We start from the raw sequence: 230,686 nt of genomic DNA, 5'->3' as shown, positions 1-230,686 counted from the left end.
CATTGAGTACTCTAAAAAAAGCAACATCAAACCTCATGGCTAAATCATGAGTTAATGGCCATGCCCACAGCAATAACAAAATAAGTGCAAATACATTGCAAAATACTATCTTTTTTGTTTGCCAGACAGGTTGTAATAATTGAGCATCGCCCATATATAGTAATTCTCCGATTTGCTATTTAGTAGCTAATAATGAAATTAAGCTATCCATTATATTATGTGAAATATCACATCGTACAAGGATAGTCGTTAATTGTTCATTATTCTGTAATGATTTATTGAGCATAATCTAGGGTTAATTAGTTTATACTCTTCTCTAGCTATAAAATGGTAAATAATACATTATCCTTTTGAGGCTTTAAAATATCCTTATGAAACAAGATATAACACAACGTTTCCTATTCGAAAACTTAGATGTACGTGGTGAAATAGTTTCCCTAGAGCATAGTTATCACGAAGTATTAACGCGTCATCAATATCCTGCACCTGTGGCTAAATTACTAGGTGAACTCCTAGCAGCCAGTGCTTTATTGTGTGGCACCTTAAAATTTGATGGTACTTTAGTATTACAAGCGCGCTCTGAAGGCCCTTTACCCTTATTAATGGTGGAATGTAATAGTAATCGCGAAATTCGTGGTATTGCTCGTTATGAAGCCGAACAAATAAATGACTCCATGTCCCTGCAAGAGTTAATGCCTAATGGTATCCTAGCATTAACAGTTGACCCTACACAGGGTAAACGTTATCAAGGTATAGTAGCGTTAGAGGGTGAAACATTAGCCAGTAGTCTGTCTAGCTATTTTGCTAGTTCTGAGCAATTACCTACCTATTTTTGGCTATGCGCTGATGGCAAACAGGCCAAAGGCTTTTTATTACAAGCCTTACCTGCTGAAAAACAACATGACGATGATGAACGTCAGAACACTTGGCAACACCTTACGGTTTTAGCAAACTCATTAAATGCTGATGAGTTCTTAACAGTAGATAATTCGACTATCTTACATCGTTTATATCATGAAGAAGATATTCGACTTTTTGAAAAATTACCTATAAAGTTTCATTGCAGTTGTTCCCGTGAGCGCTCAGCGAATGCTTTGCGTAGTTTAGGTGAGGCAGATGCATTCGCTTTACTGGATGAACAACAAGGTAAGATTACTATTGACTGCCAGTTCTGTAATAAAGAATATATTTTCGATATTGCTGATGTTACACAATTATTTAAGGATGGTTCTAGCAACCCTCCTGCTGATACGAGGCATTAGTTATTATGAAAACACCACCTATCAATATCTTCGCTCATCTATTAGGTGAGCGTTATAATGAAATCCCCCAAGCTATTCAGGATTTTCATAATACTCCTTGTATTTTGTGGCAAGGTGAAGCAAAAGCAGGTGGTGCTACTCATTTTATGACAAATCTTATGCGTAAAGTAATGGGATTTCCACAACCCTCTGATAATTTACCTATTACTGTCAATGTTTACTATACAGATGAAGGCAAGGAATGTTGGACAAGACGCTTTGGTGACACAGTGTTTTCTTCTATTCTCGCCCTAGATAAAAATAATCCACAACAAATGTATGAAAGGTTTGGTCCAGTGAAACAGTACTTTATCTTAGAAACTGTTGATAACTGGTTATGTTGGAAACTACAATACTGTACCTTTCTTGGCATTAAACTCCCTAAATTTCTTTCCCCACAAGTTATCGCTAATGAAGGCGTGGATACAGATGGTACCTATCAATTCGTTGCTAAAGTTACACTGCCATTGATAGGTACATTGGTAGAATACAACGGTTACTTAACTAAGGCTCAATAAACCTTATTATTCCACTATTAATGCCCTACCTCGCCCCCTAGGGTCAGCTACTGCTTTAGGTTTATCATTAATAATTTGAATAACCTGAATATCACCACTAAAATCTTGCTGATAAAAGTTATAGCCCATTTGTTGTAACCTTACTTTTAGTAATTGAGGAACTCCTTGTTGAAAACGCTCAATAAAAATACGATCCTTGGGTAATAATTGGTGATGATAACGGGGAGTAGACACTGCCTGTTCTAAAGACATATGGTTATCAAACACATTAACAATCACTTGAAAAATAGAAGTAATAATACGTGAACCACCAGGAGTTCCTATCACCATCACTATTTTATTATCCTTAGTTAAAATAGTGGGTGTCATAGAAGACAAAGGTCTTTTATAAGGTTTTATGGCATTGGCCTCACTCCCCACCACACCAAACTGATTTGCTACACCTGCTTTACTACTAAAGTCATCCATTTCATTATTTAATAAAATACCTGCCCCTTTTACTACTACGCCAGAACCAAACCAACCATTTAACGTATAAGTATTGGAAACACCATTACCCCATTTATCCACAATAGAAAAATGGGTAGTTTGTAACTTCTCTGGAGTCAAACCAGGTTCGATATTTTCAGTCGCTGAAATAGCATAAGGATTAACTTCTTTAGCACGATTAGCTAAATAATCTGCCGCTAATAGTTTTTTAACAGGCACATTAATAAAGTCTGGGTCTCCCATATACTCAGCTCTATCAGCAAATACTCGCTTTTCAATTTCAGCTAATAAGTGGACATAACGTGCCGTATTTGGCCTAACCCCTTTAAAGTCATTAGCTAACGCTTGCTTCATTAATAATAACTGTAATAAACCAACCCCACCTGAACTAGGTGGTGGCGCAGTGATAACTTGCATACCATGCCATTTTGCAACTAATGGATCACGCCATTTTGCTTGATAGCCGTTTAAATCACTTTCGGTTATCAAGCCATCATTATCAGCCATTTGTTTAACAATAAGTTGGGCTGTTTCACCTTGATAAAAATCATTAACGCCTTGTTCAGAAATACGCTCTAATACAGCAGCTAACTCTGGTTGTTTAAAGGGTTGAGCAATCTTCATAGCACCAAAGTATTCTTTAAAATGCCCATTGGCTGGTACTTTATCCAATACCTCGCGATAACGTTGCATTAGTTGCTCATCAACCATAAAGCCTTCTTTAGCATAACTAATCGCAGGTGCTAACACTTCTTGCCAAGAGAGCTTACCAAAGCGTTGATGGGCAGCCCACATACCTGCTACAGTACCAGGTACAGCCACTGCTTTATGTGAGTATAGGCTTAAATTAGCCACTACTTCGCCTTTACTGTCTAGATACATATTAGTGGTTGCTTTAGCTGGTGCTATTTCTCGGTAATCTAAAAAATACCCCTTACCATTCATCCACAGGGTCATAAAGCCGCCACCACCAATATTACCTGCCTCAGGGTAAGTTACTGCTAACACAAATGCTGTGGCTACTGCAGCATCAACAGCATTACCACCTTTAGCTAATATTTCTTGAGCTGCTATTGTTCCATAGCTATTTGGAGAAGCCACTGCACCAGCAGATAATGGTGAATCTTCTTCTGCCGCAACATATGTATTAACCAATATAACAATAATGATTGCATAACAAACTTTACAAATAGATCTCAAGAAAAATGGCATGCTTTGCCCTCCTCATTAGCATTGGCCCTCTATTTTATACTACTATCATGCACTTTTGTTTTAATCAGTAACGGTAAATTAGCTGATTAGCCTTTAGTAGCATAATCAATATCATAGCCATTATTATTGCTATAATAAGCTCAGAAATTGTTATACCTAATCTGCTTAAAGTGTTTTCTGATATTTTGTATTGATTGGTTAACTAATAGATAAAGCAATCCTTAGTATTTATTCTTAGATACAACCTCAAGCCTATTTGCTTGTATTTTGTGAACTTCAAAATAGCCGCTTTATTCACTTTGTTCACGTTGTTGCGCACCCATTTAATTTAAATATTAATTATTAAATCAGTTGCTTTGTTATATAGCTTATATTTAGAGGAACAACTATGTCATCACAAACAACATCTAATCAATCTACCGAGCTTAGTCTTGAAGATATTACTATTATCGACAACGATAAACTTAAAAAGGCAGTAACTGCTTCTGCATTAGGCAATGCAATGGAATGGTTTGATTTTGGTGTTTATGGTTTTATCGCCATAACCCTTGGCAAAGTATTTTTTCCTGAAACCACAGGTTCAGTTCAAATCCTTGCCACCCTTGCTACCTTTGCTGTGGCCTTTTTGGTTAGACCCATAGGTGGAGTGTTTTTTGGCCTCTTAGGCGATAAATTAGGACGTCAAAAAATACTAGCCACCACTATTTTAATTATGGCTATCAGTACCTTTTGTATTGGACTGATTCCTAGCTATGAAACTATTGGCCTTTGGGCACCTATTTTGCTACTTGCTTGTCGTTTACTACAAGGTTTCTCAACAGGCGGTGAATATTCAGGTGCTACCATTTTTATTGCTGAATACTCCCCTGATCGCAAACGTGGTTTTATGGGAAGTTGGTTAGACTTTGGCTCTATTGCTGGTTTCTTACTAGGTGCAGGGTTTGTTACTTTAATTACCTATTTGCTAACCGATCAACAGTTACTGGATTGGGGTTGGCGGATTCCTTTCTTTATTGCTGGCCCCTTAGGGCTTATCGGCCTCTACTTAAGAAGTCACTTAGATGAAACACCAACCTTTGAACAACATCAAGAAAAACAACAGGCTGATGAAGAACATGGAATTAGTAAAGTTTCTTTTAAAGAAATCTTATTACGCCACTGGCGACCACTACTTATTTGTATTGGTTTAGTGATTGTAATGAATGTTACTTATTATATGTTGTTAACCTATATGCCAAGCTACCTTAACCATAATCTCCACTATGCTGAAAGTCATGGTGTTATTCTGATTATTGTAATTATGATTGGCATGCTGTTTGTACAGCCCACTATTGGTTTTTTAAGTGATAAAATTGGTAGAAAACCTATTGTTATCGTTGGTTGTGTAGGTCTATTTTGTTTATCCATTCCTTGCTTCTATCTTATTACCACAGGCAAAGTAGCTTATATCTTTATTGGATTAATGATTTTAGGCGTGTTGCTTAATATGTTTACAGGGGTAATGGCATCAACCTTGCCTGCTTTATTCCCTACCAGTATTCGTTACAGTGCATTAGCTATTTCATTTAATATCTCAGTATCATTATTTTGTGGTACTACCCCTCTTATTGCCGCTTGGTTAACTGAAACAACAAATAACTTAATGATGCCTGCCTATTATTTAATGGTAGTGGCTGTGATAGGTTTGCTTGCTATTTTATTTACTAAAGAAACAGCTAATCGGCCACTACGCGGTGCGACTCCTGCTGCATCTGATAGAGCAGAAGCTAAAGAACTACTACAAGAACACCATGATTATATTGAAACAAAAGTGGAAGAGTTGACTGAACAAATAAATGAATTAACTGAAAAACGCGATCAACTAATTGAACAACATCCTGATCTTAAATAAATCTTTACAGATTAAGGCGTAGCAATACGCCTTCTATTAACTTTCTGTTGCACACCAAAATTGACACCACCTTTATAAGTAACTAGCATAACCTCTTTTTATTATTGGTTATCCATAATAATAGATTACTTTGCAGTACTGGGATTATTATATGAAAAATGAACAAGATAATGATTTAAACCGTCATTACTCGCCAAGCTCTACTGAGTTAAATAACAAAATTGATGAGCTTATTAAGCTAGCACTCCCTGCTGGCGCAAAAGAACACAAACTTTATAAAGAATTATTTTTAGCAGCTACCCGTTTAGTTCAGGCCGAACGAGGCCATTGGGATACTAAAATAGCTAAAAATGCGCTAACTGAAATGGATAAAGGCTTTACGTTACTAGAGCGTTTTAAGCACCATCGGAAAGTAACCGTATTTGGCTCTGCTCGTACGCCTGTAGATCATCCTCTTTACCAACAGGCAGTAGCTTTAGGCCAACAGCTTGCTGACAACGGTTTTATCGTTATTACAGGTGCTGGTGGTGGTATTATGGCAGCAGCTCACGAAGGAGCTGGGCAAGATAACGCCCTAGGCTTCAATATTAAGCTACCTTTTGAACAATACGCCAATGAAACAATGGAAGGTAGTGATGCACTACTTACTTTCCAGTTTTTCTTTATCCGTAAATTATTCTTTGTTAAAGAGACAGAAGCTGTAGTGCTTTGCCCTGGTGGTTTTGGTACTTGGGATGAGGCTATGGAAGTATTAACCCTGATTCAAACAGGTAAAACACCACTAATCCCTGTGATTCTTTTAGAAACGCCTGATAGTACTTACTGGAAAGATGCTATTGAATATTTTGAGAAGCACTTAAGAGATCAACAATATATTTTGCCTAGTGATATGGGCTTAATGAAGCTGTTGCATACACCAGAAGAAGCAACTCAAGAAATTATTCAGTTCTATACAAACTATAACTCTAGCCGTTGGTTTAGGGAAACCTTTGCTATCAGAATGAATCATCCTTTAACTGAACAAGCATTAACTTATATTAATCAAAACTATCGAGATATTAGTAATAATGACTTTATTCAGCAGGTTTATGATGACAGCTTTAAAGAAGCTGAGTTTCAACATTTAACCTATCTACTGTTCCAATTTACAGGCAAACAGCATGGCCGCTTAAGAGAATTAGTAGATTATATCAATTTATTTAAAAACTGGACAACATAAAATAATACTTTAGTATTATACAATATTAATAATTACATGTTTCATGATAGTTTAATGACTCAGAAGGGCATCTAAGTAGAAGGAAATTATAGTGAAAAAGATAAATAAAACTCTTATGGTCAAAGCTGTTGGATATAAATTAAAGCATAATAAAACAAAAGATACATGGTCTCCTCCAAAAATTGAAGATGAGATAAAAAAAATTATGGATGGTGCCATTACTATTGGTGAACGTCACTATCCTGATCCTAACAATATTAAGGATGGAGTTACATGTGCTATTTTATTCGATTCTAAGACATTAGAAAAAGGTACTTTATTTACTATATGTAGCTACACTAAAGGCTTAGCACCTGAAGCAGTTGCTCCAGATATGGAAAGCACAAAACTAACATTACAGCCAATAAATCTTCAAACTCCTGAAGGGAAAAAAACTGAGCTTGCTTTTTCTTATCGATGCTTAGCATTTGGTCAAATCATTCTAATTGAATCTGTACAAGGAGCAGGAGGAATTACATTATTATGCAAATTACTAACTTTCTTGTTAAAAAAATATTCTGATGGTCCCTACTCTTCTGTAGAGTTATATGATATTGCATCTACAGAATTAAGAGACTTAATACAACAGAAAGGAGGTGTAAAGAAAATCACTGCTAGTTTAGTCCATGATATTGAAAAAGATTACAGTAACTATGCATCACAACTTAGTGAAATACGAAATAATGTAAAGGGAACAAATAAGTTTATCTGTACTTGGGAAGCGGAAGAAACAAAAGTTTTAGATGAAGAAGCTACTATTAGTTTATTTGATGAGGCAGAATCAGAATTTTTAGACTCTATTATGATTAAATTCAAAGATAACTCAACAATTACTGGTTTACATAAATATAAAGAAAAAAGACATGTGCAGATTCAACTTACTCCTGAGGGGAAAGTTGCAACCTCAGAAATAGAAACAGAATTAAAACGCTATTTAAAAGAACTAAGAGACCCAAGAAATAAATCTCTTATCACTACAGAGGGTTTCTTAAAAAATGTTAAGAAAAAGCTTACCTAACAATGGCTATAAAAGATTATATTATACCTGATGAAATACAAAGTGCTGTAACATCAGGCAAAACCATGTTTAACATAGCCAAAAAAACTTCTCATTTTTGGCTAAAACAATCTATTGCATTAATATTACCAATAATCATTGGATGTGTAATTGGTTGGATTATTACTTATAATCTAAAGTCAACTCAATATGAAGATATTAATAATATTATTTCAATAATTATCACTATCTTAACAGTACTTTCTGGCTTTATGGTGACATTGATGCTTTTTACAGGAAGAACTTCTGGAGCAAAAACTTTAACAGTAGATCAAATTTCCCTTTATATAAATAAAGTTAGTTATTTATTTTTTTCCCAAACATTAACTTTATTTATCCATATCGTTTGCATTATTTTATGTTTAATATGGTTTATATTTCAAGAAACTACCACAAATCCAACTATTTTGAATATTTCTCTCATTACTTGTATTGGTTTTTTTAATTTAAGCCTACTTCGCATACTTATTCTTCCATTTCAAATATATGAAATTCATTACTTTGAACTTATATCTATGGAGGATGAAAAATTAGATGAGTTTGACTCAGATAATTAATTTCTTTTGCTCTAACCTCAATATCTTAATAAGTCTCTAAAATATCATACTCCTTTCAAATTAATATACTTTATAAGGAAGGAAAATATGGCTAAGACATCAATCACTATATATGATACAACAAATAATACTGTTGAAATCACAATAGAATCAGATCCACCTATTTTAGAAAACAGTAACAATATGACAATATCCCAAAATATTAGTCTATCATTTTTGGCATATTTAAAACATAAAGGAATAAAAAATTTCTTAGAACTAACAAATAAAATTAAACCCTCATAAATAATTAAAATATAGCCTTATTGTATGAATTATTAAGAACTTTAAGGCTTAATCTCGATTAGAGTACCATCTTTGACCAAACCCCAGACTTCTTTCATATCCCAATTCATCATGGCAATACAGCCATCTGTCCAATTCAAACCGCGGAAATACCATTCAGGGTATTCAGGATCAATCGGTGTACCATGAATCATTATCATGCCACCAGGTCTTACGCCTTGCTTTTGCGCAGCAGATATATCACGTGGGTTCGGATAAGAAATATGCATAGAAAGGTTATATTTATCACTCTCTTTACGCCAATCTATCCAATATAAACCTTCAGGTGTACGCTTATCACCTTCCATTTGTTTATGGCCTACAGGTCGTTTGCCCAATGAAATACGGTAACTTTTAACAACATTATTGCCACTCATCAAAGATAATGTACGCTTTGACTTTTCAACCAAAACCTTATCAATATTTAATCTAACCTTGGTTGTTGTCACAAGACTAGAGTTAGCATAGCTATAACTTGCCATACAACAATAACTAACCACTATCACTAACAATGTGCTAAATACACGACGCATTGCTAACCACTTCCCCATATTTAACTGCTTGATCAAGATAGCCCCTAATAAAGAAAGCATTTTAATTGGTTAATTGCTTAGAGAAAAGTACTCAAATCAAAAATAAATGCTGTTTCTTTGCAGTTTGCTATTGAATGCTTAGTCAATCCCCCTTTAAAATGGATTATTTATAACCTCTTTTATGTGGATAAAGCATGCGTACTAGCCAATATTTACTGCCTACTGTAAAAGAAACTCCTGCTGATGCAGTAGTTATTAGCCATCAACTTATGTTACGAGCGGGTATGGTTCGTAAACTAGCTGCTGGACTATACACTTGGTTACCACTTGGTTTACGTGTATTACGTAAAGTAGAAAAAGTGGTGCGTGAAGAAATGAATGCCATCGGCGCTCAAGAAGTGCTAATGCCAGCCGTACAACCTGCTGAATTATGGATTGAATCTACACGTTGGGAACAATATGGCCCTGAACTACTACGCCTTAAAGATCGCCATCAGCGTGATTTCTGCTTTGGCCCTACCCATGAAGAAGTTGTAACGGATTTAGTACGTAATGAAATCAGTAGTTATAAACAACTACCGCTTACCCTTTATCAAATCCAAACTAAATTTCGCGATGAAATTCGTCCTCGCTTTGGTTTAATGCGTGGCCGTGAGTTTTTAATGAAAGATGCCTACTCTTTCCACACTGACCAAGCATCATTACAAGTTACTTATGATGATATGTATCGTGCCTACTCGAATATTTTTAGTCGTTTAGGTTTAGATTTTCGTCCTGTAGAAGCTGACAATGGTTCTATTGGTGGCTCAGGCTCCCACGAGTTCCACGTACTTGCAGACTCTGGCGAAGACGATATTGTATTTAGCGATAGTTCAGATTATGCTGCTAATATTGAGAAAGCAATGGCTGTTCCTCACCAAACTGAACGCCAAGCAGCCACTGAAGCAATGCGTCTAGTTGATACACCTAACTGTAAAACCATTGAAGCCTTAGTTGAGCAATTTAACTTACCTATTGAAAAAACAGTTAAGACCTTAATCGCTCATGGTGCTGAAGAAGGTACCTTAGTAGCATTAATTGTTCGTGGCGACCATCAACTAAATGAAATTAAAGCAGCTAACCATCCATTGGTGGCTAGCCCATTGGTTTTTGCAACTGATGAAGAAATTCGCCAAGCGATTGGCGCAGGTCCTGGTTCATTAGGCCCTGTTAACTTATCTATGCCTTGTATTATTGATCGCTCAGTAGCTATGATGAGTGACTTTGGTGCTGGTGCTAATATTGAAGATAAACATTATTTTGGCATTAACTGGGAGCGTGATGTAGCACTACCTGAAGTAGCTGATTTACGTAATGTGGTAGCAGGTGATCCTAGCCCTGATGGCAAAGGTACTTTAGTAATTCGTCGCGGTATTGAAGTTGGTCATATATTCCAACTAGGTACCAAATACAGTGAATCAATGAACTGCACAGTATTAGCTGAAAATGGCAAACCTGTAGAATTAATTATGGGTTGTTATGGTATCGGTGTATCTCGTGTAGTAGCGGCAGCTATTGAGCAGAACTATGATGAGCGTGGTATTTTATGGCCTGAAACAATGGCACCCTTCCAAATTGCTATTGTGGCGCTTAAATATGAAGACCCAGCCATTAAAGAAGTAGCTGATAAACTTTATGCTGACTTAACTAAAGCTGGTTATGAAGTATTATTAGATGATCGTGATAAGAAAACCAGCCCAGGTGTTAAATTCTCAGACATGGATTTAATTGGTATTCCTCACAGAGTAGTAGTCAGTGATCGAGGCTTAAAAGAAGGCCAATTAGAATATAAAAACCGTCGTGAATCTGACTCAAAAAACCTTCCATTAGCTAATATTGTAGAAGAATTAGCTAAACTCGTTAAATAATAAAAAGGGGCTTTATAAGCCCCTTTGTTATTCACCCATCAACGTTTCTTCAACCAATAATAGTAGTTTTGCTCTGTTACTTCCTCATGTAATAACTCATTACCAGAAAGCTTCGCGAAACTACGGAAATCTCGCTGACTGCCAGCATCTGTAGCAATGACTTTTAATACATCCCCTGAGCTAAGGTTAGCTAATGCTTGCTTAGCTTTTAATAAAGGTAAAGGACAATTTAAACCAGATGTATCTAATTCTTCTTTAAAACTAATTTGTTCACTCACCTGTTGACTACCTAATTACTGTAAAAATTGTTTAACCGTATCCTGTTGGCTACGAATTTCTTTCTCGCGTTGATTAATAATCGCTACTTGTTGGAAACTATTACCTGCTTTCTGGCGTGCGTATTTTAATTGTTCTAAAGCTGCATCATAATTACCTATTAATGCAAGATATTCTGCCTGTGCTTGATGTACACCAACAATATCACCTGCTCTACCCTTTACTTCAGATACCTGATACCAAACATCTGGATCATTAGGACGACTACGCACAAGTTTATCAATTACTTTAGCCGCTTCTTGAAAATTTCTTTGTCTTACTAATAAATCCACATAAGCCTTCGTAATAGGATAATTATTCGGATTAGCCACTAATAATTTTTGAATACGTAAACCCGCATTGGCTAACCTATTTTGATAAAAATCTAAATCAACATAGGTTAAATTATAAAATAAGTTATTAGCATCTTTTGTTAATAATTTATTTAATATTTGCTCACTCTCTGCAAGGTTATTATTTTTTATTAAGGCTAATGCTAAGCCATATTGCAATGCATTATCATTGGGGTTATTTTCTAAAAGACTACGAAAGCGCTTTACACTAGAGCCTGGTGTATCTTCAAAAACCACCTGAACACGAACACGTACTAGATCATACTCTAACGTATTACTAATGCCGCCCTGCGGATAACGTTCAGCCCTATTACGTGTGTCTGCCACACGAGACTCTGTTAAGGGGTGAGTAATCAAAAATTCAGGGGGAATTTGTTGAAAGCGATATTTTTTCATCAATATCTCAAACAAATCTGGCATTCCTTTAGGGTCATAACCTGCCTTAGCAAGGGTTTCAATGCCAATTCGATCCGCCTCTTGTTCGTTGGAGCGGGAGAAACTCATCATATTTTGATAAGCTGCTGCCTGTGAACCAATAATAGTCGCCATACCGGCATCGGGGCTTCCTGCTGCTGCTGCTACAATACCAACAAGTAAAGCTGTCATCATTGGTATTTGTAGTTGTTGTTGTTCGGCTACACCACGGGCAAAATGACGTTGCGATAAATGCGCCAATTCATGAGCTAATACGCCCATAAACTCTGACTCGTTAGGAGCCGCTAAAAATAGACCACCATTGACACCAATAATACCACCTGGTGCTGCAAAGGCGTTTAACTCAGGATCTTTAATAAAAATAAATTCTAAGCGATGGTCTTGCAAACGACTACTTTGCGCTAATCGTTTAACCTTTGTTTCAATATAGTCTTTAGCCAAAGGATCATTAATGCGTGGCACTTGTGAACGCAATAGGCTTAACCATGCACGCCCTAATTGATACTCTTGTAAAGGAGACACAATAGCAGAAGATGAATCGCCCAATGAAGGTAGATTATCATAAGCCAATGAAGGCAAAACATTGACTAAGCCTAAACATAGTAATGTCGCTTTACCAAGATGCCTCATAAATCCCCTAAATAACAAATAAATAAGCCCTATCCTAAACATTTAAAACAAGCTTATAAAGTTCTTTTTAGTAGCTAATATGTTACTCTTTATAACAAACTAAGGTGCTATAGGTAACTGCCTTTTATGCATGCTTTTATTATAAGTCTCTGTAATCTTTTTAAAAACTTCTGCCGATACAGCTTTACCCTGTAAAAAAGCATCTATTTCTGTATAAGGAACACCATGTGCTTGTTCATCTGGCAAACCTGGTTTTAAATCTTCTAAATCAGCAGTAGGTACTTTATTCACTAAATTGTCTGGTGCTCCCATATACTTAGCAAAGGCTCTAACTTGTCCTTTTGCTAAACCAATCAAAGGCCCTACATCAAAAGCACCGTCTCCAAATTTAGTATAAAACCCCATAACCGCTTCAGCTGCATGATCAGTACCTATTACTAACCCACTGTAAACATTGGCTACTGCATATTGAGCAATCATTCTTGCTCTGGCTTTAATATTACCAATAATAAAGTCTCTGGAACCTTCTTTTACTTTCTGTAAACAGTCTATAGCACCTACCATCCCTTCTACACTTTCAGCAATATTAACGACTTCACAGTGATCGGGCGCTATTACTTGTACAGACTGTGTCGCCTCGGCTTCATCTGCCTGTGCTTTGTAAGGTAGACGCATCGCAATAAAACGATAACTATTATCCCCTGTTTCTTCTCTTAATTCTCTAACAGCCCGTTGGGTCATCATACCTGCGGTTAATGAATCCACCCCACCACTGATTCCTAACACGTAAGCTTTTAGCCCAGACTCTACTAGTAAGCGTTTTAAGAAGACAATACGTCGTTCTAACTCTGCTACTAATGCTTGTTCATTTGCAAAAGGTGGGCATACATTTAATGCTTTAGCAATCTCGCGTTGAACAGCTAATTGATCTATCATTTTTCTTCCTCTACAACTATTGTTACTCGCTTACCTTAAAGACATGTTTTAAATAATTAACAAAACTCTCATCACGACATTGTGTTTTTCCTGGTGAGTCAGAAATTTTCGCCACTGGCTGACCATTACAACTAACCATTTTAATAACCATGTTGGTTGGAGAAACAGTAGGAATATCACAGGTTAAGTTAGTCCCTATACCAAAGCTAACATTAATTCTATCACGCAATTGGCGATAAATTGATAACGCTTTGGGTAGATCCAAACCATCAGAAAATACTAAGGTTTTGGTGCGAGGATCAATACCTAACTTTTTATAGTGAACAATCGCTTTTTCTGCCCAAACAATTGGATCACCTGAATCATGACGCAAACCATCAAACAATTTAGCAAAAAACAAATCAAAATCAGTTAAAAAAGCATCCATTGTGATGCAATCAGTTAACGCAATCCCCAATAAACCACGATATTCCCGTACCCAGCAATCTAATGCTGCACTTTGGCTATCGATTAACCTAAAACCTAATTGTTGGTGTGCCATAATCCATTCATGTGCCATAGTACCCATCGGTTTAATATTAAACTCTTGAGCTAAATGCACATTGCTTGTACCTACAAAATGGCCAGGAAAGTCTGTTTTCAAAATGCCAACCACGGCTTGCTGAGTATTAAAAGAAAAACGACGACGTGTTCCATAATCAGCTAATTTAAAATCTTTTAACTCATCATCCGTTGCCATCCGTGTTAAATTTTCTAACTTCTGATACAAACGATCAGTAGCTGTTTTTAATTCAACTTGAGGATAACGCCTCTTATTACGTACTTCACTAATAATAGCTAATAAAGGTATTTCAAAAAGTACAATATGTAACCATGGGCCTTTTAGGGTAATACTTAATTGCCCGCCTTCACCCGATACAGTCACATAGCGTGGATTAAAACGAAATAAACGTAAAAATCTTATAAAGTCTGGTGCTAAGAAACTAATGTGTGATAAATAGTTTTGTTCATCTTGCGTAAGCTGTAAATCAGCTAAACGCTCGATGTTCTCTTTAATCTCAGGAATATAAGGGGTAAGGTCTTCTTTATCGCGGCAACGAAACTCCCACTCTACTTCCGCATTAGGATAATTATGCAAGATTGCTTGCATCATACTGAGCTTATAAAAATCAGTATCTAATAAACTTTGAATAATTTTTTGGGAAAATATGGAATTATCCATTTTTTCATCCTCTACTTTTAATAAGTTGTTGATCTAATGCCGCACAGTCTTCACAGATGACTATCCCACATTGCTGCATTTCAGCGATGGCTTGTTGTTTAGTATCTTCAGCAATAGCCCTTGTTGCCTCTAATACCATAATCACTTGAAACCCTGCTTTATGTAATTGTATTGCCGTATTTTTTACACAGTAATCTAAAGCCAGCCCACCGACAATAACCAGTTGGACATTCTTTAGTCTTAAATATTCGATAACTCCTGTTGATAATTTTTCTTTTAAATCATGGTAACAAGCACCATAGGGATGCATATCTGGCTCTACCCCTTTCCATACAAAAAAATCATACTCATCAGGGCTTGGTAAGTCAGTTAATAATTCAAATCCTTTCGTTCCTGGTACACAGTGTGCTACCCACGTCAAATCTGCATTAGGATAGTTTAGTGGTTGTAACATCTTCTCAGCTTCAGTCACTACCCATACCGCTTGTGGAGTATGAGCATCTTTACTGCCCACCCTTATATCTGCACGCTTGGCCATTTCATTTAAAGCACCTGCAATTTGATCACCACCTTGCACAGGTAATTCATCAGGACAAAGGGGTGTAAAACTTTGTTGTGGATCGACATCAAAACTTGCAATTTTCATGATCTTTAACTCAACTTCAATCGGTGAGAAATATAATCTACTGAATTAATTAGCTTATCTAAAACTAACCACCATCCAGTTAGTTGTATAATACAACTAACTGGATGGATTATCAATAACAAATAAAAAATATTACCTAAAACACCAATATTCCACTAACAAAAAAGCCTGACACATAACTGTACCAGGCTTCTCAAAAACATTAATCACAACACTTACTGACCTGATGAGAAATCATAACTCATATTAGGCATTGGACGTTGTAAATAGTAACCTTGAATATAATCAGCACCGGCTTGCCATAAAATAGACAAGATACTTGCTGTTTCAACAAAAGGCACAATACTCTTGCGTTTAGATTCTCTTAACTGGTTTAACATTTCTGTTAAAGCGTCCACACCCTCTGGCTTACGCAATGCTTGCACTAAAGAAGGTGCGAGTTTTACATAGTTTGCAGGCAAATGATTTAACGTTAGTAGTGAATTTTCATCTTTACCAAAATCACTAATAACTGTTTGACAATTAATTTCATTTAAACCATTAATTAAATTTTGTGCCTGTTTTAAGTAAGTTGCCGCATCACTTTCAGTAAACTCTACCAATAAACATTCTGGTGGTAATTTAGTAGCAGCAAACAGTTTCTTAATCCAATCTAATAAGTTTTCATTTTTTAGGGTATCGCTACCAATTTGTGCGAATACTCGTGGATTATGTCCAGCCGCATGCATTTTAGCTACTTCTTTTAATGAATTAACAATGACCCAACGGTCAATTTGCTCAGCCATTCCAGAAGACGAAGCTACATTTAATAGATCAGTTAAAGGTAATTCTTTACCTTGAGCATCGAGCATTCTTAAACGAACTTCATAAAACTCAAAAGATTTACCACGTAAACTTACGATAGGTTGATACAGTAACTTTAAAGACTCTTGCTGCAATGTTTGTTGCAAAGTAGCCAGTAAATCACCCTGACTTGCTGCTTTAGCCAGTTCTTCAGCTGGGTCATATACTTTTATGATATTACTTGCTGTGGAAGATTCAATACAACGATGAGCCCTATCAATAATTTCTTGAGGGCTTGCAACGCTCTTATCAAAATCTGCAATACCTACAGAAACAGTAATTTGAATAGAAAAATCATTTACATCAAAAATAACTTTAGTTATTTTTTCTTGTAACAGTTTCACGGAATCTATTAAATCACTAGAGGTTGCATTAGGCACTAACACAACAAATGCATCATCGGATAGTCTTGCTAAACTTTCCTCATGACAGAAGTGGCCTTTTAATAACTGAGCAACACTAGCTAATAAGCTATCAGAACCTGCAATACCTATCTGAGTATTCAAACTATCAAAATTATCAATATAGATGTATAGCAATGTTGCATTTAAATTAGTAGACTTTACTTGCTCCATTGTATTATCAAGCAATGTCGATAAATGAGCACGGCTATAAAGACCCGTTAACGCATCAAGGCTACTCATCTCACGAATTTTTTCTTCTAATGCTTCACTATTAACCGTTGATGTTTCCTCACGAATAATAACTTGCATACACTCTTCACCATCATATGATGCAGGGTATGTAGTAATTAAAATAGGAAATTTAGAGCCATCAGCTCTTACACCACGGCAAGCTAAAGAAGATTCAACACGATGTTTAAATAAGTCTTTTAAATCACTAGGATTATCAGCTGATACGAGGTCAATAATCGGTAGACCGTCCATATCTGCCTTATCTTCATAACCAAACATATCAATATAAGCTTGGTTAAGATAAATATGCATACCATCATGGATATAAGCAATAGCATCCATGGATGAGTCTAGTAGAAGATTACAACGTCGCTCAGACTCTGCTAAATTTTTCTCTGAACGTACTAATGAGCGACGCTTCATTAAATTATTCAATTCACGTTGTGCTATTAATAATAAGTGCTCAGCCTCAACGTCTACCGATAAAACGTCTTGTGCACCTTTCTTTAAATAACTTATTGTAAATTGATCATCTTCTAACGACTCAGGATTAAGTAATTGTATATAAGGAATATCAATCTTTTTAGCTTTAATAAATGCGAGTAAGTCAACAGGATCGTAATTTTCACTACTAGGTGCTGCAATAATTAAATCCCAATTTTGAGCTAAGACGGTTTCAGCATCTTCAGCTGAGGTAATTCTATGCAAACGCGTCGCATAACCTGCATTACGGAAAATAACTGCGTAATTTTCTGCTTCATTAGGAGAATCATCTAAAATTAATAAACGAAGGTTTTTTGTTTCCATAATTACTCATTAACTGGCTTTTTAATCCGTACTAACAATAACTTATCTTTATCCATAGAAATTGTAAAGCTCAACTGTATAACATTTACTACATAGAATTATTTCAAAGAAATAAAGCAAGTCTATATACATTCAACACTTACAGCCATGGAATTATAGCATAAGCATTCAGTTTTCAATAACTATATCCCAATTAGCACATAAAATACCATTGCTGGTTACTACGCATTTACTAACAAATCAAAACAGTATTGATTTATCGCATCTTAACCAACATTATTTAGCTATTTTTTACACTAATTTTGCAATACGTTGACCCATTTTAGTCGGTACTAATGATTTAAGTTCTTCATTCCAAACAATGCGATTAGGCTCGAATACCATGATCGCTGTAGAGCCTAATTTAAAACGCCCTAACTCTGCACCTTTTTCTAAAACAATTGGTTGCCTTGTTTCATCATTATATTTAGTCGTTTTTAATAATCGTTTTGGGGGCGTAACCATTCCAGCCCATACTGTTTCAATACTGGCTACAATCATAGCTCCCACTAGCACAACAGCCATTTGACCATATTCAGTATCAAACATACATACTACGCGCTCATTACGAGCGAATAAACTTGAGACATTTTCTGCAGTTGTTTGGTTCACTGAAAATAATTGGCCTGGTACATAAATCATTTCTGTTAATGTACCTGTAACGGGCATATGCACACGATGATAATCTCTTGGTGATAAGTAGATAGTGGCAAACTCACCATTTAAAAAAGGTTTAGCACGCTCTGTGTCGCCACCTAATAAATCAGCCAAGCTATAATCATGACCTTTAGCTTGTAAAACGCGTCCTTCATGAATAGTACCTAACTCACTTACTGCACCATCTGCTGGGCATACTACCGCATCAGCTGCCATATCAATAGGGCGCATACCCTCTTTTAATGGGCGAGTAAAAAACTCATTAAAATTTTTATATTCATGATAACTTTCATAAACCGCTTCACTCATATTCACTTTATAACGATCTATAAACCAACTAATGAGCTTATTTTTGAACCAAGGTGCTTGTGACTCTGCTAAAAAACCTATTATTCTTGATAATAAATGCTGTGGCGTTATGTGCTGAGCAATAATAAAAAGTCGTTGTTTAAATGTCATTTTTTTAATTTTCCACTACTGTATTAGGATGGTTCCCCCATTCAGACCATGACCCTGCATAAGCCTTAACCCTAGGATATCCTAATGCCTTTGCTACTAAATAAGTAAATCCAGAACGATGATGACTCTGGCAATGTGTAATGACTTCCTTATCCTTAGTAATACCTAATTGTTCTAAACAATCAGCGATATCACTACGAATCCTTAAACCATGTTCACTATCCATACCTGCTGTCCATTCAAAATTTACTGCATCAGGAATATGTCCACCTTTAGCAGCTAATAGTTTTTCACCATTATATTCAGCAACAGAACGAGCATCCCATATAACCAAATCATCAGCACCTAAGCGACTCTGTAAATAGTCAAGGGTTGCTGTTGGTTGCTCATCGATAGTCAATAGCGGTGATGTAACGGACACCTCAGGTAACTCTGTAGATAATGGATAACCTTCAGCCATCCATGCATGCAAACCACCATTTAAATAATGATAATTATGATGCCCTATTGAATCTAATAACCAAATAAAACGTCCAGCCCAACCACCACCCTCATCATCATAGATCACATAAGTGGCGGCAGAGTTGTGTCCTAATTGTCCGAACAAGTATTCTAAAGATAATTTATCAGGTAATAAACCAAAAAATCCTGTTTGTGATTGTGTTTGTTTTGGTTCTACACAATGAGCATGGGCAATATGGCCTTGCTGATAACGGAGTTGATTACCTAAATCGACTAAAATTAATTCAGGTGCAGATAATCGATCCAATAACTCTTTAGGTTCAATAACTAGAGGTAATTGAGAAAATTCAGACATTAATTAAGTCTCACCATAATTCTATAAAACAAAACACTATATAGCCACTAGCATATTAAGCAACCTTATAATAACACTAATCTTTAGCTTACCTAACCCAGACTATAGTAAAAATAGCTTAATGGACTGTTTGATACAGCTTCACATTACGAAACTCAGAGGGCTCTAATAAATCAGGTAACGTTTCTGATTCCATAGTAGCTAATAACTGATACTGCTTATGTTGAAAATTTTTTACTCTTGAGTCAGCTAATAATACATGGTCTGCCTTGCTAGGAAATACATCTAACCATGAAAAATTATCGCGATCATATAAAATATCTGCTGCAACAATAAGATCATAGTGATCATCTGTCATCGTAAAATCAGCTAAATAATTTAACTTAGCTCCATTTAACTGTGCATTCGCCCGACAGGCTTGTAAAGCAACAGGGTCTAAGTCACACACTGTCACTTCTTTAGCACCAGCAAGGCTTGCAGCAATTCCCACACAACCAGAACCAGCGCCAAAATCCAATATTCTTTTATTAGCAACTAACTCAGGGTTTTGCAGTATTTTTTGACATAGTGCAGCACCGCTACTCCAACAAAAACACCAATAGGGTGGCTGTTGTAAAATACGCATTATTTCAACACTGTCAAAAATTTTTTGTTGCATATTGTTGGGAGAAATTAACCATAATCGAATCGTTGTACCAGCCACCTGCTGTACTTCTAATACAGCATCTGGAACAATTGATTGTAAATAATTGGTTAATGAATCAAGTATTTTCAAGGAGTTAATTCCAAAATAATACCTTTTAAATCCTGCTGGGTTAATTGCTGCTTATGCCAAGGTGTTAAATAACCAATGAGCTTTCCTGCTTGGGTAACACGTCCACGCAACTCTAAGGCATGAAATGATAACGCTTTGTCCAGCTTAAAATTGACCTGAAAAGTTAACGCATTACCATTACCTGTATAATGATCTGTTGCTAATAATAGTTTAGGTTTATTGTCATTATCTAAAGCAAATAACGCTAACTCCAAATTACTTTTATTGGGGATATTTAACACCACCCCTTCTAACTGAAGCTGTCCTGTTTTACCTCTATAAGAAGCATTTCCGTCATCTCGAGTACAGGATAGTAACAAACTGCTCAATAATAATAGCAAAGCGATTTTATAATATTTTTTCATAACCTCAATGACTTAATAATGTTAATAATATTAAATCTATCAATGTTCACAATAGACTACAAACTGTCCATTAAAAGTTACTGCTTCCTTGCCTTCATACATAATGACTGTATTCAGTGCTAAACGGCCTTTTTTATGACGCTTGAAAACCTTTTCAAATTTTGCCCACTCTTTTTCATCAGGTGGATAACAAATGGCTATAGCATCACCTAATACAGGATGAGGATAAACTATTTGTCCTTCTTGTATAACAATATGACCATCGGTAATGCCTAACTCTTTCAAATAGAGATGCATCCATCCCCAACCTGCGAGTACAGCACCACAATATAAGCTACCACCAAAGGCACTACTCATATGATTAATATTAGGAGCTAATGGCAGTGTAAGTGATAGTTTTTTATCTTGCCAACTTACTACTTTTACTTGCAATGCTTGGGTAAGAGGTATTTCTTCATTAAGCACATTCTGCAAATAGTCACACACTTCGGTCATTACTTATTCCTTAAAACAATACCTTGCTAAAGGTACTGTATCTTAAACTTATTACACTGATTAAATAGGGAAATGAATATAAAAACAAGCGCCACCTAAACTAGAGTCACCTATTTCCAAATAACCACTATAACCCTCTAAAATGTCCTGTACTACCGCTAAACCAATACCTTGACCTGGGTTTAAACTATCACCTCGAACGCCTCGCTGTAATACAGTTTTACGTTTATTAACAGGTACACCAGGACCATCATCTTCTACCGTTACTAATACTTCTTTATCCGTAACCTTGCCACTAATACGTACTGTGGTTAAACAAAGACGATAAGCATTTTCTAATAAATTACCAAATAATTCCAATAAAGCGGCTTCTTCAGCATGTAATTTTAAATCATGGGAGAGATCAATAACACTTATTACTTCTTTATCGGCATAAACTTTATTTAAAGTAGACGTAAGGGAATCAATCAATGGACGCAAACTGATTTGTTGCCCAATTAATGCTCCTTTCCGTTGGGTTGCACGTTGTAACTGGTAACCAATTTGCTGCCCCATCCTTTCAATCTGCGCCTGCATAACTGCCAATTGATTGATAACACTATTGTCTTTTTCTTTGATTTCCTCAATGGTATTTTGTAATACTGTTAAAGGGGTCTTTAAACTATGGGCTAAGTCGCCTAACGTATCTTGATAACGCTCACGTTGCATTCGTTCAGTGGTTAATAACCGATTTAAAGAACGAGTTAGACGATGAATTTCACTGGGTACATTTTCATCTAGTTGCTCACGTTTACCCGCTTCAATATCATCTAATTGCGACCTTAAGCGACGTAAAGGTCTTAAACTCCACGTTAAACCTATCGCTAATAAGGCTAATAAGCAGCTTAATGCAACGACTAACCATAACTCAAAACGCCTTAAAAAACTGGTTTTTAAAATATCATACTCAGTCACAGGCTCCATGGTGATAACACTAAAATCTGGGCCACCTAAATTGATTTCTTTGTCGTATACATAATAATGACGGCCTAAAGAATCAGTCGATAACCTAAAATCTGCTTTATTGCCCTCATTGGATAATAAATCAGTGGCTAACTTGGTGTTAGAGTCTTTATCTTTTGTCTCTATTGAATCGGCTGGCCAGATCTTATCACCCTTTTGGGTATAGAAATAACCAAACTGGTTACCTGTTTTACCTGTGGTTAAACGTAAATCTTGTAACGTATTGGGTAACGTTAATTCACCATCTACTACTTGTGCAGCCGTAATTAGTTCGTTGGCACGCTCTTCTAAACGTATATTAGAAAATTGTCGAACCGCTTGGTCAAATGACTCACGCATAATCGGCATTAATACCGCTAAAAATGCCACTAATAAAATAGCCGAACAGACTAATAATCGTACTCGAAAAGAGCGTAACATTAAGAGCAGGACTCCGTGAATAAATAACCCTGTCCTCGTACTGTTTCAATAGGCTGAATACCACATTGGCTTTCTAATTTACGACGTAAACGACCTACTAATACTTCTATCACATTACTATCGCGCTCTTCTTCATCTTTATAAAGCTGCTCCATCAAACGCTCTTTAGCCACTACTTGCTGGCTATGACGCATTAAATATTCTAATAGACGATATTCATAAGCAGTTAACTGCAAAGGTGTTTCATTACAAAAAGCGCGTTTTCTATTTAAATCAAGCTTCAATGAACCAAGGGTTAGGATAGGTTGCACAATACCTGATGCACGTCGATTTAATACATTTAAACGTGCTTCTAACTCTTCAAACTGAAAAGGCTTAACCACATAATCATCAGCCCCTGTACTTAATCCTTCTACCTTATCTTGCCAACTACCACGAGCCGTTAAGATTAAGATCGGAAAGGTATATTCTTGATCACGTAATTGTCGAATAAGTTCTAAGCCATTAGTACCAGGTAAACCTATATCAATCACCGCAATGTCATAATGATTATCTTTCACTGATCGCAGTGCTTCATCAGCGTTTGCCACTGAACTAACAATATGTCCTAAATCGGATAAACGTACTGTTAAATGGTGTCTTAACAATTGCTCATCTTCTACAATTAATATTTTCATTATGTTCCCACTATTAATTTATATAGCTATTTATTATTTAGCCGCGCATAAAGCCATGTTCTCTTAATAAAGCCTCCGTCACACTAGATGACTTCTCTTCACTTTCATTTGCTTTAGTCGCTACTAACAATCGCTCTAAATACCGTGCTAATAAATCTACTTCTAAATTTACTAATTGCCCTACTTTATAAGTACCAAAAATAGTTTCTGCTAAGGTTTGCGGAATAATATTCAGTTCAAAATCACAATCATTCACTGCATTTACCGTTAAACTTGTGCCATCAACTGTAATCGAACCTTTGGCAGCAATATATTTAGCTAACTCTTGGGGTGCTCTTAACTTAAAGAAAACAGAACGTGCTGCTTGTTTAATCTCAACAATTTGCCCCAAACCATCCACATGACCACTGACTAAATGACCACCTAAACGAGTGGTTGGTGTAAGTGCTTTTTCTAAATTAACTTTTTGACCTACTGTTAAATCTTTAAACGTCGTACAACGCAGTGTTTCAGCACTTACATCAGCCCAAAACCCCTGCTTAAGTAACTCAATAACGGTTAGGCATACACCATTGACAGCAATACTATCGCCTAGTTTCACATCAGTTAAATCAAGTTTACCTGTGGTAACTTGTAATCTTAAATCACCTTGTAAAGGTTGTAACTGTTGTATATTGCCAACTGCTTCGATGATACCTGTAAACATATTTATTCAACCTATCAATACTGTAGCAAAAATAATTAATAGTCGACATATTAATTCATTACGCATTATTCTACAAAAAAAGGCTAAGTTGTGTACAACTTAGCCTTTTTAATAATTATCTTAATATTACTTAAAATAACCCTTTAACCCTTGCTCAGCCTCTGCTAATTCTTGCTTTGCTTCGGCTAATTTCTTTTGCTTTTTAGCAATTTTTTTAGCATCACCTTTAGCTTGCGCTTCGGTCAACTCAGTTTGACGCTCAGTTACTTTTTGTTGCTTCTCTGCAATATCCTTTTCTAAATCTTTACGTAAACCAGCATCTGTACAATGTGCCTTCACTTCTGACAATGCTTTTTCTAATCCTGCTACTCGATGAGTATTACCATGCGCTTTTGCATAACTAATTTGTTCTTGAATTTTTTGTGCTTTCAACGAACAACCTGTAGTAGTGTCAGCATAAACAAATGATGACATTGTACAAACAGCCCCTACTAAAGTAATTTTAACTAGGTTCTTAAACACCTTAGTCTCCTTATTAATATCAATTTCAATAAATCCAACACTAACCAATTATTTTTAAAACAATAAGATAAAAAACAATCTGTTTAGTTACGATTTCTACATTAGACTAATCAGTTCATAATTCCTAGCACAAATTAGCTTTATTCTTTACAAATTATTAAAGTAATTAATTTCTTTAGCTTACTCAGTGCCTAGATGATATACATTTACTTTACCGCTAGAACTGGAAACAACTCTAACCTTATCACCTATCTTAAATGTTTCGCCCTTCTCAGGCACAACAATGACAGTAAAACTATTACCATTATCTTGACGAACAGCCATTTTTAGCCCTTCATCTTTAGTCAGCTGTCTTTCCACACCTGCTCCAGCAAAGCTACCACCAATAGAACCAGCCGCAGAGCTAATGACTCTGCCCCAACCACTACCAATGGTACTACCTAATACACCACCTAGAATAGAACCTGTTAATGTTCCTTTCCATGAGGAAGCACCATCAATATTAACAATGGCAATATCTTCAACAGTACCTGTTAATGTAGTCTGAATACGATTGGCCTCACTATTGGCATAAGTTTCTTTACCATTATTAGAAGAACAAGCTGCTATAAATAGCATCATCATTAACAATACTGCTATTTTTTTCAAATACATAAGTTCTCTCCACGATCAAGCATGGTAGTATTAAACACCAGTTTGTTATTTTTATCATTAGTCTTTTAGTAAAAGGCTAAGCCATATTGTTAATTTTTGTAATTAACATTAACGTTTGGGTAACACAACGGTGACTTGTAATCCGCCTAATTCACTACGATCCAAACTTAGCTCTCCCTGCCAACTTTCGATCATGTCTTTCACAATACCTAAACCTAAACCATGGCCAGCTGTTTGCTCATCTAAACGAACACCTCTACTCAATACTTCTTCATATTGGTTTTCACTAATGCCTGGTCCATCATCATCAATAACTAACTGATAATGATCTGCCTCTTCCGTAATAATAAGCCTTACTTTGCCTTGTGCCCATTTACAGGCGTTATCTAATAAGTTGCCTAATAGTTCTAAAATATCATCTTTATTCCAAGGCAATCTAAGAGCTTCTGGCACATGCCATTCCAATGCCACTCGCTCATTGTGTACCATATGCAATACTTCAATTAGCGTTGGCAGCTCTTTATCACACACAAAATAAGAAGCCGGCAGTACATCCCCAACTATTTTCGCTTTATTAAGCTCTCTCACCAATAATTGCTCTATTGCTTCTAATTGCTCCTTCATGAGCAACTTAACTTTTGGAATCTTATCAAACTCAGGACGCGCCATTACACTCATTAGTACAGCCAAAGGTGTTTTTAATGCATGCCCTAAATTGCCAAGCGAGTTCCGTGAGCGTTTTAATTGATTGCCTGTATAAATGAGTAGTTGGTTAACCTGCTCAACTAGTGGTTTCAACTCAACAGGTACTTCTTTATCTAAGCTTGTTCTTAAACCACGTTGTAACTGTTCGATTTCTTCGCGTATTTGGCCTAAGGGGCGTAGTGCTTTAAAAATAACAATCCGTTGTAAAACCACAATCATTAATAAAGCTAATACAATGCCTACAACGCCCCAATATTGAATACTTTGAAAGGAAGTTAAAATCGGCTCATAGTCTCTTGCAATTGTAACTTTTACATCATAACCATATTTTTGAAAGTCAGCACGAAAGGTAAGTAATCGTTGATTATTAGGCCCTGCTACTAGTTTTGGTAGTAACCCTTCCTGATTAGCTGTTAAAAACTCAAAATCCCACAGAGAACGAGAGCGCCAAATATTACCACCTGATTCAATCACATAATAACGCCCTGAATAAGGTCGCGTATAGATAGGATTAATACGATCATCATTCACATAAATAGCTTGATTATTACGCACTACTGCAGTTACTAAATATTCTGTTTCTTCCTGTAAGTCATGTTCAAAATAGTTACGTAACCCTGTATCAAATAACAAAATACCTAATTGCGTTAAGATTAGTCCTACCATTAAAATAGCACCAGCTAATCCTAAATTTAGCCGCCGCTGGATGGATTTCAATGATCTACTCCGTTATAGCGGTAGCCTTGACCACGCTTAGTCTCAATAATATCTTTACCTAATTTACGACGTAAATGATTGATATGTACTTCGATAACATTAGAGTCACGTTCTGTCTCACCATCATAAATATGTTCATTTAGATGAGTTTTAGACAGTATCTTACTTGGATGCAACATAAAATAACGTAGTAGCTTGAACTCTGAAGCGGTAAGTTCTATTTGCTCATCACCATTAATCACTACTTGCAACGATTCATCAAGCTCTAACCCTTGCACCACTAATTTAGTATCATTAGTTACGCCTTTAGCACGACGTAATAAACCTTGAATACGTAATAATAATTCCTCAGGATGGAAAGGCTTAACTAAATAGTCATCAGCACCAGCCTTTAATCCTTCAATTCTTTCAGACCATGAAGAGCGAGCTGTTAAAATAAGCACGGGCACTGTTAATTTTAATTTTCGCCATGACTGTAATACTTCTAAGCCAGAAACACCTGGTAATCCTAAATCAAGTATGACCGCATCATAAGGTTCACAAGCACCTTGTACAATAGCATCACGTCCATCTGCCAACCAATCTACGGCATATCCTTGACTGTGAAACATAGCTAATAATTCGTCGGCTAAAGGTACATGATCTTCAACTAATAATAAACGCATCCTGTATTTACCCCTTATTGACTTTTAATAATCCGAACTAGCATTTTAATAATACTTAAGCAATGTTCCTAACAACCATCATACAAATACTATTGAAACACTTTATATAAGTATTAGATTACCCAGTAGAGCTTAATCTAAACTTAATATATTGTGTTAATTAATTGTTTTAAATTGATATCTACCCTCATTAACAGATACTCGTAATGGTTGATGAGTGGTATTAAACGTATCATAGCCCTGTTTTAAATTTAACCAAAAACCATACCAAGGATGCTTTTTCATTTTGCGCATATTATTTTCAGTTAAAGCAAAAGGATAAGCATGCACCTGAATACCCGTCTGTCCATTAGCAAAAGCCTTGTACATCAAGGTATAAATTTCTGACATACGTGCATTGGTCATGGCATAGCAACCTACTGACGCACACTCACCGTGTACCATCAATAAGCTACCGGTACGATTATAATAACGATCGTATTGATTGGGGTAACCTAAATTAAAGGATAGAAAATAACTACTATTAGGATTTAAAGCACTGGCAGGCACAGTATAAAATCCTTCTGGTGCTTGATGATCACCATTTTTAAGTTTTGGCCCTAGTTTTCCTGAGAAACGACAAATAGAGTAGGTTTTAAATAATACATATTTATTATCTTTTTTTATCCACACTTCTAAAATAGAAGGTACTTTAAAAATACGAATTAAAATAGGGCTACCTAACTGCAAACCTCTTGCTTCAAGCTGTCTTTTTAAAGCAGGTGTATATTGGCTTATAACATTACTCGCCCGCGTACTATTTGGAATATTGGGGCTAGTAGCCATCGCTAATGTTGTATTAGCTTGCTTATCCTTTACAATATAGTCATTAATAAGTTGTGGTGCTTCTTTGATAGGAGGTAATAATTGACTAGCCACCCTATCATTGACTACTAGACTTTGCCCGATTGGTTGTGAAACTGGATTATCTAACCATTGTGCTTGAATGGGAGTCCCCCATACACTAGCTAGCAGACAACCGACTATAGCAACAACCAACAATCCTTGTTTTACTGAAAACTGTTTAAACATCATATCGTTATTTACGACCACTGAATCAATCAACTCACTTATATAAAGCTAATAAACCATTATTTAGCAAGCTAAAAACCCTTATAAATAATAAAATATTAGCACTAACATGCAGATCATTATAAGGAGTTGCATCAATTTGTCTCCAGTCTTTTTTATCAAAATTATTTATCATCAGCGTTTAATCTGGCATAATTGAAAAATTTTCTTAATTAGTAATCATTTTTAATATAAAAGAGTCGGGCTAAACCGACAGGAATTCCACATGAGTCAAACTACCATTTTCACCGATATTAGTATTGCACAACTTATTGAAGAAGCTATTCAACGTAAGGAAGGTGAATTTGCCGCTAATGGGTCATTAGTGGTTCAAACAGGTCGTCGCACAGGCCGCTCCCCTGCTGATCGCTTTATTGTTGAAGAACCAAGCACAAAAGATAAAATTGATTGGGGTACTGTCAACAAACCATTTCCTGCAGATAAGTTCGACGCCCTTTGGCAACGTGTAGAATCCTATATTAATGAACAAGATCACTTTGTTTCTCATGTCCATGTAGGTTCTGATCTTAACCATTACTTACCAGTTAAGATGACCACAGAAACAGCTTGGCATAACCTCTTTGGTCGCGCTTTATTTATTAATCCAGAACAATATAACCCTCATAATATTGATGAGTGGCAAGTATTAAACGCGCCTAACTTTGTTTGTAACCCAGAGCGTGATGGCACTAACTCTGATGGCGTAGTAATTCTGAACTTTGCTCGTAAGCGCGTATTACTTGCAGGTATGCGTTATGCAGGTGAAATGAAAAAGTCAATGTTTGCTGTGCAAAACTACTTATTACCAGAAAAAGATGTATTGCCTATGCACTGCGCCGCTAACATGGGTGAACAAGGTGATGTCACTTTATTCTTTGGTTTATCAGGTACTGGTAAAACTACCCTTTCTGCAGATGAAAGCCGTTATTTAATTGGTGATGATGAACATGGTTGGGGTGTTGGTACGGTATTTAATATCGAAGGCGGTTGTTACGCTAAGTGTATTGATTTAACTGAAAAGAATGAGCCTGTTATTTGGAAAGCTATCCAATTTGGTACCGTATTAGAGAATGTGGTTTTAGATAATCAACGTCAACCAGATTACACAGATGATAGCCTAACCCAAAATACTCGTGCTTGCTACCCACGTGACTTTATTGCCAAACGTGCTGAAGAAAACAAAGGTGGCGAACCGAATGCAGTTATCTTCTTAACTTGCGACTTAACAGGTGTATTACCTCCTGTATCCATCTTAAATAATGAACAAGCAGCTTATCACTTCTTATCAGGTTATACTGCATTAGTAGGTTCTACTGAAATGGGTTCTGGTAGCGGTATTAAATCTACTTTCTCTACCTGTTTTGGTGCGCCTTTCTTCCCACGCCCACCTCGTGAATACGCAGAACTATTAATTAAGCGTATTAATTCATTTGGCTCTAAAGTATACCTTGTAAACACTGGCTGGACTGGTGGTGGTTATGGTGTTGGTAAACGTTTCAGCATTCCAACTACCCGTGGCGTGATTGCGGCCATTCAAAGTGGTGCATTAATTGGTGCTGAGACTGAACATTTAGATATCATCAACCTTGATGTACCTAAAGCCGTACCAGGCGTTGAAACTAACTTACTTAACCCTCGTAATACTTGGGCTGATACTGCTGCCTATGATGAAGCAGCAAGCGAACTGGCTAGCAAATTTATTGAAAACTTCAAGAAATTTGAAGTTTCTGATGAAATCCGTAATGCAGGCCCTAAGTTATAATAGTTTTAAGCTAAATAAAAAGCCCTCTTTTTAAGAGGGCTTTTTTATAGCAAGCAATTCTTTACTACTAACTCTCGAATCAGTGTCGCTTTACCAAAGCCTAGCCCTCCTGTAATAACAAATAAATGCTTTGTACTTTTCATAATTAATCAATAATTGACAATCCAACCACTCTCACAACCTTTAAATAAATCAAGCTTAGGGTTATACACTTCAGTTGTTACATTCATTGCTCCTAATACTGTATGAAATAAATTATCATGAGAAGCTTCTTTATTTTTTGCACTGGCTAACATACAAGATTTATCTATCTTATTATCCGCTAAAAAATCTTTTGATAACCAGAAAATCATCGGAATATGGGTTTGTTCTTTAGGAGCTATACTATAAGGCATACCATGTAGGTAAATGCCATTCTCGCCTAACGACTCGCCATGATCTGAAGCATAAAGCATAGCCGTTGAGAATTTATCAGAATGCTTTTGCAATAGCTCTATCGTTTCATTTAACACATAGTCTATATTCACAATAGTATTATCATAGGCATTAACCAACTCTTCTGTAGTACACGTCTCTACGGCATTAGTACTGCATGCTGGAATAAATTTCTCCTGCGCTTTTTGATAACGTCGATAATAAGCAGGCCCATGGCTACCATTGGTATGCAACACGATAACAGTATCATCCGTACGTTCATTAATATAATTGTCTAAATTATCTAATAAATGTATGTCATAACATAAACCATCTGGACAGGATTCCTTTGGATAAATATCTTTTAAACGGATTGATGTAATCCGATCACAAACACCTTTACAACCGCCATCATTTTCTTTCCAAAGAACATTAACACCTGTTCTATTTAGAATATCTAATAAATTATCCTGACGTTCAGCAACACTCTCTTTATAGCGATTCTTTGGCATTACCGAAAACATACAAGGTACAGAAACGGCCGTAGCAGTACCACAAGAACTCACCTGTGCAAAATTGATAATATCTTGCTGTTTTAATAATGGATTGGTTTCTTTAGAATAACCATTTAATGAAAAATTCATTGCTCGTGAAGTTTCCCCTACCACAATAATCATTAATTTTTTCTTGTGATCCGCTAGTTGCTCACGTTTAGCATCCTCACCAACATGTATAAAGGGTAACTGTTTTTTGAATAGATCTTTACTATAACTAATCAAACCATGAACATAATTACTGGGTGTTATTAACTTAGTAATTTGGTTATTGGTTTTTTCTCTAATAAAAAAAGCATATTGGTTATACATTGGGTAGGACACAGCCACTAAAACAATAATTGATAAAGTAATATTAGCCAATCTATAAGCTACTGATCTTGCAAAAGATACTTTATTAACTTTAACTAAAATAACAAAGATACTGGGTAATACTGCAAACACTAATAACCAGATGACTAACTTAACTGTAATTAATGCACCAGCTTCACCAGGGTTAGTTTGCATGACATTCTGTATCATGTCTTTATCTATATAAATATTATACAAATAAGAAAAATAGTTAGCGCCAGCACTACAAAACAGCAAAATAATAATCAGTGGCTTTCTTAAAAAACCTACTAAAATAATTGAAAATAGAATATTCAGAAAACAGAAGATAAAAATAAAAAAAGAGCCAACTAATAAATAGTCTGTAAAGCTATCCATCTCTAGTAATTGAACAGTTTTATAAAAAAAAGCAATATTTTGAAAAAGTACAAAGAAAACTGCACAAACAATGACAAAAACTAAGCTGTTACAAGATAGTCTTTTAAAATTAAACATATTAAATAATCCAGCATCTTAAGTTAATAAATAACAAAAAATAGGTTAACCCTAGTGATGCAAAAAATAGCAGACGGCATGTCGAAAATATGTTTAGGGATTGTCAAAAAAATATTTATAATGTTAAAAATAAACAATAAGTTATTTTTTATAGCTATTTCTATGCATTTTTAGACAGGGTGAATGACTGAAGACAGTACAACTAGTACAGCAAAGTCATTCAACAATGTATAAAATATCGCGCAATAGTTACAGTCTTTTTTATAAACTACTTATGATGGTTTTCTTGATTATTTTCTAAGGTTTCAAATAATGCTATTTGCAATCTAGAATGGATTTTTACAAACCAACGCCAAAGTATTAATGTTAAAACCGCAGTAACTGCTATCACAATAATCAGTGTTTCACGGGAAGGTAAAATAGTAGAAGATAATGCTGACAGTAGTACTAAAATAGCTATCATGGATAAGGCTGGAATCACCTCAGCAATCACTCGTTGTAGTTTAATATTACTGCCTTTCAGGCTCATCTCTGCCAATAACATAGATAACGCTTTTAATTTACGATAGGCAGCGATTAAAAAAGGTAATGATAAAATCATTGCAACACCGCAAATAATAGCTTTACGATAATCAACTTTTGTAACCCAATTACCTAGCCATTCACTAATAGGCCCTACAAAATAAGCAACAGCTAAGAAAATAGCGATCACTAATGATAGATTAATACCTACTTGCATAATGATTTTACGGATCATTCCTGCTAACACTGCTTTATCACCATGTAAGCGAATATGGTCAACCCATTGTGTATAAGCAGTAAATACTTTACTAATAGGTGTGGGAATGATCTTAGCTAGCCCTCTTGATAATGGATCAGCCAATTTTATTGAATAAGGTGTTGTTAACGTGGTAATGACTGATACAGCCACTACGATAGAGTATAGAAAATCACTGGTTACGCCTAAACTCATCCCTAATGCAGCAATAATAAAAGAGAACTCACCAATCTGCGATAATCCCATACCTGCTCTTAATGAAGTTTTACCATCATTTCCTGTAATAAACGCACCTAACCCACAAGAAACAAACTTACCAACAATTACCGCTACAGCAATAACAAAAATTTCTAACGAATAAGTTTTGAGGATAGAGGGATCCATCAACATACCAATAGTAACAAAGAATATAGCACTAAATAAGTCACGAACTGGTTCAATAATACGTTCTATTTGAGCTAACTGTCTGGATTCCGCCATAATGGCACCCACTAAGAAGGCACCTAACACCACGCTATAATCAAGAGAAATAACCACTAAACAAAAACCAAAGCAAATCCCTAGCACACTCACCAGCATCACTTCATCACTTTGAAAGCGTGCAATATAAGAGAGTATACGTGGTACCATGATAATCCCTATCACTAAGGACACCACCATAAATAGCACTAGCTTACTAATGGTTGTCATCACGTTAGCAGTATCAATCTCACCGCCAGATGTTGCAATACCAGAGAGTAAAGCAATAATACCAATCCCTAAAATATCCTCCACAATCAACGCACCAAACACTAATTGCGCGAATCGCTCATGTTTCATTTTTAGGTCATTTAATGCTTTAACAATAATTGTGGTAGAAGACATGGCTAATAATGCACCTAAGAATAAGGTGTCCATTTTTCCCCAGCCAAAGAAACGGCCAATTTCATGGCCTAACCATACCATTACCACAATTTCTAATAATGCCACTGTAAATGCTGTGGCACCTACTGAGAATAATCGTCGAATACTAAACTCTAAGCCTAAACAGAACATCAAAAAAATTACCCCCAATTGGGATAATGTTTCAATACTTTCTCTATCACTGATAAGGCCTGGCTTAATAAAATAAGGGCCTATAAGAAAGCCTGCTACCATGTAACCTAGAACAATAGGCTGTTTTAATCGAGTAAAAATAATAATCGTTACGCCTGCAAATAGCATAAGAATAGCCAAATCTTGGAGAAAACTAGTAGCGTGGTGCAAGATGGCCTCCTATAAAAATAAAAATTGGGTTATGTTATTTGTAGAGAAATCGTAAAAACACATTTTAATAGAAAAAGTGAATTTATTGCTATTAAATGTATCTATTTATTAGTATTAATTTCACAACTATTTAGATATATGCTTATTCGAGAATAATTAACTATGCAAATTCCAAACAATTCAGAACTGTTTATGTCCGTCTTAATGACTCCAGATATGGCGAATTTTACAGGTAATGTTCATGGCGGTACCTTACTAAAACTGTTGGATGAAGTGGCTTACGCCTGTGCTAGTCGTTATGCTGGTGTTTATGCTGTAACTCTCTCAGTGGATCAAGTAATGTTTCGTGCACCTATCCATGTTGGTGAATTAGTACACTTTCTTGCTTCAGTTAACTATACAGGTAATACCTCTATGGAAATAGGCATAAAAGTTGTTACTGAAAATATTAAGCAAAAAAGTGTACGTCACACCAATAGTTGTTTTTTTACCATGGTTGCTATTGGTGATGATGGTAAGCCTTGTAAAGTCCCACCACTAACTCCTTCTACCAAAGATGGTATTAGACGTTTCCATCAAGCTAAGCAAAGACGTGAAATTCGACAAAATCTCGAACAACAGTACGAAAATATGAAAAAAGAGTATTCATCGTAATATAATGCAAAGAAAATAAATATTATTCTATAGTATTTAACTATAGAATCTTGTTATAAAATAAGTTAATTTTATAACTTCACACAAAATACTAATAACTCTATTCGTTTACTCTAGTGAAGTAGTTTTTACTAACTCACTGGTTGTTTTTTATTATAAAAGGGAGAATTTATGGAAACACCGTTAATAGCCACCATTTCTGTTGGTTTTGTTTTAGCGCTTATTTTGGGAGCTATTGCCCATCGTTTAAGAATCTCTCCCCTAGTGGGCTATCTTATTGCTGGCATCTGTGTCGGCCCTTATACACCATTCTTTGTGGCAGATGGCCACCTCTCCCACGAAATTTCAGAAATTGGTGTAATTTTGCTAATGTTTGGTGTTGGTCTACATTTCTCCCTTAAAGACCTAATGTCAGTTAAAAACATTGCTATTCCCGGTGCTATTGCGCAAATTACACTAGCAACCCTAATGGGCATGGGATTAGCTTGGCTAATTGGTTGGAACTTTGGTACAGGCTTAATATTCGGTTTAGCATTGTCTGTTGCCAGTACCGTGGTGTTATTACGTGCTTTAGAATCAAGACAACTCATTGATAGTCGTCGCGGTAAAATAGCTGTAGGTTGGTTAATCGTAGAAGACCTTGTAATGGTACTGGCCCTTGTATTATTACCTGCACTTGCTGGCATGCTAGGTGGCTCTGTTGGAGATGTTGCTACTGAAGCCGCCAACAGTAAAGATTTAGCCGATGTTGCTATTACTGCTGTAGCCGATACAGCCCCTGCACAAATGGGGATTGCTATGCAGCTATTAATAACCCTAGGTAAAGTAGCTGCCTTTATTGCCTTAATGATTATCGTTGGTAGAAAAGTAATTCCTTGGGTATTAGAACGCATAGCAGGTATGGGCTCAAGAGAGTTATTTACCTTATCAGTACTCGCTATAGCTATGGGCATAGCCTATGGCTCATCTGAGCTCTTTGGTGTGTCGTTTGCGCTAGGTGCTTTCTTTGCTGGGATGGTACTTAATGAATCAGAGCTCAGCCATAGAGCAGCTGAAGACTCTTTACCTTTCCGTGATGCTTTTGCCGTATTATTCTTTGTATCAGTAGGTATGTTATTTGACCCTAAAGTGTTGGTTGAACAACCTATTATGGTACTGGCCACTTTACTAATTATTGTTATTGGTAAATCTATTGCTGCTTTCCTAATTGTGAAAGCTTTTGGTAAGCCTACTCATACAGCCCTTACTATCTCTGCTAGCTTGGCACAAATTGGTGAGTTCTCCTTTATCCTTGCTGGCTTAGGGATAACTTATCACATACTTCCTCAAGAAGGTTATAATCTAATATTAGCAGGTGCTATTTTATCTATTTTGATTAACCCTATATTATTTGTATTATTAGATCGTTTCTATGCTACAGCAGACAAGAAAGAGGCTGTTGCAACTACTCCTGCTGAAACAACAGATGTAGCTGCCACTGTAACTACTGAACAAATTCCAGAATCAGCACCACAGGTAACAATAGATGAAGAAGAAAGTGATGATATTCAGCCTATAACAGAAACTCAACATGCCATTATTGTTGGTTATGGTCGTGTTGGTGTGCTAACGAGCCAATATTTACATGAAAAAGGGGTGCCTTTTGTTATTATTGAAGATGCCCATATACGTGTAGATGCTGCAAGAGAACTTGGCTATACAGTGGTTGAAGGTAATGCTGCTAACATCAATATATTACAACGCGCTAATATAGAACAAGCACAGTGGTTACTAATCGCTATTCCTAACGGCTTTGAAGCTGGTCAAATTGTTGAGCATGCTAGAACCTGTAACGCGATAATAGATATTATGGCACGTGCTCAAACTGAAGCTGAACAAATTCACTTAGAAGAACATGGTTCTGATTTTGTGGTTATTGGTGAGCGAGAAATTGCTCGTCTAATGGAGTCACGTTTACTTAAATCAGTATCAGATCAACAAGTCAGTATCTAACATCATCGAAGCAAGGGGTTAAATAAATAATAGCCCTTTGCTCTACAACATACTTTTTAATATTAAAAAGCTAACATTCTAATTATAGAATTTAGTAGAATTAGCCAGTTTATCACTTCCATTAAGGAAAACCTTTTAGATGTTACGTCGTTTATATGAGTGGACTATGCGGCTTGCTGAGCATCCTCGCTCAGAATGGGCATTAGCTGGAGTTAGTTTTGCAGAAAGTTCATTCTTCCCTATTCCACCTGATGTAATCTTAGCGCCAATGATTATGGCCAATCGTAAAAAAACGTGGCGCTATTTCTTTATTTGTACAATTAGCTCTGCGGTTGGTGGTATTTTCGGCTATTTAATCGGTATGTTCCTTATGGATACTGTAGGCCAGTGGATTATCAATCTCTATGGTTTACAAGATAGCTTTGAAACAGCCAAAGATAAATTTAATGAACTTGGCTGGTTGATGGTACTACTAGGTGGAGGTTTCACCCCCCTGCCTTATAAAGTAATTACAATTTTAAGTGGTATTACTCAGCTAAACTTCTTAGTATTTGTTCTGGTTGGTACCTTTGCTCGGGGCACACGCTTTTTAATTACTTGTAGTGTGCTTTACTGGCTAGGCCCTAAAGCTAAACAAATGATTGAGAAAAGATTAGGACTTGCCTTTACTGCACTTGTTCTTATTGTTGCTGGTGGTTTATATTTAGCAAAATACGCATTTCACTAGAGATACCTTATGCTATCACCTCTTGAACTAACCATTATCATTATTGTTGCTATTGGTTTATTGTGGTGGTGGCGTATTCATGGACAAAGAGATTATGCGCTACGCTGTATTAAACGACACTGTGAAAAACTTAACCTAACTTTACTCGATGGTTATGTTGCTTTAAAAGCAATCACATTTAAGCGCGATGGTTATGGTAAACTTAGATTCGCGAGAATCTATAGCTTTGAATTTACAGTCACAGGTGAGCAACGTTACACAGGCACTATTACTCTATTTGGTTATCATGTGGGTAATATTGAATTACCACCCTATCCCTTTAATCCTCAACAAGCTGAGGAGACACAAGGCAGTATCGTTGAAAATAGGCCACATCCTACGATATTAACCCTAGATGATTATAAAAAGCGTAAAAATACCCATGAGCAAGATTAACTTTAACTATTTAGCTTTACTATTCTCTGCTAGCTTGCTAACTGCTTGTACTTTACCCCCTATTCCACAACCTACTGCTGATACAGCTATTGTAGAAATGTATGCCCAGCCAAGCAGAAGCCTTATGGCTGACACTTTAGACCGTAACAGAGTAAATGATGGTCGTTATTTTCAAGTCCCTACAGGAAAGCATCGCTTAGCTGTACGTTTTCAATATGATACTTCAGAGGTAACAGGTTTCTTTCGAGATAACGGTTATATTACTTGTTTAATGAGTTTCAACTATGAATTTGAAGCTGGTGCTTTCTATCGACTAGAAGCCCGTCCTATGGTAACAGGGGCACAATTGCTCATTACTAAAGATGATAATACCAAGCTGTTTGATTTTTCTGAAGTTGATGTTAGGTGTGGCCCTTATTAATCATTATTCCTAAAACTAAAAAACCGTCAATATATGACGGTTTTTTTATAACTATAGCTGTTGCTATATAATTTTAGACAAGGCGAATGGCTGAAGACAGTACAATTATTACGACAAAGCCATTCAACGAGGTATAAAAATATAGCGTAATAGCTATAAAATATTAATTTTCTACCATTGGCACTTTAACATTACAAATAATCTCTAATTTCTGATTAGCCGTAGAAACTGTTAAATTATCATTATTTTGTGGAATACTGGCAAGAGCTCCTTGATCTGCTGATGTTAAGGGCTTACTTGCTGTAATTTGATGGTAACTACCATTTTGATCTTTCAATTTATTAATATTAACTGTATTAAAATCTATTCCCACAATATTCACAGGTGAGTATAAGGTATAAGTCATTTGATGATCTTTATTAATACCTATGGTATTACTTGCCATATTTTGTGAATTATTAGCAAATAGCTCTGATACTTGATCGATATAATTGCTATATACATTAACGGCTGCTATAGGATTTTGTACAGGTGGCACATTCTGACATAACACATTAGCTACAATTTGAGTTTTGTCTCCTGCCGAGATTTCTTTAACTGTTTCTGTTACAACATGCTCTGTCGTTGTATGAGTCGTTTGAGTGGTAACATGGTCTACTGTAGCAGGGGTAGTTTCGCGAGTAGTTGTGGTAGTAGTGGTAGTTTGCGCAAGAGTTGCTGTACTAGCTACCGCTAAAGCCAAAGCACAAAGCATAGATGAACGCATAATAGAACTCCTTAAACCTAATAAATAAAAAACTAAATTTTCACTTATCAGATTACAACAAGTCACATCACTCGTTAATGCTACCTTAAGGTAATAATTAGCCCAAAGAAGCTATTTTTAATGACATTTAATTACAAACATTCACTTACAAATGGGCTTACAGTAGCTTACTGATGAACGCCCAAGCCCATAGCTTGTAAGATAAACCAGTGTTTTAAAGGCGGAACAAGATTAGCGCCAGCTAGACCCAAGCCTAACAGACGACCTATTTTTAGGACAGGTTGTTTATTAGAGAATAAACGAGTGACTTGATCAGAAAAACCGACAATACGGTGTTGGTCGCATTCTCTTCGTTGCATATACTGCTGTAATGTAGCAAAGTCACCTAAAGGTTTATCTGATTTTAATAAGGCTTGTGCTAATGCCCATGTGTCACGCAATGACAAATTATAACCTTGCCCAGCCACGGGGTGCATACCATGTGCAGAGTTACCTAGTAATACTAAATGGGGTCTTACTTGTTCTTGTGCTTCGCTTAACACTAACTGGTAATTATGACGCTCACCAATACGCTTAAACTCTCCCATACGATTACCAAAAGCTTTTTGTAGTTCAACTAAAAACGCTTCATCAGATAAGGCTAATAATCTATCTGCTTCTTCATGCTCTCGAGTAAGCACTAGCGCACAGTTATTATCAGCTAAGGGTAATAACGCAATGGGGCCTTGATCGGTAAAGCGTTCAAAAGCACGTCCCATATGACGACAGCCTGGTGTTACATTGGCAATAATCGCCGTTTGTCCATAAGGCGTACGCTTAACATGAATCCCTAATTGATTACGTAAATCAGAACGTCCACCATCGGCTAACACTACCAGATTAGCAGATAATTTTTCGTCATCATCCAATATCACGTCATAACCATCTGGTTGTGGTATTAATTTACGTACCTCAGTGTCATATTGGCAATGAATCACTTCAGTATCTAAGGCTTCTAGTAAACATTTACCAATCCATGCATTATCAATAACATAACCAAAAGCTGGAATATTTTCTTGCTTAGTATCTAAATTAACAGTCACACCATGACCACGTTCAGATACTTGAATAAAGGTGATAGGTTCTGCTCGTTTAGATAAAGCATCCCATATCCCTAATTGCTCATAAATAAGTTTTGAACCATAAGAAATAGCTGAAGAACGTGCATCATAACTGGGCTGATAGTTACCTTCTATAGAGTAAGGTTCTATTAGTTTTACTCGCCAACCACGTTCACGCACGGCTGCTTGTAAACATAATGCTAAACTCGCACCAACTAAACCTCCACCAATAATGACGAGATCGTTTTGCTGCATGTTTTTTCTCCAGTCTATTCTTTAATTTTAACAAGCCATTAACGACTCTATTTCTGCAATGGTTTTTGGTGTATTCGCTGTCATCACGCGATGACCTTGCTCAGTAACCACGACATTGTCTTCAATACGAATACCTATGCCTCGCCATTTTTCTGCAACCTTGGTATTGTCAGGTGCAATATAAATACCGGGTTCAATGGTTAACACCATACCAGGCTCAAGAGGACGACTTTGCTTATTAATACGATAGGCACCCACATCATGAACATCGAGTCCTAACCAGTGGCCAGTACTATGCATGTAAAATTCAGTATATGCTTTGTTGGCAATCAATGTTTCAACATTTCCTTGTAAAATTCCTAACTCAACTAATCCTTCAGTGATTACTTTAACGGCTATATCATGGGGAGCCTGATAAGGTTTACCTGGTGCTACTTCACCAATCGCTGCTAAATTAGCGGCTAACACTATTTCATAGAGTGCTTTTTGCTCAGCTGAGAATTTGCCTGTAACAGGGAAAGTACGGCTAATATCACTGGCATAGCAATCAATCTCACAGCCCGCATCAATCATCACTAAATCACCTGCTTTTAACTCAGCATTATTCTCTTGATAATGCAGAATACAAGCATTAGCACCGCTGGCTACTATTGAGTTATAAGCTACTAACCGAGCGCCACCTTTACGAAACTCATATTCTAAAGCCGCATCTAGGCTATACTCATACAACCCTGCTTTACTTTCTTGCATAGCCCGAATATGTGCTTTAGCTGAAACATCCATGGCATATTGCATCACTGCTAATTCTGCCTCACTCTTATGCAAGCGCATTTCATGTAAAATAGGTTCTAATGCTTTAAAAGTGCAAGGGGCTATAGCATCTTGTCTTACTCTACTACGAACAACTTCCACCCACTTCATTAGTTTTTTCTGAACTTTTTGTTGAGTGGCTATTAGCGAATAAACCTTATTACGACCATCTAATAAAGTAGGCATTAACTCATCAAGTTGATTAATAGAGAATGCTTGATCAACACCATATTGCTTAATAGCACCTTCTTGCCCTGCCCTAATCCCTGTCCATACTTCCATAGTAGGATCACGATCACGGCAGAATAAAACCACTTGTCCTTCTGCTCGTTTAGGAATCAACACCAATAACGCTTCTGGCTCTGGAAAACCTGTTAAATATTGAAAGTTACTATCCTGTCGATAGGGATATTCCACGCCTTCATTACGCTCTATAATAGGTGCGGCAGCAATAACTGCAATACCATTGGCATCTAGTTTGGATAATAACTGGTGACGACGTTGTTGATATTCAGCAGCAGGAATAGTGATCATTATTCATCCTATTATTAATGCACAGACTGTTCTATTGTAGGTTTACTTTTAAGTTCCGTAGCAACCAGTAATGGCGCAACCCTTAAAAACTCAACAAGCTCCGCATAATCACCTTCACTACGAGCTTCATCTTCAGCAGCAATATTGGTATCTAGTTGAGAGACAGAAGCTAAATCCTCTAAAATTTCTAACACTTCTTTAGGTAATTTATCCGCTTGCTTGACCATACCAAAACTTGATAAAAAGCCATTAGCCCATTCAGTCAATGCGTTTAAGCGATCAGTTAAAGATTCATCATCAACAGGTAATAATAAAGTGACCGCAACACTACCATCCGTTAACTCTTTATTAACCATTTCTTGCAAACCAGTAATTGCTTGCTGAATAGCCTCTGTTAACTCACCCTCTTCTAAAAATGAAGAGAGTTCTTGCATCAATTGCGAAGATTGACCATTAGCACCCGCTACTGTCCGTCCCCAAAGAGTACCCTGTAACTCAGCAGGTGTAATAAAATGCCCTGCTTCAGTTAATAATTTTGCTAGACCCGTATAAGCAGAAGATAATGTTTGTGACATAACAGATAATAACTCTTGAAAAATAGTTTATATAGTAACAACCTAGCACTAATAAACCAACCTCTAAAAATAGTTAAAGCATATTATAAAATAGCTGTAATACCTATTAATAAGGGATAACAAAATATCTACATTTAGTAAATTCACTACCTTGCTCTCTGCCTCAGTTAATTAATAATTAGCAATATATTTATTCATTTACAGATTATTTCTTGTAAACAATACTATATTTTGATTTAGTCGATTTATCTCAACTCACTATTTTTATGATTGGACTATTATAGTAACAATCTTAACCAACAAACTTAGTATTTAATTGTATAATTAGCCGCAATTACTTAACACAATGACTATATTGTAGTAACTTGGTATAACAGTAGTTTAAAAATCACTTCCCCCTGATTGGATAAAATGTATGAAACAACCAGAGACAATGACTGTACATATTTTAGATAAAGAATATCATCTGACTTGCCCAGAAGATAAACGCCTTGAGCTACAACAAGCAGCAGACTATCTTGATAAAATGATGAGGGAAATTCGGGCGAGTGGTAAAGCCATTGGTGTCGAACGTATAGCAGTAACAGCTGCACTTAATATTACTTATGAGTTACTAGAGCAAAAATCCAAAAAAGGGGCTCAACAAAAGTTATTATAAACCGCTAAATATTTGCTTTCAAAAAGGCTTAATGCACTGCAATACAATAGCGACATTAATCACCAATAGCTTATTGTTGTTTACAGATGAGCTAATTAGCGTATAATAAAATTAACTCCTCGGATGTTCGTCAATTGGAGATGTCCCTGAGCCGATAATCTTTTAAACGGGGGTTATCAAATGACTGGTGTGCATGTCCGTTTCACGGAAAGCCTAAAGGTCTGCGGTAGCCACCACCTTGAACTTCAGGGTTCAAGGGCTAACCCAATAACGGCATCTTTGGAGCTCTATCTTTATTAAGCCTAATCCTTATGACAATTACGGCCGCTACTCTTTCCCCACAAGCTCTACGCCGATTACTACGCAACCGTAGGCGTGCGCTTACTCCATTACAACAGAAAATAGCTGCCAAAAATCTTTATAAACAAATTATTCATCACCCTTTATTTGGAAAAGCACAACATATTGGCCTTTATTTAGCCAATGATGGAGAAATAGACCCTAATCTGCTACTAAAAGCAGCACAACGTTATAAAAAGACTATTTATCTCCCTATCTTACAACGTTGGCCGAAGTTTGCTATGGCTTTCCAACGGATTACCCCTGAGACACGCTGGACACTCAATCGCTTTAACATTAAACAGCCCGTGGCTAATTTTAGTCATCAAGTTCATCCTGTTAAACTTGACCTTATTTTAATGCCATTAGTAGGATTTGATGAGTACGGTGGGCGTTTAGGTATGGGAGGTGGTTTTTATGATCGCTACCTTAGTTACTTAAAAAATCGTAAAAGCTGGCACAAACCTTATTTGTTAGGCTTAGCCCATGAATGCCAAAAAGTAGATAAATTACAATTAAATAGCTGGGATATTCCTGTGCGAGCAGTAGTAACGGATTATCGTTGGTATACTCATTAACACTTATTGTTAAATTAAATAACGAGAAACTAATATGCTAATTATTTTCGGAGGTTTACCCGCCACAGGTAAAACAACTATTGCCCAAACACTAGCTAAACAAATAAAAGCCACCTATTTACGGGCTGACACTATAGAGCAAACCTTAGCATTAACAGGTAAAATACCCAAAGATATGGAAGACATGGGTTACCGTATAGGTTATAGTCTTGCAACAGAAAATCTTAAACTAGGCAATGTAGTGATTGCTGATTCAGTTAACCCATTCAATATCACCAGAGAAGCATGGCGTAATGCAGCTCAATCAGCAACTAGCAAGTATTTAGAAATAGAAATTATCTGCTCTGATAAAACGATTCATCAACAACGGGCAGAAACGCGTATAACTGATATCGCTAACTTTACACTACCCACTTGGCAAAAAATTAGTGATCGCTACTATGAGCCATGGATAACTAAGCAACTCACCATAGATACTACCACCACCTCTGTACAACAAGCAGTAGCCCTTATTCAACAACACATTTAACAGCTACATTACTGTCTTTACTGATAATGTGTTTAGGCTTGGCCAATACAGGTTGTTCTATAGCAACGGTTATATTGCACGGCTACCAATAGCGGGATTGAGAGATATTTGGATTTTTTGTGAGGTCTTGATGAATAACTTTAAAAACACAGCACTAAAAAAGCTTTAGTAAGCTTTTAGTACTATAAAAAATATCCTCAATAAAGGACTTATTATTAATGGTAGTACATACTATGGTCATAGCTCACCTTGGTTAAATCAACTCTAATATTGTCTTTGGCTTGTGTTAAAAACTTTTCAGATAGCCATTGTTCTTTATTATTTGGGTCAGGTTGTAATAGCATAGGCTGTGCATTTTTAATACGAGGCCCTTCTGGCATGCCACCTTGTAAATACTTAATCACTCGCCATACGCCAGAGTGGGCAATAATCAGTGGGAAGTCATAGTGATTTAAAATCTCTGTTAGCGAATTACTAACACGCTCCACAAAGTCAACCCATGCTTCTCCCTTTGGAGGCGTTGCAAAATATGCTCTTTGTTCAGGGATAGGAGTACCCTCTAAACGTCCCCAGTCGCGTTCGTTAAGCCCATGAAAGACTGTAAATGATTGATTTGGCAATGCTAATTCAGCCGTCATTTGGGTGCGTCTTAAACTACTGATAGCAATACAAGACCATTGGTATTTACCCAATAGCTCACCGCTTTCAATAGCTTGATTAACACCAGTAGTATCAAGCAACATATCTAAACTACCGCACACCATATGTTTTGAATTAGCGTCTGTTTGTGCATGCCGCATAAACACAAAGGGTTTACGGGGCAAAGTTAGTTTTTTTATTGTCATAAAAACTCCGTTATTGTTTATACAAAATAGTTACTGCTTTTAAATAAAACCCCATCATTGGTCTTATTTTCGATTAGCATAAACAACATTTATGTCAGGAGTATGACAATCTAAGAATATATTTATCAGCTACTAATTCTAATACCTAAACCACTGGGCTTAACCAAATAGAAGTGGATATGCCATCGATGTAATGTAGCCACTTGTTTTACAATAGAAATACCAAGACCACTACCTGTTATATCCATCCCTGCTGGTCTATAGAAACGTTCGCCCAATCTAGCTAAGGTTTCATTATCAACACCCTGCCCATTATCCTCAATAGTAATCATATTATTATTTTCTGTAATGGTAATTTGGCTATTTTCAGGACAATATTTAATTGCATTATCAATTAAGTTACGAATCAACAGTGAAACAAATAAAGAGTTACCTTTGCACTGAGTATTTTTATTAATCAGTTGATAATGGATACTAATATTTTTCTTATTAGCTAATGGGGTTAATAAATCTATTTCAGAGGCAATTAAACCTTGCCAATCAATAAGCTGTTGCTCTGTTAGTTTTGATTCTGCATCTAACCGAGATAATGTAAGTAGTTGATCAATAAGGCGACTCGCTCTATCGATACCTGTAATTAAATTATTAAGGGCTGTTTTTTGTTGCTCTGAATTAATGGAAGAAATCTGTGCCACTTCTGCCTGAATTCTTAACGCCGTTAAAGGCGAACGTAACTCATGGGCAGCATTTTCTGTAAAACGTCTTTCCCTAATAATCATCGCAGAAATTTTATTAAATAATGAATTAAGCGCCTCAATAAAAGGTTTAATTTCTTTAGGTGCACCCTCATCTACAATTTGGGTTGAGTCATCAGGTTGTCTTTGTTGTAATTCTTTGGCCAATTTATTTAAGGGTAAAAGCTCACGAGAAATAGTAATAATGGTTATTACCATTAAAATAGTAATCATAATAAGCCAAGGTAAGGCTTGTGAAATAGCCATCCTTTCGGCCATTTCTTCACGATATTCATTTTCTTGGCCAACCGCTATAATAGTTTTATTATCCTGCGCTCTCAGCCAAATAATGCGCCATTCTTTAGTGTCCTCCATATACACGGGGTCTGTTTGTTGCATAACTTTATTATTAAAAATAAACTCTTCTCCATCTTCATCATCATGCAGAATCATTTTTCCATATTGATTAAAAACAGCAAACGATAAAACATCGTCATCATAATCAAAACGTTTTATGGCTTTTGAATGTACTTCAACTATTTCAGACTTTTCATCATGATTTTGCAAAAGCTCATTTAGATTAAGTGAGGCTAAACGTTTAGCAAAAAGAACTTGTTGGCTATCAAATACTTCTTTTAATATTTTTCTTGATAGTACATAGGTAATACCTGTTGCAATACTCCAAGTAATCACAATAGTAATACAAAAATAGATAATAAATCTTAATTTTAAGCTGAGCCTTTTCATTGCTCATTTCCTAGAATATAACCTGCACCATACACTGTTTTGATTATTTTATTACCTAGTTTTTTACGTAAGTTATGGATATATACATCCACTGTATTACTGCTCACATCCGTATCCCAAGAGTAGAGTTTTTCTTGTAACAACTCACGAGATAACAGTCGATTAGGATTCAGTAAAAACAGTTCTAAGATATTAACTTCTTTAGTGGTTAAAGAGATTGATTGATTCTCAAGCGTTACTTGGCGACTGGCAATATTAAGACGAATATCTTCATAAACCAACTCTGAGGAGCTTTGCCCATGAGTACGCCTGATAACGGTTTGTAAACGAGCTGATAACTCTTCTAAGGCAAAGGGTTTACACAAATAATCATCAGCGCCACATTGCAACCCTGTTACCCGTTGTTCTATAGCATCTCTTGCAGTCAAGATAATGACAGGTTCTTGTCGACCATTTTTACGCCAATAAGAAAGAATTTGCATACCATCTATGTTGGGTAAACCAAGATCTAAAATCACCGCATCGTAGTCAGCGACTAACAGCGCCTGTTGTCCTTGTAAACCTTCTGTAAACCAGTCTACAGAATAACCATACGCTGTTAATCCTACTTTAATACCATCGCCTATTAATTTATCATCTTCAATCAGTAAGATTCGCATAGTTATTTAACAATCAAAAATTATTAATCATTGGTAAGAATAGCCTATATTAAATAATAATTATATAGGGTTGTGATAAGCCCCTATTATAGGGGCTTATCACAGCTGAGAGATTATTAACTAAAGTAAAAGAGGAACTATCACAATAACTAAATTTTCTTGATACGTTTAACATCAATCTCAACATTACTCCAATGGCTATCTTTGTCTACTTCACCAATGATTTCAACAGTGTCAGTAGGTGCTACTGTTAAGCCGTACCAAAGATCATTATCTATCTCAACAACTACTTTACCGGTACTATCTTGGAAAGAATATTTATCTTCTCTGATATGCTGAACAATATTACCCCTTAAAGTCACATAACTATCATCTGATAGAGACTGTGCTTGTTTAACTGTCATTAATTTAGCTGATGTATTCGCTGGACCTGTGTATCCACCTGCACTATTTGGTGTAGTAGCACCTGTAAAACCATCCGCGAAAACAAGTGAACTAGAAGCAAGCAATAAAGTAGCTAATATATATTTTTTCATGTTGACTCTCTCTTATAAAAATTGATTTTTATATAGATAAAGGAGTTATTCCCGTTATCTGTTGAGATCATTAGAACAAAACATTATTAAGGAATTATTAAAGAATAATAATTTTTCAATAGTTAATAATATGAGAAATTAATACTGTAGAAGCTGATAGAGTAGAGATATAAGGCTTACTTTTTTATTTTCTTAAATAATTTATTATTAAGTAAGCCTATTAATAATAACTAGTTAATTAACTGTCCTTTTTCATTCCAAATTTTACAATTAACAGGAATGCCTTTTCTAAATTGGCATTCTGACTCTTGTATTCCATTAACATGCCATCTTTTCCAAATACCTTCTTTTTTACCTGCAATATAACTACCTTCTGATCTTCTTTCACCATTGTCATACCAAGACTCACAAAACGTAGGATAATTTGATAAGAAGCCACACTTTTTTTCTAACTGGCCATTAATATACCAGCTATTCCATAGCCCTTCTTTCCTATCTGCCTTAAACAAGCCAGCTACCTTTTTATGACCATTTTGATACCACTCAGTAGAGTCACCATTCTTTTTGTCATTCTCATAAATAACTTCTAATTTTTTCTGACCATTGGCATACCATACATAAGAAACACCATCTAATTTACCGTCTTTAGCATAACGTTCTAGCTGTTTCTGACCTGAAGGGAAATAACGGATAATTGAACCATTAATAACACCCTCTTTATATTGAATTTCTTGCTTTAGTAATTGGTTATCTTCTTTTAACCAAGAAACTTGTAAGCCATCTATTTGATTATTTTTATAGGTTGCTTCAAAGCTTTTTTGGCCATCTTCAAACCATCTAGTCACAACGCCCTCTAATCTATTATCTTGATAACGGTATTCTTCCATTTTATTACCATTTTCATACCACTTAATAGCTAGACCTTCAACTTGGTTATCTTTGTAGGTTGCTTGCATTTTCGGTTTACCTGATAAATACCAAATTTTTGCAGGTCCCTCTATCTCGCCTTTCACAAAAGTAGTTTCTGATTCTAATTGACCATTGTCATACCATGTTCTAAAAGAACCATCCATTTTATTATTTTTATAATTAACTTCAGATTTCTTTTGTCCTGACTCATACCATACAGTAGCAATGCCTTCTAATACACCCTTGTTATAATGAGATTCCATTTCCATTTGGCCATTTTCATACCATTGAACATAATGTCCATCTATTTCACCCATCTCATCTGCGATAAAAGAGTTTAGATTTTTAACATTAGTAAAACTTGTAGCATCAACTTGTTTTTTATCAGAAGCCGTATAAAAATCTTGTATTATATAGGTATTATTTTCTTCTATTTTTAGTAGCTTACGATAATATTTACTCTGCTCTTTAGTATCAACAAGGTTACCTTCTTCATCAAAATAACCAATGATAGTATTTTCTTTTAGGGGACTACTTATAGGTTTTGCAGCTTGCTCTACCTGTACCTGTGCAGTAACTATAGTAGGTAGTATTAATAGTGTTAGACCTAATCCTAAAACAAATTTCTTAAATATTTCCATAATCATTCCCCGAATACATTCACTACTTACTATGACACTAACTCAACGTTTTTTATCCTTACGCTTTTTCTCTGCTTTTTTATGGTGGCTCATTAAACGACGTTTTTTATTCACTTGTCGTTCTGTCAGTGTGTTTTTCTTATGTTCATAAGGGTTAGCACTGCCTTTGTATTCAATACGAATCGGCGTACCTACTAGCTTTAAGGCTCTTCTAAAAGTATTTTCTAAATAACGACTATAAGCCTTAGGTACTTTTTCTACCTGATTACCATGAATTACAATTAATGGTGGATTTGCTCCCCCTAGATGCGCATAACGTAATTTAATACGGCGACCATTTACTAAAGGTGGTTGATGCTCCTGTACAGCATCTTCTAAAATTCGCGTTAGTTTACTGGTAGGCCAACGGGTAACAGCCGAAGCAAAAGCAGTTTGTACGGATTTATAGAGATGCCCAACCCCAGTACCATGTAATGCAGAAATAAAATGAATATCAGCAAAGTTAACAAACATTAAACGGCGCTGTAGCTCTGTTTTAAGGTATTCACGTTCAGATGCTTCCATTCCATCCCATTTATTAAGGGCAATTACTAAGGCACGACCTGTTTCTAATACGAAGCCTAATAAGTTAAGGTCATGCTCAACTACACCCTCTCTAGCATCCATTACAAAGATCACTACATTGGCGTCTTGGATAGCTTGTAAGGTTTTAATCACTGAGAATTTTTCAACAGCCTCAAAAATTTTTCCGCGTCTTCTTACCCCTGCGGTATCAATAAAGGTATATTTTTCTTCATCTCGGGTAAAGGGAATATAAATACTGTCTCGGGTAGTACCTGCTTGGTCAAATACTACAACCCGCTCTTCTCCTAACATTCGATTAACTAAGGTAGATTTACCCACATTAGGACGACCAATAATTGCTATCTTAATCCCATCTTTTTCACTAGGGCCTGGTACACGAGGTGTTTCTTCTGTTTCTGCAACGTCTGTAACAATGTCATCAATCTCTTCAGAATCACTATTGGCAAGCATTTCCGTCAAAATAGTTTCTAACATTGGGTTAATACCACGACCATGCGCAGCAGCAATTGCAAGAATAGCTTCAAAACCTAGTGGACTAAACTCTGCCTGCACATAATCGGCATTCACTGCATCTATTTTATTAACTACTAAGTAGGTTTTTTTATTACGTTTACGTAGGTGATCCATAATTAACTGATCACCACCCGTTAAACCATCTTTGGCATCAACCATAAATAACACAACATCTGCTTCTTCAATAGCTAGCAATGATTGTTGTGCCATTTTGGCATCAATACCTAGTTCTTCACCTGATAAACCACCTGTATCAATAACAATATAGGGTTTACCATGCCAATGAGCTTCACCATATTGGCGATCACGGGTTAAGCCTGCATACTCTGCCACAATAGCACTACGCGACTTGGTAAGACGGTTAAATAAAGTTGATTTACCAACGTTTGGACGGCCTACTAGGGCAAGCACAGGAACCATATTAGGTCTCCACTGGATAAGAAGCACACTCGCTTCTAAATAAAACACAAAAGCCGCTCCTTGCATACGCACAGGTAACGGCTACATAATAACGAATAGTAGTTATTTAATTGTTAAGGCAACTAATTTACCACCATTACCATATACATACATTATATTGTCTACTACTAATGGTTGTACACGAACACCATCACCATCTATTTTGCGACGTGCCACAAAATGACCGTCGAGCTGACTCATTAAATGTAAATAACCTTCAAAATCACCTACTGCCACATAATTATAAAAAGTAGCAGGACCTGATAATTGACGACGTGCTAATTGTGTATTAGCCCATAATTCGCTTGAGTTACGTTCATCAATCGCTTGCACAGTACCATCTGCTAAACTTAAGAAAGCAGTGCCAGCGTTTTGCCCTACACCTGTATAGCTAGATGCCATGCGTTGCCATAAAATACGGCCTGTTGTTAGTTCTAACGCAGCCATTTGACCTTGATAGGTTACAACGTAAAGAGTGCTACCTGATACTAATAATTTACCATCAATATCCACCATACGTTCTAATTCGGAACGTCCTTTAGGGATAGCAATAACTTGTCCCCATAATGGAATACCTTGTTTAACATCTAAAGCAACAACCTGACCGGTTGATAATCCAAACACTGCTATGTCTTGCGTAATAACAGGAGTACTACTTCCACGTAGGGTTAAAATAGCGGGATAGTTATCGTAACGCCATAATTGGTTACCGGTTACAATATCAAAACCAAATAAAGTATCGGCAGCTGTTTGTACAACTACTTCATTACCATTAGTAACGGGAGCCGATAATATTTCACTATTAACCTGACCTTTCCATCTAACATCGCCTGTGCTACTGTCAAGAGCAATCACTTCACCCTTTAAAGTACCTAATAACACAACGCCATTGTTAGCTGATACGCCACCTGAAACAGGTAGTTTTAATTTTTTCTTCCATTTAACTTTGCCATTAAAACGATCCATCGCCATAACAACGCCTTCAGCATCGGCAGCATAAATTATGCTACCGTCTATAGCAGGTGCTAAACGATTATAGAGATCACCTTGACCATCACCAATAGAACGCGACCAAGATACGCTTAAGTTAATTTCTGGATTAAATTTTACTAATTTGGCTGGTGGTAACTCTTTAGGGCCACTGCTACAAGCGCTTAATACTAAGACAACTGAGCAAATGGTTAGTAATTTGCGCCACATTATTACGCACCCTCTTTGGCAAGATCATTAAGCTTTAACTTAATAATAACTACATTGGCTGACTTTGCAGTTTCTGCTGCGGTTAAAGCCTCTTGATAAGCAGTACGAGCCTGTTCAGTATTACCTTGTTTTAATAACAAGTCACCTTTAAGTTCTTGACGACTAGCGGTAAAAGCTTTTGCAACAGGAGCATCTAATAATTTTAACGCTTCATCGATTTTATCTTGGGCTGCTAACACTTGCGCTAAACGCTGTCTAGCTAGTTCTTCCAATACTTTATCAGCAGGTTTATCAAGTACTACTTGTAATGACTTAGCCGCATCTTCTAATTTGCCCTGATGAGCAGCTACTTTAGCTAAATAAAATTTAGCATATTGCGCATAGTAACTATTAGGATTCACTTGTTGTAATTGGTCAGCAATTGATGCCACATCTGCTTCCTTTACTTGCTCTATTGGTTGCGACATAGCTATTACAAGCATCTGATAGTTCTGTGCTTCTTTCATTTTATTGGTTAATTGGCGGTTTTCCCAAAACTTCCATACCGCTACCACCGTAATTGCTAACAATATACCAATGAAAATAGGTTTACCATATTCTGTCCAGAAATTTTTTAACTCTTCTATCTGTTCTTGTTCAGTTTGTGTAGACACTATTGGCTACTCCTATTATTTAATAACTTAGTTCAATATATTGTTAAGATGATTAGCTAAATCAGACCAACTGATTGTTTGCTGTGGTGAGTCATCACGCAATGATTTACATAATACTGTTTGTTGCTTTAACTCGTCACCACCTAAAATAAGTGCATAACGGGCACCACTATTATCAGCCTTTTTAAGCTGGTTTTTAAAATTACCACCACCTGCATTAACCTGCAACTTTAATTGAGGTTGTTGATCACGTAGCTGTTCTGCTAATGTTAGTGCAGCTATATCTGTACCTTCACCAACAGCGACCAAGTAAATATCTAGTTGGTTTAAAGTAGTGGGTATTTTACCTAATTTTTCTAATAAAAGAATTAATCGTTCCACTCCCATGGCAAAACCAACACCACAAGTAGCTCTACCACCAATTTGTTCAAACAGCCCATCATAACGGCCACCACCACATACTGTGCCTTGCGCACCTAACTCAGTAGTTGTCCATTCAAATACTGTTTTGTTGTAATAGTCTAAACCACGGACTAAATTAGTATTGATGATATAGGGAATAGCTAACGCATCTAGACGATCAGTTAATCCTTTAAAATGCTCTGCAGAATCTGCATCTATATAATCAGTAAATTTTGGTGCATTCACTAAAATAGCTTTGGTCTTTTCTATTTTACTATCTAATATTCTTAAAGGATTAGTGGTTAAACGACGTTTACTGTCTTCATCTAACTGGTCTTTGTGATTTATTAAATAGTCTACTAGGGCTTGCTTATAGGTATTACGTGCCTCTAAACTACCTAAACTGTTTAACTCAAGGGTAATAACCTGTTCAATACCTAAAATTTTCCATAAACGCCATGTTAGAGCAATCAACTCTGCATCAATATCTGGCCCTGTTAAGTTAAAAACTTCAGCACCAATTTGGTGAAATTGACGATAGCGGCCTTTTTGAGGACGCTCACGACGGAACATCGGTCCACAATACCAAAGTTTTTGGACACGACCTGCGTGAGCTAGCCCATGTTCAATCATTGAACGTACAACAGCCGCTGTATTTTCAGGGCGTAGTGTATAAGACTTGCCATCCTCTTTATCAAGGGTGTACATTTCTTTTTCAACAATATCTGTTACTTCGCCAATAGAGCGTTTAAATAACCCTGTATACTCCATAATGGGTGTACGGATTTGTTTATAACCATAACTATTGAGTAAGTCAGCCACTGTATCTTCAAAATATTGCCATAGCGGTGTTTGCTCTGGCAATATATCATTCATTCCAGTGATACCTTGTAATGCTTCTGTCACTCTATAATTTCCTTAAAACTACTTGCCTATGATTAGGCTATTTAGTTTATACTAATAACTTATATTAACTACGCGCAATAATAGCTGCTTGCTCTGCTAGTTTTTGTTTAGCTTTTTCTCTAATTAAACGTTCTAGTTCATCAATAAAATGATCATTAGATAATTTTTGCGCAGGTTTACCATCCACATACACTAAATTATTCGGTGAACCACCTGCTAAACCTAAATCAGCCTCTTTGGCTTCACCTGGCCCATTTACCACACAACCAATAACTGCTACATCCATAGGTACTAACAAATCATCCAATCGTGTTTCCAGTTCATTCATGGTTTTCACCACATCAAAATTTTGTCTTGAACAGCTTGGACAGGCAATAAAATTAATACCACGGGAACGCAATTTGAGTGACTTTAATAAATCAAAGCCTACTTTTACTTCTTCCACAGGGTCAGCCGCTAATGAAATTCGTAGCGTATCACCAATACCCTCTGCTAATAGAATACCTAATCCGACTGCTGATTTAACCGTACCAGAACGTAAACCACCTGCTTCGGTAATCCCTAGATGTAAGGGTTGCTCAATTTGTTTCGCTAATAAGCGATAAGCACTCACCGCCATAAATACATCTGAGGCTTTAACACTGACTTTAAAATTTTGAAAATCTAATTTATCTAAATAGTCAATATGGCGTAATGCTGATTCCACCAATGCTTCTGGTGTAGGTTCACCATACTTTTTTTGTAAATCTTTTTCCAGTGACCCTGCATTAACACCTATACGAATAGGAATATTTTTATCTTTAGCCGCATCAACCACTGCTTTAACACGATCTTCCCTACCTATATTACCTGGGTTAATACGTAAGCAGTCTACACCAAGCTCTGCTACCCTTAATGCAATCGTATAATCAAAATGAATATCAGCGACTAAAGGTACTTTTACTTGCTTTTTAATTTCTCCAAACGCTTCTGCTGCTTCCATACTAGGCACAGAAACGCGAACGATATCAGCACCCGCTTTTTCAAGCTGTTGAATCTGCGCCACTGTGGCTACCACATCACAGGTCTCAGTATTGGTCATACTTTGTACACTGATAGGTGCATCACCACCAACAGGTACATTACCTACATAAATTTTTCTGGAAACACGACGCTTAATTGGTGATGAGGTATTCATGAGAAACTACTTATTGACCAAGTTTAATACGGTGGGTTGAACCAGGTTTAGCATCAATAGTAACTTGTTGTCCATTATAAGTTAATGTTGTAGCATTAGGCGCACCTAACACTATTTCAAGGGGTGCTTTACCTGCAATATCTAAATTAGTATTAGCTGTATATAATTTATTAATAAGCACCTTGCCTGTAGCATCTGTCAAAGTAACCCAACAATTTGATTTAAAACTAGCTTGTACACGCCCTTCTCCTGGTTTAACAGTCGAAATAGGTTGTGTTACTTCTGTACTTTGCTGAGTTGTATTATTAGTAGATAAGCTCACAGGTTCTGAAGTCTGCTCAACAGTAGCTATATTTTCATTCCCTGTTGTTGTATTTCTAATTTCTGTTAAAGGGATGCCTTGTACTTGTTGATTATGATCATTACTTTCTGTATTAGTTAAATCACTATTAGTCGTCAGTGGAATAGTTGCCACGGATGAATCATTGGTATTAGCAGCACTATGTGTTGGCTCTATAATAATAGGAGCCGTACTAATAGCACTTTCTTTCGAAGCCACATAATTTTGCCAAATAAGAAATACTATGCCGGCAAGAACAATACATACCACAAAACTGATAAGCCAATAGATACTATTGGAAATCTGCTTTAATTGTTTAATTTGTTTAAAATCAAGTGTTTTATTTTCTGGTACATTACCCTCTGTTTGGTTATCAAACAATTTAACCAATTCTTCTGAATTATCTAACTCAAGGTATTTAGCATAGTTACGAATATATCCACGGGCAAACGTCAACCCAGGTAACTTATCATAGTCAGCTGTTTCTACATACTGGATAAATCGATCAGGTAAATTTAACGCTAACGCAATTTGTTTTGTTGTCAGACCTTTCTTCTCACGCTCAATTTTTAAGATTGAGCCAGGCTTTTGTATCTCTTTGTCGATAGTATCTGTTATTTCAGTATTCATTTACGACCTGCCTTATATTCTCTATATTCAGCAGAACTTGGATATAACTGTTCAAGCTGGGATGCATAATTAGCCGCTTTAACTTTATCATTAAGTGCATTAGATAAACGGATACCTAATAATAAGCTTTGAGGACTTTGTCTTCCTTCAACAGTAGCTACAAATCCATTATAGTAACGTGATGCATTGGCATAATCACCTTGCATATAATATACATTTGCTAATGATAAAATAGATACAACACGGTCTCTATTTAAACGTAAAGCACGCTGAAAATAATCCTCTGCTGTCTTCCAATCTTGTTGCTGTACAGAGATAAGACCTAAATTCTCAAAGATCATAGAACGACCAGAATAGAAATTATCTTGCGAAGCCTTTAAAAAAACTTGTTTAGCTTCTGGCAAACGATTTTGTTGAAATAAAAACACACCATAATTATTTAAAACTCTTGCACTATCAGGCTCTGATGATAATGCTTTCTTAAAATACTCCTCAGCATGTATAGGGTCTTTTTCAAGCTGGAATATATAGGCCATAGTAGCATTAGCATCAACACTTGATGAGTCTAACTTTAAGGCATCTAATAAGGGTTGTTTTGCCTGTTCTGTTTGTCCCTCTCTTACATAACCAACAGCCAAATCAATATAAGCCTGTATTGCTTCTGTACGCCCTTTTTCTGTTTGTAATGTCCCTTTTTTACCATCAAACTCTGTCACACAAGCAGCAATTATTAAACAACTAATAGTAAGTAATAATATTTTTAATAATCTATTAAATATCTGCATTGCTTTTGTTCCTTACTATTTAACGACTGCTGTGGCTAATGATTCTTCAGTAGCTACTTCACGTAATGCAATATAGCGCTCACTACGACGCGTTCGATCCTTAATCTGTCCTACTAGTTGACCACAAGCTGCATCAATATCTTCACCTCTAGTGGTACGGACAGTTACATTAAACCCTGCATTATAAAGCATATCTTGGAATCTTCTGACTGCATTATTACTAGGACGTTCATAACCTGAATGAGGGAACGGATTAAAAGGAATTAAATTAATTTTGCAAGGCACATTCTTCAATAAAGCAATCATTTGCTCAGCATGCTCAACCTGATCATTAACACCCTTTAATAAAGTATACTCTATAGTTAATACTCTTTTCTCACCTAATCGTGAAATATAACTGAGACTAGCTTCTAATAACTGTTCTAATGGATATTTTTTATTAATAGGAACTAGCTGATTACGTAACTCATTATTAGGTGCATGCAGTGAAATGGCTAAAGATACATCAACGTGTTTAGCTAATTCAGCAATCATTGGCACCACACCTGAAGTTGAGATAGTTACTTTGCGCTTGGATATACCATACCCCAAATCATCCATCATAATTTGCATGGCAGCTACTACATTATCAAAATTAAGTAAGGGTTCACCCATGCCCATTAACACAACATTAGTAATCGCTCGGTCAATTTTACCTGGAATAGTTCCAAAAGACTTATTAGCAATCCAAACTTGTCCAATAACTTCAGCCGCCGTTAAGTTACTATGAAAACCCTGCTTGCCCGTTGAGCAAAAACTACAGTCTAAACCACAACCTGCTTGAGAGGAAACACAGAGGGTACCTCGATTATTTTGTGGAATATAGACTGTTTCAATTAAATTACCAGAGTCAACCTTGATAACCCACTTACGCGTACCATCCTTAGAGATATTTTGGCTAATAATCTCCGGGCCACGTATTTCTGCACGTTCTTTTAACTTTTCTTTTAATACTTTGCCAAAATTAGTGATATTATCAAAATCATCTACACCAAAATGGTGTATCCACTTCATTAGTTGCCCTGCTCGAAAACGTTTCTCACCAATTGATTCGAAAAAGTCCTCTAGCTGCGACTGAGTCAGTCCCAGTAAATTTAACATATCAGTCGCATTACTCATAAATAACTACCTAACATCAACAGCATTAACGAATACGTGCACATACTTCAGTAGCTGCGAAGAAATAGCTAATTTCACGAGCAGCAGATTCAGGAGAGTCAGAGCCATGCACCGCATTTTCATCAATAGACACAGCAAAATCAGCACGGATAGTGCCTTTATCTGCCTTTTTAGGATCTGTCGCGCCCATTAATTCACGATTTTTAGCAATTGCATTATCACCTTCTAATACTTGCACAACTACAGGGCCAGAAGTCATAAAAGATACTAAATCTTTAAAGAAAGGACGCTCTTTATGCTCTGCATAAAAACCACCTGCTTCACGCTCAGATAACTGTACCATTTTTGCAGCAACTACGCTTAAACCTGCTTTTTCAAAACGGCTGATAATTTCACCAATAGCATTCTTTGCAACGGCATCAGGTTTAATAATAGAAAGGGTACGTTCAACAGCCATAAAAACTCCTAAAAATAAATTAGACTTAAAGTGATTAATTATACTCAAATTATTAACACAATCCTATAACTAAAACACCACTAATGTAACAAAATAGCAAATCCTGTGATTTACTTGTTATAATGGATTTATCAATATTCTATGAATTATTATACCTCTGTTAAAGCAATGCACCAACCATCTACCAACTTACTCAATACAGATCAATTATTTACACAATTACAAGCTGTTATTGAATACTGTTATCAAAAAGCAGAATACTTCTTTAAATGCTCCTTTGAACGACCTCAGGTACAATTAAATTTAAAGGGTTACAATGCTGGTACAGCTACACCACAAAAAAACCTATTACGCTTTAATAAGCAACTATTACTTGATAATCAACAACACTTTTTAAAACAAACTGTTCCCCATGAAGTAGCCCATCTTATTGCCTATCAAATATTTGGTTTAAAAATTAAACCCCATGGCAAGGAATGGCAACTTATTATGCAAAAGGTTTATCAGTTACCTGCTGAACGCTGTCATCATTACGAAGTAGCAAAAAAACTAAAACGCTATTTTATTTATCAATGCCCTTGTAACCAACAACATCCTTTAACTATCAGGCGACATAATGCTATTCAACAAGGCGCTCGGTATATTTGTAGAAGCTGTAAACAAACGTTAATCTATACTCATAAGATTAATTATCAGTAACAAGTGAATTGATCCATTTCTTAACAAAACATTACAAAAACTAACATTTTTTTGGTTATACTTAGAAAATCTATTACTGTATAACGCTTGATTTCACCTGTTGACTGATAAAATTATAATTATGACATTTAGAAAAGACATAAACGGACTACGCGCATTTGCAGTACTTGCTGTTCTGTTGTTTCACTTTCATATCAGTGGTTTTAGCGGTGGATTCTCTGGTGTGGATGTTTTTTTTGTAATCTCTGGCTATTTAATGACAGGGATTATTTTTGACCGTATTCGAAAAGATAACTTTTCCATTATTGATTTTTATATTGCTCGTGCTAAGCGTATTATTCCTGCATTAGTCATACTATGTATCATATTGATGATATTAGGGAATTTCTATTTGTATCCAGATGACTATAGAGGTCTTCTAAGAGATATAAAAAATAGTTTATTCTTTAAATCCAATATATCTTATGGCAACGATTCCAACTATTTTAGTACCCCACCCCAAGAAAATTGGCTACTACACACTTGGTCATTATCAGTAGAATGGCAATTTTATATTATCTACCCAATTATAGTAGCTTTACTTTGTAAATACCTGAAAGAGCCAATCACCAAGATAATACTAATAATTACTACCCTAGCATCTTTTGTTGCTGCCAATATACTTGTTTATCAAGATCCAACTTCTACGTTCTTTCTATTGCCTACTCGCGCTTGGGAAATGTTAGCAGGTGGTTTAGTTTTTCTACTACCAATCTCTTTAACGAATAAAACCCGTTCTAGCTTAGCTATTATCGGTTTATTATTAATTATTTTTGGTTTCTTTTTTATTACTGAGGGAACTGCTTGGCCAAGTTATTTAACTTTAATTCCCGTAGTAGGAACAATAATGGTTCTCTATGGTAATAGTGAATTATTTATTACCAATAATAATGTTGCTCAATTTATCGGCAAGATTTCTTACTCACTCTATCTATGGCATTGGCCTATTGCTGTATTCCTTTATTATTGCGGCATTATTAATATAACTTTATTTGTCATTCTTGGTATTACTGCCTCTTTTGTGATGGCTAGCTTATCTTACTTTATTGTTGAACAATTCTTTCTACGCAGAAAAAACAGTCGCCGTGTCGCTGTAATAAAATACTTTGCTGTAATCATTTTATTAGGAGGTGTTGTATCCCCATCCATTGCCTCTTTAGTAAAAAAATATCGCTATGACGAACTAACAGTGAAACAAGAACAAACCACACCTTCATTATTAGACAAACAATGCACTGTTATTGATAAAAATATATCTGATTGTGAGTATGGTAAAGGGCAAGCTACGGCTATATTAATTGGCGATAGCCATGCAGGTGCGCTCATTACTGCGGTACATCTAGCCAACCCTCAAAAAACAATTATATGGGCGCGCGGTGGCTGCCCAATATTAGACACTAATTTTAGATTTAAAAACGCCAGCGAAACAGCTATTTGCCAAAAGTTTACTCACCGAATTTTTGAGCGTTTAGAAACAAGCTACACTGATTTACCTGTGATTATTGCTAATCGTGCTAGCCTATACCCAGACCCTGCAGACATAGGTGGTCACTTTGTACTCTTACCTAATATTAATAATGATAACCGTGAAAAATACTTGCAAACCTATCGTTCAACATTCATAGACACTATTTGTAAAATTAAACAAAGACGTCCAGTTTATATTGTTAAACCAATTCCAGAAATGCAATATAATGTTGTTAAAAGCTTACAAATGCAAAAACATTTTCTAAAAACGCCAACAGATATAACATTAGCTATTGAAGACTACTATAAACGCCAAGAGTTTATACTCTCGATCATGACTGATGCAGAACAAAATTGTGGCGCACAACTGCTAGACCCAATACCTTATCTATGTCCTGATGGCAAAGAATGTATAGCATCAGAAGATGGTATACCACTTTATAGCGATGATAATCACCTTAATTTTAAAGGAAGTAAAATATTAATACCTCTTTTCAAGGATATTTTTGCTTCCCCTTAACTACTATTAAATATAATTTTACAATAAGTAAACTGTTTATGCAGGCTGTAAATTACTGTAGATAGCCCATATGGCTTTGATTTTGAGATTCCTTTATAACAAGTCTGTCAAAATCAAATCAGCACAGCAAAAGCCAACCATTTTTATCTGTAGTTTTAGCAATAACCCACCTATTAATTAACACAATCTCCAAGCATAAAAACCGCATAAAATAGTTATTGGCTTAGTAAAACACTTTCAAAACGTTAAAAATAACTGCTTAATTATCACTAAATATAGAACAGTCCATGCCATTGTTGATTCCCCACGGCTAATTTAGGTAAAATTAAATGATTATACTTTTTATTATTAACCTTATTAAGGTTATTTAAAAATAATACCAACAGCCTTTATTGAAGAGAACAAATGACTCAATCACATTCCTATACAGCAACTGCTAAAATCCTACACTGGTTAATGGCCTTTATCTGGATATTTGTTTGGATTATTGGCATGATGGCCGTCTATGGCCGTGATACCTTCAACCCACAACATGGCTTAACCATCTTACATAAAGCAGTTGCCAGTACTTTACTAGCACTTATAGTTATCCGTATTATTTGGCGCCTTACTCATACCCCACCCGCGTTACCTAATACAATGAGTAAGCATATGCAACAAATGGCTAAATTAGGCCATCTTGCATTATATTTATTAGCATTAATAGGCATGCCACTAAGTGGTTGGTTACTTAGTTCTTTTGCTAATAAACCGGTATTATTTGCAGGATTATTCACTCTACCGCCATTAACAGGTCCACAACCTGAATATACTGGATTAATGAGAGAGATCCATACTTACCTAGGCTGGTTCTGTGGCCTAATGGTAGCAGGCCATATCTTAGTTGCTTTAAAACACCATTTTATTGATAAAGACAATGTACTTATCAGTATGGCACCTGATCATGGCAAACATAAGAAATAATATTACGAGTACAAACTAAACAAGTTTTACTTAGTAATTAATTGCCAAGGATGGCATATATAACTAAACGCTTAAAAAATCTATTAAGCGCACTGTAACGACATATCAAGAAATACTCTAAGCCACCTCAGTTTCAATTATGCGTGTATATTCAAGGCATAGTTCTATTCAATTAATAGAACTCATTCGGAGTATTCTTATGAAATTTTCATTAAGATCCATAAAACATTTAGAAGAAGAAGTTGCCAGTTTTACCAATAAACAATCCTTTATTAGTTATGTAACCTCTATCACCAAGCATTGGCTAGAACCTGCTAAGCCAATACTTAATAAATTAAAATCACTTGCTATCCACAAACATAAAACCCACAAAATAATACTTAAACTCTATGCTAGAGCAGGTTACGATTCTGTCCATACTGTTAATGGCCTTGGTGAGGCTATTTGGGATAAACACGCTAGTTAAATCGCTAACAATAGCCCTATTAAAAACCATTTTATTTTAAAAAAACCACTTATTAGTGCTGTTAATTAAGTTAATAGCACTAACCCTATGGAGATACTCATGATTGCTTATCTTATCATGATGCACCGCTATCCTAATCAATTTAAAAGACTATTCAAGGCTATTTATCATCCAGATAATTGTTATATTATCCATATTGATGAAAAATCAGACAGCAATATAAAAGCTGAACTCTCTAAATTCTTAAATGACTATCCTAATGTCTCCTTACTGAAAAGTGAAAAAGCCATCTGGGGTGGATATAGTTTAGTAGATATTGAGCTACGAGGCATTGCCGAACTCTTGAAAAAGAGTAACACATGGCAGTTCTTTATCAACCTTAGTGGGCAAGATTTTCCTTTAAAATCACAGGAATATATTTTTAATTTTTTAAAAGAACATAAAGATACTGATTTTTTAAAAGTATCTGATCAAGCCAAATTACGACCAAATACTTTACACCGTATAGAAAACTATTTTATTGAAACTGATGATCATGTTATCGCTACCAATACAACAGTTTCCAAGCGTGAGTTTCTTAAGGATGCAACACCTTATATTGGTAATCAGTGGATGATTCTAACACGAAAATTTTGTGAGTTTGTAACCCATAATAAAGAGGTCAAACGGTTTAAAGCGTTTTACAAAAATACATTAATTGCAGACGAAAGTTTTTTTCAAACCGTTATCATGAATACTAGTTATAAAAATAACTTAGTAAATACTGATAAAAGATTTATTGATTGGATTCCAATGGGAACCATTAAATTACGCCCTAGAGATTTAATAACTGAGGATGCTAAAAGCTTAACTGACAGCAAAAACTTATTTGCCCGTAAATTTGATGAGAACACTGACAGTGCTATTTTAGGAATTCTTGAACAACATATAACTAATACAGTTGTAGCTTAATGATTAAAGCAACAAGCTTTGTAAGCTAAATACAAGAGATTTTTAGGAGTTTCCTATATTTTTAATAGTATGTTCCTAATGATCTTTTGAACAATAACCAGCGTTAACTATTTAACTGTATCCAGCGTTGATTAATAAATAATTCAACAGGTCTATATTGTAATTTATAGCTCATTTTGCGACAGTTTTTAATCCAATAGCCTAAAGATAAATAAGATAATCCCAAACGTTTACATTCTTCTATTTGCCACAAAATAGCATATTGCCCCAAGCTACGACGATGCTCTAAAGGTTCAAAGAATGTATAAACAGCCGATAAGCTGTCTTCTAATAAATCAACCACCGCCACTGCCAATAACTGACCATCCTTTTTAAACTCATAAAAAGAGCAATAATCAGGCGCATCCACTAGGAAACTTTGGTATTGCTCTCGAGTAGCAGGATACATATCTCCATCCGTATGGCGCATACCAATATAACGCTCATATAACCAGAAATATTCTTTAGTTAATTGAGGTTTTACTTGCTTAATCTGTAAATCTTGGTTGTAACGGATAATACGTTTTTGTTGGCGATTAGGTTCAAATTGATTAACGATTACTCGTACTGGAATACATGCATGACAATTTGCACAATGGGGTTGATAAACATAGCTACCACTACGCCGAAACCCTAAACTGGATAGTTCTGTGTATTGATTTTTAGTAAGCGTGACATTAGGCTCAACAAAAATGGTAGAAGCTTGTTGATCTGTTAAATAACTACAGGGATGTGGATCTGTTAAATAAAGATTAATATTAGCCAGATCATTTTTCATACAACAATCCCACTACTACACTGCCAATCAATAGTCATTGATTGATTTTGATATTCTTGTAAATAGTTTGCAAACTTTTGGCGCGCTATTAACTCAGCCCCCAGACTATGCAAATGTGTAGTATGCATCTGGCAATCAATTAACACTACACCAGCATCTCTTAACTTATAGACCAAATGAATAAAACCAAGTTTAGAAGCATTGCTCACGCGACTAAACATTGACTCACCAAAAAACAAGCGGCCTAATAATAAACCATACAAACCACCCACTAGCTGCCCCTCTAACCAAACCTCTACAGAATGTGCCAAGCCCTTATTATGCATAGTAATATAAGCCTGTTGCATATCTTTTGTGATCCACGTTTGATCGGTATAGCTACGTGGCTCACTACAGGCTTTAATAACCGCAGCAAAAGCCTTATCAAAGGTAATTTCAAGGGGTGATTTCTTCAATAGTTTCAGCATGCTTCGTGAAACATGTAACTTTTCAGGAAATAACACCATCCTTGGATCAGGAGACCACCATAAAATAGGATCATCCATATTAAACCAAGGAAAACAGCCATGGCGGTAAGCGGCTTCTAAACGTTCTGGAGATAAATCACCACCCACCGCTAACAGGCCATTAGGCTCTGTTAACGCATTTTCTAAAGGTGGAAAATCTAAGTTTTCATCTGCCAATAGGGCTAATGTCACTGCTGTTATATTCCGTCTAAATAACGTTCTACATCTAATGCAGCCATACAACCTGCCCCTGCCGATGTAATGGCTTGACGATATACTTGGTCTGCCACATCACCTGCTGCAAACACACCCTCTACACTGGTAGCAGTGACACCATGTTTACCACCGTGCAATCTAATATAACCATTATCTAAATCCAATTGACCTTGGAAAATATCTGTATTGGGTTTATGACCGATCGCAATAAATACGCCCATCAAATCAAGATCAGTGGTTGCACCTGTATTAACATCTTTTAAGCGCGCACCATTAACCCCCATATTATCGCCCAATACTTCATCAAGCGTGGTATTCCAATGAATCACCACATTGCCTGATTTTGCTTTTTCTAGCAGCTTATCCTGCATAATCTTTTCACAACGTAACTTGTCACGACGGTGAATAAGATGTACTTCTTTAGCTATATTAGATAAATACAGTGCTTCTTCAACTGCTGTGTTACCACCACCCACTACCGCTACCACTTGTTTCTTATAAAAGAAACCATCACAGGTTGCACAGGCAGAAACACCTTTACCCATAAAACGTTCTTCAGAAGGTAAACCGATGTATTGAGCAGACGCGCCTGTAGCAATAATTAAAGCATCACAGGTATAAGTACCACTATCCCCCACTAAAGTGAAAGGTTTTTTGGATAGATCAGCCTTATTAATATGATCGTATACAATTTCTGTGGCAAAACGCTCGGCATGTTTTTGCATACGATCCATTAATGCAGGGCCTTGTACACCCTCTACATCACCTGGCCAATTATCAACTTCAGTAGTTGTGGTTAATTGACCACCTGGTTGCATACCCGTAATTAATAATGGATTTAAATTAGCACGTGCTGCATAAACAGCTGCTGTATAACCTGCAGGGCCAGCACCTAATACAATTACTTTAGAGTGTTTTACATCAGTCATAACAATCTCGCTTCAGCATTCATTATTTAAAATTGGCACTATTGTACAACATTCCATTAAAAGATATGCAGCAGTGAAAATTAATAGTATCAATAAATTTAATTAATGAACTTAGGACATAATTACTATTGTATTTATGCTACACAAACACAGTACAATAGCCGCAATAAGCATTTATTTTTAACTTTAATTAACGAGATAAATTTTATGGCTACTATTGAAATAACCACAGAAAACTTTGAACAAACTATTGAAAATAACGATATTGTTATTTTAGATTTCTGGGCAGCATGGTGTGGCCCATGTCGTAATTTTGCACCTACGTTTGAAGCTTCTTCTGAAAAACATACTGATATTGTCTTCGGTAAAATCAATACCGAAGAGCAAGAAGAACTAGCAGGTAGTTTTGGGGTTCGCTCTATTCCAACCATTGCTGTATTTCGTGAACAAGTAGTTGTTTATTTTGAAGCAGGTGCTTTAACAGCGGCTGACTTTGAAAACTTAATCGAGCAAGTACGTGGTCTTGATATGGAAAAGATCAAAGCAGAAATTGCTGCTGAACAACAAAACGCTTAATTTATCTGAGAACCATGATGACCCAACAAGCCCCTTTTGTCGTTGGCCTAAATGAATGGATTAGCCTCCCTGAGCTAGGGGTTGTTGGATTACGTTCAAAAATTGATACTGGAGCAACTACCTCCAGTCTCCATGCTACCGATAGCAAAGTTTTTACGCGTAATGGTCAAAAATGGGTTCGTTTCACTGCCCATATAGGTACTTTAGTACAGCGGGGCCATCGCTGTGAAGCACTATTGGTTAGTACTAAAACTATTAAAAGCTCTAATGGGCAGAGTCAAAGCCGTTATGTTATTCGCACCCTATTAGCACTAGGTAATCGGACTTGGCCAGTTGAGTTTACATTAGCTTGCCGTAAATCCATGCAATACCGTGTACTTTTGGGTTCTAATGCGCTTATTGATGGTCAGTTACTGGTTAATCCAGCACTTTCTTATGTGCAACCTAAACCGCTGTTTAGTCTTTTACCTAAATAGTTGAGTTAACCACTCTATGAAAATAGCTATTCTGTCACGTAACGCTGAACTTTATTCGACCAATAGATTACTTGAGGCAGGTACTCATCGCGGCCATCAAATGATAGTCATAAACCCTTTACGGGCTTATATGAATATTACTAGCCAACAACCACAGATCCACTCACAAGGTGAATCATTAAATGATATTGATGCAGTAATCCCTAGAATTGGTGCATCCATCACCTTCTATGGTTGTGCCTTATTACAGCAATTTGAAATGATGGGTATTTTTACACTGAATAACTCAGGTGCTGTAGCTCGTTCACGGGATAAATTACGTTGTTTGCAGCTGCTTTCAACACAAGGCATCGACCTACCTATCACTGGCTTTGCCCATTCCCCTGATGATATTGCCAACCTTATTCAAATGGTAGGTGGTGCACCCTTAGTGATTAAACTGTTAGAAGGCACTCAAGGGCTAGGTGTAGTACTCTGTGAAACTAAAAAAGCAGCCGAATCTGTACTACAATCCTTTATGAAACTCAAACACCATATGATGGTGCAAGAATATATTAAAGAGGCAGCAGGTGCTGATATTCGCTGTTTTGTCATTGGTGGTAAAGTTGTTGCTGCCATGAAACGCCAAGCACAAGCAGGTGATTTTCGCTCTAACCTACACTGTGGTGGTACAGCTGAACCTATAAAAATCACTGCCAAAGAACGTGCAATAGCAGTCAAAGCAGCCAAAGTACTAGGCTTACATGTAGCAGGCGTTGATATTCTACGCTCCAATCGTGGGCCACTGGTAATGGAAGTAAACTCCTCACCCGGCTTAGAGGGTATTGAGGCAATAACTCAAAAAGATATTGCGAACTTAATGATTGAGTATTTAGAAAATAATTATATTAATAATAAAAAGCTAAAAAAATAACTTAACCATTGCTTAATTACTGGCTTAAGCCGATTGCTTTATTTGTAAAATCTGCCACTATACATGCCTTAAATTAACACACCTATAGAGGGATTTTTATGACCAAGAAAATGCGTAGAGAGCCTAGTAAGGCTAAACGTTTAGTTATGCAACCACAATTTCGTAGCTTTTCTGAAAAACCAGCCAAAGGTAAAGGCAGCTATAACCGTAAAGCCTCACGTAACAACCGTTATGATGAGGCTTTTGTTGCTTAACAAACTATTATTTTTATCCCCTCTTCTATAATTTCTTTATTGTTTCTCCCTTCTGATTACTTTTTGTTATTTATCTTCAATTTAGCAACACAACAAACAAATAAAAACCATCATCCATTAAGCTAAAGACTATTCCTTATTAAATCGGTAAAATAGTATCTTTCTTTATTAATAGCCGTTTTAATTGAGGTTACCATGTTCTATCGTGTTACTTGTGCAGGATTAACATTATTGTTAACTGCTTGCTCACAACCCGCTACAGATGCTTACACAGAGCAAACGGCTATTACAGTTGCACAAGAAAAGACTGTTGAGGCTAAAGTAACCCCACAACCTACTGTTAAACAAACAACGACAGAAGAACCAGAAGTTAGATTTTTAGCACCTACTCAAAGTTTTAATGCTTGGAAAGCTGATTTTAAAGATTTTGCTTTAGCCAAAGGAATTAATGAGCAAGTTTTTGAGCAAGCGTTTAATGGTGTAACACCCGACCCAGATGTGGTTAAAGCCGATTATAGTCAGCCAGAATTTACTCGCCCAGTTTGGGAGTATTTGAGTAGTGCCGTATCTGCCACTCGCATTACTAATGGCGAAAAGAAAATTCAAGAACACAAACAAACAATAGACGCTATTGAACAAACATATAGTGTTGACCAAGAAGTAATGGTGTCCATTTGGGGCATGGAAAGTGGTTACGGTGGCTTTACGGGTAATAAGAATGTTATTCGCTCACTGGCTACATTAGCTTATGAAGGTAGACGTATTAGTTTTGCAAGGGAGCAGTTAATTGCTGCTTTACAAATCTTACAAAATGGTGATGTAAACAGTAAGGATATGATTGGCTCATGGGCAGGGGCAATGGGGCAAACTCAATTTATTCCTACTACTTATTTAGCTTTAGCGGTTGATTTCGATAAAGATGGTCATCGTAATATTTGGACTTCTGTACCCGATGCCCTCGCCTCTACCGCTAACTACTTAAAAACATCAGGTTGGCAATACAAAGAAACATGGGGACACGAGGTTAAATTACCAACCAACTTTAACTATTACCTTACAGATATTAGCACTAAAAAGTCTGTTGCCGACTGGTCAGCAATGGGGGTAACGTTGGTTAATGGTCAGGCTATTGCTACTACAGAACACAGTTTACAAGCAGCGATTATTTTACCTGCAGGAGCCCGTGGTCCTGCTTTTATTGTGTATCGTAATTTCTTTGCTATTATGAAATATAATAACTCTACCTCTTATGCCTTAGCAGTAAGTTTATTAATGGATAATTTAAAAGGTAAAGCAGGCAAAGTTATAAGTAGTTGGCCTGTTGAAGATAAACCACTCTCCAGAACTGAACGCAAAGAATTACAAAGTTTACTTAATCAACATGGCTATAGTGCTGGTCATGCGGATGGCATTATTGGTGCTAATACCCGTCAAGCATTGCGTAGTTATCAACAAAGTATTGGCTTGCCTGCTGATGGTTACCCTAGCCATGAGTTGTTAAATAAACTCAAGGGTATTCATTAGTTATGCCTACAACAGATGATTTAGCTGCACTCTTCGAGCGGCTAAATCAATCAAAATTTCGTCGTAATATTGCCCTTAATGCTAAAGATTATTTTTACCTGCAACAAAAAGGTAAACAAATTATTACTCAGCATGCAGTTGAATTTATTGCACAACGCTTAGCGCCTGCACAGCCTGTTAATGATGGTAAACAAACCCCATGGAAAGGCCATCCCGTGTTTGTAGCACAACATGCTACAGCTACTTGTTGTCGAGGTTGTTTACAAAAATGGCATGGTATTCCTAAAAACCAACCATTAACCTCTGCACAACAGCAATATATTGTTACGGTTATCATGTACTGGTTAGACTTGGGTAAAGTAAAATCAATAAAAAATACTAGTCGGAATTTATCCTTGCTATAATATATAGCTTTCATCAATTATCTTTACTAGGCATTTAGTGTGGATTTAGCTTCTTTTATTGCTCAATATGGTTATATTGCTATCGTTTTAGGCGCTATCATTGAGGGTGAAACAGTAGCTGTATTAGGCGGCATAGCAGCTAATACTACGTTAAGTTTACCTATGGTCTATTTTATGGCTTTTATAGGTGCTTGGCTTTGCGATTCTGTATTATTTTTAGTGGGTCATTATTACGGCCCTGCTATCATCGAAAAGTTACCTAAGCATAAAGATAAGATCGAAAAAGTAGAAACAATGATTCGCAAACATGATTTACTCGCTATTGTGTGCTTACGTTTCCTTTATGGATTAAGGACTATCGGACCTATCTCTATTGGCATAGCTGGTGTGAATAGTGTACGATTTATTATCTGTAATGCAGTAGGCTCCGCACTATGGTCGTCTATCTTTGTAACTATTGGTTATAGTGCTGGTAGAATTTTTCAAGAGCAATTACAAAAAATAGGCAATAATCTTTTCCCTGTCATAGTAATTGCAATAGTTGTATTTAGTATTTTCTTCTTAATACGAACGGTTATAGGTAGACGTCATCGTCATACTAAAAAAACTAATAGTGAGTAAAATTAATAAGTGTAATTTATTTTTACCATGGTAAATAACACAGTTGGTCTTCATACAGTTAGGGTTTATAAAGTACCATGTCAGAAAAAATGATTAGCTATACGTTTCCTATTGCAGGCCAAACGCTTAGCATCCGTGAAGCATTAGCCAGTGTACCCGAGCAACTTTCTGAGTCAACTAAACAAGCACTAAAAGAACGCATCAAGAAATTGCTCAAACGTGAAAATGCAGCATTAGTTGCTCATTATTATGTAGACCCAGAACTACAAGCACTGGCTGATGAAACAGGCGGTTGCGTGGCTGACTCATTGGAAATGGCTCGTTTTGGCCGCGATAATCCTGCCAAAACGCTGATTGTGGCAGGCGTTCGATTTATGGGTGAAACAGCTAAAATACTTAGCCCTAATAAACGTATTTTAATGCCAGACCTTAATGCTACTTGTTCCCTTGACCTCGGTTGCCCTGCCGAAGATTTTATTAAATTCTGTGATAAACACCCTGACCGTACGGTTGTAGTCTATGCTAATACCAGTGCTAAAGTTAAAGCACGAGCTGATTGGGTGGTTACTTCTGCTATTGCCTTAGATATTGTTAAAGCACTGCATGAACAAGGTGAAAAAATTCTGTGGGCACCAGACCAACATCTAGGCAGCTATATCCAAGAGCAAACAGGTGCTGATATGCTGTTATGGCAAGGTAACTGTATTGTGCATGATGAGTTTAAAGGGATTGAATTAGAGCAAATGCGCCAGCAATACCCAGATGCCAAAATATTAGTACACCCTGAATCACCACAGTCTGTAGTAGAACAAGCAGATGTAGTAGGCTCTACAACCCAATTAATTAAAGCGGCTCAACAGTTATCCGATAAACGTTTTATTGTAGCCACTGATCGTGGTGTGCTTTATAAAATGAAACTAGCCGCCCCCAATAAAGAATTTTTTACCGCCCCTACTGCTGGTAATAGCGCTACTTGTAAAAGCTGTGCAATGTGTCCGTGGATGGCGATGAATACCCTACAAAATCTTGCTGATACCCTAGAGCAAGGGATTCATGAAATTCATGTAGAACAAACCATTGCTGAACGAGCCCAGTTAGGTATTAATCGTATGTTGGATTTTTCTACCAATAGACAAATTAATGTTAAAGCTAGTGGCGATCTTGCCAAAGACCAAGCCTTATTTAGCAATGTAGGTGCCGTATAATGAGCCACTATCAATCACCTATTGGTGTACCCTATCAACACGATTTAGAAGTAGCTATTGAACGCAATGTTAATGATGCACTCGCTGAAGATGTAGGCTATTGCGATTGGACAGGATTATTAGTACCAGAAGATATTCGCCAAGCCTGTATTATTGTTCGTGAGGAAGCGGTACTCTGTGGTTTACCTTGGTTTTATCGAGTATTACGCAAAGTCGATCCCCGTATTCAAATGATTGCTAACTATCAAGAAGGTCAATTAATGACCCGTGATAGTACCGTAATAGAATTACAAGGCCCTGCCCGTTCATTAATGACAGCAGAACGTACCGCTTTAAACTTCTTACAATTACTGTCAGGTGTTGCTACTGCTACTCGCTACCATGTTAAAGCAGTAGAAGGTAGTAAAATAGGTATTTATGATACCCGTAAAACCTTACCAGGCTTACGTTTAGCCCAAAAATATGCAGTTATTGTGGGCGGTGGCTATAATCAACGCTTAGCTTTATATGATGGTATTTTAATTAAAGAAAATCATATTGCAGGCGCTGGTGGCGTTGCTGAAGCATTACAAGCTGCGTTTGCATTAAATAGTAATGTAGAAATTCAAATTGAAGTTGAAACCTTAGAACAGTTACAAGTTGCGCTAGATAATGGTGCCACTTCTATTTTATTAGATAACTTTACCCATCAAGCTATGCAAAAAGCAGTTTCTATTGCCAAAGGTAAAGCAGTGCTAGAAGTATCTGGCGGGGTTGATTTCACCATGTTACAAGCCATTGCAGCCACAGGTGTAGATCGTATTTCAATTGGTGCACTGACTAAAAATGTAAGAGCTACTGATTATTCAATGAGATTAGTATGATATAGCAACAGCCTGTTAGTTAACCTAACAGGCTACTCAATATACATTACCTACGTTTATTGTATATTAATCAATATTAAGGTATTGCTTTTCGTTACCCATCACTAAATGAACACTAATTTTTTGTTCAGTTGCTGTATAAAATTCCTCAGTATAACCCTCTTGATCTGTTGTACCACGCTTACTAGTACCATCCTCAAAATAAGCAATATAATCATAATTTGCATAAGGCTGTTGGTCATCATCAATAAATTGAAATCGCTTATTGTATTTATCAACTGTTTCTATTGGCATATTAACCTCTATTAGATAGAATCTTATTTACTTTAAGATAACTTAATCAATAATTATCAGGAATAATAATTAATTCCAATGAAGAACATCTATTAGTAAAAAACGTATAGCAAATATTATGCTTAATTTTTTCATTCTGCTTCTTTTACTTTAATAATATAGGTTTTATTAAATTCAGTACCACTTCCAAATAATCCTGTTGGTACCATATCTCCCTTTATTATTATAGTTATATCTTCTGGTGTTTTTGGTATACCATGAATAATAAAGCTATTATAAAAATTATCCTTTTTTCGGTTTACTTCAAACCACAGCTCATCAGGTTTCATAGAAACCTCAAAACCTCCTGCTGATACAGGACCAGAACCTCCTGCAATATCTATTTCAGCATAATAATTCTGTCCTACTATAGCATTTGGCAGAGTATCAGGAGTAAAAACTGCTTTTGGAGTACAACTACTTAATAGCATAATTAGAATTATGATATTTACATAAAAAATAATGATCTTCTTTTTCATAAATACTAAGGTATTTTAGTAAATACCATTCCTCCATATGTATGCTTCAAGAACTCTCCCAAAGTTATATCATCTTTTAAGTATTGTTTCACATTTCCCCATGAAAACATCTCTAACTCAACCAATGTTGATAAGCTAGTTGTAGTAGTTACTTCTGCACCTAAAGGATCTGTCAATTTTGCTCTTTTAACTCTTAATTTATCATTCCATGTTATCCAGTGACTTTTAGCACTCATCCCTAAGAAAGTTACACCTCCTTTTAGCATTGCTCCTGATATTAAGGTAATTAAATGCTGACTATCTGGTTTTATATAATGATTTAACTGACAAACATCTGCTAAGTTACTATGCCAGCTATAAGAAATATTATCAAATAATGTCCTACAACCTATTTTATGAAACCATTTCTCTATTGTTTCTGCCAGTGTAATACTTGAAATATTAACCATAGGTCCTGTTGGTTTATCTATAGAAAAAGTAGTATCTGTATCCACTAAACTAGCTAAACTTATCCAATCTATAGCAGGTACTCTTGCCATACCTGTGTCTCTAAAAAAATTATCTGGATGCTTTGCTCCCTTACTAGGTTTAATTTTTAAGGAGCCTATTTTGGTTTCACCCGTTTCCCATAACTCCTTTATTACTTGCTGATAAATATCTGGTCGATCTTTTTGTAAACAGTAAAAGAACGATGCTGCACCACATAGCATAGATCTATCTTGCCAAGGATAAAATTTTACTCGATTTCTTTCCTGTTGAGATTTTAGTATAGCTTGATTTTTAGGATCAGTCTTAGGAAGAGTATAATCAATTATTAATTCTGGTGGCACTGGCCTAGTCATTCTAATTTTTAATTCTGCTTCAACCTTTTCTTTAGTAAAAGGATCAAGCGGATCACCTATAGGATGTTCTTTAGCTTCAAATATTCTGGGTTTTGAGGATATATTTAATTTATAAGTATTTACTTGCCCCTCTTCAGCTTTTTTAGTGTCTTGGGCTGTTTCAAAATATCCAAATTCCCTTGAAGCCCCCCATTCTTTATCTGTTGTTTGAAAACCCTTTAGCGGCATTATTGCGGTCATAGGGTCTTGATTCATCTTGATATAGTCAACACCCACTTTGCGATAGAGGTTGATAGAGAGTATATAGCAGGTTTCTGGTGGGTCGCTAATTTCTAGTGAGGGATGGGATTGAGTTTTATAATCTGCTTGTAATGGGCGTTTACCTGTAGGTCTTAAAGCATAAGTTTCGTTACCCGACCAGTCCGTTTTATACAGCTCCATATCATAGTAAAGATTTTCAGAAGCTGTATTAGTTTTTATATGCGCAGAAATAGTGTATATAGTCATTTTGCTTTACCTGTTAGGTTGTAAGGAATTAAGGTAATAACAAAATTAAGCATTGGGGATTATCCTTTTCCAATTATTAACCCCTAATAACTGCTAAATACTGAGGGCAAGTATAAGCAAGTAAAGCTGACCTGTTCTATTATGGGTGACCAAACCCATACTCTATTTATCTAGATATACTGTAATAATTAAACATCACCCTTTTATAAAAAACAAGCGTTTCGTAAATCAGTAGAGATTTCTTATAATATTTCCATTATACTATTGGCCAACAAGTTTATTACCACCATTTATACAGGCTTTAGCTGTTCTAATTGGAATAAGCAATTGATTTCATTCACTCAGCAGTAAGAAGACACGGATGAGTTACGCAGATTTCTTTATTTTATTAAGTGCCTATATTGGTGTTTTTGTTATATTGGGGCTATTCTCTTGTGCAGTTGCTAGACTCCTTAAGAGGAGCGATTTTAGCAATGTTACTAATGCACCTATTTCATCCAATAAGATTCTTTTAACCTTATCAGTTGCTTGTTCTATATTATTAATAATTCCATTAATTGTTATTTGTGTGGTTGACCATCAACACTTTATGCTGCAACAAAAATACTGTGTTTATACGACAGTAGATACGGTGACTTTTTTTCAGGTATTACATTACCCTTCACATCATGTGTTTTTAACCATTACAGGTGGGTTATTTACCGTTCTAGGTTATTGCTTAGGTATTATTACTTATAACATTGGTTATAAACGACAAGTGGCGATGTTCTCAATTGTTATTGTGAATATTATTAGCTTTGCTATATTTTTAGTAGTAATGCATGATATTGCCTTACTTACTGAGCATTTAATTAGCTTTTGTCAGACTTTATCTGTAAAACCATAGATTCTCACTATAACCTGTAATAGTGATATTACAGGTTTAGTTACTAATACTGATTACTTCCCCACATTTAATACTAACTTTTTAAACTTTAATGCTTGTGGTGACAAAAATTTACCCCTGCGTTGGATAAGCCCATAATGCCGTTTAGGAAAGTAGTGCTCCATCGAAATTCCTGTTATTTCAGGATCATCTAGCTGACAGGCTTCCGTCACAATAGCAATACCCAGCCCTGCTTTCACATAACGTTTAGCTGCCTCACTACTGGAAACAGTTAATCTAATCGGGCATTCTAGTTGATGTTGTTGAAAAATAAACCTTACCGCCCACCATGTATAGGAGTGTTCAGGGGGTACGATTAGACCATATTGGGCTATTTCTCTTAAAGTAATTTCCCCTTCAGTAAACTTAGTTAAGGGATGATTAACAGGAATAATCAAAATAGGTGAAAACTCAAAAATAGGATAGAACAATAGATCATCATTTTCTGTCGATAAACTACCAATGGCAAAATCAGCTTCATCTGACATTAATAGATTGGGGATATCTTTAACAATGGTAGATTGGGTAATAATCCGAATAGCTGGGTATTGTTGGCAGAATGTTTTTAAGATATCAGGTAGTAAGTTTAATAATGCTGTCTCCCCTCCTACAATCTTTAAGTCGCCATGACTTAGCTCTTCACGGCTATTCAAAAATTGCTCAGGTAAACTTTGCACGCTGGCCACAATGGGTTTGGCCATTTCATAAAGTTGTTTACCATCGGGGGTAATTTGAATTTTTGGCCCTTTGCGTTCAAATAGGATGGTGTTTAGGTGTTGCTCTAATGTTTGTACTTGCAGTGACAGCGCAGGTTGACTGGTTTCTAAATCTAATGCGGCACTGGAAAAGCTACCATTTTCCACCACTGAGCAAAATGCTCTGATCGCTTTAAAAAATTGTCCTTTATAGAAAGTTGTTTTATCTACTTTCATTACACACCACCAATTATTAATTTTTAGTATAGTTTAAATACCATTTATAAATTATCTTTTGCTTGCTGTCAATAGCCCATCCCTCTTAGCATACCCCCAACAACAATATAAAGTCTGGATGGAGATTGTCATGCCTATTAAAATAACTGAATCAATAAGCAATGAAGCACAACAAATAATTACTCCCAAAGCGCTTGAATTATTAGAGCAATTAGAAAGTCGTTTTGGTGCAAGACGTAGAGCATTAATGGCCGATCGCCAACAAAGACAAACGGTATTAGATCAAGGTGGCAGTTTAGATTTTTTAGCTGAAACTAAACATATTCGTGAAGGTGATTGGCAAGGTGCTTCTATTCCTGCTGACATTCAAGACAGACGGGTAGAAATCACTGGCCCTGTTGATCGTAAGATGATGATTAATGCCCTTAACTCGGGTGCTAAAGTATTTATGGCGGACTTAGAAGACGCCCATAGCCCTACTTGGCAAGCCACCATTGATGGGCAAATTAATTTACGTGATGCCATTAATGATGAGTTAACCTATCAAAGCCCTGAAGGTAAAAACTATCAAGTTAACCCAGAACATGCCATTTTAATGGTGCGTGTGCGCGGTTTACATATGGAAGAGAAACATGCGTTATTAAATGAGCAACGGGTAAGTGGTTGCTTGTTTGATTTAGCCGTGTTCTTAACCAATAATGCACAAAATGCCTTACAACGTAATAAAGGGTTGTATTTCTATATTCCTAAAACTGAACATTATTTAGAGGCGCGTTTATGGGCTGAGATATTTAGTTTTGCGGAAGAGTTTTTGGCTATTCCTCATGGCACTATACGTTGCACACTATTAATTGAAACCATTCCAGCGGCTTTCCAAATGGAAGAAATTCTATTTGAATTAAAAGACTATATCGTTGGTTTAAATGCAGGCCGTTGGGATTATATCTTTAACTTTATCAAACGCTTTAGAAATCATGCGGATAAAGTATTACCTGAGCGTGCGCAAGTAACCATGACCACTCACTTTTTAAGAAGTTACTCAAAACTATTAATTGAGGTATGTCACAAGCGTGGTGTGCATGCAATGGGTGGTATGGCAGCACAAATTCCTATTAAAAATGATCCTGAAGGTAATGCGCAAGCAGAAGAAAAGGTACGTAATGATAAATTACGTGAAGTACAAGATGGTCATGATGGTACATGGGTTGCTCACCCTGCTTTAGTACCCATTGCTAAGAAAGTATTTGATGAATATATGCCAACCGCTAATCAAATTACTAAACAGCAACCTACACTGAATATTACTGCACAGGACTTACTCTCTATCCCAGAGGGTACTATTACTGCCGAAGGTATTAGTATCAATGTAAGTGCAGCTATGCGTTACATTAAAGCATGGCTACAAGGAAGTGGGGCAGTTCCTATCTTTAATCTAATGGAAGATGCGGCTACTGCGGAAATTTCACGGGCACAATTATGGCAATGGATTCGTGTGGCTGGCTTAACCAGTACTGATGGTGAAGCTATTACTTTACAACGTGTTCAACAATTAATTGATAAAGAAGCAGCCTACTTAAAAGAAAATACAGCTACCAATGAACATCAAAGTATTGAACAAGCAGCAACAATTATTCGTCAGTTAGTAGCCAATGATAGCTTTGAAGAATTTTTAACAACCCCAGCCTATGAGCTGATTTAACTTAAACCACAAACCTGTAGTACAACAATAATGAGTTGAGGAAATAACAATGATCAAACAACAAGTTGAAGCCTTAAAAAAAGACTGGGCAGAAAATCCAAGATGGAAAAATATTACTCGCCCTTATAGTGCTGAAGATGTAGTAAGACTGAGAGGCAGTGTACAAGTTGAATATACGCTCGCTAAAAAAGGCGCTGAAAAATTATGGGGCTTATTAAATGGTGGAGCTAAAAAAGGTTATGTTAACTCCTTAGGTGCATTAACAGGTGGCCAAGCTTTACAGCAAGCGAAAGCAGGTATTGAGGCAATTTATTTATCAGGCTGGCAGGTAGCGGCTGATGCTAATACTTCAGAAACGATGTACCCTGACCAATCTTTATATGCCTACGATTCTGTACCACAAATTGTACGTCGCATGAACAATACTTTTAAACGTGCTGATGAAATTCAATGGAAAGCGATTTGTGATGGCAAACTGGCAGAAGATAAAGCAATTGATTATTTCTTACCTATCGTAGCTGATGCCGAAGCTGGTTTTGGTGGTGTACTCAATGCCTTTGAGTTAATGAAGAATATGATTGCTAATGGTGCTGCAGGTGTTCACTTTGAAGACCAATTATCAGCAGTTAAAAAATGTGGTCATATGGGCGGTAAGGTAATTGTACCTACTCAAGAAGCAATTCAAAAATTAGTTTCTGCCCGTTTAGCGGCAGACGTAATGGGTGTACCTACTATTGTTCTAGCACGTACGGATGCTAATGCGGCTGATCTATTAACTTCTGATGCAGATCCATACGATCAACCCTTTATTGTAGGTCAACGTACGCCAGAAGGTTTCTATAAAACACGTGCGGGTATCGATCAAGCAATTGCACGTGGCTTAGCCTATGCACCTTATGCTGATTTATTATGGTGTGAAACAGCTACACCTAATTTAGATGAAGCTAGAAAGTTTGCTGAAGCTATTCGTGCTAAGTTCCCAGATAAACTATTGGCTTATAACTGCTCACCTTCTTTCAACTGGAAGAAGAATTTGGATGATGCTACTATTGCTAAATTCCAGCAAGAAATTGCGGACATGGGTTACCAATATCAATTTATTACCTTAGCTGGTATTCATAATATGTGGTACAACATGTTTGATCTAGCGTATCATTATGCTAGAGGCGAAGGTATGAAACACTATGTAGAACGCGTACAAGAGCTTGAATTTGCTGCTCAAGAACGTGGCTATACTTTCGCAGCCCATCAACAAGAAGTGGGCGCAGGTTATTTTGATGATGTGACAACAGTTATTCAAGGTGGTGAATCTTCTGTAACAGCATTAACGGGCTCTACTGAAGAACATCAGTTTTAACCCAAATACTACACCCAACTAGAGTGGGTTGGGTGTAGTATACTAATAAGAGCCTAACTCAGTAGGCGTAATAACAATAACAGGAAGGCTATGGAACTTACCGCACAAGCATTAGCTGATTTAATTCTAGCTGGCTTTAATCGCCATTTTAGAATTTTTACAGTTTATAATAAAAAAGCGGCACGTTATTTTGCAAAATCTTTATTTCAAGAAGCCTATCAAGCCTCTATTGAGCAAATCGATTTATACGACACACGCGTACAAGAGTGTCTTGATACTATTCGCGCTACTTTTAAAATTGATGTGTTAGATGAAGAACTATGGCAAGCCGTTAAAATAGCTTATATGCATAAGCTTTATAATCACTTGCAACCTGAGCTAGCAGAGAGTTTTTATAATTCTGTATTCTGCCAATTATTTAATCGCCATTATTATAATAATGATTATATTTTTTTTAACGCAGCTATTCATACCAAAGATATTCAAACGCGCTACCCTGATTATCGTAGCTATTACCCTACTGAAAATGATTTCACTAAAGAAGTTGAAAAATTATTAACAGAAATCCCTATTAAATTATCTTATGAAGATTTAGCTAGGGATACTGCACGGGTTGCGGCTGCTATTACGGAATATCAAAAACAATTTTCTAGTCTTAACAACTTTTTTCAAATTAATATCCTAACCCCTGTGTTCTATCGCAATAAGGGGGCTTACTGTATTGGTAGAATGGTTAATAACAATAAAATCTACCCTTTTGTTATCTCGTTGTTAACCCGTAATGACAGACTTTATGTAGATGCTTTTTTAGATGATGAATATGATATTTCTAATATCTTTAGTTTTGCACGGGTTTATTTTAAAGTAGATTTTCCTGTACCTTCTGCATTAGTGCGTTTCTTAAGAACACTACTCCCCAATAAAACCATTGCTGATTTATACACAGCGCTTGGTTTTCATAAGCAAGGTAAAAATGAATTCTATCGTGCCTTTATTTATCATTTACGTCATTCCACTGATAATTTTATTATTGCCCCTGGTATTGAGGGCATGGTGATGAATGTATTTACACTACCCTCTTATCCTTATGTATTTAAGCTGATAAAAGACCCTAGCCATATTAAAAAAGATATTCAACCTAAAGTGGTTAAAGACTGTTATCAATTGGTAAAACGTAAGGATCGGGTAGGTCGTATGGCTGACGTTTGGGAATTTTCCCATGTAGCCTTTCCATTAAATCGTTTTTCGGAACAATGTTTAACACAGTTACAGCAAACCTGCACTGATAGCCTAAGTATCGAAGGTGATTATTTAATTATTAAACACCTTTACATTGAAAGGCGGATGATCCCCCTTAATATCTATATCAACCAAGTAGATGATAAAGAACAACAACGTATTCTTAAAGAATATGGTCATGCTATTAAAGACATAGCTAATGCAGGTTTGTTTGCAGGTGATTTATTAATCAAAAACTTTGGGGTGACTAATCATGGTCGGGTAGTATTTTATGACTATGATGAAATTGTTCCTATGGAGCAATGTAACTTTAGAAAAATCCCTAAACCACAAACAGAAGAACAAGAAATGGCTTCTGAGCCTTGGTACACAGTTGGAGAAAATGATATTTTTCCAGAGGAATTTGAGTTTTATTTAATTACTGATCCCACCCAAAAACAATACTTTAAAAACAGTCATGGTGATTTACTTCAAGCCAGCTATTGGCAACACGTACAGCAAAACCTTAATAAAGGTGTACTGCCAGATGTATTTCCTTATAACTTGGAAAAACGTTTTACATTATAGCTTTACCACACCCTAACTAAAGCAATTATTTTAATAAATATACTCACAGAAAAATAATGATGAGAAATATTTTTGGCTAAATTATAAGGTTATACTTTGAGTCTCTCTCTTGTTGGCTTGGCGTTATTTATTAATATAGATGCAACTGGCCATTCCCTTTTCATTTATAATCGCTTATTAATTCGTTTTACTATTTTATTTTTTCTTAAACACATTGGTAAAGAAATATTATCACTCACAACTAATAACTCTGTCCCCTTTCTTTTTTCTGCAGCTGTATAACCTAAATAAAAATTATAGCGTTTATTACAACTATACAAATTTTTTATATCCTGTTCATTATCTGAAGTTAAAATCCACGGATAATCAAAATCCATTAGAAATTTAGCTAAGTACTGGTGTTCCTTTAAGGTATAAAAGTTTTCATACAGTAATTTCCCTTTCTTATAGTAAGGAGGATCAATACAAAATAAACCTTGTTTATTTGCTATATCTTTCTCGATAGTCTGAACAAAATCAATAGCATCTAAATTATAGATATGTATCTTTTCTCGATACTGCGCTACTTTAAGGATACGTTTAATAAGATTCGTCTTATTAAAACGACAATCTATCTTGTATTCACTTTCTTGCTGATAGCCACCAATAGGGCCACCTTTTAGAATACCAGAACGATTTGTCCTATTTAAAAAGAAAGAAGAAAAACCTAATACCAAAGAATCTACCTTAGCTTTACTTTGTTGAATTTCTTTTTGTCTATACCATTCATCCATCGTTACTTCAACAGACTGTATTCTATTAATAAAATTCTCTGTATCATTTAATATGGAATACCAAAATGCCCATATTGAGCGGTCTAGATCATTTAAAAAGACTTCATTAACATGACCTTCAAACAATAATGACAAAGCAAGCCCTGCACCACCAGCATAAGGCTCAATATAATATCCATTATTCAAATTATTATGATAAAGAATGGCATTAACCATCTCCATAATAGATGATTTACCACCGGGGTATCTTAGGGGGGAGTCTGTAACCGGCATAATCTATTTCTTTATGAAAACAGAGAAAAAGTAAGTTATCTTAGAACGTTTAATTATAAAAAGTTCAAATATTACTTATTTCCAATTCTTCTTTCGCCTTCAAATATATATCCTTCTATTAAAAAAAGGATTAAAGTAGCCTTATAGAAGCTTTACAAATCAAGCACTAAAGCTATTCACTTTAAATCCTTATAAAGTTTGATTCTATAAATTAGTTTTTCCATCAGAAAAAAAGTTATTAGTATATAACTAATAATTATAACTACATCTTTGATATATAAGAAACCAATCACAATTTTTAAGATTTTATACAGCTTTATTTTAATCAATTTACAGTAATATTATAAATCATTTGCTCTCAAACAACCATTTAAAAAATTGTCTGAAAGCAATAAAAAACCACACTGTTAAAAAAAATTACTTAAAAAAGCCAATTATTGGCTTTTTATCCATAATGTTCTTCTTCATAATCTTCAAGTTGCATACCAACCAATTGTTTTGTGCCAGCAATATTTTGTTCTGACTTTAACTTAATCATTAACCTCAAATCATTGGCCGAATCGGCACAAGCCAATGCAGACTCATAGCTAATTAGTCCTCGCTCAAATAAATCAAACAGTGACTGATCAAATGTTTGCATACCCAACTCAACTGAACGAGACATAATACCTTTAAGCTCTGTTACTTGCCCAGTACGAATCATATCTGAAACAATAGGTGTATTAAGTAATACTTCTATAGCCGCATGTCTGCCCTTTTCTTCTTTATCTGCAACTAATTGTTGTGCAACAATGGCTCGTAGATTTAAAGAAAGGTCTAACATAACTTGTGCATGACGTTCCGTTGCAAAGAAACTAATAATTCTATCCAATGCCTGATTAGCATTATTAGCATGGAGTGTAGCCAAACAGAGATGCCCTGTTTCAGCAAATGCTAATGCATATTCCATTGTTTGCCGCGTACGCACCTCACCGATCATAATAACGTCGGGAGCCTGCCGAAGCGTGTTTTTTAATGCTACTTCAAATGACTCAGTATCTAGCCCCACCTCACGTTGAGTAACAATACAATTTTTATTAGCAAATAAGTACTCCACAGGATCTTCAATAGAAATAATATGCCCTGTTGAGTGAGTATTACGATAATCCACCATAGCTGCTAAAGAAGTTGACTTACCTGCACCTGTTGCCCCCACAAACAGTACTAGGCCACGTTTAACCATAGCCAACTCTTTAACAACTTTAGGTAACTGCAAATTATCAATACTAGGTATATCCGTAACAATGCGCCTTAATACCATACCCACCATACTTCTTTGTATATAAGCACTTACACGAAATCGCCCTACATTTGGATAGCTCACTGCAAAATTACATTCTTGTGTTGCAGCAAATTCTTTTTGTAAACGCTCTGTCATGATTGAGCGCACAAGTTTTTTTAATACATCATTTGTTAATTTGTTTACAGGTAATGGCATTAATCTCCCATCAACCTTTATAGTAGGTGGAATTCCAACGGTTAAAAACATATCAGACGCTTTTTTATCCACCATAAACTTTAATAATTTCTCAACTTCCATTATAAAACCTACACATAAATTCAAAGACAAAGAAACACCAACTGCCCCTCAGGCCAGTTTTATAAAAGGGGATTTTGTAGATTTACGGATAACAATTAATTATTATTAATAGTATTTATGCCCTTATATTATTTCCTCACTAAATAAGCCTCTACCAACTCAGGCCTTTAAAAGATGCTTATCTCACCCAACATCACCCTTAACTCATTCTAGGCAAGATAAGCAGATATCATGCAGCTCCTTTTTCTTGTGCTGCTTTTAATAGTTTTATAAAACTTAAGCCAATCTCTTGAGATAAATCCAGCAATGGCCCCTTAGCTGTTGCCATAGCATTTACCAGACTACCTTCTTTATGTAATTTAACAGCCTTACCAGCACACATATGAAACTCTGCATGTTTTTGTTTTAATAACTCATACTCAGGCATGCCTTCGTACTTTTTTCCTAAACTATAAATCCATTGCCCAACATTACAAAGATTATCTGCTGTTACTTTAGTGAATTCGTAGTCTCCCACTCTACGCTCGAGTACTGCAACAAACCAATTTTCACGCCAGTCAATATGAGACTTAATAGCATCACCAATATAAAGTCCATTTAACATCATCTTATCTTTTGGTACAGTTAAAGGCTCATCCTTTCCTTTAATCAACCCCTCTAGCCAAGCTTCTAAGCTCATATTTTCCCTCCAATGAACTATTTACTTGCTCTAATATTTTTAAAATATAAATTTAAGTCCATAACAAAATTTGTAAATAAAGTAATCATATTTTTCAATATGATTACTTCTCTTATATTTGAAAACTAAATAAGAAGTGTATACTGCTTAAAACTATTAAAACTGAAGACCAGTCTCTATGTCGTGTAAGCTTCTACGAGCTAAGGCAAGATTAGATTTACTTTTATCTAACACAAAATAAAGGAAGATGTCTGGCTTTGAATGCATTGGACGAATAATGTGATATTGCTTACCTAAAGTAATTAACATATCTTCAATATAATCATCTAGCTTTAATGAGCGCATGGTTTTTAATTTAGCTCTTACTACCTCAGTATTACCTGCACAAGCTAATTCAATATCTAAACCAGCGCCAGCTTGCCCTAATACCATACCACTCTCAGAATCTACTAACGCAGCAACTAATGCTCCATCTGTTGTTAATAAACTCTCTAATGATTGTTTAATATTAGACGCCATTTTTTCCTCCAAACTTATATTAATAACTAAATGATGCGATCAATTATAGAAGCATTACCCTGTAAAATATCCACAACAGATTTAGCGCTATGAATAACTCTACCCAGTATTGCTTTTTTTGAGGCAACAATATTGAGGATCATTGGAAATGCTTCATGGCAAATATCCATTATAAGGACATAGCCATTATCACTTTCAATAATCATACTATGGTACTTTGTTCCTGTATTTGTTTCTTCAACCGACAAATTACCAATAGCAGACAAAGAACTAGCCATTGCCGCTAGCTTCGATGATTCAACTTGCTCAGTAGAATGAATAGCTACAGAAAAACCATCTTCTGTAGTTACCAAAGCAGTCTCTATTCCATTGTCTGCTTCTACTAGCTCTTTCAACAATTTATCAGCAGATACCTTTAATACTTTAGGTATTTCTGCTACTTTTTCTTTACTCATTTAACACCATCCACTACATCTTTTTTTGAATCTACGCATATAACTGTGTTAGCAATAGCTCTAAAACAAATAAAACATCTTGTTTCTCACGCACATCTGCAGGTACAACAGGGCATATCACCCCCTGAGATGCTAGATAACGAGCAAATTCATTAACTCTTGCTACATTATTCTTATTAGTTTTGCTAATACATACCACACAAGCCGTTTCTTCAATTAATTGGCTAAAATTCTCTAAATAAATAGATAAATCTTTAAAAGGATCTTTTCTTGTGTCATCCACTAAAATAATTAATCCTAAAGCTCCTTTAGATAACACCTTCCACATAAAAGAAAAACGCTCTTGCCCAGGTGTACCATAAATTCTCAGCCGCTCTTCTGCACTTAAGGAAACCTCACCATAATCAAAAGCAACCGTTGTTTTTTCTTTATCTACAGAATTATCAGTATTCATTACATCTGTAGACATGGGTTCAATTTCACTTACTGATGCAATAGCAGTAGTCTTACCAGCTCCCATCGACCCAGTAATAATTATTTTATGCTCTATCATTAATTACACTAATTCCAAAAAAGTCCTAAACGATTACGAATTTTATCTAACAAACCTCTTTTACTTGAAACATCAGCAGCATTTACATGCTCATTATTTTGAGTAACAGAACTATTAATAGATATATATTCGGCACACCCAGCATTCACAACTAAATCCACAAAGCAACGACATATTTCTTCGGATTTTCTGGAGATACTAACCAGCTCCTCAACTCCCATAGGACGTTTACTTAATAATGCAGATAAAATAGGATAAGCTGTATTTTTTGCAATAATTTCTGCTGTTGGCCATTGCAAAAGCTTTAACTTTTTAGAATTATTTGAAATAACATTATTATTTTTAATTGACTGATTAGAAAGTTGTGTTAAAACATCTTCAACAGTTTTTAATTTATCTATCAAACTTGTTGCTTTTAATGGTGTTTCAACATAAATAATATGGTAATTATCATTACAGAAGTCATTATTAAATGATAGAACAACTTTAATATTATTTGGAATAACCTGCAGGGCATCACTATCTGTATCTTTTCCAACAACGAGTAAATTGCTATCTATTCCATCACTACTCACCCATTTTGCATTTCCTCTACTGTTATAAAGCACAATAATAGACTGCAAAAAGATATGATCTCTATTACTTAAAGATAATGTTGAATAATATACTGTTTTCATTTCAGTTTAAAACTGGCCTAAAAACCAACTCTCCCTGCAGAACAAAGTTAGCAAGCTTTTAGGCCATTCCCCCCCCCGAGGTAATTAAAACTATAATTAAGCTTAAACTTTTAAATAGAAAATATGTAACATGCTTGAAAGAATTTAATAATCCTTAGCTTATTCTCTGAACTTTCTGTTGAAACTTTCCCATCAAAAGAAAACTTCTACCCTCTTTAAGTTTTGAAAAAGAATAACAAATAAAATCGCTCTTGGCCAGAATATTTTAATTTTTTTAACTTTCAATAAAATCAATTAGTTACATTCAAAAAGCACTCTTTTCCAGCCCTAAAAAAACAAACTTTTTAATCACTAACTTTTTGATATATATATATTTAATTTGTAAAATTAGCTTAATTTTATTTAAAAACTAATTATTTTTTATTTTTCTTTAATTATTTTCATGATGCTCTTTTTTATTAATATATTAATAAAAAACCAAACAATTTTTACTTGGCTTTTTTATTGCTAAAATCAGTTAATTTTATTTATTAAACTGAATATAAACACTTGCCCTTATACCATCTCGTTCTGTATCTATCTCTTTACTTATCCACTCTGATGAAAGGATTTGTTTTGTAGCCTCCCATTTAAATGGTTGCTGGCTATAGGGATTGTTAGCTTTATCGCCTAAGTTAGTTAAAAATACAGGGACTTGTTGTTTAGTAATAGCTGCTTGTTTAATTTTTAGCTTGGCATTAATTAACCAGAGGTAGTTATTAAGGTCGTAAAAACGATGTAAGTAGGGTGTAAATTCGTCTTCCTCTAAACTTAAACCTGCTAGTAAATTAGTGGCTCCATACTTTTTATAAAGTTGCTCTATACTAAGGGTTGTTTTTGGAAAGCTTTTATCAGTTTGATATTGTTGTGCTGCATCTGGTAGGGTTAGATTAGCTTTATAAATAATTTTTTGCATCTGTTGATAAACTAAGTTCATTGTTACGTTTTTATCTATTTTTAGGGGGTAGCCTAACTTTCTAGCTTGCTCTAAATATTGTTTGGATTGTTTATAAAAGCCTATTTTATACATGTCATCGATAGTTTGTTGGAGACTTCGCTCGTTAGTAAAATAATAAAACAATAATACAAACTGCTGCTCTTTTTTAACAATATCAGCAAAGCTTTGTTGTTGTTTATCGGATAAAGGTTGGAGTAACTTAATAAGTTGCGGATCATCTAAATAAGAGGCTACTTGTGGGCTATCTAATAACGCTTGTAAGGTATGATAACTGATTGATAGTTGCCTTACTGCAATCATTCCTCCAATAAGATAATCACCACCTAATAATTTATCTTTAGCAAAATCAATTTCTTGTTGGATAATAGTTAAACCTTGTTTAACTCGTCCCTCATTTATCTCAAAAACTGCCTGCGCTAAGTTTAATTGGGACGCAAACAGTATATAGTGATAAGGTGCTAATGGCATTTCAACAACACTACTATAAGCCTGAAAATTAGGTAGTTTTATTAAGTTTTGATAACGTGCTAATAGTATTTTATTTTTTTCTATTAATTGAATTAACCGTTCTTTATCTTTTAGCACTTCTTCAACACAATATTGTTTGGCTAGTGATGCACAAGGAAATTGATATTTACCCAGCAAAAAATGTAACTCATAGTTTTTACCAAAATAATTTTCAGGCGTATCAAACTGTTCAAGTAAGCTATTATCATTATTTTTTACTGCTTGTTGTAATAAGCGGTTGTTATTAAGAATTACCCGTTTAGCAACAGTAAAAAGGTTTTCACTTTTTGGCCCATTAATGCTGAGTAATGATACATAGCCATTTTGCTCCATTGCTTTTTCATCAATATCTGACACTACTAATAGTTGCTTTACTTCTGGCAATAAAGATATCTTACTTGTCTCTTGTGCAATGACAGGTGTGATAATAAATAGTCCTGCCATTAGTATTTTTCTTATCTGCATAGATAAGCTCCCTTTTTGACTATAACCTAATTTATTAACTATTTTTTATTAGATAGGTAGTTATATCATAAAGTATATAACTAAGATAATTATGAAACTTATTTTTGATCAAAAAATTCTTGGCTTTTTATTCTTTTATTTAATCGATAGGGGCTAAATACAATAAGAAATGAAGAAGATAAGGAGCCAAATAAGAACAAGCTTGATCTAAAAATATAGATCAAGCTTGTAATACGTTGTCAGCTAGTTAGATTAGAACTGTATTTTAGCACTAACATCAACTAAACTTCTACGGGCCAATGCAAGATTTGATTTAGCTCTATCTAATACAATGTATAAGAAAATATCTGGTTTATTTTCTAATGGACGAATAATATGATATTGCTTACCTAAAGTGATTAGAATATCTTCGATAAAGTCATTAAGTTGTAATGATTTCATGGTTTTAAGTTTTGCACGAACTACTTCTGTATTACCCGCACAAGCTAATTCAATATCAACACCTGAACCAGCATTACCTAGCATCATACCGCTTGAAGAATCTACCAATGCAGCACACATTGCACCATCAATACTTAATAAACTATCTAAAGACTCTTGAATGTTAGACATTTGTTTCTCCTATTAATAAATTAAAAAAAATTACACTCTGCTTTTAACTAAATTTTTTGTTAAAAGCATCTACTACACCCCTGGCATGATAAAGCAACTGCCCTAAAACAGTATTTTTTGAAGCTACAATATTAAGAATCATTGGAAATTTATCACAAGCCACATCCATAATTACGATATAACCACGGTCGCTTTCAATAATAAGACTCTGATAATGTGTGCCCAAATTAGACTCAGAAACTGACATATTACTAATAGCTGACATTGAGCTTGCCATTGCTGCTAATTTTGACGAATCAACTTCACCAACTGATTCTACTGCAACTTCAAATCCATCCTCAGTTGTTAAAATAGCACTTTCAATACCACAATCTGTTTGCATCAATTGGTTTAAGATTTTGGCAGAAATCATTTGAACTACTTTTGGAATAACGACTTGTTGATTTTCACTCATTTACCATTACTCATAAATTAATTATTACTTGGATTTATCAATTACACATATAATTGAGTAAACAATAAATCCAATACCATAAGTACATCTTCTTTTTCACGTATATCGACGGCCACAACAGGACAAACTAATCCTCTCTGCCCTATAAAAGAAGCAAACTCATTAACACGAGATGTATTGCTTTTATCAATTTTTGTAAGACAAATCACACAGCTTTTTTCACTGATTAATTGCTTAAAATTTTCTAAATAAATACACAAATCACTAAACGGATCTGGTCGTGTATTATCAACAAGAATGATTAGTCCCAAAGCGCCTTTTGCTAAAACTTTCCACATAAAAGAAAATCTTTCTTGCCCTGGTGTCCCATAAACTCTAAGCCGTTCACCTTCTGCTATAGTCACCTGACCATAATCAAATGCTACGGTTGTCTTTTCTTTGTCAACAGTCGCATCTGTATTAGTCACATCTGTAGAAACAGGTGTAATTTCACTGACAGCCGCAATTGCTGTTGTTTTGCCAGCGCCTACTGTGCCTGTAATAAGTATCTTATGTTCGATCATCATTATTTCAATAATCCTAAACCAGCTCGAATTCTGTCTAAAAATCCTCTTTTAGGCGCATCGCTAGTCTTTGGTTGTTCAAGTTTTTGCATTGCATCTTCAGCAAGATAGGCAGCATCTCCGCTATCAAGCACTTGCGCAATAAAGGAATAACAAATATCTTCTGGTTTTCTAGAAATATCAGCTAGCTCTTGTAATGTCATTGCGCGCTTGCTTAATAGTGCTGACAGAATTGGATAAACATTATTAGTAGCAAGCACTTCGGCTCTAGGCCACTGCAATAAAACTACCCTGTTGCTCGGCATTTCTTGAGCTTTATAATCACCATTATCTAGCCCTTTTAACGCACTTTCTGCTTGACTGATCTTATCAATAAGTTCTGTTGCTTTGATTGGGCTAGCAATATAGAAAATCTTGCAGTTCTTTCTTTGAATATCAATATTAAATGATAGAGCTACCTCTACATGCTCAGGTATAGCTAATACCTGCTCCTTCGTAGCCTCTTTACCAATTATTAATATATCGTATTGGGTGTCATCTTGAGTCCATGATGCATTACCTCTTGTATTGTACATAACAAGAATAGAATGCAAAAATATTCGCTCACGACTTGTCAGAGATAATGTTGAATAACGTACCATTTCTATTTCCAAACTTAAAAATCAAACCAAATAACTAGCGCTAGTTACAAAACCTTAAACTATCCTTAGTAGGTGGTGATACTCCTATTGTTACTAGCTAATTAGGGAAAATTAAGCTCTCTATGAAACAATACCTTACAACATCACTTTCCATTTCTAAAAACTACAGATTGTTTAATAGCTAATTTCCAAGGTAAAAATTAGGTATGGAAATATAGTAAAGAACTAAAAACATAAAATTTATGTTTTTATGACTTAAGTCATAGTTATTAAACAAACGGCATGATAAGCAATTTAATACAAAATGTAAATACCATATGGTAATAGATATTTTTTATTTACTTTTCATTATCTTGCATTTTTAGCTTTTCTAACAACGTTTCAATAGTAGTAAAACGTTCTTCTGCTTTCTCCATAGGTATTTGGAATTTAAAGGTAGTACCACCTTCAAATTTATAGCGATTAGGTTGGCTTTGGATCAGTTTAATCAGTGTTAATGGATCAACACTGGTATTAGCTGAAAACTCTACTTTACCACCTTGGGGACCTGCATCTATTTTAGTAATGCCTAGTTGTTCTGCCTCTATTTTTAGGCGTGTTTGTCTAATAAGATTTTTTAGTGGTTCAGGTAGTAAACCAAAACGGTCTATCATTTCCACTTGCAACTCTTTTAGTTCATCTTCACTGGCTGCTGATGCAATACGCTTATAAAGAATTAAACGATTATGCACATCAGGTAAGTAATCCTCTGGAATTAACGCAGGTAGCCGTAGGTTAATATCAATACCTGTACCCAGTGGTTGTTCTAGGCTTGGCTCTTCTCCTTTTTGAATCGCTTTAACAGCACGCTCTAACATATCCATATAGAGTGAGAAGCCCACCGCTTGGATTTGACCACTTTGTCCCTCACCTAACAGCTCACCCGCACCACGTATTTCCATATCGTGAGTGGCCAACACAAAACCTGCACCTAAGTCTTGAGCATTAGCAATAGCTTCTAGGCGCTTTTGTGCATCATCCGTCATGCTCTTTTTAGAAGGTGTTAGTAAGTAGGCATAAGCTTGGTGATGGCTACGCCCTACTCGACCACGCAGTTGGTGAAGTTGTGCTAAACCAAATTTATCTGCTCGCTCAATAACAATAGTATTAGCACTAGGTACATCGATACCTGTTTCAATAATAGTAGAAGCAACTAGCACATTAAAACGTTTATGGTAGAAGTCTGCCATTACTTGTTCTAATTCGCGCTCACGCATTTGGCCATGCCCTATTCCTATTCTAGCTTCAGGTACTAACTCCGCTAAATCAGCTGCACATTTTTCAATGGTTTTAACATCATTATGTAAATAATAAACCTGTCCACCACGTAATAACTCACGTAGTAAGGCTTCTTTAATTACAGCATTTTGCTGTTCCATCACAAAAGTACGCACAGATAAACGACGCGCAGGTGGTGTTGCAATAATGGATAAATCACGCATACCCGACATAGCCATATTTAAGGTACGGGGGATAGGTGTTGCGGTCATGGTAAGTACATCAACTTCACTACGTAATGCTTTGAGACGTTCTTTTTGACGTACCCCAAAGCGATGTTCCTCATCAATCACCACTAAACCAAGATTTTTAAATTTAACATCTTCTTGTAATAGTTTATGCGTTCCTATCACAATATCTATTCTGCCTTCAGCCAATTCCTCTACCGCTTTATTGATTTCTTTGGTAGATTTAAAACGACTTAATACTTCAACTTTAACAGGCCAGTCAGCAAAGCGGTCACGAAAACTATTATAGTGTTGTTGTGCTAGCAAGGTAGTAGGCACTAATACCGCCACTTGCTTACCACTTTGCACAGCAATAAAAGCAGCACGAATAGCCACTTCTGTTTTACCAAAACCAACATCGCCACAAATTAAGCGATCCATTGGTTTACCTGCTGTCATATCTTCTACAACAGCATCAATAGCTGTTTGTTGATCCACTGTTTCTTCAAAGGGGAAGCCAGCCACAAAAGCAGCATAATCTGTTTCAGGTTTGGTAAAAGCAAAACCTTTACGAGCAGCACGACGGGCATAAATATCTAATAGTTCAGCCGCTACATCTCGTACTTGTTCAGCGGCTTTACGACGTGCTTTTTGCCATTGCTCTGAACCTAAGCGATGTAGTGGTGCTAATTCATCATCTGCCCCTGTATAGCGAGCAATCAAATGTAAGTTTGCAACAGGTACGTAAAGTTTTGCACCCTCTGCATATTCAAGCATTAAAAATTCTTGTGGTTGCTCTTCTACTTCTAAGGTAACTAATCCTTGATAACGACCTACCCCATGGTCAATATGAACAACAGGTGCACCTTCCCTTAATTCAGTGAGGTTCTTAACAATATTTTCATTGGTTACTTCACCGCGTTTTTGACGGCGGCGACGCTGCATAATTTTTTGCCCAAATAATGGCGCTTCAGCAATTAAAGCAATTGCTGGTTTTGCTAACACTAACCCCTCATCAAGATTAGCAATCGTAATAGCTATTGGCTCAGAACTGTCAACAAAAGCTTGCCAACTTGGTACTTCTGTTGGGCGGATTTTTAACCGTGCCAATAGTTCTAATACAACTTCACGACGACCTGCTGTTTCTGCTGTAAATAATAGTCGGCCATCAAATTGTTCAATAAACTGGCGTAACTTACCAAGTGGTTCAGTAGCACGTGACTCAACGGCTAAATCTGGTAGTGGTTCAACAGCAAAGTTTTGTTTATTATTACCTTGTTCTACTGTAGTTGCTTGTACCACAATTCTAGGCCATTTCTTTAATTGCCCAAAACATTCGTCAACCGCTAAAAATAATTGCTTAGGCTCTAGAATAGGTCTTTCAATATCGTAGCGACGATCTTCATAGCGGTTTTTGACATCACGCCAAAAATGTTCACTGGCCTCCTCTACCTTAGGTAAGGAGAACACTTGAGTATCATCAGGTAAATAATCAAATAAGGTAGCCGTTTGTTCAAAAAACAAGGGGGCATAGTATTCAATGCCTGAAGGCGTAATACCTGTTGCTAAATCTTGGTAAATAGGACAGCGACGATAGTCCACATCAAACTGATCTTTAAAACGTTGTCTAAACTCTTTGATCGCTTGCTTATCTAACGGAAACTCATGGGCTGGTAGCAGGTCAATACTATCTACTTTATCAATAGAGCGTTGTGTTTCAGGGTCAAAGGTACGTAATGTTTCTATTTCATCATCAAATAAATCAATACGATAAGGCACATTACTGCCCATCGGAAATAAATCAAATAAAGCACCACGTACAGCAAACTCACCATGTTCATACACTGTATCAACACAGCGATAACCTGCATTTTCTAGGCGACTGCGCATTTCCTCAACATTTATTTTATCGCCTATTTTCACCACTAAGCCACTGCCTAATATGAATGAAACAGGGGCAATGCGTTGTAATACGGTGGTGATGGGTACAACTAAAATACCTTGCTTAACACTAGGTAGCCGATAAAGTGTTGCAATACGTTGTGAAATAATATCTTGATGTGGTGAGAACACATCATAAGGTAGGGTTTCCCAATCAGGAAAGTTAAGAATTGTAAGTGTTGGAGCAAAAAACTTTAATTCACGGGTCAGTCGATCTGCTGTTAAACTATCAGGAGTTAATAATAAGGTGAAATGTTGGTTGGTTAAAGCAGTTTCTGCAACTGCTAAACTGAGTGAAGCACCCACCAATCCACCCCACTCAACTTTACTTGAGTTCTTTGATAGCTTTGGAAGAGATAGTACGGACACGAAACAAAGACTCCAAGACTGACTGAGAAATTGGGCATTATACACTAAGAAATTTCTTATTTATTATACAAAATTACTCTAGTAATCTACTTATAAACACTTTTCTTATTATTTATATTTATAAAACTATCCATTTAAATAGACACCGATTGTATACCCTAATATCCATAGCTCTATTTCCCCCAAAATCTATCTTTCATTGATCTGACTATTAATCACTATCCTAGCCATTGGTTGTAGAGCGCTAACTATCACTAGCTTGTTATAATGAAGCAAAGTAACATAATAATTTTAACCATAGCACTTACTTTAGATAATCCCCTAAGAGGTAATAAAATGGATAATGATGCACAAAAAATGTTTAACCAATATAAAGACCTATTCAGTCAATTTGAAAAAAACATGAAACCTTATCAGGACATGTTTGGCCAGTTTGAAAAGAATATGAAACCCTATAAAGATATGTTTAGCCAATTTGAGAAAAACATGAAGCCTTACCAAGACATGTTTAATCAATTTGAAAAGAACATGAAACCCTATAAAGATATGTTCAGCCAATTTGAAAAAAACATGCAAGGCTATCAACAAATGTTTAAACAATTTGAACAAAACATGAAGCTATACAATCAAGTTGATGACGCTTCAAAACCTTATCAAGAAATGTATAGCCAATTTGAAGCATGCATGAAACCTTATCAGGATATGTATAAAAAATTCCAAGAACATATGCAATCTTGCACAGAAATGTTTACACAAATGACTGATTCTGCTGTTAAACCAAGCAAAACTAAAAAATAATCACTACCTGCTAGCCTAAGCTGTATTGTTAAAAATAATCACAGCTTAAGCTTAATCTTTAAGTCACTTATACAATACCCAACTATTTTTTTATAAGGTAATAAATATACTTACATTATTACAGTCATATTTAACCTAGTATTGATTTAAGTACAGTAAATTAAATTGCAAGGTTAGAAAAGTGACGGTATCATTACATAACTAATTCAAGTTATCAGGTACATAATTTACCTTAGGATAGAATAAGTTACTAAGGATGAAGCGAGGTATTTATGTTTGATGCGGCTAATACTACACATTTTAGCTTAGAAGTACAGGGACTGGACAGTCATTCAAAACTACAAGTTCTTTCATTTGAAGGATTAGAGGCAATCAGTAGTGACTATGCGTTCGAAGTCACATTAATTTGTAACCATATCCGTTTTGATATTACTCAACTTTTAAGCAAACCTGCTTTTTTGTCGTTTTCGCCAGATAAAAGATCAGGTATACACGGAGTTATACAAAACGTTAAACGGGGGGCTGTTAGTAAAGAATATACGACTTTTAAAATTATTTTAACGTCAACATTAACGCATTTAAAAAAGCGAACTAATCAACGTGTTTTTCGTAATAAAACAGTACCAGAAATTATTCAGACGGTTCTATTAGATCATGGTCTAAGTCAGGGGTATCATTTTGAGTTTAAACTTAAAGAAACCTACCCTATTCTTGAGTACTGCACCCAGTACGACCAAAGCGATTACGCCTTTATTAACCACCTTGCTGAGTCTGAAGGTATCTTCTACTACTTCACCCATACACCTGAAAAACACACATTAGTCTTTGCAGATGCCAATCCTTTCTTCACCTCTTTAGAAGAAGCTATAAAATATGTAAGTGATACTGGATTTGTAGCAGATGAACGGGTTATTAAACGCTTTGATATTGGTCTATCTAGCCATACCACTGAAGCTAGCTTTAGAAACTATAACTTTACTAATATGAAAATTCCTGAGGGCTATGCGCAAGGAATACAAAGTCAAAAAGCAAACAATGCCATAGAACCAAAATTAGAAAGTTATGACTATCCAAGTCGTCATTGGGATCAAGCCAGAGCAGATCATCTAGCTCAAGTAGAAATAGAACGGCTACGTGCTACCCATGTATTAGCAGAGGCCGATAGCGATGTGGTTGGTTTACATGCAGGGCTTTATATTACAGTCACTAACCACCCCTTATTAGATGCAGAAAAGCCTTGGCTAATTAATCAAATTAGACATGCAGGTAAACAACCTGCTGTATTAGAAGCATTTGGTGGGGAACACTCTGCCAATAGCACTTCTTCTGCTAGCCAGCTTTATAAATACTTTACCTACCCCATAACCGAAGAACTGCAATTTCCTTCAGAAAATTTCTCACAAGGTTATCGCAATGTGATGGTACTTACTCCACAAGAAGTACCCTACCGCCCTGCTAAACTACACCCAAAACCTAAAGTGTTAGGCGCACAAACAGCCATTGTTACAGGCGCGGCTGGTGAAGAAATTTACTGCGATGAATATGGCCGAGTAAAAATTCAATGTCATTGGGATAGAGAAGGCAACTATGATGAAAACTCTAGCCATTGGGTAAGGGTTAGAAGCAACTGGGCACATGATGGCTATGGTGCAGTAACTATTCCTAGAGTGGGCATGGAAGTGCTTATTGAATATGAAGAAGGCGACCCCGATTTTCCTATGGTAGTGGGTGCATTACATAATGGTGTTAATAAACTCCCCTATGATCTACCTGCTAATAAAACCAGAAGTGTTTTTAAAACTTCAAGCTCCAAAGGGGGTGTCGGTTCTAACGAATTTAGAATTGAAGATAAAGCAGGTTCAGAACAAATCTTTGTACAAGCACAAAAAGATTTTGATCAGCTTACCAAAAATAACCACACCACCGAAGTAAGAAATAATAGCCACTTACAAGTTCAGAATGAACACAGTGAAACCATTGTAAATAACCGATATACCAAAAACTCTGCTGAGGAACACCACCTAACAGCATTAGATCGTAAAACACAAATAATGATGAATGACTATAAAGAAGTCGCTCTATCAGAACATACCACTGTAGGTACTGTATTAACCACAGAAGCAGGCATGGAAATCCATCTAAAAGCAGGTATGCAATGTGTGATAGATGGTGGTTTATCCCTTACCTTAAAAGCAGGTGGACAACATATCGTGCTTAATCCAGCAGGGATATGGATGACCATGCCCGTATGGACAGGCGGTGTACCGATGGAAGGTACGCCTGCCGTACCTGTACCACCACTACATAAATACAAAGGCGTGGCAAGTGTTGCCTCGCCCCCTGTTACCTTAAAACCAACCGAGAGTTTTACCTATAACCTAAAATACCAACTGGCTGATGATGTAACAGGTAAGCCTTATATTAATAGTAAATATATAGCCATTCTACCTGACAATAAAACCGTTAGAGGTGTTACCGATACAGAGGGTTATACAGAAACCTTCCATACTAATGAGCCTGAAAAAATTATTGTCCATCTTTGGGAAGATGAGGAAACTATTCAACCAATGATGGGTTCTGGCGTAGCAACTACAGCCAATAGAAATACCGATCATAGTTTGCGTTATCTATTAACCGATGATAACAACAAACCTTATGTCTACACTAAATATGTGATGACCCTACCCAATAACCAGACCATCACCGATATTACAGACGGCCAAGGCTATACTCAACCAGTCTATAGCTACGCGCCTGAAGACGTCGGTGTTCATCTATTTAATGTTAATCAAACATTGGATATAGGGTAGGTAATCAAACCATGACTATATATAATATATCTGCAACAATAAAAACCAATACAGCCCCAGAAAATCTTTACTATGCTATGGAACTGTATAAAACGGATTGGTCAGGTAATGAAACCTTTGCCCTAAGGCCTACAGGCAAATATCCATTACAGGCTGGGAATAAAACCCAATTGCATCCCTCACTAGATATCAATGATCCACCAGAAACTTGCTATATTCTGTCTATTGATCTCTATCGTAAGGTGGGTGTTGACTATATCAAGATGAACCAAGACCCAATGACTGCCATCGTGCCTTTAAAGGGTTTTCAAACAACGGATAAAGACTGGGGTGCCTCCAGAGAGTTTGAGTATTTTGAAACGACTCAACCAACCCAAAAAGAGCGAAATGGTCAGGTTAATGTTTTTCAATTAAATATATCCTCTAAACCTAGAATATTTGAAGCTAAGGAACATGGTATAGGTGATCCACTTGACCCTTTTACTAAGCAAAAGGTTGAGGATGAGTTAAAAGTTAGAATGACTAGGCCTGTGCCCTCCATTCAATTTGATCCATCATTAAGTGCAAGTGAAAATCAAACAGGACAACAACTTCAAAAAGAAAGAAGGCGTGTTTTATTTTATCCATATCAAGATCAATCAATGTTTTGTGGACCTGCTGCTTTTTTCTATTGTATACAACAAGACCGACCAGATATTTATCAACAAATTATTAAAGAATTATGGGAATCTGGGGAAACAAAAATAGGCGCTTTAAAAATGGAAGCAGATAACAGTGTAAGGCATCCTACAAAATTCTTTAGAGAAAATGGCAAACCTAAAATACCTGCTATTGATTGGATAACAATGGCCAGTTTAAGGGATACTGAAAATACCGCTCTTTTTTCTATTAACTCTCCTAGTGGTGGCTTTCTTTGGTGGAACTGGGCAGGCGCTGTGACCATGTGGAGAGTATTAGAAAAATGGTTTAGAAAAGCAGGTGCCACTAAAAAATACGATAATATCAGTATTTCCCATAGTAATTTACAAGCTATTAGTATACTAAATAATTATATCTCTTCAGACCATCATGTAGTAAGTTTAATTAGAGCTGGTATGCTCACTAGAGGTGAAAACTCTATTACCAAAGATCATTGGATTATTTGGGAGGATAAAGTGAGATTATTGGATGGTACAGAAGTAACAACCGCTACACCATTAACAGAGAAAGTACAGTTAAAATTATTTTCATGGGGTGAAGTAAATCAGCAACTAGAAGATAATCTTACCTTAGATCAATTTCTAAAACATACTTTTGGAGGGTTGGTATTTTCTAAAATACCATAATAACCAATGAAAAAATTAGGCCTTATACTTATAGTAATTTTTTTACTAATAGGGTGTACTCCAAAAGTTATTATTACGCCTGATAAGTTACCCGATGCTGTTGTAGGAGAACTATACTATACAGAAATTGAAATCACTGGTGGAACAGGTCGTGTAACATCTGTAAATAGCGTTATAACTCCAAATGTACTTTTCTTAGAGCCTAATCCTAAAGCTGGTTGGGGGAATTATAATAAGAGTATTATCATTGGAAAACCAGAAACTACAGAACTCATTATGGTAAAGATAACAGGAGATATGGCTCCATCTTTTTTTAATAGTGATCCAAAATTCGAAAAAACTTATGTAATTAAAGTTAAAGAGAGTAAATAATTTTTTAGGATAAGAGTAATTAAAAAGGAGTTTTTAAATATGTTTATAAGGATATCTGTATTTGTACTATATTTTTTACTAATAGGTTGTACTCCGTCAAAAGTAATAATTACTCCTGACACATTACCTGAAGCAATTGTTGGAAAACCTTATTATGCTGAAATTGAAATTAATGGTGGTTCTGGTCCTGTGACAGCAAGTGGGTTTAAAAGTACTTCAACTTCAAATAGATTATGGGTAGAACGAAACCCTAACAAAGAAAGCGGGTTTTATAACAGTCTTATTGTACATGGTAAGCCATTAACAACAGAAACTGTTACCATAAAGATACGTGGAGGCATGATACCTACAGGTTGGAGAGCACCTTCTGACTTTGAAAAAACTTACGTGATTAAAGTAAAAGAGAAAGAATAGCTTTTCAACGTAAGAGTAATTTAAAGGAAGTTATAAAATATATTTATGGAGAAATGGTACAAAAATACCTTAATTTTATGAAAAAACTTATTAATGTATTCATGATAAATACTATTCTTCTAATCAGTGGATGTACTGTTACTGAAAACCTCCTTGTGACTCCTGAAAGTTTGCCAGATGCTACAATAGGAAAACCATATTATGCAAAAATTATTATTCATACAAATGGTGGAAATATTCGTTCATTCAATGTACCAATAATGCCTTCTAATTCTGGCTTAACCACAAATATCTGTGATCCTAATGACTCATCATCTAATGCATTGAGTTGTATTGTTGTTCAGGGAACTCCTAACCAATTAACAGAGATTAAGGTTAATGTATCTGGCAATATAACTCCTTCACATGGAGTGTTATATAAAGTACGTAATATTTTTGATAAAACTTACATAATAAAAGTAAAACAATAATGAAAACTAAAGTTATTAATAATATATCCATTTTTTTAAGGGTAAAAAGGGAATAAAACGATTTAGCATCATATTTAAGTAGTTTTTGTTGTTTATATAAGACTTAAAGGAATTAATACTATGGCGAAATACACTGTATATACTCGAGTAGAGTCTAATGTTTCTTATAATGAACTTTTTTATACCATGCAGGTTTACAGGGATATTAATGGTACGCGGTTTTATGCGGTACCCATGACAAATAAACGCCCTGTACAGGCAAACTATATGACACAACGGCATGAAACTGTAGATATTCCCTCTAGAGGATATAATATTAAAAGCATTAACTATATTATGGAGGTTATGCTATATCGCAAAATCGGTGATGAGTTTATTGAGGTATTAGATAAACCTGCAACAAGCATTGTTTCTTTATTAGATTTTGCTACTGATGGCAATGCTGATAGAACATCGAGAACCAATGTTTGTTACTTTGAAACCACTCAACCCACCCAAAAAACGACTGATGGACAGGTTAATACTTATCAATTAAAAATTTCTTGTAAAGAAAGGGTATTTATTGCGCCTGAACACCCTATTGACGACCCTGATGATCCATTTACCAAAACAAGAGTTGAGGCAGATTTAAAAGCAAGATTACGCCCTTACCCGACAGGTAGTAGAAAATCTTTATCCTTTGAAGAAAAGTTAACGCAAAATTTATCTTACCCCGATCAAGGAAGCTCTAATCTATGCGCACCAGCAGCATTTTTTTATTGCTTATTAAATGATCGACCAGACTTATACCAACAAATAGTACGAGAACTTTGGGAAGATGGTAGAACAAAAATAGGCTCTAAAACTATCATACCTAGTACTGCCTGTACTCGTCCCATCAACTTTTTTGAATATGATCCGTCTTTACGCAAAGACGTTGTAAAAGTACCTGCTATTGACTGGATAACACTTGCCAGCCTGTGTGATGCAGAAAATCTTGTTTTTCCTTATGACTCTCCCTCTAATAAGCTTTCGGGTATTATTTTTGAGGGTAGAATAACCTCTTGGTTTGAAAGCCTTGGCGCAAAATGTTTAAAAACTTATGCCGTAGATGCTATTTTTGGACGCCATTTAAGACAAAGAGAAGTCTGTGAGATTAATAATTACGTTAGTTCTGATACCCATACTTTAACCATGATAGGTAACTCTATACTTTACTCCCCTCCTCATCAAAATGAAATGCGGTGGGTTGTATGGGAGGATAAGCTAAGGGTTGATGATGGTAGTAATGCTGAGGTTAACCATGAAACACCTTATATGGCTAAGGTATCATTAAAACTATTTGCACAAGGTAAGCTAATGACTACTAGAAAGGGATTAACCTTAAAAGACTTTTTAGAGCATTTAGCAGGAGGCATTATTGTTACGCAGATACCTTAACAAATAGGTTTTTAATGTTAATTAAATTTATTATTTTTTGTACTGCATCACATTACTTTAAGCTAATTTACTTAGCTAGATTTATAATTGGTTTATAATATTCCTTTAATTAACTGCTGCCTGTTAGGTACAAAATAATGAAAAAAGTAATAGCCATTGCTAGTTTAGTATTTAGTGTGCAGTTTGCTACAGCTACTGAGACTAATTCAAAACCATCGCTGGAGCAACATCAGGCAGCTATGGGCTTTTTATTAGCACAAGAAATTGTAGAAGCTGGACGTTATTTTAATAAGCTCTATGCAGAATGTCCTCATAGTCTTAAAGATATTGGGTTGCAGAATATTAATCAATTAACTGCTAATTTATTAGCAGCAGCAACTATTGATGAAAACTGTTACGTCACTGTTAGTTACACCAATCAAGCCCCTGTTGCAGAAACCTTACAAGGTAAAACGCTAACGATTAAACCGAATACTAAAGAACTACAAGTATTAGTAGGTGAATGTAGTTTTGATGGCCCCGCTGAACTTGCTCCCCCTAAAGATTGTAAAAGCCAAGTATTTCCTTATCTAACACAAGATGATACACAAGTTATCGATGGTTTTGTAATGGCCTATAGAACGCATAACCCTGCACTGTTAAAAGCAGATGCTTTAAATGAGCTTTCTTCACTTATGTTGTTACCTAAAATGATGGTAGCTCAGTTTTATAGCGAACAAAAGCGTTGCCCTACTAATAATCAAGAGCTTGGCCTATCTGCTCCTGAAGAGTTGTCAGTCCGTTTTCTAAAAGGTATTGAAGTGTCAGGTTGTGATATAACAGCTACCTATAAAAATGAAGCACCACTACCTAACCACTTTAAAAATAAAACGGTTACTTACTCTCTGTATGTAGAACCTAATAATCAACCATCACCTAATAGTGATTCTGATTGGACCTGTCAGTCTGATTTAACACAAGCTGATTTACCAAAAGATTGCCAACCTGAATAATAACAGGTTGGTAGTACTAATAAATACTGACTTTTTTCAGCAAATTAAACATAGCCACTGAACCTACCACTGCAAATAACATGGGAATCAAGCTATCATGATTAGTTCGCGTTACTTCTAGCATAAGCACCATTGCCGTGATCGGCATTTTCATAGAAGCCGCTAGAAAGGCGGTAGCCCCTATAATAGCAAACGCACTCATCGGCACAACGGGAAAGACTAAGTTCCAAACACTGCCTAGCAAGATAGCTAATAATGCACCATGCATTAAACCTGGTGTGAGTAAGCCACCTTTAGCCCCTACCCTTAATGAAGTGATGGTAATACAAAAACGAACGATTAATAAAATAGCCACTAACTTGATACTTAATGCACCATCAAAGCCTAATTGTAGAGGTCCTTTACCATTGCCTAATAGCTCAGGTAATGGGATAGCCAGCAACCCTATTATTAAAAAGTTAATAAGTGCTAGGGGAATTAACCGCCCATCTTTCGGCGCTTTATTTTGTGCGGCACTGGTGGCTTGTACAAAGTAATAAGCCGCACAACCAATAATCGGCCCAACCAAAACAGCCCAGATCACTAACGAGTAGCTAAGCGTTATATCGCCCACATGATATTGGTGGGCATTACCTAAGCCTGACCAAGCAATCACAGCCGCTAAGGTAGAGGTAAAAAGAGCAGGAACAACACAAGTCCAACGAAAAGTAACCAGTAAGACTTCTAGGGTAAATAATGCGCCAGCTAAGGGAATATTATAAACAGCGGCTAGACCAGCCCCTGCACCACAGGCAAGCATAACCTGTGCATCAGGAACCGTTAAACCTAGCTTTTGCGCTAACCAACCAGTTAAAGATGCACTGGCCTCACGAGGGGCTAATTCACGCCCTAATGGTGAACCTAAGCCTACTGAGACGATCTGTAATAGATCATTCGCCCATGTTGTTAAAATGGGCATTTTAGGCGGATTAGCTTTCACCGCTTGGCTAATACTGACTAGTTTTTTACCATAACGGTATAACGCCCACCAACCTATACCCACCACTAGTCCGCAAATTACTAAAGCAATTACTCTGCGCAAAGGATCTGATGATCTAACAACCTCTAAAAAACTTTCATTAGAAAAAAATTGTTGTAGGTTATAACCAAAAGCTAAACGTTGTACAATATGCAACAGTATAGATAACAATAATCCTACTAACCCAGCAATCACGCCAGTTAATAGCATAGCAATAAAGTAGCTAATGTAATAACGACTACGACGTGGCGATGGCATATTTAATAAAATCCTTACTAGAAATTATGTAACATACGAATTAGTGTATAAGCTTCGTGTATTTTTGCAGTGAGTTCGGTTGCGGCACAAACCTCATCAATACTGCCCCCTGCTCCCATCACTTTATCAGGGTGATGTAGGCTTAACTGGCGTTTATACATTTTCCTAATAAGCTCTGGTGGGCTATCTATGCCTACCTCTAATAACGCTAACGCTTGTTGGTGCTCTTGAGTAAGGTATACAGGACGATAAGGGATACCCAATTTTTCAATATCAATACGTGCCCAGCCTAACCAATAACCCCATAGGTGGACTAGTTGATATTCGCGTACACTTAAATGGCGATCGGCCCACACCATCCGCCAGCAACTTTGTAATAACATCTCTTGGGCTAATTGATCGCCTTGAAAGTAGCGTAATGAGGCTTCAAAATCATCTGTGGCTAGTTCTTGCCCTGCTAGATAACACTGCATTGCCTGTTGTACTTTATCTTCTGATAGATGCAGTAATTCCGTTTCTGTAATCACTTGTTGCAGGTGTTGTTCAGTCACATTACCTTGACTGCGCGCAATATGGCCTAATAGCCGAAAGGTTAATTCTATATCAACAAAAATAGCTTGCCCCGCTAGACGGTACTTTGCAGCTAGCAGGTGAGCAAAACGAGTAAACTTATCTTTTAGAGATGGCAAAACAGTTCTCAACCTTACAACAAGGTTACTATTTTGCCATAATATCAGTGTCTGTACAGCTATTATCGGCTTTAGTCGCAGATGAGTGCATTAAATAACCTTTCTTCAAAGGTTTAACATAGAAATAAAGTGTCTCTTCTATGTCGTCTTCTTTAGTACCATTAAAAGTTACTTCGACTTGGTATAGATCATCGTCTTCACACTGTTTAACAGTGCCATAAAAGCCATTACGCTCTTTTAAACTACGTTGTAAATCTACTAATTCATCTGCATTGGCTTTAACAGAAAACCTTTTAGCCACTGCTTGACTAAGTAATAACCAATCATCCACAAAATCTCTGGCATTAGTTGCTGTAGGTTGTTCCCTAACCACTTTATCACCATTAATTTGATAACGATAAATGCCTTTACGGGTTAATAGATCACTGTCAATCATTGCTACATCAGCTTGTAACTCAAAGCCATTGGCTAGCTTTTTTAAATTAATTAAGCTATGGCCTTTATAAGTAATTAACTGACGGTGCCATAAAGTAGCTTGTTGAGTCTCAGCATCTGCAAATTTTACGACATCAAATACCAAAGGTTCCCATGTAGCCGTACACCAAGGTGAACCATGCAGAACAACTATTTTCGGTGCTTCATTAGCTTTAATAGGCAATACTAAGTAATCATAATAATCACTATAGGCGCCTGTAATCATTCGATATGGATTGCTTTTCCACAGTAAATCACGTTGCCATCCTTTATCCCTAAAACGATAGCCAAGTAATACATTATCATTACCACAAGGAATACCAAAGCTGACTTGTACGACCAGTAATCCTGCTGTAGCAGGTGGTTGTTCAACCACGATTTGTAAATCGTAGCCGTAAATAGCCTCAACTTCATCTAATTCAGACAGTTGCAATGCTTTTAATAAATCCGTTTGAATAGCAGCTACATTAACAGCTAAACCTTTTTCACAAGCTAACCGCGCATCCACTAGATTAACTAATGCTGTTTTCAGCTCTTCAATATGTTTAATAGCCTTTCTAGGCACATAGCCATATTGTGCATCAGGATCTTCTATTTGTAATAATTCTACTAAAGGCTCTTTTACGGCTGTAATTTGCTTATCTGTTAAGATGGCACAGTTTGCATTCGCATAGGAAGCAAATAAAATAATCGCTAAAGAACCCAATAATGACAATAATTTAGTGACCATAACACACTCTAATTAAAAGGCTTGTGGCCAATAGACAAATTCCAAAACAACAAATCATTCATTTACTTTAGAAGTTTATATGTAACAGAACATTTTTTCAAAATAAAACTAAAAAAAATCAAAAATTGTTCAGAATCCTATAGAATAATTGATCGTTTTTATTAATTAACCATTCCTACTTTTAATGTTGGGTACACTATGGCTTTTCTAAAAAAATTAATGGGTAAGACAAAAAACAAACCAAAACGCCTTAACCCTGAAATATACGACCTTGCCGCACAAGGTAGTCGCGAAGCATTGCTTATCTATATAAACTACTGCCGAGAAGCCAATATTAAACTAGATTATGAGCTTTTCCAACAGGGACTCTATAACTCAGCAGAACAAGGTAATGCAGAATCACTTTATGATATTGGTAATTTCTACTTAAATGGTACACTTGGTTTCCCCCAAAGCAATGAACAAGCTATGGAGTATTTTTTAAGGGCGGCTAAATTAAACCATACTAATGCCATGAACCAAATTGCTTTTAGCTACCTAAAAGGACGTGGTGTTGAAGCTGATGACCAAAAAATGTTGGAATGGTATGAACGCTCAGCAGGGTTAGGTAATGCGGATGCCATAACCAATATTGGCAATATCTATGCACATGGGCAAGGTGTCGAAAAAGATTTCAATAAAGCCAAAGAGTATTTTTTAAAGGCTGCCGAACAAGGCAATGCCAATGCCATGAATAACCTCGCCTACCTATACCAAAATGGTTTTGGTGTAGAAAAAGATGAGGCTACAGCCATGGAATGGCTAAAAAAAGCCCAACAAATTAAAGCTAAACAGCCCGTTAGTATTGGAATTATGGATAGTTAAAAAGTATCTTAATCAGCAACTAATTATTATAAAGACACCCATTATTTATTAATGGGTATCTTATTTTACCCACCAACCAAACTAGCGAGTGTTGTATAAGGCGCTCGGCACTTTGCGTTATCACTTGTTAGGTGTTTAAAGTTAACTCCTTCAACCATTCCTCTATTTGAAACAGGTAACTCTGCTATCACATTATTATTTGTAACATCAATCAATTGATAATTGCCTTGTGGTTGATATTTATTTGCTTTTTTAGCTTCCTTAAAATCTAGTTTATAAATAGAAGTTGGAGAATCTATATTAGTTACTTTTATACACTTATTTTTTTGTTCATATTTAGCATAAAATTCTAACTGTTCATTCATATCTCTTGTTAAACTTTCTGGTAGAACACATGCTTTACTATCAGGTTTATCCAGCTCTACTCTTACATACTCTCCTACTTTTTGATTAACTGTCCACTTAGGCGCTTGTGGATAATTGCCCAACATAATATATGCTTGGTTATCTGTGCCATATACTTTAAACTCAATAAACACCAGCTTTCTATCAAACAATAATTCCGTTATTACTTGCTCACGTAATACACTATTCTCTTCTATAATTACACTACTAATTTGGTAAGGATCTTTAGGAAACTGCTCAAGTGCTTTTTCACAAAGTTTTTGGGTATTTTCACCTCGCTCTACAGTTGTTTGCCAATGGTTTCTGTCATCACCACCATAAAAGGTATTTATTGAAAGCTGTTTTATTGCTTCAATAGCAATCCAACCAAACAAAATAGTAATGCCTATTAATATTATTTGTCTATTTGGCTTGCGCTTAGATTTCATTATTCTAATAATGCTAATTAAACAAATAATAAACACTATCAGTTTTAGCAATCCACCATCAATAATAAGTACGACAAATAACAGTATTAATATAATGCCCATTAAAGTCATTATTAATTCCTTAATTAGTTCCTAATTCCATTAACATTAAGCCTTATTTACTGATAAGTAAATGATATTTTTTATCGTTATTTATTGAGCAACTTTAATTTTAAAAAATCTAACTAAACCGCTTAATACTATAAGGTGTAGGATCAGTAAATGGTTTTTCACCTGTTATTAAATCGGCTAATAACCGACCAGAGATAGGCCCTAGTGTTAAACCGTGATGGGCATGGCCAAAGTTAGTCCATAACCCTGCCATATTGGGCACAGCACCAATCACAGGGCGCATATCAGGCATACAAGGGCGACGACCTAACCAAGGGGTTGTTTCAACTGCCTCACCCAGTGGATAGATAACTCGTGCAATAGCTTCTGCACGTTTTAATTGAATATCATTAGCAGGCTTATTAGGGTCGGCAAATTCAGCGCCTGTAGTCAGGCGAATACCATTGGTCATTGGCGCTAAAATAAAGCCAGCCAAATGATCACAAATAGAATGTTGTAATACGTGTTCAGGTTCTACCTGATAATGCTTATGGTAGCCACGTTTAACACCTAATGGTGCATAAACCCCAAACTGCTTTAATAAGCTAGCGGAATCCGCACCTAATGCAATTACAACATTATCAGCTGTAATAGTTTGTTCATTTGCTTGTACTGACCAGCCATTAGCTGTTTGCTTTAAGGTATTAGCATCACCTTTCAGCAAAGTACCGCCCAATTTAACAAATAGTTGTGCATAGCCTTTAGTCAATAAACTGGGATCAGTCACTGTTTTTGGATCTAACCAGTGAATACCGCCTTTAACGCTGGCTTTTAATGTTGGTTCACGCTCACGTAATTGTTGTTTGCCTAGTACATCATAATTCAGTTGATAAAAATCCAGTTCAATAAGGTCTTGTAGCGCATGGTTAAAAACTTCTTCATTCCTAAAAACCTCTATCCAACCTTTAGGACTAATCAAATGTTGTAACCCAGCTTGAGCTACCCACTTATCATGCTCTATGACACAGCGTTGAATTAATGGCCACATATCAGCTGCTGCTTGGGCTAATCGTTTAGGAGCAGAATGCCACCAATATTTTGCTAACCAAGGAGCTATTTTAGGTAAATAGGAAAAATCGTAACGAACATCACTTTGATTGTTAAAAGCGTAACGAATTAATTTACTTAATTCACGGGGAAAAGCATAAGGTATAACACTGCTTCGTTCAATTAGACCCGCATTGCCAAAGCTAGTACCTTCACCAGGCTCTAACTTATCAATTAAACAAACGCTTCTACCTCGTGCTTGTAACTGTAAAGCACTGCTAACACCAATAATACCTGCGCCTAGAACAATACAATCATAGTTCATTACTATTCCTATAAGAGAGTATTTAATTAAGACTAAATGCTAAGTTACTATTATAACCTTATATATAACCATTAATAAGTTAATCTTTTAGCATAATAATATGATTAATTAATCATATTATTATTTCTATTTGCCACAAGGTGAAATATAATTCACCCCGAAAAACAGCTCCCCCTAGACTTAAATTATTGATACTAAATAAGTATCTTAAGGCAATATGTAATACTATGTTAAACCGCATTATCTCCCTCTTTAAATCCAATAAATCTCAACCTAAAAATACTAACTCCACTAATAACGCTACTAATATTCATGGTGGCAAATATAGCCCTACCCTTATCTCAGGTTTGATTCATGATCATAAGGAATTATTAAATATAGCAGGTACAATTCAGGCGTTATATGATGCTAAAAAATGGAGTGATTTATCTAAACAGTTAAGTATTTTTCGTGAAAAAATATATGCTCATTTAATCACTGAAAATATTAATCTTTATATTTATCTACAGCGCTCTCTAAAGGACAATCCTGAAAGTCTTGCAATGATGCAAGATTTACGCAAAGAAATGACGGGCATTAGTAAAGCAGTTACTGCTTTTTTAACTAAATATACTGATTTAGAAAATAATACTGACCATCAGCAACAATTTGGTACTGAGTTTAAAGGCGTGTGTGAAGTATTATTGAAACGCATCGAGTGTGAAGAAAAAACCTTATACCCTATGTATGCGCCTATCCCAGCTTAAGTTAGCTTCTGGAAAAAAGTTAAAGTCAATTATTCATACCTTAAGTAATAATTGACTTTATTAAAGGAACAGCTGACCAATCAATACTATCTAATAAATTTTTGATAATCAGACCGAGTTCCGTATCCCCTTCAATTTGCAATTTTCTATTGAAAAATAAGGTATCAGGGTCTTCTTTTCTTAACATCATTTTAGTAAAGTCAATCGTATTTGCGGTAAAGCGTAAATCAGGTTCGCCTGTATGATTACTAACTAAAAATTTTTGCTCATTGGCTGTAAAGTTAATCACTAAACCTAAATCATCAATCACGATCTCAAATTGTTTACCTGCAAGTAATGACATATCAGCCATTAAAATATTCTTTTTCAATAGTTGATTAAGTGCTATCACTAAGCTGTATTGGGTAGGCTTACGAGGTAACAGCTTGGTTACTTTTTTAACAAAAGGTGGAAATGTAATTTCAGGTAATTGCATAACTATTCTCCTACACAGGCATAATGCCTGCTTGACCTTGCCAATAACCATCTACTAGACCATGCTCAGTAAACTCAGTCAATTGTTTTATAGCATCATCAACATTTAATAAATTATTAATCACCCCATAATGTAATTGAATAATTTCTGTCATATATTGGTGTTGTGGTGATAAACGTAACATTTTAATGCCTAAGTTAGCCATCTCTTGATGATGCCCTAATAATACTTGGCAATCAGCCGACATGGTTTGAATACCATTCATGGTAAGGAAAGATTGCCCGTCTCTGGTTTTTAAGGTTAAGGCATTAGGGTGTTGCTGACACTTAAACTCACAACTGTCTTTCTTTAAATTATAGTAACGCGCTGTAAAACAACGAGAAGAAAAAGCCAAAGGTAATTTACCCCAACCAAATATTTCACAATCAATACGTGGTTTAGTTTCTAAGATAGTGGTTAAACGTGCCGCAGACATTTCCACAGGCGGTATCCAACGCACAGCACCCAACTTTTGGAAAAAAATTAATGTTTGTTCATTGTAAATATTAAGCGTTTGCCCCGCCACAAAGGTTAATTCATTATCAAAGGCTAATTTAGCAGCCCCTATATCATTAGCTTCAATTTTAAAAACATCTTGCTCGACAAATTTACGGAGTCTTTTTAGATCTGATTCACTCTCCAATAATACTTGTGATGAAAAAACCACTTTCTTCCCTGCACAAGCCAAATCCTTAGCTAAATCAAACCAATCAGCAAAACGCATTTCTTGACGACGAGAACAAACAGCCTCCCCCAGATAAATAGTATCTACTGGTTGTTCGGCCATTTGCTGATAAAACTCTAATAACTGCTGTTTAGGCCAGAAAAATAATACAGGGCCTAAAGAAAGTGCTAACTTGGGTTGCATACTTTGCCTCACTATTTCCAAGGGCGACTATAAGCGCCTAAGGTAGCTTGTTGTCCTTCAGATACTTTTGCTAACGCTTGTTGCCAACTAGTATTGACCATAAAGTTTTGTGGTTGTTTGGCTGCCATATCAATAGCTTTTCTTAATATCTGAGTTACTTGCGCCGTGTAAGCTGGACTACGTTGTCTGCCCTCCACCTTAATGGCAGCTACACCTATCTTGATTAGCTCAGGTAGGATTTCAATAACATTTAAACTGGTAGGCTCTTCTAATGCATAATAGGTATCTTCTTGTACACAAAATCTACCTTTACATAATGTAGGATAACCTGCTGGTTCATTGGCTTGGTATTGATCGATCAGCACATTATTTAAACGTGCACTCATGGTTTGCTTATTGTCTTTTTCCCACCGTACAAACTTAGCAGGTGAACACACGCCATGGGTATTTGGCGACTCCCCTGTCACATAACTAGACAGTAAACAGCGCCCCTCTACCATTACGCATAGGCTACCAAAACCAAACACCTCTACTTCTACTTCAGTATGCTCTATTACATTAGCCACCTGTGCTACGGTGAGAACTCTTGGTAATACTACACGTTGGATATTAAATAACTCTCTGGCTAAATTAATTGCTTCATAATTTGTTGCAGAGCCTTGTACAGAAAGATGTAATCTTAAATTGGGATGGGTGTTATGGGCATAATTTAATAATCCCATATCCGCTAAAATAATAGCATCGACACCTAACTCGGCGGCTTGATCAATCGCCTGATGCCATTTAGCTACTTCGCCTGCTTGTGCATAAGTATTAATTGCCATTAATACTTTACGGCCTCGTAGATGAGCGTATGCTATTCCCTCTCGAGCAGACTTTAAATCAAAATTTAACCCTGCAAAATTGCGTGCATTAGTGGCATCCTTAAGCCCCATGTAAACAGTATCTGCTCCATTATCAATAGCAACTTTGAGGGCAGGTAAATTACCAGCTGGACAAACCAGCTCTGGCGTTGTAAGGTTCATTGATCTACCGCTTATATATTAAGTTATTGAGATACACCTCATGATTTTCAACAAGGTAAAAGACTTTTAATTACAAAAACACGATGATTATATAAAGTGGCTTTCATTGTAAACAATAACCCAAAGTATCTAGTTGATATGGATTAGTTTACCTACTAAGGATGACAAGGCATGATAAGAAGTTAAAAATAAAATTGAATAACTACTTTTAAAATAGCGCGTTGATATAAAAAATATTAACCAATTTTCTTAATAAACAAAAAGTTTAATACCACCCCTTTAATTTAACTATACTAAAAACTTTAATATTCTAAATTGACTAACAAGTAATTTTACTTTTAACTGTATTTTTATCCTAAGGAAGGAGAGCATGATGGATTTTCAATTTACTGTTGTTGAACTACCCGATATTCAAGTGGCGGGCATGACTGTAGAAACAAACATGGAAAAAGCAATGATCGACTGCCCTGCCTTATGGCATAACTTTGGGCCTCGAATTTGTAGTGAATTAGCCAACTGTGCCGAAATTTCCAAAACGGGCGAAAGCTATGGTATTTCAAAAATGATTGATGAAAATCGTTTTACTTACTGGGCAGCTGTTCAAACCACCCGAATTAATACCCTACCAGATGACTTTAAAACCATGACTATTCCAGCAGGGCTTTATGTAAAAGGTACTGTACCTAGCCTAGAAAAATTAGGTGAAGCACTCACTGCCATGTATATGCAATGGCCACAAAGCCAAACTGACTATCAAATAGATATGCAAGGTGTTTCCCTTGAACTCTATGGAATTAACTGGCAACCCAACGACCCACTAGAAATTTATGCCCAAGTTATTAAACAATCTTAATTAAAGACGATGGATAGCCACCTAAGCTATCCATCACTTACCCCTCACTAAATCCCTCAACAACTAACAATATCCTTTTTGCTTATTAGCAACGCGGGCTGATGGTAAAGGGCTTGTTTTCATTATTTTGTGATGTTAAATTAACAGTGCTCTATCTAAATCGGTAGAGTATGGGTTTGGTCACCCATAAACAAGTAATACCGCCATAGATACTAGCTAGCTATTGCTCGCTTGTGTCCGCTTTTATGGCGGACTATGAGTGGGACACCTTTCGAGGTGTGCCGATTACTTGTTTTCGGTTGACCAACCTGCTTATAGTCCGCCCCCAATAGTTATGCTGTTATTAGGGGTTAACTCTGTTATAAAAGGGATTTAGACCATGCACAGCGTAATCAAACCAATACTTTTCTATTTAGCTCTACAAAACGTCACTAATTATAAGGTATCAACTTTTGATAACCATACCTTAGGAGGATAATTAGATGGCTATTTATACTATTCAATTTCAAATACAATCTAATGCACCTGTAGAAGACTTAGGTTATCAATTAGAAGTTTATAAAACCATTAATGATATTCCTCGCTATGCCTTACATCAAACACCTATTACGCCTTTAGAGGCAGGTTATAAAACACAATTGCATCGCTCATTAGAAATTGACCCTACTAAAGATCAACATTTTATTTTGCACTTTATGTTATTTAAAAAAGTAAATGGCGAATATAAAGCACTGTATGACAAACCAAAAACCAAACTTTACTCATTAGATAACCCACCAAAACTATCAGAGAGTAAAACCGAAAATATTTGTTTTTTTATTACTCGCTCTACCCTAGCTGATTTTAATAAAACTATAGAATATAACAACAGCATAGCCAAAGTATGTACTGTTAAAATTACTAAGCGACCAAGACCTTTTGAAGATCAAGTATATAAACAGGGAACAGATAAAGACCCTTTTAGCAAAGAAACAATAGAGCAACAATTACAAAATAGATTAATTGGTTTTGATTATCCCCATCAAAAATTTACTTCTCTTTGTGGCCCAGCAGCATTTTTCTATTGTTTACTAAAAGATCAGCCTGATATTTATAAGCAAGTAGTAAAAGATTTATGGGAGTCTGGTAATGTTCAATTAGGTAATTTAACCATTAAACCTAGTAACGATTGTAGATACCCAAAGGGAATACACCGACTAGGTATATCAGGACTAGACTGGATAACATTAGCCAGTTTACGAGATACCGAAAATACTATTATGGATTATCAAGTAAGGGAAAATTTTATTTCTGAAGGGTTAGCAGGAATAACCATGGTATCAGCTGCTAAATCATGGTTTGAAAAGGTAGGGGCTAAGTGTATCTTTGATAATACTATGCTCTGGACACCTTTTGGACTTAATCATGCTAAGTTAAAACATCTGCTTGATTTAAACCTATACGCTGACAAATCAAACTATCATGTAGTTGTTTTAATAGGTGCTGGCATGTTGGATGGAACTGATGATAGAGAAACTGGAGAATACCCATCACCATCTAAGGAGCATTGGATTGTATGGGAAGGAAAAGTAACCTCATTAAAGGGTGATGAAATTACAGAAGCCACACCATTAACCGAAAAGGTTAAATTAAAAGCGTTTTCTTGGGGAAGAGTAGAGGAAAATTATTTACGTCCTGATTTAACTTTGGGAGAATTACTAGGATATATATTTGGAGGTTTCATTGTTACTAAAATACTTTAAGATCTTATTAGCAATAATCTTTTTTTTACTGATTTCAGGGTGTATGTATGGTTCCCTTTTCTACGAGGCTTTTTTTGTGTCTCATGAGGTAACGTTTAGTATTAATAAGTTACCCGAAGCTAATGTTAATCAACCATATTTACAGAAGATAGAAATATATAATGCAGGAGCTATGCCTGACGAAGACCAGATTCAATGGGAAGTAACTCCAGAAAATACAGGATTAACTATAAAAAGAACCATCTCTGAAACTAGTAGAAATGGTTTTTTTGGCGGAATAGAAATATCAGGAATACCTAAATTTCAAGGAGAAATTACTATTAATATTCATGGTTATGGTTATTCTTCTTACTCAGGTAGGAAATTTAACAAAACATTTCATATAAAAGTAAATCCATAAAATTATCAGCTTTTTACGTGAGGTCGAACTATTAAAAATAGTCTTTGACCAGAATTAACTTTAGGGGAGTTATTAGAGTATATATTTAGAGGGTTCGTTGTTACTAAAATACTTTAAATTTATATTTTTAATCATTCTGTTATTAATAACGGGTTGTATTAATAATAAATCTGGTTTAGCTATTACGCTATCCAGTTATTTTTAGTTACTGAGCAAAATCTATATAAATAGCAAATATATTATTTAACAATACTCTTTAATACTGCCATTGCTTTAGTTGCATCTTCACTACGTACAAAAATATGATCGTGGCTATAGGCGGCAACTACATTACAGCTAATATTTGCTGTTGCTAACGCTTGTGCTACTGCTGCAGTTAAGCCCACTGCATCAAGCGATGATTGAATGGTTAGGGTTATCCAAGCAGCAATATATTGGTAATTTAGGCTTAATTGATCTGCATTTTCTTTGCTTAGAATGAATGTATTGCCTTCTTGCTCTCTAAAGAAAGCAATTACAATATCCATAGGCAGTTGTATATTATCGGGTAGTTGGCAATAGACATATTCTCCCTCATTTAAATGAGGGCTCATACCTGTTAATAATTTTTTTAAATCCGTTTCACCTATGGCCTGTTGCATATAATTTACTCGTATTTATTGGTAAAGGTATATTAGCGAACAAATAGTTTATAAACCAGTTGTAGCCATTTATTTAGTTTTTTAAAACGATAAGGTGGATAGATAAGTTTTGTGGTATTAAGTTTTCCCTTGCTAAATACACTTCTGGCTTTGCTAAAGGTTAAAAAGCCTTCGTAACCATGATATTGCCCCATGCCTGACTGACCCACTCCGCCAAAAGGTAGATTGGGCTGGGCGACTTGTAGTAAGGTGTCGTTAATAGCTACTCCACCCGATTGGGTATGTTGTAATACATACTCTTGTTCTTCTTTATTAAAGCCGAAATAATACAGTGCTAAAGGTTTTGGTTGGTTGTTAATAAATTGTACTGCATCTGTTATGTCGTTATAGGTCATGATGGGTAGTAAAGGCCCAAAAATCTCTTCTTGCATGACTTGCATACTGCTATTAACGTTTAGTAGTAAGTAATGGGGTAGTAAGCGGCTAGCTAGTGTTTTATCTTGGTCTTTTTCGGGTAATAATTTTATTAGCTCTGCCCCTTTTATTTCAGCATCAGCTAACATTGCTTGTAAACGATTGTACTGTTTATGGTTGATAATGGTGGTTGCATCTGGATTATTCACTAAGCTTGGATAAAAACGCTTTATCACTTGCTGATAGGTGTTTACAAATTCATCAACACGATGGGGTGAAATCAGTATATAGTCTGGTGCTACGCAGGTTTGCCCTGCATTCAGTACTTTACCAAAAGCAATGCGTTCTGCTGCCAGTTGCATGGGAACATCATCAGCAATAATAACAGGCGATTTACCACCTAGCTCTAAGGTAACAGGGGTTAGGTTTTCAGCAGCAGCTTTCATTACTGATACCGCTGTTTTGCTAGAGCCTGTAAATAATAAATGATTAAAGGGAAGTTGACAGAATTTTTGGGAAACTTCTTCACCACCCTCCACTACTGCCACAAGGTCTTCTGTAAAAATTTCCGCCAGCATTTGTTTAATAATGGCTGATGTTATGGGGGCATATTCACTTAGTTTTATCATTACCCGATTACCTGCCGCCAATGCACCCACTAATGGCCCTATGGTTAGGTATAGGGGGTAGTTCCAAGGTACTACAATACCTATAACACCTAGCGGTTGATAGTACACTTTGGCGGTGGCAGGTTGGTAAGCAATACTGACGGGTTCATGACGAGGTATTAACCAGCTTTTAAGTGATTTTTGAGCAAATTTAATGCATTGTAGGCTTGGTAGAATTTCAGCAAGTAAGGTTTCATCTTGTGAACGATTACCAAAATCTTCTGTAATAGCTTGCGCTAGTTTTTCTTGGTAGGCTATTAGTTGTTCGCGTAAAGCGGTTAGTCTATCTCGCCGTTGTTCAAGGGATGGCATAGAGTTTGCCATAAAAGCTTGCCGTTGTAGTTCTAGCAGGGTTTCGGATAGGTCTTTTTGGATATGGTCTACTACTAGCGTATTAGGCATAAATGATGACTCCACTCGTCACTGAGTCATTAATATAGTTAATAATATCCGTTTATTATATAGCGAATTAACAGGGTTAGTTATACAACAAAGATATAATACAGGTAGGATCAGTGCTGGCTAGTTTAGCCTAGCCAGCAGATATAATTACAGGGTTAACTTACGATTAGAGGCTTTAATAAATTCTTTCTTTAGGTCTTCGTAAGTGTGTACTGCTGGGTATTGTGGAAACTCTCTAATTACGTTATCTGGTGCATGGAAGAGAATACCTGCATGGGCTTCTTCTAGCATCGCCGTGTCATTGTAGGAGTCACCTGTTGCAATACAACGGTAGTAAAGGCTCTTAAAAGCAATGACTGATTGACGTTTAGGGTCTCTTTGGCGAATTTGATAGTCCACTACTCGGTCTTGATCATCAATCACTAGGTTATGACATAACAAGGTGGGTGAGCCTAGTTGACGAACCAATGGACGGGCAAATTGGTAGAAGGTATCTGATAAGATCACTACTTGAAAGCGCTCACGTAACCAATCAACAAATTCAATTGCACCTTCTAATGGTTTTAAGGTAGCAATCACTTCTTGAATATCTTTTAGTTTTAAACCATTTTCATCTAAGATGCGTAACCGCTGCTTCATTAGTACATCATAGTCAGGGACATCACGGGTGGTTGCCTTTAACTCGTCGATTCCAGTTTTTTCAGCAAATGCAACCCAAATTTCAGGAATCAATACGCCTTCAAGGTCTAAGCAAGCGATTTCCACAGTTATTTCCTCAATAAAAATTAATAATAGTTACCACATTAAATCATCAGGAACAGCGAAGTCCTTGTAAGGATCATCATCATTTCCTTGTTCGGTTGACTCATTTAGCACGATAATGCGTTGAGCGTTGCGCTGTTGGATTTTAAGCGCTGTTTCACGGGGAATAATTTCATAATAGCCTTCATGACTAACAATAGCTAGGCTACCCTTTACTAATTTGTCACGAATTAAATCGTTAACCGCTATCCGTTTTACCTTTTTATGATCCACAAAGTTGTAGTAATCTTCGGTATCCAAACGAGGTAGACGATCGTTAATAATCAGTTGTTTAATTTCAGCAGCAATGGCTTTACGGCGCTTTTTCTCTTCTTGCTGTTGGTTTAGCTCTTGGTCTTTAGCTTGCTTTTCAGCCTGCACTTGTTTAAGCGCTTCTTCTTGCGACGTATCTTTAGCTAGCTGCCCTTTTTGTTGCAGTCTAGTTTCTTTTTGCTTTTGCTTAGATGCCTGTTTAACTTGTTTTTCGTTTACTAAGCCAGCTTTTAACAACTGGTCACGTAGTGACATACTCATAATTCTAGCACTTAGAAAGGGGTTAATATTAAATAAAAGCTTATTTTACTGTATTCATTTTATTTAACAAAGCATTTACTTAAATTGCTTATAACAATTTGTTTTATTTATATTTTTAATAATTGAAGTTTGTTACGTTTTAGTTAACAAACTTCAATATAGTTACTTTACTAATAGATTATTCAAAAAGATCATCACCTGATTTAAAATTCAACCCCGGATGATTATCAAAACGCACCACACCTACGGGTATAGCATTATTGACTGCTCGTTTTACTGCTGCTACCCCTTCAATACCAAAACCACCACACAGTTCAATAGCATTAAAACCATCAGCTACCAATGCTTTTGCTAATTGACAGGCTGCGGCATAGCTTTTTACTGCAAAAGTAGTTACATTCACGCTACCTGTAGCCACTTTTGCTTGATGAGCTGTCGGTTCTCCTTCAGGAGAAATAAAGATAAACGCTGCATTTAAAGTCATTTTTTCACTCCAATTCATTAAATAGCGTGGTTAGTCTAAAAAATAATTAGAGGGATTTATTGTAAAAATGCGTCCTAAAATTTTTTTCTTGTAGATAGTTTAAAGGTGTTGTTTGGGTGAACTGTTTAAATTGTTTTATAAAATGTGCTTGATCATAGTAACCATGGGCTAGAGCTGTATCTAAATAATAACTTTCTTTGGTTAAAAGTAGCTGCCGCAATGTTTTTTCAAAACGTGTGACACACTGAAAGTATTTTGCAGTAACTCCATAATTTTCTTTAAATTTCTTTTGAAAATAACGTGTACTTAGGCTTAACTGCTCAGATATGGAGTTAATAGCTAATGGTTCTAAAGAATAATAGAGCTGATTGATGGCCTTATCCAACCATAATTGTTGTTTATGGTGGATTTGTAGTTGTTTTAGTAAAAAATCATTTAGTAAGGCTATACGTTGGGCTATGGTGGTAGTTTCTTGCATATGTGCAACAAGCTGATTTCCAGCCTCACCCCAGATAGCTGATACACTAATTGGTTGATCTACTAAGTCGGCTAATGAATGTTTGCAAAAATGTCTTAATGCACCATGCCTAAAACGCACAGCCATAAAACTTGCCCTAGACTCTGTTACTAATTTTAGCGAATGAAAGCGTGGTTGTAACAATACACCACGGGGCATCATAGTATGCGTATGATTAGACTGAATTTCTATTGTTGAGCTAGCATACTGAAAGATAAGCTCTGCGCCTGTCCCTGGTAGCATAGTAGGTAGCTCTTGCTCACCTTCCCATACCCAGTAACGATTAATATAGGGCTGTAGATGAGCAGAAGCTTTAAAGCTCGCTATCTTCATTAATAATAACTAGTTAGCTACTTCATCCCTTAAAAAAATAAGCTTATTTGCTGTTGAATGTTCTTCTGAAAAATAATAACCTTCGCTATCGAACTGTTTTAGCTGTTCAACTTCTGTTAGTTGGTTTTTTATCACATAACGTGCCATCATCCCCCTAGCCTTTTTAGCATAGAAGCTAATGATTTTATATTGGCCATTTTTTAGGTCTTTAAAATCAACATCAATGATTTTTGCATCTAGTTGTTTGGTTTTTACTGATTTAAAGTACTCGTTCGATGCTAAATTAAGTAAAATACCATCACCCTGCTCTGTAATCGCTTTATTTAACCATTCAGTGATTTGCTCACCCCAGAACTCATACAAGTCTTTGCCTTTACTATTGGCTAGTTTAGTACCCATTTCTAAGCGATAGGGCTGCATTAAATCTAATGGACGTAATACACCATAAAGCCCTGATAGAATACGTAGATGTTGTTGAGCAAATTTATAATCTTTCGCAGAAAAGTCCTCTACCGCAAGCCCTGTATAAACATCACCTTTAAAAGCCAAAATAGCTTGCCGTGCATTTTCTGTAGTAAACTTAGTTGACCACTCTGCAAACCTTGCTACATTCAGTGCCGCTAGCTTATCGGAAATACTCATTAAGCTTGCCACATCTTGCACAGATAGCTTTTTCAGTTGTTTAATTAATTGTTCTGATTGCTTGATATGCTCTGGCTCTGTGTGTTCTTTTAACTTTACTGGACTGGTATAGTCTAAGGTTTTCGCTGGGGAAATCACCATTAACATAAGCAAATAGCTCCAATACTTTAAATAAATTAGTTATATCTTACCAATAAACTAGGTTATTCAGCAAAAGAAAGCCCAATGAAATTTGTTTATCTTGTTAATAGATTTATAAAATATTATTAAGGTTAGTTTTACACTAGTTTGCTCTATTTGGTCTATCTTTCATATAGGCCAGTAGCTCATCCACTCTATCAGAACATAATAAAGGCGCTATTTGTATAATCTCCTCACGAGGTAGTTCCCACCAAGGATGTGCTAATAACGCTTGGCAAATATCTTCAGGAAAACGGTAACGAATTACTTTGGCAGGATTCCCTCCCACAATTGCATAGGGCGGTACATCTTTAGTTACTACTGCTCTTGCTGCTATAACAGCGCCATGTCCTATGGTTACGCCTGATAAAATTAAACAATCTGTGGCTAACCATACATCATTACCAATAATCACATCACCTTTGGTTTCTTTATATTTAGTCACATTAGGTAATCGCTCGTAAAAAGGGAAAGTGGTCATGGCTTTAACATTATGATTACCACCTAACAATATCTTTACACCGCCAGCAATTGAGCAAAACGAACCTATTTTTAAATGGGTATCCTTATTACCATGATCAACTTGAGGTATACCATAGCTGCCATAACCATAGTCATATTCAGGATAACGGTTTTTAAACTTTAACCTGCCTTTCTCTAAGGGATGTACTCGCTTAAGTTGCTTCTTAAATTGCATACGTTGATATTTGCTCTGCAATAAGCGGATAATATTCATTACAAGCATTCCTAAGCTATTAGTCAGTATGAATATCTATACTGGCACGGGGATGTTTTTTATAAATAATACAGTACAGCACATTCTTTAAGCTTTTAAAATCTTTTATACGCCCTTTTAGTAAACGTGATAATAAGAAAAAGAACATAGAGAAGCGAGATTTATTTTTATAATTTAATCGATAAAGAATAGCATAATACAAAAATTCTATACTTCGACGATAACTAGCCTGCTTATTTTCCTGAACATAAGTTGATAAAGAATGCTCTATCCGACCAAAACAACCACAGGTTAGAGTATGTTGTTTAGCTATTTGATGAACATTATGAAAAAAAGCAGTATCTATACCATAAAAAGCAAAATTTTCATCAAACACCGTTATATTATACTGTTTAAATTGTTCAACTAGTCGTTTACTAAGTGCCATAGCCGAAGTTACAGAGGTGATCGTTGTAGCCTCAACCCCTTGCTCTTCCAAAATAGGTTGTTTTGTCTTTGTATTAAATGGAAATTTAACCAAATTATCTTGCCCTTCAGCATATACAATAGGCAAAATTAAATCTAAATCTCGATGCTGGACAATGGTATTAAAAAAATCTTTGTTTAATTGGGTATCTTGGTCTAAGGGGATAAAAAAATCTGCATCCTGCTGCTGTAGTACAAAGTTGTATATTTTACTTAATGATAAATTTCTTATATCTTGGTAAGTGGTTACTGCAATTCCCTTTTCTGAGGCTTGCGTAAGATAATTTGTTAGTTGTATATTATCTAATAAATTAGGGCCATTATTCCAAATGATAAGTTTGAGATCTATTTGAGTTAAGTCTGCCCCTAGAATACTTTGCAAAGTCTCACTTTGTTGGCAGGTGGAATTATATAAGATGACTAAAATAGATAATTGCATGTGTTAAAGACTTTGATACCTATAAAAATATTAGTGTAACACTATAAAACTGCTTTAAAAATTATTTTTGATTACAGTAGAAATATAAACCATTAATTCTGTTTTAAACAAATTGCATTAGAGCGCATAACTTTAATATCGTTGATGAATTACAGTAATACGCTCTTGTTCAAACTATAAGAATTAATAACCCAAACAACCTTTTGATTTAATTAACTTATATAGATTAAATACTACGATTCATTTCTGATTTTTAATAGCGTTTCATTCAGTAATGTTGAACTCGTACTTTTTGTATAAGGGAAGTAAACCACTCTAACACCTACTTCTTTAAATTTTTCTTCCATCTTTTGCCAACTTTCAGAGTTGAACCAATCATCGCCCACAAATAAGATATCAAATTTAATCTTTTTCCACATTTCAAATTTGTCAATGTTTTCCTGGGGAATAGCTGCATCAACGAACTTGATATTCCTAACAATTTCTATCCGTTCTTCAAAAGGAATGACTGCCTTTTTATTTTTATAGGAAACTAACTCATCCACAGTTATACCAACTATTAATTTATCACATAGCCCTTTTGCATTTTTTAATAAATTTAAATGCCCTATATGAAATAAATCGTATACCCCAGATGTATATCCTACTTGCATGTTAGCTCTCACTTAATAACTCTTTAATATTGAAATTAAACCATGTATCAAATGCTTGCTCTTTCTTTACGCCAAAAATATCGTCAAGCATAACCGGAAAACCAACTTTCTTTCTATCAATAATTTCGTGTGGAATAATATCTTTAAAGATTCTTTTTAAGGGAGCTTTAACTATGCCATCTTGCATTCGATAGTCGAAGGGAACTCCTGCCATTCTCTGAACCAATCTATAATCAACAAATGGCTCACGTGCCTCAACTGAACACATCATGGTTGAGTTATCTAATCTACGTAATAATCCATGTAAGTGTGCTACTTGAAAGAATGCTGCCACTATATCAATAGGCTTACCATAATGATAAAAAGGTGCTATAGCACTTTCAACAATTTCTAAATCCTCTTCAGAGCCATATGAATATAATTTTGAAAAAGCCTGTAAATCAAACTTATCAATAGAATTGGCCCATCTAAAGATCCTATCATATCCAAAAAATAATTCGTCAGCACCTTCGCCACACAGTACTACTGTATTTTCTTTTTTAACTTCTCTAGTCATTTGGTAGAGTAATACTTCATTAGGTACTGATAACGGTTCTTTTCTAACCCTAATAAGTTTCTTAGCATCTTCAATAAACATCTCTTTAGTTACTATAACCTCATGATGTTCAGAACCTATTTTTTCTGCTGCTAAACGTCCCCATTCAAACTCATTATATTCTTTAAAGCCAACTGTCCATGTATGCAGTTCATGGGTTAAAGCAGCTACAATAGTACTATCTAACCCTCCAGATAGATAACTACCTAGCGGTACATCTGCAATTTTTCTGTATTGTATTGAGGACTCTATTAACCACTTTAATTCCTCATCAGTAGGAGGTGATTGATAGCCACTAGGAAACTCCCAATATTTAGCTATTTGATTATTTTGCTGATAACATCCTGCAGGGAACATTTTTATATTTTTATAAATAGTTTGACCATTAAAAAAAGTGCGTAGTTTTTTATATTGTCTTAAACCTATTTCATCAATTTGTACTTGATTATCAAGTAAATCAACAATTGCATTAATTTCTGAAGAAAAAATATAGCCTTTATCTGTTTGACAAAAATATAAAGGTTTAACACCTAACCTATCCCTTGCCACAAAAAAGTCTTTTGTTACTGTATCAAAGATAATATAGGCAAATATGCCATTAAACTCTTTAATGGCTTCTTTAAAACCAATTTTTATACTTAACTCAAGTACAAGTTCGGTATCGCAATGTGTTTCCAAAGCTATAGTATATTTAGCCGCTAGTTCTCTATAATTATAGATTTCACCGTTATATATGATTACATATCTCTTATCTCTACTAAAAAAGGGCTGATTGCTTCTCTCTTGTAGATCAAGGATACTGAGTCGATTATGGCCAAATTTATAAGTATCAATTTCTTTATAACAACAAGGTGCATCAGGCCCCCTATGTATCATTTTCTCTAACGCTTTGATAAATTTACTCTTATCAAGATTGTTTAAATTAGTAAATAAAAGTCCGCACATTTATTCAAAATCTCAAATAAGTTTTTGTCTTAAGAAATCAATTATTGCTTGAGTCGCATTAGGATAATTATATTTTATATATGTATTTGCAAAATCTAAACGTTGTTGTTTCATCGCATCTTTCTTAGCAATCACCACATTATCAATAAAATCAATTAATTGAGTCTCATTATAAGCATGATAAGTATGTTTTAACATTTCTTTTCCAAAAGTTAAGAACTCTTCATCTATAGCTGACTCATTTCTTAATAAATAGCATTGTGGATTATCTGTATAGAAATATTCTGCTAAAAAAGAACCACAATCATGGATTAATGCAGAGGAGTTAATAAAGATATCAAAATAATCCGCCTCTGTACTATAAGTAATATTTTTATTTGCTAACAACTTACTTAAATAATTATCTACTTTCTCCTTTCCCCAAAAATTATCTTGAGTTAATGTTACAAAGAGAAGAGGATGAGGCCTAAAAATAAAATCAATCAAAGGATACTTTTTAGGTAGTTCTAAAAAAAAATCTGCATATAATAAAAAGTTAGATAGTTTTAAGCCTTCTTTTTCTGACCCAACAGTATGATGAGGAGCTATAATGATCTTTATCTTTTTCTCCTCAAACTTTTCTATTTTATACATAGAGTCCATTTTACAATATCCAACTACCATTGAATTAATTGCTTTATTAGGCATTACTTCCTGCATTATATTTTGGACTTCATTATTTTCTACAAATATCATCCAAAAATTATTGAGAGACTCCAAATTGAAAAGCACATGCTCATGTTTAGTTCTTCCCTGATAAGCATAATTCACAAAAAAAGATAATACTTGCTTATCTTTAAAATAACGACTAGTGAAAAACTCATGTGTAATATTATCATAAGGATTTGCTGTACACACCAAATGGAAATTGTTGGCCACATCAAGATATTTTTCTTCATCATATCCTTTTAGTACTGTTACATCTTCATATTTAGCTTTATAAGTTTCGTATGCTTTATTTAGATGTTTTAACATATTTTCCTGATCTTGTGTCAAATCTGGAATAATAAGAAGAACAGGAGTAAATAAATCATCATTAATCATCTTTTCAAACAGCGGTTTTGCTGGAAAAACTGCATCATATATTATGCAGAATAAGACTTTTATTTTTTCATTTTTTGCTACTTCTTTTAGACTAATTAACCCTTTTTCATATCTTTTATTTTGCTTAATATAATCAATATATTTTAATTTCTTTTTCAGGGTCTCCCTGGCTCTTTTTCTCCAAAATTTATTTGGTATATAAAAAGTTAATAATTTTGGTAGATTTATTTTTGAATACATCTAATAACTCCAATCTTAGTGAAATAATAAAACATATATTCAAATAATATTAATAACATAGTATATTTTGCCGCACGCCCAATTATGATCAAAACATCACTTTTTAAGATAAAATATCATTGTTTTTTACTTAGTAACAATATTAGTTGTTCAAAAATCTGACAAAATATCAGCAAAACTAATGATACTTATAAGTACTCAAAAACTATTCAAGATAAAATATAGATCTGCTGATGATATTATTAAATTAATTTATATAGTAAGAACGATTGTATTAGACATTAGGATTATTTTTTAATTGATGAAAATAGAAATACAACTATCTTCCCCAAACTAATACTGTATAATTATTATGTTGAATTTCTTTCATCACATAGTTTCATAAAAAATTTAATTTACTCTGTTAGTAAAGTGATCCAAAATGATAAACTTTCTTGATTTAAAAAAAATAAATCAACAATACCAGAAAGAGTTAGTAGAAGCCTGTACTCGTGTCATTGAATCTGGTTGGTACTTATTAGGTAAAGAATTAACCTCTTTTGAGCAGGCATTTGCAACATATTGTGGAACAAAGCATGCTATTGGTGTAGCTAATGGCTTAGATGCATTAATTTTAACCTTAAGAGCTTGGAAAGAATTAGGTAAGCTAAAGGATGGGGATGAAATTATTGTTCCTGCTAATACTTATATTGCATCCATTCTAGCAATTACAGAAAATAACCTCACACCCATTTTAGTTGAACCAAATTTATCTACTTATAATTTAGATATAGAAAACGTCAAACTAGCTATTACTAATAAAACAAAAGCAGTACTCGCTGTACATCTTTATGGCCAATTGGCACCCATGCAAAAGATATGTGATATTGCTAAACAGCATAATTTACTCGTTTTAGAAGATAGTGCTCAAGCTCATGGAGCTCATATTAATGGACATAAAGCTGGTAACTGGGGAGATGCCTCTGCATTTAGTTTTTATCCAGGTAAAAACTTAGGCGCACTAGGTGATGCTGGAGCAGTAACTACAAATGATGATGAGTTAGCAAATACAATAAAAGCTTTAAGAAATTATGGTTCTAATGAAAAGTATAAAAATATTTATCAAGGAACTAACAGCAGACTAGATGAAATACAAGCAGCTATATTAGCTGTTAAATTACAGTATTTAGATCAAGAAATTCAATATAGACAAAGTATTGCCAAAAAATATATAGAAGGCATAACAAATCCACATATAACATTACCTACTGTTACTAACTTAACAGCACATGTTTGGCATTTATTTGTTATTCGTTGCAAAGAGCGAGATACTCTAAAAGACTATTTACATAAAAATAACATAGAAACATTAATTCACTATCCCATTCCACCCCATAAACAAATATGTTATAAACAATGGAATAATATATCACTACCTATAACAGAACAAATCCATCAGGAAGTGTTATCCTTACCAATTAGCCCAGTACTAACAGATCAAGAAGTTCACAGAATTATAGAGAAAGTAAATGAATTTAAAGCATAACAACTTATTATCTATCTGTTGCCTTGGCTATAATCATGCCAGTTTTTTACAAGAGAATTTAGAGTCGATTTGTAAAATAGGTTATGAAAATATTGAGATTATTGTTGTAGACGATGGCTCCAAAGACAATAGTGTTGAAATACTGAATCAACTAAAAAATAAAATTCCATACAGAATAGAAATTATTGCACAACAAAATACTGGCAACATAGGAAAAAATTTTAATAATGCTTTAAAAGCTGCAAATGGTAACTTAATTACTTTTATTGCGTTAGATGATGTATTTAACCCAAAAGTTGTTTCATCAGAAATAAACGAAATGAATACTAATCCTAAGCTAGCCTTTATTGCATCATCAAAAGCAGTATATATTGATGACAAAGGGATGATAGAAGATGATCGTCTAGAACTTTCACTTCATATTGAAAATAGTCCCTCAATAAAAGATCTATTAGAACTTGAATACTCCAAATTTGGGGCATTTTATATACAAGGATCTATTTTTAGAAAAGATATTATTGATACCATTGGTGGTTTTGATGAGGATATGACTGGTGATGATATAGTATTAAGAACTAAAGTTTTTAACTTTATGCTAAACAATACTGGTCTAGAATTTAAAATTATTAGAGAAAACAACGTATTTTATAGAATGCATGGCAACAATATTCATAAAAATTCTGCTAGGCAAATAAAAATAGTTACTGAATACTTAGAGAAATATTGGCCAGACAGACCCAACCCAGCAATATTAATTGACTGGATGAACTATACTATTAGTAAATGTACGTTTGAAGAATATATGCCAGTCTTTGCTTTAAATAAAAGGGCTGCTTCTTTATTAAATGATAAAAAAATTCAAGATAAAATTAAATCATCAGTTATAAAAAATAGAGAAACTTTTATTCAAAAAGCTATTTTTAATAAACAAAAAATAGACTCTACAAAAAGTCAAATAACACTATTTGGTTTTATTAAGTTTTCATATTCAAGAAAAAAGAATAAAAAACCAGATACTACAAAAATACACTATTCTCAATATAATTAATTATAAATCATTGTAGCAAAATTAGATGAAATACTAATATTTGCTGCAAATATAATAATTTTTTTATCAATAGAACTATAAAAATATTAAAATATTACTTATCTATTAGCAGATTGATTAAGGTAAATGGGTATTCCTATGGTATATTAAATCATAGATAAACATTATAGTTTAAGCTATTTATCTTATATAAAGTTTGAAAGTAAACTAAAGAAAATCTAATTAAAATTGTTCATTAATTTGTAAGCAGACCAATAGATAAAATGAAAGATATTTTTTGTAGCATTATTGTACCCATGTTCAATGAAACTAACAATTTAGAAAATTGTTTAAACGCTTTGAAAAACCAAACATATAAAAACTTTGAAGTAATTTTTATTGATGATGGGTCTACAGACAATACTGTAGAAAAATTAACAAAACTACTAGAAAATCAAACAGGTTTTTCTTATAAAATATTGCAACAGCTGAATAGTGGTGCAGCTGCGGCTAGGGAAAAAGGAATTTCGGCATCAAAAGGAGAGTATATTTGTTTATTAGACTGTGATGATGAATTATCTGGTGATGCTTTAGATAAGGCTATAGCCTCTATACATCAATATAATGCTGATATTTCCATGTTTCAATTATATAATCAGGATTCCACAGGAAATTATCATAAATTTAATTTCTTTGATAAAGATAGAATATTGTACAACGGATATGAATGTTTAATTAACTCCTTAGGGGAGTGGAAAGTTCATGGCTTAGTTGCATGTAAAAAAGAAATCTTCATTAAAAGCTATCAAATCTATAAAAAATGCAACAAAGAAGATTCAAATTTTTTAAATAATGATGAAGTCATCACTAGATTAAACTTTTTTCATGCAACAACTGTTACACAAAATGAAGGGATTTACTACTACAAACATAATAACAACTCTACTTCTAAAAGAATTAATCCAAACAGACACTTACTATTACATAACTGTATTATTATGCACGATCTATTTAAAGAAACGGGCAATAGTATCCATTCTAAGATAGATCAAGAATTGTTTAAAAACCTATCTGGTATTATTAAGTATTATTTAAAACATAAAACAGAAATCTATAATAAAGACGAATGGAAGAAAACTATAAAATTAGCCTCAAGTGAAGTTTTTAAACGGGGGATTTTTTGGAGGTTAGATATCAAAACCAAACTAAAATTCTTACGCAGAATGTTTAAGGTCTTATATAGCTAGTAACTCAAGATCTAGTTGGATACTCCACCAACCCTTTTAAAAAGGATTTTATCATCAATGACAATACAGTAACTATTCATTGTAAAAACTTGCATTCTCTAATGTTCGATGTAGCATTGATTTATCAGATATGCTTCAAAAAATATAACTTCCATTTACAGCAAAATATGTAATAAAATGCCTGCTTATGCCTACGATCTACCAAACTATTAAGACAAAATATGACTTTTAGAAAAGATATTAATGGACTGCGTGCTATAGCAGTTCTAGCAGTCATTTTATTTCATTTTAAAATCCCTTATTTTAATGGTGGATTTGCAGGTGTAGATATATTTTTTGTCATCTCTGGATATTTGATGACAGGAATTATTTTTACACGAGTAAATAATAATAACTTTTCAATTATAGATTTTTACCTACATCGAGCTAAACGTATTCTTCCTGCTTTAGCTGCTTTGTGTATTACCCTAGCCTTTTTTGGATTCTTTTTCTTACTGACGAATGACTTACGTGAGATAACTCAACACATTAGAAAAGTAATCTTATTCATATCAAACTATACTTTCTATGAAAGCTCTGGATATTTTGATACGCCCTCACAAGAAAATTGGCTACTTCACACGTGGTCATTATCAGTAGAGTGGCAATTTTATTTGATTTATCCCTTAATTATTCTAGGATTATCTTGGTTATTTACACCTAAAAAAACTAGCCTCATAATCATTATAATGGCTGTTGCTTCGCTTATTTTCTCTATCATCTATACACCAATCAATCCTTCTTTTGCTTTTTATTCTTTACCTACAAGATCATGGGAAATGTTGGCAGGTGGTATTGTATTCTTATTTCCTCTATCATTCCCTACCATTATAAAGAAACTAACACTATGGATAGGGTTAGTCCTCATTTTATTGGGCTTAATGACACTAAATGATAGTCTTTTATGGCCTAGCTATTTAGCACTTATTCCTGTCATTGGAACAATGCTGATTATATGGTCAAACCAAAACAGCGCTATTACCTCTAATTTACTTTTTCAGTGGCTTGGTAAAATCTCATACTCTATTTATTTATGGCACTGGCCTATTGCTGTATTGTTACTAATTAGTGGTTTACTAACTAATCCTTTCTACAAAATAGCAGGTATCGTAGTCTCTTTAATCGCAGGATATCTTTCCTACTTTTTTATTGAGAAACGATTTAAATTAGTGCATAGCCAAATAATAGAAATAATTAAATACATCGGCATCATTTTAATAACTATAGTCATAGCTGCATCCTTGGGCTCTCTAGCTAAACATTACCCTCAGCTACGTAATCAATCTCTACAAGATTTAAATAATATTGTTGAAAATAAATTTAAAACACTTTCAAAAAGATGCCTTCTTTCTAAGTTTGATAACTCCTCCGACCCCAATTGCATTATTGGAGAGGGTAATATTAATATAATCGTTTTAGGTGATAGCCACGCAGCCACATTATTCCCTGCAATTACAAAACTAAATACAGATAAAGCATCTCTATTTTGGACTTTGAGTAGCTGCCCATCAATAGAGGGCGTTAAACAAAAAACTCAGGTTGGCTGCACTGAGTTTGTTTCAACACGATTAGAGCTGCTTAAATCATCCTACTCAGGCATACCTATTTTAATTTCTAACCGACTAACATACTATTTTTATAATAAAGATAAAAATATTTACTTTACTGATAACTCAAACGATTTTCATAATGATTTTCGTAATGCCTATATTAATACCATGTGCCAAATAGCAACCAATCATCCTGTTTACGCACTAAAACCTATACCTGCCTATCCTTACGATATTCCCAAAAAGATGGTAACAGACCGTCTGTTTCACTTTAATAAAACACCCATGACAATTTCTATGCCAGAATACTATGCCGATAACAAGATTATTTTAGATATTATGGAAGAAACCTCAAAAAAATGTGGAATTCATTTATTAGATCCTACAGATTACTTATGTGAAAACGGTATCTGCCATGCCCAAAAAGGGAATACACCTCTTTACGTAGATGATAACCATTTAAGTGATCAAGGTGCTATGGAACTTGCCCCTCTGTTTCAGAAAATACTTAACTAAATAATCCTTAATAGAAATTTTTCTTAACTTACTTTTTTATTAAGGAAATATATTAGACTTACCATTTAGCACATTCTATAGGTTTAAAAAACTCCATAAATAGTATGTGATTATAATTCCGTGCCCCATCAATATCAGCACACTCAAAAGCACTATTCTCAACAGCTAATAACTCATGTATACCAATGCAAAGAGATGGCTATTATATGGAATCACAAAAAATAATTTAAACGTATTTGTTTACCATCATGCACAACTAAAGTAATTCAGACTAGTTATTTATTTTATTGGTTTCGCAGGGTTACCTATAACCGTTGTATTTGCAGCAACATTTTTAGTGACAACACTGCCTGCTCCAACTATTGCATTTTCACCAATAGTTATACCTGGCAAAAGAGTCGCATTAGCCCCTATAGATGCTCCTTTCTTAATCAATATACCTGCTAATTGCCAGTCAGTATTTCTTGACTTTGGGTATTTATCATTACAAAACGTAACATTAGGACCAATAAATACATCATCCTCAATGACTATACCGTCCCAAATTTGTACCCCACATTTAACTGTAACATTACTGCCTATTTTTGTTTTATTTTCGATAAAAACATGAGAGCAAATATTGCAATTCTTTCCAATAATAGCATTTGCTAAAACAACACAGAACTGCCAAATCTTGGTATTTTCCCCAATATTATGGCTTTGAACATCAGATAAGGGATGGATAAAAACTGTCATTTATTAACTTCACTTAAAAACTGCTGATAATCTTTAATATAATCAGCCTCATCATATTTCTGACTAGCTAACACCATTACCACACAATCAGAACTAAAATTAGTAAATTCACGCCATATACTATTAGCAATATATAAACCTTTGTTAGGTTTATCTAAATGTATCGTTTCCCGTTTTTTTCCATCATCTAATATAAAATCACAAGCGCCTGAAGTACAAATAATAATCTGCTCAAGATTTTTATGGGCATGTTTACCTCTCACAACATCCTTATTTGTTCCAAAAACATAATAAACACGTTTAATATCAAAAGGAATATCTTGATTACCATCTATAGCAACTAAAGAGCCTCTTTCATCCCCTCTAATTTTAAAATCAATAATCTTATAATCCACAAACAACCCTCAATAAATTTTATTACTATCCTAGACGAATTATATAATATCTTGAAGGTATATGATATTTTTAAATAACTCTCCAGACTTTTACACGACAAGGCAAAGGATTACTATGTAGAACCATATTTGGCAATGATCCTCCTATATTTACATTGGCGCTCATCATATAGTTTCCTGTTTGAACAACAATTTGATTATTATTAAGTTGGTCTGCATTAACACCCAGACCACCATTTGAATAGATATATCCTGTAGCTCCCCAATTATCATTATATAAAATTTCAGCCTTACAAATTACTGGAAAATCCCCAAATGGATTATCTATTATATAACGATTATTTACTGCCACATTAGCTGGGCTTTCCTCTGTACCTCCATTAGGATAAATAATAGTAAACTTTTTAGCTTGTTGATAACTTTCTAATACACTTAAACGCGCAGCTAAGTTAGCATTTTCTGTTATTAACTGCTGTATATCTGCTTCTGAAGTGTTAATAACATACCCAAAAAGTTTTATAACCCAACAACCTGACACATTTATAGGCCGCGTTTCATTTGCTATTTTAAGCTCACCATATTCATTATATGTATAATGGTCTGTTGTTAAATTTAACGGCCCCTTATAATTAGTTCCACCAGGAGCAATTCCAGCTGTTACTGGTCCACCGCCATTAACACTAGTAGATGTAGCAGTTGCTGCTGTACCACCTGTTGTCATTGCATGCTTATGTCCCTGAAAAGCATCTTTTTGTATAAAACCATTAGCAATTTGACCATTATCCCCTCTCAGAAACAAAGCCCCTAAACTATCAGCATATTTACCATTATAATCTGGTACTCTAAACTTTCCTTGGCTTGAAGTGGCTACATAACTGCCTCTTTTTAGTGGGTCCATCTGCCACTCTAACTCCTGAACTGTAGGAACTTTGCCTTGCTGTACTGCTGCAGCAGCATCTGGAAAGACAGCTTGAGATAGTTCTTGTCCATCAGCCGCTATATAACCAGCTGGAATATTGTTTCTGGATGGCCACCAAAATACTGCAAATAGGGGGACACCGTTACCCTCAAAGTTATCAAAACGATTAGTTAAGGTATTAACTGCATTACCAATGGTTCTAGTTGGATAATTTAATGCTTTATTATAACCAACTAAACCACTACCGTTGTTCTCACTGCTAGCGTCAACTAATTTTTGTGCTAGTTCTGCTGCGGAACCTGTTGCTGTTGTGGTTAAAATAGGTTGTCCCTCTGAGTCAAAAGAAAGGGTTTTATTAGCACGCTCATCAGCTAAGGGTAATTCTCGTACGCCTTCGGCATCTGCAACCCTTAGGGCTTTGGTAGTATCTTGGGCAAAGCCTTGCATAGCTAGATAAATACGATCAAAATCTTGATTAACGGTTTTAGCTAGTAAATCACCATTTTCTTGATAATCTGTTTCTCTTATTAAAGTAATTGAGCGTTGTAATAATAAAATGCCTTCTGGAGCCTCTTCAAAAATAATTTCACTGATCGGATTACCTAGCCCTGTCACTGTATAGCCAGAACTGATAAGCTGATTATTAATAAAAACATAGAGATCACTTCGAGCTAATAATAAAAAGGGAATAGCAAACTTAGTAACCACTCCATCTGCTTGATATTCTTTGTAGTTAAGGGATGTTGTAACTGTCATAATTTTATCTCTATCAGTAGTTGACCTTTATGTCATAAGTTGTATTGTTAGGTCTCCAATAATCTGACTTTTGCTCGGTTGATTTCCCAACTATTCGTGCAATACGCACAGGTGTTTGTAAAATAGCGCCGGCAAGGCTGTCTAAGTAGTCATCTTTTTGCTGTGATAATTCAGGATTAAACGTCCGCATTTGCTCAATAGCAGGGCTATTTAATACCGTTTCATGTGCCCATAAAAAACCAGATAATAAAGGTGGCTCCAATGCGTCTAAAATACGTTTTTGTTTATTGGTAGATACATGTTGTTCCCTTACGCCACAACCTGTTCCTTGGAGTGCTTTACGTAAAATAGGTGGTACAAAGCCACCTGCCCCATTAGTTTCTACTACGACACAGGGGATATTGTATTGCACTACTCGTTCATAGACTTGTTTAACCTGCCCACCAACAATATTGCCTTCATTGTCAAACTCAGCCAAATCACCAATCATTGGTTCTGCTAATTGCCAGTACAATTGCCCTTGTGCATCTGTTAACACTAAACTTAATGCTGAAGCATCTGATTTAACTTTACCTAGTGCACAATCCCAATAAGCGATAGCTCCCACAATTTGCGTATCCCCTAACCATAAAGTCACTGTATTATTGGCTTTGCGTAATTGGGGGATATGTGTATAGGATTTTAATTTTGCTGGATCTAAACGTGTATCTGTAATAGGTTTGGCGTGTAATTGATACTGTGAATCCCATTTATTAACCGTTTCTGTTTCACGGCGACGTTTTTCTAACTCATCAATAGTAAAACGTTCAGGCCATGCCATACCTGCATAGCAATCAATCAATACCTTAGGTGGTTTGCTAAAAATTAAGGTATTACCCTGAACTTGGTAATCTTTATTTTCCTCTAATAGCTTAGCACCATAACCAATACCATAAAATACATATTGTGGCCTAAAAGGCAGTTGATAACGCTTTTTAGTGGCTGTACCTATACGGTATTCTTGTTCAAACATACGAATGGTTAAGCAATCAGCATCCTTTTCAGCTAATCGCTCATACAAACTATCAAAGGTATGAGGTGTACCAATAAATAATTTACGTCCACCTGGTACAAGAATATGCGTTTGTTCATCTAACCTTTCACGCATTTTTTCTCGTGCTTCAGGGGTTTGGGTATTATTAGGTACTTCTACATCATCATTCTGACATTCATCAGCACGAGCAGAGGTAACATTAGATAAAATGCCTCTAGCATATAAGCTAGCATTACGATTATCCGTAGAATCTTTCACCCACCATTGCCCAATACTACCTTGCAATGGTAATAAATCTTTAGTTAATGGATGATTACGCAATATATACTGAGTATCGCGACTGGTTTTATAGGCTGTACCATCAGTTTCTGATTGATGCAAAATACGATATTGTGAATTTTGATAAAAGCGCCAAGCATTATAAATAGCTAGAATAGTACTTTTACCAAACCCACGAAAACAACGTAATACCGCCAACTCTCCTGCATGCTCAAGCCAATGGCAAACCTTAACGTGAACTAAAGGGACCTGCCAGTTTTGTCGTTTTGCCCAAACTAAAAAGAACGTTAATAATGATACTTTTTTAACTTTCATTGTTAGCACCGATTTGTACTAACAACGTATTTGCTTCTTGCTCAACAGCTAGTAAATCAAGTTGTGTATTTTCATTAGTCGTAATGGATTGAGGTTCAGAATGTTGTGCAATCAACTTATCTATTTTTTCCCATAAAGCAATAGAACTAGCTGCTTGTCTTCTACACCAAGCAGCTTCATCTTTTTCTTGCTTACTAAGCTCTTTAGCAGGTATCGTATATGCCACCCAGTTTTCAGGATTAGTATCAAACACCATTGCCTCAAATAGTTTATTGCGTAAAGATTGTAGTTTTTTTAGTTGTTTGGAATTCATTATTTACCTTACTTAATCAATTATGAATTACCTGATTGCATAGACAGAAACTGGTTAATAAGCTCTAATATTTCCATACTGGATAATTGCTTACCCCCCACTCTCTCACGCTCTCTAATTTCTTCCACAATTAAGTTATATAAATCCAATTGTTGCTGTTTATCATTAACCCCATGTCGTACAAACTCACTAGCAGTTAATTTATTAATAGCTGTAGCTTGCTTTTGTAATGCAGGATTACCCTTTAAATTATCCTGTAATGCCTGTAGTTCTTTTAAATCATTGATGGTTAGCTTATTAATCCCTTCTTTAGCAATATCAATAGACTCCATATTCATTACACGAGTTAACAACTGGTTATAAACGGTTGTATCTGTTGCAATGGTTTCTTTATAACTATTTAATAACGCTTTATCAGAATCACGTAACTTATCCCATTGTGGTAATGGTATATTGCTTCTGTCACCTGCTTGCAATACCTCATTAAGACTGGCTGTACGTAGTTCTTGATATTGTCTCTCCACTTCTTTAGCCTGTCGATTAATTTGAAGTTGTGCCTCGGTTTTTTCTTCTTCCGTTAAGTCAGAACGTCTATCTAAGACAGCTTGAATACCCTCTAAATCTATTGAACCATCCTTTCTTTGATATTTTTTAACATACTGTACAGCCTCTTCTTTACCCTTAAGACGCTCTTTAGCTAATGTAACCTGTGCTGTTAACTGTTGTTTTTGTTCAGCTGTATAAAAGGTATTTTTTCCAATTCCCTTACCTAGCTGCTCAAGTTGGACCATATCGTTATTTTGAAAATACAGATTAGCTTTTGCTTTGGTGCTGGCCTCATAAATTTGACTAGTAATTGCTTTTACCGCATCGCCTGCTTTATCTTTACCATAAACATTTTCTAGCACCTGACTTACGGCTGGTGTTTGAAACTTTACTATTAAGTCCTCAGGTGATGTATTAGGATCTGCTGCTTGCTCAACTAACTGATTACTCAAATTACCTAACATTTGAGAACCTTGCTCTTTACCTACTACACCCAGATCTGTACTCACAAAATCCGTATAACTATTACGAATCTTTTTATGTATCCCTAACTCAAAATCAGCTCGTTCTTGTTTTGATAAGTTCCAACTATAGTTTTTAGCAAACTCATTAAAATGCTCTGCTATAAATTTATTGTGACTTTGAGGGTCCATACTGGCTTGCCCAGAACTAACACGTGCAGCATATTCTTGATTAAGTTGCTTTAAATAAGGATCAAAATCCAAATTAAACTGCTCTGTCCTAATTTTCTGTAACGCAGCTTGCTCTTGATCACGTTGCGTAATTTGTTGATTAATTAATTTAGCCGCATCATCAAATGCCTCGTTCATCTTGGCAGTCACTTTGCCATCATAAGGATTCGCAAGATTATTAGGTGTAGCTAACTGAGGTTTTACCGTAGTACCAGGAATATAGGCCATTGTTTATCTCCTCTTAACCGTTAGCCGCAGTGGTTGAACCGCTGGTTGAAACACTAGGGGTGGTTGATTTATCTCCTGCTGTTTTCCACTTATCATAAGCATTAATACCAGTGCTTATAGAATTAATTAGTGTGCCACCTACTCCCCACCAGCCTTGTTTAGTAGCCAATTTATTTTGTAATTGCTTATATTTAATCAATTGCAATTGTTTTTTATAGATATCCTGCGCATTAAACATCTTCATCTGCGCATCATATTCACCTGCTGCAATCTTATCCGCAATGATTTGACTAGAGGTATCAGAACCAACTACAACACCACTATTAGCAGAAGCCGTAGCGGTAGCAGCAAATAATTTATTGGCTTCATACTCTGCCTGCTCCCGTGTTTGCTTAGCATCATATTCTGCTAATTTTAAGTTCGCTAAGGCATCTGCCTTTGCTTGCTTTTTCTCAAACTTATTCCACTGCCGAGTTTGTAAAACATCATTGATACTAGAACCAACTTGTAAGCCAGCTTGTGCTATTCCTAAAATTAAACCTGCATTATCCAACAAACTTCCACCACTCTTTGGTTCTCCTGTTTGACCATCTGCACCTGTTGTATCGCCTCCTGCTATAGAATTTGCACTATTAATAATATTACTAGCATTTTGTTTGGATTGGCTCCATGCATTCTGTAACATTTTGGTAGCATTTAATCCACCAAGCCATGCACCTACACCCATAACCTATAACCTCTTCTCAAATAAGACACCACCATCTTGATACCCTAAAAAATGGTAAAAACGGCGATTACCTTCAATATTAATATTTGTTGTAATACCTGCCTGCATACCCACAGCACCTTTCGCTTTAGCCCATGCTTCAAAAGCCTTAAATAACTTAATAGCTGCTCTACCATTACGCTTTTCAGGTACTACATACACTGAATAATCAAAACCTAACAAATCATCAGAAAACCATTCATAGGTTAAACCGCCTAAAAAGAAACCGATGATTTGCTCATCCTCCTCCGCCACCAAAGCATTATCTGATTCACTATCCACCATCATCGCTACCACCGAATTAGCTTTAGCTTCGCTAAAACTCTTAGCAGCATAAGCAGAACTTTGCTGTAACTGCTTACCCAGCTCTACAATGGTTTCTACATCCGCTAATGTTGCTTCTCTCACCTTAATCATTAACCGTAACCTTCTTAATCACTGCTAACAGATAGAAAGGCAATGGCTGATCCTGTTCGATGGTGATACTATTATTCCAACCTAACGACTCAATCTTATAATCACCCGTAAACATAGGTGCAGGCTTATCCAACACCTCCTCGCCAAAATTACGGAATGGCAATACATCACCATTCACAGAGCAACCCGTAGTCGTCATAAACCTGAGTACCACTTCCCCCACACGTTTATTACTCCCCTGCACTGTTCCAGTACTGCCTTGTATTTCAATATCCAATGTTTCTACGGAAGTTTTATAAGGCAAACCCACCACCACCTTATAAGCAGCACGTTCAATGTTAATAGCACCATTTACCACCTGACGACGTTGCATCACCGCACCATCAGCCACCACATCCACCGTCTTACCTTCCAGATGTTCCAAACCTGTAAATACCCGTTGACCTTGCTCACTACTAAATTGCTTACAACAATGGCTATAAACATCAGCATTAAAGCGTTCTATATAACGCACAGACTCACCATTAATCTGCCGCTTAACAACCACCCACACCTCATCAGCCACGCCATTAGGAATAGTAGCAATAGACTCATAATCGCCATCCGTAAACTGTCTCGACCAAGCCAACACCTCTTGCGACGCATCCACCGTTAAGGTAGCAATTTGCCCATCTGCCCGCACCAACCACAACACAGATTCAGGCTCTTGCTGATAGGCCATATCTACAATGCCACCCTCTGTAATATGCTCAGATAAAATAGAAGCATCAGTGGCAATCATCGAATCACTGGTTGCATCATAAGCAGTTGAACGTAACTTACGCCCCGAACGCTGCATAAAAAACAACTGATTACCAATACGTACAGGCTTAACACCGTTACAACCATAAGTAGAATGATTTTTTATCTGCACATTAGTGGGCGTAATAGCACTCTTAGCAGCCGAACCAGACATCGAAAACTCACCGCCATAACTCAGCACCACAGGATTATCCAACTGCGTTAAATGCACAATGGGATTAATCTGATCCGATGAAATAGTAAAAGTCGCTGCATCGTCATCATCCGTTGACAACTCAAAATTCAAATACTCAGCAATCTTACTCATCCAAATAGTTTGTGGTTTCTCATAACTACCACCACAATACAAACGCTGATTATGCAACGTAACCGCAGCAGGATAGCCATAATCCTCATTCCACACTACAGTCTCCAAACTCCAAGCATTCGCTGGCACTTTAGCAGTAGCAGAAAGTACTGTTTTAATTTCCGCTTGAACTGAAGAATTATTTGTAAACTTAGTGATTAAACAAAGCCCCTTATTTAAGCGTACATACTTGCCTACATCAGATTCACGCCAACCAGCCACGTCTAATGTTAGGCTCACTTCTTGCCCAATAGGCTCCTTAAGATTACTCGCACACTTAGTTTGTGGGCTTCCCTCCAACTGCCATTGCTTACCCTCAATCTCATTTTCATTAAATGCTGAACTTACCTTTACCTTAACCGTTTTACGATTAACAAAAGACGTAATCTCAGCAATACCAGGACCACAAATAATATTTCGCCCCACATCTGCGGCTAAAAAGAAATCCGCCTCCAAGGTAGCGGTATACTTCTTCTTATCCTCCTCAGTGGGATTTGTGATTACTTCCTGCTCCAACTTCAACTTAATATCAGGCCGCTCCCCCACCTCATCAAACGGCTTCACCAAAAAAGGTGCTTCAGAAATAAGCCAACTATCATCCGCTAAGCGTCTTAAACGATAAATAGGCAAAGCCTGATGTGCCAAAAACATCGTATCAGCCCCTTGTACATAACTAATATGTGGCAACATAGCTTCTGTATAGGGCGACTCCAACTCAGCCGTTTGCTGATTATCCTTAAACACCCGAATATACTTATCACCAAACTCCACCATATAAGCCTGCTCACGGTTAAAGACATAAGGAATTAACCGCACCTTCTTATCACTGTACTTAGTAGCCTGAACATACTCCGTACCCCAAGTACGCATCACCCCACCCTGTACGGCCACCAACGCATTTTCTAAACGTTTCGCACCATTCTGATAACGTGCAATATCAACCCGTCCCATTAAGCGAGGCGACAACTCACCTGCAGTAAAATTGGTTTGAATCAGCGACAACTTAGCCATTTAACCGCTCCTCCAACAGAGGAGAATTACCCAACGTATCCGCAGGGTACTCCAAACCATTTAACGCCTTAGCGGTTCTTAAAGCCAACTGATACTCCTGCAACCGATACTGCGCCATCGAAGTAGACTGTGTAATGGCATAAGCCATCTTCGCTGCCATCGCCAACTCCAACAAATTCACCAACAACGAATCATAGGTAGCAATATCCGTATTCTGAAAAACATAACGCAACTTCAAAGAAGTCACATTCGCTAAAATACGTCGCTCCTCAATTAAATAATCAATCGACTCGCCCTCATCACCCACCGACAAAACCCGCACATAATCCGCAGGCAAGGTAAAACTAAACCTATAACCAAACGGTGGCTTCTGCACATCATGCGCCAACAACACCCGTTTAATAGCGCAACTCCAAGGATGTTCCCGTAACAACGAATCACGCACCCCAGGGTACAAATTAGCTGCCAACCGCGCCCGATCATTACCCTCAGTAAAATCATTAATAGGCTGAGCGCCCAACATCAACAACGCATTAGAACAAACAGAAACACCTGAATTAGCAGTCGACATACTTCACCTCATCTCCTCTAACTAACCAGCAGCAAGGGCTAACAAAGCCCCTGCTACAGGCAAGTAAAAAAAACTACTCAGCGAACTCAATAGCGACTACCTTCTTCTCATTAGCACGACCTGCGCCATAAGAAGACATCACAGAAATTTGAATCGCATTATTCTTATCACGACGCACACCCACATCAGTCTTATAATCATTACCTGCACCGAAATGAGCAGCACTTGAACACCAAGCTACCGTCGTATAAACGCCCTCAGCACTATCCAATGCCTCGTAAGGCACCCAATTAAAGCCAAGCCAATTAGTCGCTACCGCACCATCTTGCAACATCTCCACTTTCAAGAAATCTGCACTGGTCAACGTCGTATCATTCAAAATGGTTTCCAACATATCCGCGTTATAAGCGATATATAACTTCTCACCCATTTTTTCATCACACTCATTCTTACGGAAAAGCGCCTTAGCCTTAATAATCTTAGCCTTAGTAATACCCTCACCACCTGCTAAGATTTTTTGCGCTGCTGGTAATACAGCATCGCTATAAGCACCGTTTTGTGATGTTTTACGTTTAATCGCATCCAACAAACCACGATAAATAACCTTATCTTTTAAACGATTATTAGCCGCCACCAAGTTAGACATATAAGCCCCTTGTGGATCAGCTAAAAGTTTGGGTAAATCGCGTGGTTCAATCGGTACATGCAAACCATAATCAGCCATTGTTACTAAGCGAGAACCCGTCTCTGGTACACTCCACTTAGTATCCTCAAAACGGCCCGTAACCTGCTCCATCTCAATGGAAGCCATATCATTAACAGTAAAAGAATAACCCTGAATCTTGCCACGGTTATACACCGCCTGCACAAAACGGGATTCTTTTTGTTGTGATTCAATATCGAAAGCATCGTGAAACTGCTGCGCAAAAGCCGCAGTAATCATGCCATTGTTTGTTGTGAAATCTTGTGACATTTTAAAATAACCTTATTTTTAATACCTTCTTGTGGTTATCTACTTCAAAAAAATAGGCCACCAAACATAGCCGCTTCGGCTAACGACTATGGGCATCACGATTATCCAGTAGCCATACTGGGTCGTAAGGTTATTTTGCAGGGGTTACGGGGTTGGAAACCTGACTAAGTGGTTAAAACTACTATTATTTATTTTTTATAAACTTATCTGCTCTATTTAAAAAATAATATTAATAACCAGAAAGCTGTAAAGTTGATCTAAAATTACGGGCTGTTGAATTCAAACAATGAAGATTAGTTTTATCATCTGCAAAACTTTTTATAAGTTTTTTGGCTTCATTAGTTAATACTTTTCTAATCATATTAGGCGCTTGTACAGGTATAGGGCCAGGCACATAATCTATAGCACTAGAACATGCTTTTGATTCAACTATCATCTTCAAAACAATATGTGCTGTATTTTCAGTAATAGGCCAACTACTTGCTTGATTTCCATATAAGCCAACTAATATTGTTCTTATATTCTCTTCATCATATAAATCCATTGTTTACTTCCTTGTCGTATTTTTTAGACTAGATAATACTTCTTTGATCTCCTCTTTAGAAAAATTTAAAAACTGAATCTGCTCAATATAAGGAGATACCTCATTAAATAAATAAACCATGGTATTTGGTCTACCACTAACCGTTGAATCAATACCAATAACTATTTCAGTCATTCCCTTAATATTAAATTGCGTTATAGTTCCACCACAAATATCATAGGATTTCCTTAACATATTTTCTGATTTATCAGCACTCAGCCCAAAAGCTTGCAGAGTTTCTTGTTTATTTTCTTCACTAGCCTCACTATCGCCATGAATAACAAAATGTTTATCTTTATCATAGATATAAGCAAGCATATCATTAGAAAAAATAACTTTGGTAGAAAGCGATATATTGATTGAATACCTACCACCAAAATAAATTATTTGCTGATCTGATTTTTTAGAGTCTAAATATATATCTTGTTTTTTAGGTGGTAGACAACTATCAGCATAAGCTAGCAAAGAGGCAAAACATAAGATAACTAGGAGTAGAAATCGCTTCATATAAAAATTTCCATAAAATACTTGAGAAGTATTAAATATAATTAATATTATAATCCATTACGAGAAATTAAAGCTCTAATAAACGAGCATAATCAATTAAATTAAGAAAAGTAATACTATATAATTATCAGAATATAAAACTTAAAACATTTTATATATTCTATAATAGGTTATCTTATGGTTAAACCTTCAAAAAAATCTAAGTGTGCACTCTGTGGAAAAAAGAAATTACTGAGGCGAAGTCATACAGTATATCCCAACTTCTTATTAAAACATCTTCAAAGAGCATTTGGAGGAATAAGACAATATCGAATTTCTACAAACCCAGATAAAGTTACACAAAATCCAGAAGTTTATGACTTGCTTTGCAGCGAGTGTGAACAAAAATTTTCAAACTATGAAAGATACTTTGCTCAAAACCTATTCACTACTCAATGTATAAATACTGAACAACAAATAGATAAATCAATATTTCAATATGATACTGAACAACTACATAAATTTGCTTGTTCTATAGCTTGGAGAGCGATTAAGGTCTACCAACTTGAAAATGAATTTAATACTTTATTTGAAAAATATCCCTTTCAAAAAGAAATTATTAATCGAATTGAAAGTATATGGAAATCTTATCTTTTAGGAAATAGAAAAGATGTACAAACTCATAACCTATACATGGTTTTTGTCTCTAATTTCTCTGATGAGCAAATTAAAACCAGTAAAAATTTAACTCATTCGTTTTTACATTATGGTCTAGGTATGAAGCTATCTGAATCTAAGCAAAATGAATATACATATATCCCAATAAAGAACTTCAATTATCGTGGAACAAATACTGATGCTATACGACTGGAACAAATTCCAGAAAGAGTATTCTTAATCATTAAATTAGCACCAATATTTATTATAGCTAATATAGGTAACAACCCCATAACAGATAATCAATGGGACTTAATTAAAATACAACTATGTAGAGGAAGCTTATCTCGAGACTCTATTCAACTATCAAATGATTTATTAGAGTATATTAACTATCAGGCACTTGATTGGAAAAACCAATACATTAAAAATGAACACTTTATAACTCAAAAATCAGTGGACAATTTCATAAGAAAAGACCCACGTAGCAAAGAAACAAAAGAACTATTTTTAAAAGATTTAATATTACATCTAAATAAACTACCTATCATAAAAAGAAAAAACTAAATTTCTATTAAGCCTTTTATATCCCATTGACACCTCCCCCCGCTCCCCTTATGCTATATAAAGTTGCTGTAAATCCAGTAACCCGAGCGTAGAAACTCGGCTCAGGAAGCACGTACGAAAATTTCATTTTGATGCGTTAGGTAATTTATTGCCTAGCAAAACTGTAAATCCAGTAACCCGAGCGTAGAAACTCGGCTCAGGAAGCACGTACGAAAATTTCATTTTGATGCGTTAGGTAATTTATTGCCTAGCAAAACTGTAATGGCAGTCGTACGCGGGACACCTTCGGGTGTGCCGATTAGCTTCCTGGTCGGTTTTCTACCCCGTGTGCGGCTGCCCCCTAATTTGTAGAAAGATTAGTGGCAGCCCTGTTATTCCATAAACACAGGGAGCTGAACCATGTCATTGCAAAACAATAACCAACTACTTAGTCTAAAAGCAGAAAACGCTACACTCTTTCACACTCTCCAACTCTATCTTAATCTTGACGAACTAGAAGACCTTAATATAGCTATTTACCAACTAGCCGAAGAGTTCCTAGCCAAACGCGCCAACCCAGCACTAAACCATGCGATTTACCATGTAAAAATGCAATTTAATCGCTTGATTTAATCAATAAAAAAGCCATAACTATAAATAGCTATGGCTTATAAAAAATTAAAAATGCTAGCTGTATAAGCTAGCCTCTTTATTAATGATACTAAATCTTTTAGCATTCTTTTATAACGTAAGCTACGTTTATTAATACATTACCCCAAGTTACTTAGAAAACAGGCTTTAGCATTTACTATAAAATCATCACAATAAAATATTTACATGTAATATTTCATGTAATAAACTATGCTAGAAATAATATTAAAGAATATCTTTTAAATATTAATTAAGTACAAACAACGGTTTTGTAATACAACGATTTATAAGGGATAAATAGATGAAATTTATTATTGGTGCAATCATTATTTTAATCTGCGCTTTTGGTTTCTATAAATGCCAAAAATCAACTTATGATGTAGTACAGCATATTGAGCAACGAACCAATAGCAATGGATTTATTGATATTCCTGTTAATATTGCTGGTACTGATGGCATTGTAATACTAGCACCTGTTAACTGTCCTTCTTATCAAGCAAAACAAGCGGATTGGTTATCTTCCAAACTAAAAGAAAAAAATATCCCTAATCGTCGCTCAAACTCTTTTAGTATTAGATCAGATGCAACTGATCTTACTAAAGAACAAAGAGAACAATTACAAGAACAGGTTAACTATGTCATAAACCTACCTGCTCCTTTAGTGATTGTAAATGGCAAAGTTAAATCTAACCCTAGTCTTGCGGATGTTATTAATGAATACGAGGGGAAGGTAGATCAAAATTTAAGTGATTTTTTGGGAGGTCTCAATAAATCTAATTAATACAAATAACTACTGTTATTTTAGATAAATTGCTACACTTATTATTAATTTAGTATAGCAATTTCCTACTTTATAATAGAAAAAAACAATATCAACTAAAATAATAACTAATTAAAATAGTTATCCCTTCACCTATATCCTTACTAGACAAAAGTCTAACATCGCCAACATTAGTTTACTCTTTATACTCAGTCTCGATTAAAGGGAGTAGATGTAAAGCTGTAATATTAAAATAACCTATACTTCTTAGCTAAACAGATAAAAGATATAGGTCTTCGTTTTCTCCAATTCGTTATTTTATTGCACTACTCCCTTTTTTCAACCTATCTCTCATTTAAGGCTGCGTCACTATAACAGCCAAAAAATTAGTTTCAGGCCCTGTTATCTTAAGATAACAAGGCCTCACCCTACTTACCCATCACTTTTAATCTTAAATTAATATTAGTCTATTCCCAATCTACACTACACGCTATAAGATACCTATTAGCAAATAACGAACCTTTAGCAAGTAAGATTGTAATATGATGGACTATACCTCGATAAAATTAGCACAAACAGATGGCAGTTTTAAAGTTGAAAAGAATATTGTCACCGTGCAAGCAATCTTTGCTAAACAAGCAGGTAGTTTACAAACATTAGAAGGAACTGTTCGCTATTATAAAGGGGATGCACTGGTAACAGGTATAGCAGAAGAAACATGGGCTGTTAAACGCGGACATTTTACTGATAGCTACAATCCCATTCCCCCAACTAAAATGGGAGAAGATGGCACCTATACTACTCACCCTATTCAAGCTTATGCACTCACCATAACCGAGGATTGCCAAGTAACTTTATACAATGGAGACAAGCTCACAGGCAAAGCAGGCGACTATTTATTACAATATGCTAATGGTGATTATGGCATTTTAAACGATAAAATCTTTAAATTACTCTATAAAATAATTGAGCAAGCAGCCAAACAGACTAATTTCGATGTTTTTGTTAGTTACTCTACCAAAGATAAAAGTTTTGTTGATGCACTGGTTAATAAACTAGAAAATAATAAACTACGTTGTTGGTATGCTCCACGTGACATTCCAGCAGGGATGGAGTGCCCTAAAGCAACTGCGTTAGCCATTAGAGAATCAAAACTAATAGTATTGATTCTCTCTAAATACGCCAATCTTTCCCCAGAAATTACCCACGAATTAACCCTTGCCTCTAACCATAAAAAACCTGTTATACCTGTTAAAATTGATGATATTTTACCGAATGAAAATTTAGAATATCATCTTACTAATCGTCACTGGTTAGATGTTTATGGTTTAGCCACTGAAAAAGCAGCTAATCAAATATTAGAAAACTTAGAGAAGTTTGCAAAACCTTATTTAACAACTAATGATATTACTTCTCAAGCTAATGCTAACATAGAGAGCAAACTAACAATAAAGCCCCCTATCTTTACAAAAACTAAAAAAATCTTTGCCAGTATATTCACTATACTACTACTGATTACCTTAGGAATAGGTGGTTGGTGGTATAAACAACAAGTATTAGATCGACAAATGGCATCACTACATCCTGCTGAAAACTTATTAGTTTTTACAGGTTCACATTCCACTATTATTAAATTATTAAGAATAAATGACCCTACAAATAATACTTACTTAATACAATTTAATAATCCTCAACAAATACTAGATGGCCATATTTTTGTTACCACTCGAACTATTCATATGTACACACAACAACGCTTTACTATTACCAAAAATAATGAAATTTATAATCTTTTTATTATTATTAATAATGATAAAGCGCTATTTTACCCGCCTCAATCAAATAAAGAGTTTATTTTACGTCTTGATACTGAACTGTCTAAAAAAGCTAACGTAAAAGATTTTTTACAAGACTACTTACAACAACAAGCCAAAAAAACTGATACACCAACACTCCAATAAAGGAGACTATTGTCGTGCAACTTACTGAACTACTTCACCATTCTAAATTGCAACATAACAATCCAGCGCCATGAAAACCCTGATGCAGACTCTATAGAGTTTATACTCTTAGTAAACCTGATTTAATAGAAAATAGTAAAATATATCCCATAGAACACCAAAAATTTTTTAATAGCTTTAAAGCACAGAAAAAATAAGAAAGCTAAACTTTCTGTACAGAATTCACCTAAACAACTACTCACACGCTTTCTTAAACAAGCTAAATAAATAAGTTATAATAAAAATCACATTTATTAAATAAGAGAAAACCATGCAACGTATTTGTGTTTTTTGTGGGTCAAATACAGGGAATAACCCTATTTATATAGAACAAGCTAAACAACTAGGCACTACACTTGCAAAACACAATATTACCCTTATCTATGGTGGCACTACCATCGGTTTAATGGGTGCTATTGCTGATGCAGTATTAGCCGCAGGCGGCAAAGTAATCGGCATTATTCCACAACGCCTTGCAGACAAACCCAATATGGCACATCAAGGTTTAACTGATTTACACATTGTTGAATCCATGCACCAACGTAAAGCTAAAATGGCTGAACTAGCCGATGGCTTTATCGCCCTGCCAGGTGGCATAGGCACCTTTGAAGAACTCTTTGAAATGCTCACATGGTCACAACTAGATTTTCATAAAAAGCCTTGTGCCGTACTTAATATAAATGGTTTCTACGATAAGTTAACAGACTTTTTAGATAGCGTAATTGCTGCCCAATTTATGAAACCAGAACACCGCCAGCTACTAATCAGCGAAAGCGACCCAAAACAACTCCTAGAAAAAATGCACAACTACCAAGCACCGACTGTTAGTAAATGGTTTAATCCGCCTAAATAACAGCTATATAAAGTACTACCGAGCTATCAGTTTTATTTTATTAATTTATATTGGTTATCACTAAACGATTAATTTGGTGCATGTTGTTCTCCCCACTCACAAATAGCTTGCATTAGTGGATACAGTGACCAGCCCTTTTCTGACAAACTATATTCCACCTTAGGTGGTATTTGTGGATACTCTTTACGAATAATTAAACCATCTGCTTCTAACTCTTTAAGTTGCACACTTAATGTTTTATGGGATATTGAACCAATCATCCTTTTCAACTCGTTATAACGAACGGTTTTTACCTCAACTAACCAATACAAAATAACCATTTTCCATTTACCAGAAATAATCGATAAGGTATAACCAAAGGGGGTATCTTGTAGAGATTCTATGGATTTAAGATCTTTCATACTCATAATTACACTCTCCTTTAGGTAAGTATATGTCAAAAAGGTGCATACTTGTTTAAATACTCATACATTGTACAATAAAAATACAACAACCTGAGGAAGCCATTATGATGAAGAAATGTAAAATTGAGGTATTAAAAACCACCTTTGATGAAGAGTTAGCAAAAGAATATGGCTGTAAAGGTTTAGGCAAATGTCCTATGCATAATGTAGGTGATACTTATTTAGCTGATTTTGCTAAGCCTCAAGGTTTATGTGATGAAGCATGGAAAGCAATGTACCAATATGTGTTTGCGCTTTCGCATGGCAGTGACATTTTCTATTATGGTGATTGGATTGATAAACCAGGGGTTGCTATTTGTAGCTGTAATGATGGTTTACGACCCGTTATTTTTAAAATTACGGCAACGGATGAAGTATCAAAACCAAGTTCATAACATCTATTAAGCTAGTAAGTAGTTTATAGCTACTCACTAGCTATTGTTTTTAAGAGGCTAATAACTGCCTTAATACATAGTGAAGAATACCGCCAGCTTTAAAGTATTCTACTTCATTTAAGGTATCGATACGACAAATCACAGAAGCTTGTGCAGTAGTGCCATCAGCACGTTTAATATGTAATGTTAAAGGCATACGTGGCTTTAACTGTTTGCCCTCCAAGCCACTGATAGTTAATAGCTCATCGCCTATTAAGTTAAGTGTTTTACGATTTTGCCCTTCTTCAAACTGTAACGGTAATACGCCCATACCTACTAAGTTTGAACGATGAATACGTTCATAGCTTTCTGCAATAACTGCCTTAACACCTAGTAAGTTAGTACCTTTAGCCGCCCAGTCACGGGATGAACCACTACCATACTCTTTACCTGCAATTACAATTAAGGGTACTTTCTCTAATTTATAACGCATTGCTGCATCATAAATTGGTTGCTTGGCACCATCAGGATAATGAATGGTTAAACCACCCTCTTCCCCCCCTAGCATTTCATTTTTAATACGAATATTGGCAAAGGTACCGCGCATCATCACTTCATGATTACCACGGCGCGAGCCATAAGAGTTAAAGTCTTTAGGTTCAATACCTAACCCTTTTAAGTATAAACCTGCAGGACTGGTTGCTTTAATATTACCTGCTGGGGAAATATGGTCGGTGGTAATTGAATCACCAAAGACAGCTAATACTCGAGCATCTTTAATATTCTCAATTTTAAGTAAATCATCTTTAATATGATCAAAGAAAGGTGGTTCTTGAATATAGCTAGAAGAAGCTTGCCATTCATAAGTATGAGAATCTGGAACTTTAATCGCTTGCCATGTTTCATCACCTGCAAACACTTCGGCATATTCTTTATCAAATAAACTACTAGAAACTTGTTTAACTGCTTCGGCTATTTCTTGTTGAGTAGGCCAAATATCTTTTAAGTAAACAGGATTACCTTGTTTATCTTTACCTAACGAATCCTTAGTTAAATCTATATTGATATTACCCGCTAAAGCATAAGCAACTACTAAAGGTGGCGAAGCTAACCAATTAGTTTTTACTAACGGATGAATACGCCCTTCAAAGTTTCTATTACCAGAAAGCACGGCTGCAACGGTTAAATCACTTTTAATAATGGCTTCTTCAATAGGAGCTAATAAAGGCCCTGAGTTACCAATACAAGTAGTACAGCCATAGCCTACTAAGTTAAAACCTAAGGCATCTAAATAAGGGGTTAAACCTGCTGCCTTATAGTAATCAGTTACTACTTTGGAGCCAGGCGCTAAAGAACTTTTTACCCAAGGTTTACGTTGCAAACCTTTTTCTACTGCCTTTTTAGCCAATAACCCTGCGGCCATCATCACACTAGGATTAGAGGTATTAGTGCAAGAGGTAATAGCTGCTATCACTATCGCACCTGTTGTTAATTGCTCTGCTTTGCCTCCCACTACATAATCAACACTATCTGTTTTATCAATTGTACCTGTATCTGAAGCGATTTTTTGTGGTTGGGCTTTTATAAAATCATCAAATACATGACCAACATTGGCTAAACCAACACGGTCTTGTGGACGTTTCGGCCCTGCTAGACTTGCTTCAACATCGCCCATATCCAACAATAAAGTATCTGTAAAGTTAGGCTCATGCCCTGCTTCACGCCATAGCCCCTGAGCTTTACAGTAAGCTTCTACTAATTTAATCGAATCTGCTGGTCTGCCTGTTAATTTTAAATAATCAATAGTCACTTCATCTACAGGGAAAAAGCCACAGGTAGCACCATACTCAGGTGCCATATTACCAATGGTGGCACGATCTGCTAAAGGTAAATAGGCTAGGCCGTCACCATAAAATTCTACAAACTTACCTACTACACCTTTTTGGCGAAGCATTTGGGTAATGGTTAATACTAAATCAGTGGCTGTAATTCCTTCTCTTAATTTACCTACTAATTTAAAACCAATCACATCAGGAATGAGCATAGATAATGGCTGACCTAACATAGCTGCTTCAGCTTCAATGCCACCAACGCCCCAACCTAACACACCCAATCCATTAATCATGGTGGTATGAGAGTCTGTACCCACTAGCGTATCTGGATAGGCAAAGGTTTTTCCTGCTAATTCTTGAGTCCATACACTACGCCCTAAATATTCTAAATTCACTTGGTGACAAATACCTGTACCTGGCGGTACTACTCTAAAATTGTTAAAGGCTTTTTGCCCCCAGCGTAAAAAACTATAACGCTCACCATTACGCTCCATTTCTATCTTAACATTCTCTTGGAAAGCTTCTGGTGAAGCATATTTATCAACCATTACTGAATGGTCAATCACTAAATCAACAGGACAAAGTGGATTAATTTTTTTAGGATCCCCACCAGCACTGGCAATAGCAGAACGCATAGCAGCCAAATCTACTACCGCTGGCACACCCGTAAAATCCTGCATTAACACACGGGCAGGATGAAATTGAATCTCATGATCGGAATGACTATCTTTTAACCAATTAGCTAATGCCTTAACATCATCATTGGTAACGGTACTACCATCTTCCCAGCGCAGTAAGTTTTCTAATAAAACCTTCATCGATATAGGTAATTTACTAATATCGCCCAACTGCTTAGCAGCTTCTGCCAGAGAATAGTAATGGTAAGTTTTATTATCAACCGTTAAGGTGGTTAGGCTTTTCATGGTATTTAAGGATGACATAATATTTATCCTTCTAGTTATTATCGTTGCTTTTTTATAGACAACTGAATGGTGCATATGTAGACAACTTTTTATCTCATATGTTTATTAAAATATTCAAATCGTTATAAATAGTAAGCGAAAAAGACTAACAATTAAATTTTGCTTTAGTATAAGATTTTTACTCCTCTACTAAGCAAAATATACACCTTTTAACTATTTTTAAACCTTAGATAACACTATAAATTTATTACTCTGTCTTATTATTTTCTTTCAATTTTAATGCTAACTTTGTAAGTGACACCATTCTTTCAAGACGAATTAAACGATGCTGTAACAAAGAAACTACTATATAGAGTATGAAACACACAACGATCAAAGGTGCTGCCCATTCAGGTATTTTATCAGGAATCGCATATAATGCTGCTACTGATAACATACTAGGAATCAGCCCCACCTTATCAACTACCCCTGCCAAGGAACCTAAACCTTTTATAAACCAATTACGACAGTGTTCAATCTCTAAGCAGCCCAGCTCTAAAGTCTGCTTTGGTAAACTTATTAATAAACTTAAATATTTATCATCAGCCTCAGCACAATATTTAGCAACACTTAGCGCACTGCTTTTGGTGCGTGACACACCTAATAAAGTCATCACAAAAGATAAGAAAGCCAATGCCAGAAAGAAACTTGCAATGTCTTTTAACCAGGGTATTTGTAACCATACAAATACCCATAGCACTAAACCTATGGTTAAACAAGTTATACAAAAAGTTTCTGCATACCTAAACCATTTTACTCTGTTTAAAAATTGCTTATCTGATTGTTCTTCTAGCTGATACTCATCAGCCACTAATTGTTCTAATATTTCAAAATAACGTTTAATATCACTAGACACAATATAACTCCCTAATCATCAAGCTAAAGTAATACAAAAAAACCGTTACTTTTACAGTATTATCTATTAATACACTATGTTTTTTAGACTAAAGTCTAATATTGTAATGATTTTATATTCAAGAATAGCTATTTGCTTTTTCCCTTATACATTCGCCTAATTTCTTTTATTGATCAATAATGTCATAATATAAACTTATCAACCAAGCTTTTTAAGGTTATTAAAATGTTACATACCAAAAAAAATAATGCATTAACTGCATTATTTACAGCATTAGTTTTTAGTACATCTATTACTATGGCTGAAACCACTATGACAAGTGTTCCACAATCAGGAGCGAACCAATCTGGCACTACTATAGAACCAGAGACAACAACAAATTCTACCTCAACTCATAAAGTAGAAACTACCACCAAAGAAAAGAAAGAAGATGTTGGCTCTTCTGCTTACTCAATAGGTCTTACATTGGTGACATCAATTATGCCAACGGTTAGCAGTAAAATGAGTAGTGGTAAAGATGAAAAGTCAAAATTAATTGTTAATGCTAAAAATGATGCAGCTACTTTTATTGCTTCCAATGGTGAAGTACGTGGTGCTTATTTAGAAGCAGCTATTCAACAGTTAAGAAAAGATATTCCAACCTCTCAAGCCAATGACAACCAATTAGCACAAGCTATTTTGACTTGGTAATTTCTATCAATAATAAGCTTTCTCTTATTCTATGAGAAAGCTTATTAATACTAAACCTAAAAGTACTTTTTCCTAATCCATAAGGCAACATTAACCAATAAAATAAGTACTGGTACTTCAACTAATGGCCCTATCACTGCTGCAAATGCAATAGGTGATGTAATACCAAAAGCAACAATAGCCACAGCAATGGCCAACTCAAAATTATTACTGGCTGCCGTAAAAGACATAGCGGTTACTTTTGGATAACTCTCCTTTGCTAACTTACCCATTATAAAACTCAATATAAACATTAATAGAAAATAAATAACCAAAGGTATGGCAATACGTAGTGCATCTAATGGTAACTTAACAAGTTCCCCACCTTTTAAGCTAAACATTAATACAATGGTAAAAAGTAATGCCACTAATGTAATAGGGCTGATTTTAGGTAAGAAAACTGTTTGATACCAAACATCTCCTTTAATTTTTCGTAAAAAATAACGGGTTAAAAAGCCTGCTAAAAATGGAATACCTAAATAAATAAAAACTGCTTCTGCCACAGTAATAAAACTAATATTAACCACGCTACCTGATAAGCCAAATAAAGGGGGTAAAAATGATAAATAGAACCAAGCAAAGGCACTAAAAAACACAATCTGGAAAATAGAGTTAAATGCTACTAATGCTGCTACGTATTGGTTATCTCCCTCTGCCAGTTGATTCCAAACCAATACCATCGCAATACAACGCGCTAATCCTATTAAAATTACTCCTGTCATGTACTCTGGATAATCCCTTAAAAAGATTACAGCTAGAATAAACATTAAAGCAGGACCTACTAGCCAATTCTGAATAAGAGACAATAGCAATATTTTTTTATCAGAAAAAACATTAGGCAGCTCTTCATAACGTACCTTTGCTAAGGGAGGATACATCATTAGGATTAAACCAATAGCAATAGGAATATTAGTAGAACCAACAGAGAGTGAATTTAACTGATTCGGCAAGGTAGTAAAAAGACTTCCTAAAATAACCCCTACGACCATTGCTGTAAAAATCCATAGGGTTAAATAACGATCGAGAAATGATAAACGCCTAACTTTTGTATCTGATGGACAACCCATAATCGACTCACTTAATTATTTCAATTATCAATGAAATATTGAAATAATGGTTAAATACCTAAATAAATAACAAACTACTAACCTAACATGCAGAATTTTTTGATTGTGTGATACAACATTGCTTAGTTAAAAAACCTGCTAACTCTTTCATTAAAGGTAAATTAGCCCTATAACGTAAAAACCGCCCTTCTTGTTCTACAACAATAAGCTGACAATGCATTAACGCTTTTAAATGAAAAGATAAGTTAGAAGCAGGTAAATCTAACTCACTAGCAATATCCCCTGCCACACGCCCATCTTTTCCATAACGAATCAATAGGCTAAAAATATCTAATCGAATAGAGGATGATAAACATTCAAAATATTTAGCTGCTTCATTAGTATTCATTAGTTAATCACCACAATATTTCAATCATAGTTGAAATATTAAACTATAAAACTAATATGTCAAATAATACTCATTCTACTTTTATAAGATAAATATTTTTCCTAGTCTTGTGATAATATCTACCAATACCTGTATAACCAGACATTCATTATGCTTAGAAAAATATTCTTTTGGATTTATACCCTACTCAGTCTTTTCAGCATCAATAATTCATATGCTGAAAATGCAATTCATTCAACTCAATTGGAGTCTAAAAATATTATTGGCTATTTTGATGGGCCACAAAATACAAGAACAATACGCTATTTTATAAAACAAGATGCTAGCGATAAATTTATTATTGAAGATCATTCACTGAATATAACTGATATTAAAAACTACCTTATAGAATATACATACACAGTAACAACCATCATACTATCAGACATTAATGAATTAACATTACCATTCGATAAAATGACATCTTTTAATGGCTTATATAGTTCTATTCAATATAACAGTCCATCCAATACTATTATCAAAAACTTTGGGCAGTATCAACAGGGTAAAAAAGAAAGCTTATGGGTATGGACAAAAAACGACAAAATAACTCAACAAGGATATTATAAAAACGACCAACCCATTGGAGAATGGATTATTCCTGATACAGAATATGATATCTGTAAAGTTACTTATCAAGATAATCAATATGAATGGGACATGATTTGTTATGACGATCAGGGCAGAAAACGTTATGAAGCACCTCATCACAAAGGTTTTTTAAATGGTGTAGCTACAACATGGTATTCAAATGGTAAAAAATATAGTGAACAACACTATATAAATAGTTTGCCCCATGGTACTCAAACTATTTGGTATCAGAATGGTAATAAACACAAAGAATACCAATACAAACAAGGTGTACTTGATGGTCGCACTATAGAATGGCAACAAGATGGTTCACTAGCATCAATTGTTTCTTATAAAAAAGGAACAAAACATGGCTTACAACAGAATTATTCTAATGGAAAGATAACTGATCAATACTATTACCAAGAAGGGAAAAAACAGGGTACTTATATAAATAATAAAAAAGAAGATAAATGGAGTTATTGGGATAAAGAGGATAAACAAGCAACACTTTTGTACTATGATAATGATATACCTAATAATACTTTAAAACCATTGGATTAATAAGCATAATTGTCCAAATTAAATAAAGCAGAATGACAAAAAAATCCCCAGTCTAGCTGGGGTTTTAAAATGCTTAAGTCTATTAGTTTTAAGCAATCGGTTGATTACCATAAGTGGATTCGTAATAACGTTTTACTCGCTCATGGGTTGCCTTATGATCTGGATGACTTGCATTGCGATAAGCTTCGCTACCCATCAGTTGTTTAATATCTTGTTGTTGGAAGCCTAATGATCGACCAATACCAGCATCTTCTTGCAATGTTTTGCCAATATTAGCCAGTATTTTAATCACTATAGGATTATTACCAATTTGATCCATATGCTGTAGATCTTCTGGTGCAGCATAACGCTGAAAGGCTTGGTATGCAGTACGCAAGTTATTATTAAAAGCTGTTTCATCTTGCCAAACTTGGCTTAGCGATTGATAGGCTTCTTCAATATTTAATTCTTTGCCCGCCTGCACCAACTCAGGTAGCCGTTTAGCATATTCGCCTAATACAAACTCTACTTGTTTTTGAGTCATACCCAGTTCATGGGCTTTACCTAAAAATTCAAGATTTTCTGGATCTTGTTTAAAATCATCAAAAGTATACAGATCTGAATGTAAATCAACATTATATTCATCCACTGAGCGGGGCGGAATATCGCCTGTACCTAAACGTCTTTCTAAATGGCTATAGCCTTCTGATAATTTTCTAGCACTTTGCTCTAAGTCGACACTACCATCTTGCTTAAATACTTGATATTTTTCTGGTAAAAAACCTTCTGGTTGTGCAACATCAGTTGCAGCTAATACAGAACCTGCACTGATTGCTTCACCTAAAGCATCATCACTATAGGCTTCATTTTGATAGATCGTAGTTAGTTTATTCATCATGTTCGGATACTCCATTGGCTCTGTTAATTCGAGAAAGAATAAAATCAATAACGCTACGTTGCCCTGCTCGGTAGTAGGTTTTGATTTCTGCATTATGCTCATCAAAAGAAGGCGGCAATGAGAAACGTGTCACAAGGTCTTCTAAAATAGCCTCGCCCCCTGCGGTCTGTTCAAAAAGTCGCTGATAATCAAATTCATCCACAGTTTTAGTCATTATTCACCTGTTTAATGTTGCGCTATTACTTGTTGTGCTAACTGTGCTTGCATGGCTTGTTGCTCTGCTTCGATACGCTGTTGCCTTAAATCTGCCACTTCTTGCTCAGTACGAATCAGTTGTGCAGGCACACCTAATGCCTCCCCTGTAAAACGAGTGGCTTTGTCAAAATCAATGTTATCCAACACTTCTTGATTAACCTGGGAGTTTTGCATAGTCATCTGTACAAAGTTACTAATAGCCGTTACTTCATCAAACTTCTGCGCGCGTGCCATTGGGCTAACATATTTAATACTGATGTATTTATTTTGCAGAGATTCAGGTGTCTCTGAAAAAATACCTGCGCGAAAAGCAATACCAAAACAACGCTCTACCAGCGGTTGTAGATATTCAGCTTGCATCCGTCCATAAATTGGCCCTAATAATTGCCGTATTAGTTGCTGCCGCATATTCACTTCAGTAGCCGTCATAGCAGGGCCATTTTGTGGTTGCAGTTGATCCGCCAGCATAATTTTACGAATAGCTGCCTGTAGTTGCTCACACTTAGTAAAGGAAACATTAAAGTCAGCACCACTGTGAAGCGGTCGCATACTGTCAACGCTATTTGCCACAATCACTTTACGTGGCCCAACGGTAATGGTACGTGGATTTAATACACCATCATCTTGCGCAATCCACATGCCACTAATAGCCAAATCAGCGTTAGCTAGTTCCATACGCTTAATTTCATTGAGTGTTTTAGCATCTGGCAGTGCATCAGAAACAGGGCCAATGGCATACACACTCTGTGGAATTTGCATCCAACGGGGTACTACTACAGGCATTTCGTTATAGCCACTCTCACGTACAATAAGTTTGTTATCTAAGTCCACATGCACGGAAGCAATCGGTAATTTTTTAGCCACATCCCCTTGCTTACCACCTTTACGCGGATAAATAGCATGTACAAATTTAATTTTGCTACTCGGATCACGTTCAGCTTGTTTTCTTACTTTTTCTGATAAGGCTTCGCCAAACTCATTAACCGCTTGCTCTGCTGTTAACTCATAGCAACGATAAACAATATCTATTTGTTCATCAGCACGACTGCTATCACAATAAACACTGGCAATGGGCCATAACTGGAAAGTAAAACCACCCTTTTCTCGATCACTGTCTACATATAAAGCAAACCAACCTGCACTCATTAAATCCAGATTGCCTTCATAGGCGGCCGAGTCGAAATTAGAGTTGTGAATATTACGCCACAACACATCGGCTGACTCATCTAACCAGCGTTTTTCTTCGTCTGTTGCATGGTCTACATCTAAACCAAACCAACGTGAATTAGCAGGCGTAAGGCCACTAATAATGGCACTGGCTTGAGTGCGTGCTGCATCAGTTAAGGTGGAATCCAATAGCTGTGATTTCTTACGTTGAATCGTAGCAGAACTAACTACTTCACTATTAAAACCTGTGCCACGTACAGGAAAAGAAAAATCAAAACACTCCTTCCATACCTGCTCATGGGGTTTACGTAGTGATCTTAGTGTCTCTAAGCGACTACTGATTTTATTTGCTAAATTTTCCATTGTGTTAGCCGCCTAATGTCTGTTTAGCGTTACCTTTTTCTCCACCAGTAGACAGTAAACTATTCGCTCTACGTTGTTTTTTCTTTTGGGCAAGTTCGATATTGGCTTTTTCAGCTGCTTTATTAGCCGCCTCCTCAGCCTCTTGTTGTGGATCACGTTGTACTACCTTAGGTGCTTCTGGGCCACCACCTAAACCGACTAATCCCGCTGCTTTTTTTAATGCTTTTTTGGCACTACCCATCATTATTCTCCTGTATTTAACCAACCCTCTTTTGTCAGGGTAAAATGGAATTTGCGAGCTTTATTAGAAACCATTGGTTTGGTTGCTTTCACAACCTTTGGTTGGTTATCAGATTGAATTTGTTGATTTAGTTGTTCTGCTTTGGCAATGGCTTGCTCTTTTGACCCTAAAAAGTCTGCTAACCATTGATTACTAGGAGTAAGCACACCATAACGACCTCGTGCTTTATGTTTTGCTTGATATGTAGACATAAAAAAACCCTCTTGTGAGGGTTTTAGTGTGTATTAACTAACAGGTTGGTTTTCCAACTGTCATCAATAAGTTATTTATTCCAATCCACCAGATACTTTATGACGGAAACTTCCCACCCAAAAGAGTATACCCCCTATTACCATACACCACCCAAATAGTGACCAATTTAGCTCCATTTCTTCGTTAGGTGCTATTCTAGCTTGTTGAGTATTTTCTGGATTGTATACTATATTAACAAGGTCACCTTCATTGTAAGATACCTTAGTTAACAAGATATAGGCTTCTGAACTTTTGCCTTCTTGAGTAAAAAACTTTACCAATAAATTAGTAGCTGACTCTGGCTCGCTAATAACAGCAGATACCACAGCCTTAGTTGCTATCCCTGCTTTTTCCAAATGTTGGTATGTACTACTTTCATACAGTTTTCTTTGCTCAAAACTAGAAAAACGCATTGGTTTAGTAATAAACAACGACACAATAGCGACTATAATAAACAAAATACCAACTGCTTTTAAAAGATGGCTTACCCTTGTTTTCATCCTACCTGCTCACTCCTTACTTTCTTATGATACCCAATGCATGCATGAATTCATTACACTTTCACTCTCGTTGTGTAATCCTACCTTCTTATTAAACTTTTTATCTTGCTCTATAAACAATCGTTATAAATTTCTCATACTCTTTTTATATCAAATCAACGGGGCATAAATAAACTTATTACAAAACTGATCATTACATTAAAGAAGAAAGACATCCCAACAAAAATAACAATATTTTTATTACCTTCTATTCCTAATTTATTAACTAGTGTATACATAACCCAACCGATAATACCTAGCCAAATCAAAATCATAAACAAACCATTGTGCATTTTAACTACTGTGAGCACAGTCATAACCAGAAAGAAAACCATATATCCCCAAAAAATGGTAATAAAAGTTTCTTTATAATCAGGATATTCAGCTTCAGCTAATGCTGCGGCCCAATGAACAGCTAAAGCGTTTACTGCACTAGCAATAGCACCAATAATTGCAAACATAATAACAACAAATATTAATCCCATCATATACCTCCTAATAAAACTTTCTATTCTCTGTACATTTTTACTCTAGAAAGCAATAAATATTAAACATATTACAAATTATATATTTTACATGTGTAAATTACAATAATTACATGTAAAATATATTGGATAATTAATATATGAAAAGCAGTAGTAAAAAAACTATTTAAAATATCCCCAAGAAATATAAACATTACTTAAAAATACACTATTAATAAGCTTATTTATTATCCTCATCAAAACTACTCCACTGGGCTATTTTTTCTCCTTGCTGAAACTGCATTTCTCGCTCTTTATTACCTTTAATTGACCATAGTGTCCACAAACCTTGACGTTTTCCCCTTTCAAAACTACCCTGCCAATGTTTATTACCATTTTGATACCAACCCGTCCAAACTCCGTTTCTTTCGCCTTGTTGATAATAACCTTCTAATCCTCTTTGACCATTTCTATGCCACTTTATAATGGACTGTATTTGGCCATTTTTATATTCACTTTGCTCTTTTTTAAGACCATCCTTGAACCATACCACTACCTTACCCTCATTGGGTATAATATGTCCCTGTAAAATACTAGCCTTATTGGCAACTAAAACAGAATCCATTTGCTTGGTATGAGTATCTGCATAAAAGTCTTGTATCCAATAACCTTTATTGCCATCGGTAGAGATCAATTTACGATAGTAAGATACCTTTCCATTAGCTGGCACTTGTTGCCAATCTTCATTGTAATAGGCAATAATCTTACCTTCTTGCAAGGTATTATCTGCTACAGAATCTGCCTGATTAATCAAGGCGGTCTGTGCAGTAGCAAAGCTAGTTAAACTCAACAAAAATAATATAACTAATAAAGTGTTTTTCACTCTATACCCTGTCACTCAACTAAATTTTATATTGAAGTATAACTAATTTTACGCAACCCTTCTCCACTAATTCTTTAATTTACTCAACCTTTTCTGTTAGCATAAGTCAACCAAGGTGTGCATAAATGGAAAATTAACTATGATAACTATATTCTCTCGTTTTATTGTTTTTGGCTGTATTGCCTTGCTTATATCAGCCTGTACTCAAACACCTAAACTAGTTGAAAATACTACTATTGCTTATTTTGATGAACGCGGTAATAACATCACTAAACCCTCACCTACAGGTAGCTACCGCCAGCTATTAAAAATTCAATCCAATGGTTATTTAGTGCAGAATTTTTTTGTTGATGGCAAAACTAAGCAGACAGATCCTTTTATTATTCATAATAAAGAAGACCTTACAGCTATTGATCCATTAAGCATTGATGGATTTTTTGTGCAATGGTATAGAAATGGCCAAAAAGCAGGCTCAGGACATTTTATTGTAGGTAAACGCCAAGGCACTTTTACAGAATGGACAGAGCAAGGTATTAAATGGTCAGAAATGCGCTTTGAAAATGACCTAGCCAATGGTAAAGCAAATCTCTGGTATGAAGATGGTAGCAAATATATTGAAGGACAATACCTAGCAGGTAAAGAAGAAGGTGAGTGGAGAATTTGGCAACAAAATGGCCCTATACGTTTTAAAGCAACCTTTGATCAAGGAAAGGTTATCTCAGCAGAAGATGCTAATGGCAAACCTATTAATCTTAGCAAAGATGCTTTTACTGCTCAGTAATTAACTCACCAGCTAAGTTATAATAATTAAAAAACTTAGCTGGCTATTGTTATACTTATCAATGGACTTATTTGTGCTACTCCAAACCATCCCTGACAAAGCTATAAAGATATTTTATCAAAGTAATTTCCTCTTAAGTTATAGCAGCATTTTCTCGTCTTATTTTAAGAGATAGTTACACACACTACGTATAGGATAAACGATACAGGTATGATAGAGAACAACCCTAATACTATTAAAACGCAAGATCTTGCTGAAATGAAGAATGTTTTTGAGCAAAAGTATGGGAGGCTTCTCCTGCGTTTTCAAAGCTATGAACATGTCATGAAAAGATGTGTTTCTAATTGCGAAATTAAAGGACTACTGAGTGATATTCAATCAATAAAAGAAACTAGAGAGAACTATTTTTCTACAAAGACTCTAGGGAAAATCACAAATGAATTCATAAGTAATGTCCTTCTAGATCAGACATCAGCTAACTCAACGGAGGATGACGATGTACCTGATGATCTAGACCAGCCTCATATTCACATAGCGTATAAGCTTGAACTGTCTCCTGAATATCATAAAAGCTTTACCACAGAATTAGAAGAATTAGTCAAATTACGTAATGAGCTGGTACACTGTTTTTTGGAACAACATCCTCTCTCATCAAAAGAAGACTATCAGTTGGCTGCTAGTTACCTAGATGATTGTTCTCAACGTTTTGATCGACATATCCATCCATTCCATCAACTACTAGAATCATTTTCCGATACAAGAGACTTAGCAAGTGAGTTTATAAAAGCACCTGTGATACAAGATTTTTTTCATGGGATTTTACCAAATGGGGAAGGTGTCCGATGGGAGCGTAGTACCATTGTAGCTTTGCTAAAAGATGCAGAAGCCAAACTAAGTCAAGATGGATGGACATCTTTGCAATGTGCTATTGAATATATCAAACAACACGGAGCGGATCACTTACCTAAGAGATACGGTTGTAGCAGTTGGCGTCATGTACTTCATGAGTCTAAACAATTTGAGATTCGTAAAAAGTCCACCAATGATCATCAATCTAGAATATGGTATTGTAGCCATACAAAATAACTATCAATACGTGTCCATCAGAGAACGCATGTAACAAATGAGAACAATTCTTTGGGTAATAAATGTATGTAATTACAACTTATTTATATGGAGCTAATATCAAAAAAATGTCCGCTATTTATTGGCACAAAGCAGCCTGTCAGATTAAGCGTGACTCTAAGCCACACAAGTAGCAGCTCAAATCTGAGCTAATACAACTTGTTAATTAGACAAAGTCTTACTTATTAAGTAACTTAAAAATCTGCATTCTATCTAATTCCTCTTGTGCCCCTTCATGCCCTAACTCAGCTGCTTTTTTAAACCATATTTTTGCTTGCTGCTGATCTTCTTGCACACCCTCACCATTTAGATACAAGTGAGCAATCTCAAACATGGCATTGATATTATTTTGATCAGCCGCTTTTAAAAAATAATTGAATGCTTGTTGATAGTCTTTTTCATCCACAAGAATTAGTCCTGCTTCATACAGTGCTTCTATAACACCATTATCAGCAGCCTTTTGAAACCACTGTAATGCTTGCCCACAATCTCGTTTAACATCATCACTATAACGATAGATGCAAGCAATGCTAAACATAGCATCTGCATTTCCTTTATCTGCTTCTTGTAAGTAATATTGCAATGCTTGTTTACTGTTTTGTTGACTATGGCAATACTGCGCTTTTGTCATAATGTCTGTAATAGACACAATACTATTCATTTGCCTTTCCCCTTAATACAAACTTATAAAATTAATTGCCTAAAAAGCAAATAAATAATCTTTTATAAAGTTTTGCTATAAAACCAAGTTATTGAACTAATATAAATTTATTTTATTTATAAAAATTCTTTAATAACTTATTCCTTTAAAAATAATTGAAATATTAACACAGTAACCATAGCTACTAATACATAATAGCTTATTATAATACCAGCAATACCAATATAACTAATAAATAAATTTGTTAGTGCTATTAGCGCCATATTAGCTAATAACATAACCAGCCAAATAGTAATACTAATCCATAATAGCCGTTGTACTTTTTCTAACCACTTTTTCTGATAAAGTATAGCAATCACTATTTTGATTAAAATAAAAATAGCGATTAATCCTCTATATAGCCACTGCATTATATTTTCATTGGTAATACTTAATAGACCAGCCAAATCAATGCTTAAGGTTTTTAATAGAGAGGGATTTAGATAGCTATCTAAACCAATCATCCAAGCACTAAAACCTACTAGTATGGCTACTGGTGAAAGTTCATAAAAGCCAAATACCACAAAGCGTTTAGTGAGTCTTAATAACAGCCAACAAGTTGCTATCAGTAATAAAATTGCTAATAATGCCCAACTGGTTATGTAATAAATACGACTTGGCTCTGCCATTATTGACCAATAACGTTTACGCCCTACTACATCTATAAATAATGGATCCCAATACTTTAATAATAGCTGACCACAAATAGTTAGTAATATGACAATAATAAAAACACACCATCGTGGATAGGCATACTCACCATTTTGTATACGTGCAAACAGTGATAACAGTAAAACACCTGTCACCAAACAGCTAACTAATGCACCATTAGTTATTAATTGATAAGGAGTTGTTATTAAATACACCGTTAAATAACTAATTCCTATAATTAATCCTATTAACGCTATCAACCACAAAATGGACTGTTTACGACTGTTAATCATCTATTAAAATCCTACAACTACTGACATTGTTTAGGTAAAAATTTAACCGCAGCGTCTGATCCACATTGCCAGTTAAAAATACCTTGTTGATTAGTGGGTATCATTCTTAAAATTAAAGACTTACCCCGTAACTCTGGAAATAGATTTTTTTGATTTTTTAATGTTGCAATTATATCACACCCCTCAACCACAACACTTTCCACAAAAGCACCGGTAATTTCCACTGCGGGTAAAACACCTAAAATCTGATTATCTTTAGGACATTGCCCGTGTTTAATATAATAGTTAGTGAGCAGTTTTTTTTGTTCAAAAGCAAGTAATACAGCTTCATTCATAGGCGCTTTTAGACTAGGAACAGCACCTTGATCACTATAGAGTTTGCTGTACCAAGTGCCTAATGCTAGCACTTGTGGTGTAAGTGCTGTTTGTTGCTGCTCGGTCAATTGACAATCTTTAGCAGGCGCATAACGACTGTCGCCATTAAAGCTGCACTGCCCTGTAAAGCTCTGCTCCTCTTTACCTGAAGTCATCGCCTCTTTAATAGTTAGTGTTTTACCACGTAAGCCTTCTACAATCGTTGCCTCATCCTTATAGTGAATGCTCAACGTACATTGTTTATTAACACTCACACTAGCCAATGGACTATCCTCAAAATAACTAATATCAGGTAGGTTTAGCACCTCAATATATTCTGGGCATTGCTGATAATAGCTGTAATAGTTATGTAACGCATAAGCCACTACACTACCTAACACGAACCCTGTTACAAACTGTTGCTCACCTTTATCTTGCACAGTCAGTGGATTAACAGCAGCCCAACCATTGCTAGCTACTAATATACAATTTGCCACTATTATCAAATATCGAATTAGTCCCATTTTTCACTATCACTATAATTATTCTGTTTATTTAAATCAGCCGCTTATAGTTTCTGAGGCCACAATATATGGCCATTTTTATAACGATGGGTATAAAGTAATTTACCTTGTTTATCCCATCCTTTTGCCTCTCCTATTATTTCTCCTTCTTTATAGGTTTTTTCTGAAGCAAGTTGACCATTATCATGCCATGTTTTATACACCCCCTCTAACTTACCATTAAGGCGTGTATATTGCTCTGCAAGTTGGCCATTCTCATGCCAATAATTCACTGTACCAGACTCATAGTCATCCTCATAGTTAGCTTCATAAGCGAGTTGACCAGACTGATACCATTCTTTATAACTACCTTGTAAGTCACCGTCTACATAAAAAGACTCTTCTTCTTTTTCTCCAGTTTCATACCAAATAGTGTAACGCCCTTGTAACTTACCCTCTTTATAAAAACTTTCTGAATATAATGGGCCTGAGCTATACCAAGTTTGATAGATACCCTCTAATTTTCCTTGCAAATAGGTTGCCTCAGCTTCTTTACTGCCATCGCTTTTCCAGTAAGTAATTTTTCCCTGTATACTTTTTGGTTCCCAATTATAGGCATCTTTAACATCTGTTAAGATAATTGGATTTATTTGCTTAACATTATTTTTTGTATAAAAATCTTGAACTTGGTAACTATCTGTTTTATTTACTCTAAGTAGTTTGCGGTAGTACATACTTTCTGTGCGTGCATACGTGCGCTCTCCATGCTTTTTAAAATAGGCAATAACCATCCCTTCTTTTGCTTTTAACTGTTGCCATGCTTTGTTATCATCATTTTGAGCCATAACCAATGAGCTAAACAGCACATATAAGCCAATGATTAATTTTGTATACCTTTTATATGACAACATCTGTACGATCCTTCACTCACTACTTAGCACGATGTAAGTTTAGCTGATTTACAATCATTATAAATAACAATATTTATTGTACCTTAAAATAAATTCTATTTAAGACTATTCGACCTTTGATTATACTGCTAAAGGTGATGAATTAATGGATAATTAAGAAAATAATTTAAAAATAGAGTAGCCATTTTATGCGCATTTTTTTACACACTCTTTTTATAATAATAGCTTTATCACTAGCGGGATGTGCTAGCTCTATTACTCATGGTGTTAATTATTCTTCAGGTAATTATGAGCCACCTTTTTATCCTGGCATTGCAGCTGATGCTAAGATTATTAACGAAGGCGTGCAATGTACTTGGTATGATGATTGTGCCAACCGAGATACAGCCATGATATCTTTAGCACCTTTGGCTGTATTAGATTTTCCTTTATCTTTGATTTTAGATACTTTATTTGTGCCTATAGATGCCATTATTTACTACAATCATAAATAAATGGCCTTTTTATATGTGTCGACAAAGCCTATCCACTTCTTTTAATAAGGTAGGTAGCCGATAATCTCCATGCATTCTTTTAATAGCCTGTTTTGCCTGTTCTAGCTCAATGTCTACTACAGTCACATAAAGTGGTTGATGACTTTGCCCCCGCAACACTTCACACTCCATAGGTGTACCTGCAAATTGAGTTTTTGCTACCCCAATAATAGGAATAGTTTTGTTCTGTGCTCCCAGTGCCTGATATAAATGCATGCCTAACCCTGCTTTTTTCTCTGCACCTAACGTAACATAACCGTCAACAATAATATAATCGATAGGTTCAGTGATCACACTCAATAATTGTAAAATGCAAGGTAGTTCTCTTTTATAAAACTGTCCAGATTCATAGGCAGCTACTTGTGTGCAACGTTCAATGATAACACTTTGTGGCTTTTCATCAGACCAATCATTAAAAAGTACCCCTGCCGCATTAGCTTGCTCTTGGAAGTAATAAACATCTATCGCTAGCAGCATTATTAATCTCTTTCATCTTATTAAATACGTCTTGCACATTATTGCTCTCATTGGTATTCAAAATACTCTTGACCACAATAGTTAATTTTACTTGCCTAATATTAACCCATTTTGAAATGGTAACTCCACCAAGCATCTTTACTAATGCCTGGTAGGTCAGTACGAGAACCTCCTGTTACACTACACCATAGCTTCACTAATTTTTCACCATCACCATGCTTTGGTTCTGCTCCTTGTTTCCAGCCTACAATAGTAGGCTTAGGCACTTGAATTATATTAGAAATGGCTTGCAGTGAAAGGTTAAATTTATTTAAATCACAAATCACTCGAAACCAATCAGTATCACAACGTTTAGACATTTTACATTACCTCTTTGTTAGTTATTGATGGTATCTGTTTGTTGTTGCTTATTGCGTAAATAGTCTCTGTTCCAACGGTATAGAATATTTTCAGAAATTTTATATTTACGTACGATTTCGGTACTATTACGACCATTAAACTCTGCTAAAATCTTGGTTTTTAACTTTTCCATATAGCGTTGAGGATTCATTGGAAAAACAATTGAAAGCCCTCGCCAATTTTCATAAAGGTTAAAAGTAATCTCTTCAGCTTTTTGTCCAGCTTCATTTTCAGTCAATCCCGTTTTCATCAATTCAAATTTGATATTTTCTGCTAGCTCACTAAAAAGTTCATTTTTACGCTGTGCTTGAATGGATGCCATTGTTGTGCTACTCCTTTTATTCAATCAATATGCTTGTACTAGTGACGCTTAATACCTAGTAATGCTAAACAAGTTGCTCTTGCGTTCTGTTCATTAATACCTTGTTGTTTAATTCGTTGTTTAACTCTGTCTTCTAACTGCTGCTCAACTGCTTTAAGAATACAATCAGCTGTGTTATTTAATTTCTTTTCAACTTCTTTAAGTGATTTACCTTTGGTAAAGTTTTCAGTTACTTGGATAAAGTAATATTCAAAACGTTTTTTAAGAGAAAGATTGTCATAACTCGCCTGCTTTAACTCAAAAATACCAGTTAACTCCGCTGCTGCTTTAATAACTGGGTGACTATAACTACCTATTAATGCCTCTCCCCATGCTAAATCCAAACAAACTAAGCCATCTACTCGTTTACTTAGCTGCATAAACTCCTTTAATTTCGGTGGAAATTCACATTCCAACACCATGCGATGCAAACCATTATTTACCTGATTAGTGGTTAACTCTTTAATACCAGTTAACCAAATGCGTTTTGCTACCTGCTCACTTTTTTGATCACGGTAATATTTCTCATACCACGCTGGATAAGTGGCGCGTATCGTGGTAAAGACTTTATTCACATTCATCATCGCTTGTTGACTCTCTAAGGCTTCACTCTGATAACCAGCTAAAGTCGGTGGCTGTTGTGCTGATACTTCCAGTGGCTTTTTGAGCAGATCGCTTAGTTTTTCCATAATACTTTTCTCGGTTTAAGGCATATTGGTAAGACTGTGCTAAAGCGTGATACCACTGTTGTTGCGTTTTTTTAATATCAGATTTGCTACACCAGAAACACACAAACTCTTGTAGAACTGCTTGTGGAATTTGTTGTTGCTCAAGGGTTACTCCTAGTTTTATCAAGTAATTAGAAAAATCTTCAGCTGGTTGCCAATCTTCAAACATAGTAAAAGTTTGATCCGTTTGTTTTTCTAAATTACTCTTAGAGAGAGTATTTATTTCTGTATCTTTTTCTTTATCTGTATCTTTCTCTTGTAGTTCAGTTGCGTTCGTTTGTTTTGTTGATTGTTTTTTTCTACTTTCTCGCCACGCTTTTGCCCTTTCGGCTGAACCATCTTCTTTCAATGGTTGACGTTTACTCCAACCTATTAGTTTATTGCCTTTTAATAGTCTTCCTTGCATTGCAGTAAGAATTGCTTTTATTTCTTCTGGTTTTATATCTAAAGCACTGGCTAAATCTTCTTCATTTATTTGTACAGTGCCTCGCTCTTCTGATAGAGAAGCCACAACTAATAAATGAATATAGGTTGCCATTACTGTAGCAATTGGCTGTTTAGAAAGTCTACTAACAGTACGCCACTTAGGATCATTGGGCATATCATGCCAGAGTCTTAACCATTGATTTGCCATTTAACACCTCTTAATTATTAAATTACCTATAAATTATTTACTTTCATCTATTTACCTATATAAAATATAGGTAGCCAAGACAAACGAATTCACAACTCAAATGAATTGATATACAAACAATATAATGATTAAAGTAAGATTTAAAATACTCTTTTAAATCGGAATACCTATATTATAGTTATAGGTAAACAGATATGCAACTATTTTTTTATAATTTTATTTTGTTGCATTAATGCTAAAACGTCCCCTCTTATCCTGAATAAGGGATGATTAATGTGAAAAACTGGTTAAATTTTGCTACTTAGTTTTTCATCTATTAGCTGAAGGGAAAAAAGCCTATTTAACTAAAACTTATGCAAAGGCATATCAATACTTTTGACTGGCTGCCGATGAAAATAATGCTATAGCTCAAACGATGGTAGGTAGCTATTACCAAAAAGCCTTTATGTTAAATAAGACTATAATCAAGCATTAGATTATTTTTTAAAAGCAGCAAAACAAGGGTTTTATCTCTACTCAAAATAATGTGAGTTATTACTATTTAAATGTTAGTAACAGATGAAATAAGCTTAATATCAATTCTCATTAGTTGATTTAATAAAATTCTTGATCCCTTGTTTAACAATGTGTTCCATAAATGCTATACCTAATTGCTGAGCCTCAGTAAATGTGTCTTTATCAGTTCCTTGCAAAGGTGGTATTGCTTCCATAATAAGACTAACATTGCCATTATCATTATCAACAATTCTTATAGTTACTTCTGCCATGATAATTATCTCCTTAGCAATTTTTGATTATTTTTAAATTTTGTGATGTGATTATAATTTTTATATCTATCAATAAAACTGATCTTAGCTAATATTTTATTAGATTATTAAAAGATATAAGTATTTATTAAAGAGAATAACATCTTGCCACTACTTGATAAGCAGCTTGATAAATATTAGGACGAAAAACCGTTTGATATATTCTTGTTACTTCCTGCCAGTCTTGACGTTCAATGGCCGCATAGAGATAAACATCTGCTGTTTCATGCTCCCCAACTAAGCCATTAATGGCCTGAGCTGCTACTTCCAACTCATAGTCTTTACCAGTAACTAATTGGCAACTACAGGTCGTTAATAGTTTTTTAACCTGTTCAGTAATATAGTTATCTAAAGTATTTTCTGATGGTAAAGCTAAATCATAGCTTATTTGTCCATTTAGCATACTTATTTACTCCCAATGAGATCACTGAGAGCAAGTATATAAGGAAATATTAATAAAGTAAATAGGTATACCTATATAAATATAGGCACTATTTTAATTTATTAAAGCAGTACAGAGTACCAAAATACTCGACCTAATACTTTAATATCTTTAAGGTCATAGGTTTCATCTTCATATTCTTCACGATTAAAAGAACGAACACGCACTTGGCCATTTGCTAATCGATAAAGTAATTTAACCCGTAACAGTTCATCATCAATAGCGATTGCATAAATTTTACCATCAACAATGGCTGTATTTTCTGTATCAACCCCTACAGTAGCACCATCTAAGATAACAGGCTCCATACTATTACCTTTTACTGTCACACAAACTATTTTATTAGGATTAATTCCTTTATTACGAAGTGTACTTTTACCAAATCGTAATTTAGTTCTGGTATGACTTTCTGTAATCGCAAACTTACCTGATCCTGCTGCAAGTTCTACCTCTTTCAGGAATGGAACTTCTGTTTCATCATCTTCCAATGGAGTATTATCATCCCACGCTTCTATAGGTAGCATTTCTGGATGAGTTAATAATTGAGGATCTGTAGTGTTTTCTTCCAAGTTAGTATGATAATAACGACCTTGTTTCTCAGCAGTCTTTACGATTGTAGAAGAATTAACCATATTATCTTGACCAGACTCTAGCCAAAAAGCATCTACGCCACAAGCTCTCGCTATGGACGCAATATAAGATGTTGACTGTGACTTACCTGTTTCTAATTCAGAAAGCGAAGGTTGTGTAATACCAATTTTATCAGCTAATTCCTTTTGGCTTAATTTGGCGTGTTTACGTGCTTGTTTAATACGATCTTTAAGTTGCATCATAACCTTTTCCTATTTTAAGTAGGAATACCATCAGGTGAAATATAAACATAGCTATTTTATAGGTTAAAATAGTCAGGATTCCATATTATAATAGTATATCTATATTCAAATGTCACGCATTTTCATAAGCATACTGATAATTTAACCTATTAATTAGGCATATCTATTTTTATTTTATAGGTTCTATTGGTATTTTTAATAGATTAATCGCTAATACGAGGATCTATCCATAACCGCCAGCTAAGACATAAAAATAATGTAGTAACCACTGTTACAATTAAAATAATAGGCACATAATCAGCTTTAACAGATAATAACTGACAGTAAATAAACTCTAATACAACACCTACCAATACAGTAGCTATTATAAAAATAGGCATAGGGAGACGATTAAAGTAAGCCATAGAAAAACCTGTAATTACCACAGGAATACCTGCTAATAGACTACCCGCAACAGCTGCAATAAAAGGAATAATAATAATACTTTGCAATATACTGACAAAACCTTTATTGCCTTGCATAAAAGCCATTATCTGTACAGGTACCATCATTAATAAAGTGGCAAACAATAAACCAACAACTACAAAATATGCTGTTGAATAAAGATATTTCTTCACGTTGTACTTATTTCCATAACTTAAACTTATTAATATCATACACTGAAAACCACAATAAATCTTTCTAATTAGAATACTTTTACTGAAGGTATCTATTTCTCATCTTATAAAAATATATTTCTGTTTGTAACAAACATACATCAATAATTCCTTAATAATCAAATGTATAAAGATATTCAAACAAATATTATTCAAACGCATGTTTGCTTACTTACTATAATATGTTTATTATTTTAAAAAAACTTAAATAGCGAATACTGAAAATGGGTATGCTATAGGGGAGAAAATAAAATGGATAACATAAAAAAGATAATACTAATTACTACCCTTATTTGTAGTAGTATAACTATGAGTTATAGCAATTCTTGTTATACAGATATAGGTACTTGTGGCAATACTGAACAACCAGTTATTAATATCACAACAAAAAACTCAAATAATGGTTTTTGTATAGAGTATTTTGACGAAAACAAAAAACGTAATATGTATTGCTACTCTACTGCTTCAAACTTACAACTTAATAGAGCAACAGGGAATACTAATTCATATATTAGAGCAGTACAAGGAACCACTTATACTTCTGTGCCAGCATCTTCTAGCAGTAATTACTCTAGAAGTGATAACTATTCTGGAAATAATTATAATTATTCTGGAGGCGATACCTATATATACTATTATCCTGATCGTTTTCAGGATGATAATTATTACCAAGACTATCGCCCTAAAAATCAAAATGTAACTTTACCTAGTGCAAAGATAGGAAAAAAATCTAATAAATAGTGGAGGTCTTAGTCCTTAAAAACCTTAAACATCGCTATACAACAAATGTACCATTTTATGGTTTAAATTAGAGGAAACCTAAATAAAGTATATGAAAAAAAAGACCAGATCAAACATATGTTTGCTTTCCTAGCTAAAGTATTTATTATCCTAAAAAAATACTTTAAAATTAAAATGACATATATAACCCATTTTTTGGGGGTAAATAAAATGAATCAATTACAGAAATTAACATTTACCATTGCCCTTGTTGCTATGCCAATCAGCATAGCCTATAGCAGTCCTTGTTTTACAAATACAGAAGATGGTTGTGGGAGCAATAACGAAAAAATCATTCATGTACAAACAAAAGATACAAATTTTGGCTTTTGTACCGAATACTTAAATAATAACAATAAAAAAGTTGTTCGTTGCCACGCTAATCTTTCAGAAGAAGAAAAACTAATTGCTCAGGAAAAAGTAATTGCTGCTGCTCAAAAATCTACAGAGACAACTAATACCCCTGTGCATAACTATAACTTTAGCTATACTGTTGCAAGTAACTCAAACCAAACAAATAACAATTATAATGCTGGTTATAGTTATGGTTATAATTATCGTAATAATTACTACCCTAACTATTATTATGGTAATAACTATCATCGTCCACCACACCACGACCACCAACGTCCACCTAATAAAAACCAAAATGTTACATTACCCTCTGCTCCTATTGGTAAAAATAATAATAACGTTACTCCAACAAAACCTAACAATAACAGCAATATGCATAGGCCACCTAATCACCGGTCAGGCTCGCGTTCCTCACCACGGGCTACTTTACCTAGTAAAAAAATATAATACATATACTCACTAAAGGCACATAACAATGTGCCTTTTTTTATGCTCAAATTCTTATGCTCAAACAAAAAGAATTCTCCCTTCTCTACTAGCATAATAGTTTCTCAAACAACTTCTAAAAGTCTTGGGAAAAAACGATGCTAAAGGAATTTCGTTGTAAAAAATGTCACAAATTATTAGCCAAAATTAGTGATTATTCAGAAGTAGAAATTAAGTGTAATCGTTGTAAACAAGTTAACTATTACACCCAATCTACTAAACAGGAAACACAACATGCCAAACAAAGACCCATCATTCTTACAGATACTGTGCATAGCCATGACTGAAAGCACTACATTGCAGGGTGCGATTATGGCCTCCATAATCGCCATGCTACGTGTTCTCTATGATGATAAAAATACTAAACCTACCAGAGTGATGCTGGAAGCACTTATTTGTGGTGCCTTATCACTATGTATTACTAGTTTAATTGAAATATTTAGTCTTCCTGATAGTGCTGCTATCACCATTGGTGGTGCCATTGGCTTTATTGGTGTAACAGCGCTCAGAAATTTTATTTTAAAAACGATTAATAAAAGGATGGATGACCAATGAGCCTACCTAGAGGTATTAGAAATAACAACCCTGGCAATATTCGCTGGGGTAGTAACTGGCAAGGATTAGTTCCCCAAGACAAACGTACTGACAAATCATTTTGTCAGTTTAAAGATTCAATTCATGGGCTGCGTGCGATGGTGAAGATTATGTTCACCTATCGAGATAAATACGGATTAAATACAGTGGAATCAATCATCCATCGCTACGCCCCACCTAATGAAAATAACACTCAAGGCTACATTATGCGTGTTTGTACAACACTAGGTGTCTTACCAAAGCAAACAATAAACCTCAGTAATTCAGTACTCATAGAATTAGTGCGAGCCATTACTGCAGTAGAAAATGGTAATCTCTATTATCATTACTACAGCACAGAGCTTATTGAGCGAGCTATTGAACTTGCTAAAAATTAATTTTTCTTGCTTTAGTAAAAAGAAAAATAACTTAACTACTTTTAAAATGACACCAGAATTACTCGATAGTCTTCTTAAACTTGAAGAAATATGGAGATTTATGGCCCAGTAACACAATTTGTATCGTCTGTACATACTGATATTGGTCCACGCTTACAAGAAGAATTAGATGCACTAGGCGAATAGGGTTGGCAATACATTAGCCATATGCCACCAGTAGAACATCCTGTATTCGCAATGGGAGATTATCCTGTAGCATATAGCTTTGATCGCATGGGTAATCCTCAAACAGACTCAGAAGAACACTTTAACCAAAAAGGCAAAGAGTCTTGAAAATATGTAGGAAGTGGTTTTAGAGTCAACCTATTTATGAAATAACCAATATCCATTATTTATAAAAATTACTTTTAATTTTTAAGGCTAACAATTGTTAGCCTTTTTAATCACTAAAACTTTAAGGGAAAATATGAATACATTAACAACGCTTCAACAATCTTTAAATAATCTTAAACAAATTTACCAACAACAAAATATCCAAACTAATAACTTACCCATTGTTAGACAAGGTGTTTTTAACTACAAACCTATATCAAAAGGCCATAACATTATTTTTCATGACATTATTACTGCTATAAATAGTACACCTGTCACAATTACCAGTGATCAATACGTTAGTCTATTACTCTATGTAAATGCAAAAAAACACCTTACAGCACAACATATTTCAAAAAACAACATGGCTTATAAAGATATATTAGAGGAGCTAGAAAGTAGAGGTTTAACTACTGTAGACTTTATTAAAGTTCTTTATAAACTAATGGACACAAATTTATTAGCAGAAGAAGAGAAACAATTTTTTGATACTCTAAATATAAATAACAACACATTAGTCACCAAATACCAACAAGGTAATAAAGAAATTTATTTCTATGAAAATATTGGTTCAAATAAAGATCAATACCATATTGTTATTATCCAAAACCAACAAGTAAATACATTTATCATCAAAAGTGATAAAGCATCTGCACAAAAAACACTTTTCGCAATTCGTGCCTAATCACACCCAAGAGCAACTAGATTGCCTTTCTTTTAAACCCTTTTTTTCTTGCTACAGCAACAATCTAATCCCTATCTAGACTATTAAACTAACCATCATATTAACCATTTCTTAGTTAACTTAGGGGTAAATCTGATGCCTTTCTTAAATGACTTAATCCTTAAAGTAGTTCCTAGTGGTACATGGCAACTAGCCGAACCACTAACCTATGACCATCCCAAATATGGTCTTATTAATGTACCAAGTGGTTTTACCACTGATCTTGCAAGTATTCCACGCATTGCATGGCGTATTGTTAATCCAAGTACTTCTGGAACACGTCGCCCAGCAGTAATACATGACTACATCTATAACCACCTAACTAATCGTTTTGGTAGAAAACAAGCAGATAAAATCTTTTATGATGCGCTAAGAGAATGTGGTACTAACTACCTACTAGCCAACCTTATGTATTACGCTGTACGTATTGGCGGTAAAGGAAGTTGGCAAGATTAATAACTATTGATTGTGTTTTAGAATAGCTCTCTACAGTAACTATTCTTACTCAAACCAAAATAAATAACACACAATTTTTCTGATAATAACACTCTGAGTTACTTGATAACCAAGGGCTAACAAACAAGCGCTCGGAGCTGCTAATGCAAAAGCTACTCAACTACCCAATTATTGGTTTAATCATCATCTTATTGTTACTTATCATCTACACATCCATAATCAAAAATCAGCGTGACAAAATACGTAACGAACTTAATCAAGCAGAACAACAAATAGATCAGCTGGTACAAGTCAATAAAAATCTCAATGGAGCTATTGATCTACTCGAGAAACAAGCACAACAAAATAGAAATTACATTAACGATTTAGAGCAAAAACGCTTAGCAACACAACAGCAAGCAAAACAACTAACCCAGCAGTTCAAAAGGCAACAACATGAAGATAAAACCATTTATAACTGGGCTAATCAGCCTATTCCTGATAGCCTGTACTGATAAACAAATTATCACTGAAAGCCAAATTATAAGGCTTACCCCTCCAGTAATTACAGCTTGTGAACGTCTATCCATTAAAGACTGCCAACCAAAAACCAATGGTGAACTTTATGAATGTGCCCTTATAATCAGCAAAAACCTTGCGCTCTGTGCAGACCAAACTGATGCATTAATTAACTGGCAAAATGATAATTCAACTAGCCAACCTTAATGTTACAACACCTATCACAATGACAAATACCATCAACCAACGCAACAAAGAAATTTTCTCTTTTAGAAAAAGGGCAGCAATCGCAATAGCGAATAAAATAGAAGTTTCACGCAACGCTGCTACGATGGTGACAGGCGCAAAATTCATGGCCCACAATGCTAATCCATAAGAACCCACATTACCTACACCACCCACCAAAACCAACTTATAATGTTTATACCAATAACACAAAAACTGCAGGCGCTTAAAAAGAACAATCCATAAAAACATAGGAATTGCTGCTAAAAAAAATAGCCATAAAATATAACCTAATGTAGTTCTTGCATAACCAATCCCTCGGCTATCCATTAAAGTAGTACAAGCCAGTAACAAAGCAACCAATAAAGCAATCATCAAACCACGATAATTAACTGACTTCCCTAAAGACATCCCTACAATACCACTACCAATTAAACCAATACCTACCCATGTTATAAGTGATAAATGCTCACCTAAAAATAAAGTCCCAATAGTTGCTACTAACAACGGTGTACTACCACGCATAATAGGATAGGTCTGGCTAATATCTGCTATACGATAAGCATTAGCTACCAAGACAACATACACCACCTGCAACAATACAGAACTACCTAAAAATGGCCAACTCTCCTTAGCAGGCAATGGCACAAATGGTAATACACAACCACTTATACCACCAGCAACACAAGCAACCATTAGCGCAGTAAACAGCTTATCATCTGCCTGCTTAACAATAGTGTTCCACGTAGCATGCAAAGCAGCCGCAAATAATAAAACAAAAAAGATGGATAAAGGCATGACTAACTAGCCAATTAAAAAGGACCTATCAATTTAATACAAACATTATGTCAATGGTATGACAAAATAAAAAATATCAAGTAGGCGTATCTACATCATCCCAATCAGCGTTTTCAAAACAAGTTAACCAATTTAAAGCATGATGGCGCTCTTGAATAACGCCCTCCATAATAGAAGCAGGCAGTTGCTTCTCCTTAATTCGAAAATCTCGTGCTATCCAATGCAAACGATAATGTAAATCTAAAGCATCCAACAACTCACTGACCGACCTTAAGGTCACTGTAGTAATTCCCTGTTCACTAAATTGCATGCCTTTTTCTACTAATGATGAAACATCACAAACACTATCAGCAAAAGGCAATTCCGCTTGCCAATTAATAGCCCACTGCAAAGGCAACAAAGCCTCATAGCGCCAAGACATATTAACTATATCCTGCTCTGTTGGCTGCTTACTATGAATAAAATCACGTTCATTATCTGATAAAGCTGCTACCCCCATTGGACAGCGTTCTTCAAACTCCATAGGGTCAATAGCTTCATCATCTCGAAAACTTTCAGCTTGAATAGAGGTTAACATCACAGCCAAAGCACGTTTAGCTACCTCGTCAGGGGTTCTTAATACTACCTCAGACTCAGCTACTACAGGTGGCAAACTAATCGGCGTATGTAATCCCAATGTCTCTAAATACTGCTCAGATTTTGCTTTACGCTGCAATGCTTCTGCTGGATAAGGTACATCTGCATCCAAATCAATATTACCATCAGGATATTGTAAAACCACCCCATTAGGATTACGGATAGTACCATCAGGCATATACACGATTACATTAGCCTGCCAACCCCATGCCGCAAACTCATTCAGTTTATCTTCCTCAATTTCAAAACTAAACTGATGCTTAACCCTTTGAATATGGCGATACAACGCATAACGACGCGCATTCATCTGCCCATCACCTGCTTGCATCACATAACCTATAAAACCATTAAGATGTTCCATCAACTCAGGATCATCCAACCCACGCTGATTTAAACGCTCACAAGGAAAATGAATAGCTGGCGGATTAGTTACCGTAGAATAAGCATTTACCAATATTGACATCTCAAACCTCGCTATACTAATCCAGACACACAACTATTAAACGTTATTTATATATTCAGCAATATACTCATCTAACGTTTGACTACTCTCTTTTTCCAACGCTTCCTGTTCAGCTATTGATTGCTTAGCCAAATCCACATACTGTTGCTTAACCGCTGCATCTAAAGACTGTTTCTTAAAGTTTTCACTATGAATTTTACTTTGCTGTAATGAAAACTCCGCAAAACTTAATTGCTGTTCTTCCATAGCAAACATCACCTGTGCAGAAGGCAATAAATTAGGATTTGTCACCTTAGCCTGCTGTACCAATACCGATAAACTATGCTTATCAGTACCACATGCCTTATCAAGCAACTCTGCTGTTTTTGTGATATCAGCTAACAACTCTTTAGCCCACTCTGTTAGTGATATATACTCATCGCCACGCTGTAACATTAAGCCTGGTTTACGCCCCTCTTTCACAGTGGTTAAGAAATTATCAGTTGCTAAACGACATTCTGTTTGAACAATTAAAGGACTTTCTTGAATAGCACAATACAGCAAGAAGCTATTTAAGAAATAACTGGTGGTTTCATCAATACCCAATGGCATAAATGGATTAATATCCAGACAACGCGCTTCCACATACTGAATACCTGCACGACGTAATGCTTGAATAGGACGCTCACTGCGTTTCACCACACGCTTAGGACGAATACTCGAATAATACTCATTCTCTATCTGCAAGATATTAGTATTTAACTGAATCCATTCACCATCCTTTTTAGTACCTATCTTCTCATAGGCAGGGTAAGGCGTTTTAATCGCCTTATTTAAACTATCAATATAGGTTGATAAATCATCATAACAAGGTGTTAACCCAGATTGAGCATTCGACTGATAGCCTAAATCACTCATCCGCAAACTAGTGGCATAAGGTAAATAAAACGTATCTTTATCAAACTGCTGTAACCTATGGTTAGGATAATGCGCTAAAAAACTAGCATCTAATGCGGGCGAAGCGCCAAACAAATACATTAACAACCAGCTAAACCGTCTAAAGTTACGGATTAACGCAATATACTGTGCAGACTGATAAAACGATATATCCTGCTTATTTCCCTCAGATTCTTGCAGAATTGGCCATAATGCCTCAGGCAAAGAAAAATTATAATGAATCCCAGCAATACACTGCATGGTTTTACCATAACGTACAGCAAGACCACGGCGATAAATATGACGTACTTGCCCAGCTAAAGAAGTACCAAAATAAGCAATTGGAATATCCTTCTCATCAGGTAATGGGCAAGGCATCGATGAACTCCACAATAACTCATCTTGCAATGATTGCCCCACAAATGCGTGAGTATCCGCTAAATCTTTAATTGTCTTTGCTGTGTCAGGCTCTGCTGGCGTAATAAACTCCAATAAAGCCTCAGAATAATCTGTAGTAATTTTTTCATTAGTTAAAGCAGAGCCTAGTACTACAGGATGAGGTGTTTGTGCTAACTTACCCTCTGAAGTCACCCGCAAACTCTCTCTTTCAATACCATGTAGACATTGATTAAGTAGTTTTAAAGGTACTGCCTCATGCAACAAATTTAGACGTTCTGTAAATAGTTGACTCACAAAAAACCTCTCTGAAAAGCCTCTGTTACTAAGCATAGCTAACGCCTTTGCCACTTCAATAGCAAAATAACTATCGCTAAAAACCAAACCTTAAGTATAAAACAAATAAAGGTCTGTAATATAGCAAAAACACATTAATTATCCGAAAGATTAATTATCTCAAACTACCTTCAGCTTAATAAAAAAACTAAAGACCCAACCTAATCATTTGAAATTAATAAACTATTTAAAATAATAGACTTTATAAAACTGAACGTTGATAAAGGCAATAATATTTATTACTATGAGAATTATATAAAACAATAATCCTTCACATCTGGTATTGCCGATGCTTATCAAAAAATGTAATGTAGAAGACATCAATGCTCTACAAACTGTTGCTCAACAAACTTTTTATGAAACTTTTGCAGCTGTTAATACAGAACAAGATATTCAAGACTACCTAACCAATGTATTAAGCCAAACAGCATTAAAACAACAACTAAACAATCCGCATTCATCTTTCTACCTACTACAAATGAATAACCAAATAGCTGGTTACTTAAAACTGAATATAGAAACAGCTCAAACTGAAGACGATGACCCAACAGCAATGGAAATAGAAAGAATCTACCTACTACAAGCTTTTCAAGGTCAAAACTTAGGACAGATACTCCTCAACAAAGCAATAGAACTAGCCAAAGAGCAACAAAAATCTTATATTTGGTTGGGTGTTTGGAAAGATAACAGCAAAGCACTAGCCTTTTACAAAAAAAATGACTTCTACAAAACAGGTGAACATAGCTTTTTGCTAGGTGATGATAACCAAACAGACTATATATTACGCAAAGACCTATAAGGTGCTTCCATGTATATCCCAAAACACTTTCAAGACAATGACCAACAATCCTTATTCAACACTATTCGGCAAATTCAAACAGCCAACCTAGTAACGCAACATCCCTCAGGATTAATAGCCACTTACTTACCCCTTTACTTAGAAGAAACAGAAGGTAAACAAGGTACACTCTATGGTCACATTGCTAAAGCCAACTCACAATGGCAACAATCTTTAACCAATACTGAAGCACTCGCTATTTTTACAGGGCCAGATGCCTATATCACGCCCTCTTGGTACCCTAGTAAACAAATCCATCATAAAGAAGTTCCTACATGGAACTACATTGCCGTACACACCTATGGCACTATTGAATTTATAGAAGAACCTAATACCCTACTAGACATTGTCACCAAACTAACTAACGCCAACGAAAAAAACCGCCAGCAACCTTGGCAAGTAAAAGATGCACCTCAAGACTATATCCAAACTATGCTAAAAGCCATTATTGGGGTAAAAATAACCATCACCAAGATAGAAGGCAAACGTAAACTAAGCCAAAACAAAACCGCAGACAATCAACAAGGTGTTATACAAGGATTAACAAACAGCGAAAAAGCAACCGATAAAGCACTAGCAAAGCTAATGCAAAACAAACTACACTCATAACTCAATTTAAGTAATTACACGGATGTATAAATTTATGATAACAATAACACGCCTAAAGTCTTTACTTAAAAAGCGACTACAGATTATGGCGTGGCTATCACTGGCCTGCCTACTTATAGGTCAGCTTGGAAGGTTATATTGGATACTTGAATTATTTGCCCACTTCGTCCCTTACTATACAGTTCTTATGGCGCTGGGTTGTATCTGTATAACAAATAAAAAACTGCGGCTATTTTTTGCCATTTGTGCAATGGCTGCTCTATACTGGTGTATTACTCCTTGGCCTAATAGCCATACAAATAACGCTGAACAAACTACCCCAGTTCGCTTTTTAAGCTACAACGTACTTTTTTCAAATACCCATATAAAGGCAGAAAGTAACTGGCTAATCCACCATAACAGTGATATTATTTTTCTCACAGAAACCTCCTCTGCTTGGGGAAAGGCACTACAACCTCTAGCAAACATAACCCAACACTGCACAGAATACAGTGACTCCCCCTATGGTATGGCTCTATATTCTCGATTACCACTCACCCGTTGTGAAGTATTTTATACAGCCAATAATAACAGCTATCCTTATATTCGTGCGGAATTAGCAAATGGTCTGGTAGTTTACGGTATTCATCCACCACCACCTATTGACGAAACATTGGTGCAACATCGCAATCACTTACTAAAAACACTAGCACAACAAATACAACAGGAAAAAAACAACGTTATTGTTTTAGGTGATATGAATATTACTGCTTTTTCACCTGTATTTCAGGACTTTATACAAACTGCTAACATCCATTTAACAAGCCCTAGAGCTCGTCCAACATGGCAACCTGCACTACTATCAATTGACCATGCACTCGTACGTAATCCTAAGAAAGTAATGGCAACAGGCAGTTATAGCTGGCAAGGCTCAGACCATAAACCTATTTGGATTAATTATCTTCCTTAATAACACTTCCCATAAATGCTACTACTGGAGACAGCTTATTTAAGATAAGACCTTAAGATCGATACCACCTTCTCTACATCTGCTTGCCTTTCCTCAAAAGACGCCTCTTTTGCACCTAAATGCTCTTTGATATGCCCCTCAAGAACTTCCGACATCAGCCCATTAACCGCCCCTCTAATAGCCGCAATCTGCTGCAAAATATTAATGCACTCTTGTTGTTGCTCCAAAGCATTTTCTAATGCCTGCACCTGACCTTTAATACGTCGAATACGAGTTAACAATTTTTTCTTATCACGAAGAGTATGTGCCATAAAAACAATCCAATAAAATATACTAAGATACAGTATTATACTTTCTAAAAAACTAGCAAAAACCTTTTATCTACCCCCCTATTTACCAATAGCCACTTTTTTATTAGTTATCATCTTGCAAATATTTCAAAATGTAATATTATAACGTTTCATTTTAAATTGTTACATTATAACATTACAAAATAAGTATTGACTATGAAATACAACTACTCAAAACTATCGTACACATTATTTGGTTTAATCATGGCTGATTTCAGCTTGGCTGAAGATGCTGAACAACTAGCCGATATTGCCTTACCTGCCATCACCATTTCAGCCGATCCACTGGCCAAAAACCAACAACAAATGACCACTCCCTCAGAAATACTAGAGGGAGATAAACTCACCCTAAATAAACAAGCCACCCTAGGTGAAACACTCAACAACTTATCAGGTGTACGCTCTAGTAGCTTTGGTGCTGGCGCTAGTCGCCCAGTTATCAGAGGATTAGATGGTGCAAGGGTAAAAGTGCTAAGCAATGGCATGGATGTAATGGATGCCTCCACCATCAGCGCAGATCACAATGTTGCTATCGAACCTATGTTCGCTAAAAAGATTGAAGTACTAAAAGGCCCAGCTACCCTACTCTATGGGGGTGGTGCCATTGGTGGTGTAGTCAATATAGTCGATAGCAAAATCCCCACCTATGTACCTGCTAAAGGTTATGAAGGCGACGCAGAATACCGTATGGATCAAGTATCCAATGAAAGCACAGGGCTAGTAGGTGTTACTGCTGGGACAGGTAATGTAGCTATCCGTGCTGAAGGATTAAAACGTAACCAAGATGAATACCGTATACCAGACCATGAACATAAACAAAAAGGCTCTTACAACGACAGCAATAATGGCAGTTTAGGCATTAGTTGGATTACCGATAATGGCTATATAGGTACTTCTTTTAGTAGACAATACAGCCGCTATGGTCTACTTGCCCATGAACATGCCCATTGTCATACTCACGGTACTCAATGGCACTGCGGTAGTCACGGTGGTGGCGGTGGTCATAGTCATGACCATGATGAAGAGGGTGTTCCTTATATTGAAATGGTACAACGTCGTTGGGATTTACGGGGTGAATACCAAGACCCTTTTGCTGGTTTTGAAGCTATCAAGTTCAGTGGCGCACATACCGACTACCAACACGATGAAAAAGAAGGTGGCGAAGTAGCCACTCGATTTAAGGGCAACACCAACGATATGCGCGTCGAACTTACCCACCAACCACTTTGGGGCTGGCGCGGGGTAATTGGTGGCCAAACCTACCACCGTAACTTTAGTGTTAAAGGTGAAGAAGCCTACATTCCCTCCACTACCACCAAAAACCATGCCGTTTTCCTATTAGAAGAATACACCATTAACGACTGGCGCTATGAACTAGGTGTACGCCATGAATGGCAAGCTATCACCACCAACAACCAACAGCCCAATAAAAACCATCATGGCACCTCCTTCTCAGCAGGGACTGTTTGGAACTTTATAGACGACTATTCACTAGGCTTATCCCTCTCTCGCTCACAACGTCTGCCTACTGTTGAAGAACTCTATGCCTATGGCCCACACGCGGCTAGCCGTACCGTAGAACTAGGTAACGCCAAACTCGATGTAGAAACCTCCCACAATATTGACCTAACCCTACGTAAATATGCAGGCGACACCCAATTTACAGTTAGTGTTTATCGTAACCAAATTAAAGACTTTATCTATGCAGCCGATACAGGTAATAACATAGGTGGTGGCTATCGAGAAATTGCCTACACCCAAAAAGATGCTGTATTAACAGGGATAGAAGGTGATATTCGCTTGCAACTCACAGATCGTGTAGCTACCACATTCTTTGGCGATTATGTACGGGGCAAACTAAAAAATGGCGGTGGTGATATTCCCCGTATGTCCCCTGCTCGTTTAGGGGTAAGACTAGATACCAGTATCACCAACAACATGGATGGCTCAGTAGGTTACTCCCACAACTTTAAACAAACCAAAACCGCCCACTATGAAAGCAAAACCAGCGGCTATAACCTAGTGGATGCCAGCCTCACTTACCATGGCAAACTAGCGCAAACTGATTATCAAATCTATTTAAAAGGTAACAATCTACTCAACAGCAAATACCGTAACCACAACTCATTTATTAAAGATGATGTACTGCAACCAGGCAGAAATGTCACTTTAGGGGTAAAAATAAGTTTCTAATACCAAAAACAGCCACTTTGGTGTAATTGACAAGTATACTTCTGTAAACTATAGTCCTCGCCAATCTTCGCTATACGCACTGCTATGCTTTGCGACTGTTGAACTGTTCACTTTTTGCGTCGCTCATCGCTCAGCTTGAGAAATAGGCCGATCATGTCCTGTCAGAATCGGAATAACTTTTAAAAGCTTATATCAAACTAGCGCACAGCTCCCTATCTACTGTAGCCAGCTTGGTAGTGCACAATTCAAATAGTCGCTTACACAACAAGCCGTGTGTAGAACTCACAGCAAACTTTTTGGAATAAAATACCCTCTATGTCACACCTTAACTTGAGATCAAAGCGCACTTGGCTGGCTTTAATATTAATTGCCATCATCGCTACAACCTTAATATCTGCCTTCGCTTGGACCGCAGGTTGGATCGGAAAACGCCAAACCACCGAAAGTCTAGTAATGGAAGCCGTACAGCCATTCCCTGCGGGGTTTCGACGAGCCCATGGCAAAGGCATATGCTATGTCGGTAACTTCCGCCCTAATAAAGACATTATGTCACTTTCAACAGCACGGGTTTTCAGCCAACCGAATATACCGATTGTGGGTCGCTTCTCAATTGGAACAGGCGATCCACATGCAGTAGACAGCTCCACTAAAACCATAAGTATGGCTTTGTTACTTACCACAGACGACAAACAGCAATGGCGTATGGCGATGAACAACGTGCCTTACTTCCCAACCCACAACCCCGAAGGTTTCTTAGCAATGAGGCAAGCAACCGCCCCCAACCCAGAAACGGGCAAACCCGACCCCGAACGTGTTGCACGTTTTTTACAGGAATACCCAGAGGCCGAGAAGTTTCTCAAAATGACTGCAACAGCAGCCCCACCTGATAGCTTTGCAAACTCAACATTCCATAGCGTCAACGCCTTCTTGCTAGTCTCTGCTGATGGTCAAAAACAACCCATACGCTGGATGATGCGTCCCCATGAAGCACAGTTATCTTTAGCTGAAACTAAACAGCAACACACTACTGATAACTTCCTATTTGACGACCTACGCCATACCCTAGAAGAGCAACCACTGATGTGGGATTTGGTGCTACAACTCGCACAACCAAACGACCCTATCAATGATCCATCGCAACCATGGCCACAAGATCGCCAACAAATCATCGCTGGAACACTGCAAGTAACAAGTGTCGTCGATCAAGCTAAAGGCGCCTGTCGCGACATCAACTTCGATCCCTCAATTGTACCAGCAGGTATCGAAGTTTCTGACGACCCCATACTCAGCGCTCGTTCAGGTGCATACTCACACTCCTTCAATCGTCGGGAACGTGAGATTGGTTATGGTAAAGCCACTGATGCTGTTGGTAAACAGGAGGTCAAATGAAAACTCAAGAAAATACACCCATGACAACCAATACCCACTTCAACCTAACCGCACGCTGTCTGCACTGGTTAATGGCTGTAATGATTTTAGCAATGCTATTTATTGGGGTAGGTATGATGACCTCCCTACATTACCGACTATGGCTGATTAATCTACATCGGCCGCTAGGCATAGCCATCTTATTACTGGTAATCGTTCGCCTTATCAATCGCCTGCGCAATCCGCCACCCTCACTACCTGCCAATCTTCCACAGTGGCAAGTATTGGCCGCCAAGGGATCACATATTCTACTGTACGTCTTAATGCTTGCTCTTCCCCTGATTGGTTGGGCAATGCTGTCAGCCGCAGGCTATCCAATTGTACTCTTTAAAGGCTTTAATCTTCCTGCAATCGTACCCACTAGCCCTATATTATATGCATGGCTACGCGATGCACACAGCCTATTAGCTTGGCTACTGTTCGTGGTGGTAATAGGTCATCTTTCAGCAGCCTTGGTACATGCCTTAATCTATCGTGATGGTGTTTTTTCTAGCATGGCAAAAGGCAGCAAACATCATCAGTAACATTAATACAGCAGCTTGTTATTAAAACCATGCAAAAGGGCGACACTGAGTCGCCCTTAATAACCTATATACTTACAAACTATTAAAAGTGATTGTTAGCAACCACTTTCAAGCTACTTTTTACTTATTATTCACTGTAATTATTGATTACGATATAAGAAGCACCTATCGACTGTAAAACTATCCCAGCATCCTTTGTATAATAGGTATACTTAATCTCACCTCTTCTATTACCAAAAGAAAGCTGTGATTTAACTCTTAATACATCCTCTACCTTCTTACCATTAGGTAAAATCAGCGTTCCCTCACCCACAACTTCACCTACCACCTCAGTTTTTGCTTTTTCCCCAGAACCATTATTACAATTTAGAACGATACTGTATTTTTTTCCATAAAAAATAGGATATTGAGTATCCTCTACAACATCACAGTTACTAATACTTTCATTCTTTTTACCAGCAACCGTTACCTGTCCTAACAAAACACCGGGTGTTTTATAATAATAAATTTTAGCTATATCACCACTTGAATCATTAATAGAAATTAAACATTCCTTTGCTTGAGGAAAAGACTCCTTATAAGGTGTATCTTCACAATTCACTGCTTTAGTTGATACTTTTATAACCTTTGGGGCATCTAAATCTATATTAGAAAAATCCCAAACAACATCTTTGCCTGTTGCAAAAAGATTAAAGTTATATCTATTTTGTAAACCATAAAAATGGGTTGTAGTAAGGTTTAAATCACTTTTCTTAGTATCCTCTAAAGTAATTTGCAAAGCTGGCGCTACGTCTGCAACACTATATAACGACACAAAACTTAATAACATTAAACCAATAACTTTATTTTTCTTCATAAAATAATACATTCCCCAAGAATCTACTTCTGGTTACTTAATAATTAATCATATCATAAAAGCAAATAGCTATTTTGTTATTTGAAATATCTTCTAAATTAATTATTTTTTAATGCATTAAATGAATTTATTATATGGAATACCTTATTAATACTAGGTATCTTCTCAATAGCCTCACGTTTTGCTTGATCTATTTGCATATAATCTGGATAGAACTTAACTTCATCTATTGATAATGTTGAAGCAAGATAAATCGACTTATTAGAACTAGGATCATCATTAACAGAATAATCAGGCACATTAAAAGCTCTTGCCACATTAATTGCTAATAGATATTTATCTTCTAAATTGCCAACACATTTTTTATAATTTTTTGCAGAATGATAAGAAATAATAGCTTTTAATTCCTTCTCATTTAGCTGAATATCTTTAAAATCACTCACAGATAATATATTATTTTTAGACTGTTCTATACACTCGTTATATTTATCAAAATAATTTTTTTGAGCTTGTTCAAGATTGCTAGTTGCTATTTTAATTTGTTGTTTTTCTGCCTCTTCATCTGTTAAAAAATGATAAGCAAATGATTGGCTAGATAACAGTAAACACAACATAAAAATTAATTTTTTAAACATGAACTCAATCCTCCCCAAAACTCTGCCTCTACTCCAGTAGAATTTATTTCCAACAATGCTGCTTCTTTTGCAATAATATTCTTTACTACATTAGGCCAGTCTCCTGCCACCGTAGCTAATAACTCCCAATCTGCTGCTCCAATATTAAAACCTATTTGAAAAGTATTAGATGACTTTGTAAATATTGTGTGAATTGTTGATGATAGTAGCAATGCAGAGCCTAACTTATAAAGCTCTACTTGTTCTCTAATCCTCTCTAACGCTTGTTTACTTTGAGTTCCAAATTTTAAATTATATATTGGTTTACAAGTTGCTGTAGCCATATTTCATCCTTAAACATTAATAAAATAATTTTTTATCAATCATTTTTAACTACACTTGATTAGTCTGAGCATTAAACATCACATTATTATTTTTATAAAACCTAAATAACTTATGCTACCCCCATCTAAAACTCATCTAACAGTCACCAAAATAACCAACCTTAAAATAAACTGAATTTTTAGTTTTTTTAAAAACTACTGATTGACAACCCCCTCTCAACTCACAATAATGCGCCAACTTTTTTATAAACCTTTTTATTCATTGAGGTGGCGAAATGCCTGTAATTACAAATTTTTCTTAATGCCGACAGTGGCCTAACTCTATAAGAAACTTCCCTTTGCTTAACTCACTAAGCAATACCCGTTATACCCCTCTATAGAAACTCTTGCTGTTGTCGGTTTTCCTTAAATCCTTATGGGAGAATGACAATGGACATAAATATCCAAAACATACAACTGGTTAAATATCCGCGCACACCGCACCTACAAGGTTCACGCCTACAACAAGGTGATACCGAACAAGGCCAAGTACCCTACCAACAACTACTAGGGCAATATATTGTCGTAGAAGAGAAATTAGATGGTGGCAACTGTGCAATTAGCTTTTCGGAACAAGGTGAGCTACTACTACAGTCCCGTGGACACTACCTACTAGGTGGTGGTAGAGAAAGACAATTTAACCTACTTAAACAATGGGCGGTAGCACATGAAGATTGGTTATTCGATCGTTTAGAAAACCGCTATATACTCTATGGCGAATGGTTGCATAAAAAGCACTCCATCTTCTACGATCAACTCCCCCACTACTTTTGCGAGTTTGATATATGGGATAGACATAACCAATGCTTTTTATCTACAGCCAAACGCCATGCCCTACTAGCTGATGGGCCTGTTATTTCAGTACCTGTGCTCTATGCAGGTGAAGCACCGACTAAACAACAAAGTTTATTGAGTTTAGTGGAACATTCACTCGCCAAAACAGCCAACTGGAAACACTGTTTTGAACAGATTGTGCAACGGGAACAAATCGACTTAAACAAAGCATGGCAACAGTGTGACCAATCAGACCTAATGGAAGGGCTGTACCTAAAACTAGAAACAGCCGAACACACCATAGGTCGGTTTAAATGGGTAAGACGTGATTTTGTACAAAGCATACTGGATGCCAAACAACATCACTCAGAACAACCCTTTATACCTAACCAATTAGCAACAGGTGTTGACCTCTATGCACCCAAGCTAACTGTTGATTGGTCAACACTCCAAGCAAGGAGCAATAACTAATGGAATACCAAACATTAACCCAACTGATTGCTCATACCGAGCAATCAGGCGATTTAGCAGACTGGTTACAGGCTATTCCACAACTACAAGCACTAACCACCACACCGCAAGACCCTTATTATCATAGTGAAGGCGATGTATGGACTCATACCCAAATGGTGATTAATGCGCTACTGGAACAGCCTGAATATAGCAAGGCAACCACTGATGAACGCTTTGTGCTATTTATGACAGCACTACTGCACGATATCGCCAAGCCAGAAACCACCCAGATTGACCAAGCCACAGGCAAAATCAGTCAACCTGGGCATTCAAGGCGAGGCGCTACCAACAGCCGTCTTTTACTATGGCGGATGGCTGTTCCTTTCCAATTAAGGGAACAAATCTGTCGTATTATTAGCGTTCACCAACTGCCTTTCTATGCCCTAGCAGAGCAACGTGAGGATAGAGCGCCTGAATTTTTACTACATAAACTATCATGGGAACTGCCTGTATGGATGCTCTGTGCCATTGCTAAGGCGGATATACAAGGGCGTATTTGTAGCGATACACAACGGATACTAGATGAAGTAGAACTATTTAAAGAGCTGGCGCTAGAACAAAACTGCCTCTATCAGCCACGCTCCTTTGCAGATGACTACACCCGTATCCAATACTTTCGTGGCGCTAATGTACAACCTGATTACAGCCTTTACCCAACAGAAGGCTCACAAGTAATTATGATGGCAGGCTTACCCGCCAGCGGTAAAAACCATTGGGTAGCTAACCACTACCCCGAATTGCCTGTGGCTTCCTATGATGATGCACGAGAAAAACTAGGACTAAAATATGGACAAAATGAAGGCATGGCAGCGCACTATGTGCTAGACAATGTAAGAGCATGGTTAAGGGCAAAACAACCCTTTGTTTGGAATGCTACTCACCTCACCCGTGAGGTAAGGCAAAAAGCACTCGACCTGCTCTATGCCTATCATGCCAACGTACGTATTGTCTATTTAGAACACCCTGAAAAGGAACTCTACAAACGCAATAGCAAACGAGACACCAGTCTCACCAACAAAAAAATCCAAGGCATGTTCTACAAATGGGAAGTACCCCTCCCCACCGAAGCACAACAAGTGGATTACATTATAAACACTTAACAATAGCCACCCTTGATGGGTGGCTACTCTCACAAAAGCTAACTAAATTGCTTTGTGCTAATAAATCATTAGATCAATATTGACAATTAATTTATTTAAGATAGAGTCTCGTCACTTTATAATTAATAGAGAAGATTAAATAATGAAAAAATATTATGCACCTGCATTAATCGCCGTTTCTTTATTCTCAGCACAAGCTATGGCTGATATCTGTGATACCTATTTTGATAATATGGATGCTCATATAGAGCTTATCGATCGTACTCGTGGTGTAGAAGCACAATATAAAAATACCATAAGCCAACTTTATGCTGCTTCAAAAGCACAAATTAATAACATGCCTAAGGGTCAAAACCGTACCAATACTTGTACTAGAAATAACGCCCGTGTTAAAGATCAAATGGCTGCATGGCAAATGACTTACCAAGGTGATATTTCTTCTCGCTCTACCTCTACCTCTAAAAAAGGCTCTAAAGCGCAAAAAATTAATGACAGCATTAACCAAACAACAGAAACAGTAAACCAACTAGGTAAAATGTTTGGCCTTTAAACAACAAAAACCATCTTAACCAAGATGGTTTTTTTATAGTTAAGCTGTCTATTAATTTAATACTGTTGTACTTTCAACAACTGGAACAATATCACCAAAACCGGCTAAAGCAAATAAATGTACATGCTGTGCTTCTGCTGTACAACAATCTGCTAAGATACTCACCTTATACTGCTTAGCAAATTCTGAAATAGCGGATAACCCCACACAATTAAAGGTCTGCATACCACAAAATAACAACTCTGTAGCACCTAACTTATCCACCACCTCATTTAAATTGGTTGCTCTAAATGAATCTGCTCTGGTTTTAGTCACAATCGTAGCATCTGGCGCTGCTTTTAATAACTCAGGGTGAATTTCTACCCCATAACTACCCTTAATAAATAAATCAGCACCGCTATTATCTGGCGATACATGCTGTACAAGAATAATTGGAATATTAGTCTGCTTCGCTTTTTTTACAACCTTCAAAATACTCTGTAATGCCCCATTAGCATTCCATAAAGGAACCACTCCACCTGGAAAATAATCATTTTGAACATCAATAATAATCAGTGCCTTATTGCTAGTCATAACCTTTCACCTCTTTACTTATAAAATTTCATTATTTTGCTGCTATAAAAGATAACAATACTTACTTTCTTGCTCTTTTGGTTTATTCTAGCTATAAATATCAATCCCACAAGAATGCACTTTTTTGTAATATAGTACCCAAAAGGATACTAAAGAATGTCAAAAAACCTTAAAAAATCAAATAATAACAACATACTGCCAATGGACCACACACCATTAGCCGCTACTATTAATTTAATAGGTGGCAAATATAAATCACTGATCCTTTGGAAATTGACTAATGGCCTGTTACGTTTTTCAGAATTAAGAAGAGAAATCCCCTGCGCCACTCCTAAAATGCTTACTCAACAACTACGTGAGCTGGAAGCAGATGGACTACTACAAAGAAAAGTCTACCCAGTAGTTCCGCCCAAAGTGGAATATTCACTAACCCCCCTAGGAAAAACTATTGTGCCAGTACTTAACACGATGTATACATGGGGAGACAACTATTTGAGCAAACAAGGCATCACCATCCCTAGCCATTAAGTAATTATCAAACAACCTTTATTAATAAGCAGATAATTAACTTAATAAAACAATAATAAGTCACCTTATAAAGTGACTTAATATTCACTTTTTATCTTGCCATAGCCAGAATAAATCATCCAAGTAACTCGCTAAATTGACTGCTCCATTTCAACAATAAGGAGCAATAATGGACTATCAATTTAAAAACCTAGTATTTGAAGGCGGCGGTGTCTTAGGCACTGCTTATCTAGGTGCAGCACAAGTTCTGGATGAAAAAGGCATTCTAAAAAATATCGAACGTGTGGGCGGTACCTCAGCAGGTGCGATCTATGCAGTTGTTACAGGATTAAATTATTCACTGGCAGAAACCACCGAAATCCTTTGGAAAATGGATTTCAATAAATTTATGGATAGCTCTTTTGGCATAATACGTAACACCAATAGGTTACTGAATGAGTTTGGTTGGTATAAAGGTGACTATTTTTTAACTTGGATAAAAAATATTATCAAACAAAAAACAGGTAGCGCAGAAACTACCTTTGCCCAATTAGAACAGCTTAAACAACAACATGGTTTTCGCTCCATTTACTTAATTGGCTCTAATCTATCCACTGGTTTTAGTGAAGTATTTTCCGCAGAAACCACCCCCAATATGACGATTGCCGAGGCGGTTAGAATCTCCATGTCTATCCCCTTATTCTTTGCCTCTCGCAAAGTAAACAATGACACCTATGTCGATGGTGGCACACAGCTTAATTATGCTATTAAATTATTTGATCGTAAAAAATACCTTACGACTAATAACTTTATCGAAACTGAATACTATCAATCGTTAAATACTAGTGCAGAAGGTAATTACCAAGTTGATTATGTATACAACAAAGAAACCTTAGGTTTTAAACTTTCCTCACGAGAGAACATCGACATCTTCTGGCATAAGAAACCGCCTGCCCATACCAAGATTAATGATATTTTCGATTATCTCAAACAACTGGTTGGTGCAGTGATGAATGTACAAGCCGATGTTCATTTACATAGCGATGATTGGGCAAGAAGTATCTATATCGATACACTTGGTGTTTCTGCTATTAATTTTGATTTAACCGATAACAATAAACAACAACTAGTGGAATCAGGTAAACAAGGAACCCTAACTTACTTTAACTGGTTTGATAATAAATAAAGCTTCTAACTAAAGCTCATTAAAAAAGCCTCTTATTAGAGGCTTTTTTATTATCAATTTTGCTTCTTCAAAATAGGACTATATTCTATAGGTACCCATGTATAACCTTTATCATTAGCTCTAACATGTCCTAAACCTGGGAAAGGTAAATGTGCACCCGCTACCCATAATTTATTTTTAGCCGCATAAGCCAATATCTTTTTACGGCTAGTAATAGCTTGCTCACTGTTAGAGTCATACTCTATGGCCACTTCTGGTCTAGTAAATTGCACTGCATGGCTATGAACAATATCCCCCCAAATTAATAAACTATTTCCTTTCGAGGTGACTAAATAAGACATATGTCCTGGAGTATGCCCAGGTGAGGCCATTAACTGTACCTCATTAACGGGTAATCTATCAGTAAAGGTTTTAAATTTATTAGCCGCTTGATAAGGAGCAACAGCTTGTTGTGCCATTTTAAATACAGCTTTAGCCTCTTCTGGCGCTTGTTCTTCTGATTTTTTACTTAACCAATAACCTGCTTCCGCCTGCGTCACATAAAGGGTTGCATTAGGAAAAATTCTTTTACCCTCTTTAGTAATACCACAAGCATGGTCAGGATGAAGATGCGTCAACAACACCGTATCCACTTGCTCTAATGTATAACCTGCTGCTTTTAAATTATTTTCGATCTGACCTGCGGTATCACCAAAACAACTAGCCGCACCCGCATCAATCAAAATTAAATGCTTATTGGTATGAACTAAAAAAGCATTAATTGATGTTTGTACACCATTAGTATCGCTAACAAACATTTCTTGTAAAAGCTTATTCACATCTTTAGCAGTAATACCTTTTAACAGCTTACTCTCAATCTGTACAAAACCATCATACAAAGCGGTTATCTCATAATCCCCTAACATCATTCGATAATAACCTGCCACCTGTGTTTGTTGTTGTACAGGTAACTTCTCATCAGCCAAAATATTGCCAGCAGAAAAAACTAAAGCTACACCCAATATACTTCTAATGAGCATATTTACTAGTGGCTTTTTCAAAGTAATCATTAAATAACATCCTTATACTTTTTTAGAAACAATGAACATCCTGATTGCTTAACAAAAATTTGTCAAGCAATGCTATATGGAATTAATAATCATTTAATACTAAGGCATAACCGCTTATTCTGTAGGTTGTTTATCTACGGTTAAATCAAGATTGCCTTTTTCATAGGCTTCTATATCTTGCTCTGTTAAACATTGATAAGTATAAGCCACCACATAACGTTTACAACTATTCTCTGTTCCTTCACCACACTTAATATCATAATCTGATTTTAAAGATGCTGATTTATAACCCCAGCGTTGGCATTGAATAAGAACCTCCCCTAGTGCATGCTCATGATTCACTATAGGTATAATGTCAGACTCATAATCAAACCCCATAAACACTTGGCCTTTCGCTTTATCAGTACCGACCACACTGAGGTCTTTATAAACAGTGGTTGTTACACAAGCAGTAAGTCCCCCTAACAATGTTATTACTAATAGCTGCTTTATCAACCTTCTTCTCCTTAATCACTTACTGTTTATCAATGTAACCGTACTTATACAATTTTAGGCGAGGTGAATGACTGAATACAGTACAACTAGTACGGCAAAGTCATTCAACGATGTATAAAAATGTAGCGCAATAGCTATATCTATTAACGTCTCGGTACACCTGTCCGAATATTACCTGATATGCCGCCTGTTGTATTCGCCCTAGGTAATGGTTTAGCAATACTACTAGCTGTTCCACTAGATGCCTGCCTTACATTACCACCATAAGCTTTACCCTGCGTATCGTAAACCTTACCTGTTGGTAATTTATCATAAACACTACCATCACTACCATAGATTCGACCGCTAGGTTTTTTTTCATAAGTAACTCTAGGCTTTTCTAAAGGCTCTGCCCAACTATGAACAGTTACTAATAATAACGCACATAACCATAACTTATTCATCATTTACTCCAATAGTTTTCACCTAATTTTATATTAGACCATAGCTTTGCAAGATCGTTTTAAATCCATTACTATAATTACTTAAACTCATTATATCTAAAAATTATATAGGTATAATTTGAAAACAAAAAATTACTCATTATAATGATATAAATTGCAGTTAAATATCCACATATCAGAGAGAGGATTATATTTTGATTGCAGCAGCCAACCTCCCCAACTATAAGCTAGTTAGTACACTTCTAGTATTACCTATACTCATTATTGCTATTATTTTATGGCAATACCCACACACCATTCATCACGTTGTAAAAAATTCATCTGTGAAAACAATGCTATCTGTCAATGTAAAGTATGAAGGCATTATGAAAACCTCAACCACAGACCAGCATCTACAAACGCTGAAAGCTGTTGTTAATAGTAAGAACCTCAACGAACTTGCTACTTACTGTGCACTATTTCTTAGCTTTTCTATTTTATTAATAGCTGGCACTGGTTTACTTCTTGACCACAGCATACAAAATCGAAAACAAATGAAATCGAATAAACAGCTTTATCGAAACCTTTATTTAGCAAAATTATTTTTTCCTATCATTCTAATATTGCTATCAAGTTCATCAATACTTTTACTGGCCTGTTTACTAATGATTATTTTAGTAAAATACGTCAGTAGCATTTTTGCACTCACTACCTTTGCTATCATGATAATCATCACCATTTCTTTATCATGGAAAATCTTTAAAAGCTGTACAGAAAAATCAGATGAAGAAACCCTTAATCTGATAGGCATTAATTTAACTAAAGCAGAAGCCCCTGAGCTATGGCAGTTTGTGCAATCAATCGCCGATAAAGGGCAACTACGCATGCCAGACTATATTGTTATAGGCATGAATCATTGCTTCTTTGTCACTGAATCACCTATCAGTTTTTGGAATGGTAATAGTCTTTCAGGAGGCGCTACGCTCTACTTATCTATCCCCTATATGCACTACATGAGTGAGTCAGATGTAGCAGCCATTATTGGTCACGAACTAGCGCACTTTACCTATAATGACATTCAATATACTCATCACTTCTTTACGATTTCTAAACGTTTAATAAGAAATACTACAGCCATTAATTTACAACCATTGGCTCAAAATACCAGCGCATGGGATTGGCTGTATAGCATTCTTACCTACCCTACGTTAGTATTTGCCGAACACTTTCTAGATAGCTATCATGAAACCGTTCAACAATGGAAACGTTGTCGAGAAGCCAATGCAGATAAGATTGGATCCAAAGCCTCTTCTACTAAACAAATGGCACAAGCAATGTTACGGGTAGCCATAATAACCCCTGCCATTGAATATATTATTGAAGAGTTTTGGTTTGCTGGCGGCAAAAAAGAAAGTGTTCTGAATAGTATTCAACAACTGATTAACCGTCATGGCTTGCCTGATCCATTAATGTTATTACAAAGTATCCAAAGCCACCCTTTGGATAACCACCCTACATTACAAAGACGCTTAGAACTATTAAATATAAAATTAACTGACCCCATGTTAGAAGAGGCTAGTAATAATCAACATAGTGATTTACTTAAACAACTTAAACTTATTTAATCATTAATTTTTATAGTATTAGGAGACAGATCACATTCTTAACCTTTTTTCATAGACATTACTTTTATCCATCGTAATAGCTATATGAGACTGTGAGGCACACATGCGAAACGACAAAAAAAACCATATTATTAAACAGCTAGAAGCAAATTATAAACAAGCTGCAGCGGAATATATTGACCAAGAAATGGAAATACTTTCCTCTTTGGCAGGTAAGAACTATCGCACAATTACTATCCGTGAAGGAGGTATAACCAATCTAATACTGATGATTTTTGGTATCATTGCATTAACTACCTTTATCGTTCATGCCCTACTATCTGCACAATATATACTGACTGTTATTTTAATCATTATTACTGCACTGATTATTTGGCAGAGTATCCAAACCTATCGTAGAATTGGTCAACCGTTGTTAACCCTGAATGAACAAGGTATCAAACTACCCATATTTGATGAAATTATTGATTGGGAAGATATCGATCACTTCTATATCTCACTGGCTCAAAAATTAATTTTTAATTTCCGAATTAAACCAGACCTTAAATTAGACATCAGCCAACACAGTGTAGTAAAAATAAACTACTACCCCGAAAAAAACCATATTCAAGCTATTATGCTAGATTTTAAAAGTAAGAAATACACCGACTACTACCGAAATCTACTGATGGGCTATTGGGATTCGGGCATGGCAAGAGCACGTCTAAAAGAACTCATAGAGTAACTCTTTTATTAAGAGTTACTCACCAACGCCAAACTCACCACACAGATTTTGTGAGAAATAATAAGCTACCTCACTAGCACTTAAGCCTAAGCCCAACAAACGGCTTAACTTAGCTAATGCGGCCTCACGGGGCATGCAACCGCCACTAATGACCCCAATCTCTTGGAATGTATTAGCAGCCTCATAATAAGAAAAATCGACACTACCCTCTGGACACTGGCTAATAGCCACCACCACTACGCCCTGTGCAATTAACTGCTGAATACAAGCAATAAAGGCTTCATCATCATTAGGCCCTGTGCCACTGCCATAGCATTCAATCACCAAGCCATGTAAAAACAACCCCATTAACCCCTGTAACTGATAAGCAGTCAATCCTGGAAACAAAGGCAAAATATTAACCGTTGGCAAACTTCCTACAAAAGGATAAGTTAACTCCTCAGGTAATCTAGTCACTAACGGCTTAGGCTGCAATGCAGGCAAAGAGACAAAAGGACTCCGTCCAACACTACGCCATTTACGGCAACGCGTGCCAGATAATAACTCACCATGAAAGAATACCTGTACACCCTTTACCTGACCTTGACTTAAGGCCGCCATTGAGCCACAAATATTCTCTTTAGCATCACTGCCCTCTACAGCCGCAGGCTCCATTGCCCCTGTCATCAACACAGGTACATCAAAACCTAATAACTGAAAAGACAATGCAGCAGCACTATAGGCTAAGGTATCCGTACCCTGTAAAATCAATACACTATCACAACCATGACAACTGACAGCATCAGTAACAAAACCTACTAAATTCTGCCAATAACTTGGTGACATATTAGCACTATCAATCAAAGGCTCTACCTCTTGGTATTGCCATTGATTATTACCAATTTCAGGATAATCTTTTAAATAGTCCTGCAAATAACGTTCAAAGCCAGCACTGGCAACCAACCCCTTATCACTAGGCATCATGCCAATAGTACCACCAGTATATAAAATCATTGTTTTTTGATAAGGAAATGCTGCCATCTTTAAGCCTCTAATTATTATTAAATGTTAAATCCACTTTGCTAATACCAAGCTATAGCTGTTGCTATACAATTTTAGACAAGACGAATAACTAAAGACAGTACAACTGTACAGCAAAGTCATTCAACTATGTATAAAAATGTAGAATAATAGCTCTATTACTTATCGGCTGATTGCATCACATAAATAGCACTATCAGCCAATAACTCTTTAGTACGCTCACCGTAAGCTTGCATATGTGGTGTAGCTAAATGAGCTTCTAATGCCGCCATACTTTCCCACTGCTCAACAAAGGCAAAACTATCTTCACCCAATGTTTTTTGGAAAGATCCTGCATTTTTCACATCTTCCACTAACCGATACTCATGACAACCCTGTTCTGCTTTCACTGTTGCTAAATTAGCACGTGCAATCTCTAACACCTGTTGTTTTTTACCTGCTTTTGCTGTCATTACTGCAAATACACTAATCATTATTCTATCCTCGTCTTAGAGCCTATCTCATTAGGCTCTTAATCTAACTCATAAGGCCATAGCCCACGTATAGCTGCCACACCCTGCGCACCTGCTTGCTGAGCAGTTGGCACATCTTGCCCTGTTAAACCACCTAACACATAAACAGGGCGATCAAAACCAGCTATTAACTGTTTGGCACGCTCCCAACCTAAAGGTTCCGCATCGGGATGAGTAGCTGTTTTTTGAACAGGTGAAAGGGTTACAAAGTCCACTCCTAGCTGTTTAGCCAAAGCCAACTCTTCTTCATTATGACAAGACGCTGCTAACCATCGATTAGTGGGCAAAGGTCGGCCTTTATCGGCCAACTTACGTAATTGCTCAGCCGTTACATGCCAACCTGCACTCGGGAAATCCCCTAACCACTCAAAGGCACCTTTTACCAATAACTCTGCACGCCCTGCACATACTCCCACTGCATCAATCGCCAAATCACGATAATCAGGATCAAAAAAATGGGGCGCGCGTAAACAAATCAGTTTTATGCCCTCATCTAAAGCAATACGAATACCCTCAATAATCTCTGCACGATCTAAATTCTCAGGGGTAATCAAATAACGATTAGATAAACGGGCAGCCGTAATAATAGCTTTATTGGCTTCTGGAAACTCATACTGCAATAAATTTTTAGGCTGTACCCAAGTAATCTCTTGCCCTTCTGCTCCTTCAGCCTCACCCTCAAAAGCAGTTACTTCCCAAATATCTAAATGGACGCCATACTCTGGGTACTGGTGGCTGGTCTGAAACACAGGGTTCAGTTTAGTCACCTCAATCGCCAACTCTTCCTTTAGCTCACGCTTAAGCGCTTGCTCAGGCGTTTCCCCGGCCTCAATCTTGCCACCAGGAAACTCCCATAAGCCACCTTGATGCTTATGCTTAGCACGACGTGCTAATAACACTCGACCATTTTGACGAATAATAGCAGCTACTACCTGAATTTGCTTCACAGTCACTCCTACAACCTTACAAATAAAATCCTAAGGCGTTAAACACAATAAATGCTAAGACAATTGAAAAAATATTAGCCAACCATGATAAGCCAGAATGAATAGCTACTTTTTTTGCCCATAGGTGACACACTATCAAAAACATAACCGTTATTAAAAAAGCACCTAACACCGCTTCAATCGCCCTATCTACTTTAGCCCCACCACTAGGATCACGCATACCATGAATGGGAACATCATGTATATAATAAAGCGTTAACCAAAATAATAAGGGATAAAACAGTAAAATACTTAAAAATAATATTAACTGCTTCACTTTTACTGGCATCTATCTTCCTTACAGCAAACTTTATACAATCTATCTATAAAACTAAGAACGATATTCTGCATTAATCTTCACATACTCATGGGATAAATCTGTTGTCCAAATAGTCTCTTGGCAACTACCACGATTTAATTCAATACGAATAGTAATCTCAGCTTGTTGCATAGCTTTTGCACCTTGCTCTTCGGTATAACTAGCAGCACGCCCACCAGCCTCAACAATCTGCACATCACCTAAAAATACATTGACTTTACTTACATCAAGGTTGGCTACACCAGAATAACCCACTGCGGCTACAATACGTCCCCAGTTAGGATCTGAAGCAAATAACGCTGTCTTAACCAAAGGCGAATGAGCCACTGCATAAGCCACATCTAAACATTCTTGATGAGTATCGCCACCATTTACCTTAACCGTTACAAACTTAGTAGCCCCCTCACCATCGCGTACAATCGCTTGTGCTAACTCCATAGCTACAGAGAATAAGGCTATTTTTAACTTATCGTAATAATCACCACTGGCTTGGGTAATTTCAGCTAACTCTGTTTCACCTGTAGCAATTAATACACAGCTATCATTAGTAGAGGTATCACCATCAATGGTAATGCGATTAAAGGATTTATTGGTAGCATCTTCTAATAAAGTCTGTAATACAGGTTTAGCCACTTTCGCATCGGTAGCAATATAACCCAACATAGTACCCATATTAGGACAAATCATCCCTGCCCCTTTACTAATACCTGTTACCGTAATAGTTTTACCCTCATGCTGAAAACGAACACTCGCTCCTTTGGGCGTTGTATCCGTAGTCATAATACCTTCAGCTGCATTTAACCAATTATCTTCTTTTAAATCAGCCATCGCTTGTGGGATAACTGCCATAATTTTTTCTATGGGTAAAGGCTCACCAATTACCCCCGTAGAAAAAGGTAAAATAGCCTCAACAGCTACACCTGTAGCATTAGCTACCGCTTCACAGACCACAGTAGCAGATTGTAAACCCTGTTGCCCTGTGCCTGCATTAGCATTGCCTGTATTAGTGATAAAATATTGTATTGCTTGGCCAGTAGCTAAATGTTTTTTAGATAAAATAACAGGCGCTGCACAAAACGCATTGCGGGTAAATACCCCCACAACCTGTGCTTGCTCACTACAACGCATCAGCACTACATCTTTACGGCCAGCCTTTTTAATACCCGCAGAGGCAATACCTAACGCAAAGCCTTTAACAGGATTTAATACTGAAGGGATTTCCAAACCTACTGCCATTTTAATACTCCTCTAAGCCTAAAACAAACACACCACAAAAAATGTGGTGTGTTTGGTAAATAATAGTTACTGCGTTATTAAAATTTATTCAATACGCCCACAACATTGCTTATATTTTTTACCCGAACCACAAGGACAAGGATCATTACGCCCAACCTTAGCACCTGTACGGCGTACTGGTTGCTGTGGCTGCGCTGGCGCTAATTCTTCAACAGCCTGTTGCTCTGGATCTTCATTCAATGATGAAGCAGCCTCGTCGTGTTGAAATACCATACTTTGTGCAATACGCTCAGCTTCTTGGTGAAGACGTGCTTCTTCCTCTTCTGCTGTGCGGTGGTTTACTTGAGCATTCGCTAATAAACTCACTGTATTGTATTTAATAGTATTCAATAAACGTTCAAATAACTCAAAAGACTCACGCTTATATTCTTGCTTCGGATTCTTTTGTGCATAACCACGTAAATGAATACCTTGACGCAAGTGATCCATACGAGTTAAATGATCTTTCCAAAGCTCATCGATTTCTCTTAACAACACGTATTTTTCAAAGCCACGAATATTCTCATCGCCTGCTTCGTCTTCTACCGCCGCATATTTCTCAACAACGGCTTGCTCAATACGCTCTCTTAAAGTTTCTTCGTAAAGCTTATCGTCTTCATCTAACCACTGTTGAATAGGTAAATCCTGTCCAAAATCAGTACGTAATACCTGCTCTAAACCTGCAATATCCCACTGCTCAGGTAATGACATAGGAGGAATATGTTCATTAATAGTAGCGGTTAACACCTCATTGCGGAATTCTTTAATGATATGGCTGATATCATTAGACTCTAAAATAGTGTCACGCATATGATAGATAACTTTACGTTGTTCATTAGCCACATCATCATATTCAAGCAACTGCTTACGAATATCGAAGTTACGACCTTCTACCTTACGTTGTGCTTTCTCAATCGCATTCGTTACCATACGATGCTCAATGGCTTCGCCTTCTTTCATACCAAGCACTTGCATAATGCTACGCATACGATCGGAAGCGAAAATACGCATCAAATTATCTTCTAATGATAAATAGAAACGGCTTGCACCAGGGTCACCTTGACGACCAGAACGACCACGTAACTGATTATCAATACGACGTGATTCATGACGCTCAGTACCAATCACAAATAAACCACCTGCTTCTAACACCGTTTGATGATCTTCACGCCATTGATCTTCTAATGCTTTTAACTGCTCAGCAGTTGGTTCTTCTAACTTAGCTGCTTCTGCTTCCCAGTTACCACCTAATAGAATATCTGTACCACGACCCGCCATATTGGTGGCAATAGTCACAGCACCTGGACGACCTGCCTGAGCAATAATATCCGCTTCCTTATCATGGAACTTAGCATTTAACACATTATGTTTAATGCCTGCTTTTTCCAATACAGTTGATAATAATTCAGAGGTATCAATAGAAGCCGTACCCACTAAGACAGGTTGCTTACGCTCTTGCGCAGCTTTAATTTCCTGAATAATCGCCTCATACTTTTCCTTTTGCGTCATATACACCAAGTCATTAGCATCTTTACGGGCTAACGCGCGATTGGTAGGAATAACCACCACATCAAGGTTATAAATTTGACGGAATTCGAAAGCTTCAGTATCTGCTGTACCCGTCATGCCCGATAACTTATCATAAAGACGGAAAAAGTTTTGGAAGGTAATAGAAGCCAAGGTTTGGCTTTCTGGCTGAATAGGTACATGCTCTTTTGCTTCAATAGCTTGGTGTAAGCCTTCTGATAAGCGACGTCCTTTCATTGGACGGCCAGTGTGCTCATCAATTAACAACACCTCATTATCTTGAATAATATACTCAACATTACGGTGATATAACACATGGGCTCTTAATGCTGAAAGCACATGGCTAAATAATGTCGCATTATTAGCAGAATACAGGCTATCACCCTCTGCTAACAAACCATTTTCCATTAATAAATCTTCAACATATTGATGGCCAGCTTCTGTTAACTCAGCCGTACGTGACTTCTCATCAACCGTGTAATGGCCTTCTTTTTTGATTTCTTTAGCAGAGCCTTCACCCTCTTCAATCTGTTGTGAAAGTCTTGGAATTAACTTATCTAACTGAATATAAAGCTCAGAACTGTCTTCAGCTTGGCCTGAAATAATTAAAGGTGTTCTTGCCTCATCGATTAAAATAGAGTCAACCTCATCCACCACAGCAAAGTTAAGTACTTGTTGGAACTTATCTTCTTGGCGGAAAGCCATATTATCTCTTAAATAATCGAAACCAAATTCGTTATTGGTACCATAGGTAATATCTGCTTTATAAGCCGCACGCTTTTCTTCTGGGTCTTGGAAAGGAACGATAACACCCACGCTCATCCCTAAAAACTCATATAACGGTCTCATCCAATTAGCATCACGTTTTGCCAAGTAATCGTTTACCGTTACCACATGCACGCCTTTACCAGACAATGCATTTAAATAAACAGCCAAGGTACACATCAAAGTTTTACCTTCACCTGTACGCATCTCAGCAATCTTACCTTCATGCAACGTCATAGCACCGATTAACTGCACATCAAAGTGACGCATGCCCATCACCCGTTTACTAGCTTCACGGGCTACTGCAAAGGCCTCAGGCAATAATTTATTTAAACTCTCACCCTTTGCTATACGCTCTCTAAATTCTACTGTTTTGGCACGTAGTTGATCATCATGCAAAGCAACCATGCTCTCTTCAAAGGCATTAACAGCCTTGACCATTTTAGACATGCGTTTAACTTCGCGATCGTTTTTGCTTCCAAAAAGCTTATTCAGTAAAGGACCAAGCATATTAACAGAATCTTCCTCAAATATTTCGTGGCAGGGTTAAACCCAACATACCCTGAGCAATTACATGCAATTGCTATTATCAATTAAATCATCTAAATTCAGTTATTATAAAATAACTTTGTAGCTAATAGTGAAATAAAAGCAATTATTTTACTCTGAATTGAAGATTAAGATACAGAATCTAGATATTTTCTATGACAAATTGTTCACTAACTCTCATTTCAACAGAAAACAACCTTATAAAAACAAACCAATAACTGTATACAAAATGTTTATATTTTTATCTTATTGCTGGCTAGTCTATTAGTATCGCTATTCGCTATACTACGCGCCTTATTATTGGCTACTACAGCTTAGGGAATATCATCTATGAAAAAAGTTGAAATCATCTTAGAAAATTTAATGTATTCAACACGCTGGATACTTGCTCCAATATGTTTTGGGCTATCTTTAGCACTACTTGCCCTAACTATTAAATTTTACCAAGAACTTTTTCATATCTTACCCGCTATTTTCAGCTTACCTGAATCAGAACTTATCCTAAAACTACTATCATTAATTGATATGGTACTGGTAGGCGGCCTATTAGTAATGGTTATGTTTGCCAGCTACGAAAACTTTGTTTCACAAATGAATATCCATAGTCATCGGGAAAAACTAGATTGGCTGGGCAAAATGGACTCTGGTTCCTTAAAAACCAAAGTATCCGTATCTATTGTAGCTATCTCCTCCATCCACCTACTCAGAATGTTTATGGATGCTCAAAAAATAGATAACGACAAACTAATGTGGTACGTTATTCTCCACCTAACTTTCGTTGTCTCAGCCTTAGTTGTAACCTATATGGACAATATGGGCAAAAAAAGTAAAGCAAAAATAAAACAAATTGCCAGTCTACAAGATACTGACTTATAGGCAACACATGACCAAGTACATTACGGGTTGATGATAGAAGCAAGGGAAGATTCCCTCTATGAACTGAATCTCAAAAGTTGGGCAGTTTTAATACAAATAGATGAAGCTCTAATTTAGAGCTTCATCTATATTTTTCTCACAGCTTTGGCTTATTGTCGTTTGCCTTCTCTCTTTCAAGTTGCTGTTTACGTTCATTCTCTGCATTTATACTCTTGTTATTCAATTCATCAAACATACGCTTTGTATCGATGATACGAACAGAAAATGCTGATACCATGCCATCTTTAGAGTCTTGGTAAACTGAGGTTTCGATCTCTAAACCACATTTAGGAGGGAACACAGTTGGTACTTGCATACCAGTACCCGGTACTTGATTAAATGAAGTGCCCGTTGGCCCTATCCCTCTATAACATGGAGAACCTATAACTGAGCCTTGAAAAAGTGTTCCCTGACGATCGAAGTACCACCGTGGCCCACCAGTACCAGAAATTTCGCTATAATTACCATACTTTTCCTTCAATGAAGACATAAGTGTATCAGGATTAATGCGAGCTCCTTTCTCAAGCGCCTGTGCTCTTCCTACAAACCATACAATACCAGAATCATTGTGAATCACGAGCATCTGATCAATCACTCGACCATCTTTTTTTGCAATCGCATTGATGCCAACAGTATTCCCACCAGGTCGCGTAATATCATTTAACTGATAGTCTGAATTTGCTTTTGTAATCAAACTTTTTTGAGCTGAGAACGATTCACCAATTTTTATCCCTGCAACATCTTGCGCAACAATATCCTTACTTGCTAAGGCAAATAAACCAATAGCGATGAGCTTAATGGTAGTTTTCATGCTTTCTTTCCCTTTATACGTTATAATTAAAACATAACATAATACAATAACTTATTATCTTAATTTTTGATATTTCGCAAAATTGAACCGTTTTTTCATTCATTAAACCTTCCAGACTATCCTATCGATAAATACGTAACCAAGGATGCACAGTTATTCTGCTCATATTAAAGTGTTTAGCTAATTTTCTTCTGCCCACCTTGATTAGATAAACAATACTGAATGACTTCTAGCCTTAATTCTAATGAATAACGATTTTTACCCATAAAAATACCCCAAAAGGTAGATTTAGGTATCCAACTTTCGGGGTCCAATTCACTATCATTTAAAAACAGGTTTAATTAACTTTACTTAACCAGCCACATCCATCTTAGCCAGCACAACCTTACCATTCACTTTCTCAAAATAATATATATAAGACGGCTCAGTATATGGAAAATCCTTGATATTAGTTGGTGTTAACACATTTAAAATGATCTTAAAATCATCCTCATTTTCCAAAATAAAATAGCACTCAAACCTACCCTCTTTATAAGTAACCAACCTATTAATATTGCCAGATAATTCTTTACTATCAATAAGATATTTTAAATACTTGATAAAATAACTATAGGATTGTTGATTAGGAAACAAAGAACTTACTCCATGCTTTTTTATTCTTTTTAGCATTTCACCTTTACTGATAAATCCTTTCTCTTTTAAGTCAATAAAAACTCCATTGTCTTTAAGAATATCTTTACCTTGTAAAAACCCTTGTCTCAGCGTAATAATATCCTTCTGAGTGAACTCATCCTTACTCTCTTCTTGAGCACTTACAACACCTACAAATAACAAACACATTATTAAGTAAGTAAAAAAATTAATACATCTTTTCATAGTTTTTTATACAGCTCAGCAATTAATACGTTTGACAATCATCTACCACATTTACAAAAATATTAATGGATATTTGTAAATCAGCCCCCTCAATAAATAGTATAGCCTCAATTTTATCTAAAGAAATAGGATAAGATTAATAAGCGTATCCATAAACGAGCAATATTTATTTAGAATAATTTTTAAATTCAAAAATAGATTTTCTTATAACATTTGTATCTTCTGTATTTACAGTAAAATAATAAATTAATTGATAAAATACCTATATACAAAGCCAATCCTAATTCAAATAAACTAATTGGATAATATGGATATAAGGTCACTATAGACTTCTGCTAGAACTTGTTTGGTTCTTAGGCATTCTATTTCTATCTTGGTAAGGCGGTCTGCTCTTTTCTTGTCAGTATATCTACTGGGGTAGTCATAGCTTTCTAGTGAAGGTTCTGTGGCTTCATTAGCTTTTTTACTTTGGGTTCCTGCACATCTATGCTGAAATGTGTGCTGTTAGCTGGGTCAAACATAAATACTCCATTATATTTCCTAATCCCTAGGTACTACTCAACCCTAAAGTAAATCATTTACACAAATAATGCTTCTTGAATACTAGTACGACTTTTGCTGGTCTGCAAGTTAATTTTATTGGAATACGATGACAATTATCACTTATTTAGATTAATTATAGGTTAATGAGATTGTACAACAGGATAATAATAGAGTGAATGACCTACGGCTTCTTCACCTGGATCAATAATTTCAAATGAAATATAAATAGGGGTTTGTGGAGGCATTTTATTTTTCTTTAATGCTTCATGGGACAAATATTCATCAGGTAAAAAACGACGACTTGCCACTATTTGTCCATTCAAGTCAGTAAAACGTAACTCAATCACAGGGAAAGGCTGGAAAACAGTTAAATCATTACGAATAATTGCATCAACATTCAGTACCCCATCATGTTGTGGATTACTTCTTACCAACAGCTGACTCGTAATAATTTTCTTTACATCTACCAAATCTGGTACATCACACCACAGATAACTACATACCTGTTCAGCCCAAGCCCTATTAGCTTCTGTTCTAGCCATTTCAGGGGCAGCATAACGTAAATACTGCCCTAACAATACTAACACTGCCAATATAGATAACAATGACCATAAAACACTATGCTTATTTACTATTTTGGATCTGCTGTGACTGGGAATTGAAAAATCTATATCAGATACTTTTTTAAGACGATTACCATAGATATCTTTTGGTGCACCATCATCTATCGTTATATGCTGTACTTCATCAAATTCTGATGAATCTTCTTCATCAAGTTCTAATGCCTGCTGAAAACTATTCTCTTCTGCTAATGAGGTATTAAAATTCGCTAATACATTGGTAATATCTTTACTTTGTTTAGCAATTAGCTCTGCTTCATCTAATTGCAACAACTGATCAAAATCTATCTTATTTAGTGCTACAACAATATCAGCATCAATATGAGTTTTGTTATTAACCACCTCATCAGCAATAAATAAGCTTTGTTGTGACTCTCTCTTTTCATTAGAAAAATCTGGTTTACTATCAATAACTTTAGGCTCATCAACAGACTTAAAATTTACCGAAAAACTAGATAATGTATCAACTATGTTATTCCAATAATCTTCCGTACGACCTGTTTTAGCTTGCTCTGTTTTCTCTGGTTGGGATGCTTCTTGCTGATGACTAATAGAGGATTGTTCAGTAGTTGGAGTATCTTCTACCTCCTCTTTAGCAGGAGCAGGTTTTAATGTTTGATAAACAATATAATCATTGCCATTAAAGACATGTTTACAGAATCCACAACGCAATGCTCCCCCTGCCGCCGCGAGTAAATCATCGGTGACGAAAAAACGTACCTTACAGCTAGGGCATTCAATAATATACTTATCAGTCATTGCATATCAGTTCTGGTTACAAGCCCGCCATTTTAGCGACTTATTCATTAAAAAGAAATGCTGTTACCACAACACGTTAAGAAAAATTAGTGTTAACGTACAGATACAGGTAAAATACGGCTCTTTTCTTTTAGGTAGCATTAGGTAGCAACATCCATGACCACACTTTCAGTCAATCAAAACAAACTACAAAAACGCCTGCGTCGCTTAGTAGGTGAAGCAGTGGCTGACTATAATATGATCGAAGATGGCGACAAAATCATGGTTTGCTTATCTGGTGGTAAAGACAGCTATACCCTACTTGATATTTTGTTATACCTACAAAAAGTAGCCCCCATCCAATTTAGCCTTGTTGCTGTTAATTTAGACCAAAAGCAACCTGGTTTTCCAGAGCACGTATTACCAGCCTATCTAAGCTCAATAGGAGTTGACTATCATATTATTGAAAAAGACACCTACTCTATTGTTAAAGAAAAAATTCCCGAAGGCAAAACTACTTGCTCGCTCTGCTCACGTTTAAGACGTGGCGCCCTATACACCTATGCCGATGAAATTGGTGCCAACAAAATAGCCCTTGGTCATCATCGCGACGATATTGTAGAAACCTTTTTCCTCAACCTATTCTATGGTGGTACCTTAAAAGCAATGCCACCTAAACTATTGGCTGATGATAAACGCAATATTGTAATCAGACCCTTAGCCTACTGCATGGAAAAAGATATTGAAAACTACGCCACCCTTAAAGAATTCCCTATTATCCCTTGTAATCTTTGTGGCTCTCAGGATAACCTACAACGCCAAGTGGTTAAAGAAATGCTTAATAAATGGGAAAAAGACCATCCAGGCCGTGTCGAAATCATGTTTCGTGCATTAAAAAATGTTGTGCCTTCGCAACTAGCAGATACAAAACTATTTAACTTTACTGACCTTAAAATCGACGAGCAAGCTACCCCTCGATTTATTGACTTAATGCAGCTCTAATTAATAGTAAAAGGCTTAGTTTCTTCAGGCTGGCATAACTGATTTAAAGCAACCACCCAAGAAGGTGTATCGTTTAAACAAGGAATCAACTCAAAACTGCTTCCGCCAGCTGCTAAAAACTGTTCACGACCACGAATACCAATTTCTTCTAAAGTCTCCAAACAATCAGCCACAAATGCAGGTGACATAACTAATAAACGCTTTACACCCTTAGCCGCCAACTCATCTAAATGCATATCCGTATAAGGTTCAATCCACTTAGTACGGCCTAACCGAGATTGGAAAGAAACTGACCACTTATCACTAGGTAATCCTACTTGCTCAGCAAACAACTCAGCTGTTTTTAAACATTGCGTACGATAACAAACGTCAATATATTTTTGATCTATCTGGCTGCTATGAGTTGCCTGTAAATTATGTTTATCATCTTTAACCAATTTATAAATATGGCGCTCAGGAATACCATGAAAGCTAAACAGCAAATGATCAAAATCTTGCTTCATTACTTCCTGTGCACTACTCACCAAAGCATTAAGATAACGAAGCTGATTATAAAAAGGCTCTAATAACTTAAATTTAAAAGATAAACCATGCAACTTCACCACCCTTTTTACTTCTTCTAAGGCAGTTGTTACCGTACTCTCCGCAAATTGTGGATAAAGTGGTGCTAATGTTACTTGCTCAACACCTTGCTTTTTTAATCCCAACAATACTGATTCAATACTAGGCTCACCATAACGCATTGCTAATGCTACTGGCCCGTGCTGCCAATGCAGCTCCATCATCTTCTGTAAGCGTTTACTCAACACCACTAATGGTGAACCTTCATTCCACCAAATACTTTGATAAGCATGAGCAGAAGCCTCTGGACGCTTAATTAAAATCATTGCCACCAACAACCTACGAATTGGCCAAGGCAAATCAATCACATAAGGATCCATTAAAAACTGTTTTAAATAAGGCTTTACATCCTCTGCTTTTGGAGACTTTGGTGAACCTAAATTCATTAACAACAATGCGTGATTTGACATAAAATTCCTCAAAAAAGCAGCTACCACATCATCACGTAATAACTACCATTCAACCCAAACTACTTATTCATATCGTGCAAACTGCCACCTTTACAAAGCGGGCTTTCAGGAACTGTTGACAAACCTTCACGCTGCCACTCACTCATTGTATAAGCATGAATAGCCAAACTATGAATCTGCTGCATAATATCACCTAATGCAGCATAAACTTGCTGATGGCGCTTCACTCTAGACACCCCATCAAATAAATCACTCACTATAATCACCTTATAGTGTGTTTGCTCGCCTCTATGGTGAAAATGACTTTCATCCTCCACCACAAAATGCTTAGGTGAAAAAGCCGCTACTAGAGCGGCATCGATACGATCTTGCATACTATCTACTTATCGAGTTCTTTTTAAAGGAACCTTTAATTCCTTAGCCATGCTTTCAATGATATTATTAATTTCAGGAGCAGCATTCTCCATCACTTTCTTATGAATCAACTGTTCCGTTTGCATCGTTACCACAGGTAATTGCTTCAACATTTTTTGACCTGTAGGTGACTCATAAAACTCAATCAACTGAGCTAACTCAGCATCTGTAAAATTAGTAGTATATAACTTAACTACATCTGGCTTAATCACATCCCAACCAATCGCCTTATCTAACACAGCATTTGCTTGACCTTGATAACGCTCTAACACAGATACCTTACTTTCAGGTGCCTTACTTACTTCAAATAACTGATTAAGCATGGTTTGCACTTGCATATAAGCAGGTGTAGTCAACTTATCAGCATGAATAATATCTAAAAACTTAGCGGCTTTCTGATCATAAGACATAGCTGCAATAGTTTGTTGAGCAGGTGTTAACTTTGGTTTAGCAGATTCAGTAGCACAACCAGCTGCTAACACAATAGCACCAGCAACACAAACATTACGTAACATGGTTGAAATCATCATTCACATATCCTTCTTTTACTGGGATGTTTCTATATAAAAACATATATTAGATTATTTTAATGCCCACCGTCCATAAAATACTCCACTCTTTAACAACCAAATGTAACAATATTGATACTGCCTAAAACAGCACAGTAACGTTTATCCTCCATATATCCTACACCCTATACAATCGTCTAATAATCATACTTATTTAAAACTAAATGTAATAAATTATACACTAACCCATTAACCAACCAGAAAAAGCTTGCTATCATAGCCACCGACAAAGTCTATAGTGATACACCATAGCCTACTCAGTAAAAAGGTTTACAATGAATATTCCCAACATACTTACGGTTCTTCGCGTTATACTGATTCCAATCTTTGTATTTATCTACCTACTGCCGTTTAAATGGGTCTATCTAACTGCTAGTATCATCTTTGCTATTGCCTGCATTACTGACTGGTTTGATGGTTACCTAGCCAGACAGTGGAACCAAACCACCCCCTTCGGCGCTTTTCTAGACCCCGTAGCAGACAAACTTATTGTAGCTGTAGCACTTGTACTCCTCGTCGGCAGTCACTCACGAGTTATTCATGGCACTATGGTAAACCTTTGCTTAACACTCTCCGCCATCATCATTGTTGGCCGTGAAATTGTAGTATCTGCCCTTAGAGAATGGATGGCCGAACTAGGTGCACGTACTAATGTTGCCGTATCCAAACTAGGTAAATGGAAAACTGCTGCGCAAATGCTAGCACTTGTTATCCTACTGGCTAACCCTCCCAAACTCACTGCATGGGTAATTACAGGTTATATACTACTAGGTATCGCTGCAATCCTTACCATCTGGTCAATGATCCACTACCTAATGGCGGCATGGCCCTATCTTACTAGCGAAAAAACAACTGAAACCAAACAAATAGACAAATAACTATTGACACTCATCATGGTTGCTATAAAATTAGCAACCTCAAATAAAGCGGAAATAGCTCAGTTGGTAGAGCATAACCTTGCCAAGGTTAGGGTCGCGAGTTCGAGTCTCGTTTTCCGCTCCATTTCTAAATTTATATATAGCCAAGTATCGCTATAACATCTTGAAATATATTGCTTTTATAGCTAATTTCACTTCTTATAAATCTACACAAATCTACCTCCAACTACGGTTTTTTTGTACATTATCCTGTACATCAGAATTTTATGTTTGTACATCAAATCTATGTTATCTTCGTTACAGTCATGGGCTTGTAAATCAAGGATTTTTAAGTTTTTACCATGATAATAAGGAGGATATCTAATGGCCTTAACAGATGCTGTTGTTCGTCAAGCAAAACCCAAACAGAAATCATACACACTAAAAGATTTTGACGGGCTTTATCTCTTTATTGCACCTAATAGCACAAAGAGTTGGCATTTTAGATACCAATTAAAAGGAAAAGGTGTACGTATCTCCCTTGGTACTTATCCAGAACTTGGCTTAAGAGATGCCAGAATACTAAGAGATGAAGCACGAACATTAGTTGCTAAAGGGATGGATCCACGTCAACATAAAAAAATTGTCCAAACTGTTGATTCTGATACTCAACAAGTCACCTTTGCTGTTTTTGCAGAGCATTGGAAAACATTCAAACTAAGAAAACTTGCTACAGGATATACAGGAGGAAGACAGAGTACGTTGGTACAAATAGAACGTTATATGCGAAAAGATTTGCTACCTGCTTTAGGCAAACTTCCATTAGAAAATATAACACGAGTAGATATACTTAAAGTACTTCGCTCAATTGAAAATAGAGGGGCTTTATCCATTGCTGAAAAATGTAGAGGATGGCTCAATGAACTGTTTCGTCATGCTATTGTAGAGGGGCTTATTAATCATAATCCAGCAGCCGATATGGACATTGTGGCATTACCACAAAAACCAACCCAACATAATCCCTATTTAAAAATGGATGAACTACCAGACTTTATAAAAACACTCAATAACTATCAAGGAGCACTACAAACCCAACTAGGAATAAAGTTATTATTACTCACAGGAGTGCGTACGGGTGAACTAAGGCAAGCCAATAAAGATCAATTTGATTTACAACAAGGACTATGGAAAATCCCTGCTGAACAGGTTAAACAACTCCAAAAAAAGGTAAGAACAGCTACCAATGAAATACCACCTTATATAATCCCATTACCAAGACAAGCGATAACCATTGTAGAACAACTAATTAGTTTAAGTTACCCGTGGCAAAAATACTTACTATGTCATCGCTCAGATCCAAGCCAGCCTATTAGTGAAAACACCCTAAACCAAGGATTAAGACGTATGGGATATAAAGACAAACTAACAGGTCATGGTATTAGAGCCACACTATCAACAGCACTTAATGAACTAGGTTATCCTAAAGAATGGATAGAAGCCCAGCTATCACATTCAGATAAAGACCAAATTAGAGCGACTTACAACCATGCTCAATACATAGAGCAACGCAGAAATATGATGCAAGAATGGGCTGATAAGTTAGATCAAATGATAGATCAACACGTTATATAATTTAAGAAGCCACTAGTGAATAAGGTTATTCATTATTGATAAGCAAAAATAAAATTGTTTTATTTGCTTATACAAGTAATAATTTAACTTTTATTTTATCAAAGGATTAAATCAATGGCAGGGGCTACCTTTCAAACCAATCCCGTTGATCTCTCAACATTACTAAATGAATGCCATACTGGAAAATTACAGTTACCCGATTTTCAAAGAAGCTGGGTTTGGGATGAAGATAGAATAAAGAGCCTTATTGCTTCTATATCCCGTTCATTCCCTATTGGTGCATTGATGACGCTCTATACAGGAGGCCCTGTAGAATTTAAACCTAGAATAATAGAGGGCGTGCCAGAAGCTACTAAATCGGTGTTACCTCAATCATTATTATTGGATGGTCAACAACGTATTACCTCCATGTATCAAGTAACATTACGCAAACAAATTGTTGAAACAGTAACTCCTAAAAATAAAAAGGTTAAGCGTTGGTTTTATATTGATATAGAAAAAGCATTAGATCCTACTGTAGATAGAGAAGAAGCTATTTTAAGTATCCCTGAAGATAAAAAATTAACCAGTCAATTTGGACGAGAGATAGAGTTAGATATTTCTTCACCTGAAAAAGAATATGCTAACTTCATTTTTCCTATGACGGATGTATTTTATTGGGATGAATGGCAAGACGGTTTTGATAGCTACTGGGCGGGTGATGATAACAAACCTAAAAGAGATTTATTTAGGCAATTTAAACGAGAAGTTTTAGAGAACTTTAAAGCCTACCGAGTCCCCGTTATTGCTTTAGATAGAGAGACGAGTAAAGAAGCAGTCTGTGTGGTATTTGAAAAAGTAAATACCAAAGGTAAGGCACTAGACGCCTTTGAATTAGTTACTGCTATTTATGCAGCAGATGGGCATGAACTGCGTAAAGATTGGTATGGCGATGGTAAAAACCCAGGTAGACAACAGCGTTTTATAGAAGCCTACCGATTAGCAGGTCGTAAGGAAGGTATTATTAGTAATGTCTCCAATACAGACTTTTTACAAGTGATCTCACTGTTCTATACAAGAGAACGGAGACGTCAAGCAGAACAAGCAGGTAAACAAGGTAAAGAATTACCTGCGGTATCTGGTAATCGACATGCTTTATTAAATCTGCCCTTAGCAGCTTATAAGCAGTATGAAAAACAAGCTGAAGCAGGCTTTGAAAAAGCGGCTAAGTTTTTGCATATGCTGCATATTTATCAAATATTTGATTTACCTTATCAATCACAAGTAGTTCCTCTAGCTGCTATACTGGCTGATATAGGCGATGCTTGGGAACATGAAGCTAATCGACAAAAATTAACTCAATGGTACTGGAACGGTGTATTTGGTGAGCTTTACGGGTCTGCAGTGGATACACGCAATGCAAGAGACTTTATGCAAGTACCTGCTTGGTTAAAAGGTGATATAGAGCCCTCAACTGTCAGCGAAACGCTGTTTAGACCTGATAGGCTAAAAACCATGAAAACCCGTTTATCTGCAGCCTACAAAGGGGTCAATGCATTATTAATGAAACAAGGGGCACAGGATTTTCGTTCAGGTCAAGCATTTGACCATACGGTATTTTTTGGAGAATATGTGGATATTCATCATATCTTTCCTAAAGATTGGTGCGCGAAGCAAGGCATTAGTTCTAAGATTTACGATTCTATTATCAATAAAACGCCACTAAGTTATAAAACTAATCGTATTATTGGTGGTTCTGCTCCCTCTAGTTATTTACATAAATTGGAAACAGGAGACAGTAAAACCCCTGCTATTCAGCCTGCTACCTTAGATAGTTATTTAAAATCCCATTGTATTAATCCAGAGTTACTCAGAGCTGATAACTTCACTGCTTTTATGGAAGATAGACAAAAACAACTATTAGTGCTTATAGAACAAGCAATGGGTAAAAAAGCCTACCAAGGAGATCTACAAGAAGAAGGAGTAGATTTGGATGACGAAACCCAAGAGGCAGAATATACTCGTCCTTAATTCAGTTACTAACCTAGTTTTAGTTAATAGCAAGCTAGGTTAGCTATTTAACAGTTACTTGACCATTCATTAGCATGGGAAGTAGCCAGTCTCTTAGTGTAGCAAGTTGTTGGTTTTCTATTTCAAGATTATATTGTTTTTGTAAGATTGGTTTAATGACAGCAGTAAATTTTTCTATACGCGGCAAGCTTGGATAAGCAAAAACAAACGTTTTTAATATCCCATGCCTGATCCCTTTATGAACACTACCTGATGATGAGTTTTTTGTAAAAACTTTCATTTGCTCGCTTGATAAAAGCTTAAATAAATACTCACTAGTTACTAATGAACTATTTGCTCTAATAGTAAAAACAGATTCATTAATATTCCAATTAATTGGTTTATTATGAATTAAATATGTAAGACCAACAGGTTGTATGCTTGTGAATAGAATATCACCTTCTTTAAGGTCTGATCGTTGATTAATAATATCGAGAGCCTCATCACTTATTCGATCTGCTTTATCAGAGAATAAGATCTTATTCTGTTCAATATCCTTAATAGTAATATAATAATTTTTACCTTCTCCCAACTTAAAATTATCTCTTGGATTAAGACCTGTTCCGATACGTGCAACTACATTTCCTAACTGTATATTTTTCCACCCCTCAGGTATTTCACGCTTTAAGATTGCATTGTAAACCATTTTTCCACCTGTGCTTTTATAGGGTTTACCATCTTTGTTGGGAAAATCAAACTGTACAAACCAGTAGTCATATAAAGTTTTTGCCATAGCTTCCAGTTCAGTATTAATACGTTTATTTAGTTCGATTTTTTTATCAATCACTGAAAGAATATTTGCTATTTTTATTTGTTCTTTTAAATCAATATACTTAAAACTAAGTCGGCCTAATAACTCTAAATTTATATTTGGTTGAGATGATTGAGCAGACAAGCTATTTATGTATTTATTTACACTGGGCTGGCTAAAAAAATAATATATGTAATCAACATTGGCTTTTCTTTTATTAAGCCTAATAATGCCCACAGCCTGATTTGTATTCGCAGGTAAGTCAATATCTTGCACAATTGCTAGTTTACCTAAATAAGCTCCAGCAATGGAAAAAAGTAAATCATCTTTTTCAAGTCTTGATCTCTTTAGTTTATCATCTGTCTCACTATCAATTTTCATAAAAAGTGATGAATCTAGATGTTTGGAGTCTTTAATACTTTCCGATTTAACAAAATTTATACCTGTAGAAACAAAATTTCTACCAATACTAGTTGGTGTTGTCCCTTTAGTAATTAATATAGAAATATCTTTTAGTGTTAAAAGATTACTCATACTTCAACCCCGCCAACTGCTTTTTAATTTCTTCTTCTAATTCATGGGATTGTTTAAACAATTCTTCTAAGTTTTGAGTATAACCATGCATTTTTGTAGCAAATTCTTCTGGGGTAATATCTACATACTCAATCTTTACATCAAAATATTGGCCTGCGCTTAGTGAATAGTTTTTATTGGTAATTTCTTCATAACTTACTACTACTGAAAAATCTTCTTTAATTTCCTTTTGGTTAAAAGTATTTATAATTTGTTGTTCTTCTGCTTGGGTAAGCACGGTTTTTTGATTTTTACCATCTTTAACCTTTTCACCTAAGTTAGAAGCATCTATTAATACCACTTTATCTTTATTGGTAGCATCAATAAAGACAATAGATACATTAGTCCCTGTGGTGGCAAAAATATTGCTAGGCATCGAAACTACGCCTGCTAGCATTTTATTATCTATCAAATGTTGACGGATTTTTTTATCTATACCTGCCTGTGCAGTAATAAACCCCGTAGGCACTACTACTGCTGCTTTACCTGTAGGTTTTAAGGAGAAGATAATATGTTGTAAGAACAATTGGTAGATTTCCATTTTGTCCTTGTCTTTGGGTTTGATTTTAGGAATACCTGCAAAAAACCGCTTATCATTGTCTTTAGTATCTAAAGCGTTTCTATAGTCACTAAAATCCAATTTAAAGGGAGGATTAGAGACGATATAGTCGAAATGTTTTAGCTCTTTACCTTCTTTATGATAAGGGTGCAAGATGGTATTACCTTGTATTACATAAGGAATAGAATGCACTAGATTATTAAGAATTAGGTTAAGCCTTAGTAAGTTGGAGGATTTTTGGGATATATCTTGGGTGTAGATACTGCATCTATTTTCCCCTATGGCATGGGCTACATTCATTAATAATGTACCTGACCCCGCCGAAGGGTCATAGCAACTTACATTATTAATTTTTCCTCTTTGCTCTTGTGGCACTAATACTGCCGCCATAATACGCGCTACAGCATGGGGTGTATAATATTCGGCATATTTGCCGCCACTATTGCTGTTGTAGTCTTTAATAAGGTATTCAAAAATAGTAGCGTAAAAGTCAAACCCTTTAGAGAAGATATGTTCAAAACTAAAAGTGACTAGTTTGTTAATAATAGCTCGGCAGAAGTCATCTTTTTTGCTGTCATCTGCAATAAAGTTACTGATACGGTCAAATAAAATAACTTTAGCACCACCTTCTGTTTTAACAGAGAATACTTCTGTATTACTACTGGCAATATCTATTAAGGTATCGTCAAAGGTTTTAGCAAAATCTGCTTGGTTTTGTTGGTTAAATAGTTGACCAATAAGATGGGCTGTTTTTAAACGAGCGACGCCTTGTGGGAGGTCTAGCAATAGTCCACCGTATTGTTCCTCTGTCATTTCATAAAGAGGCTCTTCCCAATTGGGGTTATTTGCCAAAGAGGGGATTTTCTTTTTAACTTCAAATGCAAACTGATCGTTTAGAAACTTATAGAGAAAGGCTTGGGTAATAATTTTAAATTCGTTACCATCATTGCCTAAGCCATAGTTAGCACAAATACCTTTTAAACCATCAATAAGTTCTTTAGTTTTTTGTTGGAAGGTTAGTTCAACTACCACTGTTGTGCTCCGTTATTAAATTCTTTAAGGTATTCTTTTACAACAAGATCATTAATGTAATGAGATGCTTGCAGGTTGAGTTCAATGGATTGTTCTTTGATAAAATGGTTTCTTACCTTTGGCATGACCATTTGTTTAAAATAACTTTCATTATTTAAGACTTGGAAGTTTTGCAGCACTTCCGTATCGGTATCTTGTTTAACCCCTATCAGGGCTTCAAAGATTTTACGTTCAGATTCGGTAATACGGCCATGTTCTTGTAGACGTTTATGGACACGGGTATATTTTATATCACCGAGGTATTTTTGGCGAAGTAGATTATTGTTTCTATTTAGCTCTTTAACACGCTCATAAATTTTATTGAGTGTATCGGTATTGGCTTTCATCTCATCTTGGGTGATGGCACTTAAATTCTTTTTCTTAAATAGCCGCTCCAACTCTTCTTTAAGAGTGATAAATTTAGGGTCATCTTGGTCAAAATTACTTACTAGAGCTTCTCTGGTACGTCTTAATGTTTTGTGGTACTCATTAGCTGCTAATTGTAGCTCTTCTTCACCTATTTTAATAAATTTAAAGATAATATCTTCTAGGGCGATATTAAGTAAATTAGTGGTTTCTGTACCTTGTTCTAAATTAGCTTTTAAATTAAGCAAATTAAGATGATTCGTTGTTTCTCGGTAAAGTATATTAAGCTTATTAAAATCAAGCTGATCCAAAAAGCTATATTCGCCCTGTAGCCTAATAAGGTTATATAAGCTCTTAGCATCTGCTAATGCTTTTTTTAGCGCTAATATTGTTTGACGATCTTGTATCTCATTAATTTGCTGAGAAAAAACTTCGGCATTTTCGATATTGAACTTAAAGAGTACATCTTTAATATGCTCGATTTCTGCGGTAATTTCTTCTTGTGATTTAAATAGATGGGAATAGCTGTCTATTTCATCCCCAAGCTCTTCTTGTAGTTCTTTAAAATAAGCTTTATTAGTTTTATCAAACTCTTTACGTATATCAGCAAAATCCACCACATAGCCATAACGAAACTCTTTATAGGGTCTATTAACACGTGTTAGGGCTTGTAGTAGATTATGAGAGCGGATAATACGCCCTAAGTAGAGTTTCTTTAAACGTCTTGCATCAAAGCCTGTTAATAGCATATTAAAGACAAATAGTAGATCTATCTTACCTGCTTTAAAAGCTTCAACCCAATCTTTGCGTTCTTCTTTAGTACCTATATCATGCAGAATAAGCGCAGCTGTTTTAATCTTATTATCTTGCTTACGTTTTGCTGAGTAAAAAGCTGTTTCTTCAGCTACCTTTAATAGAGCAGCATTACTTTCGTTAGCTGCTACTTGATTTATTAACTGACTATTTTGTGGATAACGACTATTAAATATCTCAAACATTTTTTTAGCTTGATCAGCACTATCACAAATCACCATTGCACCGATGCTAGACTCGCCTAAAGCCCCTCTGCTTTTTTCAAAGTCAGTAATAATGTAATCCAACATAGGTTCAACAAAATTAGGATGGGCATAGATTATTTTTCTATCCACATCCCCTTGTTGAATTTCTACTTCTTCTAAGGCTTTTTGTAAGGCCATTTTATAGTTAGTCGCTATTTCTTCACGAATTAGTCGTAAAGTGTAGCCGTCTGCAATAGAAGAGTTATAGTAATATTTATGAATATATCCGCCAAATAAACTACGAGAGTTATAACTTTCCCCAAGTAATGGTGTACCTGTTAAACCTATTTTAATAGCATTACGATCAGACTGATCTAAGTTAGCTAAAAAACTGCCTTTAGGATTATAGCTACGGTGCACTTCATCTAAAAAATAAACCCTTTGGATATTAACATCGTAGTCCTTAGTTGAAATAACATCGGGATCATCTTTAAATTTTTGAATATTGACTACAGTAATTTCGGGCTTACCACTGTTATTATGAATAACCTTAGTGGCTTTAATATCTTGGCTAAAGGCTTCACGCGAGTCTATGGTATAAACCGTTAAGCCACGACTAGTAAATTCCCGTTGTGCTTGGATCAATAAATCAATCCGATCCACAATAAAATAGAATTTAGGAATAACGTGTTGACGTTGAAAATAATCGGTTAAAAACTTGACATTGTAGTAAGCCAATGCTGTTTTACCACTGCCTTGAGTATGCCAGATAATTCCTTTTTTAGTTCCCTCATTAAGTTTACTTTCTATAGCTTTGGTAGCAAAGAGCTGAGGGTAGCGCATAATATGTTTTTCTATACCCTGTGTTTCTGCCACATAGGCTAAGGCATACCTTAATATAAAGGATAGCCTATCTTTGCTTAATAATGAGGTGCAAATACGGTTTGTAGGTCTATGCTCACCCTTATTAAGTTTAAACTCTTCATTATTACGAATAATTTCTTTATTAGTATCTTTTAAAACCTCTAATTCTTTTTCTTCAGCTAATGGTTTAGAAAGCTCTGGTAATGCTAATAACTGCTCTTCCCTGAAATAATTAAAAATAGGCGTGCGATAAGACGCACTCGCATAAAAGGCACCTTGTAGAGGTTGTATCGCCTCATCATCATATTCCATATTGTTGGAAAAGATCATAAACTGAGTGATATTAACAAAGCGTTTAAACTTTTTGTTTTGAAAGCGCCTACTAATACGTTCCCGCTCAGCTAATATACCCTCTGGATTATTAGGCTTTTTAACCTCAATAAACACCAAAGGCATACCATTAATTAACAAGGTAATATCAGGCCGAAACTCTTCATCACCATTTTGATAAGTAAGCTCTGTTACTACATGAAAGCTATTGTTTTTAAAGTTTTCAAAATCTATTAGCTTAATACCTGAACGATCTGTTAGTTTTTCGTAGAACGCTTTACCTAAATCTTCATTATCTAAGGTTAATTTAACTTCTTCTAATAATCGGCCAATATCATCTTGCTCTAAGTTAGGATTAATTTTAGCAATAGCTTTACAAAATAGCTCAGGGAAAATATTAGTACCCATATCCCATTGGCATTTTTTAAGCGATAAATACTCATACCCTAAACGCATTAAATGTAGGATTACAGGAATTTTTACACGAGTATCTTCATTAAACATGGTATTTCCTTTACTTTATAGACCTTAATATTTTAACTAAGCGTTAGCTAATATAGATACTTACTGTTCATAATATTAAAGCAATGTTGGTAAAACATTAATAAATAAAGGGCTTATATTATCATATTTGCCTCTACTCCCCATATATGCCCATAGTATTTATAGGCATATATGACTAATCAGGGCAAATATGGGGCAATTGCCAAAAAGTTTTAATATCTTGACCAAAACCTTCTTGAATAATTTGTATATTGAGTTTTTCTCTAGCGGTTCTAATTTGTTTTTCAGTAAAGCCATTGTCTTTCATTAGTTGTTTTATTTTATTACTAGGTAGTTTATCTCGTTGTAAAATGCTTTGTAATGTAGTGACTGGTTCAGTATGTGTTCTTTGGTCTGTTTTTTGTTCCAGTTGGCTTAATTGTCGTAATGCTTGTTTATTGACAGGGTCTCCCCAATTAACACAGCTAGCACTAAAGCCTTCTGGTAAATCTACTTGTTTAAGGTGGTAATAAATCCCTATATTATCTTGCCCAATATTTGATTTAGCGATAGCTAATAGATGTTTATTTTCATCATGGTCTTTAGCCGTCACCCAGACTATTCTAGGTAATGCTCCAAACGCTAAAGAGCCTGTGACGCGTTCTAAGGGTGAGCTGTGTTGTGTTCCTTTAGAAAAATGCGTAATCCCTAAGATGGCACAATCAATCCTATTAGCAAAGTCTACCAATGGTTGTAATGAGCTTCTAACATCCGTTGATTTATGCATATCGCCTTTAACCATAGATACAATAGGGTCAATAATCATCAAATCAACAAAACCTATATCTTTTACTGTGTCTATTAATAAATGAATATCTGTAGCAGGATCAAAAGGTTCTATTTGCCCCGTTAATTGATTTTTTCTGCCTTGGATAATATAGATAGTGTTTATATTAGCCTGTAAAGCAAGAAGTCTAGGTAATAATGTATCATTTAAATCATCCTCAGCTGACCAGATAAGCACTTGACCTGACTGCTTACAACAAAATCCATCAGGAAATTCCCCTGCGTTACTAATGGTTGCTGCAATAGCTAAAGCCAAGGTAGTTTTACCTGTTCCTGCTTGGCCGCTTAAAATATGCAATTTGCCTCTGGCTAAATAGTTAGGCCATATCCATCTGATGCTCTGTGGTGTTACTGTTGAGGCATTAACTAGTAATGCTTTATAAATAGATGAGTTATTATCATTATCTACTACTGAAGCAGAGGTTTTATTAGCTAGTGTAGTCAATGATGTTTTATGCCACATCACTAATGCGTGTAAATAACTTATAAAATCGTTCTTTGATAAGTTAGCTCCATCTACTAACTGTTGATGAGCAATCCCTATTATATAGTTTATTTTTTCTTTTTCTTGGCGAGAAATCTTTTTATGGTCCAGTTGCTTTAATAAATCAATCAATGACCGTTCATTATCAGTATCTAAAAACTCTAAATGATTACAGCTATGCATATGTATTTTATATCCTATATATAAAATTAATAATCAATACTTTGTTTATATAAAATGATTAATACATTTAGTTGCCTCCTTATTGGAGACAACTAAATGTTGTTAGATCATTAGCTAAAACTAACGATTAAGCTGATTTCGATTATTAATTTGGTCTGCAATCCATTGTTGAATTTCGTTATACTCCCAAAAACTACTACTCCCTACCTTAATACATTGAGGAAACTTATCCTTTTTTATATAAAGATAAATAGTTGGTCTAGCTAATCCCGTTAACTCCATTACAGTTGGTAATTTAATAAGACGGCGTTCTTCTTTGTTATTCATAAAATACTCCAAATAAAAAAATAAAATGAATATAGCTTTGAATAAACCATTCAATAGCCGTCAATAAATCTATATAAATTAAATAACGTTTTGACTAGTTAAATAAAAATTGGTCATTTTTATTTAGCTTCTTCTTTTTATTTTTGAAGACTAGAAAAATTATTTTACGCAGTGACAGTATTTTATATTTACTGGTAATCAACAGATATAGGGAAATATTTTAAGTGATGGGTCAGTGATAGGCTTATTTTTATCTGATTTTATCGAAATATTTTGATATATAAAGCTCTTGCAATAAACGCTTGACATCTATTTGTTAATACATAAAATTAAGAGTATGAATCGTTATCGTTGATAACATCATGCCCAGATAGCTATAACCTTAAAAGCTATGTATCCATGTATGGATAGGTTAACCCAAAAGTCAGTTAAGCATACGGCAGGCACTGACGATTACCATCAACGGTAATAGTATGTTTCTTTTAAATACAAACAAGTTAACGCCATTAGGGTTGTTTACTGTTACTTAATATAAATATTTGTCATTATGTTGTTATTAACAGAAGACAAGTACAACATAAAATCAAATGTTATGTTCTACATTAATGATGTAGGGGCATAGCTTTCAAACTAGCAATTTCTGATCTTTTGTTTTTTAAGATCAATGAATTGTTACCAGAATCTTTTTAGCAAAAATAATAGCTAAAACACCTTCACAGCATTGGGTTATAACGATTGGCTATAAATCCAATTTATCCTAAGGGTTCGCTACGCCTTTAGGACTCGTCACAAACTTGGGTGCAAACCCTGCAAAACCAAATTGCATGGGCTATGACTTATCTTTTGATTTTGCTGTAGCAACTATTGTCTGCATGATTCCAACAGGAACAGCAATAGGGTCCTCCTTTTGAGGCAACAGGCTATTCCGAGCCTGCATTGGCTTTACTTGTTCTTTATTAGTTTAAAGAACAAGATTTCACAGTAGTGATGCACTGTAGAACTGCCATTAACACTAACCTTTAAATCATCGGAATAACAATGTGAAGTACCAAGATAATTTTATGAATCAAGTACCAGAAATGACGAGGCAAAACCTATGGCAAATTTAAAACATGGCATTATTGGCATCTGTAACCATAATAAAGATGGTTCTTATACCACTCAAAAAGACCGTTTACGAATATTATTACAAGCCGCAGACCAATTAAAAACACTTAACTACCGACAACTAACTATTCATTCTATTAAAGGTAAACATATTAATGCATTGATAGATCAGTGGAACGAACAGCATAAAATCAATCAACTTTCTATAGCCACAATAAAAAACAGAATGTCAGCATTAAGATGGCTTTTAAGTAAACTAAATCGTAGTCAACTTATTCCCAAAGAGAATCAGGCATTGGGTATTGCAAGAAGAGATTACAAAAAAACAGTAAATAATAATAAAAGCCAGCAACTGGATAGCCGAAGTGAATTAATTACTGATAAATATGTACAGTATAGCTTAAAGCTGCAACAAGCTTTTGGATTAAGACGAGAAGAATGCATCAAATTTAACCCTGTTTATGCAGATCAAGATCACTATATCCAACTAAAAGCCTCATGGACAAAGGGTGGCAGGCCAAGAACTATTCCTATTAGAAACGAACAACAAAGAGCCTTAATAGATGAAATCAAACAATTGGTAGGCAATAACTCACTTATCCCAGCACATAAAAGTTACATACAACAAAGGAACCATTACGACAACCAAGTTAAACAAGCAGGCTATAATAATCTACATGGGTTAAGACACAGCTATGCTCAACAACGCTACAGAGAAATAACAGGATCTGAACCACCTATTTGTGGAGGGAAAACCAGTAAAGACTATACCCTACA

At 35.8% G+C, this 230,686-nt stretch carries 241 protein-coding genes, 1 tRNA gene and 1 other RNA gene (2 of these 243 cut by a window edge); 94 read left to right on the top strand and 149 right to left on the bottom strand.

Translation table 11 applies throughout. From position 1 onward, the window contains the following. Positions 1-154 carry the beginning of a phosphatase PAP2 family protein gene (locus tag ACQVD9_RS07485; protein ID WP_264745432.1) on the bottom strand. The gene continues 650 nt to the left of window position 1, outside the view, so 154 of the gene's 804 nt are visible here — the first part of the coding sequence; its start codon is at positions 152-154; its stop codon lies beyond the left edge, outside the window. 217 nt (positions 155-371) lie between these two features. Here ACQVD9_RS07485 and hslO point away from each other — a divergent pair, with 217 nt between their 5' ends. Beyond that, positions 372-1,262 carry an Hsp33 family molecular chaperone HslO gene (gene hslO, locus ACQVD9_RS07480; protein WP_264745431.1) on the top strand — a complete coding sequence of 297 codons (891 nt, stop codon included), beginning with the start codon at positions 372-374 and terminating at the stop codon, positions 1,260-1,262. Positions 1,263-1,267: 5 nt separating this feature from the next. Next, a complete protein-coding gene (locus ACQVD9_RS07475; RefSeq protein ID WP_264745430.1) occupies positions 1,268-1,819 on the top strand; it encodes a DUF4166 domain-containing protein in 552 nt (183 codons plus the stop codon). 6 nt (positions 1,820-1,825) lie between these two features. Here the strand turns inward: ACQVD9_RS07475 and ggt are convergent, their stop codons facing one another. Then, positions 1,826-3,520 carry a gamma-glutamyltransferase gene (gene ggt, locus ACQVD9_RS07470; protein WP_264745429.1) on the bottom strand — a complete coding sequence of 565 codons (1,695 nt, stop codon included), beginning with the start codon at positions 3,518-3,520 and terminating at the stop codon, positions 1,826-1,828. 388 nt (positions 3,521-3,908) lie between these two features. On the opposite strand from ggt, the gene proP reads away from it, so the two are divergent. The 5 genes from proP to ACQVD9_RS07445 all read left to right on the top strand — a co-directional run bounded on the left by proP (position 3,909) and on the right by ACQVD9_RS07445 (position 8,568). Next, complete coding sequence (gene proP / locus ACQVD9_RS07465; RefSeq protein WP_264745428.1) at positions 3,909-5,411, top strand: glycine betaine/L-proline transporter ProP; 1,503 nt, start codon at positions 3,909-3,911, stop codon at positions 5,409-5,411. A gap of 151 nt (positions 5,412-5,562) precedes the next feature. Then, positions 5,563-6,630 (top strand): LOG family protein, encoded by a 1,068-nt coding sequence (locus ACQVD9_RS07460; protein WP_264745427.1) that lies wholly within the window; start codon positions 5,563-5,565, stop codon positions 6,628-6,630. Positions 6,631-6,721: 91 nt separating this feature from the next. Beyond that, complete coding sequence (locus ACQVD9_RS07455; RefSeq protein WP_264745426.1) at positions 6,722-7,687, top strand: hypothetical protein; 966 nt, start codon at positions 6,722-6,724, stop codon at positions 7,685-7,687. 2 nt (positions 7,688-7,689) lie between these two features. Beyond that, positions 7,690-8,283: a hypothetical protein gene (locus ACQVD9_RS07450; RefSeq protein ID WP_264745425.1), complete on the top strand. Its 594-nt coding sequence runs from the start codon at positions 7,690-7,692 to the stop codon at positions 8,281-8,283. A gap of 87 nt (positions 8,284-8,370) precedes the next feature. After that, positions 8,371-8,568 (top strand): hypothetical protein, encoded by a 198-nt coding sequence (locus ACQVD9_RS07445; RefSeq protein WP_264745424.1) that lies wholly within the window; start codon positions 8,371-8,373, stop codon positions 8,566-8,568. A 41-nt stretch (positions 8,569-8,609) separates the two neighbouring features. On the opposite strand, the gene ACQVD9_RS07440 is transcribed toward ACQVD9_RS07445, so the two are convergent. After that, positions 8,610-9,089 carry a L,D-transpeptidase family protein gene (locus ACQVD9_RS07440; protein ID WP_264747869.1) on the bottom strand — a complete coding sequence of 160 codons (480 nt, stop codon included), beginning with the start codon at positions 9,087-9,089 and terminating at the stop codon, positions 8,610-8,612. A gap of 245 nt (positions 9,090-9,334) precedes the next feature. On the opposite strand from ACQVD9_RS07440, the gene ACQVD9_RS07435 reads away from it, so the two are divergent. Continuing rightward, positions 9,335-11,047 carry a proline--tRNA ligase gene (locus ACQVD9_RS07435; RefSeq protein ID WP_264745423.1) on the top strand — a complete coding sequence of 571 codons (1,713 nt, stop codon included), beginning with the start codon at positions 9,335-9,337 and terminating at the stop codon, positions 11,045-11,047. A 38-nt stretch (positions 11,048-11,085) separates the two neighbouring features. Here the strand turns inward: ACQVD9_RS07435 and ACQVD9_RS07430 are convergent, their stop codons facing one another. The 19 genes from ACQVD9_RS07430 to ACQVD9_RS07340 form a co-directional block, all read right to left on the bottom strand. After that, positions 11,086-11,325, bottom strand: a complete 240-nt coding sequence (locus ACQVD9_RS07430; protein WP_264745422.1) for a sulfurtransferase TusA family protein — start codon at positions 11,323-11,325, stop codon at positions 11,086-11,088. A gap of 15 nt (positions 11,326-11,340) precedes the next feature. Further along, a complete protein-coding gene (locus tag ACQVD9_RS07425; RefSeq protein WP_264745421.1) occupies positions 11,341-12,780 on the bottom strand; it encodes a M48 family metalloprotease in 1,440 nt (479 codons plus the stop codon). Between the two features lie 99 nt (positions 12,781-12,879). Beyond that, positions 12,880-13,716 (bottom strand): NAD(+) synthase, encoded by an 837-nt coding sequence (gene nadE / locus ACQVD9_RS07420; protein WP_264745420.1) that lies wholly within the window; start codon positions 13,714-13,716, stop codon positions 12,880-12,882. A 22-nt stretch (positions 13,717-13,738) separates the two neighbouring features. Beyond that, the gene (gene pncB / locus ACQVD9_RS07415) at positions 13,739-14,938 is read right to left on the bottom strand and encodes a nicotinate phosphoribosyltransferase (protein WP_264745419.1); all 1,200 of its coding nucleotides are present in this window, start codon (positions 14,936-14,938) and stop codon (positions 13,739-13,741) included. 4 nt (positions 14,939-14,942) lie between these two features. Beyond that, positions 14,943-15,584 carry a nicotinamidase gene (locus tag ACQVD9_RS07410; RefSeq protein ID WP_264745418.1) on the bottom strand — a complete coding sequence of 214 codons (642 nt, stop codon included), beginning with the start codon at positions 15,582-15,584 and terminating at the stop codon, positions 14,943-14,945. A 215-nt stretch (positions 15,585-15,799) separates the two neighbouring features. Beyond that, the gene (locus ACQVD9_RS07405; protein ID WP_264745417.1) at positions 15,800-17,869 is read right to left on the bottom strand and encodes an EAL domain-containing response regulator; all 2,070 of its coding nucleotides are present in this window, start codon (positions 17,867-17,869) and stop codon (positions 15,800-15,802) included. Positions 17,870-18,160: 291 nt separating this feature from the next. Beyond that, the gene (gene asd, locus ACQVD9_RS07400; RefSeq protein ID WP_264745416.1) at positions 18,161-19,024 is read right to left on the bottom strand and encodes an archaetidylserine decarboxylase; all 864 of its coding nucleotides are present in this window, start codon (positions 19,022-19,024) and stop codon (positions 18,161-18,163) included. Between the two features lie 4 nt (positions 19,025-19,028). Further along, positions 19,029-19,841, bottom strand: coding sequence for a rhodanese-like domain-containing protein (locus ACQVD9_RS07395; protein ID WP_264745415.1), 813 nt, complete (start codon positions 19,839-19,841; stop codon positions 19,029-19,031). A 118-nt stretch (positions 19,842-19,959) separates the two neighbouring features. Then, on the bottom strand, positions 19,960-20,616 hold the full coding sequence (locus ACQVD9_RS07390; protein ID WP_264745414.1) for a class I SAM-dependent methyltransferase: 657 nt from the start codon (positions 20,614-20,616) through the stop codon (positions 19,960-19,962). Next, the gene (locus tag ACQVD9_RS07385; protein WP_264745413.1) at positions 20,613-21,020 is read right to left on the bottom strand and encodes a hypothetical protein; all 408 of its coding nucleotides are present in this window, start codon (positions 21,018-21,020) and stop codon (positions 20,613-20,615) included. Before ACQVD9_RS07385 ends, ACQVD9_RS07390 begins: the two co-directional genes overlap by 4 nt. A gap of 39 nt (positions 21,021-21,059) precedes the next feature. After that, complete coding sequence (locus ACQVD9_RS07380) at positions 21,060-21,515, bottom strand: thioesterase domain-containing protein (RefSeq protein ID WP_264745412.1); 456 nt, start codon at positions 21,513-21,515, stop codon at positions 21,060-21,062. A gap of 60 nt (positions 21,516-21,575) precedes the next feature. Then, on the bottom strand, positions 21,576-22,937 hold the full coding sequence (locus tag ACQVD9_RS07375) for an ATP-binding protein (protein WP_264745411.1): 1,362 nt from the start codon (positions 22,935-22,937) through the stop codon (positions 21,576-21,578). Then, entirely contained in the window at positions 22,937-23,614 is a 678-nt protein-coding gene (locus ACQVD9_RS07370) for a response regulator (protein WP_264745410.1), read from the bottom strand. The genes ACQVD9_RS07375 and ACQVD9_RS07370 overlap by 1 nt, the downstream gene beginning before the upstream one ends. Before the next feature lie 37 nt (positions 23,615-23,651). Then, positions 23,652-24,320 carry a riboflavin synthase gene (locus tag ACQVD9_RS07365; RefSeq protein WP_264745409.1) on the bottom strand — a complete coding sequence of 223 codons (669 nt, stop codon included), beginning with the start codon at positions 24,318-24,320 and terminating at the stop codon, positions 23,652-23,654. Between the two features lie 126 nt (positions 24,321-24,446). Further along, positions 24,447-24,842 carry a DUF1090 domain-containing protein gene (locus tag ACQVD9_RS07360; protein WP_264745408.1) on the bottom strand — a complete coding sequence of 132 codons (396 nt, stop codon included), beginning with the start codon at positions 24,840-24,842 and terminating at the stop codon, positions 24,447-24,449. 180 nt (positions 24,843-25,022) lie between these two features. After that, a complete protein-coding gene (locus ACQVD9_RS07355; RefSeq protein ID WP_264745407.1) occupies positions 25,023-25,496 on the bottom strand; it encodes an outer membrane lipoprotein in 474 nt (157 codons plus the stop codon). Between the two features lie 108 nt (positions 25,497-25,604). Next, the gene (locus tag ACQVD9_RS07350) at positions 25,605-26,918 is read right to left on the bottom strand and encodes an ATP-binding protein (protein ID WP_264745406.1); all 1,314 of its coding nucleotides are present in this window, start codon (positions 26,916-26,918) and stop codon (positions 25,605-25,607) included. Then, the gene (locus ACQVD9_RS07345) at positions 26,915-27,583 is read right to left on the bottom strand and encodes a response regulator transcription factor (protein ID WP_264745405.1); all 669 of its coding nucleotides are present in this window, start codon (positions 27,581-27,583) and stop codon (positions 26,915-26,917) included. The genes ACQVD9_RS07350 and ACQVD9_RS07345 overlap by 4 nt, the downstream gene beginning before the upstream one ends. 156 nt (positions 27,584-27,739) lie before the next feature. Then, positions 27,740-28,657, bottom strand: coding sequence for a L,D-transpeptidase family protein (locus ACQVD9_RS07340; protein ID WP_264745404.1), 918 nt, complete (start codon positions 28,655-28,657; stop codon positions 27,740-27,742). Positions 28,658-28,919: 262 nt separating this feature from the next. Here ACQVD9_RS07340 and ACQVD9_RS07335 point away from each other — a divergent pair, with 262 nt between their 5' ends. Further along, positions 28,920-30,455, top strand: a complete 1,536-nt coding sequence (locus ACQVD9_RS07335) for a phosphoenolpyruvate carboxykinase (RefSeq protein WP_264745403.1) — start codon at positions 28,920-28,922, stop codon at positions 30,453-30,455. Between the two features lie 149 nt (positions 30,456-30,604). Here the strand turns inward: ACQVD9_RS07335 and eptA are convergent, their stop codons facing one another. Then, positions 30,605-32,248 (bottom strand): phosphoethanolamine transferase EptA, encoded by a 1,644-nt coding sequence (gene eptA, locus ACQVD9_RS07330; RefSeq protein WP_264745402.1) that lies wholly within the window; start codon positions 32,246-32,248, stop codon positions 30,605-30,607. 268 nt (positions 32,249-32,516) lie between these two features. Beyond that, the gene (locus tag ACQVD9_RS07325) at positions 32,517-34,229 is read right to left on the bottom strand and encodes a cation:proton antiporter (RefSeq protein ID WP_264747868.1); all 1,713 of its coding nucleotides are present in this window, start codon (positions 34,227-34,229) and stop codon (positions 32,517-32,519) included. A 204-nt stretch (positions 34,230-34,433) separates the two neighbouring features. Here ACQVD9_RS07325 and ACQVD9_RS07320 point away from each other — a divergent pair, with 204 nt between their 5' ends. The 5 genes from ACQVD9_RS07320 (at position 34,434) to ACQVD9_RS07300 (ending at position 38,500) form a co-directional block, all read left to right on the top strand. Next, entirely contained in the window at positions 34,434-34,925 is a 492-nt protein-coding gene (locus tag ACQVD9_RS07320) for an acyl-CoA thioesterase (protein WP_264745401.1), read from the top strand. A 171-nt stretch (positions 34,926-35,096) separates the two neighbouring features. Beyond that, on the top strand, positions 35,097-36,917 hold the full coding sequence (gene ybaL, locus ACQVD9_RS07315; protein ID WP_264745400.1) for a YbaL family putative K(+) efflux transporter: 1,821 nt from the start codon (positions 35,097-35,099) through the stop codon (positions 36,915-36,917). Positions 36,918-37,056: 139 nt separating this feature from the next. After that, the gene (locus tag ACQVD9_RS07310) at positions 37,057-37,644 is read left to right on the top strand and encodes a YqaA family protein (RefSeq protein WP_264745399.1); all 588 of its coding nucleotides are present in this window, start codon (positions 37,057-37,059) and stop codon (positions 37,642-37,644) included. 9 nt (positions 37,645-37,653) lie between these two features. Then, positions 37,654-38,079, top strand: coding sequence for a DUF3301 domain-containing protein (locus tag ACQVD9_RS07305; protein WP_264745398.1), 426 nt, complete (start codon positions 37,654-37,656; stop codon positions 38,077-38,079). Then, on the top strand, positions 38,066-38,500 hold the full coding sequence (locus tag ACQVD9_RS07300) for a PA0061/PA0062 family lipoprotein (protein ID WP_264745397.1): 435 nt from the start codon (positions 38,066-38,068) through the stop codon (positions 38,498-38,500). The genes ACQVD9_RS07305 and ACQVD9_RS07300 overlap by 14 nt, the downstream gene beginning before the upstream one ends. Positions 38,501-38,663: 163 nt before the next feature. Here ACQVD9_RS07300 and ACQVD9_RS07295 read toward each other — a convergent pair whose 3' ends face one another. The 4 genes from ACQVD9_RS07295 to ACQVD9_RS07280 form a co-directional block, all read right to left on the bottom strand. Further along, positions 38,664-39,266 carry a hypothetical protein gene (locus tag ACQVD9_RS07295; protein WP_264745396.1) on the bottom strand — a complete coding sequence of 201 codons (603 nt, stop codon included), beginning with the start codon at positions 39,264-39,266 and terminating at the stop codon, positions 38,664-38,666. Positions 39,267-39,433: 167 nt separating this feature from the next. Then, positions 39,434-40,621 carry a 2-octaprenyl-6-methoxyphenyl hydroxylase gene (gene ubiH, locus ACQVD9_RS07290; protein ID WP_264745395.1) on the bottom strand — a complete coding sequence of 396 codons (1,188 nt, stop codon included), beginning with the start codon at positions 40,619-40,621 and terminating at the stop codon, positions 39,434-39,436. A gap of 27 nt (positions 40,622-40,648) precedes the next feature. Beyond that, complete coding sequence (gene pepP / locus ACQVD9_RS07285; protein WP_264745394.1) at positions 40,649-41,965, bottom strand: Xaa-Pro aminopeptidase; 1,317 nt, start codon at positions 41,963-41,965, stop codon at positions 40,649-40,651. Between the two features lie 14 nt (positions 41,966-41,979). Next, positions 41,980-42,540 carry a UPF0149 family protein gene (locus tag ACQVD9_RS07280; protein WP_264745393.1) on the bottom strand — a complete coding sequence of 187 codons (561 nt, stop codon included), beginning with the start codon at positions 42,538-42,540 and terminating at the stop codon, positions 41,980-41,982. Between the two features lie 415 nt (positions 42,541-42,955). Between ACQVD9_RS07280 and ACQVD9_RS07275 the strand changes: the two genes are divergently transcribed. The 4 genes from ACQVD9_RS07275 (at position 42,956) to ACQVD9_RS07260 (ending at position 44,644) form a co-directional block, all read left to right on the top strand. After that, positions 42,956-43,198 (top strand): cell division protein ZapA, encoded by a 243-nt coding sequence (locus tag ACQVD9_RS07275; protein ID WP_264745392.1) that lies wholly within the window; start codon positions 42,956-42,958, stop codon positions 43,196-43,198. Positions 43,199-43,310: 112 nt separating this feature from the next. After that, positions 43,311-43,487, top strand: a non-coding RNA gene (gene ssrS / locus ACQVD9_RS07270) — 6S RNA. Between the two features lie 22 nt (positions 43,488-43,509). Beyond that, complete coding sequence (locus tag ACQVD9_RS07265; RefSeq protein WP_264745391.1) at positions 43,510-44,115, top strand: 5-formyltetrahydrofolate cyclo-ligase; 606 nt, start codon at positions 43,510-43,512, stop codon at positions 44,113-44,115. 34 nt (positions 44,116-44,149) lie between these two features. Beyond that, complete coding sequence (locus tag ACQVD9_RS07260) at positions 44,150-44,644, top strand: P-loop nucleotide/nucleoside kinase family protein (protein WP_264745390.1); 495 nt, start codon at positions 44,150-44,152, stop codon at positions 44,642-44,644. A gap of 215 nt (positions 44,645-44,859) precedes the next feature. Here ACQVD9_RS07260 and ACQVD9_RS07255 read toward each other — a convergent pair whose 3' ends face one another. The 14 genes from ACQVD9_RS07255 to ndk all read right to left on the bottom strand — a co-directional run bounded on the left by ACQVD9_RS07255 (position 44,860) and on the right by ndk (position 58,980). Beyond that, entirely contained in the window at positions 44,860-45,489 is a 630-nt protein-coding gene (locus ACQVD9_RS07255) for a histidine phosphatase family protein (protein WP_264745389.1), read from the bottom strand. Between the two features lie 125 nt (positions 45,490-45,614). Further along, positions 45,615-46,970 (bottom strand): quorum sensing histidine kinase QseC, encoded by a 1,356-nt coding sequence (gene qseC, locus ACQVD9_RS07250; protein ID WP_264745388.1) that lies wholly within the window; start codon positions 46,968-46,970, stop codon positions 45,615-45,617. Beyond that, positions 46,967-47,629, bottom strand: coding sequence for a response regulator (locus ACQVD9_RS07245; RefSeq protein ID WP_264745387.1), 663 nt, complete (start codon positions 47,627-47,629; stop codon positions 46,967-46,969). The genes qseC and ACQVD9_RS07245 overlap by 4 nt, the downstream gene beginning before the upstream one ends. 149 nt (positions 47,630-47,778) lie before the next feature. Then, positions 47,779-48,165, bottom strand: coding sequence for a YgiW/YdeI family stress tolerance OB fold protein (locus tag ACQVD9_RS07240; protein WP_264745386.1), 387 nt, complete (start codon positions 48,163-48,165; stop codon positions 47,779-47,781). A gap of 230 nt (positions 48,166-48,395) precedes the next feature. Next, a complete protein-coding gene (locus ACQVD9_RS07235) occupies positions 48,396-49,715 on the bottom strand; it encodes a toxin-antitoxin system YwqK family antitoxin (protein WP_264745385.1) in 1,320 nt (439 codons plus the stop codon). Positions 49,716-49,757: 42 nt separating this feature from the next. After that, positions 49,758-51,233, bottom strand: coding sequence for a ribosome biogenesis GTPase Der (der, locus tag ACQVD9_RS07230; RefSeq protein WP_264747867.1), 1,476 nt, complete (start codon positions 51,231-51,233; stop codon positions 49,758-49,760). A gap of 102 nt (positions 51,234-51,335) precedes the next feature. Further along, positions 51,336-52,472 (bottom strand): outer membrane protein assembly factor BamB, encoded by a 1,137-nt coding sequence (bamB, locus tag ACQVD9_RS07225; protein ID WP_264745384.1) that lies wholly within the window; start codon positions 52,470-52,472, stop codon positions 51,336-51,338. A 2-nt stretch (positions 52,473-52,474) separates the two neighbouring features. Continuing rightward, positions 52,475-53,125, bottom strand: coding sequence for a YfgM family protein (locus tag ACQVD9_RS07220; RefSeq protein WP_264745383.1), 651 nt, complete (start codon positions 53,123-53,125; stop codon positions 52,475-52,477). A 27-nt stretch (positions 53,126-53,152) separates the two neighbouring features. Beyond that, entirely contained in the window at positions 53,153-54,433 is a 1,281-nt protein-coding gene (hisS, locus tag ACQVD9_RS07215; RefSeq protein WP_264745382.1) for a histidine--tRNA ligase, read from the bottom strand. A gap of 64 nt (positions 54,434-54,497) precedes the next feature. Then, positions 54,498-55,610, bottom strand: a complete 1,113-nt coding sequence (ispG, locus tag ACQVD9_RS07210; RefSeq protein ID WP_264745381.1) for a flavodoxin-dependent (E)-4-hydroxy-3-methylbut-2-enyl-diphosphate synthase — start codon at positions 55,608-55,610, stop codon at positions 54,498-54,500. Between the two features lie 10 nt (positions 55,611-55,620). Beyond that, complete coding sequence (locus tag ACQVD9_RS07205) at positions 55,621-56,580, bottom strand: RodZ domain-containing protein (RefSeq protein WP_264745380.1); 960 nt, start codon at positions 56,578-56,580, stop codon at positions 55,621-55,623. Then, a complete protein-coding gene (pilW, locus tag ACQVD9_RS07200; protein WP_264745379.1) occupies positions 56,577-57,365 on the bottom strand; it encodes a type IV pilus biogenesis/stability protein PilW in 789 nt (262 codons plus the stop codon). The genes ACQVD9_RS07205 and pilW overlap by 4 nt, the downstream gene beginning before the upstream one ends. Before the next feature lie 15 nt (positions 57,366-57,380). Further along, entirely contained in the window at positions 57,381-58,523 is a 1,143-nt protein-coding gene (gene rlmN, locus ACQVD9_RS07195) for a dual-specificity RNA methyltransferase RlmN (protein WP_264745378.1), read from the bottom strand. Between the two features lie 25 nt (positions 58,524-58,548). Next, entirely contained in the window at positions 58,549-58,980 is a 432-nt protein-coding gene (gene ndk, locus ACQVD9_RS07190; protein WP_264745377.1) for a nucleoside-diphosphate kinase, read from the bottom strand. Between the two features lie 168 nt (positions 58,981-59,148). Here ndk and ACQVD9_RS07185 point away from each other — a divergent pair, with 168 nt between their 5' ends. The 5 genes from ACQVD9_RS07185 to ACQVD9_RS07165 all read left to right on the top strand — a co-directional run bounded on the left by ACQVD9_RS07185 (position 59,149) and on the right by ACQVD9_RS07165 (position 64,085). Further along, positions 59,149-59,679, top strand: coding sequence for a SprT family zinc-dependent metalloprotease (locus tag ACQVD9_RS07185; RefSeq protein WP_413774190.1), 531 nt, complete (start codon positions 59,149-59,151; stop codon positions 59,677-59,679). A gap of 121 nt (positions 59,680-59,800) precedes the next feature. Next, complete coding sequence (locus tag ACQVD9_RS07180; protein WP_264745375.1) at positions 59,801-61,705, top strand: acyltransferase family protein; 1,905 nt, start codon at positions 59,801-59,803, stop codon at positions 61,703-61,705. Positions 61,706-62,110: 405 nt separating this feature from the next. Further along, the gene (locus ACQVD9_RS07175; RefSeq protein WP_264745374.1) at positions 62,111-62,668 is read left to right on the top strand and encodes a cytochrome b; all 558 of its coding nucleotides are present in this window, start codon (positions 62,111-62,113) and stop codon (positions 62,666-62,668) included. A gap of 199 nt (positions 62,669-62,867) precedes the next feature. Further along, positions 62,868-63,134, top strand: coding sequence for a hypothetical protein (locus ACQVD9_RS07170; RefSeq protein ID WP_264745373.1), 267 nt, complete (start codon positions 62,868-62,870; stop codon positions 63,132-63,134). A gap of 99 nt (positions 63,135-63,233) precedes the next feature. Continuing rightward, a complete protein-coding gene (locus tag ACQVD9_RS07165) occupies positions 63,234-64,085 on the top strand; it encodes a beta-1,6-N-acetylglucosaminyltransferase (protein WP_264745372.1) in 852 nt (283 codons plus the stop codon). Positions 64,086-64,188: 103 nt separating this feature from the next. On the opposite strand, the gene ACQVD9_RS07160 is transcribed toward ACQVD9_RS07165, so the two are convergent. From ACQVD9_RS07160 to trxB, 3 genes are read right to left on the bottom strand one after another with little or no spacing between them, the layout of a single operon-like run. Beyond that, complete coding sequence (locus ACQVD9_RS07160; protein WP_264745371.1) at positions 64,189-64,902, bottom strand: arginyltransferase; 714 nt, start codon at positions 64,900-64,902, stop codon at positions 64,189-64,191. Continuing rightward, positions 64,899-65,600 (bottom strand): leucyl/phenylalanyl-tRNA--protein transferase, encoded by a 702-nt coding sequence (aat, locus tag ACQVD9_RS07155; protein ID WP_264745370.1) that lies wholly within the window; start codon positions 65,598-65,600, stop codon positions 64,899-64,901. Before aat ends, ACQVD9_RS07160 begins: the two co-directional genes overlap by 4 nt. A 5-nt stretch (positions 65,601-65,605) precedes the next feature. Next, positions 65,606-66,553, bottom strand: a complete 948-nt coding sequence (gene trxB, locus ACQVD9_RS07150; RefSeq protein WP_264745369.1) for a thioredoxin-disulfide reductase — start codon at positions 66,551-66,553, stop codon at positions 65,606-65,608. Between the two features lie 207 nt (positions 66,554-66,760). Between trxB and trxA the strand changes: the two genes are divergently transcribed. The 9 genes from trxA (at position 66,761) to nadC (ending at position 73,389) form a co-directional block, all read left to right on the top strand. After that, entirely contained in the window at positions 66,761-67,129 is a 369-nt protein-coding gene (gene trxA / locus ACQVD9_RS07145) for a thioredoxin (RefSeq protein WP_492089230.1), read from the top strand. Between the two features lie 17 nt (positions 67,130-67,146). After that, positions 67,147-67,605 carry a retropepsin-like aspartic endopeptidase RimB gene (gene rimB, locus ACQVD9_RS07140; protein ID WP_264745367.1) on the top strand — a complete coding sequence of 153 codons (459 nt, stop codon included), beginning with the start codon at positions 67,147-67,149 and terminating at the stop codon, positions 67,603-67,605. Positions 67,606-67,621: 16 nt separating this feature from the next. Beyond that, positions 67,622-68,518, top strand: a complete 897-nt coding sequence (gene rimK, locus ACQVD9_RS07135; RefSeq protein WP_264745366.1) for a 30S ribosomal protein S6--L-glutamate ligase — start codon at positions 67,622-67,624, stop codon at positions 68,516-68,518. Positions 68,519-68,616: 98 nt separating this feature from the next. Beyond that, on the top strand, positions 68,617-68,772 hold the full coding sequence (gene arfA, locus ACQVD9_RS07130; protein WP_264745365.1) for an alternative ribosome rescue factor ArfA: 156 nt from the start codon (positions 68,617-68,619) through the stop codon (positions 68,770-68,772). Between the two features lie 195 nt (positions 68,773-68,967). Next, positions 68,968-70,296 carry a lytic murein transglycosylase gene (locus tag ACQVD9_RS07125; protein WP_264745364.1) on the top strand — a complete coding sequence of 443 codons (1,329 nt, stop codon included), beginning with the start codon at positions 68,968-68,970 and terminating at the stop codon, positions 70,294-70,296. Positions 70,297-70,298: 2 nt separating this feature from the next. Then, positions 70,299-70,700, top strand: coding sequence for a DUF4186 domain-containing protein (locus ACQVD9_RS07120; protein WP_264745363.1), 402 nt, complete (start codon positions 70,299-70,301; stop codon positions 70,698-70,700). A gap of 39 nt (positions 70,701-70,739) precedes the next feature. Next, positions 70,740-71,321 carry a DedA family protein gene (locus tag ACQVD9_RS07115; RefSeq protein ID WP_264745362.1) on the top strand — a complete coding sequence of 194 codons (582 nt, stop codon included), beginning with the start codon at positions 70,740-70,742 and terminating at the stop codon, positions 71,319-71,321. Between the two features lie 89 nt (positions 71,322-71,410). Further along, positions 71,411-72,526 carry a quinolinate synthase NadA gene (gene nadA / locus ACQVD9_RS07110; protein WP_413774189.1) on the top strand — a complete coding sequence of 372 codons (1,116 nt, stop codon included), beginning with the start codon at positions 71,411-71,413 and terminating at the stop codon, positions 72,524-72,526. Then, complete coding sequence (gene nadC / locus ACQVD9_RS07105) at positions 72,526-73,389, top strand: carboxylating nicotinate-nucleotide diphosphorylase (RefSeq protein WP_264745360.1); 864 nt, start codon at positions 72,526-72,528, stop codon at positions 73,387-73,389. The genes nadA and nadC overlap by 1 nt, the downstream gene beginning before the upstream one ends. Before the next feature lie 66 nt (positions 73,390-73,455). Here the strand turns inward: nadC and ACQVD9_RS07100 are convergent, their stop codons facing one another. The 3 genes from ACQVD9_RS07100 to ACQVD9_RS07090 form a co-directional block, all read right to left on the bottom strand. Then, a complete protein-coding gene (locus ACQVD9_RS07100) occupies positions 73,456-73,683 on the bottom strand; it encodes a hypothetical protein (RefSeq protein ID WP_264745359.1) in 228 nt (75 codons plus the stop codon). Between the two features lie 131 nt (positions 73,684-73,814). Next, the gene (locus ACQVD9_RS07095; RefSeq protein ID WP_264745358.1) at positions 73,815-74,201 is read right to left on the bottom strand and encodes a hypothetical protein; all 387 of its coding nucleotides are present in this window, start codon (positions 74,199-74,201) and stop codon (positions 73,815-73,817) included. A 5-nt stretch (positions 74,202-74,206) separates the two neighbouring features. Continuing rightward, positions 74,207-75,550, bottom strand: a complete 1,344-nt coding sequence (locus tag ACQVD9_RS07090; protein ID WP_264745357.1) for a hypothetical protein — start codon at positions 75,548-75,550, stop codon at positions 74,207-74,209. Between the two features lie 361 nt (positions 75,551-75,911). Here ACQVD9_RS07090 and ACQVD9_RS07085 point away from each other — a divergent pair, with 361 nt between their 5' ends. Then, complete coding sequence (locus tag ACQVD9_RS07085) at positions 75,912-76,436, top strand: hypothetical protein (RefSeq protein WP_264745356.1); 525 nt, start codon at positions 75,912-75,914, stop codon at positions 76,434-76,436. A gap of 53 nt (positions 76,437-76,489) precedes the next feature. Here the strand turns inward: ACQVD9_RS07085 and ACQVD9_RS07080 are convergent, their stop codons facing one another. Further along, a complete protein-coding gene (locus ACQVD9_RS07080) occupies positions 76,490-77,407 on the bottom strand; it encodes a LysR family transcriptional regulator (RefSeq protein WP_264745355.1) in 918 nt (305 codons plus the stop codon). A 130-nt stretch (positions 77,408-77,537) separates the two neighbouring features. On the opposite strand from ACQVD9_RS07080, the gene aceB reads away from it, so the two are divergent. From aceB to aceK, 3 genes are all read left to right on the top strand, one after another. After that, a complete protein-coding gene (gene aceB, locus ACQVD9_RS07075; RefSeq protein WP_264745354.1) occupies positions 77,538-79,106 on the top strand; it encodes a malate synthase A in 1,569 nt (522 codons plus the stop codon). A gap of 49 nt (positions 79,107-79,155) precedes the next feature. Then, the gene (gene aceA / locus ACQVD9_RS07070; RefSeq protein WP_264745353.1) at positions 79,156-80,463 is read left to right on the top strand and encodes an isocitrate lyase; all 1,308 of its coding nucleotides are present in this window, start codon (positions 79,156-79,158) and stop codon (positions 80,461-80,463) included. A 90-nt stretch (positions 80,464-80,553) separates the two neighbouring features. Continuing rightward, a complete protein-coding gene (aceK, locus tag ACQVD9_RS07065) occupies positions 80,554-82,269 on the top strand; it encodes a bifunctional isocitrate dehydrogenase kinase/phosphatase (RefSeq protein ID WP_264745352.1) in 1,716 nt (571 codons plus the stop codon). Positions 82,270-82,433: 164 nt separating this feature from the next. On the opposite strand, the gene ACQVD9_RS07060 is transcribed toward aceK, so the two are convergent. From ACQVD9_RS07060 to mfd, 13 genes are all read right to left on the bottom strand, one after another. After that, the gene (locus ACQVD9_RS07060; protein WP_264745351.1) at positions 82,434-83,315 is read right to left on the bottom strand and encodes a DNA adenine methylase; all 882 of its coding nucleotides are present in this window, start codon (positions 83,313-83,315) and stop codon (positions 82,434-82,436) included. 445 nt (positions 83,316-83,760) lie between these two features. Continuing rightward, positions 83,761-84,894 carry a PilT/PilU family type 4a pilus ATPase gene (locus tag ACQVD9_RS07055; protein WP_264745350.1) on the bottom strand — a complete coding sequence of 378 codons (1,134 nt, stop codon included), beginning with the start codon at positions 84,892-84,894 and terminating at the stop codon, positions 83,761-83,763. 229 nt (positions 84,895-85,123) lie between these two features. After that, entirely contained in the window at positions 85,124-85,573 is a 450-nt protein-coding gene (locus ACQVD9_RS07050; protein ID WP_264745349.1) for a CZB domain-containing protein, read from the bottom strand. Between the two features lie 156 nt (positions 85,574-85,729). Next, positions 85,730-86,092, bottom strand: coding sequence for a hypothetical protein (locus tag ACQVD9_RS07045; protein WP_264745348.1), 363 nt, complete (start codon positions 86,090-86,092; stop codon positions 85,730-85,732). A gap of 26 nt (positions 86,093-86,118) precedes the next feature. After that, a complete protein-coding gene (locus ACQVD9_RS07040) occupies positions 86,119-86,547 on the bottom strand; it encodes a roadblock/LC7 domain-containing protein (RefSeq protein WP_264745347.1) in 429 nt (142 codons plus the stop codon). A 31-nt stretch (positions 86,548-86,578) separates the two neighbouring features. Next, positions 86,579-87,100, bottom strand: coding sequence for a GTP-binding protein (locus ACQVD9_RS07035; protein WP_264745346.1), 522 nt, complete (start codon positions 87,098-87,100; stop codon positions 86,579-86,581). A gap of 8 nt (positions 87,101-87,108) precedes the next feature. Continuing rightward, on the bottom strand, positions 87,109-87,777 hold the full coding sequence (locus tag ACQVD9_RS07030) for a hypothetical protein (RefSeq protein ID WP_264745345.1): 669 nt from the start codon (positions 87,775-87,777) through the stop codon (positions 87,109-87,111). A 523-nt stretch (positions 87,778-88,300) separates the two neighbouring features. Beyond that, positions 88,301-89,746: a hypothetical protein gene (locus tag ACQVD9_RS07025; protein ID WP_264745344.1), complete on the bottom strand. Its 1,446-nt coding sequence runs from the start codon at positions 89,744-89,746 to the stop codon at positions 88,301-88,303. 252 nt (positions 89,747-89,998) lie between these two features. Further along, on the bottom strand, positions 89,999-90,358 hold the full coding sequence (locus tag ACQVD9_RS07020; protein WP_264745343.1) for a hypothetical protein: 360 nt from the start codon (positions 90,356-90,358) through the stop codon (positions 89,999-90,001). A 43-nt stretch (positions 90,359-90,401) separates the two neighbouring features. Next, positions 90,402-90,812 (bottom strand): roadblock/LC7 domain-containing protein, encoded by a 411-nt coding sequence (locus ACQVD9_RS07015; RefSeq protein WP_264745342.1) that lies wholly within the window; start codon positions 90,810-90,812, stop codon positions 90,402-90,404. 41 nt (positions 90,813-90,853) lie between these two features. Beyond that, positions 90,854-91,378 (bottom strand): GTP-binding protein, encoded by a 525-nt coding sequence (locus ACQVD9_RS07010; protein ID WP_264745341.1) that lies wholly within the window; start codon positions 91,376-91,378, stop codon positions 90,854-90,856. Further along, a complete protein-coding gene (locus tag ACQVD9_RS07005) occupies positions 91,378-92,016 on the bottom strand; it encodes a hypothetical protein (RefSeq protein WP_264745340.1) in 639 nt (212 codons plus the stop codon). The genes ACQVD9_RS07010 and ACQVD9_RS07005 overlap by 1 nt, the downstream gene beginning before the upstream one ends. Positions 92,017-92,354: 338 nt before the next feature. After that, a complete protein-coding gene (gene mfd / locus ACQVD9_RS07000) occupies positions 92,355-95,810 on the bottom strand; it encodes a transcription-repair coupling factor (RefSeq protein WP_264745339.1) in 3,456 nt (1,151 codons plus the stop codon). Between the two features lie 336 nt (positions 95,811-96,146). Here mfd and ACQVD9_RS06995 point away from each other — a divergent pair, with 336 nt between their 5' ends. From ACQVD9_RS06995 to ACQVD9_RS06960, 8 genes are all read left to right on the top strand, one after another. Then, positions 96,147-96,608 carry a hypothetical protein gene (locus ACQVD9_RS06995; protein WP_264745338.1) on the top strand — a complete coding sequence of 154 codons (462 nt, stop codon included), beginning with the start codon at positions 96,147-96,149 and terminating at the stop codon, positions 96,606-96,608. Between the two features lie 272 nt (positions 96,609-96,880). Further along, the gene (locus tag ACQVD9_RS06990; RefSeq protein WP_492089229.1) at positions 96,881-99,418 is read left to right on the top strand and encodes a type VI secretion system Vgr family protein; all 2,538 of its coding nucleotides are present in this window, start codon (positions 96,881-96,883) and stop codon (positions 99,416-99,418) included. Positions 99,419-99,429: 11 nt separating this feature from the next. Further along, a complete protein-coding gene (locus ACQVD9_RS06985) occupies positions 99,430-100,743 on the top strand; it encodes a hypothetical protein (protein WP_264745336.1) in 1,314 nt (437 codons plus the stop codon). A 6-nt stretch (positions 100,744-100,749) separates the two neighbouring features. Beyond that, positions 100,750-101,115, top strand: coding sequence for a hypothetical protein (locus ACQVD9_RS06980; RefSeq protein ID WP_264745335.1), 366 nt, complete (start codon positions 100,750-100,752; stop codon positions 101,113-101,115). Positions 101,116-101,154: 39 nt separating this feature from the next. After that, positions 101,155-101,529, top strand: a complete 375-nt coding sequence (locus ACQVD9_RS06975; protein ID WP_264745334.1) for a hypothetical protein — start codon at positions 101,155-101,157, stop codon at positions 101,527-101,529. A 53-nt stretch (positions 101,530-101,582) separates the two neighbouring features. After that, positions 101,583-101,999 (top strand): hypothetical protein, encoded by a 417-nt coding sequence (locus ACQVD9_RS06970; protein ID WP_264745333.1) that lies wholly within the window; start codon positions 101,583-101,585, stop codon positions 101,997-101,999. Between the two features lie 120 nt (positions 102,000-102,119). Beyond that, entirely contained in the window at positions 102,120-103,418 is a 1,299-nt protein-coding gene (locus ACQVD9_RS06965; protein ID WP_264745332.1) for a hypothetical protein, read from the top strand. A gap of 137 nt (positions 103,419-103,555) precedes the next feature. Beyond that, positions 103,556-104,410, top strand: coding sequence for a pilin (locus ACQVD9_RS06960; protein WP_264745331.1), 855 nt, complete (start codon positions 103,556-103,558; stop codon positions 104,408-104,410). A 16-nt stretch (positions 104,411-104,426) separates the two neighbouring features. Here the strand turns inward: ACQVD9_RS06960 and ACQVD9_RS06955 are convergent, their stop codons facing one another. The 3 genes from ACQVD9_RS06955 to ACQVD9_RS06945 are packed head-to-tail and all read right to left on the bottom strand — an operon-like array spanning position 104,427 to position 107,579. Beyond that, entirely contained in the window at positions 104,427-105,686 is a 1,260-nt protein-coding gene (locus ACQVD9_RS06955) for a chloride channel protein (protein ID WP_264745330.1), read from the bottom strand. A 17-nt stretch (positions 105,687-105,703) separates the two neighbouring features. After that, positions 105,704-106,375 (bottom strand): TerB family tellurite resistance protein, encoded by a 672-nt coding sequence (locus ACQVD9_RS06950; protein WP_264745329.1) that lies wholly within the window; start codon positions 106,373-106,375, stop codon positions 105,704-105,706. Between the two features lie 28 nt (positions 106,376-106,403). Next, on the bottom strand, positions 106,404-107,579 hold the full coding sequence (locus ACQVD9_RS06945; protein ID WP_264745328.1) for a hypothetical protein: 1,176 nt from the start codon (positions 107,577-107,579) through the stop codon (positions 106,404-106,406). Positions 107,580-107,777: 198 nt separating this feature from the next. Between ACQVD9_RS06945 and ACQVD9_RS06940 the strand changes: the two genes are divergently transcribed. After that, positions 107,778-108,443, top strand: coding sequence for a tetratricopeptide repeat protein (locus tag ACQVD9_RS06940; RefSeq protein WP_264745327.1), 666 nt, complete (start codon positions 107,778-107,780; stop codon positions 108,441-108,443). A gap of 65 nt (positions 108,444-108,508) precedes the next feature. Here the strand turns inward: ACQVD9_RS06940 and ACQVD9_RS06935 are convergent, their stop codons facing one another. Together ACQVD9_RS06935 and ACQVD9_RS06930 are read right to left on the bottom strand one after the other, a co-directional pair. Next, on the bottom strand, positions 108,509-109,387 hold the full coding sequence (locus ACQVD9_RS06935; RefSeq protein WP_264745326.1) for a hypothetical protein: 879 nt from the start codon (positions 109,385-109,387) through the stop codon (positions 108,509-108,511). A gap of 109 nt (positions 109,388-109,496) precedes the next feature. Beyond that, positions 109,497-110,738 (bottom strand): NAD(P)/FAD-dependent oxidoreductase, encoded by a 1,242-nt coding sequence (locus ACQVD9_RS06930; RefSeq protein ID WP_264745325.1) that lies wholly within the window; start codon positions 110,736-110,738, stop codon positions 109,497-109,499. Between the two features lie 227 nt (positions 110,739-110,965). Here ACQVD9_RS06930 and ACQVD9_RS06925 point away from each other — a divergent pair, with 227 nt between their 5' ends. Then, positions 110,966-111,484 carry a hemerythrin domain-containing protein gene (locus ACQVD9_RS06925; protein WP_264745324.1) on the top strand — a complete coding sequence of 173 codons (519 nt, stop codon included), beginning with the start codon at positions 110,966-110,968 and terminating at the stop codon, positions 111,482-111,484. 40 nt (positions 111,485-111,524) lie between these two features. Here the strand turns inward: ACQVD9_RS06925 and ubiT are convergent, their stop codons facing one another. Genes ubiT through ubiU form a run of 3 tightly spaced genes read right to left on the bottom strand, consistent with a single transcriptional unit; the run spans position 111,525 to position 113,891 of the window. Continuing rightward, positions 111,525-111,959: a ubiquinone anaerobic biosynthesis accessory factor UbiT gene (gene ubiT, locus ACQVD9_RS06920; RefSeq protein WP_264745323.1), complete on the bottom strand. Its 435-nt coding sequence runs from the start codon at positions 111,957-111,959 to the stop codon at positions 111,525-111,527. Positions 111,960-111,969: 10 nt separating this feature from the next. Continuing rightward, a complete protein-coding gene (locus tag ACQVD9_RS06915) occupies positions 111,970-112,866 on the bottom strand; it encodes a U32 family peptidase (protein WP_264745322.1) in 897 nt (298 codons plus the stop codon). An 11-nt stretch (positions 112,867-112,877) separates the two neighbouring features. Next, positions 112,878-113,891: a ubiquinone anaerobic biosynthesis protein UbiU gene (gene ubiU, locus ACQVD9_RS06910; protein ID WP_264745321.1), complete on the bottom strand. Its 1,014-nt coding sequence runs from the start codon at positions 113,889-113,891 to the stop codon at positions 112,878-112,880. Between the two features lie 370 nt (positions 113,892-114,261). Between ubiU and ACQVD9_RS06905 the strand changes: the two genes are divergently transcribed. The 3 genes from ACQVD9_RS06905 to ACQVD9_RS06895 all read left to right on the top strand — a co-directional run bounded on the left by ACQVD9_RS06905 (position 114,262) and on the right by ACQVD9_RS06895 (position 116,886). Beyond that, a complete protein-coding gene (locus ACQVD9_RS06905) occupies positions 114,262-114,744 on the top strand; it encodes a GyrI-like domain-containing protein (protein ID WP_264745320.1) in 483 nt (160 codons plus the stop codon). Positions 114,745-115,226: 482 nt separating this feature from the next. After that, positions 115,227-116,486: a hypothetical protein gene (locus ACQVD9_RS06900; RefSeq protein WP_264745319.1), complete on the top strand. Its 1,260-nt coding sequence runs from the start codon at positions 115,227-115,229 to the stop codon at positions 116,484-116,486. Positions 116,487-116,562: 76 nt separating this feature from the next. Beyond that, positions 116,563-116,886: a hypothetical protein gene (locus ACQVD9_RS06895; RefSeq protein ID WP_264745318.1), complete on the top strand. Its 324-nt coding sequence runs from the start codon at positions 116,563-116,565 to the stop codon at positions 116,884-116,886. Between the two features lie 239 nt (positions 116,887-117,125). Here the strand turns inward: ACQVD9_RS06895 and ACQVD9_RS06890 are convergent, their stop codons facing one another. From ACQVD9_RS06890 to ACQVD9_RS06835, 12 genes are all read right to left on the bottom strand, one after another. Continuing rightward, positions 117,126-117,527: an ACT domain-containing protein gene (locus tag ACQVD9_RS06890; protein WP_264745317.1), complete on the bottom strand. Its 402-nt coding sequence runs from the start codon at positions 117,525-117,527 to the stop codon at positions 117,126-117,128. A 32-nt stretch (positions 117,528-117,559) separates the two neighbouring features. After that, positions 117,560-119,011 carry a coniferyl aldehyde dehydrogenase gene (locus tag ACQVD9_RS06885; RefSeq protein WP_264745316.1) on the bottom strand — a complete coding sequence of 484 codons (1,452 nt, stop codon included), beginning with the start codon at positions 119,009-119,011 and terminating at the stop codon, positions 117,560-117,562. Between the two features lie 147 nt (positions 119,012-119,158). Further along, positions 119,159-119,776 carry a bifunctional phosphoserine phosphatase/homoserine phosphotransferase ThrH gene (gene thrH / locus ACQVD9_RS06880; RefSeq protein ID WP_264745315.1) on the bottom strand — a complete coding sequence of 206 codons (618 nt, stop codon included), beginning with the start codon at positions 119,774-119,776 and terminating at the stop codon, positions 119,159-119,161. A gap of 30 nt (positions 119,777-119,806) precedes the next feature. After that, a complete protein-coding gene (locus ACQVD9_RS06875) occupies positions 119,807-120,346 on the bottom strand; it encodes a DUF2058 domain-containing protein (RefSeq protein ID WP_264745314.1) in 540 nt (179 codons plus the stop codon). Between the two features lie 178 nt (positions 120,347-120,524). Beyond that, positions 120,525-120,830 (bottom strand): DUF6506 family protein, encoded by a 306-nt coding sequence (locus ACQVD9_RS06870; protein ID WP_264745313.1) that lies wholly within the window; start codon positions 120,828-120,830, stop codon positions 120,525-120,527. A gap of 46 nt (positions 120,831-120,876) precedes the next feature. Next, positions 120,877-121,680, bottom strand: coding sequence for a helix-turn-helix domain-containing protein (locus ACQVD9_RS06865; protein WP_264745312.1), 804 nt, complete (start codon positions 121,678-121,680; stop codon positions 120,877-120,879). A 9-nt stretch (positions 121,681-121,689) separates the two neighbouring features. After that, complete coding sequence (gene yaaA / locus ACQVD9_RS06860; protein ID WP_264745311.1) at positions 121,690-122,469, bottom strand: peroxide stress protein YaaA; 780 nt, start codon at positions 122,467-122,469, stop codon at positions 121,690-121,692. Between the two features lie 136 nt (positions 122,470-122,605). Further along, entirely contained in the window at positions 122,606-123,238 is a 633-nt protein-coding gene (locus ACQVD9_RS06855) for a CatB-related O-acetyltransferase (protein ID WP_319804730.1), read from the bottom strand. A gap of 19 nt (positions 123,239-123,257) precedes the next feature. Continuing rightward, positions 123,258-124,142 carry a glycosyltransferase family 2 protein gene (locus tag ACQVD9_RS06850; protein WP_264745310.1) on the bottom strand — a complete coding sequence of 295 codons (885 nt, stop codon included), beginning with the start codon at positions 124,140-124,142 and terminating at the stop codon, positions 123,258-123,260. 233 nt (positions 124,143-124,375) lie between these two features. Continuing rightward, a complete protein-coding gene (locus ACQVD9_RS06845; RefSeq protein WP_264745309.1) occupies positions 124,376-124,795 on the bottom strand; it encodes an FAD synthase family protein in 420 nt (139 codons plus the stop codon). Between the two features lies 1 nt (position 124,796). After that, entirely contained in the window at positions 124,797-126,335 is a 1,539-nt protein-coding gene (asnB, locus tag ACQVD9_RS06840) for an asparagine synthase (glutamine-hydrolyzing) (RefSeq protein WP_264745308.1), read from the bottom strand. A gap of 12 nt (positions 126,336-126,347) precedes the next feature. Next, positions 126,348-127,658 (bottom strand): CDP-glycerol glycerophosphotransferase family protein, encoded by a 1,311-nt coding sequence (locus ACQVD9_RS06835; protein WP_264745307.1) that lies wholly within the window; start codon positions 127,656-127,658, stop codon positions 126,348-126,350. Positions 127,659-128,079: 421 nt separating this feature from the next. On the opposite strand from ACQVD9_RS06835, the gene ACQVD9_RS06830 reads away from it, so the two are divergent. From ACQVD9_RS06830 to ACQVD9_RS06815, 4 genes are all read left to right on the top strand, one after another. Next, the gene (locus ACQVD9_RS06830) at positions 128,080-129,183 is read left to right on the top strand and encodes a DegT/DnrJ/EryC1/StrS family aminotransferase (RefSeq protein ID WP_264745306.1); all 1,104 of its coding nucleotides are present in this window, start codon (positions 128,080-128,082) and stop codon (positions 129,181-129,183) included. Next, the gene (locus ACQVD9_RS06825; protein WP_264745305.1) at positions 129,167-130,231 is read left to right on the top strand and encodes a glycosyltransferase family 2 protein; all 1,065 of its coding nucleotides are present in this window, start codon (positions 129,167-129,169) and stop codon (positions 130,229-130,231) included. Before ACQVD9_RS06830 ends, ACQVD9_RS06825 begins: the two co-directional genes overlap by 17 nt. Positions 130,232-130,494: 263 nt before the next feature. After that, on the top strand, positions 130,495-131,457 hold the full coding sequence (locus tag ACQVD9_RS06820; protein ID WP_264745304.1) for a glycosyltransferase family 2 protein: 963 nt from the start codon (positions 130,495-130,497) through the stop codon (positions 131,455-131,457). Positions 131,458-131,678: 221 nt separating this feature from the next. Continuing rightward, a complete protein-coding gene (locus ACQVD9_RS06815) occupies positions 131,679-133,562 on the top strand; it encodes an acyltransferase family protein (protein ID WP_264745303.1) in 1,884 nt (627 codons plus the stop codon). Between the two features lie 279 nt (positions 133,563-133,841). On the opposite strand, the gene ACQVD9_RS06810 is transcribed toward ACQVD9_RS06815, so the two are convergent. The 13 genes from ACQVD9_RS06810 to ACQVD9_RS06750 form a co-directional block, all read right to left on the bottom strand. Further along, positions 133,842-134,297 (bottom strand): acyltransferase, encoded by a 456-nt coding sequence (locus ACQVD9_RS06810; RefSeq protein WP_264745302.1) that lies wholly within the window; start codon positions 134,295-134,297, stop codon positions 133,842-133,844. Next, positions 134,294-134,692 carry a sugar 3,4-ketoisomerase gene (locus ACQVD9_RS06805; protein WP_264745301.1) on the bottom strand — a complete coding sequence of 133 codons (399 nt, stop codon included), beginning with the start codon at positions 134,690-134,692 and terminating at the stop codon, positions 134,294-134,296. The genes ACQVD9_RS06810 and ACQVD9_RS06805 overlap by 4 nt, the downstream gene beginning before the upstream one ends. A gap of 70 nt (positions 134,693-134,762) precedes the next feature. Next, positions 134,763-136,367 (bottom strand): hypothetical protein, encoded by a 1,605-nt coding sequence (locus ACQVD9_RS06800; RefSeq protein ID WP_264745300.1) that lies wholly within the window; start codon positions 136,365-136,367, stop codon positions 134,763-134,765. Between the two features lie 13 nt (positions 136,368-136,380). Then, complete coding sequence (gene terL, locus ACQVD9_RS06795) at positions 136,381-137,994, bottom strand: phage terminase large subunit (RefSeq protein ID WP_264745299.1); 1,614 nt, start codon at positions 137,992-137,994, stop codon at positions 136,381-136,383. Continuing rightward, complete coding sequence (locus ACQVD9_RS06790; protein WP_264745298.1) at positions 137,984-138,307, bottom strand: hypothetical protein; 324 nt, start codon at positions 138,305-138,307, stop codon at positions 137,984-137,986. The genes terL and ACQVD9_RS06790 overlap by 11 nt, the downstream gene beginning before the upstream one ends. A 20-nt stretch (positions 138,308-138,327) precedes the next feature. Then, the gene (locus ACQVD9_RS06785) at positions 138,328-139,773 is read right to left on the bottom strand and encodes a hypothetical protein (RefSeq protein WP_264745297.1); all 1,446 of its coding nucleotides are present in this window, start codon (positions 139,771-139,773) and stop codon (positions 138,328-138,330) included. 13 nt (positions 139,774-139,786) lie between these two features. Beyond that, complete coding sequence (locus ACQVD9_RS06780) at positions 139,787-140,500, bottom strand: hypothetical protein (protein WP_264745296.1); 714 nt, start codon at positions 140,498-140,500, stop codon at positions 139,787-139,789. Between the two features lie 3 nt (positions 140,501-140,503). After that, positions 140,504-140,956, bottom strand: a complete 453-nt coding sequence (locus tag ACQVD9_RS06775; protein WP_264745295.1) for a GNAT family N-acetyltransferase — start codon at positions 140,954-140,956, stop codon at positions 140,504-140,506. Next, complete coding sequence (locus tag ACQVD9_RS06770; protein ID WP_264745294.1) at positions 140,949-143,114, bottom strand: phage tail protein; 2,166 nt, start codon at positions 143,112-143,114, stop codon at positions 140,949-140,951. The genes ACQVD9_RS06775 and ACQVD9_RS06770 overlap by 8 nt, the downstream gene beginning before the upstream one ends. Next, a complete protein-coding gene (locus tag ACQVD9_RS06765; protein ID WP_264745293.1) occupies positions 143,107-143,685 on the bottom strand; it encodes a phage connector family protein in 579 nt (192 codons plus the stop codon). Before ACQVD9_RS06765 ends, ACQVD9_RS06770 begins: the two co-directional genes overlap by 8 nt. Before the next feature lie 73 nt (positions 143,686-143,758). After that, a complete protein-coding gene (locus ACQVD9_RS06760) occupies positions 143,759-144,658 on the bottom strand; it encodes a phage capsid protein (RefSeq protein WP_264745292.1) in 900 nt (299 codons plus the stop codon). Positions 144,659-144,887: 229 nt separating this feature from the next. Then, positions 144,888-145,202, bottom strand: coding sequence for a hypothetical protein (locus tag ACQVD9_RS06755; RefSeq protein ID WP_264745291.1), 315 nt, complete (start codon positions 145,200-145,202; stop codon positions 144,888-144,890). 3 nt (positions 145,203-145,205) lie between these two features. Beyond that, the gene (locus tag ACQVD9_RS06750; protein WP_264745290.1) at positions 145,206-145,748 is read right to left on the bottom strand and encodes a hypothetical protein; all 543 of its coding nucleotides are present in this window, start codon (positions 145,746-145,748) and stop codon (positions 145,206-145,208) included. Between the two features lie 177 nt (positions 145,749-145,925). On the opposite strand from ACQVD9_RS06750, the gene ACQVD9_RS06745 reads away from it, so the two are divergent. From ACQVD9_RS06745 to ACQVD9_RS06725, 5 genes are all read left to right on the top strand, one after another. Further along, positions 145,926-146,951: a hypothetical protein gene (locus tag ACQVD9_RS06745; protein ID WP_264745289.1), complete on the top strand. Its 1,026-nt coding sequence runs from the start codon at positions 145,926-145,928 to the stop codon at positions 146,949-146,951. Between the two features lie 399 nt (positions 146,952-147,350). Next, positions 147,351-147,563 (top strand): hypothetical protein, encoded by a 213-nt coding sequence (locus tag ACQVD9_RS06740; RefSeq protein ID WP_264745288.1) that lies wholly within the window; start codon positions 147,351-147,353, stop codon positions 147,561-147,563. Positions 147,564-147,882: 319 nt separating this feature from the next. Further along, on the top strand, positions 147,883-148,362 hold the full coding sequence (locus ACQVD9_RS06735) for a hypothetical protein (RefSeq protein WP_264745287.1): 480 nt from the start codon (positions 147,883-147,885) through the stop codon (positions 148,360-148,362). 521 nt (positions 148,363-148,883) lie between these two features. Next, positions 148,884-150,302: a TIR domain-containing protein gene (locus tag ACQVD9_RS06730; protein ID WP_264745286.1), complete on the top strand. Its 1,419-nt coding sequence runs from the start codon at positions 148,884-148,886 to the stop codon at positions 150,300-150,302. 310 nt (positions 150,303-150,612) lie between these two features. Further along, the gene (locus ACQVD9_RS06725) at positions 150,613-151,194 is read left to right on the top strand and encodes an LOG family protein (protein WP_264745285.1); all 582 of its coding nucleotides are present in this window, start codon (positions 150,613-150,615) and stop codon (positions 151,192-151,194) included. A 68-nt stretch (positions 151,195-151,262) separates the two neighbouring features. Here ACQVD9_RS06725 and ACQVD9_RS06720 read toward each other — a convergent pair whose 3' ends face one another. Next, the gene (locus ACQVD9_RS06720) at positions 151,263-151,601 is read right to left on the bottom strand and encodes a winged helix-turn-helix transcriptional regulator (RefSeq protein WP_319804729.1); all 339 of its coding nucleotides are present in this window, start codon (positions 151,599-151,601) and stop codon (positions 151,263-151,265) included. Positions 151,602-151,702: 101 nt separating this feature from the next. Here ACQVD9_RS06720 and ACQVD9_RS06715 point away from each other — a divergent pair, with 101 nt between their 5' ends. After that, entirely contained in the window at positions 151,703-152,032 is a 330-nt protein-coding gene (locus ACQVD9_RS06715) for a TIGR04076 family protein (protein ID WP_264745284.1), read from the top strand. A gap of 49 nt (positions 152,033-152,081) precedes the next feature. Here ACQVD9_RS06715 and acnA read toward each other — a convergent pair whose 3' ends face one another. Further along, on the bottom strand, positions 152,082-154,784 hold the full coding sequence (gene acnA, locus ACQVD9_RS06710; RefSeq protein WP_264745283.1) for an aconitate hydratase AcnA: 2,703 nt from the start codon (positions 154,782-154,784) through the stop codon (positions 152,082-152,084). A 229-nt stretch (positions 154,785-155,013) separates the two neighbouring features. Continuing rightward, positions 155,014-155,661, bottom strand: a complete 648-nt coding sequence (locus ACQVD9_RS06705) for a hypothetical protein (RefSeq protein ID WP_264745282.1) — start codon at positions 155,659-155,661, stop codon at positions 155,014-155,016. A gap of 225 nt (positions 155,662-155,886) precedes the next feature. Here ACQVD9_RS06705 and ACQVD9_RS06700 point away from each other — a divergent pair, with 225 nt between their 5' ends. Further along, a complete protein-coding gene (locus ACQVD9_RS06700) occupies positions 155,887-156,351 on the top strand; it encodes a DUF2388 domain-containing protein (RefSeq protein ID WP_264745281.1) in 465 nt (154 codons plus the stop codon). Between the two features lie 56 nt (positions 156,352-156,407). On the opposite strand, the gene arsB is transcribed toward ACQVD9_RS06700, so the two are convergent. Both arsB and ACQVD9_RS06690 read right to left on the bottom strand, forming a co-directional pair. After that, entirely contained in the window at positions 156,408-157,457 is a 1,050-nt protein-coding gene (gene arsB, locus ACQVD9_RS06695) for an ACR3 family arsenite efflux transporter (RefSeq protein ID WP_264745280.1), read from the bottom strand. Positions 157,458-157,539: 82 nt separating this feature from the next. Further along, on the bottom strand, positions 157,540-157,845 hold the full coding sequence (locus tag ACQVD9_RS06690; RefSeq protein WP_264745279.1) for an ArsR/SmtB family transcription factor: 306 nt from the start codon (positions 157,843-157,845) through the stop codon (positions 157,540-157,542). A gap of 150 nt (positions 157,846-157,995) precedes the next feature. Between ACQVD9_RS06690 and ACQVD9_RS06685 the strand changes: the two genes are divergently transcribed. Beyond that, positions 157,996-159,018 carry a toxin-antitoxin system YwqK family antitoxin gene (locus tag ACQVD9_RS06685; protein WP_264745278.1) on the top strand — a complete coding sequence of 341 codons (1,023 nt, stop codon included), beginning with the start codon at positions 157,996-157,998 and terminating at the stop codon, positions 159,016-159,018. Between the two features lie 88 nt (positions 159,019-159,106). On the opposite strand, the gene ACQVD9_RS06680 is transcribed toward ACQVD9_RS06685, so the two are convergent. The 8 genes from ACQVD9_RS06680 to ACQVD9_RS06645 all read right to left on the bottom strand — a co-directional run bounded on the left by ACQVD9_RS06680 (position 159,107) and on the right by ACQVD9_RS06645 (position 164,098). Next, positions 159,107-159,895, bottom strand: coding sequence for a hypothetical protein (locus ACQVD9_RS06680; RefSeq protein WP_264745277.1), 789 nt, complete (start codon positions 159,893-159,895; stop codon positions 159,107-159,109). Then, positions 159,885-160,109 (bottom strand): Bbp19 family protein, encoded by a 225-nt coding sequence (locus tag ACQVD9_RS06675; protein ID WP_264745276.1) that lies wholly within the window; start codon positions 160,107-160,109, stop codon positions 159,885-159,887. Before ACQVD9_RS06675 ends, ACQVD9_RS06680 begins: the two co-directional genes overlap by 11 nt. A gap of 11 nt (positions 160,110-160,120) precedes the next feature. Then, complete coding sequence (locus ACQVD9_RS06670; RefSeq protein WP_264745275.1) at positions 160,121-161,680, bottom strand: portal protein; 1,560 nt, start codon at positions 161,678-161,680, stop codon at positions 160,121-160,123. A 4-nt stretch (positions 161,681-161,684) separates the two neighbouring features. Next, positions 161,685-161,924, bottom strand: coding sequence for a hypothetical protein (locus ACQVD9_RS06665; RefSeq protein WP_264745274.1), 240 nt, complete (start codon positions 161,922-161,924; stop codon positions 161,685-161,687). Further along, positions 161,924-162,172, bottom strand: a complete 249-nt coding sequence (locus ACQVD9_RS06660) for a hypothetical protein (RefSeq protein ID WP_264745273.1) — start codon at positions 162,170-162,172, stop codon at positions 161,924-161,926. Before ACQVD9_RS06660 ends, ACQVD9_RS06665 begins: the two co-directional genes overlap by 1 nt. Before the next feature lie 75 nt (positions 162,173-162,247). Continuing rightward, positions 162,248-162,712: a DUF3592 domain-containing protein gene (locus tag ACQVD9_RS06655; protein ID WP_264745272.1), complete on the bottom strand. Its 465-nt coding sequence runs from the start codon at positions 162,710-162,712 to the stop codon at positions 162,248-162,250. 155 nt (positions 162,713-162,867) lie between these two features. Further along, positions 162,868-163,239: a hypothetical protein gene (locus ACQVD9_RS06650; RefSeq protein WP_264745271.1), complete on the bottom strand. Its 372-nt coding sequence runs from the start codon at positions 163,237-163,239 to the stop codon at positions 162,868-162,870. Between the two features lie 217 nt (positions 163,240-163,456). Next, on the bottom strand, positions 163,457-164,098 hold the full coding sequence (locus ACQVD9_RS06645) for a toxin-antitoxin system YwqK family antitoxin (RefSeq protein WP_264745270.1): 642 nt from the start codon (positions 164,096-164,098) through the stop codon (positions 163,457-163,459). Between the two features lie 139 nt (positions 164,099-164,237). On the opposite strand from ACQVD9_RS06645, the gene ACQVD9_RS06640 reads away from it, so the two are divergent. Beyond that, positions 164,238-164,879 carry a toxin-antitoxin system YwqK family antitoxin gene (locus ACQVD9_RS06640; RefSeq protein WP_264745269.1) on the top strand — a complete coding sequence of 214 codons (642 nt, stop codon included), beginning with the start codon at positions 164,238-164,240 and terminating at the stop codon, positions 164,877-164,879. 630 nt (positions 164,880-165,509) lie between these two features. Next, entirely contained in the window at positions 165,510-165,965 is a 456-nt protein-coding gene (locus ACQVD9_RS06635) for an OST-HTH/LOTUS domain-containing protein (RefSeq protein ID WP_264745268.1), read from the top strand. A 217-nt stretch (positions 165,966-166,182) separates the two neighbouring features. On the opposite strand, the gene ACQVD9_RS06630 is transcribed toward ACQVD9_RS06635, so the two are convergent. From ACQVD9_RS06630 to ACQVD9_RS06615, 4 genes are all read right to left on the bottom strand, one after another. Further along, complete coding sequence (locus ACQVD9_RS06630) at positions 166,183-166,665, bottom strand: tetratricopeptide repeat protein (protein ID WP_264745267.1); 483 nt, start codon at positions 166,663-166,665, stop codon at positions 166,183-166,185. A 137-nt stretch (positions 166,666-166,802) separates the two neighbouring features. After that, positions 166,803-167,648 carry a hypothetical protein gene (locus ACQVD9_RS06625; RefSeq protein WP_264745266.1) on the bottom strand — a complete coding sequence of 282 codons (846 nt, stop codon included), beginning with the start codon at positions 167,646-167,648 and terminating at the stop codon, positions 166,803-166,805. A gap of 17 nt (positions 167,649-167,665) precedes the next feature. Then, positions 167,666-168,526, bottom strand: a complete 861-nt coding sequence (locus tag ACQVD9_RS06620; protein ID WP_264745265.1) for a pilin — start codon at positions 168,524-168,526, stop codon at positions 167,666-167,668. A 44-nt stretch (positions 168,527-168,570) separates the two neighbouring features. Then, complete coding sequence (locus tag ACQVD9_RS06615; protein WP_264745264.1) at positions 168,571-169,416, bottom strand: toxin-antitoxin system YwqK family antitoxin; 846 nt, start codon at positions 169,414-169,416, stop codon at positions 168,571-168,573. A 188-nt stretch (positions 169,417-169,604) separates the two neighbouring features. Between ACQVD9_RS06615 and ACQVD9_RS06610 the strand changes: the two genes are divergently transcribed. Next, complete coding sequence (locus tag ACQVD9_RS06610; RefSeq protein WP_264745263.1) at positions 169,605-169,910, top strand: YceK/YidQ family lipoprotein; 306 nt, start codon at positions 169,605-169,607, stop codon at positions 169,908-169,910. Positions 169,911-169,919: 9 nt separating this feature from the next. Here ACQVD9_RS06610 and ACQVD9_RS06605 read toward each other — a convergent pair whose 3' ends face one another. The 9 genes from ACQVD9_RS06605 to ACQVD9_RS06565 all read right to left on the bottom strand — a co-directional run bounded on the left by ACQVD9_RS06605 (position 169,920) and on the right by ACQVD9_RS06565 (position 175,246). After that, on the bottom strand, positions 169,920-170,426 hold the full coding sequence (locus tag ACQVD9_RS06605; protein ID WP_264745262.1) for an endonuclease V: 507 nt from the start codon (positions 170,424-170,426) through the stop codon (positions 169,920-169,922). 101 nt (positions 170,427-170,527) lie between these two features. Then, positions 170,528-170,785 carry a hypothetical protein gene (locus ACQVD9_RS06600; protein WP_264745261.1) on the bottom strand — a complete coding sequence of 86 codons (258 nt, stop codon included), beginning with the start codon at positions 170,783-170,785 and terminating at the stop codon, positions 170,528-170,530. A gap of 17 nt (positions 170,786-170,802) precedes the next feature. Next, on the bottom strand, positions 170,803-171,147 hold the full coding sequence (locus ACQVD9_RS06595; protein WP_264745260.1) for a Mor transcription activator family protein: 345 nt from the start codon (positions 171,145-171,147) through the stop codon (positions 170,803-170,805). Positions 171,148-171,185: 38 nt separating this feature from the next. Continuing rightward, complete coding sequence (locus ACQVD9_RS06590; RefSeq protein WP_264745259.1) at positions 171,186-171,875, bottom strand: replication protein P; 690 nt, start codon at positions 171,873-171,875, stop codon at positions 171,186-171,188. Beyond that, a complete protein-coding gene (locus ACQVD9_RS06585) occupies positions 171,793-172,548 on the bottom strand; it encodes a DnaT-like ssDNA-binding domain-containing protein (RefSeq protein ID WP_264745258.1) in 756 nt (251 codons plus the stop codon). Before ACQVD9_RS06585 ends, ACQVD9_RS06590 begins: the two co-directional genes overlap by 83 nt. 575 nt (positions 172,549-173,123) lie before the next feature. Next, a complete protein-coding gene (locus ACQVD9_RS06580) occupies positions 173,124-173,315 on the bottom strand; it encodes a hypothetical protein (RefSeq protein ID WP_264745257.1) in 192 nt (63 codons plus the stop codon). 127 nt (positions 173,316-173,442) lie between these two features. Next, positions 173,443-173,757 carry a hypothetical protein gene (locus tag ACQVD9_RS06575; protein WP_264745256.1) on the bottom strand — a complete coding sequence of 105 codons (315 nt, stop codon included), beginning with the start codon at positions 173,755-173,757 and terminating at the stop codon, positions 173,443-173,445. Between the two features lie 101 nt (positions 173,758-173,858). Next, on the bottom strand, positions 173,859-174,629 hold the full coding sequence (locus ACQVD9_RS06570) for an XRE family transcriptional regulator (protein WP_413774143.1): 771 nt from the start codon (positions 174,627-174,629) through the stop codon (positions 173,859-173,861). Positions 174,630-174,832: 203 nt separating this feature from the next. After that, positions 174,833-175,246, bottom strand: coding sequence for a hypothetical protein (locus tag ACQVD9_RS06565; protein WP_264745255.1), 414 nt, complete (start codon positions 175,244-175,246; stop codon positions 174,833-174,835). A gap of 348 nt (positions 175,247-175,594) precedes the next feature. On the opposite strand from ACQVD9_RS06565, the gene ACQVD9_RS06560 reads away from it, so the two are divergent. The 10 genes from ACQVD9_RS06560 to lysC all read left to right on the top strand — a co-directional run bounded on the left by ACQVD9_RS06560 (position 175,595) and on the right by lysC (position 180,133). Beyond that, complete coding sequence (locus ACQVD9_RS06560; RefSeq protein ID WP_264745254.1) at positions 175,595-176,026, top strand: hypothetical protein; 432 nt, start codon at positions 175,595-175,597, stop codon at positions 176,024-176,026. Positions 176,027-176,236: 210 nt separating this feature from the next. Then, on the top strand, positions 176,237-176,866 hold the full coding sequence (locus ACQVD9_RS06555; protein WP_264745253.1) for a hypothetical protein: 630 nt from the start codon (positions 176,237-176,239) through the stop codon (positions 176,864-176,866). Positions 176,867-177,003: 137 nt separating this feature from the next. Then, positions 177,004-177,192: a Com family DNA-binding transcriptional regulator gene (locus ACQVD9_RS06550; protein WP_264745252.1), complete on the top strand. Its 189-nt coding sequence runs from the start codon at positions 177,004-177,006 to the stop codon at positions 177,190-177,192. After that, positions 177,140-177,460 (top strand): phage holin, lambda family, encoded by a 321-nt coding sequence (locus ACQVD9_RS06545; protein WP_264745251.1) that lies wholly within the window; start codon positions 177,140-177,142, stop codon positions 177,458-177,460. Before ACQVD9_RS06550 ends, ACQVD9_RS06545 begins: the two co-directional genes overlap by 53 nt. After that, entirely contained in the window at positions 177,457-177,876 is a 420-nt protein-coding gene (locus tag ACQVD9_RS06540) for a structural protein (RefSeq protein WP_264745250.1), read from the top strand. The genes ACQVD9_RS06545 and ACQVD9_RS06540 overlap by 4 nt, the downstream gene beginning before the upstream one ends. A gap of 207 nt (positions 177,877-178,083) precedes the next feature. Next, on the top strand, positions 178,084-178,209 hold the full coding sequence (locus ACQVD9_RS06535; protein WP_264745249.1) for a hypothetical protein: 126 nt from the start codon (positions 178,084-178,086) through the stop codon (positions 178,207-178,209). Between the two features lie 133 nt (positions 178,210-178,342). Then, the gene (locus tag ACQVD9_RS06530) at positions 178,343-178,933 is read left to right on the top strand and encodes a hypothetical protein (RefSeq protein ID WP_264745248.1); all 591 of its coding nucleotides are present in this window, start codon (positions 178,343-178,345) and stop codon (positions 178,931-178,933) included. 135 nt (positions 178,934-179,068) lie between these two features. Further along, positions 179,069-179,428, top strand: a complete 360-nt coding sequence (locus ACQVD9_RS06525; RefSeq protein WP_264745247.1) for a DUF1353 domain-containing protein — start codon at positions 179,069-179,071, stop codon at positions 179,426-179,428. A 143-nt stretch (positions 179,429-179,571) separates the two neighbouring features. Next, positions 179,572-179,922, top strand: a complete 351-nt coding sequence (locus ACQVD9_RS06520; RefSeq protein WP_264745246.1) for a hypothetical protein — start codon at positions 179,572-179,574, stop codon at positions 179,920-179,922. After that, positions 179,864-180,133, top strand: a complete 270-nt coding sequence (gene lysC, locus ACQVD9_RS06515; RefSeq protein ID WP_413774142.1) for an Rz1-like lysis system protein LysC — start codon at positions 179,864-179,866, stop codon at positions 180,131-180,133. The genes ACQVD9_RS06520 and lysC overlap by 59 nt, the downstream gene beginning before the upstream one ends. Here the strand turns inward: lysC and ACQVD9_RS06510 are convergent. The 3 genes from ACQVD9_RS06510 to gshA all read right to left on the bottom strand — a co-directional run bounded on the left by ACQVD9_RS06510 (position 180,116) and on the right by gshA (position 183,656). Then, entirely contained in the window at positions 180,116-180,949 is an 834-nt protein-coding gene (locus tag ACQVD9_RS06510) for a DMT family transporter (protein WP_264745245.1), read from the bottom strand. The two genes, lysC and ACQVD9_RS06510, sit on opposite strands and share 18 nt — an antisense overlap. Positions 180,950-181,025: 76 nt before the next feature. Then, complete coding sequence (locus ACQVD9_RS06505) at positions 181,026-182,048, bottom strand: DUF4272 domain-containing protein (RefSeq protein WP_264745244.1); 1,023 nt, start codon at positions 182,046-182,048, stop codon at positions 181,026-181,028. Between the two features lie 36 nt (positions 182,049-182,084). After that, complete coding sequence (gene gshA, locus ACQVD9_RS06500; protein WP_319804728.1) at positions 182,085-183,656, bottom strand: glutamate--cysteine ligase; 1,572 nt, start codon at positions 183,654-183,656, stop codon at positions 182,085-182,087. A 328-nt stretch (positions 183,657-183,984) separates the two neighbouring features. Between gshA and ACQVD9_RS06495 the strand changes: the two genes are divergently transcribed. From ACQVD9_RS06495 to ACQVD9_RS06485, 3 genes are read left to right on the top strand one after another with little or no spacing between them, the layout of a single operon-like run. Further along, the gene (locus ACQVD9_RS06495; RefSeq protein ID WP_264745242.1) at positions 183,985-184,494 is read left to right on the top strand and encodes a GNAT family N-acetyltransferase; all 510 of its coding nucleotides are present in this window, start codon (positions 183,985-183,987) and stop codon (positions 184,492-184,494) included. A gap of 9 nt (positions 184,495-184,503) precedes the next feature. After that, the gene (locus ACQVD9_RS06490) at positions 184,504-185,142 is read left to right on the top strand and encodes an FMN-binding negative transcriptional regulator (RefSeq protein WP_264745241.1); all 639 of its coding nucleotides are present in this window, start codon (positions 184,504-184,506) and stop codon (positions 185,140-185,142) included. A 34-nt stretch (positions 185,143-185,176) separates the two neighbouring features. Next, positions 185,177-186,091: an endonuclease/exonuclease/phosphatase family protein gene (locus ACQVD9_RS06485; protein ID WP_264745240.1), complete on the top strand. Its 915-nt coding sequence runs from the start codon at positions 185,177-185,179 to the stop codon at positions 186,089-186,091. Positions 186,092-186,126: 35 nt separating this feature from the next. Here the strand turns inward: ACQVD9_RS06485 and ACQVD9_RS06480 are convergent, their stop codons facing one another. Continuing rightward, positions 186,127-186,402: a metal/formaldehyde-sensitive transcriptional repressor gene (locus ACQVD9_RS06480; RefSeq protein ID WP_264745239.1), complete on the bottom strand. Its 276-nt coding sequence runs from the start codon at positions 186,400-186,402 to the stop codon at positions 186,127-186,129. A 243-nt stretch (positions 186,403-186,645) separates the two neighbouring features. Between ACQVD9_RS06480 and ACQVD9_RS06475 the strand changes: the two genes are divergently transcribed. From ACQVD9_RS06475 to ACQVD9_RS06465, 3 genes are all read left to right on the top strand, one after another. Beyond that, positions 186,646-188,634, top strand: a complete 1,989-nt coding sequence (locus tag ACQVD9_RS06475) for a TonB-dependent receptor (protein ID WP_264745238.1) — start codon at positions 186,646-186,648, stop codon at positions 188,632-188,634. A gap of 315 nt (positions 188,635-188,949) precedes the next feature. Next, positions 188,950-190,023, top strand: coding sequence for a catalase family peroxidase (locus ACQVD9_RS06470; protein WP_319804727.1), 1,074 nt, complete (start codon positions 188,950-188,952; stop codon positions 190,021-190,023). After that, complete coding sequence (locus ACQVD9_RS06465) at positions 190,020-190,586, top strand: cytochrome b (RefSeq protein WP_264745237.1); 567 nt, start codon at positions 190,020-190,022, stop codon at positions 190,584-190,586. Before ACQVD9_RS06470 ends, ACQVD9_RS06465 begins: the two co-directional genes overlap by 4 nt. A 127-nt stretch (positions 190,587-190,713) precedes the next feature. Here ACQVD9_RS06465 and ACQVD9_RS06460 read toward each other — a convergent pair whose 3' ends face one another. The 3 genes from ACQVD9_RS06460 to ACQVD9_RS06450 form a co-directional block, all read right to left on the bottom strand. After that, on the bottom strand, positions 190,714-191,442 hold the full coding sequence (locus ACQVD9_RS06460; RefSeq protein WP_264745236.1) for a hypothetical protein: 729 nt from the start codon (positions 191,440-191,442) through the stop codon (positions 190,714-190,716). A 98-nt stretch (positions 191,443-191,540) separates the two neighbouring features. Continuing rightward, positions 191,541-192,077 carry a hypothetical protein gene (locus ACQVD9_RS06455; RefSeq protein WP_264745235.1) on the bottom strand — a complete coding sequence of 179 codons (537 nt, stop codon included), beginning with the start codon at positions 192,075-192,077 and terminating at the stop codon, positions 191,541-191,543. Further along, complete coding sequence (locus tag ACQVD9_RS06450; protein ID WP_264745234.1) at positions 192,062-192,400, bottom strand: hypothetical protein; 339 nt, start codon at positions 192,398-192,400, stop codon at positions 192,062-192,064. The genes ACQVD9_RS06455 and ACQVD9_RS06450 overlap by 16 nt, the downstream gene beginning before the upstream one ends. 429 nt (positions 192,401-192,829) lie before the next feature. On the opposite strand from ACQVD9_RS06450, the gene ACQVD9_RS06445 reads away from it, so the two are divergent. From ACQVD9_RS06445 to ACQVD9_RS06435, 3 genes are all read left to right on the top strand, one after another. Next, a complete protein-coding gene (locus ACQVD9_RS06445; RefSeq protein WP_264745233.1) occupies positions 192,830-193,684 on the top strand; it encodes an RNA ligase family protein in 855 nt (284 codons plus the stop codon). Then, positions 193,684-194,826: an AAA family ATPase gene (locus ACQVD9_RS06440; protein ID WP_264745232.1), complete on the top strand. Its 1,143-nt coding sequence runs from the start codon at positions 193,684-193,686 to the stop codon at positions 194,824-194,826. Before ACQVD9_RS06445 ends, ACQVD9_RS06440 begins: the two co-directional genes overlap by 1 nt. 142 nt (positions 194,827-194,968) lie before the next feature. Further along, a complete protein-coding gene (locus ACQVD9_RS06435) occupies positions 194,969-195,376 on the top strand; it encodes a DUF5339 family protein (protein WP_264745231.1) in 408 nt (135 codons plus the stop codon). Between the two features lie 51 nt (positions 195,377-195,427). Here ACQVD9_RS06435 and ACQVD9_RS06430 read toward each other — a convergent pair whose 3' ends face one another. Next, positions 195,428-195,949, bottom strand: a complete 522-nt coding sequence (locus ACQVD9_RS06430; protein WP_264745230.1) for an isochorismatase family protein — start codon at positions 195,947-195,949, stop codon at positions 195,428-195,430. 156 nt (positions 195,950-196,105) lie between these two features. Between ACQVD9_RS06430 and ACQVD9_RS06425 the strand changes: the two genes are divergently transcribed. Both ACQVD9_RS06425 and ACQVD9_RS06420 read left to right on the top strand, forming a co-directional pair. Beyond that, positions 196,106-196,477 carry a winged helix-turn-helix transcriptional regulator gene (locus ACQVD9_RS06425; protein ID WP_413774141.1) on the top strand — a complete coding sequence of 124 codons (372 nt, stop codon included), beginning with the start codon at positions 196,106-196,108 and terminating at the stop codon, positions 196,475-196,477. Between the two features lie 169 nt (positions 196,478-196,646). Further along, positions 196,647-197,642, top strand: a complete 996-nt coding sequence (locus tag ACQVD9_RS06420) for a patatin-like phospholipase family protein (protein ID WP_264745229.1) — start codon at positions 196,647-196,649, stop codon at positions 197,640-197,642. Positions 197,643-197,695: 53 nt separating this feature from the next. Here the strand turns inward: ACQVD9_RS06420 and ACQVD9_RS06415 are convergent, their stop codons facing one another. From ACQVD9_RS06415 to ACQVD9_RS06405, 3 genes are all read right to left on the bottom strand, one after another. After that, complete coding sequence (locus tag ACQVD9_RS06415; RefSeq protein ID WP_264745228.1) at positions 197,696-198,691, bottom strand: MBL fold metallo-hydrolase; 996 nt, start codon at positions 198,689-198,691, stop codon at positions 197,696-197,698. Between the two features lie 114 nt (positions 198,692-198,805). Next, positions 198,806-199,186 carry a YecR-like lipofamily protein gene (gene yecR, locus ACQVD9_RS06410; protein WP_264745227.1) on the bottom strand — a complete coding sequence of 127 codons (381 nt, stop codon included), beginning with the start codon at positions 199,184-199,186 and terminating at the stop codon, positions 198,806-198,808. 143 nt (positions 199,187-199,329) lie between these two features. Beyond that, entirely contained in the window at positions 199,330-199,632 is a 303-nt protein-coding gene (locus tag ACQVD9_RS06405; RefSeq protein ID WP_264745226.1) for a hypothetical protein, read from the bottom strand. Between the two features lie 191 nt (positions 199,633-199,823). On the opposite strand from ACQVD9_RS06405, the gene ACQVD9_RS06400 reads away from it, so the two are divergent. Together ACQVD9_RS06400 and ACQVD9_RS06395 are read left to right on the top strand one after the other, a co-directional pair. After that, positions 199,824-201,233, top strand: a complete 1,410-nt coding sequence (locus tag ACQVD9_RS06400) for a M48 family metallopeptidase (RefSeq protein ID WP_264745225.1) — start codon at positions 199,824-199,826, stop codon at positions 201,231-201,233. A 103-nt stretch (positions 201,234-201,336) separates the two neighbouring features. Next, a complete protein-coding gene (locus ACQVD9_RS06395) occupies positions 201,337-201,957 on the top strand; it encodes a hypothetical protein (protein WP_264745224.1) in 621 nt (206 codons plus the stop codon). Between the two features lie 15 nt (positions 201,958-201,972). Here ACQVD9_RS06395 and ACQVD9_RS06390 read toward each other — a convergent pair whose 3' ends face one another. The 6 genes from ACQVD9_RS06390 to secA all read right to left on the bottom strand — a co-directional run bounded on the left by ACQVD9_RS06390 (position 201,973) and on the right by secA (position 208,871). After that, complete coding sequence (locus ACQVD9_RS06390) at positions 201,973-202,977, bottom strand: asparaginase (RefSeq protein ID WP_264745223.1); 1,005 nt, start codon at positions 202,975-202,977, stop codon at positions 201,973-201,975. A gap of 158 nt (positions 202,978-203,135) precedes the next feature. Further along, on the bottom strand, positions 203,136-203,450 hold the full coding sequence (locus ACQVD9_RS06385) for a putative quinol monooxygenase (protein WP_264745222.1): 315 nt from the start codon (positions 203,448-203,450) through the stop codon (positions 203,136-203,138). Between the two features lie 38 nt (positions 203,451-203,488). Continuing rightward, positions 203,489-204,436, bottom strand: coding sequence for a Nudix family hydrolase (locus ACQVD9_RS06380; protein ID WP_264745221.1), 948 nt, complete (start codon positions 204,434-204,436; stop codon positions 203,489-203,491). A 16-nt stretch (positions 204,437-204,452) separates the two neighbouring features. Beyond that, positions 204,453-204,764 (bottom strand): hypothetical protein, encoded by a 312-nt coding sequence (locus ACQVD9_RS06375; protein ID WP_264745220.1) that lies wholly within the window; start codon positions 204,762-204,764, stop codon positions 204,453-204,455. 42 nt (positions 204,765-204,806) lie between these two features. Then, entirely contained in the window at positions 204,807-206,030 is a 1,224-nt protein-coding gene (gene argJ / locus ACQVD9_RS06370) for a bifunctional glutamate N-acetyltransferase/amino-acid acetyltransferase ArgJ (RefSeq protein WP_264745219.1), read from the bottom strand. Positions 206,031-206,114: 84 nt separating this feature from the next. Continuing rightward, positions 206,115-208,871, bottom strand: coding sequence for a preprotein translocase subunit SecA (secA, locus tag ACQVD9_RS06365; protein WP_264745218.1), 2,757 nt, complete (start codon positions 208,869-208,871; stop codon positions 206,115-206,117). A 369-nt stretch (positions 208,872-209,240) separates the two neighbouring features. On the opposite strand from secA, the gene ACQVD9_RS06360 reads away from it, so the two are divergent. Beyond that, positions 209,241-209,786, top strand: a complete 546-nt coding sequence (locus ACQVD9_RS06360) for a TIGR00645 family protein (protein ID WP_264745217.1) — start codon at positions 209,241-209,243, stop codon at positions 209,784-209,786. Between the two features lie 136 nt (positions 209,787-209,922). On the opposite strand, the gene ACQVD9_RS06355 is transcribed toward ACQVD9_RS06360, so the two are convergent. The 3 genes from ACQVD9_RS06355 to ACQVD9_RS06345 form a co-directional block, all read right to left on the bottom strand. Then, the gene (locus tag ACQVD9_RS06355; protein ID WP_264745216.1) at positions 209,923-210,636 is read right to left on the bottom strand and encodes a hypothetical protein; all 714 of its coding nucleotides are present in this window, start codon (positions 210,634-210,636) and stop codon (positions 209,923-209,925) included. Positions 210,637-210,987: 351 nt separating this feature from the next. Then, positions 210,988-211,512 (bottom strand): hypothetical protein, encoded by a 525-nt coding sequence (locus ACQVD9_RS06350; RefSeq protein ID WP_264745215.1) that lies wholly within the window; start codon positions 211,510-211,512, stop codon positions 210,988-210,990. A gap of 683 nt (positions 211,513-212,195) precedes the next feature. Beyond that, positions 212,196-213,434, bottom strand: a complete 1,239-nt coding sequence (locus tag ACQVD9_RS06345; protein ID WP_264745214.1) for a DUF3426 domain-containing protein — start codon at positions 213,432-213,434, stop codon at positions 212,196-212,198. A 156-nt stretch (positions 213,435-213,590) separates the two neighbouring features. Here ACQVD9_RS06345 and ttcA point away from each other — a divergent pair, with 156 nt between their 5' ends. Further along, positions 213,591-214,415, top strand: a complete 825-nt coding sequence (gene ttcA, locus ACQVD9_RS06340) for a tRNA 2-thiocytidine(32) synthetase TtcA (RefSeq protein WP_264745213.1) — start codon at positions 213,591-213,593, stop codon at positions 214,413-214,415. On the opposite strand, the gene hemH is transcribed toward ttcA, so the two are convergent. Genes hemH through ACQVD9_RS06325 form a run of 3 tightly spaced genes read right to left on the bottom strand, consistent with a single transcriptional unit; the run spans position 214,412 to position 216,390 of the window. Continuing rightward, entirely contained in the window at positions 214,412-215,446 is a 1,035-nt protein-coding gene (gene hemH / locus ACQVD9_RS06335) for a ferrochelatase (protein WP_264745212.1), read from the bottom strand. The two genes, ttcA and hemH, sit on opposite strands and share 4 nt — an antisense overlap. Before the next feature lie 59 nt (positions 215,447-215,505). Further along, positions 215,506-215,820 carry a BolA family protein gene (locus ACQVD9_RS06330; RefSeq protein ID WP_264745211.1) on the bottom strand — a complete coding sequence of 105 codons (315 nt, stop codon included), beginning with the start codon at positions 215,818-215,820 and terminating at the stop codon, positions 215,506-215,508. A gap of 9 nt (positions 215,821-215,829) precedes the next feature. Beyond that, positions 215,830-216,390 carry a DUF2059 domain-containing protein gene (locus tag ACQVD9_RS06325; RefSeq protein ID WP_264745210.1) on the bottom strand — a complete coding sequence of 187 codons (561 nt, stop codon included), beginning with the start codon at positions 216,388-216,390 and terminating at the stop codon, positions 215,830-215,832. Positions 216,391-216,704: 314 nt separating this feature from the next. Here ACQVD9_RS06325 and pgsA point away from each other — a divergent pair, with 314 nt between their 5' ends. The 4 genes from pgsA to ACQVD9_RS06305 all read left to right on the top strand — a co-directional run bounded on the left by pgsA (position 216,705) and on the right by ACQVD9_RS06305 (position 220,928). Beyond that, complete coding sequence (gene pgsA / locus ACQVD9_RS06320) at positions 216,705-217,307, top strand: CDP-diacylglycerol--glycerol-3-phosphate 3-phosphatidyltransferase (RefSeq protein WP_264745209.1); 603 nt, start codon at positions 216,705-216,707, stop codon at positions 217,305-217,307. A 48-nt stretch (positions 217,308-217,355) separates the two neighbouring features. Beyond that, a tRNA-Gly gene (locus ACQVD9_RS06315) sits at positions 217,356-217,431 on the top strand. A gap of 239 nt (positions 217,432-217,670) precedes the next feature. Continuing rightward, on the top strand, positions 217,671-218,918 hold the full coding sequence (locus ACQVD9_RS06310; protein WP_264746712.1) for a tyrosine-type recombinase/integrase: 1,248 nt from the start codon (positions 217,671-217,673) through the stop codon (positions 218,916-218,918). A 114-nt stretch (positions 218,919-219,032) separates the two neighbouring features. Continuing rightward, positions 219,033-220,928 carry a GmrSD restriction endonuclease domain-containing protein gene (locus ACQVD9_RS06305; protein WP_264746713.1) on the top strand — a complete coding sequence of 632 codons (1,896 nt, stop codon included), beginning with the start codon at positions 219,033-219,035 and terminating at the stop codon, positions 220,926-220,928. 43 nt (positions 220,929-220,971) lie between these two features. On the opposite strand, the gene ACQVD9_RS06300 is transcribed toward ACQVD9_RS06305, so the two are convergent. The 5 genes from ACQVD9_RS06300 to ACQVD9_RS06280 form a co-directional block, all read right to left on the bottom strand. Next, positions 220,972-222,252, bottom strand: coding sequence for a restriction endonuclease subunit S (locus ACQVD9_RS06300; RefSeq protein WP_264746714.1), 1,281 nt, complete (start codon positions 222,250-222,252; stop codon positions 220,972-220,974). Then, entirely contained in the window at positions 222,245-223,882 is a 1,638-nt protein-coding gene (locus tag ACQVD9_RS06295) for an HsdM family class I SAM-dependent methyltransferase (RefSeq protein ID WP_264746715.1), read from the bottom strand. Before ACQVD9_RS06295 ends, ACQVD9_RS06300 begins: the two co-directional genes overlap by 8 nt. Beyond that, on the bottom strand, positions 223,876-226,983 hold the full coding sequence (locus tag ACQVD9_RS06290) for a type I restriction endonuclease subunit R (RefSeq protein ID WP_264746716.1): 3,108 nt from the start codon (positions 226,981-226,983) through the stop codon (positions 223,876-223,878). The genes ACQVD9_RS06295 and ACQVD9_RS06290 overlap by 7 nt, the downstream gene beginning before the upstream one ends. Before the next feature lie 175 nt (positions 226,984-227,158). Then, positions 227,159-228,475 carry an AAA family ATPase gene (locus ACQVD9_RS06285; RefSeq protein WP_264746717.1) on the bottom strand — a complete coding sequence of 439 codons (1,317 nt, stop codon included), beginning with the start codon at positions 228,473-228,475 and terminating at the stop codon, positions 227,159-227,161. Positions 228,476-228,595: 120 nt separating this feature from the next. Continuing rightward, a complete protein-coding gene (locus ACQVD9_RS06280) occupies positions 228,596-228,802 on the bottom strand; it encodes a helix-turn-helix transcriptional regulator (RefSeq protein WP_264746718.1) in 207 nt (68 codons plus the stop codon). Positions 228,803-229,898: 1,096 nt separating this feature from the next. Between ACQVD9_RS06280 and ACQVD9_RS06275 the strand changes: the two genes are divergently transcribed. Further along, a protein-coding gene (locus tag ACQVD9_RS06275) for a phage integrase N-terminal domain-containing protein (protein WP_264746719.1) crosses the window boundary here: on the top strand, positions 229,899-230,686 show its 5' portion. Its footprint extends 94 nt past the window's final position; the window shows 788 of its 882 coding nt (coding positions 1-788); it begins with the start codon at positions 229,899-229,901; its stop codon lies off the right edge, out of view.

The organism is Entomomonas sp. E7T21, assembly GCF_058693955.1.
The sequence above is the reverse complement of the archived record's forward strand: the minus strand, read 5'-3'. Positions and strand labels throughout refer to the sequence as shown.

What these genes read in the sequence shown, in the direction of transcription:
- ACQVD9_RS06835 (WP_264745307.1), bottom strand. Translation starts at nt 127,658, where the DNA reads ATGTATTCAAAAATAAATCTACCAAAATTATTAACTTTTTATATACCA.
- ggt (WP_264745429.1), bottom strand. Translation starts at nt 3,520, where the DNA reads ATGCCATTTTTCTTGAGATCTATTTGTAAAGTTTGTTATGCAATCATT.
- ACQVD9_RS06740 (WP_264745288.1), top strand. Translation starts at nt 147,351, where the DNA reads ATGTCATTGCAAAACAATAACCAACTACTTAGTCTAAAAGCAGAAAAC.
- ACQVD9_RS06940 (WP_264745327.1), top strand. Translation starts at nt 107,778, where the DNA reads ATGGCTTTTCTAAAAAAATTAATGGGTAAGACAAAAAACAAACCAAAA.
- ACQVD9_RS06620 (WP_264745265.1), bottom strand. Translation starts at nt 168,526, where the DNA reads ATGGGACTAATTCGATATTTGATAATAGTGGCAAATTGTATATTAGTA.
- ACQVD9_RS06595 (WP_264745260.1), bottom strand. Translation starts at nt 171,147, where the DNA reads ATGGCATCCATTCAAGCACAGCGTAAAAATGAACTTTTTAGTGAGCTA.
- ACQVD9_RS07010 (WP_264745341.1), bottom strand. Translation starts at nt 91,378, where the DNA reads ATGATGATCGAACATAAGATACTTATTACAGGCACAGTAGGCGCTGGC.
- aceK (WP_264745352.1), top strand. Translation starts at nt 80,554, where the DNA reads ATGGAACTTACCGCACAAGCATTAGCTGATTTAATTCTAGCTGGCTTT.
- ACQVD9_RS07435 (WP_264745423.1), top strand. Translation starts at nt 9,335, where the DNA reads ATGCGTACTAGCCAATATTTACTGCCTACTGTAAAAGAAACTCCTGCT.
- ACQVD9_RS07320 (WP_264745401.1), top strand. Translation starts at nt 34,434, where the DNA reads ATGCAAATTCCAAACAATTCAGAACTGTTTATGTCCGTCTTAATGACT.
- nadA (WP_413774189.1), top strand. Translation starts at nt 71,411, where the DNA reads ATGATTAGCTATACGTTTCCTATTGCAGGCCAAACGCTTAGCATCCGT.
- ACQVD9_RS07015 (WP_264745342.1), bottom strand. Translation starts at nt 90,812, where the DNA reads ATGAGTGAAAATCAACAAGTCGTTATTCCAAAAGTAGTTCAAATGATT.
- ACQVD9_RS06730 (WP_264745286.1), top strand. Translation starts at nt 148,884, where the DNA reads ATGATGGACTATACCTCGATAAAATTAGCACAAACAGATGGCAGTTTT.
- ACQVD9_RS06455 (WP_264745235.1), bottom strand. Translation starts at nt 192,077, where the DNA reads ATGTTTAAAAAATTAATTTTTATGTTGTGTTTACTGTTATCTAGCCAA.
- ACQVD9_RS07030 (WP_264745345.1), bottom strand. Translation starts at nt 87,777, where the DNA reads ATGAAAACAGTATATTATTCAACATTATCTTTAAGTAATAGAGATCAT.
- ACQVD9_RS06505 (WP_264745244.1), bottom strand. Translation starts at nt 182,048, where the DNA reads ATGTCAATATTGGTAAATGCTTATTCTACGGTAACTAATCCGCCAGCT.
- hemH (WP_264745212.1), bottom strand. Translation starts at nt 215,446, where the DNA reads ATGTCAAATCACGCATTGTTGTTAATGAATTTAGGTTCACCAAAGTCT.
- nadC (WP_264745360.1), top strand. Translation starts at nt 72,526, where the DNA reads ATGAGCCACTATCAATCACCTATTGGTGTACCCTATCAACACGATTTA.
- ACQVD9_RS06350 (WP_264745215.1), bottom strand. Translation starts at nt 211,512, where the DNA reads ATGAAAAGATGTATTAATTTTTTTACTTACTTAATAATGTGTTTGTTA.
- acnA (WP_264745283.1), bottom strand. Translation starts at nt 154,784, where the DNA reads ATGTCATCCTTAAATACCATGAAAAGCCTAACCACCTTAACGGTTGAT.
- ACQVD9_RS07235 (WP_264745385.1), bottom strand. Translation starts at nt 49,715, where the DNA reads ATGGAAATATTTAAGAAATTTGTTTTAGGATTAGGTCTAACACTATTA.
- ACQVD9_RS06945 (WP_264745328.1), bottom strand. Translation starts at nt 107,579, where the DNA reads ATGGTCACTAAATTATTGTCATTATTGGGTTCTTTAGCGATTATTTTA.
- ACQVD9_RS06890 (WP_264745317.1), bottom strand. Translation starts at nt 117,527, where the DNA reads ATGCAACAGGCCATAGGTGAAACGGATTTAAAAAAATTATTAACAGGT.
- ACQVD9_RS06680 (WP_264745277.1), bottom strand. Translation starts at nt 159,895, where the DNA reads ATGATGAATAAACTAACTACGATCTATCAAAATGAAGCCTATAGTGAT.
- ACQVD9_RS06560 (WP_264745254.1), top strand. Translation starts at nt 175,595, where the DNA reads ATGAGTTATAGCAATTCTTGTTATACAGATATAGGTACTTGTGGCAAT.
- ACQVD9_RS07365 (WP_264745409.1), bottom strand. Translation starts at nt 24,320, where the DNA reads ATGTTTACAGGTATCATCGAAGCAGTTGGCAATATACAACAGTTACAA.
- ACQVD9_RS07240 (WP_264745386.1), bottom strand. Translation starts at nt 48,165, where the DNA reads ATGAAAAAATATATATTAGCTACTTTATTGCTTGCTTCTAGTTCACTT.
- ACQVD9_RS06975 (WP_264745334.1), top strand. Translation starts at nt 101,155, where the DNA reads ATGTTTATAAGGATATCTGTATTTGTACTATATTTTTTACTAATAGGT.
- ACQVD9_RS07310 (WP_264745399.1), top strand. Translation starts at nt 37,057, where the DNA reads ATGTTACGTCGTTTATATGAGTGGACTATGCGGCTTGCTGAGCATCCT.
- ACQVD9_RS06825 (WP_264745305.1), top strand. Translation starts at nt 129,167, where the DNA reads ATGAATTTAAAGCATAACAACTTATTATCTATCTGTTGCCTTGGCTAT.
- ACQVD9_RS07395 (WP_264745415.1), bottom strand. Translation starts at nt 19,841, where the DNA reads ATGTCTGAATTTTCTCAATTACCTCTAGTTATTGAACCTAAAGAGTTA.
- ACQVD9_RS06485 (WP_264745240.1), top strand. Translation starts at nt 185,177, where the DNA reads ATGATAACAATAACACGCCTAAAGTCTTTACTTAAAAAGCGACTACAG.
- ACQVD9_RS07170 (WP_264745373.1), top strand. Translation starts at nt 62,868, where the DNA reads ATGAAATTTTCATTAAGATCCATAAAACATTTAGAAGAAGAAGTTGCC.
- ACQVD9_RS07370 (WP_264745410.1), bottom strand. Translation starts at nt 23,614, where the DNA reads ATGAAAATATTAATTGTAGAAGATGAGCAATTGTTAAGACACCATTTA.
- ACQVD9_RS06550 (WP_264745252.1), top strand. Translation starts at nt 177,004, where the DNA reads ATGCTAAAGGAATTTCGTTGTAAAAAATGTCACAAATTATTAGCCAAA.
- ACQVD9_RS07125 (WP_264745364.1), top strand. Translation starts at nt 68,968, where the DNA reads ATGTTCTATCGTGTTACTTGTGCAGGATTAACATTATTGTTAACTGCT.
- ACQVD9_RS07305 (WP_264745398.1), top strand. Translation starts at nt 37,654, where the DNA reads ATGCTATCACCTCTTGAACTAACCATTATCATTATTGTTGCTATTGGT.
- terL (WP_264745299.1), bottom strand. Translation starts at nt 137,994, where the DNA reads ATGAAAGTTAAAAAAGTATCATTATTAACGTTCTTTTTAGTTTGGGCA.
- ACQVD9_RS07440 (WP_264747869.1), bottom strand. Translation starts at nt 9,089, where the DNA reads ATGGCAAGTTATAGCTATGCTAACTCTAGTCTTGTGACAACAACCAAG.
- ACQVD9_RS06475 (WP_264745238.1), top strand. Translation starts at nt 186,646, where the DNA reads ATGGCTGATTTCAGCTTGGCTGAAGATGCTGAACAACTAGCCGATATT.
- ACQVD9_RS06530 (WP_264745248.1), top strand. Translation starts at nt 178,343, where the DNA reads ATGAATACATTAACAACGCTTCAACAATCTTTAAATAATCTTAAACAA.
- ACQVD9_RS07460 (WP_264745427.1), top strand. Translation starts at nt 5,563, where the DNA reads ATGAAAAATGAACAAGATAATGATTTAAACCGTCATTACTCGCCAAGC.
- ACQVD9_RS07410 (WP_264745418.1), bottom strand. Translation starts at nt 15,584, where the DNA reads ATGAAAATTGCAAGTTTTGATGTCGATCCACAACAAAGTTTTACACCC.
- arfA (WP_264745365.1), top strand. Translation starts at nt 68,617, where the DNA reads ATGACCAAGAAAATGCGTAGAGAGCCTAGTAAGGCTAAACGTTTAGTT.
- ACQVD9_RS06425 (WP_413774141.1), top strand. Translation starts at nt 196,106, where the DNA reads ATGTCAAAAAACCTTAAAAAATCAAATAATAACAACATACTGCCAATG.
- hslO (WP_264745431.1), top strand. Translation starts at nt 372, where the DNA reads ATGAAACAAGATATAACACAACGTTTCCTATTCGAAAACTTAGATGTA.
- ACQVD9_RS06460 (WP_264745236.1), bottom strand. Translation starts at nt 191,442, where the DNA reads ATGAAGAAAAATAAAGTTATTGGTTTAATGTTATTAAGTTTTGTGTCG.
- rimB (WP_264745367.1), top strand. Translation starts at nt 67,147, where the DNA reads ATGACCCAACAAGCCCCTTTTGTCGTTGGCCTAAATGAATGGATTAGC.
- ACQVD9_RS06445 (WP_264745233.1), top strand. Translation starts at nt 192,830, where the DNA reads ATGGACATAAATATCCAAAACATACAACTGGTTAAATATCCGCGCACA.
- ACQVD9_RS06670 (WP_264745275.1), bottom strand. Translation starts at nt 161,680, where the DNA reads ATGGAAAATTTAGCAAATAAAATCAGTAGTCGCTTAGAGACACTAAGA.
- ACQVD9_RS07180 (WP_264745375.1), top strand. Translation starts at nt 59,801, where the DNA reads ATGACATTTAGAAAAGACATAAACGGACTACGCGCATTTGCAGTACTT.
- ACQVD9_RS06440 (WP_264745232.1), top strand. Translation starts at nt 193,684, where the DNA reads ATGGAATACCAAACATTAACCCAACTGATTGCTCATACCGAGCAATCA.
- ACQVD9_RS07405 (WP_264745417.1), bottom strand. Translation starts at nt 17,869, where the DNA reads ATGGAAACAAAAAACCTTCGTTTATTAATTTTAGATGATTCTCCTAAT.
- ACQVD9_RS06865 (WP_264745312.1), bottom strand. Translation starts at nt 121,680, where the DNA reads ATGAAGATAGCGAGCTTTAAAGCTTCTGCTCATCTACAGCCCTATATT.
- ACQVD9_RS06685 (WP_264745278.1), top strand. Translation starts at nt 157,996, where the DNA reads ATGCTTAGAAAAATATTCTTTTGGATTTATACCCTACTCAGTCTTTTC.
- ACQVD9_RS06580 (WP_264745257.1), bottom strand. Translation starts at nt 173,315, where the DNA reads ATGGCAGAAGTAACTATAAGAATTGTTGATAATGATAATGGCAATGTT.
- ACQVD9_RS06435 (WP_264745231.1), top strand. Translation starts at nt 194,969, where the DNA reads ATGAAAAAATATTATGCACCTGCATTAATCGCCGTTTCTTTATTCTCA.
- ACQVD9_RS06960 (WP_264745331.1), top strand. Translation starts at nt 103,556, where the DNA reads ATGAAAAAAGTAATAGCCATTGCTAGTTTAGTATTTAGTGTGCAGTTT.
- ACQVD9_RS07080 (WP_264745355.1), bottom strand. Translation starts at nt 77,407, where the DNA reads ATGAAAGTAGATAAAACAACTTTCTATAAAGGACAATTTTTTAAAGCG.
- ACQVD9_RS07055 (WP_264745350.1), bottom strand. Translation starts at nt 84,894, where the DNA reads ATGGAAGTTGAGAAATTATTAAAGTTTATGGTGGATAAAAAAGCGTCT.
- ACQVD9_RS07380 (WP_264745412.1), bottom strand. Translation starts at nt 21,515, where the DNA reads ATGACCGAAGTGTGTGACTATTTGCAGAATGTGCTTAATGAAGAAATA.
- ACQVD9_RS07355 (WP_264745407.1), bottom strand. Translation starts at nt 25,496, where the DNA reads ATGTATTTGAAAAAAATAGCAGTATTGTTAATGATGATGCTATTTATA.
- ACQVD9_RS06605 (WP_264745262.1), bottom strand. Translation starts at nt 170,426, where the DNA reads ATGCTGCTAGCGATAGATGTTTATTACTTCCAAGAGCAAGCTAATGCG.
- ACQVD9_RS06995 (WP_264745338.1), top strand. Translation starts at nt 96,147, where the DNA reads ATGGATAATGATGCACAAAAAATGTTTAACCAATATAAAGACCTATTC.
- ACQVD9_RS06790 (WP_264745298.1), bottom strand. Translation starts at nt 138,307, where the DNA reads ATGAATTCCAAACAACTAAAAAAACTACAATCTTTACGCAATAAACTA.
- rlmN (WP_264745378.1), bottom strand. Translation starts at nt 58,523, where the DNA reads ATGAGTAATGCGACTGATATGTTAAATTTACTGGGACTGACTCAGTCG.
- ACQVD9_RS07005 (WP_264745340.1), bottom strand. Translation starts at nt 92,016, where the DNA reads ATGGTACGTTATTCAACATTATCTCTGACAAGTCGTGAGCGAATATTT.
- ACQVD9_RS06735 (WP_264745287.1), top strand. Translation starts at nt 147,883, where the DNA reads ATGAAATTTATTATTGGTGCAATCATTATTTTAATCTGCGCTTTTGGT.
- aceB (WP_264745354.1), top strand. Translation starts at nt 77,538, where the DNA reads ATGCCTATTAAAATAACTGAATCAATAAGCAATGAAGCACAACAAATA.
- ACQVD9_RS07275 (WP_264745392.1), top strand. Translation starts at nt 42,956, where the DNA reads ATGAAACAACCAGAGACAATGACTGTACATATTTTAGATAAAGAATAT.
- ACQVD9_RS07475 (WP_264745430.1), top strand. Translation starts at nt 1,268, where the DNA reads ATGAAAACACCACCTATCAATATCTTCGCTCATCTATTAGGTGAGCGT.
- ACQVD9_RS07045 (WP_264745348.1), bottom strand. Translation starts at nt 86,092, where the DNA reads ATGGCGTCTAATATTAAACAATCATTAGAGAGTTTATTAACAACAGAT.
- ACQVD9_RS07335 (WP_264745403.1), top strand. Translation starts at nt 28,920, where the DNA reads ATGAGTCAAACTACCATTTTCACCGATATTAGTATTGCACAACTTATT.
- ACQVD9_RS06985 (WP_264745336.1), top strand. Translation starts at nt 99,430, where the DNA reads ATGACTATATATAATATATCTGCAACAATAAAAACCAATACAGCCCCA.
- ACQVD9_RS07340 (WP_264745404.1), bottom strand. Translation starts at nt 28,657, where the DNA reads ATGATGTTTAAACAGTTTTCAGTAAAACAAGGATTGTTGGTTGTTGCT.
- ACQVD9_RS06665 (WP_264745274.1), bottom strand. Translation starts at nt 161,924, where the DNA reads ATGATGGGTAGTGCCAAAAAAGCATTAAAAAAAGCAGCGGGATTAGTC.
- ACQVD9_RS07085 (WP_264745356.1), top strand. Translation starts at nt 75,912, where the DNA reads ATGAGTTACGCAGATTTCTTTATTTTATTAAGTGCCTATATTGGTGTT.
- rimK (WP_264745366.1), top strand. Translation starts at nt 67,622, where the DNA reads ATGAAAATAGCTATTCTGTCACGTAACGCTGAACTTTATTCGACCAAT.
- ACQVD9_RS06965 (WP_264745332.1), top strand. Translation starts at nt 102,120, where the DNA reads ATGGCGAAATACACTGTATATACTCGAGTAGAGTCTAATGTTTCTTAT.
- ACQVD9_RS06345 (WP_264745214.1), bottom strand. Translation starts at nt 213,434, where the DNA reads ATGACTGATAAGTATATTATTGAATGCCCTAGCTGTAAGGTACGTTTT.
- ubiH (WP_264745395.1), bottom strand. Translation starts at nt 40,621, where the DNA reads ATGCAGCAAAACGATCTCGTCATTATTGGTGGAGGTTTAGTTGGTGCG.
- ndk (WP_264745377.1), bottom strand. Translation starts at nt 58,980, where the DNA reads ATGGCTGTTGAACGTACCCTTTCTATTATTAAACCTGATGCCGTTGCA.
- ubiT (WP_264745323.1), bottom strand. Translation starts at nt 111,959, where the DNA reads ATGCAATTACCTGAAATTACATTTCCACCTTTTGTTAAAAAAGTAACC.
- ACQVD9_RS07295 (WP_264745396.1), bottom strand. Translation starts at nt 39,266, where the DNA reads ATGCGTTCATCTATGCTTTGTGCTTTGGCTTTAGCGGTAGCTAGTACA.
- ACQVD9_RS06785 (WP_264745297.1), bottom strand. Translation starts at nt 139,773, where the DNA reads ATGGCCTATATTCCTGGTACTACGGTAAAACCTCAGTTAGCTACACCT.
- ACQVD9_RS06525 (WP_264745247.1), top strand. Translation starts at nt 179,069, where the DNA reads ATGCCTTTCTTAAATGACTTAATCCTTAAAGTAGTTCCTAGTGGTACA.
- ybaL (WP_264745400.1), top strand. Translation starts at nt 35,097, where the DNA reads ATGGAAACACCGTTAATAGCCACCATTTCTGTTGGTTTTGTTTTAGCG.
- ACQVD9_RS07300 (WP_264745397.1), top strand. Translation starts at nt 38,066, where the DNA reads ATGAGCAAGATTAACTTTAACTATTTAGCTTTACTATTCTCTGCTAGC.
- ACQVD9_RS06290 (WP_264746716.1), bottom strand. Translation starts at nt 226,983, where the DNA reads ATGTTTAATGAAGATACTCGTGTAAAAATTCCTGTAATCCTACATTTA.
- ACQVD9_RS06650 (WP_264745271.1), bottom strand. Translation starts at nt 163,239, where the DNA reads ATGATGGGATTAATATTTGTTGTTATTATGTTTGCAATTATTGGTGCT.
- ACQVD9_RS06585 (WP_264745258.1), bottom strand. Translation starts at nt 172,548, where the DNA reads ATGGCAAATCAATGGTTAAGACTCTGGCATGATATGCCCAATGATCCT.
- ACQVD9_RS07255 (WP_264745389.1), bottom strand. Translation starts at nt 45,489, where the DNA reads ATGACAATAAAAAAACTAACTTTGCCCCGTAAACCCTTTGTGTTTATG.
- ispG (WP_264745381.1), bottom strand. Translation starts at nt 55,610, where the DNA reads ATGAATACCTCATCACCAATTAAGCGTCGTGTTTCCAGAAAAATTTAT.
- ACQVD9_RS07120 (WP_264745363.1), top strand. Translation starts at nt 70,299, where the DNA reads ATGCCTACAACAGATGATTTAGCTGCACTCTTCGAGCGGCTAAATCAA.
- ACQVD9_RS07040 (WP_264745347.1), bottom strand. Translation starts at nt 86,547, where the DNA reads ATGAGTAAAGAAAAAGTAGCAGAAATACCTAAAGTATTAAAGGTATCT.
- ACQVD9_RS07060 (WP_264745351.1), bottom strand. Translation starts at nt 83,315, where the DNA reads ATGCCGGTTACAGACTCCCCCCTAAGATACCCCGGTGGTAAATCATCT.
- ACQVD9_RS06465 (WP_264745237.1), top strand. Translation starts at nt 190,020, where the DNA reads ATGAAAACTCAAGAAAATACACCCATGACAACCAATACCCACTTCAAC.
- ACQVD9_RS06390 (WP_264745223.1), bottom strand. Translation starts at nt 202,977, where the DNA reads ATGGCAGCATTTCCTTATCAAAAAACAATGATTTTATATACTGGTGGT.
- ACQVD9_RS06690 (WP_264745279.1), bottom strand. Translation starts at nt 157,845, where the DNA reads ATGAATACTAATGAAGCAGCTAAATATTTTGAATGTTTATCATCCTCT.
- trxA (WP_492089230.1), top strand. Translation starts at nt 66,761, where the DNA reads ATGGCTACTATTGAAATAACCACAGAAAACTTTGAACAAACTATTGAA.
- ACQVD9_RS06360 (WP_264745217.1), top strand. Translation starts at nt 209,241, where the DNA reads ATGAAAAAAGTTGAAATCATCTTAGAAAATTTAATGTATTCAACACGC.
- ACQVD9_RS07185 (WP_413774190.1), top strand. Translation starts at nt 59,149, where the DNA reads ATGCACCAACCATCTACCAACTTACTCAATACAGATCAATTATTTACA.
- ACQVD9_RS06375 (WP_264745220.1), bottom strand. Translation starts at nt 204,764, where the DNA reads ATGCCAGTAAAAGTGAAGCAGTTAATATTATTTTTAAGTATTTTACTG.
- ACQVD9_RS07385 (WP_264745413.1), bottom strand. Translation starts at nt 21,020, where the DNA reads ATGAAAAAATATTATAAAATCGCTTTGCTATTATTATTGAGCAGTTTG.
- ACQVD9_RS06415 (WP_264745228.1), bottom strand. Translation starts at nt 198,691, where the DNA reads ATGATTACTTTGAAAAAGCCACTAGTAAATATGCTCATTAGAAGTATA.
- ACQVD9_RS06510 (WP_264745245.1), bottom strand. Translation starts at nt 180,949, where the DNA reads ATGCCTTTATCCATCTTTTTTGTTTTATTATTTGCGGCTGCTTTGCAT.
- ACQVD9_RS07090 (WP_264745357.1), bottom strand. Translation starts at nt 75,550, where the DNA reads ATGACTATATACACTATTTCTGCGCATATAAAAACTAATACAGCTTCT.
- ACQVD9_RS06990 (WP_492089229.1), top strand. Translation starts at nt 96,881, where the DNA reads ATGTTTGATGCGGCTAATACTACACATTTTAGCTTAGAAGTACAGGGA.
- ACQVD9_RS06625 (WP_264745266.1), bottom strand. Translation starts at nt 167,648, where the DNA reads ATGATTAACAGTCGTAAACAGTCCATTTTGTGGTTGATAGCGTTAATA.
- ACQVD9_RS07280 (WP_264745393.1), bottom strand. Translation starts at nt 42,540, where the DNA reads ATGTCACAAACATTATCTTCTGCTTATACGGGTCTAGCAAAATTATTA.
- arsB (WP_264745280.1), bottom strand. Translation starts at nt 157,457, where the DNA reads ATGGGTTGTCCATCAGATACAAAAGTTAGGCGTTTATCATTTCTCGAT.
- ACQVD9_RS06470 (WP_319804727.1), top strand. Translation starts at nt 188,950, where the DNA reads ATGTCACACCTTAACTTGAGATCAAAGCGCACTTGGCTGGCTTTAATA.
- ACQVD9_RS07175 (WP_264745374.1), top strand. Translation starts at nt 62,111, where the DNA reads ATGACTCAATCACATTCCTATACAGCAACTGCTAAAATCCTACACTGG.
- ACQVD9_RS06720 (WP_319804729.1), bottom strand. Translation starts at nt 151,601, where the DNA reads ATGAGTATGAAAGATCTTAAATCCATAGAATCTCTACAAGATACCCCC.
- ACQVD9_RS06925 (WP_264745324.1), top strand. Translation starts at nt 110,966, where the DNA reads ATGTTAAACCGCATTATCTCCCTCTTTAAATCCAATAAATCTCAACCT.
- ACQVD9_RS06775 (WP_264745295.1), bottom strand. Translation starts at nt 140,956, where the DNA reads ATGATTAAGGTGAGAGAAGCAACATTAGCGGATGTAGAAACCATTGTA.
- yaaA (WP_264745311.1), bottom strand. Translation starts at nt 122,469, where the DNA reads ATGTTAATGGTGATTTCCCCAGCGAAAACCTTAGACTATACCAGTCCA.
- ACQVD9_RS06280 (WP_264746718.1), bottom strand. Translation starts at nt 228,802, where the DNA reads ATGAATAACAAAGAAGAACGCCGTCTTATTAAATTACCAACTGTAATG.
- ACQVD9_RS07025 (WP_264745344.1), bottom strand. Translation starts at nt 89,746, where the DNA reads ATGCAGATAAGAAAAATACTAATGGCAGGACTATTTATTATCACACCT.
- ACQVD9_RS06900 (WP_264745319.1), top strand. Translation starts at nt 115,227, where the DNA reads ATGGCTATTTATACTATTCAATTTCAAATACAATCTAATGCACCTGTA.
- ACQVD9_RS06780 (WP_264745296.1), bottom strand. Translation starts at nt 140,500, where the DNA reads ATGGGTGTAGGTGCATGGCTTGGTGGATTAAATGCTACCAAAATGTTA.
- ACQVD9_RS06845 (WP_264745309.1), bottom strand. Translation starts at nt 124,795, where the DNA reads ATGCAAGTAGGATATACATCTGGGGTATACGATTTATTTCATATAGGG.
- pepP (WP_264745394.1), bottom strand. Translation starts at nt 41,965, where the DNA reads ATGATCACTATTCCTGCTGCTGAATATCAACAACGTCGTCACCAGTTA.
- ACQVD9_RS06700 (WP_264745281.1), top strand. Translation starts at nt 155,887, where the DNA reads ATGTTACATACCAAAAAAAATAATGCATTAACTGCATTATTTACAGCA.
- ttcA (WP_264745213.1), top strand. Translation starts at nt 213,591, where the DNA reads ATGACCACACTTTCAGTCAATCAAAACAAACTACAAAAACGCCTGCGT.
- ACQVD9_RS06490 (WP_264745241.1), top strand. Translation starts at nt 184,504, where the DNA reads ATGTATATCCCAAAACACTTTCAAGACAATGACCAACAATCCTTATTC.
- ubiU (WP_264745321.1), bottom strand. Translation starts at nt 113,891, where the DNA reads ATGAACCTTACAACGCCAGAGCTGGTTTGTCCAGCTGGTAATTTACCT.
- ACQVD9_RS06600 (WP_264745261.1), bottom strand. Translation starts at nt 170,785, where the DNA reads ATGTCTAAACGTTGTGATACTGATTGGTTTCGAGTGATTTGTGATTTA.
- ACQVD9_RS06520 (WP_264745246.1), top strand. Translation starts at nt 179,572, where the DNA reads ATGCAAAAGCTACTCAACTACCCAATTATTGGTTTAATCATCATCTTA.
- ACQVD9_RS06325 (WP_264745210.1), bottom strand. Translation starts at nt 216,390, where the DNA reads ATGATGATTTCAACCATGTTACGTAATGTTTGTGTTGCTGGTGCTATT.
- ACQVD9_RS06285 (WP_264746717.1), bottom strand. Translation starts at nt 228,475, where the DNA reads ATGCATAGCTGTAATCATTTAGAGTTTTTAGATACTGATAATGAACGG.
- ACQVD9_RS06760 (WP_264745292.1), bottom strand. Translation starts at nt 144,658, where the DNA reads ATGTCACAAGATTTCACAACAAACAATGGCATGATTACTGCGGCTTTT.
- ACQVD9_RS06675 (WP_264745276.1), bottom strand. Translation starts at nt 160,109, where the DNA reads ATGACTAAAACTGTGGATGAATTTGATTATCAGCGACTTTTTGAACAG.
- ACQVD9_RS07445 (WP_264745424.1), top strand. Translation starts at nt 8,371, where the DNA reads ATGGCTAAGACATCAATCACTATATATGATACAACAAATAATACTGTT.
- ACQVD9_RS07450 (WP_264745425.1), top strand. Translation starts at nt 7,690, where the DNA reads ATGGCTATAAAAGATTATATTATACCTGATGAAATACAAAGTGCTGTA.
- nadE (WP_264745420.1), bottom strand. Translation starts at nt 13,716, where the DNA reads ATGATAGATCAATTAGCTGTTCAACGCGAGATTGCTAAAGCATTAAAT.
- ACQVD9_RS06755 (WP_264745291.1), bottom strand. Translation starts at nt 145,202, where the DNA reads ATGGATTTATATGATGAAGAGAATATAAGAACAATATTAGTTGGCTTA.
- ACQVD9_RS06770 (WP_264745294.1), bottom strand. Translation starts at nt 143,114, where the DNA reads ATGGCTAAGTTGTCGCTGATTCAAACCAATTTTACTGCAGGTGAGTTG.
- ACQVD9_RS06855 (WP_319804730.1), bottom strand. Translation starts at nt 123,238, where the DNA reads ATGAATATTATCCGCTTATTGCAGAGCAAATATCAACGTATGCAATTT.
- ACQVD9_RS06930 (WP_264745325.1), bottom strand. Translation starts at nt 110,738, where the DNA reads ATGAACTATGATTGTATTGTTCTAGGCGCAGGTATTATTGGTGTTAGC.
- ACQVD9_RS06300 (WP_264746714.1), bottom strand. Translation starts at nt 222,252, where the DNA reads ATGAGTAATCTTTTAACACTAAAAGATATTTCTATATTAATTACTAAA.
- ACQVD9_RS07020 (WP_264745343.1), bottom strand. Translation starts at nt 90,358, where the DNA reads ATGTCTAACATTCAAGAGTCTTTAGATAGTTTATTAAGTATTGATGGT.
- trxB (WP_264745369.1), bottom strand. Translation starts at nt 66,553, where the DNA reads ATGACTGATGTAAAACACTCTAAAGTAATTGTATTAGGTGCTGGCCCT.
- ACQVD9_RS06765 (WP_264745293.1), bottom strand. Translation starts at nt 143,685, where the DNA reads ATGTCGACTGCTAATTCAGGTGTTTCTGTTTGTTCTAATGCGTTGTTG.
- ACQVD9_RS07095 (WP_264745358.1), bottom strand. Translation starts at nt 74,201, where the DNA reads ATGAAAAAGAAGATCATTATTTTTTATGTAAATATCATAATTCTAATT.
- ACQVD9_RS06630 (WP_264745267.1), bottom strand. Translation starts at nt 166,665, where the DNA reads ATGAATAGTATTGTGTCTATTACAGACATTATGACAAAAGCGCAGTAT.
- ACQVD9_RS06970 (WP_264745333.1), top strand. Translation starts at nt 101,583, where the DNA reads ATGGTACAAAAATACCTTAATTTTATGAAAAAACTTATTAATGTATTC.
- ACQVD9_RS07035 (WP_264745346.1), bottom strand. Translation starts at nt 87,100, where the DNA reads ATGATAGAGCATAAAATAATTATTACTGGGTCGATGGGAGCTGGTAAG.
- ACQVD9_RS07245 (WP_264745387.1), bottom strand. Translation starts at nt 47,629, where the DNA reads ATGCGAATCTTACTGATTGAAGATGATAAATTAATAGGCGATGGTATT.
- aceA (WP_264745353.1), top strand. Translation starts at nt 79,156, where the DNA reads ATGATCAAACAACAAGTTGAAGCCTTAAAAAAAGACTGGGCAGAAAAT.
- ACQVD9_RS06955 (WP_264745330.1), bottom strand. Translation starts at nt 105,686, where the DNA reads ATGCCATCGCCACGTCGTAGTCGTTATTACATTAGCTACTTTATTGCT.
- ACQVD9_RS06655 (WP_264745272.1), bottom strand. Translation starts at nt 162,712, where the DNA reads ATGAAAACAAGGGTAAGCCATCTTTTAAAAGCAGTTGGTATTTTGTTT.
- ACQVD9_RS06405 (WP_264745226.1), bottom strand. Translation starts at nt 199,632, where the DNA reads ATGATGAATAAGTTATGGTTATGTGCGTTATTATTAGTAACTGTTCAT.
- pgsA (WP_264745209.1), top strand. Translation starts at nt 216,705, where the DNA reads ATGAATATTCCCAACATACTTACGGTTCTTCGCGTTATACTGATTCCA.
- der (WP_264747867.1), bottom strand. Translation starts at nt 51,233, where the DNA reads ATGGTTCCTGTGCTTGCCCTAGTAGGCCGTCCAAACGTTGGTAAATCA.
- ACQVD9_RS06660 (WP_264745273.1), bottom strand. Translation starts at nt 162,172, where the DNA reads ATGTCTACATATCAAGCAAAACATAAAGCACGAGGTCGTTATGGTGTG.
- ACQVD9_RS06480 (WP_264745239.1), bottom strand. Translation starts at nt 186,402, where the DNA reads ATGGCACATACTCTTCGTGATAAGAAAAAATTGTTAACTCGTATTCGA.
- ACQVD9_RS06535 (WP_264745249.1), top strand. Translation starts at nt 178,084, where the DNA reads ATGCCACCAGTAGAACATCCTGTATTCGCAATGGGAGATTATCCTGTA.
- bamB (WP_264745384.1), bottom strand. Translation starts at nt 52,472, where the DNA reads ATGTGGCGCAAATTACTAACCATTTGCTCAGTTGTCTTAGTATTAAGC.
- ACQVD9_RS06395 (WP_264745224.1), top strand. Translation starts at nt 201,337, where the DNA reads ATGCGAAACGACAAAAAAAACCATATTATTAAACAGCTAGAAGCAAAT.
- ACQVD9_RS06570 (WP_413774143.1), bottom strand. Translation starts at nt 174,629, where the DNA reads ATGATGCAACTTAAAGATCGTATTAAACAAGCACGTAAACACGCCAAA.
- ACQVD9_RS06615 (WP_264745264.1), bottom strand. Translation starts at nt 169,416, where the DNA reads ATGTTGTCATATAAAAGGTATACAAAATTAATCATTGGCTTATATGTG.
- ACQVD9_RS07325 (WP_264747868.1), bottom strand. Translation starts at nt 34,229, where the DNA reads ATGCTATTTGCAGGCGTAACGATTATTATTTTTACTCGATTAAAACAG.
- ACQVD9_RS06430 (WP_264745230.1), bottom strand. Translation starts at nt 195,949, where the DNA reads ATGACTAGCAATAAGGCACTGATTATTATTGATGTTCAAAATGATTAT.
- ACQVD9_RS06875 (WP_264745314.1), bottom strand. Translation starts at nt 120,346, where the DNA reads ATGAGTATGTCACTACGTGACCAGTTGTTAAAAGCTGGCTTAGTAAAC.
- ACQVD9_RS06725 (WP_264745285.1), top strand. Translation starts at nt 150,613, where the DNA reads ATGCAACGTATTTGTGTTTTTTGTGGGTCAAATACAGGGAATAACCCT.
- qseC (WP_264745388.1), bottom strand. Translation starts at nt 46,970, where the DNA reads ATGAAAAGGCTCAGCTTAAAATTAAGATTTATTATCTATTTTTGTATT.
- ACQVD9_RS06610 (WP_264745263.1), top strand. Translation starts at nt 169,605, where the DNA reads ATGCGCATTTTTTTACACACTCTTTTTATAATAATAGCTTTATCACTA.
- ACQVD9_RS07425 (WP_264745421.1), bottom strand. Translation starts at nt 12,780, where the DNA reads ATGAGGCATCTTGGTAAAGCGACATTACTATGTTTAGGCTTAGTCAAT.
- eptA (WP_264745402.1), bottom strand. Translation starts at nt 32,248, where the DNA reads ATGTTTAATTTTAAAAGACTATCTTGTAACAGCTTAGTTTTTGTCATT.
- proP (WP_264745428.1), top strand. Translation starts at nt 3,909, where the DNA reads ATGTCATCACAAACAACATCTAATCAATCTACCGAGCTTAGTCTTGAA.
- ACQVD9_RS06820 (WP_264745304.1), top strand. Translation starts at nt 130,495, where the DNA reads ATGAAAGATATTTTTTGTAGCATTATTGTACCCATGTTCAATGAAACT.
- ACQVD9_RS06575 (WP_264745256.1), bottom strand. Translation starts at nt 173,757, where the DNA reads ATGCTAAATGGACAAATAAGCTATGATTTAGCTTTACCATCAGAAAAT.
- ACQVD9_RS06745 (WP_264745289.1), top strand. Translation starts at nt 145,926, where the DNA reads ATGGTTAAACCTTCAAAAAAATCTAAGTGTGCACTCTGTGGAAAAAAG.
- ACQVD9_RS06640 (WP_264745269.1), top strand. Translation starts at nt 164,238, where the DNA reads ATGATAACTATATTCTCTCGTTTTATTGTTTTTGGCTGTATTGCCTTG.
- ACQVD9_RS06850 (WP_264745310.1), bottom strand. Translation starts at nt 124,142, where the DNA reads ATGCAATTATCTATTTTAGTCATCTTATATAATTCCACCTGCCAACAA.
- pilW (WP_264745379.1), bottom strand. Translation starts at nt 57,365, where the DNA reads ATGCAGATATTTAATAGATTATTAAAAATATTATTACTTACTATTAGT.
- ACQVD9_RS06715 (WP_264745284.1), top strand. Translation starts at nt 151,703, where the DNA reads ATGATGAAGAAATGTAAAATTGAGGTATTAAAAACCACCTTTGATGAA.
- ACQVD9_RS07375 (WP_264745411.1), bottom strand. Translation starts at nt 22,937, where the DNA reads ATGTTACGCTCTTTTCGAGTACGATTATTAGTCTGTTCGGCTATTTTA.
- secA (WP_264745218.1), bottom strand. Translation starts at nt 208,871, where the DNA reads ATGCTTGGTCCTTTACTGAATAAGCTTTTTGGAAGCAAAAACGATCGC.
- ACQVD9_RS07100 (WP_264745359.1), bottom strand. Translation starts at nt 73,683, where the DNA reads ATGCCAATAGAAACAGTTGATAAATACAATAAGCGATTTCAATTTATT.
- pncB (WP_264745419.1), bottom strand. Translation starts at nt 14,938, where the DNA reads ATGGATAATTCCATATTTTCCCAAAAAATTATTCAAAGTTTATTAGAT.
- ACQVD9_RS06800 (WP_264745300.1), bottom strand. Translation starts at nt 136,367, where the DNA reads ATGACAGTTACAACATCCCTTAACTACAAAGAATATCAAGCAGATGGA.
- ACQVD9_RS06885 (WP_264745316.1), bottom strand. Translation starts at nt 119,011, where the DNA reads ATGCCTAATACGCTAGTAGTAGACCATATCCAAAAAGACCTATCCGAA.
- ACQVD9_RS06810 (WP_264745302.1), bottom strand. Translation starts at nt 134,297, where the DNA reads ATGACAGTTTTTATCCATCCCTTATCTGATGTTCAAAGCCATAATATT.
- ACQVD9_RS06330 (WP_264745211.1), bottom strand. Translation starts at nt 215,820, where the DNA reads ATGCAAGATCGTATCGATGCCGCTCTAGTAGCGGCTTTTTCACCTAAG.
- ACQVD9_RS06750 (WP_264745290.1), bottom strand. Translation starts at nt 145,748, where the DNA reads ATGAAGCGATTTCTACTCCTAGTTATCTTATGTTTTGCCTCTTTGCTA.
- ACQVD9_RS06385 (WP_264745222.1), bottom strand. Translation starts at nt 203,450, where the DNA reads ATGATTAGTGTATTTGCAGTAATGACAGCAAAAGCAGGTAAAAAACAA.
- asnB (WP_264745308.1), bottom strand. Translation starts at nt 126,335, where the DNA reads ATGTGCGGACTTTTATTTACTAATTTAAACAATCTTGATAAGAGTAAA.
- ACQVD9_RS06450 (WP_264745234.1), bottom strand. Translation starts at nt 192,400, where the DNA reads ATGGCTACAGCAACTTGTAAACCAATATATAATTTAAAATTTGGAACT.
- ACQVD9_RS06935 (WP_264745326.1), bottom strand. Translation starts at nt 109,387, where the DNA reads ATGACTTTAATGGGCATTATATTAATACTGTTATTTGTCGTACTTATT.
- ACQVD9_RS07205 (WP_264745380.1), bottom strand. Translation starts at nt 56,580, where the DNA reads ATGAATACTGAAATAACAGATACTATCGACAAAGAGATACAAAAGCCT.
- ACQVD9_RS06980 (WP_264745335.1), top strand. Translation starts at nt 100,750, where the DNA reads ATGAAAAAATTAGGCCTTATACTTATAGTAATTTTTTTACTAATAGGG.
- ACQVD9_RS07050 (WP_264745349.1), bottom strand. Translation starts at nt 85,573, where the DNA reads ATGAGCTTAGAAGCTTGGCTAGAGGGGTTGATTAAAGGAAAGGATGAG.
- ACQVD9_RS06555 (WP_264745253.1), top strand. Translation starts at nt 176,237, where the DNA reads ATGAATCAATTACAGAAATTAACATTTACCATTGCCCTTGTTGCTATG.
- ACQVD9_RS06305 (WP_264746713.1), top strand. Translation starts at nt 219,033, where the DNA reads ATGGCAGGGGCTACCTTTCAAACCAATCCCGTTGATCTCTCAACATTA.
- asd (WP_264745416.1), bottom strand. Translation starts at nt 19,024, where the DNA reads ATGACATTTAAACAACGACTTTTTATTATTGCTCAGCACATAACGCCA.
- ACQVD9_RS07160 (WP_264745371.1), bottom strand. Translation starts at nt 64,902, where the DNA reads ATGAAAAATGATCTGGCTAATATTAATCTTTATTTAACAGATCCACAT.
- ACQVD9_RS06420 (WP_264745229.1), top strand. Translation starts at nt 196,647, where the DNA reads ATGGACTATCAATTTAAAAACCTAGTATTTGAAGGCGGCGGTGTCTTA.
- ACQVD9_RS06495 (WP_264745242.1), top strand. Translation starts at nt 183,985, where the DNA reads ATGCTTATCAAAAAATGTAATGTAGAAGACATCAATGCTCTACAAACT.
- ACQVD9_RS06545 (WP_264745251.1), top strand. Translation starts at nt 177,140, where the DNA reads ATGCCAAACAAAGACCCATCATTCTTACAGATACTGTGCATAGCCATG.
- ACQVD9_RS06870 (WP_264745313.1), bottom strand. Translation starts at nt 120,830, where the DNA reads ATGACTTTAAATGCAGCGTTTATCTTTATTTCTCCTGAAGGAGAACCG.
- ACQVD9_RS06905 (WP_264745320.1), top strand. Translation starts at nt 114,262, where the DNA reads ATGATGGATTTTCAATTTACTGTTGTTGAACTACCCGATATTCAAGTG.
- ACQVD9_RS06590 (WP_264745259.1), bottom strand. Translation starts at nt 171,875, where the DNA reads ATGGAAAAACTAAGCGATCTGCTCAAAAAGCCACTGGAAGTATCAGCA.
- ACQVD9_RS06310 (WP_264746712.1), top strand. Translation starts at nt 217,671, where the DNA reads ATGGCCTTAACAGATGCTGTTGTTCGTCAAGCAAAACCCAAACAGAAA.
- ACQVD9_RS06540 (WP_264745250.1), top strand. Translation starts at nt 177,457, where the DNA reads ATGAGCCTACCTAGAGGTATTAGAAATAACAACCCTGGCAATATTCGC.
- ACQVD9_RS06815 (WP_264745303.1), top strand. Translation starts at nt 131,679, where the DNA reads ATGACTTTTAGAAAAGATATTAATGGACTGCGTGCTATAGCAGTTCTA.
- argJ (WP_264745219.1), bottom strand. Translation starts at nt 206,030, where the DNA reads ATGGCAGTAGGTTTGGAAATCCCTTCAGTATTAAATCCTGTTAAAGGC.
- ACQVD9_RS07265 (WP_264745391.1), top strand. Translation starts at nt 43,510, where the DNA reads ATGACAATTACGGCCGCTACTCTTTCCCCACAAGCTCTACGCCGATTA.
- ACQVD9_RS06355 (WP_264745216.1), bottom strand. Translation starts at nt 210,636, where the DNA reads ATGAAAACTACCATTAAGCTCATCGCTATTGGTTTATTTGCCTTAGCA.
- ACQVD9_RS07345 (WP_264745405.1), bottom strand. Translation starts at nt 27,583, where the DNA reads ATGCGTTTATTATTAGTTGAAGATCATGTACCTTTAGCCGACGAATTA.
- ACQVD9_RS07165 (WP_264745372.1), top strand. Translation starts at nt 63,234, where the DNA reads ATGATTGCTTATCTTATCATGATGCACCGCTATCCTAATCAATTTAAA.
- ACQVD9_RS06830 (WP_264745306.1), top strand. Translation starts at nt 128,080, where the DNA reads ATGATAAACTTTCTTGATTTAAAAAAAATAAATCAACAATACCAGAAA.
- lysC (WP_413774142.1), top strand. Translation starts at nt 179,864, where the DNA reads ATGAAGATAAAACCATTTATAACTGGGCTAATCAGCCTATTCCTGATA.
- ACQVD9_RS06915 (WP_264745322.1), bottom strand. Translation starts at nt 112,866, where the DNA reads ATGCAACCCAAGTTAGCACTTTCTTTAGGCCCTGTATTATTTTTCTGG.
- ACQVD9_RS07260 (WP_264745390.1), top strand. Translation starts at nt 44,150, where the DNA reads ATGCTAATTATTTTCGGAGGTTTACCCGCCACAGGTAAAACAACTATT.